This is a genomic window from Polynucleobacter sp. MWH-Jannik1A5, assembly GCF_018881795.1.
Classification (GTDB): domain Bacteria; phylum Pseudomonadota; class Gammaproteobacteria; order Burkholderiales; family Burkholderiaceae; genus Polynucleobacter.
The window spans coordinates 57,672-283,105 of record NZ_JACVPQ010000001.1; the positions used below are offsets into that span (position 1 = coordinate 57,672).

The window sequence follows — 225,434 nt, forward strand, 5'->3', positions numbered from 1 at the left end:
GCTAATGTATTTTATTAAGACACTACGTGATCTTTCTGGTGGCAAACCAGTTGGATTTAAATTCTGCGTAGGTCACCCATGGGAGTGGTTTGGCATTGTTAAAGCCATGCTAGAAACCGGCATCTATCCTGACTTCATTGTGGTGGATGGATCTGAAGGTGGCACAGGCGCATCACCAGTTGAATTTACTAATCACGTTGGCACTCCACTTCAAGAAGGGTTGCGTCTGGTTCACAACACACTGGTTGGCGTGAATCTTCGCGATCAAATTAAGATTGGTTGCGCTGGAAAAATAATTAGCGCATTTGATATGGCGGTTGCCTTTGCCTTGGGCGCAGACTGGTGCAACAGTGCCCGTGGTTTTATGTTCTCCATTGGATGTATTCAGGCGCAGGTATGCAATACCGGAAACTGCCCTACCGGAGTGACCACGCAGAATCCATTACGCCAAAAGGCACTAGTGGTTCCAAATAAAGCCGAGCGCGTATTTAATTTCCACAATGAAACTCTAAAGACATTAAAGGCACTGGTTGAGGCGGCAGGACTACATCACCCTGGTGAGATTGATGCACCGCACATCATTCGACGCATCAACAAACATGAAGTACGCCTTTTATCCTTCTTGTTGCCAGAAATGCCAGCAGGACTTCTGCTTACAGCCGATCACATTGATCCGAACCTAAATTTACCGCGAGTTTTTGAACTGTATTGGCATCGCTCGCAAGCGCAGAGCTTTTCTGCCTTAAAAAACTAGAGCGCTCAAGGCTAACTCTTTTAAATCAACAGCTCCTGCTGACTGTTAAACACCCTTAGCTGCCCAGTAATAGGGTCTTGGAATGAGACCTCCTTGGCCAATAACTGTAGAGGCTTAGAAAAGTCCAAGTCATATTCTTGATACGGAGTAAGAATTGGATAGATTTGATCGTTTTTAATTGGAACACCTAAGGAGTTTAGGTGACACCGTAGCTGATGCTTTTTGCCGCTGCCAGGCGTTAGTCGATATCTTGCGAACGGTTCCTTGACCTCCAGAATCTCAATCAAGGTATCTGAATTTGGCTCACCCTGCACTTCATGCATCTGCAAGAAATGCTCAGATTCCTCCAGGCGACTTTGATAAGTCATCGGAAGCTTTTGTTGGAGTTCATTTGAGTACGGCGCAATAGCCTCATACACCTTCTTCACCGCTCTATCTCTGAATAGGTTTTGATATTGGGCACGCTCATTTGGATTTACCGAAAAGATGACTAAGCCAGCGGTATCTCGATCAATGCGATGAATGGGGCTTAGCGTTTGAATGCCTGTAGTTTTCTTGAGGCGATTGAGCAAAGTTTGATGCAAATAAAGACCGCTCGGTGTTACCGGTAAAAAGTGGGGTTTATCAGCAACCAGAATATGCTCATCTTGATAGAGAATTTTCTCTTCAAATGGAATTTCTGGCTCGCGCTCTAACCTTCTGAAATAGACTAAATGCGTATTAGGGAGGTATTGATCATTGGCTTCTAAAGTATTGCCCTCTTGATCAAGAATCAGACCCTCATTGAAACGAGATACCCACTCGCCTTCTGCAATATGAGGAAATTGTTTTAGAAAAAAGGAGAGTAAATTCGAGTGAGCTTGATCAGCGGGTAGATATACCCGCGATGCCGATACCCCTTCTGAATTAACCTTCATAAAGCTCCACTGAAAAATACCCTTAGGAGCTTAGTTTAAATTAATCTCAAATAGCTTTGAAATAGCGATCTTTTATCCACAGAGCAACTGCAACCAAGCCAATCATAATCGGCACCTCAACAAGAGGGCCAATCACCGCTGCAAATGCCGCACCAGAATTAATGCCAAATACAGCTATGGCAACTGCAATGGCAAGCTCAAAGTTATTGCTCGAAGCAGTGAAAGACAAAGTACAACAGCGTTTGTAATCCATACCCATCTTGGTTGTTATGACAAAGGTAATCACAAACATTACGCCAAAGTAAATGAGCAATGGGATAGAAATAGTCAATACATCGCCTGGGAGCTGCAATATCAATTTACCCTTCAAGCTGAACATCACCACGATTGTGAATAACAAGGCAATTAAAGTAATCTTCCCAATTTTTGGCACAAAGTATTCGTGATACCACTCTTTAGAAACAAATTTAAGTGCGATATATCTAGTGAGCAAGCCAGCAATACAAGGGATGCCCAAATAGATAAAGACAGTTTTGGCAATTTCTGCAATCGTAATGCTGACGTTAGAGCCAGCTAAACCAAAGAATGGCGGCAATACTGTTAAGAAGAAATAGGCATACAGACTAAAGAACAGAACTTGAAAAATGGCATTGAATGCGACTAAGCCAGCTGCATATTCTGTAGAGCCTTTAGCGATGTCATTCCAAACAATGACCATGGCAATGCATGGTGCAATACCTATCAAGATCAGACCGGCCATGTACTCTGGTTGATCAGGAACAAAGGTAATCGCCAGAATAAACATGAATGCCGGCGCAATGATCCAGTTCATCAAGAAGGCAATGGCAAAGATCTTCTTATCTCTAAAGACGTCCGGCAAGTCTTCGTAACGGACCTTTGCAAATGGTGGATACATCATCAAAATCAAGCCAATCGCAATAGGGTAATTAGTACTGCCTACTTGGAATGAATTGATGAAGCCCTCTACTCCAGGAAAAAAGTATCCCAAGCCAATACCCAGCGCCATCGCGGCAAAGATCCAAACCGTTAAGTATCGATCTAGAAAAGACAGTTTTTTGGTTAGTGAAGTCATGATGCCGCTTATATTTGAGTGTGAATGTTTTTAAGACTCATGGAGTCCAATTTATCTAATGGCATTGCAGCCAAGATATCGATGCGCTTTTTGAGGCCATTCATCACCTCATTAAATGCAGCCCTCTTTTCTATATCTGTACCCTGAACTCGGGATGGGTCTGGAAAGCCCCAGTGTGCAGTTACTGGATTACCCGGCCAGAATGGGCACACCTCACCTGCAGCGTTATCGCAAACAGTAACGATGAAGTCCATCTTAGGTGCATTGGGCTCGCCAAAAACGTCCCAGCTTTTGGATTTGAGTAAGGCGCGGTCCATACCAAGCTCTACAGCGATATTTGCCGCAATCGGATTGACACTGGTTCCAGGTGTAGAGCCTGCTGAGAAACCTCGCAACTTGCCACTCGGATGAGTAGACGCTAAGGCCTCACCCAAAATTGAGCGCGCTGAATTATGAGTGCAAAGAAAAAGAATGTTGTATTGCTTCATATCGATTTAGACCTTTTAACTACTTTGACAGTGCTGCAATCTTGCCCACCACAACAGTTTTCTAATAAAAATTCACTAAGACTTTGCACAAGCTTGGCATTCGGGCGATAAATTAAATTCCTGCCCTGCCTCTCAACTATTAAGAGATCCGCATGCACTAGCTCCTTGAGATGAAAACTCAAAGTAGCGTTCGGAATACCCAACTTCTCAATAATTTGACTGGGCGTTAGGCCAACATCCCCTCGCTGCACAATCAAACGGAAGACGTTAAGCCTGGATTCTTGACCTAAAGCTAAAAAAGCTTGGACAGCGTCTGTATTTTTCATATTTCCAATTATATAGAAATATATGACATTAATATTACAGGCCGCTAGGGCCTGTAAATACTTTGATACTTAGTTTGAGCTTGGCTCACTCTTTACTTTTTGAGCTTGCCAAATGCCGCTGCCATCGCATTATTGATGGGTGGCGCCTGCCTTCTATCCTCTTGGAGTTTTCTAGGCTCGGCTGATCTAGGGCGATTTGGGGCTCTTTGTTCAGGCTTAGCACCTGCCTTAGAACTCTCTCTTGGCGCTTCATCAGATAGGCGCATTGTTAAAGCAATGCGTTTGCGCTTTTCATCCACCTCAAGCACTTTGACCTTCACTACCTGCCCTGCTTTAACAACACTATGCGGATCTTTAACAAAGGTATTGGATAACGCAGAAATGTGCACCAAGCCATCTTGATGAACACCAATGTCAACAAAGGCGCCAAAGGCCGCTACGTTGGTAACAACACCTTCCAGAATCATGTCTGCCTTCAGATCGCTAATCTTTTCTACGCCATCTTTAAAAGTTGCAGTAGTAAATTCAGGACGCGGATCGCGACCTGGCTTTTCTAATTCCTTAATAATGTCGGTTACTGTCGGCACTCCAAACTGACCATCGGCATACTTTTCCGGTGAGAGTGATTTAAGGAGACTGGAATCACCAATCACTTCCTTTACACCCTTCTTGATATCTTTCAGAATCTTTTCAACCAGTGGATAGGACTCTGGATGGACTGCTGAGGCATCTAACGGATCATCACCATTCATGATGCGCAAGAAACCTGCAGCCTGCTCATAGGTTTTATCTCCAAGGCGTGGAACACTCTTGAGGTCTGCTCTGGATTTAAATGCGCCTTTGCTATCGCGATAGGCCACAATGCCTTCAGCCACAGTAGAGCTCAACCCTGAAACCCTTGCCAGCAATGGTGCAGAGGCTGTGTTCACATCAACACCGACCGCGTTCACGCAATCCTCCACAACAGCAACCAATGATTTGGCCAATTGGGTTTGCATCACATCATGCTGATACTGACCAACGCCAATCGATTTCGGATCGATCTTGACCAATTCTGCAAGTGGGTCTTGTAAGCGTCGAGCAATAGATACCGCACCACGCAATGAAACATCCATACCTGGTAATTCTTTTGAAGCGTACTCTGATGCCGAATAAACAGATGCACCTGCTTCAGACACAACAATCTTGGTCAGCTTTAACTCAGGCTTTGCCTTAATGAGCTCTTGAGCCAATTTATCGGTCTCGCGCGATGCCGTGCCATTACCAATAGAGATTAAAGTCGCATTGTGTTTCTCAGCCAATTTTGCCAAGGTATGCAATGAACCTGCCCAATCATTCTTAGGTTGGTGAGGGTAAATCACATCCGTATCAACCACTTTGCCTGTAGCATCAACGACTGCCACCTTCACACCAGTACGCATGCCAGGATCTAGACCAATAGTTACTCTAGGACCAGCTGGAGCGGCCAAGAGCAGGTCTTTGAGGTTACGGGCAAATACATTGATTGCCTCAGTCTCTGAGCGTTCACGCAAGGCAGTCATGAGTTCAGACTCTAGATGCAATGAGCACTTGATCCGCCAAGTCCAGCGCACGGTATCTGCTAACCATGCATCAGCTGAACGGCCATCATTTTTAATCTTGAAGTGATTAGCAATACGATTCTCACAAGGATTGTGAGATGAGTCCCACTTTGGCTTCTCTTCTTCGGAGTCTAGGCGCAAGTTCACCATCAACATTTGCTCACGGCGTCCTCTAAATAAAGCCAAAGCGCGATGAGAAGGAATGGCTTTAATGGGTTCAGAGTAATCAAAGTAGTCTGCAAACTTTTCACCCTCTTGCTCTTTACCAGCAATCACTTTGGACTCTACTACTCCGTGATCTTGCAAATACTCTCTAAGGGATTGAACTAGCGTGGCGTCTTCAGCAAAACGCTCCATCAAAATTTGACGGGCGCCTTCGAGAGCGGCCTTGGTATCCGGTACGCCAGGGTTACTGGTTCCATCTATGTCAAATGCTTCTTTAATGTATTTAGCAGCTTCTGTTTCAGGATCTAAATCAGGGTTAGCGAGCAAATCATTCGCTAGCGGCTCCAAGCCAGCCTCCAAAGCAATCTGCGCCTTAGTTCTGCGCTTTGGCTTGTAAGGGAGATACAGATCCTCTAAACGCGTCTTATCTTCTGCCAGCATGATGGCTTTGAGTAACTCTGGCGTCATCTTGCCCTGCTCTTCAATTGAGGCAACGATCGTTTTGCGGCGATCTTCCAATTCTCTAAGGTAACTCAGACGCTCTTCTAATAAGCGCAGCTGTGCATCATCTAGGCCACCAGTTGCTTCTTTGCGATACCGAGCGATAAAGGGCACAGTTGCACCCTCGTCCATCAAAGCGATGGCAGCGGCTACTTGGGCGGGTTTAGCGGAAAGTTCTTGGGCAAGACGTTGTTCGATTGATGGCAGCATTTATTTTATTTTCTGACTTTGATGCGTTTCTATTTTTGGAATATTAGTACTGATTGAAGAACAAAAGCCACCCGGAGGTGACTTTTGTTGTGTAGCTAAGCTAGCTTATTCGCGTGAGGCTTTTTTACGCTCATGCTCCTTGAGGTAGCGCTTACGAATACGAATACTCTTCGGCGTTACCTCAACCAACTCATCATCATCAATAAATTCAACTGCGTATTCCAGGTTCATGGCGATTGGAGTCACCAAGCGAACCGCTTCGTCGGTACCGGATGCACGAACGTTGGTTAACTGCTTACCCTTAATCGGGTTCACAACCAAGTCGTTATCACGACTATGAATACCAATGACCATACCTTCATACAAAGGATCGCCAGGGCTTACGAACATACGACCGCGGTCTTGTAACTTCCACAATGCGTAGGCAACTGCTTCACCATCATCTTGGCTAATCAATACGCCGTTATGACGCTCACCCAAGATGCCGTCTTTAGCTGGTGCATATGAATCAAATGTATGACTCATCAAACCGTTACCACGAGTCATGGTCATGAAATCGCCTTGGAAGCCAATCAAACCACGGGCTGGAATGCGGTACTCAAGACGTGTACGACCTTTACCGTCGCTCACCATGTCGAGCAATTCACCCTTACGCTTGCCCAAGTCTTCCATCACGGCGCCTTGAGTTGTATCTTCAACGTCAACCGTTAAGTTCTCGTACGGCTCCATCTTCACGCCATCTTCCTCGTGGAACACAACGCGTGGACGAGAAACTGCTAATTCATAACCTTCACGACGCATTGTTTCTACCAAAATAGTGAGATGCAATTCGCCACGACCAGACACTTCAAATACGGTGTCATCATCAGTTTCTTTAACGCGCAAAGCCATGTTTGACTTCAATTCGCGGTCAAGACGTTCACGAATCTGGCGGCTAGTAACGAACTTGCCTTCACGACCAGCCAATGGGCTAGTGTTCACCATGAAGTTCATGGTCAATGTTGGTTCGTCAATCTTGAGCATTGGTAATGCTTCTGGAACGTCTGGCGCGCAGATTGTTGTTCCGATAGCCAAATCTTCAATACCGTTTACCAATACGATGTCACCTGCTTGCGCTTCGTCAACGATTTCACGCTCTAGGCCACGGAATTTCAATACCTGGTTAATACGGCCTTTGCGTTGAACGCCATCAGGACCGTCCATAAACACAACGTCCATCAATGGCTTAACAGTTCCGCGATTAACACGGCCTACACCGATCTTACCAACGTAAGTACTGTATTCAATCGAGGTAATCTGCAACTGCAAAGGACCTTCTGGATTGTCATCACGCACTGGCACGTGCTTTAACACTGTGTCAAACAATGGGCGCATATCGCCTTCGCGAACATCATCAGTCAAACCAGCATAGCCATTCAAGCCTGAAGCGTAAACAACTGGGAAGTCTAACTGCTCTTCAGTAGCGCCTAATTTGTCAAACAACTCAAAAGTTGCATTGATAACGTAATCAGTACGGGCACCTGGGCGGTCAACTTTATTAATCACAACAATTGGCTTCAAACCCAAAGCCAAGGCTTTCTTGGTTACGAAACGGGTTTGTGGCATTGGGCCTTCAACCGCATCAACCAAGAGCAATACACCGTCAACCATAGAGAGTACACGCTCTACTTCACCACCGAAGTCTGCGTGTCCTGGGGTATCAACGATGTTGATATGTGTGCCGTCATACTCAACCGCACAGTTCTTGGACAAAATAGTAATGCCACGCTCTTTTTCCAAGTCGTTTGAGTCCATGACACGTTCGGTCATTTTTTCATTGGAGCGGAATGTGCCAGATTGGCGCAAGAGTTGGTCAACCAAAGTAGTTTTACCGTGGTCAACGTGGGCGATGATGGCGATGTTACGAAGTGCGCGTTTAGTCATGTGAAGCTTCTAAAGTTAAAGATAAGTAAAAAGGTTATAAATAATGATTGTTTAATGTGCCTGCGAAATCAAACGTTTCGGATGTAAAACTCCAGAGCGCCAATCAGCAGTACCAATAAAGTTATGGGGAGCAGCGGTTGCACGATAGATGCGAACCAATGCCTCGATAGAAGGTAAATTGAGCGGGACACGTTGCCCCATCTCCAGACGCTTAGCTTGTTGCTCATCTACTGTGAGGTGTGGCAAGGTTTGCAAGAGCGCATCTACTGGCAATATATAGTCAGCAGTGTTTTGTAAGCCGCTTTGGATTGATTCAATCGTAAAAGACTGTTCGAGAGTTAAGTGCCCTACTTCAGTACGACGCAATCCTACCAAATGAGCACCACAGCCCAATACATTGCCAATATCTTCAGCCAAAACACGAATATAGGTGCCCTTGCTGCAGCTCACTTCCAATGTAGCTTCTGGCCAGTTGATATTCGTCCAGCGAATGGAGTGAATCACGATGTCACGTGGTGCACGCTCTAGCTCTACACCTGCACGGGCATATTCATACAAAGGCTTACCATCGCGCTTGAGCGCTGAATACATTGGCGGCACTTGAGAAATGGCACCAGTAAATTTAGGCAGCAGCGCATCTAAGGCTGCTTTCATTTCTGCATCACTTGCGAATACTGGTAAAGGCAATTCTTCAATGATTTGACCTTCTGCATCACCTGTATCAGTGCGTGAACCAAATTTCACCTGTGCGATATAAGTTTTGTCAGCTTCGAGCAAGTCTTGTGAATACTTAGTAGCCTCACCCAAGCAGATCGGCAATAGGCCGGTAGCCATTGGATCTAAAGTACCAGTATGACCAGCTTTATCCGCGTTGAAAGCACGCTTGACCGCAGTCACTGCACCTTGTGAACTCATTCCAGCGGGTTTATCTAGCAGCACTACGCCGTCGATTCTGATAGCCATGAATTACTTTGTTTCGTCTTTATGATCGCTCTCTACAGCTTGGTCGATCAGTCGAGACATTTCTATGCCATGCTCTACTGAGCTGTCATATTGAAAATGCAATGTAGGCACTGTATGAATGTGCAAACGTTTAAACAGCAATGAATGCAAGTAGCCTGCTTTTTCCTGAAGCGCCTTTAAAGCATGCTCAGGCTCTGCGCCCAACACAGTGAAAAACACTTTGGCCTGCGCTAAGTCAGGTGTGAGCTCAATACTTTGTAAAGTAATCAAACCCAAGCTTGGGCTGCGCAATTCACGGGGAATGAGCTCGGCCAGGTCTCGCTGAATTTGATCGGCGAGACGCTGGTTACGATGCGGGCTAGTCTTGTGCATATTGCTTAGAGTGAACGTGCAACTTCAGTTACTTCAAACACCTCAAGCTGATCGCCTTCTTTGATGTCGTTGTAGCCTTTTAATGACAAGCCACACTCAACACCGGCACGAACTTCTTTTGCGTCATCTTTGAAGCGCTTAAGTGAATCCAATTCACCAGTCCAAACAACTACGTTGTCACGTAAGAGACGAACGCTAGAAGTACGTTTAACAATACCATCAACAACCAAGCAACCGGCAATTGCGCCAACTTTAGATACCAAGAAGACTTGACGAATCTCAACGAGACCAGTGATTTCTTCTTTCTTATCTGGAGTCAACATACCGCTCAGAGCTAACTTCACTTCGTCAACTGCGTCATAAATGATGTTGTGATAACGAATATCTACACCATTGTTTTCAGCCAACTTACGTGCTGCTGCATCTGCGCGTGAGTTAAAGCCAATAACAACCGCCTTAGAGGCAACCGCTAAGTTCACGTCAGTTTCAGTAATGCCACCCACAGCAGCGTGAACGATTTGCACCTTCACCTCTGGTGTCGAGAGCTTCATCAATGACTGAGCTAAAGCTTCTTGTGAGCCTTGCACGTCTGCCTTGATGATGAGTGGCAACAACTTAGCTTCAATTGCGCCTTCTTCCATGTTTTCCATCATGGTTTCAAGCTTGAATGCCTGCTGTTTAGCCAACTTCACATCGCGGAACTTGCCTTGACGGAACAATGCAATCTCACGAGCCTTACGCTCGTCTGGAACTACTTGCACTGATTCGCCTGCCGCAGGAACTTCTGCCAAACCTTGAATCTCAACAGGAATAGACGGTCCAGCTTCATTACATGGCTTGCCGTTCTCATCCATCATGGCGCGAACGCGACCAAATGTAGAGCCAGCCAACAACATATCGCCACGCTTGAGCGTACCGGATTGAACGAGCACAGTTGCAACTGGACCCTTACCTTTATCCAAGCGTGCTTCAATGACCAAACCTTGAGCTGGTGAATCTTTAGGCGCTTTGAGCTCCAGAATTTCTGCTTGCAAGAGAACGTTCTCTAATAAAGCATCAATACCTTCACCTGTTTTAGCGGACACTGGAATAAATGGCACATCGCCACCATATTCCTCAGGAACAACCTGCTCTGCAACCAACTCGGTTTTAACGCGCTCAGAATTCGCTTCAGGTTTATCGATCTTATTAATTGCAACTACCAAAGGTACGCCACCCGCTACTGCATGGTGGATCGCTTCTTTGGTTTGCGGCATTACACCGTCATCAGCTGCCACCACCAAGATCACGATATCGGTTGCTTTAGCACCGCGAGCACGCATGGCCGTAAAGGCTTCGTGACCCGGAGTATCCAAGAACGTAATCATGCCGCGTGGAGTTTCAACGTGGTACGCACCAATGTGCTGGGTAATACCACCAGCTTCACCAGTAGCCACTTTTGCTGCACGAATCTTATCGAGCAAAGAAGTTTTACCGTGGTCAACGTGACCCATCACAGTGACAACTGGTGGACGTGGCAACAACTCTGCGTCATGACCATCGGTGCCAAGATCTAAATCAGGATCATCCAATTTAGCTGCATGGGCTTTATGACCCATTTCTTCAACAATGATCATTGCAGTATCTTGATCAAGCACTTGGTTGATGGTGACCATTTGGCCCATACCCATCAACAACTTAATCACTTCTGCACTCTTCACTGCCATTGCATGAGCTAACTCAGCAACAGTAATCGTTTCTGGCACATGAACATCACGCACCACTGGTTCAGTTGGAACCTGGAAGTTTGTGTCAACGTTCGCTTCAGCAATTTGACGTTGCTTCTTGCGGCCACCGCCCGAACGCCAACCACCAACACCACCAGATGAATCTCCGCGAGTCTTTAAGCCACCAGGTTTCTTGGCGCCTTCTTCTTGCCAAGTAGATGATGTTTCAGAAGATTTAATAGTCTTGCCGCCAACTTTGGCAACAGCCTTCTTCTTATCATCAGCACCTTCAGCTTTTGCAGGCTTATGCAAAGTACCTTTTTTCGCTTCTTCAGCAGCGATTTCACTCGGGGCCTTTAGAACACGAGCTGGAGCACTCATCATGTCGCGAATTGCTAAAGCTTCTGCCTCGGCAGCTGCACGACGTACACGAATATCTGCCAGTTCTTTTTCTTTGCTTGCCGCTAAATCTTTAGCTGCTTTATCTGCTTTTGCTTTTTTCTCTGCAGCTGCCGCAGCTGCTGCTGGGGCTTCATCTATTGAAGCGGCTTCTTCTTTTGCTACAGGAGCAGCCACTTCTTTTTGACGCGCCTCTTCAGCTGCCTTCATTTCTGCTTCTTGACGAGCCAGTAACTCAGCTTGACGAGTTGCCTCGGCTGCACGTTTTTCTAATTCTTCTTCAGAAATAACTGGTTTAGCAGGCGCAGCTTTAGCTGCCGCTTTCGCTGGAGCTTCTTCTGCTGCTAGCTCAGGAGCTTTGTCACCCGCCTTAACGAGCACGCGCTTTTTACGCACTTCCACTTGCACAGTACGAGTACGTCCAGCAGAGTCTGCTTGACGAATCTCTGAGCTTTCGCGCTTGATTAAAGTAATCTTTTTGCGCGCGCCTGTGTCAGCGCTACCATGCGCTTTTTGCAAGTGCTCGAGCAGGACAGTTTTGTCCTTCTCGGTAATGCTGTCGTCCTCAGAACCTTTTTCGATACCGGCCGCCTTCAACTGCTCCAAGAGGTCTGGCGCGGTACGTTTTAATTCTTTAGCGAGTACTTTTACTGTTGTTGCCATGCACTACTTCCTCTCATGAAGTAAACCAATGTTCGCGCGCTTTCATGATGAGCGTTTTCGCAGTTTCTTCGTCAATTTGTGTCGCCTCAACTAGCTCATCAACAGCCAGTTCAGCAAGGTCGTCACGGGTATGTACTTGATTGTCAGCAAGCTTCGCAATCAACTCTGTGGTCATTCCCTCTAAGGAACGCAAGTCTTGTGAAACTTCGCCAATACGCTCTTCTTTTGCCAACTCCATCGTTAACAAGGAATCACGAGCACGAGTACGCAACTCATTCACAGTGTCTTCGTCGAATGAATCGATTTCTAACATTTCAGACAATGGCACGTAAGCCACTTCTTCTAATGTGTTGAAGCCTTCTTCAATCAAGATATCAGCTACTTCTTGATCTACGTCTAACTTGTCCATAAACAATTGGCGTACGGAAGAAGCTTCTTTTTCAGTTTTCTCAGCAGACTCTTCAGGAGTCATGATGTTGATCTGCCAACCAGTCAAATCGCTCGCCAAACGAACGTTTTGTCCGCTGCGGCCAATCGCGATTGCCAAGTTCTCTTCATCAACCACTACGTCCATGGCGTGACGCTCTTCGTCAACCACGATAGAAGAAACTTGGGCTGGAGCCAAAGCACCAATCACGAACTGCGCTGGGTCTTCAGACCACAACACGATATCGACTGCTTCGCCAGCCACTTCATTACGCACCGCAGTAACGCGTGTGCCACGAACACCAACACAAGTACCGATTGGGTCGATACGCTTGTCATAAGTAATGACGGCAATCTTTGCGCGGATACCAGGATCACGGGCAGCGCCTTTGATCTCTAACAAGCCCTGCTCCATCTCTGGAACTTCGTTCTCAAACAACTTGATCAAGAAATCTGGACAAGTACGTGAGAGTTCAATTTGTGGGCCACGAGCTTCACGATCCACTTTAAGGATATAAGCACGTACACGGTCACCAGAACGTAAGTTCTCTTTTGGAATCATTTGATCGCGACGCAGCAACGCTTCGACACGACCAGATTCAATAATGAGGCCATTCTTGTCGGCACGCTTCACGGTACCGGTCATGACTTTCTCGCCACGCTCAAGGTAGTCATTCAAAATTTGCTCGCGCTCAGCATCACGAATGCGTTGCAAGATCACTTGCTTAGCAGCTTGCGCGCCGATACGACCGAAGGCTAAAGATTCGATTTGCTCTTCGATATAGTCGCCAACTTCCATGTCAGCAAGTTGCTCTTGAGCTTCAAATTGCAGAATCTCTTTATCAGGCTCTTGTAAACCAGCTTCGTTCGGAACAACCAACCAACGACGGAAGGTTTCGTATTCACCAGTTTCGCGATCAATCGAAACGCGGATATCCACGTCTTCTGTGGCATAACGCTTCTTAGTTGCAGAGGCCAAAGCCATCTCCAACGCCTCGAATACGATAGCTTGATCAACGTTCTTTTCACGCGCTAGCGCGTCTGCCAACATGAGAACTTCTCGGCTCATGACTTTCTTCCTTTGAAATCAATAACAGGGACCAACCGAGTCTTATCGACCTCGGCTAAAGAGAACTCCAATTGAGAAGGCTGACCATCAGCACCCTCAAATACCAAACCAAACTTTGCATCCGGTGAATTCAATTCACCACTCAGCAAACCTTGCAACTCACCACGAAAATTCTTGCGATTGCCAACAGCAACACGCAACTTCAAATCCACTTGCATTCCAGTGAAGCGCTCATAATCAGCAGCACTTTTCACTGGACGATCCAATCCTGGAGACGAAATCTCCAAACGCTCATACGGAATGTTTTCAACTGGCAAGGTGTAGCTCAACTGATGGCTTACCTTTTCGCAATCTAATACCGTAATCAAGCGCTCGTAATCTGGGTTTTCAATCGTGACGCGCAGCAAACCTCCGGCTTCACGCTCAATCTCAACTAGCGTGTAACCTAAGTTTTCCAGCTCTGCAGAAATAACCTGCTGATCCTTCACGACACCCCTTCATACCAAAATGGCAAAAAAAAATGGGCTTCAAAGCCCATATTCTCGAAATTCAGAACAGGCCGACTTACGTTGATCGCAACATCAGTCGGTAACTACTAAAAACAGCAGAATTCTGCTGTAAGTCCAAAATTATAGCCTATTTGGCAGAAAACCGATACAAATCAGAAGCTTTCGCCCGGATTTCGCGGTTTTCTTGGTCCCTTATTGAAGGGTTTGCGCCCTTTTGGTGCGCTACGTTTAGGCCCATTTCCAGGGGTTTGTGGGTTACCAGTCACAAAAGCGGACTGGCCATGGTGAACTTTGCCGCCTTTACTACGGTTTTGGCCTTGGCCGCCGCCTTGCCCACCCTGAGCATTGCGACCGCCTTGACCACCTTGACCAGGTCTACCGCCTTGGGTGCGTCCACGGAAAGGCCCGCGCCCTTCTCCAGAACCTCCGCCGCCGCCAGGTTTGCCGCCTCTGCCCTGATGCGTTAAGCCGTTATGGCCGCTAGCAAGGGTTAAGGCATCGCGTGAACCCCAGTAAGAAACGGAGGTTTGCATTGGGTCTGGCTGGAAATCCTCCCCCAGAGGGCGACGATCACGGTTATTTGGATTGGGGTTGCGGCCCTTGTCTTGTGGCTGCGGCATTTTTAAGCCTGCAGACTTCATCAAGTTGTAGATGCCACCGGCCTCAATCTCCTCCCATTTGCCACGACGTAAGCGTGGGGGCAATAAGAAAATGCCGTAACGAGTTCGGATTAGGCGAGATACCGTATGACCCACTGCTTCAAACATGCGCCGTACTTCGCGATTACGGCCTTCACTTAATGCAACGTGGTACCAACGATTTGCGCCTTCACCGCCGCCCATTGCTAGGCGTAAGAATTTTGCTTGGCCATCATCAAGCGTAATACCGCTCTTTAATAGCGCTGTGTTTTCTTGACTCAAATCACCCAAAATACGAACAGCGTATTCACGCTCAACACCGTATCGCGGATGCATCAAACGATTTGCTAATTCACCAGAAGTGGTAAACAACAACAGTCCTTCAGTATTGAAGTCCAAGCGACCTACCGCAATCCAACGTCCTTGACGTGGCTTTGGTAATCGGTCAAACACAGTCGGACGACCTTCAGGATCAGATTGACTAACGATCTCGCCTGCAGGCTTGTGATACATGATCACGCGTGGCGGCTTAGTCTGAATCTTGCGATGTACTGGCTTACCATTAATGCGCACTTGATCTGTTGGTCCAATACGTTGACCAATATGAGCTGGCAATCCGTTTACAGATACGCGCCCTTGAATAATCAAGTCTTCCATATCGCGACGTGAACCCATGCCAACGTCAGCTAAAACCTTATGCAACTTAACGGTATCTTCATCATCAGCGTCGTCATCTAAACCATCGAGGTCTGACCATACTTCATCACGCAAACTGAGTGGTAAATCATCGACGTTCGCAAATTGCAAACTGCTGACTTCATCTTCCGTTGGCGCATCTGGATCTTCATCTTCACGCGAACGTTGTGCGCGTTGTGCGCGGCGCTCAGCACCAGTTTGATGAGAGATCTCACTCTCATTTACACCATCAGGATTTTTAACCTCTTGAACTTCAGGAGCATCCAAGGCTGCATCAAACTCACCGGATACCACTGAAGCAAACAATGCTTCGCTTTCAGCGGGGTTCGGTGCTAACTTTGATAATTGGTTATTGCCTTGATGATTGCCGCCCTCACGTGGGCCATTTGCTTCGCCACCTTCGCGACGTGGCCGGTCTTTATTGAATGGGCGCTTCTTATTAAACGGGTGCTTGCCTGAACCCTGGCGGCGTGGGCGACGCTCTCCACGTTCACCGCGCTCCCCACCCTCAGTCTTCTGACCATCAGGGTTAGATGGTGCAGCATCTGAATTTGAAGGGTTTGCCGATGGGTTTACTACCGGGGATGAATCGTTTTCGTTGGAGCTTGTCATTAATCGTTATTTTGTTTCGTCTGATTTGTCTTCAGACTCAGGGATATCTTCTTCAGTAATTTCTTCGGTCACTTCGATGACTGTTTCTTCTACAGTGATTTCTGTGATCTCTTCTGTCTCGTTCACTTCTTGTGCATCCGTATCAATGATGACTGTTTCTACGGTTGCAGATGGATCAAATTCCATCACTGCTTGACCTAATTGTTCTGCGGCAGCCATTGGCGCTGCATCTTCCAAAATCGGCAAGCTTTGCAGATTCGTCAAACTCAGGTCATCCAAGAATTGCTTGGTAGTTGCGTACAAACCAGGACGTCCAATTGTTTCTTTATGTCCAATCACCTCTACCCAACCACGATCCTCTAACTGCTTCATCACGTTACTACTCACTGCCACACCGCGAATCTCTTCTATCTCACCACGAGTAACCGGCTGACGGTAAGCGATGATCGCCAATGTCTCCATCACTGCGCGCGAATACTTTGGCGGCTTCTCTGGAGTCAGGCGGTCAAGATACTCACGCATCGAAAGACGGCTCTGAAAACGCCATCCAGTTGCAATGTGCACCAATTCCATACCCTTGTCGTCCCAGGCTCGTTGCAGCTCGACCAATGCTTCATCGATATCTGCCGTAATGATGTCTTCTACAAACAAGCGAGACAAATCAGCAACGGTGAGTGGCTCCTGCGCACATAGGAGGGCTGTTTCAATTACGCGCTTATTGTGATCGTCCATAAAATTCGGGCTACCAGGAATCATCCTGATGAGGCTTTAAAAATGTATTTAGTAATGGGTTTTGGTGTTCTCTAGCGACTACGGACAATCCATCTCATCAGTTCTTATTGGGATATGCCCGCGCTGAAACGAAGTCCTTTTCGTTCACCTTGCGCCCATTATAAGGTAGGCTCAATACAATAGCCACATGCATAAGAAATACACCAAACCCCCTTTTTCGACATCTGATGCCCCTATCTATATGGAGCGTCGCAAGCTCCTGAGCCTTGGGATTGGTGTGGGCACTATTCTTGGGGGCGCGGGCTTGAGCTCCTGCAGTCTTATGAGTAGCAAAAAACCGGTTGTTGGCTTAGTTTTGGGGGCCGGAGCAGCCAGAGGCTTCGCTCACGTAGGTGTTATTAAGGCTTTAGAAGCCCAAGGCATTAGACCCGACATTGTTGTTGGCAGCAGTGCTGGTAGCGTGATTGCTACCTTATTGGCCTCAGGGGCGACTGGCAATGAACTCAATCGCTTGGCTCTCAACCTAGATGAGGCCACTATTGCTGACTGGGGACTGCCTTTTGCCGGTCGTTTTGGTGGACTCATTAAAGGGGATGCCCTGCAAAACATGGTGAACCGAGAAGTACAAAACAAATCCATTGAACAAATGCGCATACCCCTGGGCATTGTTGCTACCGAATTGCAGTCAGGCAAAGGTGTTTTATTCAGAACGGGCAACACCGGTTTAGCAGTGCGCGCCTCTTGCAGCGTACCTGGTGTTTTTCAGCCAGCAGTGATTAGCGGCAAAGAATATGTAGATGGTGGTTTAGTGGCGCCAGTACCAGTCAGCTATGCAAGACAAATGGGTGCCACCCTAGTCATTGCAGTCAATATTTCTTCTGAACCGGTTCATCAAGATGCCAGCGGAACCTTAGGCGTCTTACAGCAAACTATTTCTATCATGCAACGAAGTATTAATCAGTACGAATTAAAAAGTGCCGACATTATTATTCAGCCTCAACTAAAACAAATGAGTAGTGGCGACTTCAAGTCCAGAAATGCCGCTATTTTGGCCGGCGAAGTTGCAGCGCAAGAACAAATGGCGCTGATTAAAGAAAAGCTGAAAGGCTGATATCTATTGGGCCTGTAGCCCTACAGCCCTAGAGACTGCGTGATTTACGCTTGAGATTTTTGACTTCGTTGAGAAGTTCTTGACGCTCTGAATCATTAAGATTATCGCTACCATCTAAACGGCGCGCACCATCAAAACGCTTATCCCAGTAGAGACTGCCGAGATCATCCACTCTGACATTCGTACCTTTAGAAGGTGAGTGAATAAATTTGTTATCGCCCACGTAAATGCCAACGTGAGAAAAAGTTAAACGCATGGTGTTGAAGAATACGAGGTCGCCTGGTTGCAATTCTTCACGAGTAATCGGCTTACCAACGCGACTCATCTGAGTCGATTTGCGTGGCAATAAAAATCCAAGTTTGTCTTTGAAGACATAACCAACAAAACTGCTGCCATCCAAACCAGATTGTGGCAATTCGGTATCCCAGCGGTAACGCACGCCAATAACTTCCATCGCACGATTAATCAACTCTTCGGATTTGCCGGTAACGGTGTCTGCCAGTCGATCTGAAACACGGGCAATATAAGAACGACCTGCCTGGAACATACTTTCTTTAGGCACAGCCGCATCTGCATTTGCCTCGACCGCAGGGTCTGCCGCATAAGCGGATAGACAAATGAATGCGCCTAGACCGAAACCTAGAAATTTAGAAAGCATTGTTTTTTTCAATGACATCGAATCAGTTTAACAAAGAACCCTTAATTAACCAAGTCTTCAATTTAGTCCCAAGTCCTTGTTTATAAACATGAATTTTCACTAAATGAGGGCAAATGCACCAATTTAGCCCATTTAACGGGGATTTGGGCCCCCGCCCCAAACCCTCTTAAGTCAGCTCTGCGGCCGCAAAAAGCTCTTTGGTATAGGTTTGACGGGGATGCTTGATCAGGGTCTCAGTATCACCAAACTCCACCACTTTCCCGCCTTTGAGAACCATAACCTCGTGAGACATGGCCCTGATAACCGCTAAGTCATGACTAATCATCAGATAGGCCAAGTTGTATTTCTTTTGCAGTTCGGTCAATAAAGCTAGCACCTGCTTCTGAATAGAAACATCCAATGCGGAGGTTGGTTCGTCTAATACCAAAATTTGGGGACGCAAAATTAGTGCACGCGCAATTGCAATGCGTTGGCGTTGACCACCAGAAAACTCATGGGGATAACGCAGTAGGGCTGAGCGGTCTAAGCCTACCTCTTTCAGCATATCCACTACGCGAGTCTCACGTTCTGCTGTCGACAGCTTTGGAAAATGCACATCCAAACCTTCAGAAACAATTTGCAAGACATTCATGCGCGGTGACAGCGATCCAAAAGGATCCTGAAAGATCACTTGCAAGCTGGAGCGCAGCGCCCTTCTCTCGACTGGCTTAAGTTTCTGCCAGTCATTACCAAGAACATCAACTTCGCCAGATACTTCTGCTGCTGAGTCGCCCAGTAATCCGAGCACAGCCATCCCCAAAGTCGTCTTGCCAGAACCAGACTCACCAATCACACCAATGGTTTGACCTTGCTTTAGCGAGAAGCTGACTTTTTTCAAAACCTTATGAGGTGGCGCCTTTTTAAACCAAGATGCTGACTCAGAACTTGGGTAGGCTACTGATAGCTCTTCTGTTTTTAGCAGCACTGGAGCCAATGGCATCAGTGGTGCCAAGTCACGCACAGGCTCGCTGCTTACCAAAGCGCGAGTATATGGATCTTCGGGATGTTCAAACACTTGCTTCGTTAATCCTGACTCCATTAGATTGCCTTGGTTCAGGACGGCCACACGCTGCGCAAAGTGTTTCACTAAATTGAGGTCATGGGTAATTAATAAAATTCCCATACCGCCATCATCCTTAGATTCTTCTTGCAATTCTTTGAGCAAATCCAAAATCTGCAAACGTAAACTCACATCTAATGCTGTTGTTGGTTCATCAGCAATGAGAAGTCGCGGCTTACACGCCAAAGCCATCGCAATCATGGCGCGCTGTCTCTGACCACCAGAGAGCTGGTGGGGGTAAGAATGAAAACGGCGCTCAGGTTCAGGAATGCCTGTCTTGCGCAGTAAATCAACCGCGGCATCCATTGCATCTGCTTTGGAGATCAAGGGCTGATAAATCTGCACCGCTTCAATAATTTGATTGCCTACAGTAAACAATGGGTTCAAAGCCGTCATCGGCTCCTGAAACACCATCGCAATCTCACGACCACGAATCTCTCGAATGTCCTGAATAGACATGGATAGCAAATCGACTTCGCCCTTCCCGTCTTTTCGATTCCAGAGAATCTTTCCAGAAACTTTCGCACCCTCTGGCTCAAGTCTCAGTGGCGCTAGCGCAGTCAGGGTCTTACCAGAACCAGACTCACCAACGAGGGCAACGCGCTCACCTATACCGATTTCTAAATCAAGATGATTAACGGCAAACTTTTCGCGGCGACCCGTTCCAAAAGAAATACACAGATCTTCATAGCGCAACAAACTCATGAGCGACCTCCACTCATCAAGCCGGCTTTACGAGAATCAAATGCGTTACGCAATGCCTCGCCCATAAAGGTCAATAGCAGTAAGGTTGCTACCAATACTACAAAGGTTGATAAGGAGATCCACCAAGCATCGAGATTACTCTTACCTTGAGATAACAGCTCGCCCAAGCTTGGCGTACCCGGAGGCACTCCCAAGCCCAAGAAATCCAAGCTCGTCAAAGAAAGAATGGCTGCACTCATGCGGAATGGCAAAAAGGTAATCACTGGCGTCAAGCTGTTGGGCAATATATGGCGCCACATGATTTGTACATTTGTTAGACCCAAGGCTCTAGCTGCGCGCACATACTCTAGGGCGCGGTTACGGAAGAATTCTGCTCTCACATAATCTGATAAACCCATCCAACCAAAGGCTGCCAACAAAATAATGAGCAAGGAAACGCTGGGGTTGAAGATCGAAGCAAAAATAATGAGCAAGTACAACTCTGGCATAGCCGACCAAATCTCAATCAGTCGCTGAGAAATCAAATCAAACTTACCGCCAAAGAATCCCATCAAGGATCCAGTGATGATGCCCACAGTGACGCCAACAATCGTGAGCGCTAAACCAAAAAGAATAGACAAGCGAAAGCCATAGATCAAACGCGCTAAAACATCGCGCCCACGATCATCTGTACCGAGCCAGTTTTCCCATGATGGTGGCGCCGGGTTAGGCACTTTAGAGAAATAGTTTAGCGTCTCGTAGCTGTAATGAATCGGCGGGTAAATTGCCCAATTACCATTGCTCGTGATGTTGTGACGAATATCTGGATCTAAGAAATCAGTCGGCGTGGCGAAGTCTCCACCAAATACCGTTTCTGGTTGGCTCTTCACGATCGGGAAATAAAAATGACCTTCATAGCGAACCACTAAAGGCTTGTCATTGGCAATCAACTCGGCGCACATCGATAAACCGAAGAGCACCATGAAGATCCACAGGCTGGCGTAGCCCATGCGACTGTTTTTAAAACGTTGCCAACGATTCATGAACCGCCTCCCGCACCAAACTGAATGCGTGGGTCAATGTATACATAGCAAAGATCAGAAATTAACTTTGTAAATAAACCAATTAAGGTGAATAAGTAGAGAGTGCCAAATACAACTGGATAGTCACGGCGCATTACTGACTCGTATGAAAGCAAGCCAAGCCCATCCAAAGAGAACAAGGTTTCTATCAACAAGGAGCCCGTAAAGAAAGCGCCAATAAATGCTGCAGGGAAACCCGTTACCAGCGGCAAGAGCGCATTGCGAAATACATGCTTCCACAGAACTTGTTTTTCTGTAAGTCCTTTTGCGCGTGCAGTCAGAACGTATTGCTTACGAATCTCTTCTAGGAATGAATTCTTGGTCAACATAGTGACTACTGCAAAGCTTCCAAGCACTGATGCGGTAATCGGCAGCACCAAATGCCATAAGTAATCCATTACCTTACCAATGAGGCTGAGATCACTCCAATTATCAGAAGTTAAACCTCTTAACGGGAAGATCTGTAAAAAACTTCCCCCGCCAAAGACCACTAGCAATAAGACGCCCAACACAAATCCCGGAATCGCATAACCCACAAGGATCATGCTGCTAGTGATAGCGTCAAAGCGTGAGCCGTCTCGTACCGCTTTAGCAATACCCAAAGGAATAGAAACTAAATAGGTAATAAAGAAAGTCCATAAACCGATGCTGATCGATACCGGCAATTTAGAAACTACTAAACGCCAAACGCTTTCGTGCTGGTAATAGCTTTGGCCTAAATCGAATCTAGCAAAGCGACCCAACATCATGAAATAACGCTCAAGAGGTGGCTTATCAAAACCATATAAGGCCTTCACCTCTTCAAGGCGTTGCGCATCGACACCTTGACGACCACGATAGGTTGCACCAGAGCCCGATGACTCTGAGCCGCCTGTGGCTGCACTACCTTTACCCTTTAACTCCAATACCATTTGCTCTACTGGACCACCTGGAACAAATTGCACTACGGCAAAGGTAAGAGTTAATACACCCAAGATCGTTGGGATCATCAAGAGCAAACGCTTGAAGATGTAGGCGCGCATTTGACCCTGCATTATTTAGACTCCTCTTTCCACCAATTTTGCATGATCCACAGTTCAGCTGAATAGTACAAAGGTGGCTCTGGGTAGCGCATCTCGTGACGGAAGGCAACGCGATGAGTTGGGTTGTACCACTGAGGAACTACGTAGTAACTATTCCACAAGACACGATCAAGCGCTCTAGTAGCAGTTCTTAACTGCTCACGATTTTGCGCCTTGGTAATTTCATCAATTAAGGCATCGACTACAGGTGATTGCACGCCAATCACGTTATCGGAACCTTTTTCTTTGGCAGCCTGGCTACCAAAGCGATCCCAGAGCTCGTTTCCTGGGTTTTGAGAATCCTGGAAACGTACAGTGGTCATATCAAAGTCATACTCGTTCATCCGCTTTTGATGCAAGGCAAAGTCACTCGTACGAATATCGACCTGCACTCCCAACTTCTCTAAGTTACGAACATAGGCAGAAATCACCCGCAAGAAGAAACCGCCATCTTCCACAATCTCAAACCGAAATGGCTCGCCCTTTTCATTACGCAATGCACCATCGCGATACTGCCATCCCGCATGCATGAGAAGCTCGCGCGCTTTCTTTAAGTTCTGACGCAAACTGCCAGGCGGCTTGGTTGATGGTGCCGCAGGCATTGGACCAAAGACAGCATCTGGAACCCACTGCGGATATTTTGCCTTCAAGGGCTTGAGTAATTTCAATTCAGCTTCAGTTGGTTTACGAGGGCCGTCAAAATTGGCACTTAAGTCGCTATTCGTAAAGTAGCTATTGATGCGACTGTATTGATCAAAAAATATCTGACGATTGAGCCACTCAAAATCTAAGGCATACCCCAATGCTTCGCGAACTCGTGCATCTTTAAATATTGGGCGGCGCACATTCATTGCAAAACCTTGCATCCCAGCACCGTTGTGATTGAGGAATGCCTTTTTCAGCAAAATACCTTTATCAAACTTTGAACCGACATAACCCTTAGCCCAAATCTTGGCGCGATACTCGACTAAAGCATCAAACTCCCCTGCTTTAAAGGCTTCCAACCTGACAGCATCATCGCTGTAGAGCTTGTACAGCACTCGGTCAAAGTTATAAAAACCAACGCGCACGTTGAGTGGCTTACTGAGCTGGTCGGCCCAATAGTTTGGATTCTTTTTATAGACAATCGACTTGCCAGCTTTAAAAGACTCAATCAAATAAGGGCCGCTTGCAATCGGCGCCTCAAACGCAAGCTTCTCAAATGGGATCATCGACCCATCAGGTCGCTTACCCCAGTTACGCGAGAACACTGGAAAGGTACCCGCTAAGATTGGCAACTCTGCATTGTCATTTTTAAAGTCAAAGCGGATGGAGCGTTCAGATAAAACGACTGCTTCTTTAATGTCGGCAAAAGTTGTCTTGTAACGTGGGTGGGCTTTACCACTCATTAAAGTATCAAAGCTATATTTAACGTCAGCTGCTAATACTGGACTGCCATCAGAAAACTTTGCTTCTAAACGAATATGAAACGTTACTGACTTGTGATCTTTGGCCACCTGAATATCGTCAGCCAATAATCCATAAATACTAGATACCTCGTCAGCACTTCCCTCAGCCAAAGACTCAAACATCAAATCAATACCTGGGGCAGTAATGCCACGCAAAGTAAACGGATTGAATTTATCGAAACTGGTTCTTTGCCCCGGATTGGGCAATACCAAGGTTCCACCCCGAGGGGCGTTCGGATTCACGTAATCAAAATGGGCGAATCCATCGGGATACTTGGGTTTACCGTATTGCGCAATGCCCTGTCCTGCCATGGCCGCATTGACACCTAGCCCTACTAGCAGCGCTAGTAGCAGGAAATGGGCAATTTGGCGAATGGGTTTTAGGGTGGGCATATATGCAACAATTGTAGATAGCTAATCATATTTGAAGCAAAGGACACAACATGGGCTTTCTCTCCGGCAAAAAAATCCTCATTACCGGCCTCCTCTCAAACCGCTCTATCGCCTATGGCATTGCCAAGGCTTGCCACCGCGAAGGCGCTGAACTAGCCTTTACCTACGTAGGTGAACGCTTTAAGGACCGCATCGTTGATTTTGCAAAAGAATTCAATACCGACCTGATTTTTGACTGTGATGTGGGCAGCGATGAGCAAATTAGCGCCCTTTTCAAGGATTTGGCTAAATCCTGGCCTCAGTTTGACGGTTTTGTTCATGCTATTGGCTTTGCACCGCGCGAAGCAATTGCCGGCGACTTCTTAGATGGCCTCTCTCGTGAAGGCTTCAAGATTGCCCATGACATTTCAGCATATAGCTTCCCAGCAATGGCAAAAGAGGCTTTACCAATGTTGCGCGATAAATCCTCTTTACTCACCCTGACTTATTTGGGTTCGATGAAGAATGTTCCCAACTACAACACCATGGGTTTAGCTAAAGCTTCTCTTGAAGCTTCCGTGCGCTACCTCGCTGGCTCAGTTGGCCCTAAAGGTATTCGTGCCAACGGTATTTCTGCTGGCCCAATTAAAACTTTGGCGGCATCTGGCATCAAAGGCTTTGGCAAGATTTTGGAAGCGGTTGAACAAACTGCACCACTGCGTCGCAATGTCACCATTGATGATGTAGGAAACACTGCAGCATTCTTGTTGTCTGATTTAGCAAATGGTATTACTGCTGAAATCATTTATGTTGATAACGGCTTTAGCCAAGTAGTTGGCGGAATGGACGAAGTTTGAGTGTTCCACTACGCGAGGCCCTGAAGTTTTGGGCCAAGCTTGGCTTCATTAGTTTTGGTGGGCCGGCAGGACAAATCGCCGTTCTGCACCAAGAGTTAGTTGAAAAGCGTCGCTGGATTTCTGAGCGGCGCTTTTTACATGCGCTGAACTATTGCATGCTCCTTCCCGGGCCTGAGGCTCAACAGCTGGTGACCTATATAGGCTGGCTGATGCACCGCAGCTGGGGCGGCATTCTGGCAGGAACACTCTTTGTGTTGCCTTCTTTATTCATATTGATTGGCCTATCCTGGGTGTATCTCACCTTTGGGCAGGTTCCTTGGATTGCAGCAATCTTTTTTGGTATCAAGCCAGCTGTCACTGCGATAGTCTTGCATGCTGCAGTACGTATTGGTAAACGCACCATTCATAACCAAGCGTTGCAATGGATTGCTTTGGGTTCTTTCTTAGCCATCTTTATTCTCAATCTTGCCTTTCCGATCATCGTGGCGATTGCTGCTGCTATTGGCTATTGGGGTGGCAAAAAATATCCAGAGTATTTTCAACAAAAAAATACTCATGGAAGTAAAGAAACTAGTGGGTATGGCAGTGCGATTATTGATGATCACACCCCAACTCCAGAACATGCGCAATTTAGTTATCAAAAAACAATTCGTCACTCTTTGATTGCTCTGGGTTGTTGGTTGCTACCTATAGGCGCTCTAGTCTTACTCTTCGGCTGGAAAACTTTATATCCACAAATAGCCTGGTTCTTTACTAAAGCTGCCTTTCTGACGTTTGGTGGCGCATATGCAGTCCTCCCCTACGTATATCAGGGTGCTGTTGATCACTTCCATTGGCTCAGCGCTAACCAAATGATTGATGGCTTAGCGCTTGGTGAAACTACGCCGGGCCCACTCATCATGGTGGTCGCTTTTGTTGGTTACCTTGCGGGACATATTCAACACTTGATAGGCGCTAGTAATCCTTTTTGGTTTGGTGTGCTGGGTGCATGCGTTGCCACTTGGTTTACTTTCTTACCTTCCTTCTTTTTTATCTTGGTTGGTGGACCACTGATTGAGTCAACTCACGGCAAACTTGGCTTTACAGCTCCACTAACTGCCATTACTGCAGCTGTTGTTGGAGTCATTGCCAATCTAGGCCTCTTTTTTGCATATCACGTCTTTTTGCCAAGGGGCATTGGTGGCTCGATTTCTTGGATCTCGATCTTGATCTGCGCCCTGGCTGGATTAGCCTTATTTAAATTTCAAAAGGGCGTTCTCACGGTATTGGGTGGGTCTGCCTTAGCTGGATTACTCTTTCACTACATCTCCATCTTGATGGGGTGAGTTTTTCTCCAAGATTGGCATAATGGAAGTTATGCGAATCGAACCTCAAACTATCACTCACCTTCAAGAATGGCTCGGTAAAACGGAGTCATTACAAGATACAGTTACATCAGCGCCAGTGCGCGCCCTCTCGGCCACCTTGGATCGCGAAGATCCCGCGCCTAGCAAGGGTACTTTTTTACCGGAGTTATGGCACTGGCTGTACTTCTTGCCTCATGCCCGCGAATCTGAAATTGGCCCTGATGGTCATCCAAAACGCGGCGGCTTTTTACCCCCCGTTCCATTGCCTCGTCGCATGTGGGCAGGTAGTCGTATTGAATGGCTAAAACCATTATCTGTTGGCGATGAAATTGAGAGAGTTTCCACAATTGAGTCTGTCACTCATAAAGCAGGTCGCACTGGTGATTTGATTTTCGTTTTGGTCAATCACAAGATCTCCAATCAAAATGGCTTAGCAATTATTGAAGAACATGACATCGTGTATCGCGATGCTCCTGGACCAGACGACAAGCCTGTAGCCCCTACTCCTGCACCAACAGATGCAAAATGGAGTAAAACAATTACGCCAGATGATGTATTGCTGTTTCGCTACTCAGCACTAACATTTAATGGTCACCGCATTCACTACGATCGCAAATACGTTACCGAGGTAGAAGGCTATCCAGGTTTAATAGTGCACGGCCCTTTGATTGCAACCTTACTAGTTGATCTAGTGCGTCAAAGCATTCCAGGCTGCAAGCTCAAGAGTTTTGAGTTCCGCGCCATTCGCCCTACTTTTGACATCAATATTTTTAAAGTGAATGCCAAGCCTGATTTGGAAAAAGATCCAAGCGGAAAAACGATTTCGATCTGGGCGCAAGATCATGAAAGTTGGCTTACGATGCAAGCCACTGCCGTACTAGCGTAATCAAACACTATTTATTTATGACTACTCAACACCTCTCTCGTGAGCTCGCCAGCTTTGCAGCCAATCTCAAGGCTGCAGACATCCCTAACGATGTCATGAACCGTGCCGAAGATTTATTGGTAGATTGGTTTGGTTCTGCTATCGCCGGCAAAGGCTCGCGCCCGGTTGAACTCATTACCCAATTTGCTCAGAACATGGGTGGGTTTGATGCGGCACACGCTGGCCCATCTGAGATTCTGGTTTCTCGCAAAACCTCCAGTCCCTTTTTAGCGGCAATGGCCAATGCGGCAGCATCCCATGTTGCAGAACAAGATGATGTGCACAATGGCTCAGTCTTTCATCCGGCGACAGTAGTATTTCCGCCGGTACTTGCTTGTGCACAAGCGCTTGGTGCATCTGGCGAAGAATTATTGGTTGCTGCAGTAGCGGGCTATGAAGTTGGCATTCGCGTTGGCGAATTTTTAGGTCGCTCTCATTACAAAGTGTTTCACACCACTGGCACCGCCGGCACTCTTGCAGCGGCTGCAGCAGTTGGAAGACTTCTGAAACTTTCTCCAGAGCAAATGCTCAACGCCTTTGGTTCAGCAGGCACACAATCGGCTGGTCTTTGGGAATTTCTGCGTGATGCTGCCGACTCAAAGCAACTACACACCGCACATGCAGCCTCTACCGGCTTGATGTCTGCTTATATTGCCCAAGCTGGCTTTACGGGTGCACAGCATATTCTGGAAGGCAAGCAAGGTCTCGCTGCTGGTATGTCGAGCGATAGCGATCCAAGTAAGCTCGTAGATCGTTTGGGCAGTCGCTGGGCTTTAGCAGAAACCAGTTTTAAGTACTATGCCTCATGCCGCCATACTCACCCTGCTGCAGATGCTTTATTACAAGTAATGTTGGCTAATAAATTAGTCCCTAGCGATATCGCTAAGGTCGAGACTTTAGTTCATCAGAGCGCTATCGATGTTTTAGGGCCAGTCACTGATCCGGCTACCGTCCATCAATCGAAGTTTTCTATGGGCACAGTCTTGGCTTTAGTTGCTCACTATCAATTTGCCGGCCTACAAGAATTTGACAAGCACTTTCATGATGATGAGATCTGCGCATTCCGCGAGCGCGTTTCTATGACCTTAGATCCTGAAGTCGATGGCGCTTATCCACAACGCTGGATCGGCAAAGTCAAAGTGCATTTAAAGAACGGGCAAGTCTTGGATGGTCGCGTAGACGAACCTAAGGGCGATCCTGGCAATACCTTGTCTCGCGCAGAAATTACCGACAAAGCAATGCGTTTAGCCGCTTTCAGCGGTGGCGCCAACCCAGCTGAGATGAATAAAGCAATTGATCTCTTGTGGAATATCCGCAAACAAGCCAAGATAGGCTTTCTACTTCCTTCGAATTAAGCAGATACCAACCTATGAACCCACTTGATACACCTTTAGGATTTAGCACCAACTTTTTATTTGTTCCAGGTACTCGTCCTGAGCGTTTTATAAAAGCACTTGATAGCGGTGCCAGTGGTGTTGTATTAGATCTTGAAGATGCTGTTGCCGAGGAAGATAAAGTCAGCGCACGCGATGCCATTCGTACTGCTTGGCCAAGCTTTAGTGCTGAGCAAAAGAAACGTTTGGTGATTCGTACGAACTCACCAGGCAGTAAGTTTTATGCGGCCGATCTCATTCTTGCGCAAGAACTACAAGTGGCATGCCTACTCATTCCTAAAAGCGAATCCCTCGATCAAATTAATGGCGCCGCTTTGATATTGCCTAACACCGCCATCATTCCCATGATTGAGACTGCGGTCGGCTTAGATCAGCTGAAAGAAATCGCCAACTCCAATCAGGTTATTCGCCTTGCTTTAGGCAACTTAGATTTACAGGCTGACCTTGGTATGGTTTGTGATCGCCAAGAAACGGAACTGCAAACCGCTCGCTACCAAATCGTTTTAGCTTCACGCCTGGCGCAAATTGCCCCTCCAATTGATGGGGTTACGCCCTCTACAGATGATGTTGAGCGTATTGCAGAAGATGCAGAACGTGCAAAACGCATGGGTTTTGGCGGAAAACTGTGTATTCATCCTAAGCAGGTAGGCATCGTCATTGCTGCGTTTACACCTACAGAAGAAGAACTGGCATGGGCCCAGCGAGTGATTGATGCAGATAAAGCCTCTAAAGGCGGTGCCGTAAAGCTGGATGGTCGCATGATTGATAGGCCAGTGGTGTTATTAGCCCAAAGAACCCTAGCAATTACTGGTAAACACTAGGGTCTTTCAACACAAAAACGCTTTATAAGTGGCAAAATTGACAAACATAACAACAACATGGAGATCAAATTGAAAGTGAAGAAATTTTTATTTTCAGGAATTGCTGCAGCATTAACCGCTGGCGCATTTCTAAGCACTAGCGCTCTTGCGCAAAAAGACTGGCCTACTAAATCAATTCAGTTGGTCGTTCCCTTTGCAGCTGGTGGCCCTACTGACTCTATCGCCCGTTTAATTGCAGTGCCAATGGGTCAAGCCTTCGGCCAAACTGTGGTTGTTGAGAACGTTCCAGGTGCTGGCGGCACAATCGCCTCTACCAAGGTAGCACGCGCTGCACCAGACGGCTACACCATCTATATTCACCACATGGGCATGGCTACTGCTAACGCCTTGTATGACAAGCTCCCATACGATCCAATGACCAGCTTTGAATACGTTGGCCAAGTTGCTGACGTACCAATGGTGTTATTGGGTAAAAAAGATTTGCCAGCAAACAACTTTAAAGAACTTGAGGCTTACATCCGTGCTAATGGTTCAAAAGTTACCATGGCAAATGCTGGTCCTGGCGCTGTGTCACAGCTATGCGGTCTGTTGTTCCAAAGCCGTTTGGGCGTAAAACTTACCAACATTCCTTACAAAGGAACTGGTCCTGCATTAACAGACCTGTTGGGTGGTCAAGTTGACCTCTTGTGCGACCAAACAACTCAGACTATTCCGTACATCAAGGATGGTCGTGTAAAGGCTTTTGGTACAACCACCATGAAGCGTTTGCCAGCGATTCCGAATGTTCCAACTTTGAACGAACAAGGCCTCAAAGGCTTCGAAGTTAAAGTTTGGCACGGCGTTTACGCACCAAAAGGCACTCCACAGCCAATCATGGATAAGATCAATGCTGCTTTGAAGAAAGCATTGAATAATCCTGATGTGAAGAAGCGTTTAGAAGATGCCAATATTGACATCGTTCCAGCAGACAAGGTTTCTGCCAAAGGCTTGAAAGATCATCTTGAAAAAGAGATCAACGTTTGGGGTCCAGTGATTCGTAAGGCGAATATTCCAGACTAAGCATTAACTGCAATAAATAAAAAAGCCAGCGCAATGCTGGCTTTTTTATTGGGCTGAATACTTATTTACATGGGTACTGATCAGTAAAGAAGCGCATTAAGGTTTTGGCTGCGCGATCTTGATTGAACTGAGGGTTTGCCTTAGTCCACACCAAGAACTTTTGCAGGATCACACTGCGGGTCTCGCTCTTGTTTGTAAAGCAGATAGCTGACTTCGCATCCACAGGGCGATTCGCCAAGTAACCTTGATATACGCCCTCTCCGAAACCAAAACAAAAACTACGACCCTGCTCATCATTAGGGTTTTTGCAGAGCTCAACAAATGCAGCGGTACTAGCATCATCCGCTGGGAGATCTTTTTGCGCAAATGCACTAGGCGCAACAGAAAGAGTGGATGCAATAAATAGGAATGTGACAGCTAAAGTTTTCATGATTCTTTTCTCTAAAAATAGATTAACGTCTAAAGCCACCCATATGGCCACCACCAAATCCACCCATATGACCACCGCCCCCACCGCCAAATCCTCCTGGACGACTAGCGCCAAAGTTGCGTGAACGATCTTGATTGCCATCAAAGCGCGCTTGATCCCGCAGCGCGTTCTCTTGAGCTGCCTCGCGATATATATTTGGGTTCGCTCTATCCATCTGAGCATCATTACGCGCTTCTTGGTTTAGACGTGCCGCTTGATTTCTTTCTTCAGGGGTCGCGTCTCTCTGAAAAGCGTTATTAACGCGCTGACCATCGGCTCTTGCCGCTGCCCTCTCCCCTGGTGTTGCATTATTTTTCCAATCGTTTAGCAAACGTTGCTGGTTGGCAATATTTGCCGGTCCGATAATTGGGCGAGAAGGTACGCGCCCGGATGAATTGATGGTCGTAGAGTTAATCGTGCCGTTATTCCAATTGGGGTAAGTCCAAAAATCATCGCCGATCATAAATCCCAAACCAAAAGTCATCAAACCCCAGGCTGGGTCATAGATGGGGTATGGCGGATAGTCTGGGTAAGGCCATGGCCCATAAACCACTGTGGGGTTATAGCTTGGGATATAAACCACTTTTGTATTGGCTGGGCTAATCAAAACATTGCCATCTGCATCAGTAGTGACAGTAATTTGCTGATTAGATTTCAGGGTGCCAGCCTTTACAGCCATTTTTCTGAGGACTTGCACTGCCTTCATAGTGTCTGCAGCTTGAAGCTTATAGGCATTCCCCAGATTTTGGGTCCACTGTAATTTTCTGCCCATCATATTGAATGCTTTTGGAAACGACATGAGAGATTTCACGCTGTCGTTCCAAGATTGTGCCTTCAGTGCATTTTGCAGGTCACCGCCCTTTAGCGCAGCATTGTCGGTTCGCCAGTTATAGGCTTCTGCCACTTCTAGTGGATAGGTTGAGGCTAAAAGCATCAGCGAGAGCAATGAGTCAGGGTATAGCGCTATGGTTGAGACCAATGACTGCAATTGCTCTGAAGAAATGGTTTGTGGGCCAGCGTTATAGCTTGTATCTTGAGCATAACCCTGACTCTGATCATAAGGCTGAGGGTAATAGTTTCCACTGGGTTGATATGGACCGGGATTCATTGCACACCCGGCCATAAGGGATCCACAAGCAATTGTTGCTAAGGCGAGGAATCCTGCTGATTTACCCAATACGGGAATACTTTGCTGACTTGTCTGTTTCATATCTGCCTCGGCATTGACCTATGTAAATAGATCGCTTAACTCATCTCAAATCACTACTTTGCGTTTCAACGATTATTAACCCGGTCTAAATAAATATCCAGAGCGGGCTTTATCGCGGCGCCTTCTATAAAGCATTCCAATAAAGGCAACTAGCGCCCAAATAGCTAAGAACGGATCAAGCAAATAATCCCAAAGGTTGGTGGACTCATGCCAATGAGCCGCCCAAGCAATGATGGCTATCGCAATAATCCACACGCCCTTAGTCCAATTGGCCAAAGCACAAACTACCGCAAATACAAGCACTGCTATTAAGAATGCCATTGATCCATAGCCCCATGCGTAGGGGTCAAGCATTCCTAAACCTAGCGCAAATGGATAAAAACCAATTGCGATGATGGCAATCGCGAATTTAAAGGCGATGGGTGTTGGTTTGCTTGAAGGCAGCAAAGAACTCCATAGCAGCAAAGTTAAAACGATACTCAGATCACCAGTAACGCCACGTACATATGCTACTAGAGGTAATTCCATACCTAGACCTAGCGGCCAGAACAATACATTGCCGATTAACAGAACCAAGAAAAGCTTTACGGCGAATGGAAAAGGATTTGGGGAGAATTTTTGCAATGCCCAAATACAAATAACTGAGGTCGTGATGGATAGCTCAATCAAAGCCAAGGTTTGCATTAATGAATTCATTGCTGAACCTCCTGGTCTTTAGTTTCCAGATCCTGTGACTCAATCTTGCTGAAAGCATGCTTTAACCAAGTAGCAGAAAAATAACGATGGCGAATTTTTTTACGATCCCAGGTATAGACCAAATGGGCGTCGTTGCCATTAACGGTAATTAAGTATGGATAGGAAAATTCTTTTCGCTGCGCATCCGCTAAGGACTCGTCGTCCTCCAGCACCTCAATGACTTGCCACTGCCCTGACTGTGGGTTGCTCATCATCAAAACCAATCGATGGCGACCAGTTTCAATATTATTTAAAGCCAGGATACGAGCGCCACTCTTCAGAGCCACTCCAGCAACCGCAGAATTTGGATTGGCGATTGCTAAATCCTCAGACCATTGCCAGGTTTGGCCAGCATTTTGCGTCTTACTCACTGGTATTTGTTTTGGCAGGCCTGCGCTGCGAGCTTGCCGAAAATAGGCGCTAGCATCTTGAGCGTCGCTCACAAACACCAGCGGCTGAATCGCACTGCGGCCAGAGCTCATACGACGCTTATCAATCACCTGACCGGCATCGATTCTTAAAAACTCACCAAAGCGCCCTATCCACTCATGATAGGCAGGCAAGCCCAACAAGCCATCAGTAAATGAGATGCTCGGGGATTTCACAAGCGTACTTAAGTTCAATAAGGGCGAGCTAATTAGGCGCTGCGGCTTACTCCAAGTCAATCCCTCGTCATCAGATGTGATTGCAGAGATAGAGCTACCAGCCCACCCGCCAATCGAAACCGTCACGAAGAACAATTGGAGACGTCCATCCGCCAATCTAACCGGTACAGGGTTGCCAAGTTTGGCGATATAGCGTGATAGCCCCTTCTCCGCACTGATGCGATCCATTACAACCGTAGGCGCACTCCAATTGGCAGAATGCGAGTCGTATACCGAGCTATAAATCGAAACATCTGCAGCGCCTTCACGACTACCTGCAAACCAAAATGCCCGAACCGCGCCATCCTTCAAGGCAATCAGGGATGCTGCATGCACCGATGGAGCACCAGTGTCTGGTAACCAGTTGGATTGGGGCGCAGGAATAACAACCTTAGGCAGAGCTTTATTTTTACTTACTACAGACTCATCCACCTGATCTTCCGCTGGAGATACAGAGGGCAGTGCAAAAGGTGCCCATACAGGTCGACTATCAATATGCAGAAAGCCCAAGACAGCGGCAAGCAATAAAAAACAGAGTGCAACAATCCGACTCATCTACAAACATCCTTCAAATTTGATACATCTGGCATAGCAGCTGGAGTGGCAATTAAATACTCATTTACAAACAGATGTTTGCCAATATTTCCAGCCAACATCTCTGCAATCTCTTCGTTAGAGTGGCGTGCCCTCATCTCCATTCGCTTCCCAATAATCTGACAGGATTCACATAGCGTAGGCGCAATACCAAGAGGCGACTGTACCGCAACCAGAGGATAAGCGGCGGATAGGCCTGAAACATCTCCAGCATCTTTGGCTAAGTAGCCATGCAATTTAGCGCCTGGCAAGAGCAGACGGTACTCTTCGTCCTTGGCGCGGTAATCACAAGGAATCCAAACATCCTTGCTTTGTAACTGGGTGATGGTCTCAGCAGAGTAGCGCCCCAAACCCCCCTCTAAGGGAGCAAGACTACTGGTCAACGCGCAATAGACTAGAAAACAGGCGGCCAATGCCAGTGTTTTAGTTTGGCTACATTTAAACAAACCAACCAATATTGCCAGCAAGCTTCCCGCCATCAAGATCCAATGACTATAGGAATAGGCCCACTGACCTGCATCACTCATGAAATTGGAAAACTGCAGATTGCCACCAATCCAGAGCAAAAGTGATATCACCAGCAATTGCAAGAGTAAGGCAATCCGAAATCCCCACAAGGGCAACTTATCCCAATACAAAGCAATCAATGCAGCAAATGCTGGCATCACAGGCAGCAGATAGCGACCTGAGCGCTGACTAGGCAAACTAAACACAATCAAGAATGCCACAACCAATAACAACAAGAGAACTTCTTCCAGACTGAGAAAACGACGCGTACGCCAGCATTGCATCAAAGTAGATATCAGAACAAAGCTGAATAAACCAGCATTTGCAATAGTAGTCAGTAATAGCAACCAGATGCTGTCGCCACCACGAAGTAAATCCATGATGTAGCTCGATTGACGGGCAGCAAACTTGCCTGCGTTTTCTCCAAGGACAAACTCCTGCCAGATCGCCTCAGGGTATGGGTCTAGGGCAAACCATAAGGCGAATACTCCCAAGGCAAGTACAGCCATCAAGATTAGCTTGTAAAGATCCCGAATCACTACTTGAGGAATACTCCACTGCCGCCAACGCCAGTAGTAAAGACCCATGGCAAATGAAGCAGGAATAATATACGCAAACGACTTTGCAAATAATGCCAAACCAAAACACACCCCCGCCATCAGCGGAAAAAAGAATCTCGATTCAAAAGCGCTCTTACCCCAATATAAGATTGCCAAAAATGGGAGCGATATCCAAAACACTTCAGGAGGGTCAGCTAGGAATGGACGGCCATAGCGATATGTCGCAAAAAAAGAGAGCCAGACTACCGCTGCCAATAATCCCGTTTGTGTTTTGCCACTAAACCGACGCACTGCCAAAAACAGGAAGAAAGCAGTTAAGCCGGTATATAAAACGCTAGGCCAACGCAAATTAGCTAAAGTCCAATCAGACGCCCAATAGGTGCTAGCAATACCCTGCCAAAAAATAAGCGGGGGCTTGGTATTTTTAATGCCATCCATTTCAGACTGTAGCGGTAACCAATGCCCCGCATCAGCTGTCATCCGCACAATATGCATGTAGGGATATTCGTCACCATTTTTAGGGGCAAAACGACTATCTAAGCCGTAAAGATAGGTAAATACACCTAAAAGGAGAATTAATACGGCAGAACGGTAAGAAAATGAGCCACGCATATCTATAGTTTATAGGGCTTATAGGAAATCCCTGGAAAACTGCTGATGGCTATATTTTTGAATGAGCTTATGAAAAACGAATCTGATGTGAATATCCATTTTCAAGACTTTCTTGATTAAGATATCAACAAACGAATTTGCAATTTATTACTAAGAAATAATCCGAACGGAGAACTACTATATGCGAGCAAGGTATTTAAAACCCGCAATCCTAGCATCTATTTATATTGGCGTTAGCCACTGGAGTGGCACTGCCCTCGCCCAAAATGCAGACGCCAGCAATCTTTACAAACGTGGCCTTGCAGCCACTTGCGCCAATTGTCACGGAACGGATGGCAAAGGTGTAGTTGATGGCGGTATGCCATTAATTAATAACCTCACCAGCGAACAAATTCTGACTCAAATGAAAGCATTTAAGTCTGGCGCACGTGAAGGCACCATCATGCCGCAGTTAGCTAAAGGCTATACCGACGAGCAACTCGAAACCATCGCCAATCAACTTGGCAAGAAATAATAAGGAAGCCCATCATGGATCGTAGACACTTTATTGGCCAAGGCGCAGCAGCAATTGGCTTATTGGCTGGCTTCTCTGGACAAGCGCATGCTAATTTACAAAAAGCAGAAATTCTGGTGATTGGTGGCGGATATGGCGGTGCTACTGCCGCTAAATATCTCCGCCTGTTTTCCAACAACACAGCTAAGGTCACATTGATTGAGCCTAATACCTCTTTCATTTCTTGCCCAATGTCTAACCTAGTGATTGGTGGTTCACGCACACTGGCTGAAATCACCTCACCATATGACACACTCAGTAAACGTCATGGCATCAAGATTATTCAAGATAGCGTGAGTAGCATTGATCCAGATAAGAAAATTGTAAAACTGGCCTCTGGCAAAACTTTGCGTTACGACAAAGCGGTTGTATCCCCAGGCGTATCACTCAACTTCAAGAGCATTGAAGGTCTTGCACAAGCAAATAAAGATGGCGTTACTCTGCAAGCTTGGAAAGCCGGTCCAGAAACAGTCGCACTTCATAAGCAAATTGCAGCAATGCGTGAAGGCGGTACTTTTGCCATTAGCATTCCAGAAGCCCCGTATCGCTGCCCTCCTGGACCGTACGAGCGCGCTTGTCAAGTTGCTAACTACCTTAAGCAGAACAACCCTCGAGGCAAGGTGCTCATTTTGGATGCTAACCAAGACGTTACCTCTAAGGGCGCCTTGTTCAAAAAAGTTTGGGCTGAGCAGTACGCTGGAATCATTGAGTACCGACCAAAGAGCAATGTGGTTGGCGTAGATGCCAAAACCAGAACACTGAAACTCGAAGTTGAGGATGATGTGAAGGCGGATGTACTTAATGTCTTGCCACAAATGGCCGCTGGTGAAATCGCCATCAAAACTGGCTTAGCAAACTCTAATGGTCGCTGGGCTAATGTGAACTTCCTCAATTTTGAATCCACTGCACGTAAAGATATTCACGTACTTGGTGATGCGATTCAGATTGCGCCAGCAATGCCAAAGTCTGGACACATGGCTAACCAGCATGCCAAAGTAGCTGCTGCAGCGATCGTGGCAGAACTCAGTGGTTGGGAAGTGAACCCTGCGCCAGTGTTAACTAATACTTGCTACAGCTTTGTGAACTCCAAGGAAGTGGTTCACGTTGCCAGCGTTCATCAATACAACGCAGCTGAGAAGACCTTTAAAACAGTTCCAGGGTCTGGAGGCCTTTCTCCTGCACCTTCCACATTAGAAGGTGTTTATGCTTGGGGTTGGGCTCACAACATCTGGGCTGATAGCTTAGGCTAATAACCTTTGCAGTCAATAAAAAAGAGACCCTCGGGTCTCTTTTTTATTTCATCAGCGCATTTAAACTTTCAGCCTACGCCGTCTACGCCGACTAATGATTAAGAATGTAATAGCGATGATAGGAGCAGCTATAGCGGCAACAATCTCAGGATGAATAGCAAGACCTACTTCTTTTCCACCCTTCATGATGTAAACCAATAAACCGACAGCATAGTAAGTCAACACCAGCACCGACAAGCTCTCCACTGTTTCTTGAAGTCTGAGCTGCAGTCTAGCGCGCTGATCCATACTAGCCAGCAATTTTTGTGTCTGCTGCTCGTTAACAAACTCAATACGAGTTCTCAGGGTTTGGGTTGTTCTAGAAATACGATCCGACAATTCGCGCAAACGTCTTTGAGTCCAAATGCAAGTACCCATGGCAGGTTGGAAACGTCGATCCATAAACTCAGATAATGTTTGCACCCCAGGAATGGATGTCTCATTTAGCTCAAGTAAATTTTTTGAGAGTAATTGGCTATAAGCCTCAGCAGCAGTAAATCGCAGCCCATATCCCGAGATCCATTGCTCAATGCGGGAAGCCAGTCGGGAGAGCTCCTCTAGAAATAAGCCATCTTTTTCGGTATTAACGCCAGACTCAGCCTGTAGCTGAGAGATTTTTTCAGATAAAGCGGCTAACTCGGACTCCGCCTCTCTTAGCGGTAGAGAAAGACTTTTAGCCACAGGGAATGAAACCATGGCAACCATGCGATAGGTTTCAGCCTCTGCTAAGCCTCTGGCTATACGACCCAATTGTCTTGAACCTAATACATCATGCGGAATAAAGAAGGAAATAAAGCCGTCTTGCTCTAGCTGTAAGTCAGTCCATAACTGCGCTTTTTTGCTCGACAGAATGTAACTACCCAGTACAGTGTTACCGCTAAAAATTTCAGATACTTCTAGCGCCTCAGTAAATAAAGGGCGATGTTCAAAAACCAAATCTAAGGCAGAAATTCGTTGGCCACCAGACTCAGAAATAGTCGGACATCCCAAATTTTTAAACAGTAAATTTAGATCTTGCTCAATTTCCAATCTTGACTTGAGCAAAGGCTCCTTAACCTTAGTCTTATTATGAACAATCACTGCAATGGTCGCGAATTCACCATGCAACTCCCACTTCACCAATACTCTTTCGGGCTCTGGCGCTAAATGGAGCGTCATAAAAGAGTGGTCATCACGACTGGGGGTGCATCCCAAGGCGCTACTGAGTTTTTGTACCCATGCTATCTGCTGTTGACGAGAAGCGGCATCCAATAAAAAGGATTGTGAAATCACCCTCTCATTTGGCCACAATGGAATGGGAGGTCGCGCATGAACCTCTTCATGCAATAACGCTCTGGAGGGGTGATCGTATGGTCTCATAGCTTATGTAATTTTTTTATTTCTTTAGATCATATACCCAAGCTATATCGAAACATACCTATGAGCCTAAATAGGATCGTTATTGCCACCTAAATCCTCGTAACCATAGGGATGTTCGCCCCTATTCAAGCAATTGCGCACGTAATCAATGCTGGTACGCAAGGTGTAGTAGTCGCTTGACATGCGTTTGGAGATTTTGATTCTGAGCGCCTGGTACTCAAGTAAGTTCAGTCTTTGCAGATATTCATCGCGCTGTTCATCATTAAAACCATCAAGCAACTCTTGCTCCAAGGCTTTGAGGGAACCATATAAACGATTGATCTTATTTTGCATCCGCTTAGTACGATATCCAGGCAGCGATTGCAGGATTGGGTATGCAAGAGCGCAAAATGGCAACAGAATAAAGACCAGTCGATTTATCAGCTCAGCCAACCAAAACGGCACATAGGTCGACAACAGTGGGTAGTGATTATTTTCGTAATGTACTGCTATAGGACTATCGGGCAATATCGAATCCTTGAACGAAGGAAATTCTCCACGCTCTGAGAAAAATGAACCACGACCATTAATTTCTCGAGCAGCCTCTAGAAAGAGGAATTGAATTGCAGGATGCATCCGATCATCCACCAATAGATTAGTAGTGGTAGCAAGTAACTTCATATCTTGCGGAGGGAAATTGCGTTCTAGATTAAAAGATCCCTGAGGTACGTCCAAAATATGAAGGTAGGGAATGAGCTTGACATAGGCCTCGGCGCGCTTAAAGGTGACAACATGCACAGATGGGTCATTAAGCAGCGCCTGTACATTAGGAGCTTCAAAAGCATCAACGATAAAAGCACCGTCAATTTTTCCTGCTTGTAGAGCCTTAACTGCTTCTCCTCCAGGTAAATAAACGAACTGTGGAAGATGCTCAAATCCTGATATTTTTAAAATCTTAAATGCTTGTGCGTAAGTGCCGCTGCCCTTCACACCAATAGAAAGAGTCTTAGATGAGAAATATTTGAAATTTCCTCTGTGCGCCTCTAGATCGCTATTCTTCACTTCTGGGCCACGATAAAAAAACCATACTGGATCGTAGGCGATTGCTCCTAGTGATTGGACTCCCTTAACTTCTTTAGCATGAGCCACCCCTGCTTGCACAAAGGCAGCCTGAACAGGATCATTGCGATCCGCTAAGCGTTCAATATTTTCTTGCGCCCCTAAGGTCGGCACAAGCTCCAGAGTGACGCCCTTCTTTGCAAAATATTCTTGGTACTTTTTGCCTAAGGCCTCATAGGATCCGCCGGCAGATCCTGTAGCCAATTGAACATGATTGGGCGGCGGGGGATCAGCATACAACCAGATACCCATCAATATTGCCAGTAAGAGAAGTAATAGTGGCCAAGCCTCTTGTAAGAATTGGGTGAAGTCACTCCACTTCTCCTGAGCGCTCTCAGAAAGACCTAAAAATATTTCCCTAATGTCTTGTTTAAAACTTCCCATGCGCTACCGATCAGCAAAATTCATTAAAGCTAATGATAATGTCCTTATACAGATTCTTTCAATTTGCTTTTGGATACCCTAAAACCATGATAAATCTCAGAAAATCCCAAGATCGTGGCTATGCAGACCACGGCTGGCTTAAAAGCTTTCACTCCTTTTCATTCGCCGGCTACCATGACCCTCGCTTTATGGGCTGGGGAAACTTGCGCGTGATTAATGAGGATCGTGTTACAGCCGGAATGGGCTTTGGTAAACACGGCCATCGCAATATGGAAATTATTAGTTATGTTCTTTCAGGAGAATTGGCGCATCAGGACAGCATAGGCAATATTGAGTCCATTCCCCCAGGCGATGTTCAGCGCATGAGTGCTGGCAGCGGAGTAACCCATAGCGAGTTCAATCACGCCAAAGATCAAACTACCCATTTTTTGCAAATCTGGATAGAGCCCAACGTTTCTGAGATTGAGCCTAGCTATGAACAAAAAACAATTCCAGCAATTGAAAAAGAGGGCAAGCTTCGCATCATCGCCTCCCCCACCGGAAATGATGGCGCCTTGAAACTTCATGCAGATGCCACCATCTATGCGGGACTTTTCAATGGCCCTCAATCCGCAACAATGAAACTTAATCCCAAGAGAAAAGCATATGCCCATCTCATCCGCGGAATGCTCACGATCAATGGCCAAAAGTTAGTTGCAGGTGACGCCCTATTCATTGAAGATGAGCCTTCCTTAGAAATAAGTGCTGGAGTCGATGCAGAAGTACTAATTTTTGACTTGAGTCATTAAATATCTGACTACTTCGTCATACGATCAGCTCATCCTATTGAAAAGCTTATAGATCATGATTGAAACCTCTGGAAAGAAACTGGCTGGCCCCATTATTCGCCTACATCCCAATGACAATATTGTTGTTGCGCGAGTAGATATTGGCATTGGTACCGAGGTACCTAGCGAGAACTTCACAAGCCGCAGCCAAGTGCCAGCAGGTTACAAAATCGCCTCTCAAAAAATACTGAAGGGTGAACCCATTCTCAAGTACAACGTCACCGTAGGATTTGCTAATACCGATATTGAAGCCGGTACCATGGTCCATAGTCATAACACTGAGTTTCGTGAGTTTGATCGTGACTATGCTTACGCCAGCGAATACAAGCCTACAACTCTCTTGCCCGAATCTGAACGCGCTACTTTTCAAGGCTATGTCAGACCCAATGGCAAAGTAGGAACGCGCAATTTCATCGGCATTCTTTCTACCGTTAATTGCTCAGCAACAGTTGTGAACAAAATTGCAGATTGGTTTACACCTGAGCGCCTCAAAGAGTTTCCCAACGTAGATGGTGTGGTGGCTTTTAGTCATGATATTGGCTGCGGCATGGAGATGAGTGGCGAGCCTATGGAACTTCTACGCCGCACGATGGCCGGGTATGCACGGCACCCTAACCTAGCTGCCGCACTCATCGTAGGTCTTGGCTGTGAACGCAATCAACTGAAAGGCTTGATGGAGCAAGAAGACCTTACTGAGAATGCTAACTTGCACACTTTTATCATGCAAGAAACAGGCGGCACTCGCAAAACGATCGAAGCCGGCATTGAAGCAGTAAAAGCATTACTACCTGAGGCAAATAAAGCCAAGCGTGAGACTGTATCCGCAAGTCATTTATGCGTTGGTCTGCAATGTGGCGGCTCGGATGGCTTTTCTTCCATCACAGCTAACCCAGCTTTAGGGGCTGCGATTGATATTTTGTCCTGTCATGGTGGCACTGGAATTCTTTCGGAGACGCCAGAAATTTATGGTGTTGAACATACCCTCACCCGCCGTGCAGTTAGCAAAGCCGTAGGCGAAAAACTGATTCAACGAATTCGCTGGTGGAAAGATGAGTACTCTGTTGGTAGAGACGTACAAATTAATGGTCAAGTAAGTCCAGGCAACCAAATTGGCGGTTTAGCCAATATCTTTGAAAAATCACTAGGCTCATCTATGAAGGGCGGTACCGGTCCGCTGATGGAAGTCTATAAGTATGCTGAACCAGTCAAAGCTAAAGGCTTCGTATTTATGGATACCCCTGGATTTGACCCAGTTTCTGCGACTGGGCAAATTGCTGGCGGCGCTAACCTGATTGCCTTCACTACAGGTCGCGGGTCTATGTTTGGCTCTAAGCCTGCACCCTGTATCAAATTAGCCACCAATACCCCGATGTATCAGCGCCTTACCGAGGATATGGATATCAACTGCGGGGAGATTTTGGACGGCACTGTCTCCGTCCAGGAAATGGGGCAGCGGATATTTGAGTTATTCCTTAGGACCGCCTCAGGCGAACCCTCTAAGAGTGAGCTTCTTGGCCTGGGCGACTATGAATTTGTTCCCTGGCAAATTGGGGTAATGAGCTAAGAGAACTGTAGAATTAATCCTATTAGCTCAACCCAGATAGAAACGACACTGAAACAAGCTTATGAAATTTAGGGATTACTACGAAACTCTTGGCGTTGCTCGCAGCGCTACCGAGGCTGAAATCAAATCAGCCTATCGCAAACTAGCGCGCAAATATCATCCAGACGTCAATAAAGAAGCTGGAGCTGAAGAACAGTTCAAACAAATCGGTGAAGCCTACGCCGTTTTAAAGGACACCGAAAAACGGGCGGCCTATGATCGCTTTGGCGAGAATTGGAAAAACGGTCAAGACTTCACACCTCCTCCTAATTGGAATGAAGGTTTTGAATATTCTGATGCTGGCTATGGTGGCGGTCATCCTGGCTATGGTGGCGGCTTCGAGGGTGATCAAAGTGAATTCTTTGAATCTCTTTTTGGCAGAGGTAAGCATCGCCAAGGTGGACGCAGTAGCAACAGTCGTCAGGGCATGAACTTTAAAGGGCAAGATCATCACGCCAAAATTTTGATTGATCTCGCAGACGCTTACAACGGCGCTAAGCGTACGATTGCCTTGCACATGCCTACACAAGATGCGAGTGGTCATGTCAGCACTCAAGAACGTAAGCTAGATGTCAGCATCCCCAAGGGTATTAAAGCCGGACAAAATCTAAGACTTTCTGGCCAAGGCGGCCCTGGTATGGGCGAAGGTCCTGCCGGTGATCTCTACTTAGAAATCGACTTTCATCCAAACCCCATCTATCGCGTAGACGGTAAGGATGTATTTATTGATATTCCACTGGCCCCATGGGAAGCTGCTTTAGGTACGACAGTCAATGTGCCTACCCCAGCAGGCAGCACTCTGGAATTAAAAATCCCAGCAGGAACAGTAGCAGGTCGCAAGATGCGCCTCAAAGGCAAAGGCATCCCTAGCTCTGAGCCAGGTGATTTATATGTGGTTCCTAGCATTGCCCTGCCACCAGCGCAAACCGATGCTCAGAAAGAGGCCTACCAAAACTTTGAGAAGGCTTTTGATTTCAACCCCAGATCTCACTTGAAGGGATGATGGATATGACGCAAACAAATATCACTTGGATTGAAGGCGCAGTAGTTGAGAACGAAGTTCACATGACGATTGTTGAGCTCTCACACGCATCGCGCACACCAGAAGATCTCATCATGACCTGGGTTTCTGAAGGTGTACTAAGTCCAGCAGGATCCTCACCTGAAGATTGGCGCTTCAGCGGTGACTCATTGAGAAGGGCCAAAACTGCAGCGCATCTCACACACGATCTAGAGTTGAATGCGCCTGGCGTCGCCCTGGCGCTCGACCTGCTTGATGAAATTGCTCAACTGCGCGCGCGTTTAAAGTAAGGCTCTAAGCTAGTGATGGCCTAGGATTCGGAGCGACTTAAAAGCTGCTCCCAACGCTGCAGCTTCTGATCTAAATCAGCAGTAATTTCACTCAAACGAGCTTGCATGCTGGCTGCCAGCTCAGGTTCGTTCTTATATAAATCTGGATTGCTCATAGCAATTCCAATATCTGCCTGCTCTGTTTCCAATTCTTCAATTTGCAAAGGCAATGCTTCTAACTCTTGACGCTCTTTGCCATTGAGTTTTTGAACGCCGCTTTTTGGCGCTGGCTTAGTGTCTACTTTAGGCTCTGCCTTGGTCTCTACTTTGCTCTCCACCCTTTCTGTTGACTTAGAGTTTGCATTAGATGCGCGGATCTTTTCTGAACGGGCTTTTTGAATCTTCCAATCCTCGTAACCACCTTCATATTCGCGCCAGAAGCCATCGCCCTCATTCGCAATAATGCTCGTTACTACGTTATCCAAGAAATAACGATCATGGCTAACTAAGAAGACAGTACCTTTGTAATCTTGTAAGAGTTGCTCAAGTAAATCTAAGGTATCAATATCTAAGTCGTTGGTTGGCTCGTCTAGAACCAATACATTAGCTGGTCTAGCAAACAAGCGGGCCAGCAATAGACGGTTACGCTCACCACCAGATAAGGTGCTTACTGGTGAATTGGTTCTCTCTGGCGCAAATAAGAAATCACTCAAGTAACTCTTGACGTGCTTTTTATTGCCATTGATTTCAATCCACTCACTACCTGGACTGATGTAATCCTCTAGTGAAGCATTGAGATCTAAGCCTTCACGCATTTGATCAAAATAGGCAACTTCAATTCGGGTTCCCATGGTTGCGGTACCCGAGTCAGGCGCAATGGTTCCTAGAATCAATTTAAGTAAAGTAGTCTTACCAGCGCCATTGGGGCCTAACAAGCCAACCTTATCGCCACGCAAAATAGTTGCCGTGAAATCCTTCACGATTGGACGATCGTAGGTTTTGCTGACATTTTGTAGGTCAGCCACAATTTTGCCACTACGATCACCAGCAGATACCGCCAACTTCACCTGCCCCATAGCATCTCGACGCTCAGCACGACTGGTGCGCAACTTTTCAAGGCGAGCAATACGGGCTACGCTTCGAGTACGGCGCGCCTCCACCCCTTTGCGGATCCAAACCTCTTCTTGAGCCAGTAATTTATCTGCCCGAGCATTAGCTAAAGACTCCGCATTGAGCTCTTGTTCTTTTAAAACCTCATATTGAGTGAAGTTTCCGGGATAGCTTCGCAGAATGCCACGATCAAGTTCAACAATTTGTGTGCAGACGTTGTCCAAGAAGGCGCGATCATGGGTAATCAAAATGACAGAGCCTTGATATTCCTTAAGCAACTCCTCCAACCATGCAATCGAATCTAAATCTAAATGGTTGGTTGGCTCATCGAGCAATAGTACGTCCGGCATTTCAACCAGAGCACGTGCTAGAGCTACGCGTTTTTTAGTTCCACCAGAAAGAGTATTGATTTTGAGATCAGCTTCTAGATGTAAGCGATCTAAAGTTTCATGAACGCGCTGCTCCCAATTCCAACCGCTAAGAGCCTCTAATTGGGACTGCACTTCGTCCAAGCGATGATGGGAGGCATCATCCCATTCACCAACACTCAGTGCCTCGTACTCTTCTCGCAGGGCTTTTGCTTGCGCCACACCTTTGGATACCGCATCAAACACCGTTTCTTCAGCCTCAAAAATAGGTTCCTGAGGAACATATGCAATGCGTAGACCCTGTTGATACTGCAGGAGCCCATCATCCATTTTTTCGATACCGGCCAAGATCTTCAACAAAGAAGATTTGCCAGTGCCATTTCGGCCAATTAAGCCAACACGCTCCCCTGATTCCAGAGAAAAAGCCGTGTTTGCGAGGAGGTCAACGTGGCCAAAAGCCAGTTTTGCATCAGTGAGTACGATTAAAGCCATGGCGACATTATCGTCACTTCCCCAAAACACGAGATATTTCCCCCGATTTCTGCGAGACTAGCTCCATATGGTCTGCAAATTAACCCCTTCCGCGCCCCGCCTCATCCTATTCGCTGGTCATGCGGGTACTGGCAAATCTACTTTGGCCAAAAAAGCGTTGCCTTTGATTATTGAAAAGACTGGGGAGGATTTCTTCTTTCTAGACAAAGACACTGCATACGGCGCGTTTAGCGCCCAGGTCATGAAGCTGACTACTCAAAACCCAAATGATCGTGATAGCCCCTACTACCTTGCAAACTTGCGAGATTGGGAATACCAAGGACTCATTGATATTGCTAGAGAGAACTTAATACTGGGTGTCAATGTCATCTTAGTTGGGCCGTTCTCAAAAGAGATTCAGAGCGGCAGAATGTTTGATGCAGTTGCGCTTGGTGTGCCGCCACAAACCACCATTCAAATTGCTTGGATCGATTTAGATGAGGCTGAAGCCAAACAACGAATGGAGAAGCGCGCCGATCCTCGGGATGAATGGAAGCTAGCTCATTGGGATCAATATGCCAAGCGCAGAACAGAGCCACCTACCCACTCTTTATTACATCGATTCAATAACCGAGTCTTTGATGAAGCTGCTTTTGAAATGCTTATTCAAGATTTAATTTAAGAATCGTTCGATAAAAAAATAGGGCCCCTGAAGGGCCCTATCTCAAGATCTAAGAACTGAATCCTTAGAACTTGTAAGTCACACCAATAGCTGGCATTAATGGATTCAAAGTCAATTTACCAAGGTCTTGACCTGGCGCAACATTTTGACCAGTAACAGTAGTACTCATTGTGGCGTATTTCAAATCAACGTTTACACCCCAATTTTTGTCAATCATATAATCTGCGCCGATTTGGCCAACAAATCCAACGCTATTTTGACTAACTGTAAGAGCATTATTCACGCCACCAAGCGAGAAATTATTACGATTTCCGAAAATAGTGTAGTTGATACCTGCACCAATGTAAGGCTTAAAAGCACCTAAGTCAGTGAAGTGATATTGCAGTAAGAGCGATGGTGGCAACGCATTAACCGTACCTGTAGGGCCTGATGTCAAATTGGAATTAATATTCACAGGCTGGGGATAGCTCAACACTAATTCTGTTGCAATGTTTTTAGTGAAGAAATAAGAAACATCAAATTCAGGAAGCCATTGATTTGAAGCATTAATGTTATTGGTTTGTACGCCTGCAACTGTAGAAGAACCGTTTGCCTGACCATTTTGCCAGTCTACATATACTGCGCGCACACGCAACATCCAAGGATTTTCTTCCGCTTGAGCTTGAGCCGCGATTGGGGCTAAAGATGCAACTGCAGCCATGGCTGCTACGAGTGACTTAATACGCATGATGGTTTCCCTTTTTGTTATCAATTTCGATGAAACTATTTTCAAATTGATACCAATGCGGGAATTTGATGTAAATCAAATGGAAAGTATTTGAGAATTTTTTGATTGCTTAAAAGCAACACTGTTTTAGAGCTTATTTGATCTAGATCAAATGACTAGAGATTTACCCTATAAAACCTTGGAGTAAGTACCTTTTGCTTGAGACTCTCTGAGATGTCGATCAAAGGTCATTGCAACTCGGCGCGCTAAGAGGCGACCCTTCGTGGGTACTAAGATTGTTTCACCCTGCCAATCTAAAAGGCCTGCATCTCCAAGGTGTTTTAACTCTTCAATCTCAGTTTTAAAGTAAGCCTGGAAATCAATCTGATGTGATTTAGCAAAAGACTTTGTATCTAATTCGAATTGACACATCAATTCGCCGATCAACTCTCGACGTAACAGATCGTCCTGATCAAGACGCAAACCTCTCAGTACTGGTAAATGCCCTTGATCTAGCGCCTCGTAATACTCATCCAAGGTTCGCACATTCTGGGAGTAACAATCATCTACCTTGCCAATAGAAGAAATACCAAAGGCCAGTAGATCGCACTCAGCTTGTGTCGAATAACCCTGGAAATTGCGATGGAGTTTGCCCTCTTTTTGAGCAATCGCTAATTCGTCATCTGGTTTAGAAAAATGGTCCATCCCAATAAAGACATAGCCAGCCTCACCGAGGCGCTCGATCGTATTGGAAAGAATATCCAACTTATCAGCGGCAGGCGGTAAATCTGCTTCAGCAATCCGGCGTTGCGGCTTAAAGATATGTGGCAGATGCGCATAGTTATAGACCGATAGACGATCAGGATTCATTGCTAATACCGCATCTACAGTTTCTTTAAAGGTTGCCGGTGTCTGCTTGGGAAGCCCATAGATTAAATCTACGCTTCGCGATTTAAAGCCATACTTTCGGGACCAGTCCATGACTGCCTGGGTCTCTTCAATCGTTTGCACGCGATGGACTGCCTCTTGCACAGCGAGATTGAAATCCTGCACACCCAAACTGATGCGATTAAAGCCCAACTCCGCCAAGAGTGCGATATCTTTTTCAGTAACGCGTCTAGGATCGATCTCAATGGAGTACTCGCCACCGGGCAGCAATTCAAAATGCTCACGGGTGTGATGCATGAGCTCGATCATCTCTTCGTGAGATAAGAAGGTAGGCGTGCCGCCACCCCAATGTAATTGCGTAATGGGAATCTTCTTTTGCGCACCCATCGCCTTAGTGACCATCGCCATTTCTTTGGCGAGGTACTTAATATATTTGGCACTACGCCCATGATCCTTGGTAATGATTTTGTTACAGCCACAGTAGTAACAAATATTGGGGCAGAACGGTAAATGAAAGTAGAGAGAAAGAGGCTCATCCACTTTAGCCACTCGCTCTAGAGCCGCCAAATAATCTGCTTCAGCAAAATCATTATGAAAACGATCGGCACTGGGATAAGACGTATAGCGTGGACCATTGATATCAAACTTTTTCAGCAGCTCAGGATGAAATAAGACATCTTTTTCTTGTGCTGTTGATGAATTTGCTACAGAGATCATAGAAGACTTATGTGAAAGTTACTTTGCTAAATAGTCTAGCGCTACTGCTTCTGCTACTTTAATCCCATCAACACCTGCAGACAAGATTCCACCAGCATAACCAGCGCCCTCACCTGCTGGGTAAAGTCCTTTGATGTTAAGGCTTTGGTAATTGGCGCCGCGGGTAATTCTCAATGGCGAGGATGTGCGCGTCTCAACTCCAGTTAAGACGGCATCTTTCATGGAGAAGCCTTTAATTTGCTTCTCAAATGCTGGTATTGCTTCTCGAATGGCCTCGATAGCATAGGCGGGTAAGCTGTCAGCAAGATCAGTTAGGTGAACACCTGGCTTATATGAAGGCAAAACACTACCGAATTCAGTAGAAGGCTTACCCTCTAAAAAATCACCAATGAGCTGACCCGGCGCCTCATAAGTGCCGCCGCCTAATTCAAATGCTTTGGACTCGATCGCTCTCTGAAACTCAATACCCGCAAGCGGACCACCCGGATAATCTTCCGGAGTAATGCCCACCACGATGCCAGCATTGGCATTACGTTCATTGCGCGAGTATTGACTCATACCATTGGTTACAACTCGGTTGGGCTCTGATGTCGCAGCCACGACAGTGCCACCAGGGCACATGCAAAAGCTATAGACCGAGCGGCCATTTTTAGCGTGATGCACTAACTTGTAATCCGCAGCACCAATGAGCTCATTACCTGCATGTGGACCGAGACGCGCTCGATCAATCAGCGACTGGGGGTGTTCAATACGAAATCCTACCGAAAATGGTTTGGCTTCCATATAGACCCCAGCATGGTGCAGCGCTTCAAAGGTGTCCCTTGCGCTATGCCCTAAAGCCAAGATGACATGGCTAGCGGGTAAGTCTGGCTGCCCTTCTATTTTGACCCCAGTGATTTGCTCATTCTGAATATCAAAGCCAACCACCTTTTGAGTAAACCGTATCTCACCGCCTAGCTCAATGATTTCTTGGCGCATCTTTTCCACTACGCCAACTAGGCGAAAGGTGCCGATATGCGGCTTAGCTACATAAGTAATTTCTTCTGGCGCTCCGGCTTTCACAAACTCATGAATGACTTTGCGTCCGTAAAACTTGGGGTCTTTGATTTGGCTATACAACTTGCCGTCTGAAAACGTGCCGGCACCGCCCTCACCAAACTGAACATTCGACTCTGGATTAAGTGTATTTTTGCGCCATAAGCCCCAAGTATCTTGCGTACGTTCACGAACTTTTTTTCCACGCTCCAAAACAATTGGCTTAAAGCCCATTTGTGCCAACACCAAGGCAGCAAAAATTCCGCAAGGGCCAAAACCAATAACGACTGGACGTAGTACTTTTCCAGATTGGATAGAGTCAGGTGCTTTTGCTACAAAGTGGTAGCTTGTGTCTGGCGATGGCCTAATATGAATATCGCCCGCGAATTTCTTCAGCAGATCATTTTCATTTTTGACCGATAAATCTACGGTGTAGATAAAAGATAAGGCAACGTTTTTTCGGGCATCGTAACTTCGCTTGAAGACCTCAAAGCCGATTAAGTCTTTGGCGTTTAAACCCAAGCGTTTCAGAATCGCCTGCTCCACAGCTTCTGGAGCATGGTCAATAGGTAGACGCAATTCAGTAATACGGATCATGGGGTTTTACGATACACAGTCATTTGAGGCCTTTTTAGCCCCCGAAGAAGCCATAAGCCAAATAATACTGGTTATGGACTCACTCAGGCTAGGAGATCGAACATAAAGGCGATAATGCGTTATGGCTCTACGCGCAACTATCCACAAAGCCGACCTTCATGTCGCAGATTCTGACCGTCATTACTACGGTAGTCACTCCTTAACCATTGCTAAGCACCCCTCAGAGACTGAGCAGCGAATGATGATCCGGATCATCGCTTTTGCATTGCAGGCTCACGAAGACCTGGTATTCACAAAAGGTCTTAGCGATACCGATGAACCCGACCTCTGGATTAAAGACCTGACCGATGCCATTCAGTTGTGGATTGAGATTGGCCAGCCAGACGAGCGGCGCATTTTGAAGGCCTGTGGTCGCTCAGATCAGGTGATTGTGTATTGCTATGGCGGACACACAAGCAAAATCTGGTGGGATGGCATTGCTAATAAATTAACTCGCGCACGCAATTTACAGGTGATTTCGATTCCAGCTGAACAGGCTGAAGATTTAAATAAATTGGTTGAGCGTAGTATGGTCATTCACGTCAATATTCAAGATGGTGAGGCTTATGTTTCTTCCGACCAGGGGCAAGTCACCATTACCCCCGAAGTTTGGCGTAACAATCAATAGGCCCCAGATATGCAGGTGGTAGTTTTTGATACCAATGTCTTGTTAGATCTATTTGTCTTTAATGACTTTCGTGCACTTCACTTAAAGCAAGCACTCATTGATGGAAAAATAGATGCGCTGGCTACTCATGCCACTCTAGAAGAATTTGCTGACGTGGTTGCACGTCCTTTATTTTCTTTAGACCAAGCCCAACAAGAGCGGATCACCCTTCAATGGCAGGGATTAGCGAGAATATTGAATGACAATGATTTACTGAAGGCGCCCTGGGTATGCCAAGACCCTGATGATCAGGTATTTTTAGATCTTGCATTTACTGCAAAGCCCAGCACTCTCATTAGCAAAGACAATGAAGTGCTTCGCTTTGCAAATACAGCAATGGCGGCACAAGTTCTCATTACCGCTGATTACAAGACATTTGATTGATAATATCGTTATGAGCAAACCAAAAATGGCAGACCCTGATGATGGTCTATTTAAACCAGGCAGCAAACTTCGGCACATTAAGACTGGCGGCTTTTATAAAGTGGTCTTCCTTGCCAATGTAGAGGCTACCCTCGAGCCCGCCTACGTTTATGAATCGATGCAATCACATGATTTTTGGATTAGGCCCAAAACAGAAATGGAAGATGGTCGCTTTGAACTCATCTCTGAATAAGAAGGCAACTTGAATATGTCTGAAGAAAGAATCACCAATTTAGAGATCAAGCTGAGCTTTACTGAAGATCTCATCGAGAAACTGAACGAAACAGTTTACAAACAGCAGCAACAAATTGAGTTTCTGTATCGCGAACTCAAAGCCATCAAAGAGCAAGCTAGCAGTAGTGGTGGCGGTGGCGGGAGCCTTAAAGATGAAATTCCTCCCCACTACTAGTCAACTGCTAATATAGCCATTAGGCATAAGCCCCTTACAACATTAATAAAGGAAACCTCCGTGAGCAACTTAACGCTATTTTTAGTCCAATGGGGCTTAACTTCTTTATCCCTTTGGGTTGCCAGCTACATTTTTAGTGGCCTGCGCTTTGCGGATGGTGGCTCTTTAATCATTGCCGCCCTGCTTCTGGGTTTTGCAAACGCGATTGTGAAACCCTTATTGGTGCTTTTCACACTTCCGTTAACCGTAGTCACGATGGGCCTCTTCTTGCTCGTGATTAACGCTTTGGTATTAATGCTTGTTTCTGCAGTGGTGAGTGGCTTTACGATTTCCAGCTTCTGGACCGCATTCTTTGCCAGCATCTTTATTTCTTTATTTAGCCTCTTTGTTAGCGGCCTGGTCTTTTAAGAAATACTTTATCGAGCTTAGCTTTTCCTATTTGCTTACTGAATAGATATCCGACCAAGAGTGCAGCGCTGTTTTGCAAGGCTGCGACTTGGTTGCCAAAGATTTAGCATTTTCGGCAGCGATACTAATTCCCCCAGTCAAGAAGCCTAGTCCGATCGAGACAGCGCTATTGACTACTCCCACCTTATTTACGCCAGCCTGAGGGTTTTGCAATGTCCCCTCAATCTTAACAAGGCCCCCTAGATCAACGCCGGTGGTCAAGCCTGACTTTTCTTTTGGATTGATATTGAGATTTAAGGCTTCGCTCGCGAGATTTATTGAGCCAGATAGCGTGATGTTGAGTCGGTCTGTTTCTGCGCCAATGGAATCTTGAATATTAATCATCCCGTTATTGACCGGCAAATAGGCAACAGCACATTCCAAAATAGTTTGGGTAGAATTTTTCCGCATTGGGTTAACTGCATCTAATACTGTAACGACAAAGTCTCCGCCTTTATTAATCAGCTTTGAATCTATTTTTCCTTGCCCTACTGAAATCTGAATTGCACCAGTGGCACTGCTAGCGAGTTGATGGGGGCTTACGCCACTTCCTCGTAAATTCCAGGCTATCCGAGTATCACCTCCTGAAACTTTGGCACTCGAATCCGTAGTCGCAATAATTTGCTCCAAACTAAAGTCTTTAGCTAGGCCCTTAAGAGACACCTTGGGAGCTGATCCATCAAAACCACCAATGGAGATTTGTGCATGAGCACTGCCCTTGCCAAGATTAAAACTGACATCATTTGCATCGATGCTGTTTTTCTTAAATTGCAGTGTCGTTTTAAAGTTCGTAAATGGGACTTGTCCTGGTATACCTAGCTCAGCAATATTGATATTGATAGACCCGTCAGCCAAAGGCAATACATCAAATGGCAGCGACTCATCTGAGAAGAAATATTTACCTTGGGCTTTATGCGTACTTAAAGAGGTAGAACTTCCAGCTTTGCCAGCAATGGCAGCGGACCCAGCTAATGGGGCTAAATCAAAGGATTTGGAATTTAAATCAATCCTAAATTGTGGCAAAACCTGAGGCTTCTTATCAATTTCTCCCTTAATGGCAAGCGTTTTCCCATTTAAGGTGAGAGCTAAATCCAGATCCATCTTTACCGGAGACTGATCCCAGGCAAAGTATGCGTTACGTATCGAACCCGTTTTACCTTGCAGGGTAGCGGTGTAATTGGCATATTGCAGTTCGATCAGCACCGTGGATTTCCCGTCGCTACTACCAAAAGATAATTTTGGAAAATGGATAACTTTTGCAGTTTTATTGCCGTCTTGGTAGCGGATGATAGCTTCGGCAACATCAATTGCTTTAAAAGATACGAACGGGTTATTGTCAGCATCACTCATCGACGTCTGGGCCGATGTTGGGCTTGCTGCGCCATTGGTAGCCAACACTGGCGGGGTGAAATTCCAATTACCCTCTCCGGCTTTATTGGTTTGCAGGTTGGCTTCTAATCCTTTGACGCCTATTCTGCTGATCTCAACACTACCCTTCAGCAAAGGGAGCGTTCTGATATCTAACTCAATTTGCTGGAATGTCAGCATATCGGGATTACTTGCCCAAGAGGTATTACTTAAAGATACCTGCTCTGCCTTCACGCTGATCACTGGAAACAGATTTAGACTCACAGACCCACTGATTTTGAGATCACGGCCAGTAGCGTCTTTGACCGAGGAGCTGAGAAGCTTCGTGAGTTGCGTGGGATTAATGAAGGATGCTGCATACCAAGCACCTAAGCCCGCCAACAAAAGGAAGGCGATAAAGGCAATCAGGGAAATCTTTAGAACTTTGTTCACCCGACCATTCTAAAGCGACTATAGGCAATCGGATGCTGCTTATCACCCCTAGACTAAAATAAGCTTATGAGTACAGATAATTTACCGAAGTGTCCTGCCTGCCAGGAAGACATGACCTACCCTGATGGGGAGAATTACGTTTGCGCCCAATGTGGCCATGAATGGCCTATAGCTGCAGCCACAGAAGAAATAGAGGCTGGATTGATCGTGAAGGATGCCAATGGCAACCTCTTAGTTGACGGCGATACGGTGACCCTGATTAAAGACCTCAAAGTGAAGGGCTCATCTACAACCCTCAAGGTTGGCACCAAAATCAAGGGTATTCGTTTGGTCTCTGGCGACCACGAGGTAGATTGCAAAACAGAGGCTGGCAATATGCTGCTTAAGGCCTGCTTTCTGAAGAAAGCCTAGATCCAGTTTCAATCTAGGCTTTTCAGTAGAATTGACTTAAGCGCTCGCCTTTTTGAGGACTGCGTAGATCTGGTCCTTCAATAAAAGCTTTTCCTTCTTCAAAATCTCAATTTCTTCAGGAGTGCTTGGCTCCGTATGAGCCTCCATACGCAGGATCTTCTGATCTAAATTATTGTGTTTATCAAATAAATGCGAAAAGTGACGATCTGACGTTTTCAACTTAGTAATGAGTTCGCGATATTCAGGAAACATAGACCCTCTTCATATTTGGTTTATCAAAACTACTCAAACTTAGTTTAGCAACCCTCTATTCCAAGAACAATCTTTTTTGACATCTTTTTGTTTTACCCCATCCCCTTGTAATTCGCCGGAAAAACCCCATATAGCAAAGGCGAATTCCTTAGGGAAATTGCAGTAATATCAGCTAGTGCATTAAGCACAATAACTACCAAAAGAAGGGTAATAGACCATGGCTACAAAGAAGTCTCCAGCAAAAAAGAAAGTAGCTACCAAGGTGGTAACAAAAGCCCCTGCAAAAAAAGCTGTCAAGAAAGTTGCTACTAAGAAAGTCGCAAGCAAAAAGACAGTAAAAAAGGTAGTGAAAAAACCAGCAGCGAAGAAAGTCGCTGCAAAGAAGCCTGCAACTAAAAAAGTAGCAGCTAAGAAATCAACGGTAAAGAAACCTGCGGCTAAAAAACCAGCAGCAAAGAAAGTTGCCAAGAAGGCGGTAAAACCAACTTCATCTAAATCACCAAAAGTAGACCAATATGGTCTTGAGCAAGATGACGAGTTTTACGGTTTGTATTTTGCGAAGTCCACTAAAAAGGGACTGGTTGAAGTGAAGCCTTGCACCTTCTCATTAATGTATTGGTGGAAAGGCTTGCTTGGCTACCCTGACATGATCGAGATCTCTAAAGGAAGCAATACTGCGATGTTGCAGTTTGAGTCTACTTTTGGTGGTGGCGATTCTGGTGAGACTGAATTAACTGAAAAAGATGTGCTAGATATTGATCACATCATTGAAGTGGATGAAGAAGAAATGATGATCTCCCTCTACTCTTATGTGCCTATCCCAGTTCCCGAGAAATTAGTTGGTGCTGTTAGCCTGGCTATCTTGAACATCAACCCAGAAACTCGCTATGGCAGCCTAGAGCTTTGCTCAACCGAGAATGAAGAAGGCGAAACAGAGCACTTCTTGCGCTATCGTGCAGCAACCTATTTGCGTGGCATCAAGTCAGGCAAAGTAGAAGCGATTGAGAGCATGGTAACTAACGGATCCGAGTTCTTCGGTCTTGCTTTAGATGCGATGTGCGTAAACAAATCGATTAAGAAGTGGCTGCTAAGCTAATTTAATCAAAAAGATGGCGGAGTAACTGTCCGCCACTATCTGCAAAGATAGATATAAGTTAAGGGAAAACGGTCATTGACCGTTTTTCTGCTTTCTAGAATCGTCACTGTTCTTTTACCCTGCTTTTTACATTCCATGAGAGCAGCTTCTTGAGCATCTGTCTCTTTTGAATTTTTGGGTGCATGTACTCCAATCGTGCCATCTGACTGTTGATAGACACCAAATTCACTTTGTGGCGTTGAGCAAGCTACCAATAGCAGAGCGATGGTAATAAGGGCGTAATGACGTGTCATTTATAGCGAAACCTTTAGGGTAGAAAGTATAGATATTCTAGGTCACTACGCATTAGAGCCGCATATAAGGTAGCTAACCGTCACAAAAGTGTCATATACGCTTGAAATTGATGTATTTAAAACGTAGGATGGACTAAATAGTAAAGATTTACTAATAGCCCATAAATAAAAATAAGGAAAATCATGAGCCAAAAAAAACTGGTGAAGCAATTATTGAAAAAGCTCGATAAATTAGAGTCCGATAGAGAAAAGCTCATCGATAAGCTAGCAAAAGCTTTAGATAAGCTAGAGAAAAAAGTCGCCGATAAGAAGACTCCCACTAAGAAATCAACTGCAGCAAAAAAGGTACCTGCTAAAAAGACCCCAACAAAGAAGGTTGCTGCAAAGAAGACTCCTGCAAAAAAGGCGCCTGCTAAAAGAGCAGTGGCTAAAAAGCCCGCGGTCAATAGCGAAGCAAGTTAATGGGTCACAAAAACAAAGAAAAGCTGGAGGATTCTAGTTACAACTCCGAACTTCGCCAATTGCAAATTGAGTTGGTGAAGCTGCAAAACAGCCTCATCAAAAATGGTGATCAGATCCTGGTCATACTAGAAGGTCGAGATACAGCGGGTAAAGATGGGACCATTAAAGCCATCACAGAACATCTGAGCCCACGTGAAACTCGTATTGTTGCGCTTGGTAAACCATCGGATAGCGAATCTGCAGAGTGGTACTTTCAGAGATATGTGGCACAACTACCCAAACAAGGTGAGTTTGTCCTATTCAACCGCAGCTGGTACAACCGAGCTGGCGTTGAACGGGTTATGAATTTCTGCACCAAAGCTCAATACGTTAATTTCATTGAAACCGTAAATGACTTTGAGTCTATCCTAGCAAGCTCAGGGATCACTATCTTGAAATACTATCTAGATATTTCCAAGAAAGAGCAGGCTTTGCGTCTTAAAGCCAGGGAAAATGATCCTCTAAAGCAGTGGAAGATTAGCCCTATTGATCAGCAAGCGCAGAAAAATTGGAATGCCTACAGCAAATGTAGAAATGAAATGCTAGAAAAAACTAGTCCTAAAGATGCGCCCTGGACAATCGTAAAAGCTAACGACAAGAAACTGACTCACTTAAATTTAATTCGAGATTTACTCTCTAGAGTTTCTTACCCAGGAAAAGATAAGTCACTTTTGAAGACAGATAAAGAAATCGCCTTTAAATGGGATGGCGATTTATCTAAACTCGAAAAATAAAATTCCTTAGAAGACCTCAGGTACGTACATTTTCTGAGGCACTGGCCCTCGGAGATAGTCTGGGTTATGAACTCGCTTAGGCAAAGTAATCACAGGATGATCAATTTCTTGATAGGGAATTTGACTTAACAAGTGGGTTATGCAGTTTAAGCGCGCCTTTTTCTTATCATTGGCAGCTACCACCCACCACGGCGCCTCTGGAATATGCGTACGCTCAAGCATCGTTTCTTTTGCCTTGGTGTAGGCCTCCCAAAGCCTTCTTGCCTCGAGATCCATTGGGCTTAGTTTCCATTGCTTAAGTGGATCATGAATACGCATCATGAAGCGGTTGTACTGCTCATCATCAGATATTGAGAACCAGTACTTAATTAAGATAATGCCTGAGCTAATCATCATCCGCTCAAGATCAGGAACTGTTCTTAAGAACTCTTCGTATTCTTCATCATTACAAAACCCCATCACCTTCTCTACACCAGCACGGTTGTACCAACTTCGATCGAATAGAGCGATCTCACCACCAGCAGGCAAATGAGAAATGTATCTTTGGAAGTACCACTGCGTCTTTTCACGCTCATTAGGCGCGGGTAATGCTACTACCTTACAAACACGGGGGTTTAATCGTTGCGTGATGCGCTTAATGGCTCCGCCCTTACCCGCTGAATCACGACCTTCAAACAAAACTGCTACCTTAAGCTTGTTGGCAACTACCCAGTCTTGCAGCTTTACCAGCTCACCCTGCAGTCTAAATAACTCGCGGAAGTAGACATTGCGTGGAATCTGGGATTTACTGTCACCGTCAGGAGAGAGGCGATCATCATCAAGCTCCATTTCAAGCTCTTCATCCATGCTATCAAGAATCTCTTCTTGAGCACGGCGATACCACTCGGCCATTTCTTTATGCTTAGATGTCATTAGTTTCCACTCCTAGAATACCTTTATAGCTAGGAAAGATGACACTTTTATTACATCAAGGTCTGATAGCCATTTAAATAGCTGGAAATTGCCTCTTGGCTATGCAAGGCTAGCCACTTGCGATCTCTGGGGGCTTCTGGATGCCCTCCAGAAGGAGGCAAAAAAGTTAATTCAACAATCAAGCGATGATTACGCAAAATGCTAGCCATAGACTCTAGCAGCCCCATTTCACCAACAAAGGCTGCAACTTCACTTCTCCTGCCAGTTACTGACGAATAGTAGGCAATCGCCAAAGAATAGACTGGCACATCTGCAGTCACTGCAGATTCAAATAAATTAGGCTTAAATGGCAAAACACTCTCCCCTATTGTGGAAGTGCCCTCCGGAAAGATGCAGACAGATTGTGTTTGAAGAACCTTAGAAACCTCTCCCGCAATGTGCTTACCATGTCGGGAATTGTCTCGCTTGATAAACACCGTACCCACTTGTTTTGCCATCCAGCCAAAAATCGGCCACCCCTCTACATCTGACTTTGCAACAAAACAAATGGGGTTAAAAGCATTAATTGCGTGGATATCCATCCAAGAAATATGGTTCGAAGCAAGCAGGAATGGAGTATTTGGAAGAATTGCTTGATTTTTTAACCTTAGCTCGATGCCAAAAATATTTAGCAATCTTTTTGACCAAGCCTGAATCAGTTGATTTTTCCTTTTTTGATCTGCAAAAGGGAACTGAAAAGACAAAGTAGCCAAGCCAGCGATCACGTGAGCCCATACCAGAACCCAACACCAAGCTACTGATGTATTTCTCGATTGATTTAAGGAATGCTTCTTGCTCATATGGATTAGCAATATAAATCAAATTCCAATAATTATTGCATCGTCATAAAACTGCCTCAGAACTGTCATGCTGCTTTCACACTCCATTGGCTTAATACTGTTTCATGATGCATTACAAAGCTATCTGGATTTCAGATGTACACCTAGGAACATCAGGGTGTCAGGCAAACTACCTTCTCGATTTTCTTAAGCATAACGAGGCCGAGAAATTCTATCTAGTAGGCGACATTATTGATGGCTGGAGACTTAAGAAGTCATTCTACTGGCCCCAATCACACAATGACGTAGTACAAAAACTCCTGCGTAAGGCTCGCAAAGGAAGTGAAGTCATCTACGTTCCAGGCAATCATGATGAAAGCGCCAGACAATTTTTTGGACTCTCGTTTGGTGATGTCAAGGTAGTTGAAGAGGTAATCCATACAACCGTCGATGGTAGAAAACTATGGGTAACTCATGGCGATCAATTTGATGGAGTAATGCAATACGCCAAGTGGCTGGCCTATGTTGGCGACACCATGTATTCATTCATTCTTTACGTCAACCGCTACTTCAACATGCTCCGCGCCAAGATGGGCTTGCAGTATTGGTCTCTGTCTCAATACCTCAAGCACCAGGTAAAAAACGCAGTCAGCTATATCGCAGATTTTGAGCACATTATGGCCAGAGAAGCTCGCCTAAGAGGTTGTGATGGTGTTGTGTGTGGGCATATTCACAAGGCAGAAATTCGCGAAATCGATGGCTTGCTGTACTGCAATGATGGTGATTGGGTCGAAAGCCTCACCGCCCTGGTTGAAACACACACTGGTGAACTCAAAATTATTCATTGGACGCACATTAAAGGTGAGCCAATTGAAGTCCCTCAAATTACCCCTCAACCTGCCGTTCAAATACTTATTAAAGAGGCTGCGCTATGAAAATTATGATCATTACCGATGCATGGGATCCACAGGTGAACGGCGTTGTTCGCACTCTCAAACAAACCCGCGCGGAATTAATTGCCATGGGTCATGAGGTGGAGATGATCACCCCAACCGGTTTTAAATCCATTCCATGCCCAACCTATCCTGATATCGCCTTATCTCTCTTTCCAGGCAAAGAGGTGGCACGTCGAATTAAAGAGTTTGCGCCTGATGCCATGCATATCGCCACCGAAGGTCCCTTGGGATTATCTGCTCGCGCTTACGCAGTAAAAAATCGCCTGCCATTTTCTACCGCATATCACACCCGTTTTCCTGAGTACGTTAAGGCACGTACAGGCATTCCATTGGCAATTACCTACGCCTTTATTCGCTGGTTTCATGGTCGATCAATGGCGGTCATGGCGCCAACAATCGTAGTTAAGGATGACCTTGAAAAATACGGGCTAAAGAATGTTGTGTTGTGGTCAAGGGGTGTTGATCTTGATATTTTCAAGATACAAGAATCAAAAGCATTAAATACAGCGCACCCTATTTTCTTATACGTAGGACGTGTAGCGGTCGAAAAGAATATCAATGCATTTTTGGAAATTGATTTGCCAGGTTCAAAGTGGGTAGTAGGAGACGGTCCGGCTCTGGCTGGAATAAAAGAAAAATATCCAGAAGTGAACTATCTGGGAGTACTGCAACAACATGAGCTAGCAAAAGTGTATACAGCTGCAGATGTATTTGTATTTCCAAGCAAGACCGATACGTTTGGTCTAGTTTTATTGGAAGCAATGGCATGCGGTACGCCTGTGGCAGCGTATCCAGTCACGGGCCCTATTGATGTACTAGGAAATTCAAATTCAGGTGCAATGAATGAAGATCTGCGAGAGGCTTGCATTCAGGCACTTAAGATTCCACGTGAAGTTGCACGTGCCCATGCTGAGAAATTTTCCTGGCGCGCGGCTTCTGAGCAGTTTGCTCAACACCTAAAGCCTGTGCTAACGCCAGAAGTTCACGTCACTGCATTAGCTTAAAGAAAGTTATTCGTGAACTTCCCTTACCACGTTGACCAGAACCCACATAAGGGCAACAGAGGCCTTACTAGAGCATGGCATGCAGCTAAGAACTCATGGTGCGGATTGGTATACGCCTTCCGAGAAGAAAGTGCCTTTCGACAAGAGCTTACCCTGCTTTTATTGCTAACGCCTATTGCACTTGCATTACCAATATCGCTTTTTGAAAAGTCATTTCTAGTTGCCTCCCTGGTAATGGTGCTCGTCATTGAGCTACTGAATTCTAGTGTAGAGGCGGCGATAGATCGAATTTCTTTTGAGCACCACGATCTTTCCAAACGTGCAAAAGATTTTGGCAGTGCTGCCGTCATGCTTGCTCTATTCGTAGCCACTCTTCTTTGGGCTGCAGTTTGCGCTCCTTTAATTGTCAATATCTAAATGCACAAGCTATTAAAACATTCACTTACTGAGGCTAGTTATGTCTGATATCCCCAATCCAATCGGATCATTTGAGATTTTTCCACCCAAGAAAGTCAAGGCGCTTAAAAGAAATAAGCCCAATACCTTCAAAAAACTCTCTAAGAAGATAGCTAAAAAGCTATTTGGAAAGAAATTTGTTACAAAGACAAGAGCTGAACCTAGAGAAGCGACAATAACTCCTGCGGTACAGATTGATAAACCCAAAAAACCGGCTTTTCAGATTATTTGGGCAAACACCCCTGGTGAAATTAAAGAAGCCCAGAGATTGCGGTATAAAGTTTTTGCTGAAGAGATGGGGGCGAAGCTACCGATGAATGCAGAAGGTCTCGATGTTGATGAATTCGACGCCTACTGCGACCATCTATTAATTCGTGATCAAGACAGCCTAAAGGTCGTAGGCACCTACCGCGTGCTACCTCCACATAAGGCCCAAGAAATTGGACGCCTCTATTCTGATTCTGAATTTGACCTCTCTCGCCTTGACCATCTGCGCCCTAAATTAGTTGAATTAGGTAGGTCTTGCGTTCACCAAGACTATCGCTCAGGCGCGGTGATCATGGCTCTTTGGAGTGGCCTGGCACAGTATATGCAAAAGAACGGCTATGAAATCATGTTGGGATGCGCCAGCATCCCCATGGCTGATGGCGGACACTTTGCAGCGAGTCTTTATAACTCCCTCGGCAATGATCAAATGGCGCCTACAGAATTCCACGCCTTCCCACGTCTACCACTTCCTTTGGACAAGTTAAATGGGGGCTTAGATGTTCAGCCTCCTCCTTTGATTAAGGGCTACCTCAAGCTCGGAGCCAAAATTTGCAGTGCCCCTGCCTGGGATCCAGACTTTAATACTGCTGATCTGTTAACAATGTTGAGACTATCTGAAATTAATCCACGTTACGCAAAGCATTTCTTAGGTCTCTAGTTTTAAGGAATGGATTTGTTAGTAAGCCACCTCAGAATGAGGTGGCTTTTTATATGTAGCTTGAGTTACTTAAAGCTAACTTGATAGGAGCGGCCGACTCTTTCCCACTCTGCAGCCTCTTTTAAAAGACTAAATTCTGTCAAAGGGTGTTCGGCAGCCCACTCTTTAGAAAGACTCACCAGGTAGGAGCCTTCATGCTCTGAAACTTTTACCTTTGGAATGCTAGTGTCATTTCGACCGCGACAAAGAACTTGAGCAAGCCTCAAACAAAAGAGCATGCGCCAGTCTTCAAAGCCGTGATTATTGGCCAACTTACCAAGTTTTCCGGTATGGCCAATTAATAAAGCAGCAAGTCTTGCCTGGTCATTCTTGGAAAATCCCGGCATATCGGCATTGCCCGCTATATAGGCAGAGTGCTTGTGATATCCGTTATGGGATATTGATAAACCAATCTCATGGAGATTCGCGGCCCATTGCAATAGAGCAACGTTATCCGCCCTACTTTCAGATTCAGGTTTAGGCAATTGCTGTAAAAAATCAGCTGCTAGTTTGCCCACCCTATCGGCCTGCTCACGATCCACAGCATAGCGTTGCATAAATTGCTCTACGGTGACATAACGCATATCGTGATGCTGAGATCGACCAAGTAAGTCATAAAGAACGCCGCTACGCAATGCGGCGTCCGTCACTTCCATTTCTTCAATACCCAATTCATCGAATGCAGCCAGCATAATTGCTAAGCCTCCAGGCCATACGGCCCTTCTATCATCCTTGAGGCCGATCAACTCAACTTGATTAACATGCTCGTACTTGAGCAGATGCCTTTTGAGATTCTTTAAGCCTTCACGGGTAATGAGACCACTTGCCCCATTGACGCGACCCATCATTAATCCATCGCTATGCCCATTGAAATTATTGCTAGCAATCAATTCTGCCAAAGCTCTAGCAGTTCCAGAGGAGCCGATGACTTGTTTCCAACCGCTTTTTAAATAAGCTCCGGAGATCACCTGTATTTCACGGCGGGCAGCTAGCTCAGCCTCTTTAAAAGCATGAGCATCAATATTTCCTTTGGGGAAAAAACGCAAACTATGTGAGACGCAGCCTATATAAAGACTTTCCATCAACTTTGGCTCGTAACCTTTTCCAATAATGAATTCAGTAGAACCACCACCAATATCAATGACAAGCCTATTACCTTGAATAGCCTGTACCTCATGCGCCGCCCCAATGTAAATGAGACGCGCCTCTTCTACGCCAGCAATCACTTCAATCGGAAAGCCTAAAGCCTCTTGCGCATCTTCAACAAACTGCTGGGCATTTTTAGCAACACGTAATGTATTAGTAGCAACCGCGCGAACATTAGCAGGATCAAATCCACGAATGCGTTCACCAAAACGTCTAATAGCGATTAAGCCCCGTTGATAAGCATCATTACCAAGCAACTTATTTTCCGTTAGTCCTGCGGCCAAACGAACTGTCTCACGCAAGGTGTCTATAGGACGCAGCTGTGTCCCTGACGGCGTATTGACGACTTGGGCTACCAGCATTCGAAAACTATTAGAGCCTAAGTCAACCGCAGCTACAAGGTCTGCGGATATTGCTGAAGGATCTACGGGATTACTGGCCAAAATGTTCCCCAAAAATGGAATGCTGCATCAATTATGTCTATTTTATGTACAAACCATGACATATTGATGAAATCAATACCAAGCCTATCTGGCTGGGGGGAGCAAAGGAATTTTAGGCGGCTAAGTTCTGCTCAGAGCTCAAGCAATCTCGATTACCAAAGCTACACAAAATACAACAATCTCCAGACTTCGGCTTCAAAATTGCACTGCAAGAACGACAGCGATAAAAATGCTGAGCACCTTCCTCCGAGCTAACGATCTCAGAGTTCTGGCAATGGGGGCAAGTAACAATGGCTTGCGGGTACTGGATGGTCTTATTCACAATGCCATACTGAACCAGAATTGTGACAAGAATATGTCAATCACCTGAGTATAGGCAGCAAAAAACTTCATTAAATCTATAAATTCAGACTGTCATATTACTTTGCTAGGATTGGGTCTAACTTAATCCCTGGATTGAATCATTATGAGTAAATATCAATACGAAGATGCTGTAAAGCAATTGCAAGAGTCTGGCAGCATTGGATTGGCTGACCTAAAAAAGCTTCCACACATAGATCTTGTAGAACTACTAGAGGAGATTAAGGTTTGGTGCCTTTATGCCAACGGCAAAGCTGAAAAGCTTCCTAAGGAATCTAAAAAGAAGAAAAAGAAAAAGAAGGAGTGAGAATTAAGCTGAAACTCGCTCTTTAGGGAAGCGAAGCATAAATTTACTGCCCCTACCTGGAGTACTTTCAATCACTAGCTGAGCTTGATGCCGGTTGGCAATATGCTTCACAATGGCCAAGCCCAAACCTGTACCACCCGTATCCCTTGATCTACTCCGGTCAACACGATAAAAGCGCTCCGTTAGCCTTGAAAGATGCTCAGATGCAATGCCTGGGCCAGTATCTGATACCGAGAATTCCCCCTGCCCTTGTTCGTTAACCTTCCACTCCACCGAAATTGCACCCACGTCCGGGGTGTAGCGAATTGCATTGGAAACCAAGTTACTAAACGCAGAAAGAATCTCTCTTTCATCACCCAATAAATTTTTCGATGAATTCACATCGAAACTTAATGAATGTTTTCCTTGTGAGAGTGCTTCAGCGTCATTTTTAATGAGCGCCATCAAAGTTTCGATTTTCACCACAGTACTTGTAGCTGGCAATGCATTTGACTCGAGATTAGCCAGGGTCAATAGATCCTCAACCAAGCTCTTCATTCTTTGGGCTTGCGACATCATCATGTCTAGGTATTGGTCTTGCTGATCCTTTTTAAGATCTAAAGACTGAACTGTTTCCAGAAAACCCATTAAGACGGTGATTGGCGTACGCATTTCATGCGAAACATTGGCCACGAAATCACGCCGCATGGCATCTGCTTTTTGCAAGTCAGTAACGTCCTGAACTAAAAGAAGATGACGTTTTTGACCAAATGGGAAAGCTTGCAGCATCAAACTTAAGCTACCGTCTGCACCCATGCGCTCCATCAAGAGAGGCTCTTCAAAATTACGCTTATTTAGATACTGTATGAATTCCGGACGTCTAATTAGAAAATTTACACGCTGCATCACATCGCGCTTAAAGATCAATCCAAAAAATCTTTCGGCGATGCTGTTACACCATTCAATTTGATCACTCTCATCAAGCATGACGATGCCATTAGGTGAGGCTTGAAATGCCTCAATAAAATGATCGTGTTGCTGCTCAATACTGCGTATACGCTGCTTTAGATTTCTGACGAGTCGCTGAAGTCTAAAAAATACCTCTTCCCAAAAACCACTTGGCAAAGGCATGTTCTCGACAGAGTCCGCAAGAATGTATTTTCTCAGGCGCGCTAAATTGATGTACGCATACACAAGCGGTATAGAAAGTACTGCAACCCCAGCCGCAATAGCCCACTCTGCGCCCCAGAAAGACAGTACGATAAATGCCGCAATAAATGCGACACAAATGATGACAAAGAATCGGGTTAAAACGGAGAGCATGCTGCAATATTAGAGCATCTCTAATAGCCTCTAGAAAATTCTAGAAAAATGCTTAAAAAGCCTTAAGTTTCCGTTGGGGTCTTAGTAATACGGTAGCCGCTACCGCGGACAGTCTCTACATAGCGGTCGCAATCAAATGGCACCAGCGCCGCCCTTAAACGTTTGATGTGAACGTCAACCGTTCTTTCCTCTATATAGACTTCACTACCCCAAACCTTATCTAATAAACTGCCACGAGAGTGGACTCTCTCAGGGTTGGCCATAAAAAATTGCAGCAAACGAAACTCAGTAGGACCCAAAGCAATTGGTTTAGGCTCCTGATTTGGCCAGACTGCCAATACACGGTGAGAGCTTGGATCTAGCTTTAACGGACCAACAGTCAACGGGCCCGTATCCTCAATAGGAGTCTGCCTTCTTAATATTGCCCTAACCCTTGCCACCAACTCTTTAGGAGAAAAAGGCTTAGTCACATAATCATCCGCACCAGAGTCCAACCCAAGAACCTTATCAGACTCCTCGCTTTTTGCGGTGAGCATCAAGATAGGCAAGCCTTTAGTGCGCTCATTAGCGCGGAGCTCTTTAGCAAACTGCACTCCTGACTTTCCTGGCATCATCCAATCCAGAATAATCAGACTGGGCAATTGATCTTTCATCATCGCCAAAGCCAACTCTGTTTGCATGGCTTTTTCTACTTCATATCCAGCATGTGACAGATTAATCGCAATCAATTCTGCAATTGATGGCTCATCCTCAACTATGAGTATGCGGTGAGTCATTATTCGAGATCCTAATTATTGTCTATTGGCTTCGCGTACTAAATCTTCATGAGGAATATGACGAACATCAGATCCCTTGGCAATATAGATTACGAACTCTGCAATATTTTTTGCATGGTCGCCAATACGCTCAATTGCTTTAGCAATAGTCAGCATATCTAAGCCAGTGCTAATCATATGTGGATCTTCAGACATATAGGTAATGAGCTTACGAACAAAGCCCCTGAACTCCTCGTCAATCTGGCGATCCTCTTGCACCACCTCAGCAGCCGCAATAGTATCCAGACGGGCAAACGCATCAAGACTACGACGCAATAAAGAGATGGCCATTTGACCCGACAACCGAATTTCAGCAACATTAATGTTGTGTGGCAATCCAGATTCAATTAAGCGCTTGGTGCGCTTAGCAACGCGCTCAGCCTCATCACCTGCACGCTCTAAATTGGTAATTGCTTTAGATACTGCCATTACGAGACGTAAGTCACGTGCTGTAGGCTGTCTACGTGCAATCAATTCTGTACAAGCTAAGTCGATCTGAATCTCGAGATCGTTTACCAACTTTTCATTTTCGATCACGACATTACAAGTTTCAGCGTCCATTTGCGTAAAAGCACGCATTGCCGTTGAAATCTGTGATTCAACTAACCCACCCATTTCAAGCAAGCGGCTTGAGAGTGAATTAAGATCTGCGTCGAATTGTGATGATAGGTGTTTATCTGGCATTTATGTCTCCAATTAACCGAAGCGGCCGGTAATGTAATCTTCTGTCTCTTTGCGCTTAGGCTTAATAAATATTTCATCTGTTTTACCGTACTCGATCAAGCTGCCTAGATACATATAGGCTGTGTAATCCGATACGCGCGCTGCTTGTTGCATATTGTGAGTCACAATGGCAATGGTGTAATCATTCTTCAGTTCATGAATCAACTCTTCCACCTTACCGGTTGAAATAGGATCCAAAGCAGATGTGGGTTCATCAAGCAAAATTACTGAAGGCTTTACCGCTACGCCGCGAGCAATGCATAAACGCTGCTGCTGACCACCTGAGAGGGATAAACCACTTTGATTTAATTTATCTTTCACTTCATTCCACAAAGCTGCCTTGTTCAGCGCCCACTCTACGCGCTCATCCATTTCAGAGCGTGAGAGCTTTTCATAAAGACGTACGCCGAAAGCGATGTTTTCATAGATCGACATTGGGAACGGTGTTGGCTTCTGAAAAACCATACCAATTCTTGAGCGAAGTAGATTCAAGTCTTGGCCTGGCTCAAGAATGTTTTGTCCGTAAAAGTTAATCTCACCCTCTGCACGCTGACCTGGGTATAGATCGTACATACGGTTTAACGTTCTCAGAAGTGTCGATTTACCGCAACCTGATGGGCCAATAAAGGCCGTAACCTTGCCTTGCTCAATATCTAAATTGATTTTCTTTAAACCTTGGAATGCGCCATAATAAAAATTCAGATTACGCACTTCAATAGCGTTAATAGCCGCATTTTGTGGTTCTTGATTTACTGTATCCACTACACCCCCTTGACCATCAACCTGATTTAAGTCAAACATTGTTCTCATATTACTCATCATCCCTGTACCTTGTCTCGGAATACCACGCGAGCCAGGATATTTAACCCAAGCACTGCAAATGTAATCAGTAATGCGCCACCCCAAGCAAGCTCAACCCAGTTGTCGTAAGGGCTCATGGCAAACTGGAAAATCACTACCGGTAAATTGGCCATTGGCGCATTCATATTCGTCGAGAAGAATTGATTATTCAGCGCCGTAAAGAGTAAAGGCGCAGTCTCACCGCTGATTCGAGCCAGAGCAAGCAAGATACCGGTCATCACACCGCTCTGAGCGGCGCGAAGAGTAATCATGAAAGCCACTTTCCATTTTGGCGTGCCAAGCGCATAGGCAGCCTCGCGTAAGCTACCCGGAACCAAGCGCAGCATGTTTTCTGTAGTTCTCACTACTACGGGAATAGCAATTAAAGCTAAAGCAATCGTGCCGGCCCAACCAGAAAAGTGTCTAACTTGAGCAACTACGAATGCATACACAAATAAACCAATAACAATAGATGGTGCGGACAACATAATGTCAGTGACAAAACGGGTAATTGCAGCAACTTTGCTTCGATCCCCATACTCTGAAAGATACAGGCCAGCCAATACGCCTACTGGTGTGCTGATGAGTGTGCAGCAACCGATTAACATCAAGCTACCCACAATTGCATTAGCTAGACCGCCGCCATCAGAACCAGGGGCAGGTGTGCTTTGCGTAAATAAATTTAAGCTAAGGGCAGAGAAGCCCTTAAAAACTAAAACGCTCAAAATCCATAGCAAAAAAATCATCCCTAATGCCATAGCACCAGTGGAGAGCATTAAGCCAATTTTGTTTGCTCGCTTACGCCTTGCAAAAATAGCTTGATCAATGTTGGAGATATTATTCATGTCTTTAATCCCTGCTTCTTCTCCATATTACTTAACATCCACTTTGCACAAGCCAGCACTACAAAGGTGATAATAAAAAGCGCTAGACCCAAGGCAAATAAAGAGGATAAGTGGTTACCAATCTCAGCCTCTCCAAACTCATTAGCAAGTGTTGATGCAATTGAAGTGCCGGGAGCAAATAAGGATGGAGATAGGCGATGGGCATTACCAATAACAAAAGTTACTGCCATAGTTTCACCAAGCGCTCTACCTAAACCCAGCATTACGCCGCCAATTACTCCTGCCTTGGTATACGGCAGAACGACATTCTTAACAACTTCCCAGGTTGTGCAGCCAATCCCATATGCAGATTCTTTTAAAACCGGCGGCACAATCTCAAACACATCACGCATCACAGAGGCGATGAATGGGAGAATCATCATTGCCAAAATAAGGCCAGCACACAAGATGCCGATGCCATTAAATGCGCCAGAGAACAAAATGCCTAATCCCGGTATCTTCCCAAGCGTGCCAGCCAGTGCGGGTTGAATGTAATCAGCAAATAATGGAGCAAAAATAAAGAGTCCAAACATCCCGTAGATGATGGATGGAACTGCTGCAAGCAACTCTACCGCTGTACCCAGAGGTCTGCGCAATGCGCTTGGGCATAACTCAGTTAAAAATACTGCAATACCAAAACTTAAGGGCACGGCAATCAGCAATGCTATCAATGAAGTTACCAAGGTTCCATAAATTGCAATAAGGCCGCCAAACTCCCCATTCACAATATCCCATTCTTGGGTGAAGAAAAATCCTGGACCAAATGTGCTTAAAGCAGGCCATGCATTAATCACCAGAGAAATCATAATTCCAACCAGTGCAAGCAAGACCGATAATGCAAAAAATTGGGTGATTCTATGAAACAGAAAGTCCTGAACGCGTTGCACCTTAGCAATGCGAAGAGCTTGAGGCGTCGGCGCTGAGGGGGACTGAGTAGTTTCTTTCATAAGTTACGCTTATTCATATATTGAAACAGCCCCACCCAAGGCGGAGCTGTTTTTAAGGTAGATTTAAGATCGCTAACTATCGAATCTTACTTGGTTACCACCTTTGTAAATACATTCTTACGGATGAAATCAGTAGTCACATCAGGCATTGGCACGTAATCCAATTCTTCGGCCATTTTTTTGCCATCCTTGAAGGCAAAGTCGAAGAACTTTAATACTTCAGCTGCATTTGCTTTATTTTCTGGATTCTTGTAAACCAAGATAAAAGATGCACCAGTGATAGGCCATGATTTAGCACCAGGGGCATTAGTAATAAATGTGCCCATACCAGGTATCTTAGACCAGTCTGTGCCAGCAGCAGCTGCGGCAAAAGTAACGTCGTCAGGCTGAACAAATTGACCGTCTTTATTCTTCAAAGAAACGCTAGTCATTTTATTTTTCTTGGCATATGCATATTCAACGTAACCAATTGCACCTTTAACGCGCGACACGTTTGCAGCAACACCTTCATTGCCCTTACCGCCAACAGATGAGGCTGCAGGCCATTTCACTGCGGCACCCTCACCAACAGCATCTTTCCAGTTTTGACTAACCTTAGCTAAGTAGTTTGTAAAAATAGCTGTAGTGCCAGAACCATCGGCACGATGAACAACGGTAATTGGTAAATCAGGCATCTTCATGCCAGGGTTGTTCAACACAATTCGCTTATCGTTCCAGTTTGTAATAACACCCTGAAAAATATCGGATAAGGTATCTGGGGATAACTTCAACTCATATGGCTTAACACCCTCTACGTTAATGACTGGTACCACGCCGCCAATAATCGCCGGGAATTGAACTAAACCATCTTTTTCTAAGTCATCAAATTTGACTGGGTTATCAGTAGCGCCAAAATCCACTGTTTTGGCTTTGATCTGTTTAATGCCGCCGGAAGACCCAATGGACTGGTAATTCATATTTGAGCCAGTTTTAGCTTTATAAGCTTCTGCCCATTTTGCATAAATTGGGTACGGAAAAGTTGCGCCGGCACCAGTCATATCTGCTGCAAATGCCGCTGGAGCAAGTGAAATGGCTCCTATCACTAGGGCTTTTTTTAGAAAAGATTTCATTTGGTCAGTCCTTACATTAAATATGCGCAACGGCGCGATATAAGAACAATACGGCGGGAATATTACGGTTATATGACAGCCCTAAAACCCCCGTTTTTAGGGGTTTAAAGCCATTTAAGGTCTTGGCGGAGAGGGAGTCAAAAAATTCACCCTCCGTCTAAGTCTACAATTACCCACAAAACCCTTGTAATACATGGCTTACAAGGGTAACCCTACTCCAGTCTAACCCATTCAAGTTCACTAAAATCTACGTTTAACTGGTGGGTACAGTGGTGGGTAGATTGAGCGCAAATCATGATGATAAACAAGGAGTGAAAAGTCCTCGCAAGGCCTCTTTTACTGCACGTGGAATTATCTCAGTTAACAGACCTGGATATCATGCTGATCCTGAAAATAAAGGTCTATATCTTCAAGTTACGCAGACCTCTACCGGCATCTCCCGTAGCTGGATCTTTCGCTTTACTAGCCCAATAACTCTCAAGCGAAGGGAAATGGGAATTGGCCCAATCGAGTCCTTTTCGCTGGCTAACGCTAGATTGAAGGCGTTAGATCTACGTCGCCTCATTCTTGATGGGACTGACCCACTTGAACAAAGAATCGCCAAGCGATCAAATGCTATCGAGGCAAATGTCCATACGATTACCTTTGCAGCTGCTGCAGAAAGATGCATTCAGGCCAAAAAAGTTGAATGGTCGAATAGCAAACATCAAGATCAATGGACCACTACGATAAATAAGTTCGTATCACCCATCATTGGCAAACTAAGAGTCGACCACATAAGCACTAGTCATGTTGTCAGAGTTCTTGAACAAGATATCAAGAACAAAAACGGTGAAGTAGAGGGAACCTTTTGGAATGTGCGCACCGAAACAGCCACAAGAGTTCGCCAACGTATTGAGGTAATTTTTGATTGGTGCAAAGCCCATCAATACATGCAAGGTGAGAATCCAGCACGCTATCAAGGAGCGCTAAGCCATCTTCTGCCTAAGGCAAGCAAGATTAAAAAGAGCATGCACCACCCTGCTCTGCCTTTTCAACGTATTGGGGAATTTGTATCTGATCTGCGTACTCACTCAGGATTCTCAGCTCTTGCGCTAGAGCTATTAATTCTGACTGCGAGCAGAACCAGTGAAGTAATCGAGGCGAAGTGGGATGAGTTTGATATAGAGGCCAAGGTTTGGACGATTCCAGCTGAACGAATGAAGGCTGGTAAAGAGCATCGGGTTCCGTTAAATACTAGGGCAATGGAAATTCTTGGGGGACTCAAAAAAATGCGGGTGAATTCATATTTATTCCCGAGTACCCTACACAAGGATCGCCCGCTATCAAATATGGCTCTGCTCGCCATGATGAGGAAGATGTCAAAGTATGCTGATTATGTCCCGCATGGCTTTAGATCTACCTTCAGGGATTGGGCTGCAGAGACAACGGATTACTCAAATGAAACTGTTGAGCTGGCTTTAGCACATACTATTAAGAACAAGGCTGAGGCTGCTTATAGAAGGCAGGATCAACTTGAGAAGCGAGCAAAATTAATGGAGAAATGGCGAGAATTTATTCTCATCTAATTTTTTAACCGTGAAAAAAATCGTTTTCTTCGCAAGAAAATCAATAAATTCATAAGGCCAAATAGCATTAACGGCACTAGTTCATCCAAAATAATAAGAGCCAAAACAGCATGAACCGTTGTTAATACTTCACTATCCAACACTGAGCTGGCATAAGTCTCATTATCTAGGGGCAAAAACATAAATGATACGTATGCCACGAGCAGACAAAAAATAACAATTACATTTTTAGACGCTCTATAGCCCAATATTTCAATGGATGATAGTTGGAGCTTTTTAAATGCGCTTATTGGATAACCATGAAAAGCGCTATTTACCTTCCAGTCCTCATCAATTGTTCTCCCAAATAAATACTTAAGCGTGCTTCTTATTAACTTAATAAAGACTTCAAAAAATGAATTTTCAGCTGAGTTTTTTAGAGACTCAAATTTGTACTTTAAGCCTCTAAATAAGTGCACGGAATCTACATGATCTCTGAATATTGAATTTAATATATCAATTCCAGAAACTATTACACCCTCTTTAGTGAGAAATATATTTTTCTCAGTGTTATAAAAATACTCACTCGGAAAATCAAGTGAAAAGGGTTGAGGAGACGCATTAGACATTTCTACGGAGTCTTTGGATGGGCACTCTGGATCTTCAAAGTCATAATCCCAATGTTGCGCCCTATAGATACTCATCGTAGCAATACGGCAACGTATTGGAACTAAGTTTGGCTCGTCTGGCTCTATTCGCTTTTTATCAAAAACAACCCAAATGACTGCAACGTTGTCTGGATTTTTATTTGAATATTTAGCTGGCTTATAACGAATCTCCTCTGGATAATTTCGCCGAATAGAGAATCCCGCACCAGCATCAGTAAGAATTACGGGATCATAAAATTCCTTATCACCACCCAGATGGAATTTATCAAGTAATTCTTGACCATTATTGATCATATAAAAACCTTAGTTGTGGATGTAAGCAATGAATATTCATATCTTAGCCTATGGTGATCTCTCAAAGTGAGGAACATCAACAAACCCTTTAAAGTTTCCGCCCCACCTATTCTTTGAACTTAGGCCTTCCCAGTATTCACCAACTGTACGAATCAATTCTTTATCCCAGACTAGCTTTCCATTCCAGAAGAAATTAAGATCGATAGCGCAACGTCTCAGGTGGTTGCTGTTCATAGTTTTTGATCTACCACTTTTGAAGTAGATCTCTTGTTGCTCTGGAGACCTCCAGAGCTCACCACCAGTAACGATCCAACCTTCTGCTGTTGCAAACTGAATAAGACGACTTACATCGATCAAGAATGCAGCTTGCTCCGCAACCAAACCACTCACGCCTTTACTCACGGGGACTCTTCCCTGTTTCTTGAACCATTCATGCGCATCTCAAAGATCTTCTCAACAGACCTTCCCCCAAAATAAGCCAGCATGACTAATTGGCCCCATTCACCTAGAAGCTTTACATAAGCCTCATTGATATCAATTCCCATGGCGGAGAGCAAAGCGAACAAGAGGTAGGCCGTGAGGATGTAAACCAATGTACCTGGACGAATGTTCTTTGATAACTTGGAATCGCTACCCATATCGGATTGCCAGCGCTGCGTGGCATTCACTTGAGAAGCTCGATGCATCTCCGCTAGAAGTTTTGATTCCTCTATCTCCAGTTCCTTTTGCTTGAGCGTGTACTGCAAAAGGAGTTGCTCTTGCTCAACCTCTAGTTGCTTGAGCTTAATGAGGTCTTCCTGACTGGGATTGTCTGGAATACGCGCTCCAATCTTGCTCTCAATAAATTCTTTACCTTTAGCCTGAACCGCACCCGCAAGCAGACCAAGGCCATTGACAGCCAAGATTTGCACTAGAGAGGTAATGATTGGAAGCATGTAATAGATTCTTTATTTGATGCTTGGGATATGGAAGTCCACCGCCCCACTACCGCCTAGGCTTTTCTTCGGTGTAGGCAGTGGGGCGCAGTTACGCGCGCCCACACACCATGGTTACTTCAACACCCGCAGCCGCACCCAAACACCTGCTGCTAGTGGTCGTGGCGATGGCCTTCCCTTCTGCTAGCGTTTCTTGGCACCTTTGCTTTCTTGTATTGGATCTAGCTCGTGAGCTTTTTCTAATGTTTGCTCTTGAACTGGGAGTTTTCCCTCGGCCATTAGCCCCTCTACTATTTCCATTAGGCGATCACCATCATCTTCACCAAAGACTTTTGCCACAACTTCATGGCCATACTTAGCGCATAGACGGTCGTACTCCTGCTCTGGAGTAATAGTGGTCTTTGATGGGCGCTCGAACACCGTGACGTTCTCGCGCCCAAAAAGATTACGAAGGATGTTGGTTTCATACGGCGGTACGTGCACATGGATGGTCGTGAATGCATCCCTGCGCACTACCGCCTCTACCTCTTTTATTTGGAAGTCGCTATGAATGAGTTCTTTTCTGTTCATTTACTTTTCCTTATTGAATCGCCAATACCGCATGGGCATTAGCACGTGAGATGGATAAAGCGCAGCGTAGATTCACCATGGCATACATGGCTAGCGTGTCATGCGGACGGATTGGGGCAACGATGTCTAAGTCATCATCCCGTAGTTTCATAAAGCGGGTGTTGAGGAAATAACAACGCTTACTCCACTCCACCGTGCGATTTGCCATGGCATCAAGTTCATCAAACTGCGGATCCCAGATGATCTCCACGCCTTTAAACGCTAGGCCTGTATTTACGCCAGCACCTACACCGGCATCGATGTACTTAGTCTCACCAGATCCAGCAATATGGGTCACTGTGACCTGCTTGCGATAGGTATCAATGAACTTACCACCCGCGATGATGAAATCAGGGCTACCGCCATGCTTAATGCATTGTCGCCATGCAGTCTCCATCTCCCCGACTAAGTTACCTGGCGCTGTTGACGCAATATCTTTAACTGCATAGTTGCGCCAGTAACTTGCTTTGGCTCGATCGATGCCACCTACCGTACCCGCGTCTGGTGCCAGGCTGACTAAGCTATCTAAACCTACTAATGCATCCGCACCATGCGAGCCGTCGCGATGTAGTTCTAGGTCTAGCTTATTGAGGAAACCCTCTCTGAGGACTTCTAACTGTTCATCCAGCAAGTTAATAAGCTGAACTCGCTCGTTATGCTCTAACTTAAAGCCTCGCGCCCCACCTTCACGAACTTTGATGCCGTTACTAAAGAGCCTGTCATAGTCAATGTACAAGCCATCTACCGCCCTGCGCCATGGGAATGAGGCTTGTTCAGTGGTATTACGCTTATTGAACTTGACCGTCTCCTCCCCAAATGCCCAGGTGAAGTTACTCCCATGCTCTTTGCGAATGTTCTCCACCACATTCTGTTTGGCCCCTAATAGACTCTTGCGCCCTTGCATTAGTTTTTTAAGGAAAGGTCTCTCTACCGCTATTTGATCTACCGGTAGATTACGCAAGTACTCATCTAAGGAGACCTTAGCTAGCTCTTGCAAGTCTGTATTTGAAATTGGCATACGCCACCCCTATCTGTATTTATGAATTAGTTGGATTCATACCGCTTGATAGTGCGTGAACCTATCCATTGCTACGCTACTAGGCGCGACTCTAGCTTTAACGCATGGGATGAACCAGTAGCTTGGTAGTTAACCGTTGCTACATACATTCATTATTTGGGTAGTTGTTAAGAGCTTTGGATATATCTGGGGTTTTTGTTTGGTGTCTTGATTATTTTGCTATGAGTCTTTATGCCCAATGTGTCATTGCGCCACCTTGGGCATAAATGAGCGTTTCTTAGGTCGTGGCCATCAAGGGTTCGCAAGCCACCCCGTTGGGGTGCCCTTGACGGAATGGCGTTGTTATTTAAGCGAAAAACCCTCCTTTTTATAGCTATTTGATACTTATGGGTATCAATTAAGTGTATTAATTTATACCTATAGGTTACAATTAGACATATTAATTAATACCTATAGGTATCAATATGAATAAGAAATTTGCCAACTTACAACTCCATCAAATGGACTTGGCCCTTACCAAGCTTAGGGAAGTTCGCCCTCCAACCCGTCCAGGTAGTGGCTGGGTTAAGGCTATTCGCGAATCTTTGGGCATGTCAGCCTCTGCATTGGCTCGCAAGCTCGGAGTTACGCCACATAGCATTGCTAAGCTTGAAAAAGCTGAGGCTGATGAAAAGATCACTTTAGCTAGCCTGCGCAAGCTGGCGAGCGCCTTAGATTGCGAGTTGCAATACACCCTTGTGCCACGCAAATCTTTAGAGGAAATCTTGGAAGATCGCGCTACTTTAGTTGCGCGTGAAAGGCTGCACCCTATTTCTCATTCGATGAGTCTTGAGGATCAGTCGGTAGACAAGTCTGCAAGTGAAAAGCAACTTCAACTACTCGCAAAAGAGATTCTGGATGGCCCTAGAAGGAATTTATGGTGATGCATTTTGAATATGCGCCAGGAGCCACTCCGATTGATCCGGATGAAGCTCTTGGCCTAATCCCCAAGCACATTAGCACTCAAGCCGATTTAAATGCTTGGGAGGAAATGAATATTGTCGAAGGGGCAGATTGGATTGCTCGTCAAAAGATCATTCAAGGTTTGAATGAGGGCTTAGTGCGTGAATTGCATAGCCGTATGTTTAATCAAACATGGCAGTGGGCTGGCACATTCAGAAAGAGCGCTAAGAGTATTGGCATTGATTGGACTCAGATTGCGGTTGCCCTTAAGAATCTCTTAGATAACACTGCCTATCAAATTGAAAATAGGGCGATGCCCATTGATGAGATTGTTGTGCGCTTTCATCATCAGCTAGTGTTGATTCATGCGTTTCCAAACGGTAACGGTCGTCATGCACGCTTGATAGCCGATGCTTTGATTGTCAGTCTTGGTGGTAAAAGATTTTCTTGGGGCGGCAATACTTCAATCGCCACCCCAGGCACTACACGTCAAAACTACCTACTAGCCCTGCGCGCTGCAGATAAAGGCGATATCGCGCCCTTAATGTTATTTGCTAGGCAATAGACTAGATACCCATATTGCCTAGGTGTTGGGCTATACGATCCATGGGTTGCTCAGAGCTTGCAACAGGTGATCCCAAGGTCGCTGTTCTAGCTCTAATCGGTTGTGGCGCGTGGCCCGTAACCTTTACCTTAGACCAGTCTGGTTTTGGCAAGCCTATGGAGTTGTAAATCGAATCAATTACTGGCCACCATTCAAATACGCCATGGTTTTGCACGAATACATTCATGTAAAACGGGTCATCCATATATTTAGCAAAGAGCTCAGACTTATAGCAATGATCAATCTCGCCCTGTCTTGTAGAAAGGTACTTGAGCATTTCCTGCTTAGCCTCTTTAACAACGCTGAAGTGATCCTTGTTTAGGTAGGACTGCCCCGGCTTTTCGTGCCACTTCTCTTTCTTATTGCGATCTACTGAATCCATCATGCTACCTACCAGCTCACCTTCAATTTCATAGCTATGCAACTTATCCAAAAGGTCTTCCACCTTTGACTTGAGCACATCGTTCTCTTTGACAAGATTGCGGTTGGTATTAGCCATCTTTTGAAATCGGTTTTCACTACGATTGGGTTGAGCTGTTTCCTCTATCTGCTCCTTAGGCGCTTCTTCGGTAGAACTCAAGACTCTTTCAATGAGCTCTTTGCCGCTCTCCACCTGAATGGGAGCTTGCGACTCAGCCTCAACGGTAAGCACAACAGGAGGTGGCAATAATTCACTGATGTCTCTGGCAACTATTGGTTCCGGTTCTGAATTGGACGTTAATGAAGGCATCTCAGCCGGTATTAGCACCTCACCCTTCACTGGTGCAAAGACGGGTTCTACGCTCTCCTCTTCAGCCTCTTGCTCATGAGTGGGTTCACCATCTTCAACCTCAGGCTCTTTGCTTAAGCTATCGAGCAAGGCGGCAGACTTTTGCTGAGTCTTGCGCTTAGCTTCTTCTTGCTGCTGGAGTGCCGCCTTTTCTGCAAGTCTTCTCTCAAGGTCTTTCTGCCTCTCTAATCTAGCCGCTTCCTTTGCAGCAACCACTTGTAGTCTTGCCACTTCATCTTGAGCTAGCTTCTCATCAGCTTTTCTGCGTCGCTCTTCATCCGCTAATTGTTTAGCCTTAGCTTGCGCCTCTTGTTCCGCCCTCTCTAAGGCGCGCTCTTCCCTTGCCTTTATGCGCCTGGCAACGGCTTCAGCCGCACTCTTCTCTTCAGCCTCTTTACGCAATTTCTCTTGCTGGCGCTTTGCTTCACGCTCTTGCTCTTTCTGAACTAAACCTCCATTGGTTAATACTCCAGAGCTAAAGTTTTTCACTTCTTGTGTCATCTACTGTCTCCTCTTTTAAATGTTGATGTTTGACTTGTTTTTCCCTATCGATTTCCCATTGCCAATTCATTGAAATATCCCTGTATCCATCGGCTTGCTTTTCAATCTTGGGTATAAATAGATTTGAATCGATACGATCGTCATATCGCAAGAGAGTCTCGTGTAGGAGGCTACGGATATGTTCGTAATCCATTCCTCTGGCCTGTAGGTTTTGCATTTGGATAGACAGGCTGGTGATCATTGGTAAGACCTTTAACCAACCCTCCTTCTCTTCAATGCCATCAGGCGAACCAGTCGTGCCGGCGCGGATACGCAGGTCGACCATGTCAAAGATTCGTTCTTTGGTGAGTTCTGGCCAGTCGTATGTTTTCTCTTTGGTTGTGATGGCTTGACCATCAACCATGGTTGTTTTAGTAATTGGCGCGCCCACATAGCGCTCTACCTGCTCCTTAGTAAGTTCTTGCAGTAGAACCTGGGCACTGTATTGCGCTATCTCTTGCAGCCAATCTTCTATTTGGTCTTTAAATTCGAATACGCGCCCAGATAAGGCTCTTTGCAAAATGTTGGCTTCAGTAGCAGTCTTAGGTCTTACTACGGTAGACCTTGCTGCATCTTGCAAACCTGTGACTTGCTCCCAGTCATAGCGCACTGCACTGGTGTCATAGACGATCGGATCTATCTTGGGATGCCCTCTGGGAATAATCACCTGATTAAGAGGCTTTCCTTCTGTATCCACAATCGTGATCTCACCAAATCGAGAATCCGAATGCTTCTTGATGGTCTTCTCGTTAATGTCAGCAGAGGCTACCCATCCCGGAATACAAAGATCCCGATGCTGGTTGAATCGATCTCGCGCTTCGTTATGCTCATCTTGCAGTCGCTCAGTTAGGTCTACAAGGCTTGGGCCAATAAACTGACCATCGACTACTTGGTACGGCAATAGGAAGAATGGGTACCAGCGTTCACCCGCCCTAGGTGGTGAATAGGGTTCGCGTAACCATTCAGTCGCGCCCTCCACCATTGTGTATACGCGCTGAGTAGTTCTATCCCAGATCTCTAGGACCGCTATTTGCTGATCATCAGTTACTGGCCCAGCATCTAACTGCATTGAAGCCAAGCGCTTGGCCCTTTTATACGATGGTTCTCCTTGTCCTGGTTGGTAGATCTTTGCATTGGCAAGATTCTTTTTATACAGAGCCTCAGCTTGAGATCGCTTCATTGGGATAACCTGACACATCCAGTCTGCGTCGGTGTAATCCCAGAACTCACAGATCGATGGATCGATCAGGAGGTTTTCTGTGAGGACTCTGTCAATCACTAAGCCTTCAGCGGATTGCACTTCTGATTGCTCCTGAAGCGACTCAATGAGCTCTCCTAACTCTGCCCTCTTGGCATCATGATGATGGCGTTGGTCACTCTCTTGGAGGTCTCGTGCTAACCCCTCTATAGCCAGGAGGTTTTCTTGTGCATCGTTGATGCGACCCTGGATATATGAATCCTTACTGGGATCTCGTTGATACATGACTTTGAGAATTCCGAAGCTACAGGTAAGCGCCGCCCTTACGGTGGATTTAGCTCGATTCTTGAGTTGGGCGTGCTCTAGCGCTCTATTGGTTACTTTCTCAAGGGTGCTACAAAAGAGCTTGATATCAGCGCCCGCATGGGCTGGAGTGATTGAGATTTCTGGGTTGCGCGCATAGACATTGGGCAAGACTGCAGAGATGGTTCCATGAATTAAGTTGGCTCTGAGACCGTAAAACTCTTTACCTGCCGGGTCGGCATTCCAATTGAAGCCGGCGACAGTATTGCGGTTGTGCTTTACGCGTTTATGAAAGGTAGCCCAGTGAGCGCGCGCATGTTTAATGCGGGCATTCCACTTTTGTTGAAGAGCTTTGGAGTCTTGGGGCACTCATTAGTTATAAGGCCGAATTTTTCAACAAATGGATTTATTTAGGATAAATATCGATAGACCGCTTTCGACCCATAAGGGACGGGCAGCTAGCAAAATCAGCCGAAGATGGTTTAAGAGTTTTTTAGTGGGCCCATCAGGACTTGAACCCGGCACCAAAGGATTATGAGAGGATACATCTAATGAAAGCCACCAGAATTTCAAGAGGTTAAGCCTCCAAAATATCGGCGTGTGTATATATTTGTGCGACTAATTCAATGAAAGCAAAAGAAGCGCTCTCTCACTCTTTGGCCTTCTAAATCAAAAAGCTTTGGGGCAGCGCTCTGAACACCTTGTTGCTCCAAAAAAATTTTACAAGGCTATTAAGCATTACTTTAACTAACGCTTTTTTGGTGAACTGCGACTAACGACCTAAGGTGACTTTTATTGACTGGGAAATTAATAATGGATTTCTATCTAGATTCCTCAATAGTTTGCCCATCTCTAATAGCGTAAATCCGCTTAAATAAAGGAATGATTTTTTCATCGTGAGTAACCACAATAATTGCAGTCTGATATTGGCTAGCCATTTGATTTAAGATCCCCATCACTCCTAAGGCTCTTTCGCTATCCAAAGGAGCTGTCGGTTCATCAGCCAAAATGACAGGCGGTCTATTGGCTAATGCTCTTGCAATAGAGACGCGTTGCTGCTCTCCACCGGATAATTCTGATGGGTTAGCATTAGCCCGATGTGCAACATCTAAAGCCTCTAGCAACTCTCTAGCGCGCGCTCTAGCAATATTGTTTGGCACCCCCGCAAGCATAGGTAAAAGCGCCACGTTATCCGTCACGTTCAGAAATGGAATTAAATAAGGCGCCTGGAAAATAAAGCCAATTTTGTCTCTTCTCAGAGCTCTTAAGTCCTTAATCTTCCAACCATTCTCGTAGATCACTTCACCACCCAAAGTCATGCGACCTGCTGTGGGCTCAATGACTGCCCCTAGACATTTCAGTAGCGTACTTTTTCCGGATCCAGATGGGCCAATAAGCCCCACCACTTCACCTGGAGCAATTTGCATATTGACATTTTTGAGGGCATCTACAGCAGCGTCACCATGTCCGTAAGTTTTTCTAAGTCCTTCTAATTGAATGCTGTAAGTACTCATATCAGCCTCCAATTGCTTGGGCGGGATCTACCAGCAAAGCAACTCTAATCGCCAAGGTACTAGCTAAAGCGCATATGACCATCACTAAAATGAATCCGATGATTGCATCTACAGGCTCTAATAAAACATACTTTGGAAACAGCGGCGCCCAAAAAGTAGCAGAAGTTTTTCCCACAACAAAACCAATTAACCCCAAGCCAAGGGCTTGCTGCAGAATCATGCTGCCAATAGTACTATTTTGAGTGCCAATCAATTTCAACACGGCAATCTCCCTAATCTTTCCTAGGGTCATGGTGTAGATAATGAAAGCCACAATGGCAGCGCTTACTACCGCCAAGATCACTAGAAACATACCAATTTGTTTCGCAGAATTTGCGATCAACTTGGCAACAAGGATTTCTTCCATCTGCGCCCTTGTATACACCTCAAGATGTTTCCAGCGACGGATTGGTTTGGCTACTTCCTCTGGACTACTGCCGGCTTGGATTTGAACAAGGATGGCATTAACGCTGTGATTGGTAGATTGCGATGCTGTAATGGCATCTAATAAGCCAGGAATAGGGCGATTCAAACTGGGATTGGCTACGTTTCTGGCGCGATCATTCAGAATCGCATCGTTGTCCTTTAAAAATTGCGCCTCTTGTGCGTCTTTAATGGGAATGAATACCATGGGATCGCCACCCGATGAGACCATACGGCGAGTTAAACCCACTACCCGATACTGATGGCGCTTAATTTGAATGAGGTCGTTTAGCTCAAACCCCGTTTTAACATCCGCCAATGCTTCATAGTGTGACTGAACAATATGTCGACCGGAAATCAAATAGGCCGGCTCACCAAGCTGCCCACTTTCTACCCCAACCACCATGACTCGAGTATCACTCTGTCCTTTACGAACCTGCATTGTGAGATAGGTAATGTTAGCTGCGCGTGCAACGCCTGGCATTCCCAGCACACCCCTTACATAGTCATCTCGAATGCTTGATGCTTCAGCATAAGGGCCTTGGGTATCTTTTTGTACCACCCAAAGATCTGCACCACTATTGTTTAGTAGGGCCATGGCATCATCCACCATGCCTCGATATACCCCTGCCATTGTTAGAGTGACACCAATTAGCAGTCCAAGACCCAATCCCGTTAGAGCAAACTTACCCCAAGAATGAGCAATGTCACGACCCGCTAGACTAATCACGGCGATTTCTTTAACAAAGCATCTACCACCTTAATGCGCTGACCTTCTTTAATTTCAGCATCGCTATAGAGAACAACTTCATCACCACTCTTAAGTCCGCCCAGAATAACCACTTGACCATTTAAGCCGTTTTGTCCAATTTGTACCCGAGCAAAATGGGGCTTGCCATCCTTGAGCACCCATACCCCAGTTTCATCACCCCTCTTTTTAATGCTTGCATTGGGCAAGCTAAGGCCATATTCACTGGGGGCTAATTGCAATGTCACTTCTGCCATCTCTCCAATTGAAACAGTCTTAGGCATATCTATCATTTCAATTTGGGCGATGCGTTCTTCTGCAACGCTATCACTGAGCATCTCAACGCGAACTACCTTGCCCGAGATTGGGTGATGTGGATTAGAGCGCAATATCACATTTGCATCTAAGCCAACGGCTAATCCCATTGACTTACCTTGGTCAAAACGCGTCTTAATCCATAGGCTCGTTGGGTCGATTAACTTTAAAACTGCCTGACCAGCAATAACGGTTGAGCCTGGCTCGGCATCCCTAGATGTAATGATCCCATCTACTGGAGCCCTTAATTTAATATTAAGCTCTTGTTGTTTAAGCCCAGCCAAATCAGCGGTCGTTTTTTGAACAATCGCTTTTGCTGAATTGAGCTCTTGTGACTTTCCTTCAACAACAATTGGACTAATAAAATTCTTGTTACCCAATTCAACATAACGCTTATGCGTTTCTGAAGCTAGTAGTAAACGTGCTTTTGCATCAGTCACTTGTGCCTCAGCAGCAATCATTCTCTGATTCAGATCAATAGAATCCATCTCGGCAAGTAATTGCCCTTCTTTAACCAAATTGCCCACATCTACATATACGTTTAAAACGCGTCCAGCAACTACCGGCCCCATCAAATACGCCCGCCTGGCTTCAACTGTTCCTACCCCGAATAGCGTAGGCGCAAGCGATTGGTCGCTAACTTTAATAATCGTCACTTTAGTTGATGCTAAAGGCCCAGAATTTAGAACAACAAATCCAAATACGACCAATAAAAATGTAAGCGTGAGACCCATCAGTAATTGACGACGGGTAATGTCCAATTCACGCATTCGGAGCAGCAGTGAACTAAAAAGTTCTTTTAATTTAATTGTGGTATTCATATTTGAATCTAGGTTTATATTTTGCGAACCATCAATAAACTTAAGTGAACGAGATGTGTCCCTTAATGATGCTCCTTTTGGTTGTCAAATAGCGATTTAATTACCCATCTCACAGGAGATCAACTCAATCAAAGTTAACTCTCGCTTTTTGTCTACTTTGCTTTTTCTTGGATCATTATTCATTATATTTTAAGATATAATGAATAATGATCTTCAGGCAGCAAAAAAATTAAATAAACTAAAAATGCATTATTTCTACCCGAAGATAAATCCAAAAAACACAACATTGATAATAAGAATTCAATGGCCAATATGTGATCGCTTAATCTAGCAATAGCTGTCCTTCTATTGTAGATTTGGGTATTTGCGAAGTCTTTTGAAGCTTAAACCTTAGTCAAAGCAACGCCTAGATAAATAACCCAACTAAATTTAAAGGTTCTCGTAGTTTAATTTCAGATTGGAGATTTTGCGTTTTCAAGTGTATCGATTAATGCCTCCAAAAAAGAAATTAATCCTCAAAAATATTAGGAATTCCATTTAATAAAATTTTTTTTGAACTTGATACTGACTCATCCAGATCAGACTCTATAATTTTCCTAAAATTAGTGCAATTATCTCTATGCACACACTCAGACAGAGTTTGATGCTTTTTACGATCGTTATATGCCGTGCAATGATCGCGAGTCCAGCTTCCGTCCAACGGGCAAGAATCTTTCTTTCCCATACACACCCCCACTTAGTCAAAAATACTGCATTGAGGTAATTTAAAGCGCATCCCAAGACTAGGACTTAATCTAAATTACATATGTTGCGTTGCTTTTAACCCTGTTTGCTAAGTTCCTTAATCGGGTAGGGTTTCTTGGTTAATTTTCCGTACAGATATGCAGCGGCAACCAGGACTAACGAGTCCGCAAAAATAGGATAGATCGCAAAGTAATAGCTACTAATATTTCCAGCGGCGATAAACATTGCCAGTAATAAAGCTGTTGGGCTAAAGCACTTTAAACTATACATAGCTAAAGCTGAAGCGACAACCGCTGCTGGCATTCCCACAAATGGCGAAGGGAAGATAGAGACGCTGGCTGCAGCCAATAATGCAGAAACCACGTTGCCTTCGATAATTGCCTTAGGATGAAACATCGGGCTAGATGGCATTAGAAAAATCATCAGCGCCATCACCAAAAAAGCAGCATTGATAGGCACCGCTTGCTCAGTTGTGCCAACTAGCTCATTAAACATGATGACAGCAATAATCAGTACATCTACCCCAAAGCAAATCCTAAGGATTTCTAGCCAAGAAAATCCATAAGGATCGGGCGGAATATACTTTTTAAGTCTAGATAGATAGTTTTCCCAACGATTACTCATATCTTATAGAATTTAGCAGAAATCAATATTCAAGCTATATTTGTTTAGGTTATTAGTTAATTAGGCGCTTAGAACTCCAAGGTAGTCACAAATTCGGAGGGGACCATACGTGACTTTGGAGGGGTGGATCTATCTGGGGTGCCTATATTAATAAAACACAATGGATCCTCGTAATCTTGAAGGCCAAATAGCTCCCTTACCGGCTTCATATACATTGATTTACCACTTGTTGGACTTGCACCAAATCCCATAGCATGGGAAATTAAAAAGACGTTCTGTATGGCACATCCAGCAGAAATAATTCGTTCGCTAGGTGGAACTTCTGAATCCGTACCTCTAGCATTCACAATTGCTAGCATTACCAAAGGTGCTCTATGGGCTTTAACCATGGCGTCCTGAACTTGTTGCTCAGTTGCGCCCGGGTCCCGCTCAAGCAATGATTTTGCAAAGGCGTCCGCTAATAACCCCCTGCACTCAAGAGGGCAGATAACAAAACGCCACGGACGAGTCAAATTATGATCAGGCGCCGTCGCAGCCATCGAAAAAATAGTTTCCAATTGCTCTGGGGTAGGCCCAGGCTGAAATAGCCTTTTAGGCAAAAATGATTGTCTTGAGCTAATTAATGCTGCCGCCATTTCTGCAGTCTGGTTATTCGACATGTTTTGGATCTCCATCAAAATGATCATCAGCGTAAGGCCCAGTTCCGCAGTTATCTGCATGGTGCGCCGGGATAAACTTTCCTTCAGTTACATCAAATACCTGCACTTCACCCTCTTCAATTACGTAATACCAACCGTGAAGGGTTAACTCCTTGTTTTCAACTTGTGAGCGAACCATTGGGTATTCCATTAAACGTTCTAGCTGCAAGATGACTGAGCGTTGCTCCACCCTTCGGAGTGCCTCAGGGGTTTGGCAGACCGGCAAAAGTGCCTCATCAATTAATTCAAGCCAAGCACTTAAATTAATCGCCTCTTCTGGCACCCCTTCATAAGCTGACCTGACTGCCCCACAATGACTATGTCCACATACAACAATTCGACTGACCTTTAGTTGCATTACTGCAAATTCAATTCCTGCAGCCGTCCCATGAATACCATAGGAGCCATCGTAAGGTGGAACAATGGCGCCTACATTGCGCAAAATAAACAAGTCCCCAGGCCCCGTTCCGGTAAGTAAATATGGAACAATTCTGGAATCAGAACAACCTAAAAATAAGGTTTTAGGTGTCTGCCCATTTTGAATAAGGCTTGTAAATTCTTGGCGATGCGCCGGGAAATATTCTGTCCGAAATTTGCGCAGTCGATCTAATAACTCATCTGGCATCGTCAATTGCTCTCATCGTTTACTTACGACCCATACCGAATTTTCTACTACGTACAATTTGATATGGTCTTACCAGATAGGTGATGGATGCAAACCCGCTCCAAACATGGACTAGGCGAGTAAATGGGAATATTAAGAAGATTGTCATACCTAAGAACATGTGCAATTTAAATACCCAATCTACCCCACTTAATAACTCAACAGCTCCACCGCGTAAGGTGACTATATGTTGAGCCCAGCCTGCCAGCTTCATCATGACCGAACCATCTAAATGTTGGCCAGATAGAGGAATGGTTGCAAGGCCAAGAAATAACTGAAGCCAAAGCAAAACTGCAATCAAAATATCGCTAGGCCTAGATGTCGCGCGAATGCGGTCATCAGTTAAACGTCTGTGCAATAAGATTGTTAGGCCGATAAATCCAAACACCCCAGCAATTCCCCCGCTAGCCATAGCCATTACTTGCTTTTGACCGGCCGTAATAAATGGCTCATACAAGAAATGTGGTGTCAGCATGCCAAAGAAGTGGCCAAAGAATAAAAAGAGTACGCCAATATGAAAGAAGATGCTGCCTATGCGCAATTGTTTCTTACGTAATAATTGGCTTGAGTCGCTTTTCCAGGTGTACTGATCCCTATCAAACCGAATAAGACTTCCTACAAAAAATACCGCAAGGCAAATATAAGGATAAATTCCAAAAATAAATGTATCTAGATAGCTCATGGCTGAACTCCTTTGAACTCTTTCGCACGTTTGACAAATTGAAGCGGTTGCTCTTCACCAGGTTTGGATTGGCCACGGGTTGAGCATCCACCAAATGCTGGAGGCTCTGCCCACTCTTCATCCATAGACTCTTCCTCAATCTTCAATTCAACAATTTTGAATTTTTCACCGGAGAACTCTATAGCTGCAGCTATCAACCATGCGTAACGGTTATTACGAGCAACTAAAGTGGAGTAGACGGCATTCAAGATATGGGCCATTTCCCCAATAAATTGCTTGGACTGATCTAAGGGTAGTGTTGAGGCAAACTCGAGAATTACCGACAAGTGATCGGGAAGCTCATTAGCACTTAACTCTAAACCACCATCTTTATAAGTTTGAAGTAAGTCGACCATAGCTTGACCGCGCTCACGAGAGTCTCCATGAACATGCTCAAACAAGTGCAGGGATGTCGCCCTACCTCGATCAAAGCACTCTACATATTCTTCCTGCAGGTCATACAAATCTGCAGATTCCAGGTGGTTAACAAAATCAACTAGACCGGCATGAACCTTTTTAGTGAGCTTTGGCATTGCCAATAGCGCACTAGTCACTTCGGCTGAATGCTGAATAAGCTCTGCATCTGGATACTGAAGAAATCTAGAAAGCGCTCGTAATGGTAGTGAATGTTTCATCATGTCTCCTAAACAGCCGGCTTAATTGGAATGGTGCGACGCTTAGTACCGCCGAAGAGACTTGCTTCAGAGTCGCCATCAGAGCATCCGTTTCCAAAAGTAAAGCCGCAACTTCCCTTCATATCGAATGTATTTTCTGCATACTCACGATGCGATGTTGGAATGACAAAACGATCTTCATAGTTAGCAATCGCCATGGTCTGATACATATCTTCTACCTGATCTTCGGAGATGCCAGCCTGTTTCAATGCCTCTAGATTGCGTGTGCCATCCACATGCTTATCTCGCTGCCATGCCCTCATTGCCAACATTTTTTCTAAGGCGGATATCACCGGAGCCTCATCTCCAGCAGTTAACATATTGGCTAAATATTGCACCGGAATACGTAACTGCTTCACATCTGGAATATGGCCATTTACTCCGACATAACCAGCCTCCACTGCCCCAGTAACCGGGGAAAGTGGTGGAACATACCAAACCATTGGAAGCGTTCTATATTCTGGATGAAGTGGTAATGCAATTTTCCAATCCATCGCCATTTTGTATACAGGACTCTTTTTGGCAGACTCCACCCAAGATGGAGGCACGCCGTCAGCTAAAGCTTGTTTCTGTACTTCTGGATCATTTGGATCCAAAAATACCTTCAACTGTGCTTTATATAAATCTTTTTCGTTCTCAACGCTGGCAGCGCTTTCAATTTGGTCGGCATCGTAAAGCATGACACCTAAATAACGGATACGGCCAACACAGGTTTCCGAACAGACTGTTGGTTGACCCGCCTCAATACGTGGATAGCAGAAAATGCATTTCTCTGCTTTACCGCTTTTCCAGTTGTAATAAATCTTTTTGTACGGACATGCAGAGACGCACATACGCCATCCACGGCATTTATCCTGGTCAATTAAAACAATCCCATCCTCTTCACGCTTGTAAATAGAACCTGATGGACAAGATGCAACGCAAGCAGGGTTCAAACAATGCTCACACAGACGTGGCATATACATCATGAATGTATTTTCGAACTGTCCCCATACGTCTTTTTGCATTTGATCAAAGTTGGAGTCTTTACTACGTTTTGCGAACTCACCACCAAGAATTTCTTCCCAGTTTGGGCCCCACTCTATCTTCTCCATGCGCTTGCCAGTGATTAAGCTTCTTGGGCGAGCAGTCGGAGTGGCCTTAGATTCGGGAGCGCTTTGTAAATGCTCATAGTCAAATGTAAATGGTTCGTAGTAATCGTCTATTTCTGGCAAATTAGGGTTGCCAAATAAGTTCATCCAAATCTTGGACCTACCACCTTGTTTAGGCTCAATCTTGCCATTGCTTTTACGCTTCCAGCCACCCTTCCACTTCTCTTGATCTTCCCAATTTTTTGGGTAACCGATTCCTGGTTTTGTTTCAACGTTATTAAACCAGGCGTACTCCATCCCTGGACGATTCGTCCAAACCTGCTTGCAAGTAACGGAGCATGTGTGACAGCCGATACATTTATCCAGATTTAAGACCATGCCAATTTGTGCGCGAATTTTCATCTATTTTCTCCGTTACGCTTGAACTGTGTTGGCATTTTCACTATCAAGCCAATCAATATTTCGCATCTTCCGAACTGTCACAAACTCATCTCGGTTAGTTCCAATCGTTCCGTAGTAATTAAATCCATAACTAAGTTGCGCATAACCACCAATCATGTGTGTGGGCTTAAGAACAATCCGCGTTACCGAGTTATGAATACCACCGCGCATACCAGTAATCTCAGATCCTGGCGTATTGATGATCTTCTCTTGAGCGTGATACATCATGACCATTCCTGGATTTACCCTTTGGCTCACGACAGCTCTCGCTGCTATTGCTCCATTGGCGTTATATAGCTCAACCCAATCGTTATCCACAATACCAGCTTTAACCGCATCATCTTCACTCAACCAAACGACTGGTCCACCACGATTCAGAGTCAGCATCATCAAGTTATCGCTATAGGTGGAATGAATGCCCCACTTTTGATGCGGCGTAATGAAGTTCAAAACAATTTCTTTATTTCCATTAGGCTTAATGCCCTTGACCTCAATAATGGTCTTTAAATCTACCGGCGGTCTATAAGAAACAAATCCTTCGCCAAATGCCCGCATCCACTTGTGATCCTGATAGAACTGTTGACGGCCAGTCAATGTTCTCCAAGGAATGTACTCATGAACGTTTGTATAACAAGCGTTATAAGAAACTTTTTCACTCTCCAGTCCAGACCAAGTTGGCGAACTGATGATCTTTCTTGGCTGCGCCTGAATATCACGGAAACGAATCTTCTCATCCTCGCGATGCAAAGCTAAATGCGCATGCTCAAGGCCCGTGATTTTGGATAATGCATCCCAAGCCTTGACTGCTACATGACCATTTGTCTCAGGAGCAAGCATTAATACAACCTCAGCAGCATCAATATCCGTTGAGATTTTTGCCATCCCCTTCATCTCACCATGCTCAACACGACCATTGAGCTCGCGCAACTGCTCCACTTCAACCTTGGTATCCCAGGCAATACCCTTCCCGCCATTTCCAACCTTGTCCATCAGTGGACCTAAGGCTGTAAAGCGGTTATAAGTATTTGGATAGTCACGCTCTACTACGGCAATTTGAGGCGCAGTTTTGCCGGGTATGAGATCGCACTCACCTTTCTTCCATTCCTGCACATCAAATGCCTGAGCTAATTCAGCGGGCGTATCGTGCATTAAGGGAGTCATCACAATCTCTTTTTCAACACCCAGATGACCTACGCACACTTCTGAAAACTTTTTCGCAAATCCTTTATAGATATCCCAATCACTACGAGCCTCCCAAGCAGGGTCAACGGCTGTAGATAACGGATGGATAAATGGATGCATGTCGCTAGTATTAAGGTCATTCTTCTCATACCAAGTAGCAGTAGGTAGAACAATGTCGGAATACAAACAGGTAGTACTCATCCGAAAATCTAAGGTCACTAATAAATCAAGCTTGCCTTCAGGCGCCTTATCATGCCACTCGACTTCAGAAGGTCTTGCCTCATCAACTCCAAGATCCTTGCCCTGAACACCGTGACTTGTTCCCAGTAGGTGTTTTAAGAAATACTCGTGCCCTTTTCCTGAGGATCCTAAAATATTAGATCTCCATACGAACATATTTCGCGGCCAATTGCTTGGATGATCTGGGTCCTCGCAACTCATTTGTAATGTTCCAGACTTCAAGCCATCAACAACATATTCCTTAGGATCTTTACCTGCAGCAAGAGCCTCTTTTACAACCTCAAGGGGATTTGTCTTTAACTGGGGAGCCGATGGCAACCAACCCATCCGCTCTGCACGGACGTTAAAGTCAATCATGCTGCCCGTGTACTCCTCTTTATTTGCTAGGGGCGATAACACCTCCTCCATACCAAGTTTTTCATAGCGCCATTGATCGGTATGCGCATAAAAGAAGCTGGTAGAGTTTTGCTGACGCGGTGGACGAATCCAATCCAGTGCAAAAGCCAGGGGGGTCCAACCAGTTTGTGGGCGTAATTTTTCTTGACCTACATAGTGAGCCCAGCCACCACCGCTCTGGCCGATACAGCCACACATCATTAACATATTAATGATGCCGCGGTAATTCATATCACAGTGATACCAATGATTCATCGCAGCGCCAATAATGACCATTGACTTGCCTTTAGTCTTTTCTGCATTTTCTGCAAATTGACGAGCCACTGCGATTACTTGCTCACGCTTTACTCCGGTAATAGATTCTTGCCATGCTGGAGTATAGGGAACATTGTCATCATAAGATTTGGCGCATTCACCACCTAATCCACGGTCAATTCCATAATTACCTGCCAATAAGTCAAAAACTGTTGCTACAAATACTTCTTTTTCAACGCCATTCTCAGTAAGAATAATTTTCTTAGCAGGTATATTCTGAACAAGAACATCACTTTGCTTATTTGCATCAAAATATGGTGTATCAATACCACCAAAGTATGGGAATCCAACGGGGACAACATCATGTATTGACTGATCCTCCATTAGTGATAACTTCAATTTCACATCATTACCGTAATTAGCTTCTTTTGATTCTAGATTCCATTTACCCTGGTCTTTACGTCCTTCCGGACCCCATCTAAATCCAATGGACCCATTCGGTACTACCGGCTTGCCAGCTGTATCGAATGCAACCGTTTTCCAGTCGGCGCCATTAGTCTGGCCAAGCTTGCCATCAAAATCGCTTGAACGCGCATAGCGTCCAGGAACCAATACTTTTCTGCCGTCATCCAATACTTTTTCTTCCAGCATCACCAGATTTGGCATATCTGTATAGCGACGTACGTAATCATCAAAATACTCAGTGCGCTTATTGAAATAAAACTCTTTCAGAATGACATGCCCCATGGCCATCGCAATCGCAGCATCTGTACCCTGCTTAGGGTGCATCCAAATGTCTGCTAATTTAGAAATTTCGGCATAGTCCGGAGTGATTGCCACCGTTTTAGCACCCTTATATCTCACCTCAGTAAAAAAGTGCGCATCGGGAGTACGTGTTTGAGGGACATTAGAGCCCCATGCAATGATGAAAGTAGAGTTATACCAATCAGCGGATTCCGGCACATCGGTTTGCTCACCCCATACCTGGGGGCTAGCTGGTGGCAAATCACAATACCAATCGTAAAAGCTCATGCATACGCCACCGATTAGACTTAAGTAACGCGATCCAGCTGCATAACTCACCATTGACATTGCTGGGATCGGAGAGAAGCCAATAATCCGATCGGGTCCATGCTTTTTAATCGTATAGACATTCGCTGCGGCAATGATTTCATTTACCTCATCCCACGAACTGCGAACGAAACCACCCTTACCCCGTAACTCCATCCACTCTTTGCGCTTAGCAGTGTTTTCAACTAAATTTGCCCAAGCATCTACCGGAGATTTGGCGACCGACTTTGCTTCACGCCACTGCTTTAGCAGTCGGCCGCGGATCATTGGATACTTCACGCGATTGGCACTGTACATGTACCAGCTGTAGCTCGCGCCGCGTGCACAACCCCGAGGCTCGTGATTAGGCAGGTCAGGTCTAGTGCGCGGGTAATCAGTTTGCTGAGTTTCCCAAGTAACAATGCCGCCTTTGACATAAATTTTCCAAGAACATGATCCCGTGCAATTGGTACCATGCGTTGAACGTACGATCTTATCGTGCTGCCAGCGCGAACGATAAGCGTCTTCCCACGTGCGGTCTTCTCCGACCGTCACACCATGGCCATCTGAAAACTCTTCTTTATCTGCAGATAAAAACTTGAGGCGATCTAAAAAGTGACTCATATCAATCCTTTAATATTTTCTTAGCAAGGCATTGGTGCGTTCTTACGGCTGTAATACCACCAGGTAATGAACGTACAGGTAACGTAAAAAACAATGAACGAGTACAGGGCAGCTTCAGGACCGCCTGTAGCAGCAATAGAACTTCCATAACTCTTGGGAATGAAGAATCCTCCGTAAGCACCTACTGCAGAACTAAAACCGAGCACTGCTGCAGCTTCTTTATTGGCATCACGAATTGCTTGGTCCTTGTCAGCCTGAGTATTGCCAGCGGCACGTTGACGCTCTGTCATGAAAATGACTGGGATCATGCGGAAAGTTGATCCATTGCCAATTCCAGATGTTGCAAACAACACCATAAATGCAAACAAGAATCCGTAGAAGTCACCACCCGCGCCTTTGTGAGGCAGATAATTCAAGACTGCAAGTACACCAGCACCCATTGCAATGAAGTTCCAGAATGTAACTCTGGCGCCGCCTAGCTTATCTGCCAGCCATCCACCTATAGGTCTTGCTAATGCACCAACCAATGGTCCAAGCCATGCATAACTAAGCGCGTTAACGCCAGGAAATTGGCTCTTAATCAGCAAAGGAAAGCCAGCTGAGTAGCCAATAAAAGAGCCGAAGGTACCCAAATACAACCAGCACATGAGCCAGTTATGTTTGCGCTTAAAGATCACTGCCTGATCAGCAAAAGAGGCTTTTGCCTCAGCCAAATCGTTCATACCAAACCAGGCAGCAATTGCCGATACCGCAATAAAAGGCACCCAAATGAAGCCAGCATTTTGCAGCCACATTGGAACTTCTTTACCGGCTTTTAAAATTATTGTGGAGTCACCACCTAAACTACCAAATACGCCTGCTGTAATCACTAGCGGTACAACTAACTGAACAATAGATACCCCCAAATTACCTAGACCTGCATTAAGGCCTAAAGCCGTGCCTTTTTGCGCTTTGGGGTAAAAGAAGCTGATATTAGCCATTGAGGAAGCAAAATTTCCGCCACCCAACCCACATAACAAGGCTAGCAAGATAAAAAACTCATAAGGGGTTGCCGGATTCTGGACTGCAAATCCGATGCCAACAGCAGGAATTAATAATGATGCCGTTGAAATTGCCGTCCAGCGTCTGCCTCCAAAGATTGGAACTGCAAAAGAATAAAAAATTCGCAGAGTAGCGCCACATAATGCAGGAAGGGATGCCAACCAAAAAAGTTGATTCGTCGAGAATTTAAATCCAACATTCGGTAAGTTCACCACTACTACTGACCACACCATCCAGACTGCAAATGCAAGGGTTAAGGCCGGGATCGAGATCAATAAATTGCGCTTCGCAATCGGCTTTCCAGTAAATTCCCAAAACTGCTTATTCTCCGGCTCCCAGCGCGAAATTACGGTCGAGGACATGATGTTTCCTTTTCTTTGCGATATTTAAGAAAGCGATGGAATGGATTTAGCACCCATCACTTCAGATTTACGAACTTCAGTGAGATACATCCAGATAAGCGATACCCACACTACGCCGTACATCAGCATGAATGCACTTGAACGAATCCCTGTGACATCTAAAATGGCGCCAAACATAATCGGCAGAATGAATCCGCCCAAACCACCGGCCAAGCCAACAATTCCTGAAATGGTGCCGATATTTTCTGGGTAGTCGTCGCCGATATATTTGAAAACACTGGCCTTACCAAACGCCCATGCAATGCCCAAGATGAACATGAGGCCAGTAAACAAATAAATATTCAGGCCAATGTGAAAAGTCTCAGGCCCATTAATCGTTTGGATAGTGAAATCGGTTTGGGGGTAAGAGAGTAAAAAAAGGCAAATCCAACTTACCCACATTACCCACCAAGTGACCTGATGGGCACCATATTTGTCAGATAACCATCCACCAATTGCTCTTAATACGCCACCAGGTAATGAGAAACATGCAGCAAGTAATGCGGCGGTCCGAATTTCCAGACCAAACTCACCGACGTAGTACTGCACCATCCACAAGCTGAGGCCAACATAACCACCAAAGACAATGCTGTAGTACTGGCAGTAGCGCAATACTTTCGGGTCTTTTAGGGCTTTTAATTGATCTTTAAAGGAAATATTGCTCGTTACCAAATGAGAAGGATCGCTAGCGCTAAAAATCCAAAATAAGAGTGCTGCGCCCAACATAACGCCTGCATATACCTGCGGTACTACAGCCCAACCAAATGCCACCACCAAGGCAGGCGCTATAAATTTGTTAACTGCGGCACCAGAGTTACCAGCACCATAGACGCCCATTGCAAAACCCTGACGATTTTTTGGGAACCATCTTGCTACATAAGGAGTGCCGACAGAGAACGATCCACCAGCCAAGCCTACGAATAGACCAATAACCAGAAAGTGCCAATATTGCGTGGCATAACTCATCATCCAGATAGGAATAACTGTAGAGAGCATCAGTAAAAACATCACAATGCGACCACCGAATCGATCGGTCCAGATTCCCAGCGGCACACGTACAAGTGAGCCAGTCAAGATAGGGGTAGCTGTTAAAAGACCAAATTGAGTTGCACTTAAGTCGAGTGATTTTTTAATCGGTATACCTATCACACCGAACATCATCCACACCATAAAGCAAACGGTGAAGGCAAATGTGCTGACAATCAGAACTGAATATGCTTTAGTGCTAGTTTTGGCTATCGAACTCATGAATACCCCTTAATGTCATGAGTTAATTATCAAAACTAACGGGGATTAAAAATATCCTCCAAAAGACTACTTTCAAAAAGCAGTCGAACTATAGGCAGCTGTGGCTTATAGTTCTTTAGGACTAGTACTTACGAAATAATGCCTTCAGCATTGGCAAACACTGCCACCTGTACTCGAGAAGTCAAGTTGAGCTTTCTCAAAATATGCTGTACGTGAATCTTGACAGTAGTTTCAGCTATGCCAAGCTGCCGAGCGATTTCTTTATTACTTGACCCAACGGCAATCAAGCGGACAGTATCGATCTCCCTGGGTGATAACGTAGCCGCCAAAGAAGTATTTGAGGGCTTATCTTCTTTTCTGGTATTGGTCTTAAAGGCACTAACTAGCTTATGAGTCAGCTCCTTGCTAATAACCGACTCACCTTCAAACGCCTTCCGAATGCCAAGTAGAAGCTCGTCTTTCTCGCTAGTTTTAAGCAAATACCCCTGGGCGCCATTTTGCAAAGCTTGCATTAAATCAGATTCATCTTCGCTCACTGTAAGCATGATGACAGTCGAATCAGGGGATGCATGAAAAATATCAGGGAGCGATTGAATGCCACTGGCGCCAGGCAAATGATTGTCAAGCAAGATTACATCCGGCTTTAGAGATTTACATAAGCGCAACGCCTCAATAGCGTCCCCAGCTTCGCCGACAACATCAAAGTCACTGGCCTGCGAAATTAAAGCGATCAAACCTCGCCTAAATAAGGTGTGGTCGTCAACAACTAGAATCCGGATTTTTTCCAATTTTTTCCACACCTTCAATATTGAGATAACAGAATATCACCTACGTAGGTAAAGTTAACGATATGCAGGTTCCTGCCAATGCCTCCGAGCTCAACTCCAGCTTGGCTCCAATTTTATTGGCACGTTCCTGCATGATACTCATCCCCACATGCGTGCTATCAACCGTATTTAGCTCTGTTGAAAAACCAATCCCATCATCAATTACTCTAAACATCCATTTTGGCGATTGCACTACTTCGACTCTTACAATGCTCGCTTTCGAATGCTTTCTGATATTTGATAAGGCCTCTTGAATGACATGCATTACCTGAATCTGAACATCTGGCGCTAAAGGAAGTCCTTGCCCTTCAACAGATAGCTCAGTATGAATACCGGATTGGTGCTCGAATTTTTGTAAAGTCGTCTTTATCGCAGGTTCAATATCCTCGGTATTAGTACGCGTTCTAAAATGCAACAAAAGCTCGCGCACGTCACTATAACTTTCTCTCAAGCCTTCATCCAGCTCACCTAGGATAGTTTTGGCCTTTTCCGTAGCGGGCTCTACGATCTCATCTCTGAGCATTCCAACCTGTAATTTTAAAAACGCTAGTGACTGCGCAATTGAATCATGCAACTCTCTTGCTAATAAACTGCGCTCCTCAGAAATTGCCGCCTCTTTCTCCAAAGCTTTAATTCTCAAAGCCTCCATTGCCCCAGCCAAATGATGTGCCAAGGTCCCTAGCAAGGCCCTCTGATCTGAATCTATCGACTGCTCCTTAATATAAAAAATATCAATTTCGCCAAGTAAATCTTGCTGAAATAGGATCGGAACCGAAATAAGGGCGTTATAACCTGCCTTTACGCAATGCCGATCCGCCTCTATCTTTGGATCAAATGTAATTACCTGAATTTCTGCATTACCACTAGACTGTCCACAGTAACAGTCTCCAGCAACCAAACATTGCTCTTCCTCGGCAATGGATGAGGGTAAATTTGCGCCAGATAATAAAAAATATCTCTTATTTGCCTGATCTGTCCAACGTATCGCGATGGCAGAAGCGTCCGTTATAGACAAAATTCGCTTTGAAAATCCTTGAGCCAATCTTTCCAGATTATCTTCTGTTGAAACGAATGAACTCAAATCATATAGCGCTTGCAAACGATTTTGTCGCTCTTGTAAATGGAATGTCTTTTCCCGGACCTTTGCCTCTAACCCGCTATATAAGTCACTAATAGTTTCAGTCATTGAATTAAAGCCGATTGCCAAATCACCAAATTCATCTTTTGCCTCGATTTGAACTCGTGTATTTAATTTTCCGGATCTCACACCATCAAAACCAATGCGCAGCTTCTCTACTGGATCTAAAATAACGGAATACCCCACATACATGATGACTAATGTGGCAAAAAGAGAGATAGCCAACATAGCAAACTGGAATAGATGGAGCATATTTGTCCAGTAATCAACCTCGACTTCTATTGACCCGACAAACCGATCAATATTCGCAACAAAATTATCAATGCGCGATACAGAAATACTGGTAGCCTTCCTCGTCTGTAGATCATCTTTGATGCTGCTCCATTGACCAGAAATATTTAGAAACAATTGTTTATTTAATTGATTCCAAGGCACAAATAGCGGCCGAGCTGGATCTCCATATTTAAGGGTAATGATGCTGTTGTCAAACTTAGTTATTAGCTTAGTTGTTGCCGCAGCATCACCCTCATTTACCAGAAGGGCTAACTGATAAGTTTGCATTCTCATGCGGCCAGCCTCATTGATTGCTGCCGCGCCACCCTCAAGCTTCCAAGTAACCCATAAAGTAAAGCTAATAGAAATCATCGCCAACACCAAAAGTGTCGTGCCAATGATCATTAGTTTCTTTTTTAAGGTAAATTCGGTATTCTTCATTCCACAACATATAAATAATGATACAAAGAGACAAAGAGCCCAATTGGCTTCATCGCCTACACCCAGGACTATTTGGCATGTCCCTAAGCTTACTTAGCCTCTCCTTCGCATGGAGTAAATACTCTCACGTCACTTCAATTTCAACTTTTTGGATTGAACGTTTTTTTCTTGTACTCGGCATCTTCATTCTATGCTTTCTAACAATACTCTGGAGTATTAAGGCGATTTTTTATCCTCAAGCGATTAGGGAGAAGTTCTTAAACCCGGTTTTAGGCCCAATGATGGCTTATTTTCCTATTAGCACAATGCTTGCTATCGCTCTACTATTCCCCAGATTTCCGGAATACTCTACGTTTGCTTATACGTTAACTGCTATCGCGCTCATTATTCAAGTCACCATTGCTTGGCGAGTGGTTCATATGCTCTCAATGGGTAATATGCCCACTGACCAAGTAACACCAGCGCTGTATCTACCCATTGTTCCTGGCGGCTTAGTTGGAGGCGCTGCGTTAGCTGCAATTGGATTGCCTGGATTTGGATATCTTGTATGGGGAATGGGTCTTGGAGGTTGGGCGTTATTAGAAATGCGCATTTTGCATCGCTTGTTTGCAGGCCCTCTGCCACCGCAATTTCGCCCAACCATTGGAATTGAAATGGGTCCAGCAGCAGTTAGCACCATCACCGCCATTACGATTTGGCCAAACCTTCCAGTTGATGCCATCTTGGTAGGTTTGGGTATTGCATCAGGTCCTATTTTTGCAGTACTCACGAGATGGCGGTCTTGGACGGCGGTCCCCTTTTCATTTGGATTTTGGTCATTTGCATTCCCTGCTGCTGCAACCACCTCTTGCGTCATTGAGGCGGTTATACGAGGAGGCTGGCCCCATCAAGCTGCGACGATTGCAATTGCTATTTCTACTGCGCTTGTCCTATTTTTGCTAGCCCGAACAATAATCTTGTTGATTCAACAAAAACTATATTGAACTCACTGCATCCACAGATGATTAGCCACACGCTCCGACGTAACCACAACTTGTGCAGTAATCACAGCCATCTTTTTTTATCATCGCATGAGCGCCACAGTCCGGACATTTTTTCCCAGCCATTAGGCCCCCGCCCGTGCTTTTTTGAGAATCAAGCTCACCAATCGTAAACTCCTCTGCAGCTTTAAATTCTGTAATTCCCCTTTTGGCTAGGATATTCTCAATAGCAAAAGCTACAGCAGCCACTTCAGAGTCATGCCACATTGGGGCTACAGCACCATCTTGCTTTTTCTTCGTTCCTAATCGAACAGGCCCTCTATCCCAAGCAACCTTCCTCATATCGCTTAAAGCTCTAGCAAGAAAGCCTCCCCGCGCTGCAAGAGAGAGCATTCGCATACTCGAAGTAATCCACTGCTGAGACTCTCCACTTTGACCTACAGGCATAAAAAATTCAATTGCCCTCTCAACACTTGCTTTCTTGCCAGCAACCACCCCCTCAACAGTCAAAAAGGAAATAATTAAATACAGCGTTTTTTGCCCATCCTGAGTCCAGTAATTAATTTTCTCAGCCACCGCAGGTAATTCGCCATTAGGACGGCGATCCACCACTTTTTTTGACGGACTATTTCTCCAATCCTCGCCATCTAGATCTGCGCTTAAGGGATTCTCGTTTGGACTAGGAGTTACCTGCAATACCGAACCCAAAATACTATTGGGTCGATAGGTGGCCATTCCCTTGAGCCTGGACTTCCATGCCGTTAGATATAGATCCTTAAATTTCTCATAAGGATAATCTGCCGGAACATTTACCGTTTTTGAAATGGCGGTATCAATAAATGGTTGAACTGCTTCCATCATCAAAATATGATCTTCAGCAGACATTTCTAAGGCAGTTACGAAATACTCTGGCAATACATTGACGTCTCCACCCAATTCCTTATACATCCTCCAAGCGTGATCCTCAACCGCATACTCTTTCGTTGAGCCATCAGCCTCTCTTTTCTTTCTGGTATATGTCCATGAGAAAGGAGGCTCAATTCCATTTGATGCATTATCTGCGAATGCAAGACTCACTGTTCCAGTAGGCGCTATCGACAACAGGTGGCTATTTCTCAAGCCAAACTGCCGAATTTTTTTCTTCAAATCCTCACCAAGTCGACTCGCAAAATTTCCACCCGAAAGATATTGGTCGATATCCAAATCTGGAAATGACCCTTTCTCCTGAGCCAATGCAATTGAAGCCTCGTAGGAAATATCACGCAACTTTTCTGATATTTCCGCGGCCTTTAATCTCGCTGGAGCGCTGTTGTATGCCAGCTTAAGCATAATTAAGGCATCTCCAAGACCGGTAAAGCCTACGCCAATACGTCGCTTTGAGTGGGCCTCTAATCCCTGCTCTTCAAGTGGCCAGTATGTTGCATCCAAGACATTATCAAGCATGCGTACTTGAACCTTCACTACTTCAGAGAATTTATCGAAATCAAAATAAGGTTCGCCTGAAAACCCGAAAGGATTGACGATAAATCTGGGGAGAATTATAGGGCCTAGGTCACAACAACCATAGGGAGGCAAGGGCTGCTCACCACAAGGATTGGTCGCCTCAATCCTCTCGCAATAATACAAATTATTATCCTGATTAATATTGTCCAGAAATAAAATTCCAGGCTCGGCAAAATCATAGGCCGATTGCATAACCGCATCCCAAACATCTCTTGCTTTTACTTTCTTGTATACCCAGATTTGATCCGATTTTTGGTAAGCTCCATCCGCAATCAATAATTCACCAGGCTTTGCCTTGTGTACTAGCTCCATCTCCCCATCATTTTCAACCGATCGCATGAAATCATTTGAAACGCCAACGGAGACATTGAAGTTATTCCATCGACCCGGCGTTCTTTTTGCCGTAATGAAATCCAATATATCTGGGTGGTCTATTCTCAATACGCCCATTTGAGCCCCCCGTCTTGATCCAGCGCTTTCTACTGTGGAGCAGGATTGATCAAATACATTGATGTAACTACAAGGGCCTGAAGCAATTGAGGCGGTTCCTTTGACCTCGGAACCTTTTGGTCGAATTCTAGAAAAGTCATACCCAACCCCGCCGCCACGACGCATAGTTTCGGCAGCCTGCTTTAAAGCCTCATAAATACCAGGGTAACCATCCTCATCTAAGTCCTGAATACAATCTCCAACCGGCTGCACAAAGCAATTAATTAGAGTTGCCTTAATCCCAGTTCCCGCTGAGCTCATAATGCGACCGGCGCCAATGGCGCCTGCATTGAAATTCTCCAAGAATTTCTTCTCCACTTCTTCGCGTAGAGACGGCTCTTCTACTGAGGCGAGACTTTTTGCCACCCTTGCAAAAATAGTTTGCTCATCTTTTTCACCATTTTTTAAATACTTTTCAGCTAATACATCAAAACTAATTGGCTGCATAACCATAATTTTCTGGCTCCACTTCTGACAATAATTGGGTAATTAATTCGATGACGGGGCGTATCTGATTGCCAAAAGGTAAGGCGCCGGCCCCTCGAAAAAACAACCCTTTCTGTACATTGCCAGTAAGGGCGCTCCCAAGGACCTTATCAATGCAAAATTGACCCCATGAACCATTACCATCACGCAAGCCGCAATCATGAAGGCAATCAAAAATCATTGTGCAACGTGGTTTTTTGCGAGCCGTACCTTGCAGAATGCTCTCAACCTTTAGATACTTTCCAAGCCAGGGAGTTTTGACTGCTCTAGCTGGAAGTCCAGCCACACTTAAAAACTCAACTAAATCCTTTTGTTTGGCATTAGCCAGTACATGTTTAAATGCCTCGTCAGCGTCGCTCTCACAAGTTACCGCAAAAGCAGTGCCTAACTGGACGCCAGATGCTCCAAGTGCCTGCAAGCGCTTAATGTCTTGTAAGGAAGAAACTCCGCCAGCTGCAATTAGCGGAATCTGCCCTTCAATTCCGATGGATTTAAAAAAAGTAAGCACCTCAGGGATGACATTTTCAAAATCAAATTTTGGGTTGTGAATATCCCCCACGCTAGATGCCCCTACATGCCCTCCAGCCAATCTAGGATTCTCGATCACAATGGCATCAGGAAGACGCCCTTTCTTCATCCATTTTTTTACTAATAATTGAACGCCTCTAGATTCTGACAGAATTGGAATCAAAATGGCATCCGGAAAATCTGCCGCTAGATCCGGCAAATCAAGCGGTAAGCCGGCACCCACTACGATGGCATCAGCTCCATTCTCTAAGGAACACCTTACATAGGCGGCATACTCATTCACAGCCTTCATGACGTTTACTGCAATTAAACCAAATCCCTCAGAATCTACTTTAGCCTGGGTAATTTCCCGCCTTAATGCCTCAATGTTCGCTTTATTAATGACCTCTCGACTATCCGAACAAGGAGATAGGTGTTGGGTCTCTTGCATTAAGTCTGGATGCAAACGTCTCAAATCAATGGAGGAGATCGTTCCCATGCCTCCATTTTTTGCAACTGCGCCAGCAAGACGATGAGCTGATACCCCTACACCCATACCGCCTTGCACAATAGGAAGAATTGTCTTGCCTTTGATGACTAGCGGTGTAATCCCGCTCTTAGTTAGTAGATCTCCTGAAAAGGAAGGAATCATCATATTCATTGGCATACCCATATAAGAGACTGCGCTATCAACTCAATAGCGCCACTACCCTGGTTGCCCATCCAAGCGGGGCTTGGTAAGCCAAGGAAAGTACTTGTAGATGTAAAGAATGAAAGCCAAACACCAGCAGATACCAGCTAACCCAATCGTAAAATGGAACCAAACGCCCACTGTTAAATGCGCAACCATCCAAATGACTGCTGTCACCTGCACCAATACATAACAGCTCACTTCTATTGCCCCTGCCTTAATCAGCCTGCCTGTATGCCCCATAGCCGTTCTGGTAATCATGCCAATAATTAAGCCGCCCGTAGCACCAATACCAAAAGCATGCAGAGCGATATACATGGAGACCAGCCCAAAAGATGAAAAGCCGAGGAGGATAAAACCTAAAGGAATCCAAAAATAGGCAGCGTGTAGGATCCATACGATTGGCTTGGATCGTGTAGCCAAAGGCTTCCAACCTAACAGCAAAATAAACTGTAATACGCCGGTCAGAATGCATATGAGAGCAGTAACAACGCTGACTGAAAAGAATATCCAAAGCAAAAAGGACGTCGCACTGAATGCCAGCACAACAGTTGCAAATGATTTATTGCGAAACTGCTTTAATCCTACAATAGCATTTGCGGTAAAGCTTGGGATCACTCGACCACCAATCATGATTTCGATCATCACAATTAAAAATAATGATGAAATCAAAGGGGCATTACTATCAATGCTGATATGCCCATAGGCAGACATATAGAACAGCCCATTCAATACTCCCAAAACACTAAGAATCAGGGGCAGGAATAGATTTCTCACCATGTTTCTTTGTAATATCAACTTACCAATAATCATTGCGATGATCGGCAAAAACAGAATGTCAATAATTACAAAATACGAACTAAATAACGGACCAAGTCTCCCCGCAATCCAGAAAATTGCTAGCAGCATTAACGATCTGCCCTTAGGTGTCTCAAGCCCCGTCCATGATCTAACTGCAGTTAGGGAGAAGCCAGCTACAACTGTTGTTGCAAACCCAAAAATCATTTCATGGGCATGCCACTGAATTCCAGGAATCGAGCCAATACCTCGAATACCAGAACCACTGAGCTCCATCAGCCATTCCAAAATAGCCACTACAGACCAAAATGCCGCCAATAAATAAAACGGTCTAAAGCCTAGCGCAAAAAGCGGAATGGTCTTCTTTGGCATATCTGCTTTAATTACGACTTCGCCTCTAGTTCAGCAATGCGTTTTTTGAGTTCACGATCCGTCTGAAAGCGCTCCGTATCATCCCTCACAATCGCTGCAATAGCGCCTACATTGCCATCTTCATCCGTCAGCATTGCCACTGTGAAAGCAATTGATAAAGATCTCCCCTCTTTGTGAAGGGCCGGTACGGTGAGCAAGGTAGAACCGTAGCGGGTAGTTCCCGTCTCCATGGATTTTTTATACCCGTCCCAGTGCCGCGCTCTAAAACGCTCTGGCGTAATGATGTCCAAACTTTTACCCAGAGCTTCAGCAGCTGAGTATCCAAAAATTCTTTCTGCAGATGTATTCCAAAAAACAATATCGCCTTTGGCATCTGAAATAACAACACCATCACCCATCGCGTTGGCCAACTGCTCAAAATCAACTTGGTATTTCATATTCAGACAAACTCCGTAAGCTAGGGATCAAAAGGTCTATTGTTTTTAGATTTTTGGATTCTCCACGTAACCAGTGGTTATTGAAATAGCTCTATAGAACTATGCCCAACAATAAGGCCTCTTTAAACGCTTGAAATGCAGACTTCTTTTGCTATAAATCAAATACTTGGAGATAAACAAGCGTTTAAATACAAATAAAAATTGATATGCTAAAAAAATTCCCCCTCAACCCACCACATCCAGAACGAGTATGTTGGGGATGCGAGAGATATTGCCCGTCGAATTCAATGGCATGTGGAAATGGATCCGATAGAACACAGCATCCCCATGAGCTTTTTGGAGATGGCTGGGAAAGCTGGGGGCTAGATGATCGAGAGTCTTTTAATGATCTTAAAAAATCAGCATGTGACTGAATGATCCTGCTATCGCTAGAGCTACTCCGCAGTTATTTAAAGTAATACCCACAAAAATACCAATTCGGAGATTAGCATCTTCATTCCTAGTGGACCGGCTAGGGGGTGAATCTGGGGACATAAGATTCAAATAGTGCAGGCCTTGGTGACTACTTTTGGCCGCCCTCTATTGCCGAAAAACCTTCAAGCGCCCCGTTTTAATCATTCGCAAAGCACCTCATAAGGCCCAACCGTCACGCTGAGTGACACTAGATAATTCATGTGACTAACGCTCGAGCACGAGGGCTGAGATAGACTCCGGTGATTACAAAACAGGCTTTCGACGTGCCTCTTAACGGCAAGGAGAATGCGCCAAAAAGGAAATTATTAAAAACAACTACCTGAAGGTAATTTTAGTAATTCTTAGAAGTTTGGAACAGAATCGACAGATCTCGAAAATGCTCGACCCTATTCCATCCTACAAAAGCAATATAGGAACTGTTGCGTAGCTCCCATTGGGGTTTGATGGATCTCAGTAGAGCTATCAATAAGCTTAAAGGTCTTACCAAACTGCCCATGTAAATGTTCAGAATCATAGCGAACTACATCTAGGCCGCTACATTTCTCGGGGCCTTCAGGGCCAAAGGTGGACATAATCACATAGCCGCCATGCTTCACTGAGCGCATTACTTGCTCTACGTATCTGGCTCGCTGAGCTTCTTCAGTTAAAAAATGAAATACGGCTCTATCGTGCCAAACGTCAAAATAGCCTTGGGGTAATGTTGCTTGAGTAATATCAGCGCAGTACCAGTGAACCTTATCAGCCAACTTGCCAATACGATCCCTTGCTACATCAATTGCTTTTTGAGAAATATCTAAAACACTGAGGTCCCCATAACCCTCAGACAAAAGGTCGTCTACCAGTGTAGATTCGCCACCACCAATATCAATAATGGCAGCACTCTTATCAGCACTTGCTTGGCGAATAAGATTTAATGATGTCTCAAGATGAGGTGCATACCAACTCACCGCATCTGGCGCTTTGGTGCCGTAAACCTTTTCCCAGTGCTGTTTGTTATCCATAATTACCTTTTACATAATTATTTTTTCAATTCTATGCTCTTTTAAGAAATAGTCTCGATATCCATGACATTATCTAGGCATTACAAGCCATCGCCCCTCATAAGCAATAGAGTCTAATCCCCCACCATTTCATGACACGAGCTCGGCTTAGCCACTTAATCGCTATTTGGGTATCGATTGCCATCCACCTTGGACTGATCTTGTTATGGGCAACATATGAAGGATTTATCTTTGTTAAACCCAAAGAGAAAAATCTGGACATTATTGAAGCTTATATTGAACAGCCTATTGCTAAAAACAATAGTGACCTAAATGCTAGTCCAAATAGTGACAATCAACCAACCTCACTGGTAGCACTATCAGCCCCAACCGCAGAAGAGTGGGCTTTCGCATCTAAGTACACACTAAAAAATAGCAAGGGATATCGCCACTCTTTTGGCCAGCAAGTGCGAAGCATGATGGGAACTGCTGTTGAGGGGCCAGATCAAGGGCATGTGAGATTTAGAATTGAAATTGCTCCAAATGGAACTGTTACTAAAGTGGAAGCACTTTGGAAAACATCTGACAAAGCAGAGCAACTAGCTAGACAGGCAATGAAGTCTATGCCAGCTTTGCCACCCACCCCTACTGGTAAGCCACTTATTTTTGAGAGAACGATTTCGCTCACACCATTTGCTACAAATGATGCCCCAATTTACAGGGATGATTGCCTGCCTGATACGCCTTCGTTTAGCAATCCATTTGCTTGGGATGGCAAGTCGCCTCAAGAAATCAAGAAGAACAAGCCTGCTGAAAAACTCAGCACTGAAGCCTTGGCTGAATGCCTAAAGCAATTACCTCAGGACTCTATTGATGGCATAACTGCTGAAGCTCAACGTCAACTAGACATATGGAGTTCAGGAAAACTCAATCGAGGAAAGTAGCATTCATATTCATGCGTATATACGCATATATATACGCCATTGTTTTAGACGACATTCCTATAATGGGGTAGGCACACACAATAAAGGCTTCTATGGCTTGGATCATCACCAAATATCTCCTAACCGCAGGAATGGTTGTATTCATTTCTGAAGTTGCCAAGAGAAGCGATAGGCTGGGCGGCTTTATTGCGGCATTGCCACTAATGACCGTTTTAACTTTGGTATGGCTATATGTAGAAAACCAGCCCGAGGAAAAGATAGCCAATCATGCCTATTACACCTTTTGGTATGTGATTCCAACGCTGCCTATGTTTCTATTGTTTCCATACCTACTTCCAAGGCTGGGGTTTTGGATGACTATGGGAGCTTGCGTAGTGGCAACTGTTATCTGCTTTAGCTTATTTGCTTTGCTGATGAAAAGTTTTGGAATTAATCTGCTTTAGGCAATGGCAGTTATTGGCCGAAAGCAGCCCCACAACCGCTACTTTAATTAACGCTCAAAAGGCAAAACCCCACCACTGCTGATGAGTGTTTGCTTTTCTGGTGGGCCCACCAGGACTTGAATCTGCCTCTAGAAGCTGGGTTTGTGAGATCTACTCTGGGTGACTATACCCTTCAAAGCCTTCTCTAAACAATCTGACATAAATTGCACATACTTTATTGCCAGCTTAGTAGGGATAACGGATTTTTTACGAGCATCTGCTTTATCAGCAACAAGTTTGACATAACCCAGTACAGATAAATTTTTAAGCCTACCATGCAGCGTAGCTTGAGAACCGAGGTGGCTAAGGTCTATAAGCTCGCCTACCAATAAGGGAATCTTTCGCGAGTCTTGCTGCATGATGTATTCAAGTAACTGAATTTCAAGGCAATCTAAAGCGCGCCCTGGATTCATGCGATCAAGCGCATCAATCAGATTTAAAAAGCGAATATAGGCATTTGGCATCTATGGATAGTAAGTCATCCTAGAGCTACATTCATTGACCATCGTCAAGCCAAACCAAAGCTCTCTTTGAGCGCTCCTTTAATTTTGCGGCAGTGCATTATAAAAATTAGAACCAATTCTCATTCTCTAAGCGTATAGTTAATTTTAAGGGGAATAGATGAAGCGGATTGTAGATATCTACCGAAAAGAGCAAAGGGACCAAGTTCTCTGGACTTATATCGTCTCTCTAGGCGGAGATGGTTCTCACCCTAGTCTTGAAGACTTTAAAAAAGAAGCTTTACGATTAGCCGTTATGGATAAACGTGGCTCACTTACACACTTAGATGCTTATGTCCATCTTGAAATCATCAAATAACCATGGGTAATAGCACATTACACGCGATCGCTATTGACGAGCTTCGCTACTCAAATCCAAACTTTTATAATGAGTATGAACTGTTAATTGAGGGTATCAGCGCACAAATTCGAGAGTTAGCGAAAAATCAAGCTGATCATTTAGATTACAGTAGCTTTACCGAAAGCTATGATCGAGCTAGCCATGAGCCGGTGTTGCAAGTGGTCATTGGAATCCAAAAGACAGAGTTGTATATTCATATCTATATCCACAAAGACAATTACTTTGTTATCGGCAAATCTGGAAGTGGCACGATAGCCAGAAATGTGGAAGAAGCGCTAGCACTTGTAGCGCAAAAGATAAAATCGATTAAAGAATGAATCGGCAGCGAACAATGCTCAATCAACCCAACCCCTCCCCTCCGGGAAAAGGCGGTGTGGTGTATGTCATTGATGATGATGAAGCGATTCGAGATTCCCTGGCTCTACTACTTAATGCCTATGGTTTTAGGGTTAGCCCTCATGAAAGTGCCGAGAGATTCTTGCAATCACTAGCCGCTAGTGATCAACAATCTTTGGGCTGTGCTTTAGTAGATATTCACCTTGGCGGCATGTCTGGAATCGAACTTCAAGACATGCTTCTGAATATGGGTCTTAATATTCCCATCGCATTTATTACTGGCCATGGGGAAATCACCACTGCGGTAAATGCACTTAAAAAGGGGGCTTTTGACTTTATTCAAAAACCAGTAGATGAAGAAAAGCTTTATAGCTTAATCAATGAAATGCTATCAAAGGCCTATCTTAGTAAAGAACAATCTACGGAGCTCAAAGAGATCAAAGAGAGATTTAGACTTCTGACCCAAAGAGAAGTTGATGTGCTTGATCGCATTATTGCTGGCAGGATTAATAAGGAAGTTGGCCTGGACTTAGGTATTTCAATTAAAACCGTAGAAGCGCATCGAGCGAACCTCATGGAAAAGCTTAAGGTAAATCGTGCGGCTAAGCTACTTCAGTTAACCTTGAGATATCGAGAGGCTAAGGCTAAAGGACTTATTTAATGGGAACCGTTACTTAAAGTAACGCTCAAATAGGCATTCTCGATTCCAACATTTTTATCATTGCATAGACTGATTCATTCAATGGGGTAGGAATTTCATATTCCTTTCCAAGCTTAACAATATAGCCGTTGAGATAATCAATTTCGGATTTCTTTCCACGCCTTAAGTCCTGCGCAGTTGACGATATCTGAGTAGACATAGTTTTTGCTATAGCATCATTAGCCGCCATTGCTTCATGCCTCTCTATATGCAGTCCTTTTTGAGCGGCTATCTGTAAAAACTCCTCAGTAATCCCGTTAATTAATTTCACAATTTCAGGAACCTTTACCATTTCCCCGTATGCAATCTGACCAATTCCTGAAATGGCGTTGTAGGAGCAATTAACCAAAAACTTTAACCACATGTCCTTTAGTATTTGGGGCGCTATTTCACAAGGCACAGCTGCACTCTGAAAAAGTTCACAAACGCCAGCAAGATTCTCAGAATCCCTTAGGGACAACTCCCCCACAGTTCCCACCAATAACTCACCCCTGCCATGATGTTTCATCACCCTATCGCCCACCATTCCACAGGCCACATAAACGACAGCGGGATATACAGCAGTGGAAATAATTTGTGAGGCTACATCTACATTAGCAACCCCGTTCTGTAAACTCAGTACAACTGTTTCTTTTGGAAGAATTGGCGCTAAGTCTTTGAGTGCTTTCTCGGTATCATGCGACTTGACGCAAAGCAAAATCAAATCAGCATCAGATAAAAGTGATATGTCATTACTCGCTTTGATGGGTATGGTCTCATTAAATGTTTGACACTCCATTGCTAACCCATGATCCTGTATTGCTAGAGCGCGATCCGATCTTCCGACTAGGGTAACGTCGTGATGGGCACGAGCCAACATGCCACCAAAAAAGCAGCCCACAGCCCCAGCACCCAATACATAAATCTTCTTGAAATTCTTCAATTTCTTATTGTTTAGTTATTTTTCTCTAAAAAATATCCGCTATCTAAGCGGATACAAGCCATAGCTAGTTATGGAGGAGACTTTTTTAATCCTACGCTCACTTTTTTATGTAAGCAAGCGTTACTTAAAGTGTCGCTCAAAAGACAAAACCCCCACCATTTCTGATGAGGGCTTGCTTTTCTTTTGGGCTCATCAGGACTTGGAACTACTTCAAGCCGATCTGGAATGTGACTTTTGGCTAAAAATTACGCTCTCCTCTTAATTTAAGAGGGGTTAAGTATGGGCTAGCTTTGACCTAGCTCGCTCCTCAAACTGCTTCTTATTTATAACTACTCTTTCGTGGCGACCACGTGAGATCACATCAACTTCATCGTGAGCCTCTACCTGGAAAATGAGTTTTCTACCTTTAACGCCAATGAGCTCAACATTCGCGGTCACTTCCATGCCCACAGGAGTGGCGGCCTCATGAGTAACACTAATTAATGTTCCAACAGCTTGCTCTTCTGGCCAATCTAAATGAGGAATAATGGCCCTTACACAAGCTAACTCTAAAAAGCCAACCAAAAAGCCTGTGGCAAACACTTCGGGTCTTACTGCGGCCTCACCTGACTCAGGATACATGGCAGGTACAGTCTGACTATCTGTGACCGTAAATTTACATTGATATTGAATACCTGGCTTTAAGGTGTCTTTCATATAAGCAATCCGTAGAATATTGGTTAATTTTGTTACAGACTACTGCAAAAAAGTTGCTGCTAGGGCCACATTCAATCATGTCTAGTGGAGACTTTCTTTTCCATTATGCGACCAAACCCTTGGAGCATTGCCGTCAGAAGGTTAATTTTTATGCAACTTAATGATCGCAGAAAAGTCTAGCTGGCCATTTCCTTGGGAACTAAATAGTTGATAGAGTTGCTGCGCAACCGCACCAAGAACAACTGGCTCTTTGGCAAATTTTGCTGCTTCAGTCGCTAGACCTAAATCCTTAAGCATTAAATCAACGCCAAAACCTCCTTTGTAACCCCTCGAAGCTGGAGCACTTTCAACCACATCGGGATATGGGTTGTAAATTTCAGAGCTCCAACACCTGCCACTTGATGTATTAATAATTCCGGCCAACACCTTAGGATCCATTCCTAAAGAAACTCCCAATGACATTGCTTCTGCCGTAGCGATCATTGAGATGCCTAGAAGCATATTGTTGGCCACTTTGGCAACCTGTCCATTTCCAGAGTTGCCGCAATAAACAATATTTTTTCCCATCTGAGACAGTAGTGGTTGCGCATACTCAAAATTTTTTTTTGTACCGCCAACCATGAAAGTCAGGGTGCCGGATTCCGCCCCTCCCGTTCCTCCAGAAACCGGGGCATCCAACATCGGATTACCTTTTTCCAGAGCCGCCTTAGCAACCTCTCTAGCAGTTTGAGGGTCAATAGTCGAGCAATCTATTAAAAGCACATCTTGAGAAACTGACCCAAAAATTCCGCCCTGCCCTAGATAAACCGATCGCACGTGCTGACTTGCGGGAAGCATCGTAATTACCACCTCAACATTAGCAGCACTTGCAACCTCCGCTGGAGATTGGGCAATACTTGCACCCGCCGTACGTAGCTGATCCAGAGCCTCTTTAGACAAATCGAATACAGTTAATTCATGGCCAGCTTTTATTAAGTTTCTGGCCATTGGGCTGCCCATATTACCCAAACCAATAAATCCTAACTTCATACTCTTCTCCATAAGACGCCCATGCAGGGCAAAGAAAATCCCCATGAACCTTATCTAGGTCGATGGGGACAAGACGATATTACTTTAATGAGATGGTGGTATTGACACCGCTACTCTGATTGTCTTCTTCAAACCAACGAGAAGTGACTGTTTTTGTTTGAGTCCAGAAAGAAATTGCCTGCTTGCCATTGGGGCCCAAATCTCCCAATTTCGAAGCGCGTGAACCAGTAAAACTAAAGTATGCAACCGGCACCGGAATTGGTACATTAATACCAACCTGGCCGACATCAATTTCATTTTGATATTTTCTGGCAGACCAACCACTAGAGGTAAAGATAGAAGTGCCATTACCATTTGGATTTGCGTTAATAAATGCAATTGCATCATCTAATGTATCAACACATACTATATCCAGAACTGGAGCGAAAATTTCTTGATCGTAAATGTCCATTCCAGGCTTAACCTCACTAAAAATAGTTGGCCCAATAAAGTTACCCTCTTCATACCCAGGAACGATACACTTTCGACCATCTAAAAGTAGTTTTGCACCTTGCGCCACACCTGAGTCAATCAAAGCCAAAGCACGCGTTTTAGCATGCTTATTTACCAAGGGGCCGAGATCAGCAGATCTGTCTGTACCAGGCCCCACTTTCATGGCTGATGACTTTTCGACAATTTCATCAATCCAATTTTTTGCATCGCCAACTAAGACTGTTACAGAGTTCGCCATACATCTTTGACCTGCTGCACCAAAGGCCGATCCCAATAAATTATTAATGGCTTGACTTCTATTGGCATCAGGCATGATTACGCAATGATTTTTTGCGCCCATCATAGACTGCACACGCTTGCCAGCCTCTGAACCGCGACGATAAATATGCGTACCTACTTTAGTTGATCCGATAAAGGAAATTGCTTTGATATCTGGGTGATCGCAAATCATATTCGCTACGTCAGGGCCGCCATGAACCACATTTAAAACGCCTGGAGGAAGTCCAGCCTGATGAGCCAATTCCACTAATAACATGCTTGAGCTTGGATCTTGCTCAGATGGTTTCAATATGAAAGTATTCCCCGATACGATTGCCATTGGGAACATAAAACACGGCAACATCACAGGAAAGTTAAACGCAGTAATTCCAGCGCCCACACCGATGGGCTGCATCAGAGTAAAGACTTCTACACCAGTTGCCGCATTTTCCGCCATTTCACCCAACTGCAAGGATGTTATCGAGCAGGCGTGCTCAACTACCTCTAAGCCGCGGCTAATCTCCCCTTCTGCGTCAGACAATGTTTTACCATGCTCCCTAGTAATTAACTCTGCCAATGGGGCGATGTTATCCCTTATGAGTTGCTGGAATTTCAGCATGATGCGCATGCGATTAGATAGCGAGACATTGCGCCAAGTTTTAAAAGCTTTCTTAGCGGAAGCCACCGCCATATCCAACTCTTGCTGTGTTGCAAAGGGTACCGTTGCTACAACCTCTTGCGTGGCCGGATTAATTACATCGCGCCACTCTGAGGACTTAGATTCGAATGGCTTACCGTCTATGAGGTGATGAATTTTAGGAACTGATTTACTTAATGTCATATTTACTCTTTGTTATCGTTAATGTTTATCAAAGCACTAATGCAATTATTTTTTTACTAAAGGGCAGGTAGATTCCGACAAGGGCTTAAATGCAATTTGTGAAGGAATAGTGCTTACTAAGTTGTAGTAATCCCATGGACCCTTAGATTCACTAGGCTTCTTAACCTGGAATAGGTAGACATCGTGGATCACGCGACCATCAGGTCTGATAGAAGCATTACGCATTACCGCATCCTTAATTGGGGTATCGCGCATTGTTTGTGCAATAACCTTCCAGTTATCTGATTTGGCTGCAGCAACAGACTTCAGATAATGATAGGTACTTGAATACACCCCTGCCTGAACCATTGTTGGCTTAAAGCCCTTGTGCATTTTTTCAAATCTCTTGGAAAAAGCGCGCGTCTGATCGTCTAGGTCCCAATAAAAACCTTCTGAAAACAGCAGGCCTTGAGCGGTGTTTAAACCCATGGAATGAACATCGGTTAGGAAAACCAGCAAAGCAGCCACTTGCTGCTGGCTTGTGGAGCCAATACCAAATTCTTTTGAGGCTTTAATGGCATTCACCGTATCTTGAGCGCCATTCGCCAAAGCAATGACGTTGGCCTTGGATGCTTGAGCCTGAAGCAAAGCAGATGAAAAATCACTATTATTTAAAGGGTGCTTAACGCTACCCACAATAGTGCCGCCATTTGCCTTAACGATATCCCCAGCCTCTTTTTCTAGAGATTGGCCAAATGCATAATCGACTGTTACAAAGTACCAAGTTTTACCGCCCTTGCGAGTTATTGCGGAAGCCGGACCGGAGGCAGATGAATACGTATCAAACATCCAGTGAAATCCATTGGGCGCACAATCTTCGTTAGTTAAGCGCGTTGTCGCCGGACCGCTATACATTGCAATCCCGCCTTTTTCTTTAATTAACTTTTGAACTGCCAATGCTCCCGCAGAATTAGTGAGGTCTACGATGGCATCTACCCCATCTTTATCCATCCACTCACGAGCCTTAGCAACCATGATGTCTGGCTTATTTTGATTGTCAGCGGACACTAAATCAATTTTCATACCCTTGCACTCAGCTTTTAGGCAATCATCAATCGCCATTTTTGCTGCAATGACAGAGCCTTCCCCGCCCATCCCGGAGTACGGGCCGGACATATCCGTCAAAACGCCAATCTTTACACCGCCATTACTTAAGTCAGCCTGTGCAGTACCCACTGCGAGCATTGCACCTAAAAGTATCGATAATTTTTTGATTCTCAGCATTTTCATTCCCCTGATTCTTATTTTTGATATTTGCCCTTACATACCCAGCGAATCTTACTTAGGTATTTTTACAATTAGAATCAAGTAAAATGCATATTTAGATTGCAAATTTGCATAACTATGAATAGCAATTCCATTAACTGGGACAACATCAGAGTATTTCTGGCCGTTGCCAGGCTTCAATCCGCCTATGAGGCCTCGAATCATCTAAAAATCGACCAATCCACAATCAGTCGTAGACTTAAAAAACTAGAAGAAGAGATTGGATCGGAGCTCTTTACGCGCAATTCGCAAGGACATTTGCTTAACGCTAATGGCCACCTCCTACTCGAATATGCCGAGTCCATTGAAAACACCATCTCATCCATGGAGAGCAAGCTTGGAGGAGACAGTCAGGTATTAACTGGCTCGATTAGGCTTGGGGCTACAGAAGGATTCGGAAGTACTTTTTTAGCGCCTCATTTAGCAAATTTCTGTGAGCTGCACTCAGGATTAACCGTTGATTTGCTGGCGTTACCTCGCCTCATCAATCTCTCAAAACGCGAGGCTGATCTTGTGGTCAGCATTGAAAAACCAGAGACGGGTCCATACATCGCATGCAAACTAACAGACTACAAACTCCAAGCCTATGCAACCCCCAAATATTTAAATGATCATCATCAAATTAAAAATCTAGAAGACTTAAGCGAGCATAAATTCATCGGCTATGTTGATGAATATTCCTTTAGCCTAAAACTTCAGTATCTAAAAAATCTAGCGCCAAATGCACATGTGCCCTTCAGAAGTAGCAGTCTTACCGCTCAACTACATGGAGCTCTTCAGGGAAAAATGCTCGCCGTATTACCTTGCTTTTTAGCGAAAAATCATCCAACACTGATTCCCGTCCTGCCCGAGAAAACAAGCTTTAATAGGACCTTCTGGTTAATTGCTCCAAGCGAGCGTAAAAGTGTCGCAAGGGTTACTGAACTATGGGACTACATAAGACATATTTCCTCGATTAATCAAGACTATCTTCTTGGGGATAGCTTGGATATTAATTGGAATTAGACTAAATTTAATTGCCATCTAAGGGTTACTCTAGTTAAATTTTTCCAAAAAACCCGAAGGTAGCTTTAATATTTCTTGGTTGTATCGGTCAACCGTTACTTAAAGTAACGCTCAAAAAAATACCAACCCGAAGGTTGGTATTTTCATTTCTGGTGGGCCCACCAGGACTTGAACCTGGGACCAAAGGATTATGAGAGCAGAAGCCCATGATAGAGCCATATAAACAGGGGGTCTGCGGGTGGTCAGTGTCGGTGTGTAAGCAAATGTGTAAGCAAATTCACGCATTTACTAGAAGAACTCTCCAGCTCTTTGGTTTCGAAAACCAAAGGATTTTTAGAGCAACCGTTTAGCACTTCGTTGCTCCAAAGTGATTTTTTAGTATTGATAAGTGTTACTTTAAGTAACACTTAAACCATATGGGCACAACAGGCAGCTAACCATCCTTGCTGTCTTGCTCGTTCATACGCGTAAGAAAAGCGCCTCTTAAACTCTATTGGTTTTGACATTGACTACTAGCTTCAATGCATCGCTCTAAAGTCCACGTCGCAGGTACGGCAGGCTTTCTTTTGAATCCTTTAATATGTGTAGTGCACTTAGTAAGCCATCCACGTTTAATAGCCTTACGATAACTGACTGGACTCTCTTGCTCCCACTTCTCCCTTGTTGGAAAATGGGATGCCTCCTCTATGCAACGCTCAAGAGTCCAATATCCTTCCTCCATTACAGGTTGATTCAAACACCAAGTTCTAACTGGTTCATTCGTTCTCAATAACTTAAATAAAGGTATTTGGTTACTTTTAGCCTGCATAAATACCTCCTACACAAATTAACCTAAAATATATATTTCCGACTTAACATTAAAAATTAGATCAGCTCTATAAGAAAACCTATGCTTGATTGAGTATTGAGAAATAATGTTCAATATCGCTCATTAGCTATAGTCCAGAGCCTATTTAATTAGAACTTTCAGAAAGATTGCGTAGATTTCTCACCTTCACAAGATACTCATCATAGATAGGCTTTAAAACATTATCTGTCGATGATAAAAAATAGTTCAAAACAGAATTAAGAAAACAGTCATGAACAATCAAAATAAATTCGGAGATAAGTCTCTGACTATTAATTGGATCTAGATTTCTTTTTTGAACGGGTAAGAATAAGTTTTTACTGAGTAAAACAACTAAATCCCTATAATACGCATCTAATTGATCGTTACTAGCTACATATGAAAGTTCTTCAAATGACTTCTGAATGAGCTTTTGATGTAACTGTAAAATTTCATTAGTATTTAAAAGCTGCTGGGACCAGTAATGTGTAATAGCATCTGAATCCAATTCATCCGACTTGTATAGTAAATCCACTAAAGAAAAAGAACGAGACACTCTTTTATTCATCATTACAATAGTTTGAAACGAAATCATCTATTTAGGTTATAGAAAACAGATTTACCTGGATAAGTAGCAACATCACCTAAATCTTCTTCGATACGCAGCAACTGGTTGTACTTGGCAATACGATCAGAGCGTGACAATGAACCTGTTTTGATCTGGCCAGCATTAGTGCCAACGGCAATATCGGCAATCGTACTATCTTCAGTCTCGCCAGAGCGATGTGAGATCACGGCGGTATAGTTGGCTCGCTTAGCCATCTCAATAGCGGCAAAAGTTTCAGTCAATGTGCCAATCTGATTGATCTTAATGAGAATGGAGTTTGCAATACCCTTCTCAATACCTTCTTTCAGAATGCGTGTATTGGTTACAAATAAATCATCTCCCACTAACTGAATTTTCTTGCCTAATTTTTGGGTGATATCAGCCCAGCCATCCCAATCACTCTCATGCATGCCATCCTCGATCGATACGATCGGGAATTGATCTGCTAAGTTACCGAGATAGTCAGAGAATTCACTAGAAGTGAGCTGCAAACCTTCACCAGATAAGTTGTACTTGCCATCTTTGTAGAACTCGCTAGCTGCGCAATCTAGCGCCAACAAAACATCTTCACCTGCTTGATAGCCAGCACCTTCAATTGCTTTCATGATGGTTTGCAGACATTCTTGATTGCTCTTAAAGTTAGGCGCAAATCCACCCTCATCTCCAACAGTGGTTGGCATACCTTGTGCACCGATAATTTTCTTGAGTTCATGGAAGATTTCTGCACCACAACGCAATGCCTCGCGGAAACTTTGCGCTCCCACTGGCATGATCATGAATTCTTGAATATCTAAGCTGTTATTGGCATGTGCCCCACCATTCACAATATTCATCATGGGAACTGGCAACTGCATGCCACCGGAGCCACCAAAATAGCGATACAAAGGCAAACCAGCCTCTTCAGCAGCAGCGCGTGCCACAGCCATAGAAACAGCCAGTGTTGCGTTGGCGCCTAAGCGCGCCTTGTTATGCGTACCATCTAGCTCAATCAGGGTGTGATCCAGAAAAGCTTGTTCACTGGCATCAAGGCCAAGAATAGATTCAGCGATTTCAATATTGATATTTTGGACCGCCTTGAGAACACCTTTGCCCAAATAGCGCTCTTTATCGCCATCACGGAGCTCAATGGCTTCACGTGACCCTGTTGAAGCGCCAGAAGGCAATGCTGCACGACCCATAACACCAGATTCGAGTAAAACATCGCACTCAACAGTTGGGTTGCCGCGGGAATCAAGTACTTCTCTACCAATGATGTCAACAATGGCGCTCATCGTTTTAGCTCGGCGATTTTCAAAAGGTTTGTTGATCCCGGTTTTCCAAATGGAATTCCCGCGCTAATTGCAATCTTTTTCCTAGCCTTAAACCCCATATCTAAGCAGGTATCAATTGCCAATCTTTCCATTTCTTCAATGTTTTTTGATTCAGCACCAATGACTGAACGCACCCCCCAAACCATGCAAAGACGTCTAGCTGTGCTGATATTTGGAGTAATACTCAATATATTTGTATCGGGGCGCTGTCTCGCAGCTCTCAGACTTGTATAGCCGCCACTGGTGTAGGTAACAATAGCTGCAGCATTAATCGCTTGAGCCACATCTCTTAAGACGCCACAAATTGCATCAGCTTCATTTAAGACTTTAGCGCCCAATTGCTGCGCGTCTGATGCATTTGTTTTGGAGTAGCCAGGATCCTGCTCTACTTCACTGACAATCTTATCCATCATAGTCACTGCTTCAACTGGATACTTCCCACTAGCTGATTCTGCGGAAAGCATCACTGCATCTGCTCCGTCATAGATTGCATGCGCTACATCTGATGCTTCGGCGCGCGTTGGGACAGGAGTGTTAATCATGGACTCCAACATTTGCGTAGCTACAACTACGGGTCTGCCGTATTTTTTTGAAAGCGCGATGATATTTTTCTGTGCTTGGGGCACCTTTTCCGGCGGTAACTCAACTCCAAGATCGCCTCGGGCAACCATCACACCATCAGAGGCCTGAATAATTGCATCTAGACTTTTCAATGCTGCTGGCTTCTCTAATTTAGACATGATCCAGGCCTTACCCTTAACCAGATGACGAGCTTCATGAATATCTTCGGCCCGCTGCACAAACGATAGGGCAATCCAATCGACGCCTAATGACAGAGCAAATTCCAAGTCAATTTTGTCTTTAGCCGTTAAAGCCTTGATAGGTAGGATCGCGTCGGGAACATTAACCCCTTTTCTATTTGAAATCGCCCCTCCCACCACTACCTCTGTCTTGATCTCTGTTTTGGTAGAGCCGATTACTTTTAAGCGCACCTTGCCGTCATCAATCAACAGATTTTGTCCTTTTGCAACCACCTTGAATAATTCAGGATGAGGAAGATACACTCTCTGGCCGTTACCAGGTTTATTTTTGCTATCCAAAGTAAATGATTGGCCCTGCTTGAGAACAACCGATCCCTGGGTAAATGTTCCCACCCTCAATTTTGGCCCTTGTAGATCAGCTAAAATTGCTAAAGGTTTCTTTACCTTATCCTCAACCTTCCGAATAGTTTGATATCGCAATTTATGGTCGTCATGTGTTCCGTGGCTAAAGTTCAAGCGAAATACATCTACTCCAGCTTTTACTAAACTTTCTATTTCTTTGGCACTACTACTCGAAGGACCTAAAGTCGCTACTATTTTTGCTTTACGCATGATTAGCTTTCTAAAATTAAAATTGCCCGAAAATCATTCACATTAGTTCTGGTTGGCCCAGTTCTAATCAAGGCATCTACTTGTTGAAAATAGGTATAGGCATCATTGCGCGCCATATAGTCCTTAATAGAAAGACCTTTTTCAGCAGCTAACTGAATAGTCTCTGGCGTTGTAATCACACCCGCGTTATCTTCTGAGCCATCAATTCCATCAGTGTCAGCCGCAAGGGCGAAAATTCTTTTATCTCCATGCAATGATTCTGTAAGACCTAGCAAAAACTCGGCATTGCGACCACCCCTTCCACTGCCTTTAACTGTTACAGTAGTTTCTCCACCGCTTAATAGGAGTAAAGGCTTGGTGAAGGCCTCGGACTCAATATTAGATAAGCCCAAGGCAATTGAACCCAGCACCCTGCCAACTTCTCTAGCTTCACCTTCTATACAGTCAGATAACACAACAGCGTTAATTCCCTGTTTCTCTGCAAACTCTTTCGCCGCATCCAAAGATTGTTTTGCAGTGCCCATCACCACAGGCTTTGCTACGTTGCTAAAGATGGGATTCGTTTTTTTGGGGGTTTCTAGTTCACCGTTAGCAAGGCTATTTAATATCCGCATCGGCAAATGAATGTTGTACTTTTTAATGATTTCAAACGCATCTCTGCAAGTAGTCTCATCTGGCAAAGTAGGTCCGCTGGCAATCACAGTAGGATCATCACCCGGTACATCAGAGATGACAAAAGTTACTACCCTGGCTGGGGAGCAGAATTGTGCAAAACGTCCACCTTTAATTTTCGAGAGGTGCTTCCTTACGCAATTAATTTCTGAAATAGATGCACCGCAAGACAGCAATTGCTTATTGACATCTTTTTTTTCATCCAGACTAATTCCATCGGCTGGCACAGTCAATAAAGCTGACCCTCCACCAGAAATCAAGCAAACGACTAAATCATCCGCGGATAAGCCGCTAACTCTTTGGATTATCTGATGAGCTGCTTGCTCACCGGCCTCATCAGGAACTGGATGAGATGCTTCAACCACCTCGATTTTGTCGCAACCTAGCCCATGCTGATAACGCGTAATTACTAGTCCAGAGATTTTTTCGTACTCACTCTCCGGCCATAGAGCTTTAGCTGCCTGCTCAAAGGACTTGGCCATAGATGCGGATGCTTTGCCAGCACCCACCACAATCACTTTGCCTTTAGGTGGATCAGGAAACAAGTCCGTGAATTTTAAAAAATCTGGACTTGCTGCCTTGACTGCAACAGCAAAGAGTTCTTTTAATAAATTCTGTGCTGAGCTTGAGTTCATATTGCGCTTACTTAATTTGCAATCTGATGATTTGACATAATCTCAATGGCTCTGCATAGGGCTGAATGATCCATTTTGCTTAAGCCATTGGCTGCACAAGCATTCATTAGCTCCTGAGTAGTTGCAGTATTTGGCAACGAAATATTGAGCTGTTTTGCGCCCTGTAGAGCCAAATTTAGATCTTTTTGGTGAAGCTCAATCCTAAATCCTGGCTCAAATGTTCTTTTAACAATTCGCTCACCATGAACTTCGAGAATCCTTGATGAGGCAAATCCACCCATAAGAGCCTCCCTCACCTTAGCTGGGTTTGCGCCAGCTTTAGATGCAAACAATAAAGCCTCTGATACAGCCTGAATATTTAAAGCTACGATAATTTGATTTGCCACTTTGGTTGTTTGGCCATCACCATTGCCGCCAACTAAGGTAATATTCTTGCCCATTAACTCAAATAATGGTTTAGCGCGATCAAAATCTGCTTGCGAACCACCAACCATGATAGTCAAGCTTGCAGCTTTTGCACCCACTTCACCGCCAGAAACTGGCGCATCGAGATAGGTGGCTCCAATGTCATTAATCTTTTTAGCGAATTCCTTTGTTGCCATCGGTGATATAGAGCTCATATCCACAATGATTTTTCCTTTGGCGCCTGATTTCAGACCATCAGCAATACCATTTTCACCAAATAGAACGGCTTCTACATGTGGCGTATCGGGAACCATCGTAATGATGATGTTTGATTTTATTGCCACATCTTCTGAGCTATTGCAAACCACAGCACCTGCATCTAAAAGATCTTTAGATGGAGCCTTAAAATCGAAGACATTAACTTCGTAGCCACCCTTTAACAAGTTAAAAGCCATGGGCGTACCCATAATGCCTAAACCAATAAATCCAATTTTCTCTTTCATGTTTTATCCCTTATTTTTTTGCTACTGATGATTTAAACCATGTGTATCAACCCATACGAGCCCCAAAACCGTATCTTTGGCCGGCTTATATTCGCAACCTACCCAACCTTGATAGTTAAGCCTGTTTAGCGACTTAAATATATTTTTGTAGTTAATCTCACCAGTTCCAGGCTCATTTCGACCCGGGTTATCGGCTATTTGAATATGGGCGATCCGATCAAAATACTTTGAGATATTGCCCAATAGTTCACCTTCCATGCGCTGCGCATGGTAAATGTCATATTGCAGGTAGATATTGTCACTACCCACTGCATCCATGATTCCAATGGCTTTTTTAGTTGAATTCAAAATAAAGCCAGGAATATCATAGTTATTGATGGGCTCAATCAGTAACTTAATATTTGCACCCTTTAGTTTTTCAGCGGCGTACTGTAGATTGCTAATGAGTGTATTTTCCGCATCCTCATCGCTGACATTTTCTGGCTTAATTCCCGACAGACAGTTCAATTGATTAACGCCTAGAGCATTCGCGTACTCAATTGCAAGATCTACACCCTTCTTAAATTCATCAACGCGGCTAGGAATACAGGCTATCCCTCGTTCACCAGATTCCCAATTTCCCGCCGGAAGGTTATGTAAAACAATTTTTAAGTGGAATTGTTTTAGCTTTTCTTGTATCTCTTCCACCTTGTATTCATAGGGAAAAAGAAATTCAACCGCTGCAAATCCATTATCTGCTGCGCGTTTAAAGCGGCGCAAAAATGAGTCTTCAGTAAAGAGCATCGATAAATTGGCTGATAACTTAATCATGTCATCTCCTTAATCAAGCAAGCCAGCAAGCTCAAGCCCCTTAATACCTTCTGGGTGCTTACAATCAATCTCTTCAAATTCCATGATGTTGTCAATTTCAGTACCCATAGCGATATTGGTTACTTTTTCTAAAATTACCTCGACAACTACTGGGACACTAAACTTACGTGCCATCTTTTGAGCCTGCACTAAAGCATCCTGAATCTCTCCTGGATCAGTTACGCGCAATGTCTTACATCCCAAGCCCTCAATTACCGCTTGATGATCTACTCCATACCCTTTTAGGTTTGGATCTTCTACATTTTGATTTTCAAAAGCTAACTGAACACAATAGTCCATATCAAAGCCGCGTTGTGCCTGACGAATCAAACCTAGATAACTGTTATTAACCAATACATGTACATAGGGCAGATTAAATTGCGCACCAACTGCTAACTCCTCAATTAAAAACTGGAAGTCATAATCACCTGAGAGACCTACTACGGTTCTCGTTGGATCAGAGGCAACAACGCCTAAGGCCGCCGGTATTGTCCAACCAAGTGGGCCTGCCTGTCCGCAGTTGATCCAATTTCTTGGACCATATACATGCAAGAACTGGGCACCTGCAATTTGAGATAACCCAATTGTCGATACAAAAATCGTATCCCGTGGGAATGCCTTATTCATCTCCTCGTAAACTCTTTGCGGTTTTACTGGGATGTTGTCAAAGTGACTCTTACGTAACATCATCTTCTTACGATCCGCGCAACGTTCCGCCCACTCGTTAAAATCTTTTAGCCGGCCTTTTGCCTTTCTCTCTTTGGCAACTTCAACTAAAAGTTTCAATGCAGAGCCAGCATCAGAAGCGATGCCTAAATCTGGCGTAAATACACGACCAATTTGAGTGGGCTCAATATCAATGTGCACAAAACGACGACCTTTAGTGTAGGTTTCAACTGAGCCTGTATGACGATTTGCCCAGCGGTTACCGATACCGATTACAAAATCACTGGCGAGCATCGAAGCATTTCCATAGCGATGGCTTGTTTGCAAGCCGCACATTCCCGCCATCAAGGGATGGTCATCAGGAATAGTTCCCCAGCCCATAAGGGTTGGAATTACCGGTATTCCCGTAATTTCTGCAAACTCAACCAATAAATCAGATGCATCCGCATTGATAATTCCACCGCCAGCGACAATCAAAGGCTTCTCAGCACTCATTAACATATCGATTGCTTTTTCGATCTGTTTACGGGATGCATGTGGCTTGTAAACTGGCAATGGTTCATAAGTATCGATATCAAATTCAATCTCTGCCAACTGCACATCAATTGGAAGATCGATTAAGACGGGCCCAGGTCTTGCTGAGCGCATTAGGTGGAAGGCTTGCTGGAATGCACGAGGTACCAAGCCTGGTTCACGTACTGTGACAGCCCATTTAGTAACAGGCTTAGCGATTGACTCAATATCAACCGCCTGGAAGTCTTCCTTATACAAACGTGCTCTAGGGGCCTGCCCTGTAATGCATAAAATTGGAATTGAGTCAGCGCTCGCAGAGTACAAGCCGGTAATCATGTCAGTACCAGCCGGTCCAGATGTACCAATGCAAACTCCAATGTTGCCCGCTCTCGCACGGGTATAGCCCTCAGCCATATGTGAAGCGCCTTCAACATGTCGCGCAAGGATATGACTTATCCCACCATGCTTTTTCAAAGCGGAATACATTGGGTTAATTGCGGCCCCCGGAACACCGAATGCTTGATTCACACCCTCCTTCTCCATTACCAATACCGCCGCATCAATTGCCCGCATCTTTGCCATATCGATCTCCATTAAAAGTTCTATTAGGTTCGAATCATAGGTATACTTTTTGGAAACATCGACAATGCTTTAATCAACTGAATAATTAAAAAAAGTATCGAATGGATAAATTCAGAGAAGCAAAAGCACTTATTCTGGTTGCTGATTTTGGCAGTCTTGCAAAAGCAGCGGTTCAGGAAAACGTTACTCCAGCAGTCATTAGCAGGCGTTTAGACTCGCTTGAGAGAAGGCTTGGAGTTAAGCTATTGCACCGCAGCACAAGATCCATTAAGTTCACGGATGTAGGTATTGCATTTTTAGAAGACTGTCGAAGACTGACTAAAGAATGGGATCAAGTTGAGGATGGGATCTCATTGGGTCCGCGAGAAGTCTCCGGCTATCTCAATGTCACAGCACCTGCAGCTTTTGGACGAATTCACATTGCGCCACATGCAACTTCATTTTTAAAGCAGCATCCAAAAGTTAAGCTCTCCTTTAACTTCACTGACAAAGTGTTGGGCTTTGTTCAGGAGGGTTACGATTTATCTATTCGTATCGGGGGCACCATTGACCCAAACCTTGTGGCAACAGAACTTGCAGTCAATAAGCGGGTTGTATGTGCAAGCCCGAGCTATCTTAAGAAGATGGGAATGCCAAAGCACCCTAAAGACTTGCTCAATCACGAATGCTTAGTTCTCAATTACAGAGATACCTCATCTAATGCCTGGCACTTTCAAGAGAATGGGGTACCTTTGCAAGTAAAAACCCATGGTGCGATTGATTGCAATGATGGTGAGATTTTGAAAAATTGGGCAATTGATGGACTTGGACTTGTTTGGAGATCTACCTGGGAAGTCCAGAATGAGTTACATAATGGCAAACTAATCACAGTTCTTGATGAGTTTAGTATTCCAGGGTACAACATCATGGCGGTATACCCGCACCAAAGAATCGTGCCAACTAAGGTTAAAGAATTTATCAATCATCTTAAAAAAATATATACGATTGAAATTCCTCCGCCTAAGGGCTAATGGAATACATTACCCATGACTAACCAGTTCAATCGAATTCCTCCACTGCATCTGCTAATTGCATTTGAGGCGATAGCCCGTCATAGTAGTTTTGCAAGAGCATCAGAAGAGTTGGCCCTCACTCCATCAGCTATATCCCATCGAATAAAGAATTTAGAGGAGTTGTGGGGTATCGAGCTTTTCAATCGAACCGGCAATCAACTTCGACTTACAACTGCTGGAGCAAGGTATTTACGCGAGGTGAAAGAATCACTCACGTCGCTAAATACCCTCGCAAGACCCGAGTTCAAGACTAAGAAAACCAGGCTTCGTATTGCGACTCCACCAACATTCGGCAGACAACATTTGCTGCCAAAACTAAGTGAATTTACAAGGCTTCACCCAGAAATAGACATAGAGCTTCACATTCAGATCCCTTTAATGGATGTCAATGCAGAAGAAGTAGACATTGAGATTCGATTTGGGGATGGCCACTATCCTGGATTCGAAGTAATTACCCTGATTGCTGAGCCCTGTGTACCCGCCTGCAGCAGAAATTACTTTCAGAAAATTGGCGGCTCATCAATCTTCAACCCAGTACAGAAACCAAAAGATCTCAAAGACCTGGTTTTACTGAGAAGCCCGCTAGAGCCATGGAAACCCTGGTTTGATGCCGCTGGTCTAGATTGGAAAGAGCCCGATGTGGGTCCACAATTTAATGATCTTGGCTTGCTGATTGAGGCAGTGGTTGCTGACATGGGAGTAGGATTGGTGCGGCCTAGGATGGTTAGATCCTTGATGGGTACAGGTCAAATTATTAAATTGATCGATATTGAATCTACCTCTCCACACAACTACTATATTGTCAAAAACCCTAATAAGAACTTCCCAGAAATTCAATCTTTTGTAAATTGGCTAACTCTGCAGCAATGGTGAATTTTATTCACCATCTTCATGTAAATCTTCCATCACCGATTGGCTCCTTTCTTCGTAAAGTGAGCCCATGGAAACCTCATCAACCACTCCTGACAACTTAGATGTAGTGACTGCCGCCCTACTAAGCAGGCAGTCACTATTGGTATCGGCCCTGCGCCCCATCCTCCCGGAGCATGCATTGCTGTGGGAGCCTGAGGACACGATTCCCTACGAATGTGACGGCTTAGCAGCCTATCGACGCATGCCCCTGGCAGTTGCTCTACCGGAGACTGAGGATCAAGTTGCCCAAATTCTGAAGATTTGCTTTGAAATGCAAGTGCCCATCGTCCCACGTGGATCTGGAACAGGCTTATCCGGTGGCGCCATGCCAATTTCCCAAGGTTTAGTGCTCTCACTAGCCAAACTCAAAAAAATCATCAGCATTGACCCATTCACTAGGACTGCGGTGGTTCAACCGGGGGTACGTAATTTGGCCATCTCCGAAGCCGTTGCCCATCTTGGCCTGTATTACGCTCCAGATCCCTCTTCGCAGATTGCCTGCTCCATTGGCGGCAATGTGAATGAAAACTCTGGTGGTGTGCACTGCCTTAAGTATGGGCTCACGCTTCACAACGTATTAAAAGTCCGTGGCATTTTGATGAACGGCGAGATTGTGGAATTTGGCAGTCTTGCTCCAGACTCCCCAGGACTTGATTTATTAGCAATCGTGATGGGTAGCGAAGGCATGCTTGCGGTTGTTACTGAAGTTACGGTGAAGTTAATTGCTAAGCCAAAATTGGCGCGCGTCATCATGGCGAGCTTTGACGATATTGAAAAAGGTGCAGATGCAGTTGCTGCCATCATTGCGGCCGGCATTATTCCGGCCGGCTTAGAGATGATGGATAAAGCCACTACTCGTGCCGTAGAAGAATTTGTTCATGCAGGATATGACCTTGAAGCCGAGACCATTCTCCTATGCGAGTCAGATGGCACACCTGAAGAGGTTGCTGAAGAAATTGAGCGCATGACTAAAGTGCTCGAACAAGCAGGTGCTAGTGGTATTCAGATTTCTCAGAATGAAGCCGAGCGCCTGAAGTTTTGGAGCGGTCGTAAAAATGCATTCCCTGCAGCTGGACGCTTAGCGCCTGACTACTATTGCATGGACGGCACGATCCCACGCAGAAACATTGGCACGCTACTAAGACGCATTCAGGGCATGGAGAAGAAATATGGTCTTGCTTGCTTGAACGTATTCCATGCGGGCGATGGCAATATGCATCCACTCATTTTATTCAACGGTGCTGACCAAGAAGAATGGCATCGTGCTGAAGAATTCGGTACTGAAATTTTAGAAGCCTGTGTTGAGCTCGATGGCACGATTACCGGTGAGCATGGTGTTGGTATTGAAAAGATCAATTCCATGTGCGTTCAATTTGGCGAAGGTGAACGCGAATCTTTCTGGGGGGTTAAGGCAGCATTTGACCCTGAGCGATTATTAAATCCCGATAAGGCTATTCCCACATTAAATCGCTGTGCTGAATATGGTCGTATGCGCATTAGTGGCGGTAATCTTCCGCATCCTGAGTTGGAGCGCTTCTAATGTCTACAACCAACAATATGCACATTGATTTATTCCGCGAACAGATTCTGGCAGCAGCCAAAAATAAATCACATCTATCAATTGAAGGTGGTGGCACGAAGTCTTGGTATGGCAATGCCAATTCCTATGCCAAGCTAGATACTCGTCCTTACTCTGGCATCTTGGAGTACCAACCTGAAGAGTTGGTGATTACGGCTTGTGCCGGCACACCTTTAAAAGAAATTGAAGCAGCTCTAGCCGAGAAGAATCAAGTGCTGGCTTTTGAACCACCGCATTTTGGCGATACCGCTACCTTTGGTGGCGCCATAGCCGCAGGCTTAGCAGGACCTGGCCGAATTAGCGTTGGTAACTTACGTGATTTTGTTCTGGGTGCACGCATATTAGATGGCAAAGGACAGGATCTCTCTTTTGGTGGCAAGGTCATGAAAAACGTTGCGGGGTACGATGTTTCACGTTTGCTGCCTGGATCCATGGGAACCTTGTCACTATTACTCGAGGCTTCTGTAAAAGTACTACCAAAGCCAGCAGCGACAGCCACTTTGCGTTGCCAAATCTCGCAAGAAAAAGCCTTACGAGTTTTAAATGAATGGGCTGGGCAACCACTGCCACTATCAGCCAGTTGCTGGATTGGGCAGTCAAGACAAGATGGTGAGCTGACCATTCGTTTGGCCGGTGCGCTTGCAGCAGTTAAAGCTGCTATTCCCCTGATGAATGCTGCTATCGATGCTATTGAAATTGATCCAGCAGTTGCGCAGATATTTTGGGCCGACTTACGTGAACAGCGCTTAGCTGTTTTCACAAGCCTAGATAGCACTGACACACTATATCGCCTAGCTCTGCCAGCCGCATGTGGCCCACTAACCATTGAGAATGCTGTTGGGGATATTGCTTTGGAATGGCATGGTCAGCAGCGCTGGATTAAAGCACGTGGCGATGATGCCACTTTTGCATCCTTCAAAGCTTTAGCCCATACCCATGGTGGACATGCCACTCGGTTTAAACAAGGAAGTCATGTTGATCTAAACAATCAACGCTTTACCCTTCTGAGTGAGCAAGCGCACTCAACTGCTTTAGAGGCAGTACAAGCACGCCTAAGAGCCGCCTTTGATCCAGCAGGCGTATTTGCTACTTCACGCCTTCCTTAATTCTTTATATGCAAACTCAACTCGCCCCCCAATTCGCCAATACCCCTGAAGGTATTGAGGCAGCCAGAATTCTTGGTAAATGCGTGCATTGTGGCTTCTGCACTGCTACTTGCCCTACCTATCAAATTTTGGGTGATGAGCTCGATGGCCCACGTGGTCGCATCTACCTCATCAAGCAAATGGCCGAAGGGCAAGCACCTACTGAAAAAACGCGCATGCATTTAGACCGCTGCCTGACTTGCCGCAATTGCGAAAGCACTTGTCCAAGCGGCGTGCAATATGGCAACTTAGTAGATATTGGTCGCAAGTGGGCAGAAGAAAACACCCCTGAGCGCCCCCTTGGTCAGCGCCTAACTCGCTGGGCTCTGAAAGAAGGTTTAACTAGCCCTAAGCTATTTAATTCAGCAATGGCAATTGGTCGCCTAGTTCGCCCACTCATGCCAGCTGGTATCCAACGCAAAATTCCGGAAGCAAAAAATAAAGCGCTATCAAGCAACACCGACCCCTATGCCAGACCACAAGCAAGTCACACTCGCAAGATGCTCTTGCTCGAGGGTTGTGTACAGCCAGGCATGTTACCAAACATCAACTCAGCAACGGCGCGTGTTTTAGATGCACTCAAGATTGAATTGATTAGCGCACCGAATGCCACTTGTTGTGGCGCATTGCGTTATCACCTAAACGATCAAGCTGGGGGCCTAGATAACGCCAAACAGAATATCGATGCTTGGTGGCCACAAGTCGAGCAAGGTGTAGAAGCCATTGTGATGACAGCCTCTGGTTGTGGAGTAATGGTCAAAGACTATGGACATCTATTTGCCAATGATCCGCAATACGCAGTCAAGGCAAAGACAATCTCTGAACTCACCAAAGATATTTCGGAAATCTTGCCAGCACTTCAAGAAGAGCTCATCACCCTAATCGGAGCAGACCCCAAACCTGGCGTGGTATATCACCCGCCATGCACCCTGCAACATGGCCAACAAATTCGGGGCAAGGTTGAAAGTCTTTTGTCTAGCATTGGTATTGGTGTGCGCCTGTGTGCCGATAGCCATCTTTGCTGTGGCTCAGCAGGAACTTACTCTGTTACTCAACCAGAGTTATCAGAGCAGCTGCGCCACAACAAACTCACCCATCTCAATGCTGCTTGTGAAGAGTCCGGCGCTCAAGTGATTGTTTCTGGAAACATTGGTTGCATCACCCATCTTCAGCAAGAAGACACTCCAGTGCTGCATTGGATCGAGATCGTTGATCAATTGATATCAAAAGTATCAACACAAAGGTCAGTTAAAACAATTCACCAACCAGGTGAAAAGTTTGATGAGTTTTTAGGTATTAGCCCTAGAGCCTGAATGCAATTCTGAGGAATAGGATTCACATCTAGTTTTACTTTAAAAAATTATTTAAGGAGATCATCATGGTTTGGCAACAAATTTATGACCCAATTGGGAATATGGTCCTCTCCACCCTTCTTGCGGCTATCCCTGTTGTCGTCATGTTGGTTGGATTAGGATTTTTACATTTAAAAGCACATATAGCTGCAGGAGCAGGCTTATTAAGCGCAATTATCGTTGCAGTCTTTGTATACGGAATGCCTGGAGAGATGGCAGGTAAAGCCGCTCTCATGGGGGGTCTAACAGGCTTACTCCCAATTGGCTGGATTGTATTGAACATCATCTACCTTCACCAACTTACCGAGCAGAATGGTTCATTCAAAATTCTGCAGGACTCAATCGCTGGTATTACTGAAGATCGACGCCTGCAATTACTTTTGATTGCCTTCGCTTTTGGCGCCTTCTTTGAGGGTGCTGCAGGTTTTGGTACGCCAGTAGCGGTAACAGCTGCTATTTTGATTGGCCTAGGCTTCTCACCTCTTGCCGCATCTGGTCTTTCTTTAATTGCCAATACTGCACCGGTAGCCTTTGGTGCGCTCGGTACCCCAATTATTACTTTAGCGAAAGTGCATGACTACGATTTAATGGAAATCTCAGCGATGGTTGGGCGTCAACTTCCACTTTTCTCTCTGATCGTTCCCTTCTGGTTGATTTGGGCTTTCGCCGGCAGAAAAGGTATGATGCAAATTTGGCCGGCTATTCTGGTAACTGGCGCAACATTCGCAATCGCTCAATTCTTGGTATCCAATTACATCGGGCCAGAATTAGTAGACGTTATCGCTGCTATTGTTTCAATGGCATCTTTGGTCATGTTCCTAAAAGTTTGGAAACCAAAAGAGATTTGGAGATCTACATCCCTCAAGGGGCATGAAAGTGATGGAGGCGCATCCATTGCCCCAACTGTCCCAACCGTTCACCCACGTGCAGATGTAATACGAGCTTGGATGCCTTGGTGTATTTTGACTGTGTTCGTCTTTATTTGGGGCTTGCCAGATGTTAAGAATTACTTAAACAGTATCTTTGCACCTAAATTCCCAATCGAAGGCTTGCATTTGATGGTTGAGAAGATTGCCCCTGTAGTCTCTAAGCCAACCAAAGAGTCTGCAGTCTATGTATTAAACCTACTATCTGCCACCGGAACTGGGATTCTATTTTCAGCAATCCTAGGCGGCTTGTTTATGAAGTACAACCCTATTACCCTAGTAACAAGCTATTTCAGAACATTCTGGCTCGTTCGTTACTCATTAATCACTATCGTGTTGATGCTAGGTCTTGGTACATTGACGCGCTACTCCGGCCTTGATACCACTCTAGGTTTAGCATTTGCTGCTACAGGTATGTTCTATCCATTCTTTGGCACTTTAATGGGATGGATGGGTGTAGCTCTTACAGGCTCTGATACAGCATCTAACGTTCTATTTGGTGGCATGCAAAAAGTTGCCGCTGAGCAAATTGGCATAAGCCCCAATCTAATGGGTGCCGCTAATAGTTCTGGAGGTGTAATGGGCAAAATGATTGATGCACAATCTATTGTTGTCGCCTCAACAGCAACCCGTTGGTTTAATCATGAAGGCGATATCTTGCGTTATGTCTTCTTCCACTCAGTAGCACTTGCTTGCTTAGTGGGTATTTTTGTGACACTTCAAGCATATGTATATCCATTTACTTTGATGGTCATTCAGTAACAACTTGTAGCTCCCTTTCAAGACCGCCTTGTGCGGTCTTTTTTTTGACTTGGCGGAGGAGGTTTATAACTGCTTTCTAGGGTCTCTTATTGGCCGAAAGCGGACTACGGAATCCACTCTAAGTTGTAACTTCAGACGCCCTTCTAGCCCTCATCACACCATACCTCGTAGCATCCCAGGCATGGTCCTCAGCATCGGTATCTACGTCTTCGGGGTTCAATGAATCTGGCGGTAGCTGTGGAATGGTTCTAAGCCAATGCTTACAGGTGTTAAATACTTTCAGCCTTCCTTCGGCCAATAGGCGAATAATTTCTTGGGCGCCATTTACTCTGCTTCTAGGGGCGTTATATGCCTCTGTCCATTTGACGCCTTTGTCTCTAAAGATCTGACCAATGGATCGCTCTGCTCCGATCTTTGAAAAGATGGATGGGTCAGCTAGGTTCATCCGATATTCGTATCCGAGGCGTTGATCATGAATTTCAATCTTTTTGATCTTCTCGGCTACTACCGTTGCATCTTCTCTAGTACCAGTGTTTTCTTTATCACCATATCCATAGAGCTCTCTCCATAAGTAATAGATTCCATCATTGGATAAAGCAAACCAGTAGACGGCATATGGCCTGGCGTATCCCCAATCCATTGATCGCCAAACCTTCCAAGTTGGTGGAATAGCAAATGGCTCTACAACGTGTTTAGAGGGCTGCCATACCCCTTCCAAGAAACTTCCCACGTGGATATCCCAATCACCCTCTAACCAGGCTCTACGTCTGTTTGGATCACTTAGTGACTCTAGACTCATGAGGTAGTTGGGGTCATTTTTGAGAAGGTGGGTGTTCTCATAAATCGTCGAATGAATTCGAACTCTTGGTAGAGAACCATCTTGCTTGATGATTCTCCCGGCTGGTATTGCTCCAATCTGAAATCGCTCCTTAACTGATGCATGCCCTACTCCAAATGGATTGCATGTTGCCCTCACCATCCTTGGCATTCCAGGGTGTGATGACCTGCAGGTTGAATGCATGGCTTCGTAGAAAGATAGGTTCCGCCAGTTAGTTAACTCTTCAAATCCAAGCCATGGGTACTCATGGCCGTGATAATTCCAGTAGTCGTCCTCGTTAGCGCCATACCGAAAGTACAGCATCTCTCCTGTAGGCCATTTCCATACATAGTCAGATTCATTGAACTTGGCACCCGGGAAGATTTGATAGAACCAGCGCTTACTCTTGGCTACTACGTCAGCCAACTGGGGATAAGTCAGGCGAAAAAGTGTTCCGCGCCAATGATCGCCAAAGCCTCTGCCTACATGCTGGGCATAGCTCATCAGTAAGGTATCAGTCTTACCCCCGCCTCTGGTGCCCTCAAGCAATACCTCATAGACAGGGCAAGTCAGAAACAAGGTCTGGCTTCCAGGTAATGGTGCCCAGATGGTTTTCATTGGGTTTATAAAGCGTTAGTGTTTTGGCTGAGCTGCTCGCTCCCAATCCTCAACAGTCATGGCACTTGGTACAACTAACACGCCGCTTTGCAGTGGGGAACCATCTTTGCCCGTGTGCTCAATTGCAGATAGGCGTGGATGCACATAAGGCGCCGCATACCTTCCAACAGTGGCGGCCATGTTTAGCAGTTTAATTCGAGCTTCACTTGCTGACTCTTTTTCACCGAGATCCTCTTCACGAACATTGCCAGCATGCTCATATAGCTGATGCATTACCTTCATCATTACTTCTAATGGAGTAATTCCTTGAGTTGCAACTGCTTCCGCTATCTGACGAGTGCGCTTTGTTAGGCTGCCAGTCTTTCGCCCCGCCCCAGGTCTAGCTCCACCTTTTGATTTCTTTTGATTGTTTTCAATCATGGCAACTTGATCATTGTCAGAAGATGGGGCTGCAATGCAACTGAATCACCGATGGGGTCTTCAAACTCAATGATGATTCTTTGAAATAGATCAAATCGGCTTTGAGCGCCTCGATGCTTAACCACTGTACCTATGCGTCCACTGGGAGTCTTCACAATTGAACCTATAGGAAAGTCTTCCATATCGGGTCGATGAATGACGCCCACCATGGCTTGGCTTGATTGCTTAGCCTGCATTAACTGCCTCCTGACGCTTGCGTAGTTCTACGAAGATTCTGGTTTTGAAGGCGTCATAGCTTTCTGAGCCCTGGGCTCGCATGCCCAACTCCCTTCCTTTGAGGTCTATCCCCTCATTACTTTTCCACCAGATATCTTCACCTGGATCATTGGATTGACTCTTTCTTCGCATGCCTTTGAGAATGGCCATCACAAATCCCACATTAATCGGTGTTGAGCTTGAAGCGCGTCTCCTGGTATCTTTGGCCTGCAAGATGGCATCAGCCACTTCCTTTTCAGAAATATCCAACCTAAGCATCTCGTTGATGCGTTCATCATCAAGGGGGATATTGATACCCTCCTTTGCAAAAAGTTGAACTATTTGAGCTGGGCTTAGATTGCTCGTTTCCTCATTTTTCTTTTCTGCCCCATTGTTTTGTTTGTCTGGTGTATGGAGATTGGTGTTTGGTGTTTGGTGTCTGGTGTTTGGTGAGCATTGCGTTGGCAATGCGTTCGCATTGCGATCGCATACGGAAATGGTCGTACTGTCAGACAGTATTTGTTCTACTGATGATGACTGCCAACGACCTTCCGCGCTCCGTCTGGCTTTGATTTGGCGATCCTTGAACCTTGCTATTTCATGGTCGCAGCGCTCTTGCCTCCAACCATCATCCGTTAGAGTAAAAAATTCATTGAGAACTGAGACCACTGCATTTTTTTCCTCTTTAGACCTAGCATTTATTAATCTCTGGACGATCTTCACATCTGCAGGAAGTGGCTTCTCTGTAGCGTAGTACTTTCTGATCAGGCGACTATAGGTAGCGTCCTCGATAAAGGTGAGATGTGCTGTTGCTTCTGCATAATCTCCAATGTGATGCTCGTAGTAATTCATTTAAAACAGTCTCCGTAGCGTTTTTTTTCTTGCGTAAATTAATTAATGCAAGAGATGAATCTAACAATCGGAAAGCGTATCGTCAAACCTGTTTTTTCTGAATTTATTTTGAATTTATTTATCTACTAATTCGCTGTAATCCTTCTTTAAGAAATTCGATATGCATTATTAATTCTTTTGAAGTGTTTATTGATCTATGTATGTCCACCACTCTCCTGATGCCATCAGAAATTACTGACAAGGCTGTAGCCCTTTACTGGATTGACTTGTATCACTTATATGAATAAATATTTTTTTGTAGGCCAAAAATAATTTGTGCTCGGAAGATGGGTATTGACTTTTGATTGACCATCAAAATTTCATTGACTACATTGCTCTTCAGTAGCATACATATTCATACATAACATGACAAGATGGAGAACAATTTAATGGTAGCGATTCGACTTTACAGTTTGTACCGTTCATACGGTTACACGAAGATGAGTTCAGCAAAAATGGCTTTGCAGGTTTATCGGAAAAATATGAAGCGCGCCCGTCAAGGAGGTCGTCATGAGTAATTCAAATTCAGAGGTGACCTTATTGAGAATTCCACAGATTCTGGAAGTAATGCCAATTTCTAAATCCAAGTTTTGGCTAATGGTTCAAAAAGGTGAGTTTCCGAAACCCATCAAAATTGGGAGATCCTCTTTCTGGACTATTGATCAGGTTCAGGGATTTATCCGAGAAAGAACACGAGAGTCCAACTAAACCCAATCCCAAGCAATGTTTTGCTGGTGGGTAGGCTGGTGGGTAGAGAGTCGCCAAAAAGTTAGAGCCCCGTAAATAGGGGCTCTCAGGTCGATACTGGCGGAGAGGGAGGGATTCGAACCCTCGGTAGATTTGACCCTACGCCTGATTTCGAGTCAGGTACATTCGACCACTCTGCCACCTCTCCGGTGTGTCTAGGATAAAACTTGAACGTTGATCTTGCCTGCCCTTCAAGCTATTGGTCGCAAACGCCTGTCATAAGGAGTGCACCAGAAAAGAATCCAAAAGGCTTCTTACCGTCTTTTGCAAACCCTTCGATGCTGAGATAGTCCACAAAGGCACCATTCTTACCTGCAGACTTTTGCGTCCAGATGACTTTGTAAGCATTACCGTTGCTTCCAGATGCGATGACTTTTGGTTTCCCTAAAGAATCCATCACATCTCCAACCACTTCCCCAGTTTTCTTGACCACTGCAAATTCTTGGCCAATTCTGGGGCTATCTTTCACGATATCCAGCTCTCCATTGCTTTTAATGTAGGCATCACTCAAAACCTCGCATCGATAGGTTTTTTCAGTCGCCAAAACAACTGGAGAAATCAATGCCGAGCAAATGAGGGTTAGAAATAATGAGAGCTTATTCATTTGCTCAAACTTTAAATAGGCTTGAGTACTTCTAAGCCACCCAAGTATGGTTGCAGCGCTTTCGGAATCGCAATGCTACCGTCTACCTGTTGCTTGTTCTCTAACAGAGCCACCAATGCCCTACCTACTGCTAAGCCTGAGCCATTTAAAGTATGAACCAACTCTGGCTTACCTTGGCCAGACTTAAATCTGGCATGCATGCGTCGTGCTTGGAAGTCGCCCATGCTGGAGCATGAGCTAATTTCTCTGTACGCATTTTGCGAAGGCACCCAAACTTCTAAGTCATATGTCTTAGTGCTACCAAAGCCCATATCACCCGTGCAGAGCAATACTTTTCTATAAGGCAGCTCAAGAAGCTCCAAGATTCTTTCTGCATGACCTGTGAGATCTTCCAAAGCCTGCATTGAATCCTCTGGCTTAGTAATTTGCACCAACTCTACTTTGTCAAACTGATGCTGACGAATCATACCGCGCACATCACGACCATAGCTACCCGCTTCTGAGCGGAAGCATGGTGTATGCGCTACAAACTTCATTGGCAAGTTATCAGCGTTAACGATCTCGTCACGAACTAAATTTGTTACAGGCACTTCTGCAGTTGGAATGAGATAGAAGTTTTCTGTTTTCGCTTCTCCACCCTCATCTTCACCGCCCATTTGGCGGGGAACCTTGAATAAGTCTTCTTCAAATTTGGGCAACTGGCCTGTGCCGCGCATAGATGCAGCGTTCACCATATAAGGTGCGTAGACTTCTTGATACTCATGCTTTGTAGCATGCGTATCGATCATGAACTGCGCTAAGGCACGGTGTAATCTGGCGATTGGTCCTTTGAGCACTACAAAGCGTGAACCACTAATCTTGGCTGCCACTTCAAAGTCGAGACCTAATGGACCGCCAAGGTCTACGTGATCTTTAATCTCAAAATCAAAAATGGGTTGCTCACCCCAACGCTTTACTTCTTTGTTTTCTGTTTCGTCTTTACCTGTTGGCACAGACTCATCTGGCAGATTCGGAATACCCATTAAGAAATCAGCAATTTCTGCCTGAAGCACTACTAAGCGGGCAGAACCAGATTCCATGTCGGTGTTTACTTGTGCAACTTCAGCCATCTCAGCAGAAGCGTCCTCACCCTTACCTTTTTTCATACCAATCGCTTTAGACAATTGATTGCGCTTAGCTTGCAATTCTTCGGTACGGGTTTGTAAAGATTTGCGCTCTGATTCTAGGGCATTGAATTTATCAACATCCAACTGGAACTTACGAGCAGCTAAACGTGCAGCAACTGCGGCGATATCTTTACGGAGTAATTGCGGATCAATCATATGTTGCTCTGGTTTGGTTTGTTCTGTTTTAGTACTTAGTGAATATTGTGGCTCTAGTTTAAGCGCAAGACTTCAGCGCCTGCTGGCGGAATAAAAGTGAAGCGATTAGCAGGCAAATTGATGTTCAATTGGATCTTATCCAGGGTTACCAAAACCACGCTTCCAAGCCCGTCAGTTAATTCAAGAGCCCTAGGCAAGTTATTGGCCATGCCAATAGAGATCTTCGTATAAGGAAGATCGTTTTTATTCTTTGCGTTGGGGTCCTTTTTAGGCGTTAGAGAAACCCACTTCATGCCCAAGCGCTCTTCACCCTCAATCAAGTCAAAATGCTGCTCAAGAGATGCTTCACCAAACAGAATGGCTGCCGGCGTAGATGCTAAAGCCTGCCCTGCTGGACGAAAAGTGGCCTGATTTAAATCCTTGTCCCACAGGATCAACTGCTTGCCATCAGCAATCAATTTTTGCTCGTAAGGTTTTTGCGTTTCCCAAATAAATCGGCCTGGACGCTGAAATACAAAATGTCCTTGCGTTTGGCGTAGAACTTTCAAGCCCTTGTCTTGAGGCTCATTGGCCTTAGGTGCGCGCAACTGTTGCTGTACAAAATCACCTTCGGCAGTTTTGGAGTTACGCACAAATTGACGTAATTGCTCAGCACCACTCTCAGATTGTGAGAGCGCTGCACCTGCAAACAGAATGCTTGCAATTCCAAGAATTGCTGAAATGAGAAATCTTGACATGGATTCTTACTCTGAAGGACGATGCAAAATCTCGCGATTGCCACCGTTACCCATCTTGGATACGAGACCTGCTTTTTCCATATCCTCAAGGAGGCGTGCGGCACGGTTGTAACCAATGCGCAGATGACGCTGCACTAATGAGATGGATGGACGTTTATTTTCGAGAACGATAGCAACAGCTTGATCGTAGAGTGGGTCGGCTTCACCACCACTCTCACCGGTCAATGCATCAATATTAGATTCATCAGCGCCTTCGAGAACGCCATCAATGTAGTTGGCTTCACCCTTCTCTTTGAGCCACTCGACTACGCGATGCACTTCATCATCGGATACAAAGGCGCCGTGTACGCGTACTGGTAAGCCGGTGCCTGGTGCCATGTAGAGCATGTCACCCATACCAAGCAATGCTTCCGCGCCCTGCTGATCCAAAATCGTACGACTGTCGATCTTCGAACTCACCTGGAATGAAATACGGGTAGGTACGTTGGCTTTAATCAAGCCAGTAATCACATCGACGCTTGGACGTTGTGTTGCTAAAACCAAATGGATGCCAGCAGCACGTGCCTTTTGTGCAATACGTGCAATCAACTCTTCAATTTTCTTGCCGGAGACCATCATCAAGTCAGCCAACTCATCGATCACAATGACGATGACTGGTGCTTTATAAATTGGCTCTGGATCATCCGGTGTCAAGCTAAATGGATTGGTGAGCTTCTCACCTTTTTCTTCTGCTTCTAAAATCTTTTTATTAAAGCCAGCCAAGTTACGTACGCCAAACTTACTCATGAGTTTGTAGCGACGCTCCATCTCATTCACGGCCCAATTGAGCGCGTTATACGCCTGCTTCATGTCTGTTACTACTGGGCATAACAAATGCGGGATCTTGTCGTAGATTGCCATTTCCAGCATCTTCGGATCGATCATGATCAAACGCACTTCATCAGGCTTAGCCTTAAAGAGCAGCGACAAGATCATGGCGTTGATACCAACAGACTTACCGGCACCGGTAGTACCTGCAACCAAGCAGTGCGGCATCTTCGCTAAGTCAGCCACCATTGGGCTACCAGAAATGTCTTTACCTAAAGCTAGGGTTAGCAATGAGTGGTTGTCGTTGTATACCTGTGAAGTCAGAATCTCTGACAGGTAAACAGATTGACGTGTTGGATTTGGCAACTCCAAAGCCATGCAAGTCTTACCAGGAATCGTTTCCACCACACGCATACTGACTACGCCCAATGAGCGAGCCAAGTCACGTGAGAGATTGACGATCTGACTGCCCTTCACGCCTACTGCTGGATCAATCTCGTAGCGCGTTACCACTGGACCTGGGTACGCAGCGATGACGGTTACTTGAACATTAAATTCAGCTAACTTGCGCTCGATCAAACGAGAAGTAAATTCCAACACTTCAGCAGAGATCGTTTCTTTTGCTTCGGGGACTGGATCAAGCAATGCGAGTGGTGGCAACTCAGAGTCTGGAATATCCACAAACAATGGCTGTTGTTTCTCACGCTCTACGCGAGCGCTCTTTGGAATCTCAACAGGTGCACGCACAATTTGCACTGGTGCAGCAACTTCAACACGACCACGGAATTCTTCTACAAACTCTTCGCGCTCCTCTGCAGCAGCCTCACCCAACTTGCGATCTTCTTCGCTATCGCGACGTTCACGAATACGGTGGAAAGATACCTCTAAGAAACGCCCTACTTTTTCAGCGACGTCTAACCAGGAGAAATGCAGAAACAGTGAGAGACCAGCACATAGGCCGAATAACAAAACCAAAGTAGCACCGGTAAATCCAAGGGACATTTGCAATGGGTCACCGATCAGCTCGCCCAAAATGCCCCCAGGTGGCCTAGGAAGCTGCCAGGACAGCGAATGCATCCGAATAGACTCAAGGCCCATGCTGCAGGCTAAAGTCAGGCCAAAGCCCAACCAGCGCATTAACAAGGAATCTGGCTTAGCCTCTGGATCCGGTGGCAAAGGGATGCTCCAAAGCTCACGCCAGCCATTAAGGACGCGGCGCCCAAATAAAGCCACCCACCAAAAGGCAGAAATACCAAAGACATAGAGCATTAAATCGGCTAAATAAGCCCCAAAACGACCGCCTAGGTTCTTAGGATCCTCAAAACTGGCGTGGGACCAGGCTGGATCAGCCTTGGAATAGGTCAGCAAAATGGCAAATAAGCCCAAGCAAAGGCCTAGGGAGATGAACCAGCGGGCCTCCAATAAAAGGCGGGGCATCCTGCCCTGCCCGCCAGTATTAGGGGGCTCGGGACTCAATGGAGTCTTGGACTTCGGATATGTGGTTCTTGCCATGTTCTACCGATTGTAATCAAGCAAATCTATAATTTGAATATGACTACAAATACCCCAAAACACTCTAAAGTTCTCATCCTTGGATCAGGCCCTGCTGGCTACACAGCTGCTGTCTACGCAGCCCGAGCCAATTTGAACCCCACCCTCATTACTGGGCTGGCTCAAGGCGGTCAATTAATGACCACGACTGACGTGGAAAACTGGCCTGCCGATGCGGACGGCGTTCAAGGTCCTGAGCTCATGGATCGCTTTTTAAAGCATGCTGAGCGCTTCAATACAGAAATCATTTTTGATCACATCCATACAGCAGCCCTCAAAGAGAAACCTATTCGTTTGGTTGGCGATTCTGGAACTTACACCTGTGATGCCTTAATTATTTGTACTGGTGCTTCTGCACAATATATCGGCTTACCAAGTGAAGAAGCATTCATGGGTCGAGGTGTTTCCGGTTGCGCAACTTGTGATGGTTTCTTCTACCGCAATCAAGATGTTTGCGTAGTGGGTGGTGGTAATACTGCTGTTGAAGAAGCGCTCTATCTCACAGGTATTGCCAAAAAAGTAACCGTCATTCATCGTCGCGATAAATTCCGTGCTGAGCCAATCTTGAACGATCGCTTAATGGCGAAAGTTGCTGAAGGCAAAGTGGAGTTGAAATTGAACGCCACCCTCGATGAAGTGCTTGGCGATGAAAAAGGTGTTACTGGTGTACGCATCAAGAAACAAGATGGCAGCACCGAAGACATCGCTGTGACTGGTGCCTTTATCGCCATTGGCCATAAGCCAAACACTGAACTCTTTGTTGGTCAGCTCGATATGAACAATGGCTACCTCAAGACCCACTCAGGACTTGAAGGCAATGCCACTGCAACCAACATCCCTGGCGTGTTTGCAGCTGGCGACGTACAAGACCACATCTACCGTCAAGCGATTACTAGTGCCGGTACAGGCTGTATGGCTGCATTAGATGCGCAGCGTTATTTAGAAACATTGGAATAAGTTTTCAGAGTCGCAATAAAAAAACGCCTAGCATTGCTAGGCGTTTTTGTTTGTTACAGCTTGATTACTTAACGTGAGACCACTGGCAACAATGGCACGATGAGTAGTGCCACGATATTGATGATCTTAATCAACGGATTAACAGCAGGACCCGCAGTATCTTTGTATGGGTCACCTACAGTGTCACCGGTTACTGCCGCTTTATGGGCTTCAGAACCTTTGCCACCGAAGTTACCTTCTTCGATGTATTTCTTGGCGTTATCCCAAGCACCGCCACCGGTACACATCGAGATTGCCACAAACAAGCCAGTCACGATCGTACCCATGAGCAAGCCACCCAATGCAGCAGGTCCCAGTAAGAGACCAACTACGATTGGGGCAACCACTGGCAAGAGCGAAGGAATGATCATCTCTTTAATCGCTGCTGAGGTGAGCATATCCACTGCTTTGCCGTACTCTGGCTTAGCAGTACCTTCCATGATTCCAGGGATGTCTCGGAACTGACGACGCACTTCCTCGACCACTGCACCAGCGCAACGACCAACCGCTTCCATTGCCATCGCACCAAACAAGTAAGGAATCATGCCGCCGATAAAGAGCCCAATGATCACCATGTGGTTGGATAGGTCAAATGATACTTGCTGACCAATACCCTCTAAGGCATGGGTGTAGTCAGCAAACAGCACGAGTGATGCTAAACCAGCAGATCCAATCGCATAACCTTTAGTAACCGCTTTAGTGGTGTTACCAACCGCATCCAATGGATCGGTAATGTCGCGCACCGATTGTGGCAAACCTGCCATCTCTGCAATGCCACCGGCGTTATCCGTAATTGGACCGTAAGCATCCAGTGCAACCACAATACCAGCCATCGACAACATGGCAGTTGCTGCAATTGCAATACCGTACAAACCAGCCAACCAATAAGCTGCAAAAATTGCGGCACACACAAATAGCACTGGATAAGCAGTTGACTTCATCGAAATGCCTAAACCAGCAATTATGTTAGTGCCGTGACCTTTAGTGGATGCTTCAGCAATGTGTTGCACTGGTTTGAACTGGGTACCGGTGTAGTACTCGGTAATCCACACCAAACCTGCTGTCAGCAACAAGCCTACTACCGTTGAACCAAATAAGCGCCATTGGCTACCTGGGATACCCAAGGCATCGTCCGGCATGATGAAGTTGGTTACAAAGTAGAAAGCAATCAGTGATAAACCGCCAGCGATGACCAAGCCTTTATACAAAGCAGGCATGACGTTTCTCATACCGGGAGTTGCTTTTACAAATGAGCAGCCAATGATGGAGGCGATGATGGAAACGCCACCGAGCACTAATGGATAAATAATCGCAGCTACTGGTGCGCCAGCAACCATGAGTGAACCCAACACCATGGTTGCAATCAAGGTCACCGCATAAGTTTCAAATAAGTCCGCTGCCATACCTGCGCAGTCACCTACGTTATCGCCAACGTTGTCAGCAATCACAGCAGGATTACGTGGATCATCCTCTGGAATACCCGCTTCCACTTTTCCTACTAAGTCAGCACCAACGTCAGCACCTTTAGTGAAGATGCCACCGCCCAAACGAGCGAAGATCGAAATCAGTGAAGAGCCGAATGCCAAACCAATCAGTGGATGCAATACTGAAGAGAGGTCCTGTCCTGCACCAATCGATACGAGGAACATAAAGAACAAGCCGACACCCAAGAGGCCAAGACCTACTACCAACATGCCGGTAATAGCGCCGCCCTTAAATGCCACATTGAGTGCTTCGTTCATTCCTTTGGTAGCCGCTTCTGCAGTGCGAACGTTTGCTCGTACCGAGACGTTCATGCCGATAAAGCCGCAAGCACCAGAAAGAACGGCGCCAATCACAAAACCAATGGCAGTCGCAAAATCGAGGAAGAGTGCCATCAAAATGGTCAGGATTACCCCAACTATGGCGATCGTCTTATATTGGCGCGATAAATAGGCCGCCGCACCCTGCTGAATCGCCTCCGCAATTTCTTGCATCTTAGCGTTGCCCGTACTTTGCTTCAAGATCCAGCCGCGCATCACAAATCCGTAAATTACAGCTAGGACACCGCACGCCAAGGCAAAATACAAGCCTAAAGTGACATTACTCATGCTTGAACTCCCTAAAGTTAATCATTTGTTAATCTTTATTGATTTGCATAACCTGCACTTAGGTAGACCTGGTTCCCGAAAGCTTTAAACTATGGTCTTTAAGCAGTACCAGTATGTAACAGAATCACCCCTGCGCTCCCTCTATAGGATCAGGGTATTTACTAATCATTATTCGGAGTATTTATGAGTCTCGACAAAGTCAAGCCAGGTAAAAAGATCCCTGAAAGCTTCAACGTCATTATTGAAATCCCAATGAATGCGGATCCAATCAAGTATGAAGTAGACAAAGAGAGTGGCGCAATTTTCGTTGACCGTTTTATGGGTACTGCAATGCACTATCCATGTAACTATGGCTACATCAATAAAACCATCGCTGGTGATGGCGACCCTGTTGACGTTCTCGTGATTACTCCGTTTCCATTGATCCCAGGTGTGGTTGTTAGCTGCCGCGCAATTGGCGTTTTACAAATGGAAGATGAAGGCGGTCAAGACGCTAAGTTGCTGGCTGTTCCAGAAGACAAAATTTTGCCTATATACACTCACTGGCAGAAACCAGAAGACATCAACCCATTACGCTTAAACCAGATTCAACACTTCTTCGAGCACTACAAAGATCTCGAGCCAGGTAAGTGGGTAAAAGTGAAGGGTTGGGGTGGTATTGCAGAAGCTCACCAAGAAATCTTGGAAGGCATCGACCGCTACAACAAAGAGAACAAGTAATTTTTTAAATTATTGATAGGCTTTGTGAATCGGAGTGAGCGCACAGAAAATTGCTTTAGCCCAGATCAACCCATTACTGGGTGATTTGGCTGGCAACGCGCAGCTGATTCACAAGGCCGCTCTAGACGCCTATTCCCAAGGCGCCAAACTCGTAGTAACCCCCGAGCTTTCGCTCACCGGCTACCCCCCAGAAGACCTATTACTCCGCCCTGCTTTTATTGAAGCGGCACAAGAGCAGCTTGAACTCTTAATGAAAGAGCTCGCTCAGCACTCTGGTCTGACCGTTATTGTGGGACACCCCAAAAAGACATCCGCAGGTTTGCAAAACTATGCATCCGTTTTACAAAACGGCAAAGTCATTGCAGGCTATGCAAAACAAGAATTACCTAACCATGAAGTATTTGATGAGGTGCGCTACTTCGTGCCCGGCAATCAAGCTTGTGTATTTGAATGCGAAGGTATTCGTTACGGATTGATTCTGTGTGAAGATGCCTGGCATGCTGGTCCAGCTAAACAGGCGCATGCTGCTGGTGCACAAGTATTACTTGTACCAAATGCATCTCCCTATCATCTGAAAAAAGAAGCACTACGTATTGATGTGTTGCGTGGCCATATCGCCCAAACCAAAATGCCGCTGGTCTATGTAAATGCCGTTGGCGGACAAGATGAATTGGTTTTTGATGGTGGCTCATTTGCTTTAAATAGCCAAGGCAAAGTTGTAATGGCGATGCCCCAGTTTGAAACTGGCTTAGGCATTGTTGCAGCCTCCACATCCGGTGAATTAGAAAAAGGCTTAATTACCCCGCCCCAGTCTGTTGAGGCGCAGGCCTACCAAGCACTGGTCTTGGGTGTTCGTGACTATGTCACCAAAAATCGCTTCCCTGGCGTGATTATTGGACTATCTGGCGGCGTAGACTCAGCATTGGTTCTAGCAATTGCTGTAGACGCTTTAGGTGCCGACAAGGTGCGTACAGTCATGATGGCTTCACGCTATACCGCCGACATCTCTTGGATCGATGCTCGCGAGATGGCACAGAACCTAGGCGTGCAATACGATGAGATTCCGATTAGTGGACCAGTCGATGCTTTAGAAGCTTCTCTAGCCGAACAATTTAAAGGCATGAAAGTAGATGCTACCGAAGAGAACATTCAGGCACGTGTGCGCGGCACCCTGCTCATGGCTCTATCCAATAAAACGGGTCGACTCGTTTTAACTACCGGTAACAAAAGTGAAATGGCGGTTGGCTACTGCACTCTCTACGGAGATATGGCCGGTGGCTTTGCAGTCATTAAAGATATTGCCAAGACTTTGGTGTATCGCTTATGTGCCTATCGCAATAGTATTAAGCCAATCATTCCGGAACGTATTTTGACTCGCGCCCCTTCAGCCGAATTGCGCCCCGACCAAAAAGATCAAGATAGCCTGCCTTCCTATGAAGTATTGGATGGCATTGTTGAGCGTTACATGGAACAAAACCAATCGATCGCCCAGATTATTGCTGCAGGCTTTGATGCGGAGAGCGTAGAAAAGGTTACCCGCCTCATTAAGCTTAATGAATACAAGCGCCGTCAGGCGCCCCCAGGGGTCCGTGTAACGACCCGTGCCTTTGGTCGGGATTGGCGCTACCCAATCACATCACAATTTAGAGCCTAGACACCCAGAAAATAGCCATTTTTGGCAAGCTATTGAAGTTCTAGGTATGATTACTGCATTAGGGGGAATAAATGAAATTAATTACATCCATCATTAAGCCGTTCAAGCTCGACGAAGTCCGTGAATCCTTGGCTGAAGTAGGCGTTACAGGCCTTACAGTGACTGAAGTTAAAGGTTTTGGCCGCCAAAAAGGCCATACCGAACTCTATCGTGGCGCTGAATATGTAGTCGACTTTTTGCCTAAGGTAAAAGTAGAAGCTGTAGTTGCCGATGACCGCGTAGATGCTGCTATCGAAGCCATTACTAAAGCTGCCCGTACTGGCAAGATTGGTGACGGGAAGATTTTCGTTACTGCAGTTGAGCAAGTGATTCGTATTCGCACTGGCGAGACCGATAACGCAGCTGTTTAACGCTCGACTAAATGCATTATCCAAACCAGCGGCTTCATTAGCCGCTGTTTTTATTTGGATTAACGGAATTGAGAGTCTGTAGTGGTAGATGGAGCTACAGACTGAACAATTTCAGCAGGCTCCAAAATAATGGTCTTGCTACTGGTATTTCCAATACGTACCTTCGCACCTTGGAAATACAAATCCACTTGATTTAATCCACCAGTTAAGACCTTGAACGGTGGCTTGCCATACACGCTGGCTCCAACACCAGGCTCAAGTATTTTGTTTTGAGTTTTACCGGTAGCATCCACCACACAAACCGTTTGTGCAGTCTTGGATTGCAAATACACCATATCACCCGCTTTTTTAGGTGCGTCTGGTTTGTAATTGAGAGCAGAAGCATCGGCAGGTGGGCACTCAGCTGAAACGGTTGCCACTACAGGCTGAGCAGCCGGAGCAGGAACTGCGGTTGTGGGCTGGGCGGCTGGCGCAGGCTCAGCAGGCGCGCTTGCCGGCGGAGTCTCTGGCGCAACTTCTTGAATGATGACTACTTCTTCTTTGACTGGCTCAGGGAAGAATAGCGGACGTAAGTTCACCACTGAAAAAATCACTGCGGCAGCAATTGCCAATAACAGAATGATTTTCTTTTTGGGATCAACAGATGCTTTTGACTTCACACTGTAGTCAATAACACTTGGCGTGATTTTTTTAGCATCGCCCTTTTCAGCTTTAGGCTCCACAACTTTGACTGCTGGTGTAGCTTCTTTTTCTGCTGTTTTTTCTTCCGGTGTTTCTTTTGCCTGATTTTTTTCTTTTATTTTTTCAGGCTTTGCTTTTTTCTCTGCTGCAGAGGCTTTTGTCTCCTCCTGCAATTTGTCTTCTACTTCAGTTGGTTTAACAGGTTGCGCTACACCAGAAAAATCAAATGCATCTTCCGGGGTCAGCTTTAACAAACCTGCAACTTTTTTTGCTGCTGTGAATTTAACTTGGGCGCCGTAGAAGCTGCTACTTTCTCCATTCTCGATCTGCTCAATTTGACGAACAGATAGACAAGCCATTCCAGATAAATCTTTCGAACTTAAACCAAGACTTTCTCTAGCCTTAGTAAATGCTTCTTTACGAATCTCTGGAAGTTTGTCTGATTTATTCACTACGCAGCAGCCATCTCATATGGAAGTAATAAGAACGATAGTAATACCAAAATGGTGCAAGGGTAATTAGCCACAAAGCTAATTATTTAAAGGGTGGTTTTCAAGGTTGGATTCAAGATACTTCTTCACCAAAACCTGTACAGAATCCGCGTGCATTTTGTCCATCACTCGAGCCTTATGAACCTTAATCGTGGCATCGGTTGTTCCTAGTTTTACGGCAATATCCTTGTTTAAAAGGCCTTTAACGAGCCATCCACAGACTTCACGCTCTCTGGGGGTAAGGCTTTCATAATCCTTCTTGGCTTCAACATCCAATGAAACGCGCTTGAGCTGGCGACTATCGAAGTCAATTGCATCTGCAACTGCTTTTAAGAGCTCTTCTAAGTTAAATGGCTTAAACAAGAAATCGACCGCACCCTTCTTCAGCCCCTGAACAATCTGATGGGGGTGGCTTTGTCCGCTCACAAAGATAATGGGCGTCTTACGGCCGAATATGAGGAGCTTTTCCTGTAGATCCAAACCTGTCATATCTGGCATTTGCATATCCAAGAGAATGACTGCTGGAGAGACCGGAACAGACTTCTCTAAGAACAGGGTTGCAGAGGCATAGTCTTCAACCAGATAGCCCAGCTCCCGCAGCATCCTTGAGAGAGAAATGCGCATCGATTCATCGTCATCAATTAGGTATATGTGGCCGACTTTAGTCATTGAATTCAAAGGAAAAAGTAATAGATGAGCTAATGTACTGCAGTGCTTTTCAGGAAGCTATTAGCTATCTAGCTAATATTTAGACCTAAATCAATGATTTCATTGGTATTTTGTATTGCATTGCAACATTTTGGTCCTCCACTACCTCTATGGGAACCTCAAACCCATCTCACGGCACAATAGAGCCTTTCGACACAAACCTTTTCTGGAGTAATAAGCATGAAACGCCTAAATGAACGCTCGCGCATGGTCACCGAAGGGGTCGCTCGCGCACCTAACCGTTCGATGTATTACGCAATGGGTTACGAAGAAAAGGATTTCGTAAAGCCAATGGTTGGCGTTGCGAATGGTCACTCCACGATTACTCCTTGTAATAGTGGCTTGCAAAAATTAGCTGATGCTGCGGTTGAGGCTCTTGAAGCAGCAGGCGCAAAAGCACAAGTATTTGGTACGCCAACAGTTTCTGATGGTATTGGTATGGGCACTGAGGGTATGAAATACTCCCTCGTCTCACGCGAAGTGATTGCTGACAGTATTGAAGTGTGCGTCAATGGTCTTTGGCAAGACGGTGTAGTTGTAATTGGTGGTTGCGATAAAAATATGCCAGGCGGCATGATGGCTTTAGCTCGCACGAACGTTCCTGGTATTTATGTTTATGGCGGCACCATTAAGCCAGGCCACTACAAAGGTAAGGAACTGAATATTGTTTCTGCATTTGAAGCAGTTGGTGAATTTACTTCTGGTCGCTTAAGCGAAGAAGATTTAAAAGGCGTTGAGCAGCACGCTTGTCCAGGCAGCGGATCATGTGGCGGTATGTATACAGCGAACACCATGAGCTCTTCCTTTGAAGCTTTGGGTATGAGCTTGCCCTACTCCTCCACAATGGCTAACGTGGATGCCGAGAAGGTAGCAAGCGCAGCTGAGTCAGCGCGTGTCTTGGTTGAAGCGGTTAAAAACAACCTGCGTCCACGCGACATCATCACTAAGAAGTCTATTGAAAACGCTGTAAGCGTCATTATGGCTGTTGGTGGCTCTACCAATGCAGTATTGCATTTCTTGGCCATTACGAGCGCCGCTGAAATCGATTGGACTATTGACGACTTCGAACGTATTCGCAAGCGCGTTCCGGTGATCGTGGATATGAAACCATCCGGCACTTATCTGGCAACTGATTTACATCAGGCCGGTGGTATTCCACAAGTGATGAAGATTTTGCTCGATGGTGGATTACTCCACGGTGATTGCATGACCATCACTGGCAAGACAATTGCTGAAGTACTGAAAGATGTTCCATCAGTGCCACGCGCCGATCAGAAAGTGATTCGTACTTTAGACAATCCTTTGTACAAGCAAGGTCACTTGGCTATCCTCAAAGGCAATATCTCTCCAGAGGGTTGCGTCGCAAAGATTACTGGCTTGAAAAACCCATCCATTACTGGTCCAGCACGTGTCTTTGACTCTGAAGATGACGCGATGGCAGCCATCATGGCGCAAAAGATTAAAGATGGTGACATCGTAGTCATTCGCTATGAAGGTCCTAAAGGTGGCCCTGGTATGCGTGAAATGCTTGCCCCTACATCTGCCCTCGTTGGCCAAGGTTTAGGTGAGTCAGTTGGCCTCATTACCGATGGTCGCTTCTCAGGCGGCACATGGGGCATGGTAGTTGGCCACGTAGCGCCTGAAGCGTATGTCGGCGGCACAATCGCCCTTATCAATGAAGGTGACTCAGTCACAATCGATGCGCACAAGTTACTGATTCAACTGAATGTGGATGAGGCAGAAATTGCGAAGCGTCGTGCAGCCTGGAAACAACCTAAGCCACGCTATACACGTGGTCTGCTAGCAAAGTATGCAAGTCTTGCAAGTAGCGCTAGCAAAGGCGCGGTAACGGATTTGGATTTAGAAATCTAAACTGTTTCGCCAAAGAAAAAGCCCCTAAGTAAAACTAGGGGCTTTTTTATTACTTCAGCATTACTGCTGAATCAAATCCAAATCTTAGTGCTTCATTGCTCCGCCATGGCCAGCACCTGGGTTACCCATTGCATTTACAGGCATCTTTACTTCTACTTCGCCAGCTTTAGCAAATTTGAGTTTGACTGGTACAGTTTCACCAGCAGTCAACGGAGCCTTAATGTTCATGAACATTAAATGCAAGCCGCCTGGCTTTAATTCCACAGCGCCGCCAGCAGGCACAGCGATATCTTTTACCTGACGCATCTTCATGACGTTGCCATCCATCGCCATTTCGTGCAATTGCACTTCACCAGCAACTGGTGAGCTTGCAGAAACGAGTTGATCAGCAGCGCCTTTGTTTTCAATCTTCATAAATCCGCCGGCAGCCTGCTGCCCTGGAACAGTAGCGCGGGTATAAGCGTTCTCAATCTGAACGCTACCGACTTTAGCGTTTTGAGCGTGAGCTGAAAAACTCAAGCCTAAAGCTATTCCAGCAAAAGCACATAAACTAATTAATCGTTTTGTCTTCATTTCTATTCTCCTGGTAATTTACAAATAACAAACTGAATTAGGGTCTTACTATCAAAGCATTTTGTAACTTTTGAAAATCAATTAATCCTGTTTTACGACTAGCCTTGCCACTTTTATCGATGACGATAGTTGTAGGGGTCTCACCATGCCATTTAGAGTCAATCTCGTAACGCAAGCGCTCATCAAATGGAGCGGCCACATAATAATTATTGACCTTTTCTAGCCCAGCTTTGCTCAGCATCTTTTTAATAGCATCAATAGATACATCATCCACCTGAATGAACACCACCTTAGCTGTAGGGTTAGCTTTTAGAAAGTTTCCCCATTGCGGCATCTCCTTTACGCAAGCTGGACAAGTCACTCCCCAAAAATGAATTGCCAAAGGCGCGCCATTAGCAGTCTTCACCAATGCATTCCAATCTCCAGCCTGGTATGGCTTAAGTGTGCCAGTATCTGCCAGCACAATATTGGTCATTAATAAACTTAATACCCAGGTGATCCAAAACTTTTTCATTGATTACGCCCAATATTCATTAATTGATAACCGTCATCACGCGTTAACCAGGATAGAAAAACTTCATTACCTCGCGCTAACAATAGCGGATGATCGCTATATCCTGCTGTGCTTGCCAGTATTTTAGGTGAGCCCCAAGTACCGCCATCATCAGTAGACTCCTTCAAGAAAACAGACGACTTCTTGCCATCGAATTCTTTCCATACGATCCACACATGTTGGCCCATAGCGAGCAAATATGGTCTTGCAACATTCGCACCTTCAGCACCGATACGACTAGGCTTTGAGTAAGTGGCACCTTGATTACTAGAGTTGGCATAAAAGACACCAACACGCTTACTGCCCTGGGTATACCAAGCCACATGGAATTTTCCGGATCCCGAAATAGCAATGGAAGGACCATGATGTGGACAAGCGTCTGTTTTCCAATCATCATCGGCAACTCGCCGAACGGGGCCTGCTCCATTGTCTGAAATGACCTGAGAGGCCTGATCTCTTATACCGCCAGAGAAGATGGCTCGATAGACGATAGCTGGCTGACTTTGAGTGTCTAAGGCTCCCCCAATTCGGCAGCACTCACAAGTACTCTCGTTTGCAAAACGCTCTGCCTGAAATGTCTTTCCACCGTCTTGAGAGAGGGAATAGGCTATCGATCCGCCTAGACGCCTCTCACCACCCTGCTTCGCTGCAGCGACAAGGCGTTTATCAATCCAAGAGATAAAAATATTGCCATTTGGCTTTATGAGCACCGATGGGAAACGCTGGCTTGAACTGTCACTTACCAAAGATGTAGGCTGCGTAAATGTGTTACCACCATCCAGAGATCGGGCAGTATTGATTTGCGCATTCCAATGGGAGTCTTTAAAAAAGCTGTAAGCCAAAAAGACATTGTTTTCTCTATCCGCAACAATTTGTGGCCGAGCATCACTACCCGTATCCAATGACTTGCCATGCTCAGCAATACTGACAGGTGTTGAGAATGTTTTACCCAAATCATTGGATTGAGCAACGGATACAACTCCATTAGCAGTCCATGCCAATAACAACTTCCCATCCCCAGCAAAAAATGGGGTAGCTGCATTTGCGCACTCCAAACTACTACCCTGGCAGGTCATATGCTTTTTTGTAGAGCTTGTCATGCCAGAGGAATGATCCATCTGCGCCTGTACATACCCTACGGCACCTAGCCCACTCAAAAAAAGTGTGCAAAGTAGTGCTAGGCGTCTAAATGGGCAATGTATTTGCATCATGATTAAAAGATGATACGTCCACCTACAGAAATAGACTGTGGCATACCCTGTGTGTAGGATGTACTGCTGCTTCCAGTGCCAAATGTGATGTATTGGCGATTAAATAAGTTCACAGCAGAAGCATAGATAGTTGCGTTTTTTGTCACCTCATAGTTAGCACGCAATCCCACTACCGCATAAGAGGCAACCGGTAGAGTATTTGAGGTATTCAACCAAGAACTACCCACATAACGGACTGTAGCAGTCAAACTAGCCTGTGGCACAGGGTAATAGGTTAAGCCACCGCCAAGAATGTTCTGTGGAACCCCACCAACCTGTTTGCCTGTTGGGTCACTTGTAGCACTGTTTGTTAACTTAGTGCTAGTAAATGCGTAATTAGCATCTGTTGCCCACTTAGAGTTAATGTCATGATGAAACTGGAATTCAATACCCTGACTCAGCAAATTTTGGTTGTTGGTGTAATAACTAATATTCGTTGAATTACAAATACCAACGCCCGACCCACCAACTAGCGGATTACCGGTTGTAGCACCACAAAGACTCTTAGCTAAAGCAACGTCAGATGCGCTTTTTGAGGAGAGACTATAAGTTGCTACAGCATTTTGAATGTAATTATTAAATCCCGTTAATTGCGCAAAGCCACCACTCCAGCGATAGTCGGTGCCGACCTCGTAACCCGTCATGGTTTCTGGAGTTAGATTGGGATTAGCAAAGCTATAACCGCTAGATGAGCCATAAGAACGCAACGTATTATTCATACCAGGCGCGTGAAATGCCTGGTAAGCAGCCGAACGTAAATCCCAGTTTTTATTTAGCTTATATAACAAACCCAAAGTTGGACTTATTTGCGTCTTGCTTTGATTTGGGACATTTTGGTACACCGGATTGGCGCCATTGGCGCCGGCATTGTAATTAGTGGGGGTTTGGCTATTCCATTGATCAATACGTGCGGCTAAAGTAGTTTCCAGCGGAAATGCCTCGGCCTTAGATTTCAACTGCCCCATCAAGCCATAGAAAGTCTGCTGACCTTGGCCATAGTTAACGGCTTGAACAGCGCCAGTAGTACTCAAGTTATTTGTTTGATTGGAGCCGGCAATATTGCGAGCATCAATACCTACTACATATTGATCAATTAAACCTGCCACCTCTTTGGTAAATTGTGCCGAAGCACCTACGGTACTGTATGGATCCTTGTAGTTTGCATTGATATATGGGTAGTTATAAGGAGCCGTTGCACCCCTTGTGCCTTGAAGGCTGGTTGTAGATCCGTTTTGCTTATTGAAATTTGTATTCTCATAGAAAAAGTTCACATCCACTTTAGACCTGTCGTCAAGGCGAGTAGTTACTCCTCCAGCAACGTCTGTTTCTTGCGTTAAATTAGTTGCAAAGGCATAGCCCGAAGATAGGTCAGACATCGTGTGATAACCAAGTCTAAAGAAACCATTGGTATCCTGCGTCGGCTTAAAGTAGCCCTGCAACCTGACGTTAGAGTTATGAGAGGAAGCATTGCTCTGGCCATTTTTAATATTGTTTGGAGATGCCGGAGCAATGGTTGCAATATTTTGATAGCCATCGGTACCAAAATAGTCGGCTGAGAATCGCAATTGCAAGGCTTCTGATGCCATGAGATCTTTTGAGGCCGCTACATTTCCGGTACCAAATGTACCAATACTTGCAGAAACTTCTTGCTGACTATTCACCGGGGTTTTCGTCTTAATGTTGATCACACCACCCATGCCATAGTTACCCCACAGGCTAGATACGCCACCGCGGATAAACTCAACAGAGTCAATTGAGGACATCGGCACCAAATTCCACTGTACAGTTCCATAGAAGGCATCGTTGGCCGGTAGTCCATCAATCAATACCAAGGTGCGGGCGTTACCAAGACCACGAACGTTAATACTCTGACCTGTTGGATCCTTTTGGTAGTAAGGCTGATCATTCAAAATCACGCCAGGAACATTCTTCAGAATCTGATCAATCGTCTGATCCGGCGCAACTTCTAAGGCCTCCTTAGTCAAGACGGTTGTATTCAGAGGAATTTCATCCAACGGCGTACCGGAGCGAGTCGCCGTTACGGTGACACTCTTTAACTTTTGATCGTAATCAGGTGGTGGTGCAATTTGTGCCTGGGCACCAATGGAAATAAATACCAGCCCAATCAACATGCCTACGCATGCACTAATTTTTTTCTGCTTGAACAACATGTACTACTCCACTTGATAATTCTGCAACGTATTGAATGAATCGTTGCCAACTGCATAGCTAGGCTATGCCCTAATATTTAATTAGGCGTTTACTGGTGGAGCTGCTGAGGGAGGTGTTACCCAAACTGCGAGTGGTTTGGGCGATTGATAGAAAAGCTGTGGCAGCAAAGCTAAAGTTTGCGGCGCTTGGAATGTGAGATTGGTATTTAAGGCTGGTGTGATGCTATTTTGAGCTACGCAATATGGACATGGCTGAGCTTGCTCCGCTACCTCTTGCTCATCACTCTGCACATTGATTTGCAGCTTGCTGCCGTCAACCGAACAAATCTCCATCGCAAAACCTTGACCATGTTTCGCAAGCGAGACTGCTTGTGATACTGCTGGCGCAAGCGCACTCATTGCGATTGCAAAAGCAGCAATCCAGTGAATGAGGCGGTTTTTATGGAAATTCATGATGGTGGAATATTATCGGAATTTTCACTTTATCATGAAAAAAGGGGCTGACGCCCCTTTTTCCTTTGAAATCGCTATTTCTAGCGGATTTTCTTATGCTGCTGCAGACTTTTTCTTGCCTACAAACTTGCCAATCAATGGCCAGAAGAGGAGCAATAAAGCCAAAGATGTGATGCCGCCTACCAATGGGTTAGAGAAGAAAATATCTAAGCTACCCTGTGAGAACAACATGGATTGACGGAAGGAATCTTCTGCGCGGTCACCCAATACCAAGGCCAAGACCATTGGAGCCATTGGGTAGTCGAGTTTCTTGAAGACATAACCAAGAACACCGAAGCCCATCATCAACCAAACGTCAAACATGGCGTTGTGAACCGTGTATGCACCCACCGCACAAATCACAATAATGACTGGTGCAATGATTGAGAATGGAATTCTCAAGATAGAGGCAAACAGTGGCACGCAAGTTAATACAACAAACAAGCCAGCCAAGTTACCTAAATACATACTAGCGATCAAGCCCCAAACAAAGTCTGGCTTCTCTACGAAAAGCAAAGGACCAGGTTGTAAGCCCCAGATCAACAAGCCACCGAGCAAAACCGCTGCTGTTGGTGAACCAGGAATACCGAGAGACAACATTGGGAGGAGCGCTGCAGTACCAGCAGCGTGAGCTGCAGTTTCTGGAGCAACAATACCTTCCATCTTGCCGGTACCGAACTTGTCACCTTCTTTGGATACACGCTTAGCAACGCCGTAAGCCATGAAAGATGCTGGTGTTGCACCGCCTGGAGTAATACCCATCCAGCAACCAATTAAGCAGCTGCGTAATGAAGTAGCCCAGTACTTAGGCAATTGCTTCCAAGTTTCCCAAACCACTTTGCCGCGAATCTTCGCTGCAGCACCTTGGAATGCCAAGCCTTCTTCCATTGACAAGAGAATCTCACCGATACCGAACAAACCGATCACAGCGATCAAGAAGTCAAAGCCGCGCATCAATTCTGGGTTACCGAATGTCAAGCGTAATTGACCTGTCACAGTGTCCATACCAACGGTTGCCAAAGCAAAGCCCAACATCATTGCTGAAATGGTCTTAAATGGCGATCCCTTGTTCATACCCACGAAACTACAGAAGGTGAGCAGGTAGACCGAGAAGAATTCTGGCGGACCGAATTGGAGTGCAAACTTCGCAACCAATGGTGCCAAGAAGGTAATCATCACAATCGCAAAGAATGCACCTACGAATGAAGATGTGAAGGCTGCAGTCAATGCTTCGCCAGCTTTACCATTACGGGCCATTGGATAACCGTCAAAGGTTGTCGCAACGGACCATGGTTCACCAGGAATATTAAACAGGACCGATGTAATCGCTCCGCCGAACAACGCACCCCAGTAAATACAGGAGAGCATGATGATCGCGGAAGTTGGTGGCATGGTGAATGTCAACGGCAACAGAATCGCAATGCCGTTTGCACCACCTAAACCTGGCAACACACCGATGATCACACCGAGCGTTACACCAACCAACATTAACAGCAAGTTAAAGGGTGTCATTGCAACGGCAAAGCCGTTGAATAGAGCGCTAATTTCTTCCAACTTGAACTCCTTATTTAATCTTTTTTAATAGTTATTCTTTTTTATTGCACACCCAAGAATTCGAGTGGGTTAAACCAGGAGCCATGTGGCAATGGAACTTGGAACCAGTACTCAAACATGAGGTAGAGGGCAGCGCTCACGCCAACAGACACAGCAACAGCCTTCCAAATTGGATACTTGCCTAACCACACCATAAAGATGGCGATGTAGAGAGCAGCAGAAACATAAATACCAATCAGTTGCACGCCCAATACAAACACAGTCGCTGGCAGAAGAACGGCCATAACTTGCTTTAATGGCTCGCTATCGACAAATGACTCTGTTTTCTTTTTCTTGTTAACAATCGCAGCTTGGTAAAGAGTGACTGTGCTTGAAAGCAAAATAATCAAGCTAATGTAGAAAGGGAAATATCCCGCTTCTGGACCATCCGCACCCCAGCTAGCGCCCAATTTCAAGCTACCAACCATTACCGTCAGGCCAATCGCAAGGAATACGAGCGCAGTGATGATATCCATCGCTCTTACGCTGATCGCTGATTCTTGATTTGAATTATTTGTATGTTCAGACATTTTTTATATTTTTAATAAAGTTGATTAACGCACTTACTTAAAAAATGGGACCCCCTACTGGAGGCCCCATCTTGTTCTAACAAAATTACTTAGCTAAGAATCCTGCTTCGGACATCAATTGCTTATGCAAAGCTTCATTCAATGTGAGCCAGTTTCTGAATTCTTTACCGGTCATGAATGTTTGATTGAATGCACCATCAGCCATGAACTTCTTCCACTCTGGAGTAGCGCGAACTTTCTTGAACAAGTCGATATAGAAATCAACTTGATCTTGAGTTACACCAGGAGCCATGAAGATGCCGCGCAACATAACGTAGTCAGTTGGAACGCCAGCTTCTTTACAAGTTGGTACGTCATACCATGATTGAGTATCAGTAACCTTCTCTTTGTATGGCATACGTGTGTCATCAAATACGCACAATGCACGTAATTTATTTGCACGCCATTGGGCAACTGCTTCAATAGGGTTGTTCACAGAAGAATCAATGTGGTTACCAACCAACTGAACTGCAACGTCGCCACCTCCCTTGAATGGGATGTAAGTGAACTTAGCGCCGGTTGCTTTTTCAATCGCTACAGTAATGATCTGGTCTTCAGACTTGGAACCAGTACCGCCCATTTTGAACTTGCCACCCGCTGCTTTAGCAGCATCGATATATTCTTTGGCAGTCTTGTATGGCTTGTCAGCGTTATCCCACAAAACAAATTGGTCAAGTGCCAACATCGCTACTGGCGTGATGTCTTGCCAGTTAAATGGAACACCAGTTGCCAAAGGAGTAGTAAACAAGTTGGAGAGCGTAATCACGATCTTATTTGGATCGCCCTTCGCTTCTTTCATTGCCAAGAAACCTTCAGCACCAGCACCTGCACCCTTGTTCACAGGAATAACAGCCTGCTTCATCAAGTTGTTTTTAGTAATGATGCCTTGGATCATGCGAGCCATTTGGTCAGCGCCACCGCCAGGACCAGCTGGAATAATGAACTCAACAGGCTTGGTTGGCTCCCATGCAGCGAATGCAGGAGATACGCCTGCAACACCAAGGGCTAATGCTGTAGAAATCAAAGCACCTTTTAACTTCATCTTCATAAGATATGTCTCCAAAAAATGGTTAACCAATTAAATTTGGCTTATTTGTTGTGTGAATGATTTTTAAACAAGATGTGCCAGTAAAACTTGACTGCCATCAATAATTTCGCAAACGATTCACATGGGCTTCTGAAATCTAGTAGAAACCCTGATAACTCAAGCCAAAGACCGTAGATAGTGTACTTACATCAGAGATAAAAAACTGCATTTAATGCACGAAAAATGCACATTTTTAAAAGGTCTTTAATGCAAATGATTGTTAAGGGTTTTCCCTTAACCTGAATGAAGAACAGCGCCGATTAACGGAAGCGATCTAGCAGTTTTTTGCTAACTTTATCCAGCTGTGTGGAGTCTTTGATGAGGAACTGCAAGCCATTGGAGTCGGCAATGAGCAATGTATTGCCAGCAATCCTGCGAATATCCTCTTCACCTTTGAGACGGATTCGCGTTGGACCGCAATCAGTTTCGATATCCCAAATGCTTGGTGTAGCAAAGGTGGAGACCTTGGTAATTTTTTCAATAACGGGCATGAACTCACGCTCAGCCAACTCTTCTTCGATTAATCCGAGCTCCGCTTCAGAAATGGCAGCCATGTTTGGAAACCAACAAAGCTCTTTACCAGATTGATTCATGATGGCGATGCCAGCACCAGGCGCGGTTATTGGAAAGGCTCTGACGGGATGGACACCAATATGACGCTCACCTTTGTTATCAATAAAGACTAGGCGACCTAGCGCATCACGCTCTAATTGATGAGTGGATTGATTGATTTGCGTCATACGCCACCCCCAATTTTCTTAGCCACTTCTTCTAGCTTTTCTTCTTGCTGCTCAGCCTGTTCTTCTTCCAAGCTTTCACCAATAGCGCCGCCTTCAACCAACTCTGCTGCATGGCGTAGCTGAGCTTGGTACAAAGTGTAATAAGCGCCCTGCGCTTCCATTAACTGCTCGTGAGAACCAATTTCAACAATCTCGCCTTTATCTAAAACGACTAAGCGATCTGCCTTTCTCAAGGTGGAGAGGCGATGCGCAATTGCAATCGTAGTGCGACCTTTGACTAAATTATCTAATGCGCGCTGAATTTCTTTTTCAGTTGTTGTATCAACAGATGAAGTGGCTTCATCCAAAATCAGAATGCTTGGATTAATCAGCAATGCGCGCGCAATCGAGATCCGTTGACGTTCGCCACCTGATAAAGACTGGCCGCGCTCACCTACTAGGGAGTCATAACCCAACGGTAGGCGCAGAATAAATTCATGGGCATGAGCTGCGCGTGCTGCTTCAATAATTTCTTCACGAGTGGCGTCAGGCTTGCCGTAAGCAATATTCTCAGCGATCGTGCCAAAGAATAGAAATGGCTCTTGCAATACCAAACCAATCCGCTTGCGATAGTCAGCAATGGCGATACTGCGAATATCTCGTCCGTCCAATAAAACAGAGCCAGAGCTCACATCATAAAAGCGGCAAATTAAATTCACCAAAGTACTCTTACCAGAACCACTATGTCCTACTAAACCAATCATTTCACCTGGGGCAATATCCAAATCAATGCCTTTGGTGACAGCACGGTTGCCATAGCGGAAACCTACTCCACGCATCGAGATGCGCCCTTTAACCTCACCCAAAGGGGCTGGGTTAATAGGCTCGGGAACGCTGGAGACGTGATCCAAAATATCAAAAATTCGTTTAGCACCCGCTGCTGCTTTTTGTGTGTGCGAAACAATTCGACTCATCGAATCGAGGCGAATATAAAAACGTCCGATGTATGCCAAGAAAGCAATCAGAACACCGACAGTAACTTTTTGATGTGCTACTTGCCAAATACCAAAACCCCACACTACCAATAAACCTGTTTCTGTTAACAGCGTTACTGTGGGCGAGAATAATCCCCAGACGCGATTCACGCGATCATTAATTTGCAGGTTATGTTTATTGGAGTCTACGAAGCGTTTGAGTTCACGATCTTCCTGTGCAAACGCCTTGACAACACGAATACCCGGAATCGTGTCAGCAAGAATATTAGTCACTTCAGACCATATACGATCAATTTTTTCAAAACCAAAACGCAAACGATCGCGCACCACATGAATCATCCAGACGATGAAAGGCAATGGCGCCAAAGTGACCAAGGCCAGCAAAGGATCAATCGATACCAAGATCGCTGCCGTCATGGTGATCATCAACACATCGGTTGCAAAATCGAGCGCGTATAGGGATAGGAACACACAGATGCGATCGGTCTCGGCGCCAATACGTGCGATCAAATCACCTGTACGTTTGCCGCCAAAATATTCCAATGAGAGTTTGAGTAAATGCTCAAAAGTAGTATTTCTTAAGTCAGCGCCAATACGCTCACTCACTAAAGCAAGTAAATACGTTTTCCACCAACCCAAGCCCCATGCAACGATCGCAGCGCCAAACAAAGCCAAGAGATACATGCTGGCTAAATGAAAATCGATCGGGTTGCCCTTCTCATATGGGATCAACACGTGATCCATTAACGGCATCGTGAGATAAGGCGGGATTAATGTTGCGCCTGTTGACAGTAGAGTCAACACAAAGCCGAGAAGCAATTGTTTTTTATAGGGACGCGCAAAACGCCAGAGCTTAAATAAAGTCCAAGTGGATGGCGGAGCATCATCTTCCGGATCGCACGTTGGGCAACTCTCAGAGTTTGCGGGTTTAGGACTTAAGCAAACTGGGCAAACCTGTTTGTCGTACTCACTCACCTCGCCATTGCTAATTTCTTCGCCACGATTGAGCTGTCTAAAACTGGATTGCAAGCGAAGGACTTGGGGATTCACAGCTAAGGTGAAATTCCAAGACTTGAGCAACTTATCGGCAGTTTCTAGCCTTAGATGCCCTACTCCTGCATGATCACCATGGACTAAATGGGCGCCTTCACCCAATTGCCAAGACTCAAATACCTTGCCATCCGTCCAAAACAGCCCCTGATCGCTCAGCAAAAGTAGGCTTTTTTCAAAGCGCAAATCCGCATCGAGATCGAGCTCAACCCATGCCAGTAGGGCATCGGGACTCTTCACCGGGGAGTGTTGATTCGCTAAAAAAGCCTCCCAGGGGCTTGGCAGCACGGGGGCAAAAGGTAAGATTTGTGGCTTCATTGACCTTAAAAGTATAGTGGAGCTGAATTATTTAGATTTATTGCTCCTGTCAACTTTAGGGGGTCAAAAGCCGTTAAATTATCTAAATAGGCCTTTTTATGTATTTTTGCTAATTTTGTGGGTTTTTCAATAACTACTAGAAACAGAGAGACTGTCTGACGCGTCAACGCCAAAACCCCTGGCGACGTCCATCGCAACACTGCATATGCCCCAATTACTAGATAAATCCATCGAGATTCTGAGCGTTAAGCATCTCCGTGGCCCCAATATGTGGACCTACCATCCCGTTATAGAGGTATGGGTCGATATTGGCGATTTAGAGGACTACCCCTCTAATCTCATTCCTGGCTTTTATGACCGACTTGTTAAAGCAATGCCAAGCCTGGTTGAACATCGTTGCAGCTATGGTGAAACTGGCGGGTTCTTAAAGCGCGTTGAAGAAGGCACTTGGCCTGCTCACATCATGGAGCACCTGACGCTTGAGTTACAAAATTTAGCCGGCATTCCTGGCGGTTTTGGCAAAGCACGTGATGGAGATCGTCGCGGTGTTTATAAAGTGATGGTGAGTGCAATCAATGAAGAGGTGACCCTCACTGCTCTCAAATATGCACGTGACCTCTATCTGGCTTTGGCACAAGACAACATCGATTGTGCTGCTCTAGTGCAAACCATCATCGAAAATTTACGCGATCTTGGGGACGATCTTTTACTAGGTCCTAGTACCGCTTGCATTGTGAATGCAGCAGAAGAGCGTGGCATTCCATCAATTCGTTTATCTGAAGGCAACTTAGTTCAATTGGGCTATGGCGCCAAACAACGTCGTATCTGGACTGCCGAGACTGATCAGACAAGTGCGATTGCAGAAACCATCTCTCGCGATAAAGATTTAACCAAGAGCTTGCTGCGCAGTGCTGGTGTACCAACCCCTGAAGGCAGAACCGTTACTAGTCCTGACGACGCCTGGGAAGCTGCTCAAGATATTGGCTTACCGGTGGTGGTGAAACCAATCGACGGCAATCATGGTCGCGGTGTATTTATTAATCTTTATACCCAACAAGAAATTGAAGCAGCCTACGCGGTTGCGATTGATGAAGGTAGTGAAGTGTTAGTTGAGCGCCATATTGTTGGTGATGAACATCGCCTACTCGTGGTTGGCAATAAAGTAGTTGCCGCTGCAAAAGGCGAGACAGTTTGGGTTACTGGCGATGGTAAGCATACTGTTTATGAACTCATTCAAATCCAGATTAACTCTGATCCACGTCGCGGCACTGCTGAAGAGCATCCTTTGAATCCTGTTCGAATTGACTCTGCAGTAGAGCTTGAACTGGTACGCCAACAACTAACTGGCGACAGCGTTCCCGCTATTGATCAAAAAGTATTGATTCAAAGTAACGGTAATGTTGCATTTGATGTCACAGACTTAATCCACCCCGATGTTGCTAGCCAAGTAGCTTTAGCCGCTCGTGTCGTTGGTCTAGAAATCGCAGGCGTTGATTTGGTTGCACAAGACATTAGCAAGCCATTGGCCGACCAAAATGCTGCCATTGTTGAAGTCAATGCTGGCCCTGGCCTGCTGATGCACTTAAAACCTGCTAGCGGCAAACCTCAACCAGTTGGCAAAGAGATTGCGGATCATCTCTTTCCTCCTGGCACCGACTTCCGCATCCCAGTAGTAGGTGTTTGTGGCGAGCGCGGCAAAACACCTGTCGCTGAAATGATTGCGCACTTCTTGCGCTTAACCAATGTCTACGTTGGCCTATCTTGCAGCAAGGGATTATTTTTTGGCAATCGTGCCATACCGAATTCCAACGCATCCAATTGGGAGAATGCCCGTCGCACACTTCTGAATCGGGCAGTAGAAGCGGTGGTTATTGAGAACAATCACTTATCGATGCTGATCGAAGGCTTAGCCTACGATCGCTGCCAAGTTGGCGTGGTACTCAATGTGGATCCGAAAGCTAACTTCCCGCAGTATGCGATTTACGACGAGGATCAAGTCTTTAGCATCGTTCGCACACAGGTTGATGTAGTGCTACCCAATGGTACAGCGGTGCTAAATGCAGATGATGTAATGTGCGTGCAAATGGCAGAGCTTTGTGATGGTGATGTCATCTTCTTTAGTGAAAATCCAGACTCTGAGATTATCAAAAATCATTTGCTGAATGGCGGACGTGCAGTAACGATTGGCAAACAACAAATTACCCTGAAATCCGGTAAGTTGGATCAAAAATCAATCCCTGTACCGCGCCACTCAGAAGCAAACAACTCTACTCCTTGGAAGACTATGAACTTGGGCGCAGCGATTGCGGCTGCCTGGGCTTTAGATATTCCGTTTAATGTTATCGAAGCAGGTGCAGAAACTTTTGTACCTGACGCTACTACTGCTACAGGGGCTTAATTGGAAATCACCCGTATTCGCATGTTGCGCGGCCCAAATTTATGGAGTCGCCATACTGCTCTAGAAGCCATTGTTTCATGTGATGCATCTGAGCGGTCTATTGATTCCATTCCCCAGTTTGAAACTAAGATTCGTGAACGCTTTCCACAGCTCGGTAGCATGCGTCGTGGTGGTCACAATGAAGTGCTATCCCTTGCACATGCTCTTGAGCACGCTGCTCTTGGACTTCAAGCTCAAGCAGGTTGTCCAGTAACCTTTAGCCGCACAGTACAAACGATCGATGTTGGCGTCTATCAAGTGGTAGTTGAGTACATAGAAGAAGTCGTTGGTCGAATGGCTTTCGACTTTGGCTTTGCTTTAATTCAAGCAACACTGAACGACGCACCCTTTGATCTAGCTGCAGCCCTCTCCGAATTAGAAGCGCTTTATGAAGACGTCCGTTTGGGGCCCAGCACTGGATCCATCGTCGATGCTGCTGTACAGCGCAATATCCCCTATCGCCGTATGACCGAAGGCAGCATGGTGCAATTTGGTTGGGGCAGCAAACAAAAACGTATTCAAGCTGCAGAAACCAGCGATACCAGTGCAATTGCAGAAGCTATTGCACAAGACAAAGAGCTTACTAAGAATTTACTCGCCGCTGCTGGCGTATCAGTACCTATTGGTGAGGTAGTAACAACTGCGGATGATGCTTGGCGTGCCGCTCAAAAAATTGGTGGCGCCATTGTTTTAAAACCAAAAGATGGCAATCAAGGTAAAGGTGTCGTTGCCAACATTCAGACTGAAGAAGAAGTGCGCGCTGGCTTTATCGTGACCCAAGCCTTTGGTCGTGAAACCATTGTTGAGCGTTATCTGCCCGGTGCGGACTATCGCTTACTTGTAGTGGGCAATCGTCTATCTGCTGCTGCACGCCGTGAACCTGCGCAGGTTGTTGGTGATGGCACTCATACAGTGGCCGAATTAGTCGAAATGGAAAACAAAAATCCATTACGTGGCGACGGTCATGCCACAGCGCTTACCAAAATTCGTTTTGATGACATTGCCCTAGCCCATTTAGCAAGCTCTGGCCTTACCCCACAACATGTTCCCAAAACTGGTGAGCGAGTTTTACTGCGCAACAACGCCAATCTGAGTACCGGCGGCACCGCAACGGATGTGACTGACGACGTTCATCCTGATGTTGCTGCAAGCGCTGTTGCAGCTGCTCAAATGATTGGGCTTGATATTGCTGGCGTAGACATTCTTTGTGAGTCCATCTATAAACCGCTGGAACAGCAAGGTGGTGGCATTGTGGAAGTGAACGCTGCACCTGGTTTGCGTATGCACCTCAAACCATCCTATGGCAAAGGTCGCCCTGTTGGCGAAGACATCGTCAATATGATGTTCCCTCCAGGTGAAGATGGACGCATTCCCGTAGTTGCAGTTACTGGCACCAATGGTAAAACCACTACCGTTCGCCTAATCTCTCATTTATTAAATGAAACCGGTTTACGCGTTGGCATGACTGGTACAGATGGTGTTTATATCAACCATCGCTTAATCGACACCGGTGATTGCAGTGGTCCGAAGAGCGCCCGTAACGTCCTAATGCATCCCGATGTGGATGCAGCAGTATTGGAGACTGCACGTGGCGGTATGCTTCGTGAGGGTCTTGGTTTTGATCGCTGTGAAGTTGCGGTTGTCACTAATATTGGCGAAGGTGATCACCTAGGTCTCAATTACATTACCAGTGTGGAAGATTTAGCCATTCTCAAGCGAGTCATTGTTCAAAACGTTGCCCCTACTGGTGCTGCAGTTCTCAATGCTGCTGATCCAATGGTTGCAAAGATGGGTGACAAATGTGCTGGGCGGGTTATTTTCTTTGCTCAAAACCAGCATCATCCGGTCATTGCAGCGCATCGCGCTAAGAATAAAAAAGTCATTTACTTTGATGGTACTTATATAGTTGCCTCTAAGGGTTCACGCGTGATGTTCCGCTTCCCTGTCAGCGAGATTCCATTGACTCAAAATGGTGTTCTTGGTTTCCAGGTAGAAAATGTGATGGCCTCTATTGGTGCCGCCTGGGCTCTAGACTTGGATGCGGAAAAGATTGCTCGAGGGCTTCATAGCTTTGAGAGCAATGCCAATTCTGTGCCAGGACGCTTTAACCAATTCCAACACAATGGCGCTACAGTGATTGCTGACTATGGTCACAATCCTGATGCAATGCGTGCTTTAACCAGCGCTATTGAAGCGATGAAGCCGAATAAGAGTCATGTGGTGATTAGCGGTGCAGGCGATCGTCGCGATGAAGATATTCGTGACCTCACTCGCATCCTAGGCAATGCTTTTGATAACGTCATCCTCTATCAAGATGCCTGCCAGCGTGGGCGTGAAGATGGTGAAGTCTTAAAACTACTTCAAGAAGGTCTAGTTGGCGCTACCAAAGCGAAACAGATTAAAGAGATTCATGGAGAATTTAAGGCAATCGATACAGCCCTTAATGATCTTTTGGCTGGCGATATCTGCCTCATCCTCATTGATCAAGTAGAAGAATCACTTGCCTACCTCAAGGAAAAGGTAAAGCCTTAAGGACAAATAGATGGCCCTCTGAAATTACTTCAGAGCAATAAAAAACCCAATCAACGGATTGGGTTTTTTATTTTGGAGAGCTAGCATACTTATGAGTGGTAGTGCTGAATACGATCGATCTCTTCTTTCGAACCCAACATCACAGAAACGCGCTCATGTAAATCGGTTGGCTGTAAATCCATAATCAGATCTGTACCATTGGTTGAGGCGCCACCCGCCTGCTCCACTAAGAAACTCATAGGGTTGGCTTCGTACATCAAGCGTAACTTGCCAGGCTTATGTGGCTCACGCTGATCCCATGGATACATAAACACACCACCACGGGAGAGAACGCGATGTACATCTGCCACCATAGAGGCGATCCAACGCATATTGAAATCTTTATCGCGCGCACCACTCACACCAGCAAGACACTCTTCAACATAACGGCGCACTGGATCAGCCCAGTGACGCATGTTAGACATGTTGATTGCAAACTCTTTGGTGGAATGGGAAATTGTTACTGAATCCTTGATCAATAAAAACTCGCCAGTGACTTTATTGAGCGTAAACATCACCACACCGTCACCTAAGGTCAATGCCATCGTGGTTTGAGGGCCGTACACGACATAACCAGCAGCAACTTGATGGCGACCTGACAATAAGAAATCAGAGTTCTCTAAAGGTGCGTTTGGGTCTTGCTTCTTTAGAACAGAAAAAATGGTCCCAATAGAAACGTTCACATCAATATTGGATGAGCCATCTAGTGGATCGAACAGCAGCAAGTAATCGCCCGTACCGTTTACTGGTACTGGCAACTCCATCTCTTCAGAAGCCAAACCAGCAAGTGATTTGCAACCCTTCACTCCATCAATCAGCAAATCATTTGCAATGATGTCGAGTTTTTGTTGGACTTCGCCTTGTACGTTGCCGGTACCTGCAGAGCCGAGCAAACCAATCAATGCGCCCTGAGCCACCTCATGACTCAGTGTTGAACAGGTATTGACTACCGCCGTAAGCAAATCTTGCAATCCAGCAGGAATAGCCGCGCCCGCAGGTTTTGCAGATGTTAAATACTGCTTGAAATTAATATGGGTACTCGAGGACAAAGGTATTTCTCCAGTTTTTTGCCAAAGTGGTTTCTTGGGCTCTATTTTGCCTTGTTATTTAGGGAGCTAGTTACCTAGCGCCTTTCCTATCACCTCTCTCACATCTGGAGAGAGTGTCTGGCACGCCGAAACCCGCTCCAGAGCCGCTTTCATGCGATCTTGATAGGGTTGAGCAAATAAGCGCCAGCGATCCAGGGCTCTAGCAAGACGAGCGGCAACCTGAGGATTGATGGGATCTAAGGCCAATACGCTATCAGCCCAAAACTCATAACCACTGCCATCAGCCTGATGAAAGCTTGCCGGGTTATTTGCGCAGAAGGCATGAATCACGCTGCGTACTCGGTTGGGATTATTTAACTTAAACGCAGGATGCTCACGCAGCTTCTTCACTTCCTCCAGCGTAGAGTCAAGACCATCAACTGGCGGACGGCTTGATTGCAAGCCAAACCACTTATCAATTACTAAAGCATCATTGGCGAATCGGTTGTAGAAATCAATTAAACAATCTTTGGCTGGTTTTGCGCCATGCACCACCAACGCCGCTAAAGCAGCGTAACGATCCGTCATATTGTCAGCAATCTGATATTGATTGGCAGCCATTGGTGCCCATACTTCCGGCGCCGCTTCAAGCAACATGCTTAAAGACAAGTTCTTAAGTGCGCGCTTTCCAGAATCCACTCCGTCTGATTTAAAAGGTCCAGGCGTTTGCATTTGCTGATACAAAGCAGCCCACTCCAGCTGGAGTTGCTTAGCAATTTCTCTGCGGAAGGCACGGCGTGCACTAAATATCTTCTGCGGATCCACGCTCGTACATTGCTCATACAAATAGGACTCCGCAGGTAGCGTCAGGGCTAGATCTTTAAAGGCTGGATCCAAGCTAGGATCGAGCAGGATATTGCGATAAGCCTCAATGAGATGGGCATCTGGCAAGCGATTATTCAGAATCATTTGCATTGCTAACTTTTGGCCAGCCTCCCAGCGATTAAACGCATCGTCATCACTGGAGAATTGCGTCAAGAGATCTGCTTCAGACTGCTCAAAATCTAAGTTGATCGGCGCCGAGAAATTACGATTAATCGATAGCACTGGACGCTCTGCAATATTGTCAAAGGTCCACGTCTGACTACCTTGCGTCAGCTCCAGCAATTGTTCTTTTTGATCGTTCGCCTTGGTAATTAAGCGCATCTTCAATGGAATATGGAAAGGCTTCTTCTCGGGCTGGCCTGGACTAGGCGCACAACTTTGCGTCAGCGTGAGTTGGTACTGTTTTTTGGCAGCGTCGTATTGCTCTTGCACCTTCACTCGTGGAGTCCCCGCTTGGCTATACCAATTCTTGAACTGAGTCAGGTCTTTATTATTAGCATCAGCCATCGCCATCAAGAAATCATCGCAGGTCACTGCTTGCCCGTCATGGCGCTTGAAATACAAATCCATCCCTTTACGGAATCCCTCTCTACCCAAGAGAGTTTGATACATCCGAACTACCTCAGAGCCCTTCTCATACACGGTAACGGTATAGAAGTTATTAATCTCTTGGTATTCATCAGGACGAATCGGATGCGCCATCGGACCCGCATCTTCTGGGAATTGGAGTTGACGTAGCAATCGAACATCTTCAATGCGTTTGACTGCCCTACCAGATTCGCTGCCCATTTGGTCAGCAGAAAACTCTTGGTCCCTAAATACCGTTAAACCTTCCTTCAGCGATAACTGAAACCAATCCTGACAAGTGACGCGATTACCAGTCCAGTTGTGGAAGTATTCATGTGCAACAACGCTTTCAATATTGGCAAAGTCAGCATCAGTAGCAGTTTCTGGTTGCGCAAGGACAAACTTGGTGTTGAATATGTTCAAACCCTTGTTTTCCATTGCGCCCATATTGAAATCACTAACAGCCACAATCATGAAGCGCTCTAAATCCAATTCCAAACCAAAGCGCTTCTCATCCCAGTGGATTGAAGCAATCAAAGAGTCCATGGCATGACGGGTTTTCTTCAGATCATGCGGCTCAACCCAAATCTGCAAGAGCTTCTTAGCACCACTGCTGGTCGTAATAGTCTCTTCAATACACTCCAACTTGCCTGCCACCAAGGCAAACAAGTACGAAGGTTTAGGAAACGGGTCTTCCCAGGTAGCGCTGTGCCAACCATTTGGAAGTTTTTCTGTATTAATCAAGTTCCCGTTAGATAACAAGACCGGGCACTCTGCTTCTCGAGCGCGTAGCGTTACTTTAAATCGTGCCATGACGTCTGGACGATCTAGGAAATAAGTAATCTTTCTAAAACCCTCCGCCTCACACTGCGTAAAGAAGTTGCCATTAGAAACGTACAAACCCATCAAGGTGGTATTTTTCTCGGGTACACAAACGCAAATAATTTCAACAACAAATTTTTCTTGACCTTCATTTGGTAAAGAATGAATGGTGAGTGTTTCTGGGGTTAATTCAAAATGGCGATGGGCTTCACCATTAATCCGTAGACTGACGAACTCGAGTTCATGCCCAACCAATACCAAGGGAGCCCCTGGTTCAAAGCTTTTGCCTGGCAGAACTTCAATTCGACTTTTAACAATCGTTCTAGCTGGGTCTAAGGCAATATCGAGCTCGACCTGATCGAAGTTGTAAACAGGTGGGCGATATTCGAGCCGACGAAAGCTCTGTGGGAGATCAGTTTTCATCAGCCTATTTTAAGTCTAGGATGACAGACGGGTATGCCGACTAAATCAAGCCCAGATTAAGGTGGCAATCCCAATGGCAATAAAGGTAATGGCAGCTACCGCATGCACCCACTTGATAGGCATGCGCTTAGTGAATTTTTGGCCAATCCAGACCGCAGGCGCGTTTGCCAACATCATCCCCAATGTGGTGCCAATGGTTACCGAGACTACATCCTCATAACGGGCGCCTAAGGCGATCGTCGCAATTTGCGTCTTATCGCCCATCTCAGCTAAAAAGAACAAACCCGTGGTTAGCAAAAATACTTGTAGGGCTTTGTCGGCGACTTTAGACCCAGATGCATCGTCAATGTGATCTGGTACTAATAACCATAAACCAATACCCAAGAAACTTAAACCTAAAATCCAGCGCATGACATCAGGCGATACTAGGGTCGTTAACCAATGACCTAGCAAAGCAGCACACGCATGGTTAGCAATCGTAGCGATAAAGATTCCGGCGATGATCGCTAATGCTTGCTTTGGATAGCGGGCAGCGAGCATCAAAGAAAGTAATTGAGTTTTATCGCCCATCTCCGCCAAGGCTACTACCCCGGTAGAGAGCGCTAATGCTGAAAAATCCATGTATTCGGTAGGTCCAGTAAGTTTTGTAATGTTTAGTGCATTAGGGATAGTTTAAATCCCTGACCCACTGGACCTGCTTATTCCTACAAATGCGCTATGCCACAAATAACTCCTCAGCCAATGCGCAATCCAGCCCTTGGGCTAGCGCGACTGGCTTTGAAGTCAATACACCCTTGTGAACACTCAGGCCATTACGCAGATGATGATCAATGGAAAGTGCTTTCATCACCCCACGATTAGCCAAAGCCTCCACAAAGGGATAGGTCGCATTGGTTAGTGCAAAGGTAGATGTTCTGGCGACCGCACCTGGCATGTTGGCTACACAGTAATGAATTACTCCATCCACTACAAATGTAGGATCTGCGTGAGTAGTGGGTTTGGAGGTTTCAAAACAACCACCTTGATCAATGGCTACATCAACCACCACCGATCCGGGCTTCATTTTTTTGATCATGTCATGCGTTACCAACTTCGGTGCTGCGCCACCAGGAAGCAATACTGCGCCAATCACGACATCAGCCTCACAAACTTCCTGCTCAATGAGCAAGCTATCTGAGTAAAAGGTTCGCACTCGATTGCCATAAAACATATCGATTTGACGCAGGCGTTCGATATCACGATCAAAGATACAAACATCGGCACCCATCCCCACTGCTATTTGCAATGCGTTACGACCCACTACTCCGCCGCCCAGAATCACAATTTTGGCTGGCGAGACGCCAGGCACCCCCGCCATCAATACACCCAGACCACCATTGGTTTTCTCTAAGTGCGTTGCAGCCGCTTGAATGGACATTCGACCAGCTACTTCACTCATAGGGGCCAATAAAGGCAGAGCGCCATTCATTGAAGTAACCGTTTCATAGGCTATACAAGTTGCACCCGACTGCAACAAAGCCTTCGTTTGTTTAGGGTCTGGCGCCAGATGTAAATACGTGAACAGAATTTGATCTTCGCGCAACATGGCGCACTCTTGCGCCTGAGGCTCTTTCACTTTCACAATCATCTCCGCCTTATGGAATACTTCTGCCGCGCTATTGATTAAGCTAGCGCCAGCAAGCCGATAAGCCTCATCACTCAAGCCAATCTGCTCCCCTGCTCCTCGCTGCACCAGGACAGAATGTCCTTGCTTGCAAAGCCCACTTACGTTACCCGGTGTTAAACCCACCCGAAACTCATTATTTTTTACCTCTTGAGGTACGCCAATAATCATTCTGATCTCCTATTATTTAAAGTCACGCTTACTTGCTGTTTTTCGATGTAGCCCCACGATATAAAACATCACGAGGTACACCCCCAATAAACACGGGCCCACTATGAGTGCGATCCGCGCATCCTCATGAAAGCCCATAAGCACTACCACTAAGCCAATAAATGCCAGAGCAAACCACGAGGAATACGGCCACCAAGGAGCGCGATAGGCGAGCTCAGCTACTTGGGATTTTGATAAGGAGCGACGAAATTGAATTTGCGTAATCAGAATTGCAATCCAGACCATCAAGCCAATAAAAGTCACCGCAGCCATCATGTATTGAAAGGCTTTATCAGGCACGAAGTAATTCAGCACCACGCCTGTCATACAAACTGCAACCGTAGACATCACTGCACGATGTGGCACGCCCTGCTTTGAAAGTTTTGAGAAAGGTTTAGGGGCATAACCATTGGACGATAAGGAGTACAGCAGACGTCCGCCACTAAAGATGCCGGCATTACAGGAAGAAAGTGCGGCAGTAATCACGACGAAATTGATTAAGCCCGCAGCCTCACGCAAGCCTAATCTCTCAAACATCACTACAAATGGGCTACCTTGATGACCCACTTGATTCCAGGGGAAAATGGCCAAAATCACCAGAATGGCGCCCATATAAAAAATCAAGATGCGCCATGCTAAGGAATCAATTGCCATGGGAATTGTTTTTTGTGGATTCTCGGCCTCACCCGCAGATAGGCCAATCATCTCAATACCGACATAGGCAAACAAAACCATTTGCAAGGACAGCAACATACCGCTAATACCATTTGGAAAGAAGCCGCCGTGTTGCCATAGGTTACTTAAGCCTATAGGCTGCCAATCGTTGGTAAAGCCGAACAAGATGACTGAGCCACCAAGAGCAATCATCGCAACAATAGCCACTACCTTGATCAATGCAAACCAAAACTCAAACTCACCAAACACTTTTACTGCGATGAGATTGATTAGGCCCATCATCACAATTGAAGAAAGCGCCCAGACCCACTGCGGCGTTTCTGGAAACCATATTCCCATATAGATTCCCACTGCAGTGACTTCAGCGATACCGACCACAATCCAGTAGGTCCAATACCCCCAGCCCACCATATATCCAGCTAATGGGCCAACATAGGTATTGGCATAAGCCGCAAAAGAACCGGCTACAGGCTCGTGCACTGCCATCTCACCAAGTGTGCGCAGAACAATAAAGGCGACGATACCTGCCAATAAATAACCTAACAGAATGGATGGTCCAGCAATTTGAATTGCGCTTGCCGATCCAAGAAATAATCCAACGCCTATCGTTGAGCCCAAAGCCATTAAACGAATATGGCGTACTTTGAGATGGCGCTTTAAACCAGTTTGTTCAGTCTGCAAGAGAGACCTCCTTTCGAATTGTCATTGGCGACTTACCAACGAAGCAAAGTCTAGGGAGGAGTGGTGCCCAGCACTAGGGGATTAAAATTACTAAAGTGATTAATTGAATAAATCTACGCAGACAGAAATAAAAATGTCTTTCAAATCAATGGGCGGCTTTGCAATAAATAATTAGTGACTGCAAAAGAATCAGTAACTTCCTACAGGGAATCCCCTTAAGGATTGATGACACGTTTTGAAAAAATTAGCTTGCCGCGATGAGATTGAGGATTTCTGCTGCCGCAGCCAAGCCACAAGCAGCAGTTACCATCACAGTGGAGCCGTAGCCAGAGCAGGCAAGGCCGCCGCTAGAGGCGCCAGCCCGCGGTTCGTGTGAGTAGATAGCACGAATGCCAATTTTTTTCTTAAGATTTCTGGAGAAACCATGATCCTGTCTAAGACCTTGGCGCACTTTTGCCAAAAGCGCATCTTGTTCTGTACGCGACAGATCATCACAGCGTACTGAAGTAGGATCTGACTTTCCACCTGCGGCACCACACATGACTAAAGCGCGCTGATTTTTCACGGCCCAAACAGATAAAGCAATTTTGGTTTGCACGGAATCAGTGGCATCTAATACCAAGGCATTTTCTGGAATGAGCCGATCTAAATTTTCAGGCTCCAAAAATTCATCGCAAGAAGTGAGTTTGATTTCAGGATTGATTTGTAGAATACGCTGTGTCATTGCCTCAACTTTTGCCTTACCGTACTGCCCTTCTATAGCGTGCAACTGTCGGTTGGTATTGCTCTCAGCAATGTGGTCAAAGTCAATTAAAACCAAATGTCCGATACCGGTGCGTGCTAATGCCTCAGTGGCCCAGGAGCCAACCCCTCCTAAGCCAGCCACTACTACGGTTGCCTTTAGAAAGCGCTCACGCAGCTCTGGCCCGTAGAGTCTGGAGACCCCGCCAAAACGACGATTTTCTAAGCTGCCTTCTACCTTGTCTTCTGCCATAGCTTCTCTTTATACTGAATAAATGGACTCCATTGCTCAACTCCGCAAAAACTACACCTTTGGCCAGCTTTTAGAGACCGAGGTTCCTCGAGACCCTTTAGAGCTTTTTAAGCTCTGGTTTGAGCAAGCAATCAAGGCAGAGTGCCCAGAACCCAATTCCATGACCCTAGCAACTGCTGATCAAGCTGGAAATCCATCAGCTCGTATTGTCTTACTAAAAGGCGCTGACGAAAATGGCTTTACCTTCTTTACCAATTATGAAAGTCAAAAAGGTCGGGATTTGGCTATTCGCCCTCAGGCCGCCCTGCTGTTTCATTGGCACGAATTAGAGCGTCAAGTCCGTATTCAGGGCATTGTTGAGAAGGTCAGCGCCGCAGAGAGTGATGAGTACTTCCACTCGCGCCCTCCCGCCTCCAGAATCGGTGCATGGGCTTCGCCTCAAAGTACTGCAATACCTAACCGTGAATTTTTAGAAGAAGCAGAAAAACGCTTCAAAGCAGAATTTGGTGATAAACCACCTCGTCCAGAGCATTGGGGTGGATATCGCCTACGTCCAACTGAAATTGAATTCTGGCAAGGTCGCCCTTCTCGATTGCATGACCGCATGCACTACAAGCTAGATGGAAATCAGTGGCACGTAAATCGCCTAGCTCCTTAGTAATTTGACCTAGGAATACTGGGGCGAAATCAGCGATTTAAATTTCGCCCTGAATTTAGCAAGCTTAGGAGCAACTACAGCCATGCAATACCCCTGGTTGGGGTGTTGCTGAAAATAATTCTGGTGATAGTCTTCTGCTGGATAAATGATTGGTGCAGAATCAATCTGGGTCACCACAGGATTAGAGTAGATTTTTGCATCCTCCAACTCCTTCACTACTTCATGGGCAATCTTAGATTGGGTTTGACTGTGCGTAAAAATCACAGAGCGATATTGCGTTCCATGATCATTGCCCTGATAGTTCAAGGTAGTGGGATCATGAATCACAAAGAAAATCTCCAGCAAATCTCGGAATGAAACCACTTGTGGATCAAATAGGATGTCAACGATTTCAGCGTGGCCCGTTACGCCGGTGCAAACTGCCTCATAGCTTGGATTAGGTCTTGCGCCGCCAGCGTAACCAGAAACTACCGATTTCACCCCAGTAATTTGCTGATAAACCGCCTCAAGACACCAAAAACAGCCTCCACCCAAGGTGGCGCGCTCTAGATCTGGGTCTTTTTTATTCATAGTCTGTTCCATGGCTTTATCCTAATGCCTTATTTCAATGCTTGCCAACTATTAATACACCATGAACCGCTTCACCATACAACTCGACGAAATTAAAGCAGCCTACGCCACAGAACCCAATCCGTCACTTGAAGTCCGATTGGAGCGCATTGGTCGAATTGAAAAGATGATCGAAGCAAATGAAGAAAAAATCTGTAAGGCTCTGGCTGCAGATTTTGGTGTGCGTCACCCCATTGAATCTCGCCTCGCTGAATTTCAGATGGTTTACCAAGCCTATAAATATACGCGTAAGCATCTAAAGGAATGGATGAAGCCTGTGCAAATGGAAACGCCCTCTTTTATGGGATCCTCAGAGGCTTGGATTGAAAGTCAGTCATTGGGCGTAGTTGGCATTATGAGTCCATGGAATTATCCAGTTCAGCTAGCGCTTATTCCAGCGATTGCCGCTTTTGCTGCCGGTAATCGCGTTTGGCTTAAACCATCCGAACGTAGCTCCCGCACCTCAGGATTTTTAGCAAGCTTAATTCAGGAATACTTTCACCCAAGTGAATTTTGCGTGAGTACCGGTGGCGTTGATGTGGCCGAACAATTTGCGGCTCTACCTTTTGCTCATCTCTTTTTTACAGGATCAGAATCCGTTGGCAAAAAAGTGATGCGTGCTGCAGCAGAAAATCTTACTCCCGTTACTTTGGAGTTGGGTGGCAAAACCCCAGCCATCATTGATGCATCAGCAAAACTCAAGGAAGCGGCCGCAGCGATTGTTTATGGAAAACTACTGAATAGTGGACAAACCTGTATTGCGCCTGACTATGTATTGATCGACCAAGCCAATCGCGATGGGTTCATCCAAGAGCTACAGACGGCGGCACAAGTGCAATTTAGTAACCCAGAAGAGCTCACTGGACCGATTGATGATGAACAATTGCAATACTGGCAACATTTGCTGGCTGATGCGCTCGATCGTGGCGCAAAAGCAGTCCCCTTGTTAAACAACCCGTCCGCAGGCGCCAGAAGATTTGAACCGGTCGCACTAGTCGATGTTCCGCCTGAGGCACGAGTATTGCATGAAGAAATTTTTGGTCCAATTTTGCCAATATTGACAGCTAACAATACTGTTGAAGCCATTCATTACATCAATAGCAAACCGAGTCCTTTAGCTCTTTACTGGTTTGGTAAAGACAAAAAGAATATGCAGCGCGTTTTAGAAGAGACGCGTTCTGGTGGCGTGACCATCAATGACGTCCTATTGCATGCAACGATAGAGTCACTTCCATTTGGCGGTGTTGGTGCTAGCGGTATCGGTTCCTATCACGGCAAAGCAGGCTTTGATACCTTTAGCCATCAAAAACCTATTCTTGAGGTGCGCGGCCTACTAGGTACGAATCTTCTCAAGGGCACTAAACCCGCTCGCCCTCCTTACGGCAAGAGCGCCGAGAGACTACTCAAGCGTCTTAGATAAAAAATTTAGATGTAAATCAATCGCGCTGCGAATCCAATAAATAGGAAGCCGGCTGTGATCCACAGTACGGCGGCAGAGCGAGGGTGACTCTCAAAGTACTTTGAGAAAAATTGACCTGCACAAATCAGGCAGCCTAAATAGGTCATGCTCATAAGCTGCAAGACTGTCGCCAGATACAAAATGGTATGAGCTGGATGTGAAGCATCTGGACGGATAAATTGCGAGAAGAAGGCAATGAAGAAAAAAATTGCCTTTGGATTGGTTAACGACAAAGTTAATGCCGCTAACATAGGATGCAGTTGCATGAGTCTCACTTGAATTTCATAAGTCTTCGCGCGCTGACCTAGAGACCAACGCTGCACACCACTTCGCAATAAACCATACCCCATCCAAGCCAAATACAGCGCACCCGCAATACGCACTAGAGCGAAGACAATCGGGGAAGTCGTCAAGATGGATGCAGCACCTAATGCCACACCAATCATCAGTATCGAGTCTCCAACAAATATTCCGAGCGCACCCCAGGTGCCAGCGCGCCAACCCTTTTGCGCAGCTATCGTCAAAACATAAAGTGAATTAGGGCCTGGTAACAAAATAATGAGCAAAGTCCCAAGCAAGTAGCCTGAGAAATCAACAATGCCGGCATTCGCTGGCGATAAGAGACTGTAAGAGAGCCATTCCATCTCGATATCATAATTAATTCGGGAAAACCCTTGTAATCGTGCGCTCAAACTGTCATAATGAGAGGCTTTTTTAAGCAATTTGATTCATCGCCCCCCAGCTCTATTTCAGCGTACCGTTTAGAAGTCATAAACACAGAAGTCACAAAACGCGCTGCCGCTTGTCTGATGGTCGATGCCTTTGACCATCGCACCCTTTAAAAACTATGGGTGCAACATACGGAGACATCCCTTAAAGGGGATGTGTAATAGCATGACTTTTTCTAAAGAAACTAAACACGAGCCGAAAGACTCAAAGAGCACTGGAAATGAATTCCAGAATTTCGCCCTAGCGGCATCACTCCTTAAAAACGTTGCTGAATTGGGTTTTACCCAAGCCACTTCTGTGCAAGCTCAGGTTATTCCTGCAGCCTTAGCCGGTGGTGACTTATTGGTCAGCAGCCAAACTGGTAGCGGCAAAACCGCAGCCTTTTTATTGCCTTTGATTAATCAACTCATCGAAGACAACCCGAACAACTCACCTGTACCAGGTCGCGCACAACCTAAAGTGTTAGTGCTCTGCCCTACTCGCGAATTGGCTCAACAGGTTGCCGCTGATGCAGTCAACTTAGTTCGTGGCATGAAAGGTATCCGCATCGCAACCGTAATGGGCGGCATGCCTTATGGCAAGCAAATCCAAGCGTTGAAAGGTGCATTGTTAGTTGTTGCAACTCCGGGTCGCTTACTCGACTTGTGCGACAGCAAAGCAATTCGCTTAGATGATGTAAAACAACTCGTTATCGACGAAGCTGATCGCATGCTCGACATGGGATTTGCTGATGATCTCGAGGCTATTGATAAACGTTGCGCAGGCCGTAACCAAACTTTGATGTTCTCTGCAACTTTTGCGCCAAAGATTATGTCTTTAGCAAATGAGTTGACCACAGATGCCAAGCGCATTGAACTTGCTCACGCAGGTGAAAAGCACGCCAACATTGAACAGAAGTTGCATTGGGCCGATAGCATGTCACACAAGCATAAATTGCTTGAGCACATTTTGGCTGACGCCGATTTAGATCAAGCAGTTGTGTTTGCATGCACTCAAGTTGAGAGCGAAAAAATTGCTGACACATTGCGTGCCAATGGCTACGAAGCAACTGCACTTCATGGTGCAATGCCTCAAGCTGTGCGCATGCGTCGTCTCGAGTCTTTGCGCAAAGGTCACACCAAGATTTTGGTTGCGACTGACGTAGCGGCTCGCGGTATTGATGTGCCACGTATTAGTCACGTGATTAACTTTGGCCTACCAATGAAACCAGAAGACTATACGCATCGCATCGGTCGTACTGGTCGTGCAGGTCGCAATGGCGTAGCTATCACTTTGGTTGAACATCGTGATCGCGCCAAGATCCGTAATATCGAACGCTTCACACAGCAAGATATCGTTGCCTCAGTTATCGCTGGTCTTGAGCCACAAGCCAAGCCAAGCTTTGGTGGTGGCGGTGGTCGTCCTGGTGGCGGTCGCTCAGGCGGTGGTGGCGGTCGTTCCGGTGGCGGCTTTGGTGGTAATCGCTCCGGCGGCGGTGGTGGTCGTTATGGCTCAGGCGCTCGTTCAGAGTCTCGCTTTGGCGGCGGCGGTTCAGGCGATTCACGTCCAGCCCGCTCTGCTGACTCACGTCCAGCACGCTCTGGTGATTCACGTCCAGCAGGTGGTCCGCGCTTTGCGAAACCAAAGGCTGGCGGTCAACGTCGCAACTTTAGCGGTAGCTAAAAATGATTCACCGTAATCGCCTCCGTTCTGCATGGAATCGAGTCGGTTCCGGTGAAATCCATCGGGCGCCACGCGAGTGGCAACCTTGGCTAAGCGATACCGGGTCTCTCACCCAAAAAATTGAGAAAGCAATTGGGCAAAAACTAGAAGTACAGGTTTTGCGTGACTGCCCTCAATCACTTAATAGCGACGAAAGTCGCTATTTTCATTTCAAGCTCAGACGCTGCCGAGTGCGTGAAGTGCTTCTCTGTGCCAATGGGACTCCTTTAGTCATGGCGCATAGCGTCATACCTACTTTAAGCTCTAGCGGCAGCAATCATGCGGTTCTACGCCTAGGCAAAAAGCCTCTAGGTGCTGTGTTATTCGCCAAAACCCGCAAGCACTCAAAAGCAAAGCCTCCGCGAGATATTGCTCGTTTAGATAAAAGCAGTGAATTGTGGAAAAAGTGCTCTAAGCATTTTTCTGGTTTGAGTTCGCCCCTATGGGCACGACGCACTCTTTATCGCCTGAAGGGTCACCCGCTATTAGTAAATGAAATTTTCTTGCCTGCTTTATTGGATGCTAGGAAGGATTAGCTCTTCACTGTTACTTTTAGATTGTTAGCCAAGCTAAAGTAGATTTAATTAAGGCTTCATCACCAGGCTCACTGGTAAAAACTTCACCAAATCCAATTAACTCAGCGGCATCAGCAATATTGTGATGTGGGCAAAGCGCGCTAGCCGCATTGAGGTTTTGAGTAAATTGACCGTTCATCACCTCACCTAGATAACGGACTGCCTCAGAGGAAGTGAGCAACCAAAGAGATTTACTTAAATCCATTTCTCGCACTAGATGCCATGCAGGGTTACCCAGATCTAAAGGCACGCGGCTGTAGGTGGAAATTGCTTCTACAGTAGCGCCAGCTTTTGTTAATGTGTCAGCCAGCCAATCACGACCACCCTCACCTTTAAAGATCACTACTTTTTTGTTCTGCCAACTAGATTGCAGAGATTGAAGTTCCTGCCAAAGACCCTCAGAGTCCCAGTTTTCATTATTTTTAGGGATGATGATAGGCGTCGGTATTGCTTCTAAACCAATGCCATGGTTTTTTAAAGCTAGATTGCTACTGCCCCCCATCACACCTATCGGAATAACTTTTTTAGAGAAGTCTTGCCAGTCGCGCTCTAGTAATCGCATCACGCTCTCAATGGCATTGGGACTCACAAAGATGGCTAGGTCGGCATCACTCAAGACAGTAGCAATGTGGTCAGCCAAATGCTCATCAGCCTTCGGAACAATGGTGAGTAATGGTAATGACAATATTTCAGGGAGACTACGTTTTCCTACTCCGCTCGCTTCGATTGCGCGAGTGAGTACTTCAATCAGCTGACGAGCTTGACCACTAGGTCTTGTGACGATGATAGTTTTAGTGCTCATCGCTACGGTTATGTTTATTTAAAAATTTTTGGGATTAAATCTGCTGCGCCTTGTGAGAGCAAGTCTTGTGCGACTGCGAGCCCCAAAGCCTCTGCGTCTTCCACTGACTTCACTTGCGCACTGCCATTTGCCAGGCAAATCGCTTTACCATCCGTACTCGCCACAAAGGAGCGAATCTGCATTTGATTTTGATCCCAGACTGCGTGCGCAGCTAAGGGCACCTCGCATGATCCACCCAATTGACGAGACACCATACGCTCAGCAGAAACTGCAAACAAGGTAGGTACGTCGTTTAATGGAGCAAGCCACTGCTTGATGTTGGGGTGCTTACTTAAGGTTTCAATACCAAGAGCGCCCTGGCCTGCAGCAGGCGTGTAAGGATCGTATGGCAAGAATGCGCGGATGCGCGACTCTAAACCTAAACGCTTAAGACCAGCAGCAGCCAAAATAATTGCCTGATATTCACCGCGATCTAATTTACCCATACGCGTATCTAAATTACCGCGTAATGGCTGAATCACCAGATGGGGAAACCTTGCACGCAACACGGACTCTCGACGCAGACTTGACGTGCCAACGATGGCGCCCACAGGAAGATCTTCAAGACTGGCGTAATCATTGGAAACAAAAGCATCTCTTGCATCTTCTCTAGCCATAACGCAAGCAAGGTCAAAACCCTCAGGCATCACCATGGGGACATCTTTTAATGAATGCACTGCTAAGTCAGCCCGACCATCCTCAAGGGCAGTTTCCAGCTCTTTTACAAAAAGACCTTTACCACCCACTTTAGAGAGGGCTTTGTCCAAAATCTGGTCACCACGGGTTGTCATGCCCAAAATCTGGACATCACACTCAGGATAGAGCTTTTTAAGGCAATCCCGGACATGCTCAGCCTGCCACATGGCCAGGCGACTTTCACGGGAGGCGATAACAAGGCTCTTTGGAGCGGCTATAGGGGAAGAATTCAGGGTTTGGGACATAACATTTAAAATAATCAAAGACCTACACCAATATACTGTGTTTATGAGCTCATCAAATAATTCCTTAGACAACAAAGCCCAAGCTTGGTCGGCCCGTTTTGCCGAACCCGTTGACGAACTTGTTCAGCGTTATACCGCTTCTATTGGCTTTGATCAACGCTTTGCCATGGTCGATATAGCTGGATCCCTAGCCCATGCTGAGATGCTGGCTGCCCAAAAAATCATTAGCACCCAGGATTTGGCAGATATTCAAAAGGGAATGGCCCAAATTAAGAGTGAGATCGAGTCCGGCCAATTTAATTGGCAACTTGCTCTTGAGGATGTTCACCTTAATATCGAAGCACGCTTAACCGCATTGGTTGGCGATGCTGGTAAGCGTCTGCATACTGGCCGTTCACGCAATGACCAAGTAGCAACTGATCTACGTCTTTGGTTGCGTGGCAGCGTCGATGACATTGCTGTGACTCTTAAATCTTTACGTGTTGCATTGTTAGATTTGGCAGAGAAACATGCTTCGACCATCATGCCTGGTCACACGCATTTACAAGTAGCCCAGCCTATTACTTTTGGTCATCACCTTATGGCCTACTTTGAAATGTTTAGCCGCGATGCAAGTCGCTTAGCTGACTTGCGTGCTCGCTTTAATCGTTTGCCATTGGGCGCTGCCGCTTTGGCTGGAACCACTTATCCAATCGATCGCGAACAAGTTGCTAAGGCTCTTGGATTTGATGGTATTTGCAATAACTCTTTAGATGCCGTATCCGATCGTGATTTTGCGATTGAGTTTTGCGCCTTTGCTTCGATCTTGATGATGCACGTATCACGTCTATCCGAAGAGCTCATCCTGTGGCTGAGCCCACGCTTTGGCTTTATTGATTTGCCTGATCGTTTTTGCACTGGCAGCTCAATCATGCCGCAGAAGAAAAATCCTGACGTACCAGAACTAGCTCGCGGCAAGACTGGTCGCGTTTATGGCGATTTGATTTCTTTATTGACCTTGATGAAGGGTCAGCCCCTCGCCTACAACAAAGATAACCAAGAAGATAAAGAGCCTTTATTTGATGCGGTTGATACCGTGCAAGATACTTTGCGTATCTTTGCTGACATGGTTCCGCACATTGAAGTCAAGGCCGAAGTGATGAAGAAAGCTGCTGAAGAAGGTTTTGCAACAGCAACTGACTTGGCTGACTACTTGGTGAAAAAAGGTTTGGCTTTCCGTGATGCACACGAAGCTGTTGCTCATGCAGTAAAAGCCTGTGTTGGCAGAAACTGCATGTTGACCGACCTTAGCCTCTCTGAGCTGCGCTTTGCTTGCGGCCTAGATAATCGCCCTGAGTTAATGAGTGATGATGTGTTTGCTTTGCTCACAGTAGATGGCTCCGTTCAATCACGTCAACATGCTGGTGGCACCGCTCCTGCGCAAGTACTCGCTGCTATTAAACGGGGTCGTGCAGACCTCTAAAGTGCATGGGGTTTTGGTCCAAACTTTCTGCAGGCATTGATCGTGTAAACCAGCTTCTGGGCAAGGCGGCCAGCATTATGATTTTGCTGTCTTGCGTAGTATCGGCAACCAATGCTCTGCTGCGCTATGGGCTAGATGTCAGTAATAACTGGCCTCTTGAACTTCAATGGTATTTGTTTGCCGCAGCCGTCATGCTGGGCGCCTCCTACACCCTTAAACGCAATGAGCATGTCCGAGTAGATTTAATTTACTCTCAGCTCTCTGATCGTGGCCGTTTATGGATTGATCTCTTTGGCTTGATCTTCTTTTTAATGCCCGCCTGTATTTTGTTTGCCTGGCTCTCATGGACCACGCTTTTTTATCCTTCCTGGTTAGTGATGGAGCATTCATTGAACTCCGGTGGATTAGCGCGCTACCCTATTAAGTTTGTAGTGCCATTTGGGTTTTTCATGCTCAGCTTGCAAGGCCTTTCAGAAATCATTAAACGTATTGGTGCCCTCAAAGGTGAAATGACTTTGCCCGCCGAAGATCTTCGTTACGAAAAGCCCATGCAATGATTCCATTGGAGTGGATGCCGCCCTTGATGTTTGCTGGACTGATCGTCTTTATGTTGATCGGCTTTCCAGTGGCATTTTCCTTAATGGCGGCAGGCTTATTCTTCTCCCTCATTGCTATTGGTGAAGGCTTTTTTGGAATGGCGTTTCTGCAGGCCATTCCTCAACGTATCTTTGGCAGCGTGCTCGCCAATGATCTATTGCTAGCCATCCCCTTCTTTACCTTCATGGGCGCCATCCTAGAGCGCTGCGGCCTTGCAGAAGAAATGCTGGATTCTATGGGACAGCTATTTGGGCGCGTACGTGGCGGCCTAGGCTACTCGGTCATCATCGTTGGATTTATTTTGGGGGCAATTACCGGCACAGTAGCGGCTCAGGTGATCGCTATGGCGATGATCTCGTTGCCTGTAATGATGCGCTATGGTTACAACATGCGCTACGCTACGGGCGTTTTAGCGGCATCTGGAACTATTACCCAGCTAGTACCCCCATCTTTAGTATTGATCGTATTGGCAGATCAACTCAAAACACAAAGCGGCAGCGCCGATGTGGGCAGTATGTATTTGGGCGCTTGGGGTCCATCACTTCTGCAGATCGCCCTCTTTGCGCTTTACACCTTCTTCTTGAGTCGCATCCGTCCTGACTATTTGCCACCAGTTCCGGAAAGCGAACTCACCCTGAGAGGCTGGGCCCTTTGGAAAAAGTGTCTGATGGGAATCATTCCATCGGCTGTTCTTATTTTCTTAGTACTAGGCACCATCATGACCGGCATTGCAACGCCAACTGAGTCTGGGGCCATGGGCGCTATGGGCGCACTACTGTTAGCTTGGATTCGAAGATCAAAGATTCCAAATCTAAAGGGGCTGATTCAAGAGGCGTATCAAAACACGATGCGCATTACCGCTATGGTAGTTTTCATTCTGATTGGATCCACCTGCTTCTCAGTAGTATTTCAGGGGGTGGATGGCGGATTTTGGGTTGAAGAATTATTTTCCAATCTTCCCGGTGGATGGGTTGGTTTTTTGGTTGTTGTGAATTTATTTGTTTTCTTCTTGGCCTTCTTCTTAGATTTTTTTGAGATCGCATTCATCGTTGTACCAATGCTGGCACCAGTAGCCGTCAAACTATTAGCCCCAGTACTTTTGGCATCCATGAATGGCAATCCACAAGCCGCGGCTAGTGCTGCGCTAGTGTGGTTTGGAGTCATGCTTTGCGTCAACATGCAAACCTCCTTTATGCATCCTCCATTTGGCTTTGCCCTCTTCTACCTAAGAGGTGTAGCCCCTAAAGAAGTCAAGAGTAGCGACATCTACTGGGGTGCCCTACCTTGGGTAGGCTTACAACTTGTGATGGTGGCAGTAGTGATCGCTTTCCCAGCCTTGGTGACCACCTTCTTGGACAAGCCTGCTGCAGTCTTAGAGAGCCAAGACTTCAACTTCACGAGCGAAGACAATAAACCAGACACGCCATCAGCGAAAGTGGATGAGGACGCTCCTGTGACCTTTCAGCTAGATAAGCCAGTCAAATAAAAAATGCCCCGCGAATGCGGGGCATCGTATTGCAACTTGAAGTCTGATTTAAAGAGTAATGTCGCGCTCTTGTCTGACGCAATCCACGTAGTACTCACTCTTTCCATCAACGCTAGTTTTCACTAAACCGTGGATATCCGTTTCAAATCCAGGGAACTGCTCGTTGAAGTCTCTAGCAAAGTAGAGATAGTCAACAATGCGCTTATTAAAACGCTCGCCTGGAATGAGCAATGGAATGCCGGGAGGATATGGCGTTACCAACATGGCTGTCACGCGCCCCTCTAATTGGTCTAGCGGAACACGATCGACTTGTTTGTGCGCCATCTTTGCCCATGCTTCTGAAGGCATCATGGCAGGAACCATGTCAGAGGTGTACATCTCCGTAGTCATGCGCGCTACATCACGACTCTTATAGAACTCATGAATTTGTTGGCAGATATCCTTTAAGCCAACACGTTCATAACGTGGGTGCTTTGCTACAAACTCAGGCAATACCTTCCACAAAGGCGCATTTTTATCAAAATGGTCTTTGAACTGTTGCAACTCTGTTACGAGAGTATTCCAACGCCCCTTGGTAATGCCGATGGTGAACATGATGAAGAAGGAATACAAACCGCACTTCTCTACGATCACACCGTGTTCGGCAAGGTATTTAGTAACGATGCTAGCCGGAATGCCCATAGAGCCAAAGTTACCCTCAATATCTAAGCCAGGCGTTACTACTGTTGCCTTAATAGGATCGAGCATGTTGAAGTCTTTGGCTAACTTACCAAAGTCATGCCAAGCTGCGGAGGGCTCCAAGACCCAATCTGAGCGCTCGCCAATCCCCTCTTCAGCCAAATGATCTGGGCCCCAGACCTTAAACCACCAATCGGCTCCAAATTTATCATCCACTTCACGCATTGCACGACGGAAGTCCATTGCTTCAGCAATAGATTCCTCAACAAGAGTTGTGCCTCCAGGAGATTCCATCATGGCGGCAGAGACGTCGCATGAAGCAATAATCGCGTACTGTGGGCTAGTTGACGTGTGCATCAAATAAGCTTCATTGAAACAGTCGCGATCCAGCTTTGTATCTTCTGCATCCTGCACCAACACTTGAGATGCCTGGGATAAGCCAGCCAATAACTTATGGGTTGACTGGGTAGCAAACATCAAACTCTTCTTGGTACGCTTGCGGTCTGAGCCAATGGCATGCATATCCTTATAAAAAGGGTGAAAGGCAGCATGCGGTAACCAAGCTTCGTCAAAATGCAAAGAGTCGACTTTGCCATCGAGCATCTCTTTAATCATCTCAACGTTATAGACGATGCCGTCATAGGTACTTTGCGTCAACGTCATGACACGAGGTACGACGTTCTTGTCCTTAATGAATGGATTGGCATCAATTTTCTTCTTGATGTTTTTCCACTCAAACTCTTCTTTAGGAATCGGACCAATGATGCCCAAGTGATTACGGGTAGGCATCAAGAAGATAGGAATCGCGCCCATCATGGTGATGGAATGAATAACTGATTTATGGCAATTGCGGTCTACCAGAACAACGTCGCCAGGAGCAACGGTGGAATGCCAAACAATCTTGTTGGAAGTAGATGTGCCGTTAGTGACAAAGAATAAATGGTCTGCATTAAAGATGCGGGCGGCATTGCGCTCGCTCTGCAATACAGGACCGGTATGGTCTAAGAGTTGGCCTAATTCCTCAACGGCATTACAAACGTCTGCGCGCAGCATGTTTTCACCAAAGAATTGATGGAACATGCGGCCTACCGGGCTCTTTAAAAAGGCAACACCGCCTGAGTGACCTGGGCAATGCCATGAATAGGAGCCTTCAGAAGCGTAGTTCGTTAACGCGCGGAAGAATGGTGGCGCTAGAGAATCTAAATACACTTTTGCTTCACGAATAATGTGACGCGCAACGAACTCAGGTGTATCTTCATTCATATGAATGAAGCCATGCAACTCACGCAAGATGTCATTCGGCATATGACGTGAAGTACGAGTTTCACCATATAAGAAGATTGGAATATCTTCATTACGCTTACGAACCTCAGTAATAAATGCACGGAGGTTATTTAAAGCAGGAAGATCATGGTCTTCAGAATCGGAATCAAACTCCTCATCATCAATCGAGACAATGAAAGTGGAGGCGCGTGATGCCTGCTGGGCAAAAGAAGTTAGGTCGCCATAGCTGGTTAAGCCAATAACTTCCATACCTTCATTCTCAATCGCCTCAGCGAGGTCACGAATTCCTGAACCCGAAATATTCTCCGAGCGGAAGTCCTCATCAATAATGATGATTGGGAAACGAAATTTCATAAATACTCCCCTACTAACTTGTCCGATGTATTCGGAACCCACTTATCAAAATTGGTTAGATCAATGACTCGATCGCCGTCTGGTAATGCTGTGACTATATCGACGAATGTCGCATTTTGCTGCACATCTTTAGGCAAGTAAACATGTCGAGCATAGACTTGATTGGCTAAGCTCTCGTGATAGCCGGTAAAAGTAATGAGAAGATGCCACTGACGTTCAATGGCGGCCTTACCCAAGTAATCCTTTAGGGCGCTTGTTTCATCAATACTGTGCATCGCTGTCCAGGTCAATGAGAACACAGGACTCTCTGAACGATGTAACGGTAACTCGACTGAACGACGATAGCGCTCACCTTCAGCTGTCATACTCTCCGCAATCAACCAAAGTCTTAACTGCGCCTCAACAATATGAGAACTGCGATCATTGGCTACGCGAAACTTAAACGTTTGTACGCCATCATGGCTGCCTATCACTGCCACTTTAGAGAAACGTACTCCAGCAGTCGGCCTCGTAAAACGCGCAAACGCCAAACCAGTGGTTAATGCGGAATACACAATCCCAAAGAAGGCTTCAAATGTCACTATGGCATTTGCCCAATGACCGATTGGTGTCATACGACCATAACCAATGGTGGCCATGGTTTGCACGCTAAAGAAAAAGACATCCAGCAAAGAGCCAGGCTGAGCATGGGTAATCGCGCCATCACCACAAGCTAAATAGGCAAACGCAAATAAGAGATTGGCTCCAAGATAAACGAAGACAACCAGCAGCATAAAGCTGCCCCAGCTGGTACCTAATAGCCAGTGATAAAAATTATTTTCTGGACGCGCAATTTCAGTACGCGAGAGTGTGGCGCGATATTCATCTAAGTTAATCCGCGCAGGACGGCGATTAAACGGAAATAATTTACGCACTGCCGTAATGGCTTAGGTCTTAGGCAGGGTAACGCCCCGCTGACCTTGATACTTACCACCGCGATCTTTATACGATGTGCCACATACTTCATCACTCTCAAAAAAGAGTACTTGTGCGCACCCTTCGCCCGCATAAATCTTGGCAGGCAATGGAGTGGTATTTGAAAACTCTAAAGTGACATAGCCCTCCCACTCAGGCTCGAATGGTGTGACGTTCACAATAATGCCGCAACGCGCATATGTACTCTTACCAACGCAAACAGTTAATACGCTACGTGGAATCTTGAAGTACTCAACCGTTCTTGCTAGCGCAAATGAATTTGGCGGAATGATGCAAACATCGCCCTTGAAATCGACGAAGGATTGTTCATCAAAATTCTTTGGGTCAACGATGGTGCTATTGATGTTGGTAAAGATTTTGAATTCGTCTGCGCAACGAATGTCATAGCCATAGCTTGAGGTGCCATAACTTACGATTTTGTTGCCGGCGGCGTCTTGGCGAACTTGCCCAGGTTCAAATGGGCTGATCATGCCTTGCTCGCCCATGCGGCGGATCCAGTGGTCAGATTTAATAGTCATGGGCGAATTGTAAAACCTTCGCCCCTACCTGCCCACGAATTTATTGGGGTTTTTGGCTAAAAACGACCCTCTCCGGGGCGTTATAGATCTCGAAGTGTTTGCCCGAACAACGGGAGAGAATAGTGAGATTGGTTTTGCGGGCCAGCTCCAAGCCCATCAAAGTTACCCCTGAGCGGGTCAAGAGGAAGGGAATGCCCATCTGAGCACCCTTGATGACCATCTCTGAGGTCAGGCGTCCAGTGGTAAAGAAAATGAGGTCTCTACCGGGCTTATTGGCTAGCCACATCAACCCAGAAATCGAGTCAACCGCGTTATGGCGACCAACATCCTCAATGAAATGCAAAAGGCGGACACCCTCACTACCATCGCGCTCAAAAACTGCACAGGCATGGACTGAACCGGATTTCTTGTAAATCGTGTCATGGATTCGGATGGAGTCAATTAAGGCAACAATTGCCTCTTGGGACAATGTCGGCCCTTCAGGCAACTGAATCTCATCCATCTCCTCAATGAGACCCCCAAACATCGTGCCTTGACCACAGCCAGTGGTAACCACTCGCTTACTAGTCAGAGCATCAATATCCACCGTACTTCGACGGGTTTTAACGGCAGCAGAGTCAGTTTCCCAATCAACCTGAATGCTCTCAATGTCATCGGGAGATTCAACCAGGCGCTGATTACGCAAATAGCCCAATACCAGGGCTTCGGGAGCACTACCCAAGGTCATGAGAGTCACGACTTCACGTTTATCCAAGTAGATGGTTAAGGGGCGCTCACCCGGAATGTGGGTCTTTTTAAGACGCCCCATTTCATCCATAACCTCAACCTCGTGCACAACAGGCACGGAGGCGCAGGACATCTGAATATTAGGTTTTGCTGCCATAAATACTCTCTCGGGGTCGGGCTAAATGGAAGTTTATCGGGATTTATCAAGACTTCACGGTGCTTTACTTTAACCGCAGACTAAAATCACTGCATAAGCCAGCATAATTGAGTGCTACGCCCTAGTTAACTTTTTAACCTTCTTATTTAAGTCCGTATTACATGAGCAGTTCCCAACGCCGCCTTCTTGTTACCTCCGCCTTACCGTATGCCAATGGTCAGATCCATATTGGCCATTTGGTGGAGTATGTACAAACCGATATTTGGGTGCGCTTTCAAAGAATGCGTGGTCATGAGGTTCACTATGTCGGCGCAGATGATACTCACGGCACGCCCATCATGTTGCGCGCCGAAAAAGAAGGTCTTACACCAAAAGAACTCATCGCTAATGTTTGGAAAGAACATAAGCGTGACTTTGACAACTTCCTGATTTCATTTGATAACTACTACACCACTGATAGCCCTGAGAATGAAAAACTCGCACAGAGTATTTACATAAAGCTACGTGATGCAGGATTGATTGAAAAACGTGCCATCGAGCAAGCTTACGATCCAGTAAAAGAAATGTTTTTGCCTGATCGCTTTATCAAAGGCGAATGTCCCAAGTGTGGCGCCAAAGATCAATATGGTGATAACTGTGAAAAATGTGGTGCGACCTATTCACCTACCGATTTAAAGAATCCATTCTCAGTAGTGAGTGGCGCAACACCGATCAAAAAGATTTCTGATCACTACTTCTTTAAGCTCTCTGATCCACGCTGCGAGGAGTTTTTACGCGATTGGACTCAAGTAAAAACACCATTGCAGCCAGAGGCTCGCAATAAGATGAAAGAATGGGTTGGCCAGCCTGGAGAAAGCAAGTTGGGCGACTGGGATATCTCCCGCGATGCCCCGTATTTCGGGTTTGAAATCCCTGATGCCCCCGGCAAGTACTTCTATGTTTGGCTTGATGCCCCAATTGGTTACTACGCCAGCTTCCTCAACTATTGCCAGGCTAAAGGCCTCAATTTTGATGAGTGGGTTAAGCCGGATACCACTACAGAGCAATACCACTTCATCGGCAAAGATATTCTGTATTTCCATACTTTGTTTTGGCCGGCAACTTTGCAATTTGCAGGTTACCGCACACCAACCAATGTATTTGCTCACGGCTTCTTAACGGTTGATGGCGAGAAGATGAGCAAGTCACGCGGCACACTCATCTCTGCAAACAGTGTGATTGAGTGCGGCTTTAATCCAGAGTGGTTCCGTTATTACTTTGCGACCAAGCTGAATGACAGCATGGAAGATTTAGATTTGAATCTTCAAGATTTTGTTGCGCGCGTTAACAGCGACTTATTAGGTAAGTACATCAATATTGCCAGCCGAAGTGCGGGCTTCTTGGTGAAGCGTTTTGGCGGCATCGTTTCCGACGAAGCAATGAATAACCCCCTTCTGAAAGACATCGCGTCATCGAGCGAAAAAATTGCCGAACTCTATGAGGGACGCGAGTACGCAAAAGCACTACGTACCGTGATGGAACTTGCAGACAAGGTAAATGGTTTTGTCGATGAGAATAAGCCATGGGAAATCGCCAAAGATCCTGAGCGTGAAGCCGATTTGCAGCGCGTTTGCAGTATTACTTTGGAAGCGTTCAGAATGCTGAGTCTTTACCTGAAGCCGGTTATCCCTCAGGTAGCTTCTGGCGTTGAAGAGTTTTTATCGCTAGCGCCCTTAAGTTGGAGTGATATCAATACCCCCCTTTCCAGCAAGAACCCCATCAATGCTTACAAGCACCTGATGACGCGTGTGGAAGCACCTCAAATTGAGGCTTTGCTGGCTGCAAACTTGTAAAAAGCCCCCTAAAAAGCACCTATAATGGCGGTTGTAGTCCCCAGATAACTTTTCGTATTAATTTCATAAGTTATTGATTTAATTGAGTATTTTAGGAAATGTCATGGCAAGGTATCAATCTGAATTCACCCAGTTCTTAAATGAGCTGAAATCCGAGAATCCAAACCTCGAGGCTGAACAGCAAGCTGGTCGCGCCCTCCTGTGGGACAAAGAGCCATTGAGTGTTGAAGATCAACGTCGCGCCAAAGCTGCGAAATTGAAGCAACGCGCTTACGTATATTCGAATGACTAATTCAGCAAATGCGTCAGGTAGTTCATCTGGCAATGAGCCTATGGCTCAGCCAATATCGGATTTACTAGATAGCACTCCATCGGTTACCGATGGCATGTCGGAAGCGTTCGCCAAACTCTACGGCGAACCCCTTTTTAAGCTCCCTACTGATCTTTATATTCCACCTGATGCACTAGAAGTTTTTCTAGAAGCATTTGAAGGCCCCTTAGATCTATTGCTATACCTGATTCGTAAACAGAATTTCAATGTTCTGGATATTCCGATGGCGCAGGTTACTCAACAATACCTAAGCTATATCGATCAAATTCGTCATCACAATCTTGAATTAGCAGCTGAGTACTTGCTCATGGCCGCTATGTTGATTGAAATTAAATCTCGCATGCTTTTGCCAATGAAGAAGGCAGACAGCGAAGAAGAAGTCGAAGATCCGCGCGCAGAATTAGTTCGCCGCCTCTTAGAGTACGAGCGTATGAAGCTTGCTGCCCAAGAGCTCGATCAAATTCCGCAACAAGGTCGCGACTTCCAAGTAGCGCATGGTTACGTCGACACCACCATTGCCATTGCTTGGCCTGATGTCAATGTGGAAGACTTGCAAATGGCTTGGCGTGATGTTCTGCATCGCGCCAAACTGACGCAGCACCACACCATTACTCGCGAAGAGTTATCAGTTCGCGACTTTATGACCCGCATCTTGCGCCGCTTACAAAGTACTAAATTCGTGGAGTTCGGCGAGCTCTTTGAAGATGCTATTAAGTCTGGCAAAGGCATTCCAGTAGTGATCGTGAACTTCATTGCGATGCTTGAGCTCTCACGCGAAGCTTTGGTAGAAATTACCCAAGCAGAGCCATACGCACCAATCTACGTACGCCTTGCCTATACCCCTGTTGCATGAAAATCATCAGCGACATACAAGAATTACGTGACCATTTAAGAGGTCAAAACCGCGCCGCATTTGTACCAACCATGGGCAACCTCCATGAGGGTCACCTTTCACTCATGCGCTTAGCAAGACAGCATGGTGATCCTGTAGTAGCGAGCATCTTTGTGAACCGCCTGCAGTTTGGTCCTAATGAAGATTTTGATAGCTACCCTCGCACCATGCAGGCAGACATCGACAAGCTTGAAAAAGAAGGTGTTTACATCCTGTTTGCACCTACCGAGAGAGACCTCTACCCACAACCCCAAGAATATCGAGTTGATCCACCACAGCAACTAGGCGACATCCTTGAAGGCGAGTTCCGCCCAGGCTTCTTTAAAGGCGTTTGCACGGTAGTGCTTAAGCTCTTCTCTTGCGTGCAACCCCAGGTTGCCGTATTTGGTAAAAAAGATTATCAGCAACTGATGATTATTCGCCAGATGGCAAAGCAATTTGCCTTACCAGTGGAGATTATTCCCGGCGAAACGATTCGTGCAGACGACGGCCTGGCGCTCTCCTCTCGCAACGGCTATCTTTCAGTTGAAGAACGCGCAGAAGCCCCTGAGCTGATGAAAGCGTTAAAAGAGGTGCGTCAACGAGTCCTCGATTTAAATGTTCGCGATGCCAAATCTCTTTCTGAAATTGAAAAAATAGCAGTTGCATCTTTGGCAGGTCGTGGCTGGCAACCTGATTACATCGCCATTCGCCAACAAAGCGATTTAGCCCCTGCTACCAATGAGCAGTTACAAGCTGGTGAGCCGCTCGTCATCTTGACAGCAGCCAAGCTTGGTAAAACGCGCTTGATTGATAACCTAGAAATTTAATCTTTAAGGCCTCGTGAGCCATGCTGTTCAGTATTTAGCGAAAGTAAATACTGATTTAAGCAGAATGATTTAGAAAGGTAGAGATTGCAAAACTTATTTTTTAAAACTGAGCTTAGCTTAATCTTAGCCCTTTGCATTGGGTTCATAGGTCTCTCAACCATCATTGCAGTGCTCTTTGTCAGCCCAAAAACTAAATCTCTGCTTGAACGATATGAAGGGGTTGTTGCCCCTTTTTTTAGCCTTCCCGCAGTCCTATTTTCTTTAACCGCCGCCCTGCTTGCTACGTCTGTCTGGGACAACTATAGCGTTGCTACTAGAGCGATTAAAAATGAGAGTCAAAGCATTCTAAGTGTCATCAGTTTAGCTAATTCTGTGCCGTATATAAAAGGCACCAATCTTTCCGCCTCCGCCAAAATCTATATCAAGTCAATCATTGAGGATGAGTGGAAAACGTTAGCCTCCGACCGATCAGGTTCACCAATTACTGACGAAAAATTTACCGTCATGAGATCAGAAATCTTTAAGGCGGTGAACATTCAGCCTGATAAGGCCGAATCAAAGGCATTATTAAACGAGTTCTATGCTATCAATACCGCGCGTGAAACTCGTCAAGCCTATGCTTCATTTGATCTGCACCCAATTCGTTGGTATGCAATTTTATTTTTAGGTATTTTGGTGCTGATATCCGTTGCTTTTATTCACCTATCCAAACCGAAAGCTTTGATGGTAGCGATGTCAATTGCCACTTTCACCGTTCTCACACCGCTTTGTATTCTGGCTTTGACTTTTAGCAGTCCATATCAAGGCTTAATTTCGATCTCGCACGCCCCTTATTTGCAGATCATCAAATAATCTCTGCAGCAGCTAATGTAAGTCAGCGGGATTACAGCGCGAAGAACTGCCCTACTTCTAAATTCAATTCTTTGGCTAGTTCAGCGCCAGTAACTTTGCCTGCAGCACCCTTAGCCTTGAGCACTTCAATCTGCCCGCCATGGCAGGTGATGAAGAATGAATCTAAGGTGATCTGTATGACTTCACCTGGCTTGCCTTTAACGGCACCAAAAGTGGCTGCCACGTGTTTATGACAATCGTAGATCTGCACTTTTTGCTCACCAAACTTCGTCCACGCACCTGGCGCAGGATTGCATGCACGAATCAGGTTATAGATTTGACTGATATGTGTCGCCCAATGAATCTGCGCAGCATTCGCATCAAACCAACCTTCATAGTTAGCTTGTGATTCATCTTGAACAACTTCTTGATGCTTGCCTGCAACCACTAAGTCGGCAGCTTCAAGCAAAGCCTTGACACCGATTGGAAATAAATGATCAAAGTAGATTTTTCCTAAGGTGTCATTAGGTCCAATAACTACTTCTTTTTGCAAAATCACTTCGCCTTCATCTAAACCATCGGATGGACGGAAGATTGTTAAACCCGTTTTTTCCTCACCTAATGCAATCGCCCAATTGATGGCGCTTGGGCCACGGTACTTGGGGAGCAAAGAGGGATGATATTGAATAGTGCCATGCTTTGGGATCTTTACGAGTTCTTGTGGCACAAATTGCAATACATAAGCCATCACACAGATGTCGGCATTGCTATCAATCATGGCTTGAGCGGCTTCAGGCCCCTTCAGAGAGGCGAACTGCAAGGGGTTTAAGCCCCTTGCTAGCGCAGCTTCTTTTAAGACTTCCGGTTTGCTTGATTTGGGATTATCAGGTGGGCAGAAAACGGCAACCACTTCATCGCCGCGATCCAAAAAAGCTTCTAATGCCGCTTTACCAAAATCCGCACTCCCAATCAAAGCAACCCGCATCTTAGATCACCTTATCGTGACGTAATGAGATCAACTCATCTGTGGAGTAACCCAACTCATGGAGAATCTCATCAGTGTGCTCACCAAGCAATGGTGAACGAGTCACTTCTGTTGGGCTATCAGACATCTTGATTGGGTTACCAACAGTGAGGTACTTTCCGCGAATCGGGTGATCAACTTCAACCACGGTTCCAGTAGCACGCAATGCAGGCTCTTCAGCGATTTCTTTCATAGACAAAATTGGACCGCATGGGATGTCATATTTATTCAAGACATCCATGACTTCAAACTTAGTCATCGTCATGGTCCACTTTTCTATCTCGCCAAAAATTTCCATGAGGTGCGGCAAGCGCGCCATTGGAGACGCAAAACGCACGTCAGTAATCCAATCTTCACGGCCGATTACTTTGCAAATTGCTTCCCAAACTGGGGCCTGAACGATCACATACATGTATGCATTTGGGTCAGTTTCCCAGCCCTTACATTTAACAATCCAACCAGGCTGACCACCGCCAGAGGCATTGCCTGCGCGGGGTACAGAGTCGCCAAACTCACCGTTCGGGAACTGTGGATACTCTTGCATCAAGCCAACACGCTCAAGGCGTTGCTGGTCGCGCAACTTCACACGGCACAAGTTCAATACTGCATCTTGCATCGCCGCCAATACTTTCTGACCACGGCCAGAATGAGTGCGTTGATACAAGGCAGTCACGATACCTAATGCCAAGTGCAAACCTGTTCCGCTGTCACCGATTTGTGCACCAGTAACCATTGGAGGGCCATCATCAAAACCAGTAGTAGATGCAGAACCACCTGCGCATTGCGCTACGTTTTCATATACCTTGCAATCTTCATATGGACCAGGACCAAAACCTTTTACTGAAGCCATGATCATCATTGGGTTGAGCTCTTGAATACGCTCCCAAGAAAATCCCATACGATCGAGTGCGCCTGGCGCAAAGTTCTCTACTAGAACGTCACACTCTTTAATCAGACGCTCAAGAATTTCTTTGCCTTTTTGGGTTTTAGTATTCACGGTAATAGAACGCTTGTTATGGTTCAACATCGTGAAGTACAAACTGTCTGCATCAGGGATATCGCGCAACTGACCGCGTGTTGCATCTCCTTCGCCAGATTTTTCTACTTTGATTACGTCCGCACCAAACCAAGCCAGTAACTGAGTACAGGTTGGGCCTGATTGAACGTGCGTAAAGTCGAGGATTTTGACCCCTTCTAGTGCTTTTGCCATGATTTAAGTCCTAATAAGAATGAAAATTTTGAATTGAGGCAATTTTACCAGCGGGAAATAGGGAAAATTGATGCATGCCCAATATTTGGGCACAACCCCCTTCTAAGCCTGTGTTGGCGTCACCATAGGCCTATATGCAGCTAAAACTGGGGATTTTCAAGATCGGAGAGTCGCTTTTTGAGGGCTCTTTCTTGGGCAAAGCGTTCGGTTTCATCACGGACGATGGCTACCACCCCATTGGCCTTACCAGAGGCGTCAAATAGCATTCCGACAGTAAAGGCAATCGACAGCATGCTGCCATCTTTATGTTTGGCAGGCACTTTCAATAGAGATGTTCCATACCGAGTTTTACCCGTCTCCATGGAATGGCTGTAACCGTCATTGTGTTTTTGCCGTTGGCGTTCGGGGACAATGAGATCCAATGTATTACCTAGCGCTTCCCCCTCGGAGTAACCAAAGATGCGAGTGGCTGCCGGATTCCAAAGCACAATCTTTTCATGAGCATCAGCCACGATGATGGCATCACCGACACACTCTATTAGTTGGTGCAAATCAATATTTGTCTTCATATGGCCAGTCTATAGAATAAAAAAGGCGCTCACAAGGAGCGCCCTAAAGTAACTGCAATTAAGCAGATAATTATTTTTATTAAACCGCTTTAGCTGAGTGTAGCTTTGCAATATCGTCAGCGTTGTAGCCAAGATCAGCCAACACTTCATCGGTGTGCTCACCCAATACTGGAGATGGCTTCACTTCAATTTCCAAATCAGAGAACTTGATTGGGCTACCGATTGTCAAATATTTACCACGTACTTTGTGGTCAACTTCAACGATAGAACCGCTCTTACGCAAGTCTGGTGAAGCAGCCAATTCTTTCATAGAGAGAACTGGAGCACATGGAATATCGAACTTGCGGAGGATGTCCACAGCTTCGTACTTAGTCTTGTCTTTGAGCCAGTCTTCGATAGTTGCGAAGATGTCAAAAATCTTGTCTTGACGAGCTTCAGCAGTCATGTACGCTGGATCAGTTGCCCACTCTGGCTTGCCCAAAGCTTTGGTAATTGGCTCCCAAGCGTGACCTTGAATTGTGAAGTAGATGTATGCGTTTGGATCTGTTTCCCAACCCTTACACTTCAACACCCAACCTGGCTGACCGCCACCACCAGCGTTACCGCCGCGTGGAACTACGTCAGTGAAGGAACCGTGTGGGTACTGTGGATACTCTTCCAAGTAGCCAACTTTGTCCAAACGTTGTTGATCGCGCAATTTCACACGGCACAAGTTCAATACAGCGTCTTGCATTGAGCAAGATACTTTTTGACCTTTGCCAGTTTTTTGACGCTGCATCAATGCAGTCAAGATGCCAATTGCCAAGTGCATACCAGTATTAGAGTCGCCCAAAGCAGCAGCAGAAACTGTAGGAGGACCATCCCAGAAACCAGTAGTAGAAGCAGCGCCACCAGCGCACTGAGCAACGTTCTCATACACTTTTAAATCTTCATATGAGTGGCCATCACTAAAGCCCTTAACAGAAGCTAGAATCATTTTTGGATTCAACTCTTGAATACGCTTCCATGAGAAGCCCATACGGTCTAATGCGCCTGGGCCAAAGTTCTCAACCATTACGTCAGAAACCTTGATCATCTTCTCTAACACTTCCTTACCTTCTGGAGTCTTAGTGTCCAAAGTCAAAGAACGCTTATTGCCGTTGAGCATTGTGAAGTACAAAGCATCTGCACCAGGCACGTCACGCAATTGGCTACGTGTAACGTCACCAGAGCCTGGACGCTCAACCTTAATAACGTCTGCGCCATAAAAGCCCAATAACTGAGTACATGCAGGACCTGCTTGTACGTGTGTGAAGTCAATAATGCGAATACCGTCTAATGGTTTAGTCATGTTTGTTTCTCCTTAAGTCTTTCTTGTTTGCTTCTAAATTTATCTTGGATTACTTCTTAGCAGCTGCTGTGGATGGGTTTAAGTTTGTTAAACGTCCACTCTCAGTACCTGCAGTTTCATCAATAACAGCATTGATGAGGGCTGGTTTACCGGCAGCAATCGCTTCTGTTAACGCTGCTTCTAATTCTGCTGGAGTAGTTACGTAGTAACCAACACCACCAAACGCTTCAATCATCTTGTCGTAACGAGCATCTTTAACGAATACTGTTGGCGCAACATCAGCACCGCCAGTTGGATTCACATCAGTACCGCGGTATACGCCGTTGTTATTAAAGATAACAGTAGTGATCGGCAAGTTATAACGGCAAACGGTTTCCAATTCCATGCCGCTGAAACCAAACGCGCTATCACCCTCAACCGCTACAGTTGGCAAGCCGCTGGTTACAGCAGCACCAATGGCATAACCCATACCGATACCCATAATTCCCCAGGTGCCTGAGTCAAAGCGCTTGCGTGGCTTGTACATATCTACGATTGCACGGCAATAGTCGAGTGTATTTGCGCCTTCGTTTACCAAGTTCACATCTGGGTTCTTCTTGATCACATCACGAATTACACGCAATGCGCCATGGAAGTTCATTGGGTTAGCTTCTTTAGCTAATGTCTCCGCCATCTTGGCTGTGTTCTTATCTTTCTTCTCGGTAATGGCAGCAATCCATTCAGCGCTTGGCTTAGGAACAGCAGCAATACCCTTCAAGAGTTCGCTCACGCAAGAGCCGATATCACCAATCAATGGAGCAGCGATTTGTACGTTGCTATCCACTTCGTTTGCTTGAATATCGATTTGGATAAATTTCTTAGGATCTTTACCCCAAGTTTTACCTTTACCGTGTGCCAACAACCAGTTCAAACGCGCACCAACTAACATCACAGCATCAGCTTCAGCTAATACAAATGAACGTGCTGCAGAAGCAGATTGTGGGTGGTTGTCTGGCAATAAACCTTTAGCCATAGACATTGGCAAATATGGGATGCCAGATTTTTCGATCAAATCACGAATCTCTTTGTCAGCTTGCGCATAAGCAGCGCCCTTACCCAAGAGAATCAATGGACGTTTAGCGCCTTTCAATACATCCAATGCACGAGCAACTGCATCAGCTGCAGGGATTTGACGTGGAACTGGATCGATTACCTTGAAGATGGATTTCTTGGCCTCTTCAACAGGCATTGTTTGCGCGAGTAACTGGGCTGGCAAGTCCAAATAAACACCGCCTGGACGACCAGAAACTGCAGCACGAATTGCGCGAGCAAAACCGATGCCGATATCTTCAATGTGATTAATACGATATGCAGCTTTGCAATATGGCTTAGCTGCATTGAGCTGATCCATCTCTTCGTAGTCACCTTGTTGCAAGTCAACGATTTCACGCTCACTTGAACCAGAGATCAAAATCATTGGGAAACAGTTCACAGTTGCGTTAGCCAGTGCTGTCAAACCGTTCAAGAAACCAGGAGCAGAAACCGTCATGCAAATACCTGGCTTTTGGGTCATGTAACCAGCAATCGCGGCAGCATTACCTGCGTGCTGCTCATGACGGAAACCAATAAAACGCAAACCTTCAGCCTGGGCTAAACGACATAAGTCAGTAATTGGAATACCAACCAGACCGAAAATCGTATCGAGGTCGTTTGCCTTCAAGGCATCAATGACGAGATGGAAGCCATCCGTTAACTGTGTGTTTTGATTATCTGTAGTCATAGAAATTTTTTAAGAATCGCAAATCACCCGGTAAGGGTAAAAGCAATTTAGCTCTCGCTAATGTCTCCAATTTAGTTATTAATCGCACTGCGAGATTTTTGACCCCGCTTAGGCTGAAATGAATATTAGGCTTGGGGAGGGGGTTCATCATTGACTTCGGTCAATTTCCCTCTAAATCCTGTAATTACAGGAGGGGCGAGCGCCTATACAAAAAGCTCTTTGTGCTTCGTTTTGAGGCGGCTCAAGGTCTCTGGAGAAAGGTTCAGGTAGGCTGCCAGCTCTTTTTTAGGGAGGAGCTCAAATAAATCCTCGTATTTACGCAAGAAACGCTCTACCCGGCCTGGCGCATCCAGCATATGCAAGGTAATCGTGTGGGCCATGATTTCACTCATGAGGCGCATTACCTCAAACTCAAAGCTCTCTTTAAGAGGCTTGTGTTGATCCAGGAACTCTGCCCATTTTTTTAGGGGCATCCGGGCTACGCGCGCCTTGGTCACGCAGGCAATACTGTATGGGGCTGCCGTCTTTAGGCGCCAAGCGGCATAGCTGGTTTCAATATCTTTCTCGATGGCAAAACGCAGAATCATCTCTTTTGCATCGGCACTTGAAACAATGCGCTTCAGAATGCCATCCAAAACAAAGTACTGCTCCATCTGATGGTCACCCTGGTGCAGCAAAATTTCAGATTTTTTGAGGTCGGAGATCTCTAAATGACGTTCTAACTCAGCCATTGCGGCCGGATCCAAGCTTTTTAAGACCGAGTTTTGGCTTAACTGCAGGCGAATCAGGTTCTTTTCGGGATGCTTATCTAATACGGTCATCAATGCTTACTCCTAGACCTCATATTGTAGGCTTTTTTGCCTTTTTAAGCCGGAATTTGGGTCTTAGACCCCATCAAATCAGCTAGAATAACGGGGTCGTGGTGCTTTATTGCAGTGCAATAAAGTTAAACGGGAAACACTAAACGTGTGCTGCCCCCGCAACGGTAGGTAAATGCGTCTTTATTAGTAAGTCAAAGACGTCAGGAATCTGACAAAGCCACTGTGCGCGTCAATCGCATGGGAAGGCCAGATTCTGATATTTACTAGCCCGGATACCGGCCAAGACAGGTGGAATTTTGCGGACGGGGATCTTCGCGCGCCAATAATGCGCAATCCGCGCCTCATTGACGCCTGAGCTCCTGCACGTGAAATTCTGTTCGACCCAGCTAACGGGGAAGTTAGCTAGGTATTCGATAACAGAAAGTATTTGATGAAACAGCTGTTCAGTAAAAAACAACTCGCCCTTCTTTGCGGCGCACTAGTTGTAGTTAGCAACACCTCTTTAGCGTTTGCACAAAATTCACTACCCACTGTCGTTGTAACAGGATCACGTTTTGAAGAGAACCTCAACGAAGTTCCTGCAAACGTCAAAGTCATTACACGCGATGAAATAGCAGGTTCAACATCAAGCAATATTCCTGATGTTCTATCTCAAATTGGTGGCCTCAACGTTCGCAATATCAATGGCGGAGGGCAACTCAATCTAGATGCTACGGTGGATATGGGTGGCTATGGAATGACAGCTGGAAGCACCACTCTCATTTTGGTTGATGGCCAAAGAATTAATCCGATTGACTCTTCATCTGTCATGTGGGAATCGATTCCGATAGACTCGATTGAACGCATTGAGGTACTTCAAGGTGGCGCCAGCGTTCAATACGGCAACGGTGCGGTTGGCGGTGTCATTAATATCATCACTAACGGAAATAGTTCCAAGCTCAACCAAGCTAGCACAAGCTACGGCAGTTACAACACTTTAATTAATAATGTCATTCTGCGCGATAGCTTTGAGGATACTACTTATCAGCTCACAGCTAACACCTCAAACAGCCAAGGATGGCGCCAGAATTCTGCAGCGAATGCCTATGCATTTGACGCTAAGGTAACGCAAAAGTTTGGCGGCATTGACAAAATCTATACTGATTTTTTCTATGGCTATACAAATCAACAAGTGCCTGGTGCTGTTATAGGACAAGTAGGAAGCGGCAATCCACAATCGGCTTACTTTAAAAATATTGGCGCCAATAACACAGTGAACAATTCTGGATTTCGCTTCGGTGGAACTAAGGAGTTAGCAACAGGCTATATAGGCGAGTTAGATACATCCTATACCAACAAAACTGCCTTTAACTACTACCCCTTCTATGACACAGCGGCAGCCATCAACACTACTAGCGGGTTTCCAGTCTGGTCAAACACCAACAATACTCTTTCGGGTTGGCAATTTAACCTTTCGCCACGTGTTAAAGCAGATTTAGGCCCACTTGGAACAACGATTGTGGGATATGAATTTAATAAAGCCGGACAAGGGTCTATTGGAACGTATGGCTCTAATCAATTAAATGGCTACATGATTCCACAGGGCTATATCACTAACCCCAATGGTCAAACCAACAATACCCAAAACGCTGCCCTATTGAATCAGTCTTTTTATGGCATCTTGAAACTACCAATTACAAGCGGCATTAGCTTGGTTGGGGGCGGAAGGTACCAGACACAGCAAGCAAATACCAACTACTCTGCGATCGGCTCATCTAATGGCCCTTCGAGTGCAGATCAAACTTTCTCTGCCAATGCAGGCGATGCTGCATTAAATTTTAATTATGCAAAAAACCAAAATCTGTATGTCAAGTGGAATCAATCTTATCGCTTCCCCAATATTGATGAGTTTTGGGGTACGAATCCACTGACTGGTGTACAAGTTTTCAATGGTATTTTGAGGCCTCAAACTGCTCAAACTTATGAGCTTGGAGGCAATTGGTTGCTTCAAAGTTTCAAAGTTAATGGCTCAATATTCTCGTCTGTGTCTCAAAATGAAATCACCTACAACCCTACTACTGGCGCCAACTACAACTCCCCATACAACATTAATCGAAGAGGGGTAGTACTGGATTCCTCTGTCAATCTCACAAATCGACTCAGTGTTGCAGGCGGGGGAAAGTTTCAACGCTCCTACTATGCTGATGGACCCTACCAAGGGCAATCAATAGCAGTAACGCCTGACTTACTTTTGAATGCAAGAGCTAACTATTTAATCGACCAAAACTGGTCATTGGGTGGTGTGGTCAATTATGTCAGTACTCAGCATTACGATGCAGGAACTAACACCACCATATACAACTCTCTTGCATTAATGCCTTCATATACTGTAGGCGATGTATATCTAAATTACAAAACAGGTGGATGGGATACTAAGTTCACGATTAAGAACGTAGGTAATGCTCTTTACGCTACTTATGGGGGTTATGCCTCCACCCAAGGTGCTAGCGGATCCTTTGCAAATAACTACTACTACTATCCTAGCGATCGAAGAGCTTATTATTTGACCGCCAGATATACCTTTTGAGGTATTTGAGTCCAGAATTCAGGGGGTTCACGATAGCTTTCACAAGGTTTGATCAAAAAGCTACAATGGCGTTATGAGCGATTTAACCCCATTACCCTCTGGCGACTTAAGTGTTCTTGAGACCTCTGTTCAGCGTGTTACTGACAAGCTCTCTACAGTTGTAGAAGCCGTTAAAAAATTGACGGCTGAACGTACTCAGTTAGAAAACAAAATTGAAGACGCGCAAAAGCGTATTCAACACATATTGAGTCGTTTACCAGAACAGAGTGATGGTCGTCAGCTCAATTTGCTAGGCGAGGCTGTTCCCCCAAATAATCCAGAGGATGATAATGAGCCAACAACGCATTGAAGTAAGTCTCGCCGGTCAAAAAATCACCCTAGCAACGAGCGCTGAGCACGAACCACTATTAAGAGCAGCATGCGTCTTGGTAGACGAACAAATTCAATTAGCTATTAGCGGAGGCAATCGCAGTATTGAACGCGCCAGCATGATGGCAGCGCTCAAAATTGCAGGCGACCTTATTACGCTACAAAAAAATCAATCGCAGCAAGGCCCTTCCTCTAATGTGAGCTCCGATGAAGTCACTCGCTTGCAAAGCGAGATTCGCGCCCTAGAGGATCAAGTGGACGCCTTGATGCAAACTCTTTCCCTGCCTGGTTCGCCAAGGCCAATAGTTCCTTGAACCGATGCGCAAGCATCCGGAACGATCTTTACCTTGTGGGCGTGAGCGTTTCGAAAGTTCACAGTGCCAACTTAGACTTGGTTACTCCCTGAACCTCTTAATGCACCCGAAGCAGAGTAGCCGTTCCACCTTGAACCTTAGGGTTCAGGATGACGGCCTAGCGGCTAAGGCGGGGAATTCATGTTACTAAGCGATATCGCCATGCTGATGCTCTGCGGCAGCATCTCTGGATTTTTAGCAGGCTTATTAGGCATTGGTGGCGGCATGATTCTCGTGCCATTCATGATCTTGGTTTTTAATCACCTCCAATTTGACCAAAGCGTGATTGTGCATATGGCCATTGCTACCGGCATGGCTACTATTTTATTTACAACAACTTCTGCTATTTGGGCGCATCACAAGCATGGCTCGATTGACTGGAGGTTGGTTGCATCATTAAGTCCTGGTTTAGTTGTCGGTAGCTTAATTGGCGGTAGCGAAATTTTTGAAGCCTTGAATACCTCTTGGCTCTCACTCTTCTTTGCAGTTTTTATTGTTTACACATCTATTCAGATGCTCCTCAACAAAAAACCTAAACCAGGCAGAGATTTACCAAGCCCTTTAGGTCTATTTGGCTTTGGCTCATTTGCAGGCGCCCTATCCAGCTTGGTGGGTGCCGGTGGCGCCTTCATCACCGTACCTTTCATGCTCTGGTGCAACGTCAAACCACATGTTGCGATGGCCAGTTCTTCTGGCTTGGGATTTCCGATCGCCGCTGCGGCCACTGTAGGCTATATGTATGGCAGCTGGGGGCATCCCAATCTACCCTCTGGATCTTTAGGTTTCGTCTACCTACCTGCAGTAGTTTGCATCGCTGTAGTGAGCATATTCACGGCACCGCTTGGTGCCAAGATGGCCCGCAAGCTGGATGTCGGACAACTCAAACGAATTTTTGGGGTGATGCTACTGATGCTTGCGGCCTTCATGTTTAATGAAAGCCGCAAAGCATTTGGCTATTGATTAGCCAGTAAATTGCTGACGCAAAATATTCTTTTGGACTTTACCCATAGCATTGCGAGGTAAATCAGAAAGAATCTCGATTCGCTTCGGAATCTTGAAATTCGCAATTTGAGTTTTTAAAGTCGCGATCATCGCTTCAGCATTTAACTTAGCTCCAGATTTAGGTACGACCACTGCCATTACCGCCTCACCGAAGTCTGGATGCGGAATACCGATCACAGCGCTTTCGTCAACACCAGGCATGTCATCGATAAAACTCTCAATTTCTTTTGGATAGACGTTATAGCCACCAGAGATAATTAAATCCTTGCTGCGACCAACGATGCACAAGTATTCCTTAGGTGCTTTGCCGCCATTGGCATCACCACCCCAACGGCCAACGTCACCAGTCTTGAACCAGCCGTCTTTGGTAAATTCTTCGGCGGTCTTCTCAGGCATACGCCAGTAGCCCTTAAATATATTTGGGCCTTTCACCTGAATGCCACCAATTTCATCAACCTTGCAAGGCTTGTTGTCTTCATTGACAACGCGCACCTTAACGCCAGGAAGTGGGAGACCAACAGAACCCCCTACTCGCTTACCTTTGTATGGATTGGAGACCAGCATGACGGTCTCGCTCATGCCATAGCGCTCCAAAATTGGCTGTCCAATCACTTCCTTGAAGGTATTAAATGTCTCTGTAAGTAGTGGGGCAGAACCAGAAACAAAAAGGCGCATATTGCGTGCTACTTTTTTATTGAAGCCTTTGTCAGCTAGAAGGCGTACATAGAATGTTGGTACACCCATCATCACCGTAGACTGCGGCATATGCTTGATAAGTTGAGCGGTATCTAAACGTGGCAACCAGATCATTTTGCTACCGTTAATGAGAGCACCATGAGCTGCTACAAATAAACCATGCACGTGGAAGATAGGCAAAGCATGCAACAGGACATCGCCTTTTTTCCAACCCCAGAACTTTTGCAATACTTGCGCATTACTACCCAAGTTCTTATGCGTCAACATTGCGCCTTTGCTACGGCCAGTGGTACCAGAGGTGTACAAAATAGCCGCGAGGTCATCATCCTTAGCGGGTACCGTTTTAAATTTATCACTCAATCTCGCTGCTCGCTCTAGCAATGTGCCGGTACGGTTCTCGTCTAAAGTAAAGACATGCTTAGTGCCAGCTTTGGAGGCAACCTTAGATACCCAAGATAGATTCTTGCTGCTGCAGACAACTACGGCTGGCTCAGCGTTCTCCAAAAAGTATTGGATCTCCGCAGATTGATAAGCCGTGTTAAGCGGCAAGTAAACATAACCCGCACGAATCGTTGCTAGGTATAGAAAAAGAGCCTCAGGTGACTTCTCAACCTGAACTGCAACCCTAGACCCTTTTGGCAACTTCAAGCTGGCAAGTAAATTTGCCAGCTTTGCCGTTGCAGACTCTAGGTCACCCCAGGAGTAATACAAACCATCATGCGTCTCGAGAGCACATGCTTTTTTATCTTTTGGAAAACCTTTTTCCAATAGTGAATATAAATTCATTTGAACCTCAAACCCCAGGGGCAATGTTTAATAAAAACTCTTAATCCAACTTAGCGCCAGAGGCCTTTGCAACGGCAGCCCAACGCTTAATATCTGCACTGACAAACCTTCCAAATGCATCGCCAGTAAGGGTTGGAGTTTCAGAGCCATTATTTGCCCAAGTAGCTTTAATCTCAGGAGTGTTGAGTGCTTTTTGCACTTCAGCAATCATCTTGTCGACGATTGACTGAGGAGTTCCTTTTGGAGCAAACAAGCCATACCAAGTGGAAACTTCATAGCCCACTAAGCCAGCCTCTGCAGCTGTAGGCACATTTGGGAACCCTGGGGCACGCTTTTGGGAAGCAACTGCCAACGCTACGATCGAGCCATTCTTAATTTGAGGGGCAGAAGATCCAAGGCCATCAAATTCGATATCCACTTGACCCGCAATAAGATCTTGCATCGCTGGTCCTGCACCACGATATGGAATATGAGTGATGAAGGTCTTCGTCATCATTTTGAAATCTTCAGCAGCTAGATGATGGGTGGTGCCATTACCAGCACTAGCGTAATTAAACTTTCCTGGATTTTTCTTCAAAAGTGCAATGAATTCTTTCAAGTCTTTCACTTGCACATTCTTTGGATTAACAACAATCACCTGCGGTGGACTTGCAATCATTGCAACTGGCACAAAACTTTTCTCAATGTCGTAATCCAAACTCGGATACATGGATGGTGCAATTGCATGGTGCGCAGCACCTACAAAGAAGGTATAGCCATCTGGTGCAGCCTTAGAGGCAATAGAGGCACCTAAGGTACCGCCAGCACCACCGCGGTTATCAATCACAATCTGTTTGCCTAGCTGCTTGGTTAATTGCGCTGCTAAAGGTCTGGCGAACGCATCTGTTCCCCCACCAGCAGGAAAAGGAACTACAAACGTGACTGGCTTATTTGGCCATTCCTGTGCCATTACCACTAAAGGTGCGGCACAAACCAAAAAAACCGCTTTTTTAATCATTGCCGAAAGGCTTAATTGTTTAAACATCTTCATCTCCTCCACTTGCCACTATTTCATGGCTATGTTCATTATGAATACCGCTAAATTGCTTACATTACTACTTTCTGGATCTTCGTGCCCAGTTCGTCTATTAAAACCCCAAAGTGAATCTCTTTGGATTCTGCCTTAGGGCATCTCCTCCTTAATTCTTTATCATGGCGCCATCAAGCGCCCTACCGATCTTGAATACACAATCTCACCATTGGCAAATCTCTCATGGTTCTCCTCAACATTGCCGAGGTCGTAAAGATAATTCACCATTAAACCGGCAGACTGACGTAAGCCCTTGCGGGATAAATCACCAGCCCAGTTCACTAAATGCAATTTAGCTCCGTTACCCAAATGAAATTTGGCAACAGGATTACCATTGCGCCCAGTAGAGCCAAGCCCCAAATAAATGGATGCCAAACAGAGTAAAGACTCCTGCTCTTTTGGGGATGCTAAATCTGGATGCCATCCAGCACTGAGTTTTTCCGTCCAAGACTGCGCATCTAGCTTCAGTGTCGCCAGGGCTTGGTCTCGAGCAGCTCTTAAATTTGGCTTTAATTTTTCTGCAGGAACATCTTCACCCAAATTAGCCCCAGCAGATACCCAATCCATAAATCCAGGAATCGGCGACAAGGTAACAAAAGTTTTAATTCCAGGAAACTCCGCATGCAACTGCTCAGCAACGCGCTTGATGAGGAAGTTACCCATCGATACACCACGAAGACCAGGTTCGCAGTTACTGATGGAGTAGAACACCGCAACTTTATATTGCGATGGTTGATCTACCGTCTCAGCCTTCTTGTCCACTAAAGGTGTAATAACGGTTGGAATCTCAGGTAGCAGCGCCACTTCCACAAAGATCAAGGGTTCGCTAGGGAGCTGCGGATGAAAGAAGGCAAAGCAGCGACGATCTGGTTGAAGACGGCGACGCAGGTCATCCCAACCATCAATAGCATGAACTGCCTCATGCTGAATCAATTTTTCCAAAACCTCTGCGGGTGATTTCCAGTCAACTCGATGCATCTTCAAAAATCCTGGATTAAACCAAGATGACAAAAGATGGCGCATATCAAAATCTACAGCAGCAAGCTCGGGCTTCTTATCCAAAAGCTGCAATAAGTCGCGACGCATTTGGACAACTGCTGCAGTGCCATGCCCAGCACGATTTAAGCGGCGAAATAATTCTTGCCTAGGAGATTCAGAAACCTTTTGCAGTTTGATGTAGTTACGTGCTGAAGATTCTGCTGCAAAGTTTTGTGCAGCCTTCAGAACTGCATCACCTTGAGGATTTAATTTTTCAAACAGATAGGTGAAAAATGGAATATGTTGATCTTTTGTCAGCTTGCGATAGTTATTCACCACATCGTCTGCCATGCTGACCGCGTTAGATTCCCCTCGCTCAGAAATTAAACGCTTAATGGCGTTATTTGCTTTTGACAGGTTACGGGCTTTTGCTAGCTTTTCAAGCATGGAGTCTTTTCAAAAAGAAAATCGACAAAAATTTGATCGAGTTCAATTTATTACCCAGGACAAGCAAAATCAATTAAGTTAAATGATAAATCATTAACCTAAAGTTAATTAATATTGCTAAACGTAAGGGTATATCAGGAGTTTTTGCGATGCAGCATGCGGGCTTCAGCCGCTAAAGCCAAAATATTGGGATTCGCTTCATTAGCCTGAAGATACATTAGACCAATGTGTTGAATCACCTGATATTTGGGTAGTAAGGGGGTAAAGTCAATCGCATCCCCCATGAGTGCCCTCACCCTACCAGGCAATAAAGACCGCCCTAGATCTCCTGAGACCATATTCATCAGCGAGAAGATGTCCCCCACCTTCATTACTACATTAGGCTTAAAGCCTGCTAACTGAAACGCCTCGTAAAAACCCGATGTGGTGGCAAAGCCATCTTGCAAAGTGAGAAATTTTTCGCTTTGATATTCCGATAAGTCGATATCAGCCTGAGTGGGTTTACTGTTCCTCGAGGAAGCTAAATACAACTGATCCTCAAAGAGGGAGACCACCTGCACTCCCTCAGGAAGATTTTTCGAGGGGACGGCAATCACTACTGCGTCTACAGTTCCTTCGGTCAACCTTTTCATCAACTCCTCATTAGATCCAAGAAATAAATCGATATCTAAATCAGGTCGACGAATTTTGGTGCCCATGATCATGCGAGGAATGATGTTGGCAGTCAATGAGTACATTGACCCCAGGCGAATTTGTCCGCTTTCTACTCCGGCCTTTGCTCTTGTCTTTTTAAGAATGCGATCTACGTCTGACAATAAATCGTTACTCGCCTCAGCTAAATAGATCGCTGCTGGAAGGGGTTTTAATTGACGCCCCTCCTTAATAAACAACGGGCACCCAATGCCTGACTCAAGCGAATGTAGCGCTTTGTGAATGCTGACCGAGCTTAAATGTAATTCTTCTGCCGTACGCGCAAGACTTCCAGTTCGAACAAACGAACAGAGAATTTCTAATTTACGTAGCGTCAGTTCTTCATTCAGCATAAGTACGTCTGAACTCGTTAAGTACTCTTAGATTTAAATGTGGTCATCAGATAGATGCCAAACACCATCATTGGCACGCATAACCATTGACCCATGGATAGACCCAAACCAAGCAAGCCAAGGAATGCATCTGGTTCACGAGCATATTCCGCTAAGAAACGACAAATGCCATAACCTAATAAGAAAAATCCAGATACCTGACCAACACGTCTTGGCTTACCTGCATAAATCCATAGAGAGATACCTAGCAATAGGCCCTCGCCGAGCAGTTGGTATATCTGGGAGGGATGACGCGGAACAGAATCCACTAACGGAAATACCATTGCCCATGGAAGATCGGTTGGCCTTCCCCACAACTCACCATTAATAAAATTTCCAAGGCGGCCAAAAGCCAAACCAAAGGGAACAAGTGGCGCTACCAAATCACTGACGACAAAAAAAGTGGTCTTGCGCTTTTTAGCAAACCAGTACAGCGCAACGAGTACACCCAGCAAACCACCATGGAAAGACATGCCGCCTTCCCAGATTTTGAAAATACTCAAAGGATTGGCCAAGTAAAAGCCTGGCATATAAAACAGGGTGTAGCCCAAGCGGCCCCCAAGCACAACACCGAGAACGCCTGCAAAAAGTAGGTCCTCAAGATCTTTGTAGGTCCAGCCCAAAGCCTGATAACGAGGCGCTCTAATGCGTAAGCGACCTAAGAGCAAAAACTGCACAAAGGCCATCAGATACATCAATCCATACCAATGAATCGCAAAGGACCCAATACGAATTGCTGCGGGGTCAAACTCAGGATGAATCAACATAGATGCTAACTTTTGGATTGGTCGAAGTTGTGCAACTCGTGACCTAAATCTCGATAGGCTTTATAGCGATCGCGCCCAGCCAAACGCTCAGCCTCATTGACGGTAACTACCTCAACTATTCTGGGAAAGCGCGCCACTAAAGCTGGCACATCGGCAGGCATCCGCATTCCTAAATGAATCATGACATCTGCATGAGGTATGTTGTTCAAAGCCGAGGAGGCAAAATCATCCGTTAAAACAATCGGCGTTTCTACTGCGGCTTCATCTTCAATAAAGCAGTGGGGTAAAAAATCAGTGCTGCTAAATGCCCACAAAAGATCGTTTAGCTTTTGCAGATCAGCTTTTTCGCCCACCATTACGATATTACGAACAGGCTCACCTTCAGGCGTAGCGCTCCAAATCTTGCGCGTTAATCGACAAGCGTATTCCAGCTTGTCATTCACGTTGCTATGAAAATCAATTCGAGCCATTCAGTTTTTATCCAAAGACACGCGCACTACTCACTTGCGTTCAAGCAAGAAGTTCACTAACAAAGGAACCGGGCGACCAGTAGATCCTTTGGCGGCACCACTCTTCCAGGCAGTTCCAGCGATATCCAAGTGGGCCCATTTGTATTTCTCAGTAAACCGAGACAAGAAACAGGCTGCGGTTACGCTGCCAGCTGGACGTCCGCCAATATTGGCGACATCGGCAAAATTGGATTTGAGTTGCTCATGATAAGCAGCATCTAAAGGCAAGCGCCATACGGTATCCAAAGAAGCATGGCCCGCTTTAGTGAGCTCACTCACTAGACCCTCATCTTCAGAAAATAACCCGCTATGAACATGACCCAAGGCAATCACGCAGGCACCAGTTAAGGTGGCAATATCAATGACCGCTGCTGGCTTAAATCGCTCGACATACGTCAAAGCATCACACAGAATTAATCGACCTTCTGCATCAGTGTTGAGAATCTCAATTGTCTGCCCAGACATACTCTTCACAATATCGCCTGGTCGTGTAGCTTGACCAGATGGCATGTTTTCACAAGTAGGAATGACGCCAATCACATTCTTTTTTAATTTCATCAATGAAACTGAATACATGGTGCCAATGACAGACGCAGCACCGCACATGTCGTACTTCATTTCATCCATCGCTTCGCCAGGCTTCAGTGAAATACCACCAGTGTCAAAAGTAATGCCCTTGCCTACCAAAACAATCGGAGCCTCGCCTGCTTTACCACCTTGATGACGCATCACAATAAATTGCGGCGGAGTTTCAGATCCCTTAGCAACCGATAAGAACGAGCCCATGCCCAAAGCCTCAATCTGCTTGCGCCCAAGCACTTCGACTTTTAAAGCTGTCTTCTTGCTTAAGCCTTGCGCAGCCTTACCCAAGTAGGTTGGCGTACAGATATTTGGAGGAAGATTGCCTAAATCTTTTGCCAGGTTCATTCCTTCAACCATCGCTACGCCCTGCTCTACAGCGGCTTTCAATTCCTTAGCGCAATCATCGTTTCCAGCAAATACCAACTGCTTAAACGTATCCGCCTTATCTTTAGCCTTGAATTTCATCGCTGGCTGACGAACACCGAAGCGATAGGCTTGATCACCAGCATACTGAACGGTAAGACGCACTTCTTCTGCAATGAAATCTGCTTTGTGTGCGAGAGCAAAGCTTGGAGTAAACCAAAGTGCATTTTCAATTGAGCCACCACTAAGCACTTTCAAGGCAGCACGAGCTACTTTGGAATAAGTCGTTAAGCTGCGCTCACTGGCTAGATGTACATCCCCCAAGCTCACTAGCAAGACGCGTTTAGCTTTAACGCCATTTCCGGCCCAGGATTTTTCTGCACGCAACATGCAAACGGAGGTCTGCTTAGAATCCAAATCCCCAACGATGTTGGCGTGATTTACAGAACCTCCAAGCAGAACATCTAGTTCTAGCAAAAATCCTACTTTTGCTTTGGCGCCCTTTGGGCCGGAGAAGCTATCAAAATCTGCCTTGGAGTAGGCCAAAACCAAGCAGTCAGTCGTATGTCCAAGCAAGGACTTGAGGCTAGTTTTCTGGAGTTTTGGGCTCTGAAGGTCGGCTTGAGGGAAAATCTTGGTACTAAATTGAATGGTCATAATCTATTACGGTATTTTGGTCGATTCAAAAGAGAGGAAATTGCTAATCCGGGACGTTTATCCATTATCCTCCGACATGAGAATAGACTCCCTTGTCACTAGCAATATAAGCCATTTACAGACCCCAATAACCCCACGAATCCAGACCCTTATTTCTCATGATTTTTAAACAGGCCCTTCGCCGCGAACTCAGTTTTACGACTGGCGGGGTCTTTTTGGTCTTAGTCACCATTATGGTGACTACCCTAGTGATCCGTATTTTGGGCTACGCCGCTAACGGAGCGGTTAACCCGGAGGATGCACTGGTTTTAATTGCCTTAGCCACTTTGGGCTACCTTGCCGTTCTTTTGACGGTCTCCCTATTTGTCGCAACGCTGATTGTTTTAGTGCGCTGGTACAAAGATTCAGAAATGATTGTTTGGTTTGCCAGCGGTTTAAGCGTCACCAATCTCATTCGTCCAATTTTGCAATTTGCAACTCCACTCATTATTGTCATTGCCTTACTCGCTCTTTTTGTTTGGCCGTGGGCTAATCGGGAATCAACCTTAATTAGTCAGCGCTTTCAACAACGTGATGATGTATCTATGGTGAGCGCTGGTCAATTTAAAGAATCAGCAAAAGCAGAACGCGTCTTCTTTATTGAAGAGCTCGATGTCGATAAAAGCGAAGTCAAAAATATCTTCGTAGCAGACTCTAAGAACGGTCGTTTAAGCATTGCTGTATCGGCTTCTGGTTATATTCAAAATTCTGAAGGTGGTGAAAAATCCATTGTTCTTCACAATGGTCGACGCTATGAGGGACAACCCACTCAGCCTGATTTTAGAATTCTCGAGTTTGATGAATACAGCACCAAAATTCGCAGCAAGGATGCCTTAGCGCCTGCGCCACGTGATCGTGAGAAAACAGTCGATGAGCTTCTCAATGACACTAACCCGGCGACAATCAATCCTAATCGCGCTGAGTTACTCTGGCGAATTGGCTTGCCATTAATGGCTTTAGGTTTGGTGTTGATTGCTATACCACTTGCCTACGTCAATCCACGTCTTGGTAATTACACTGCGATGTTCTACGCGGTATTGATTTACCTGATTTATAGCAACCTGCTAAACCTGACGCAAAATTTTGTTTCACAAGGCAAGGTCAGTGTTTTTGTAGCTATCTGGCCAATACACTTGCTTGCGCTTTTGATTGCGACAGTCTTAATTCGCAATCGTATTAATCCTTCATTGAAGTGGTGGCTCCGCCAATTGCCCGCTTCCATTGCCAGAAAATGAAGATACTCTTCCCCTTTATCTACGAGCGCTATCTAGCCAAGCAGATCTATGCTGCTTTTGGCTTCATTCTTTTTGCTTTGGTGGCTTTATTTTTATTCTTTGATATCTTGAGCGAACTCGGCTCCGTGCAAGGCGCCTACACGCTTCCCTTAGCCCTGCTGCACGTTCTACTCAAAGCGCCAAGCCGCATCTCCGAAATCATTCCGATTGCAGGCTTAATAGGCAGTATTTATGTATTTGCGATGTTAGCTAGTCAATCTGAGTTCACCATCTTGCGTATCGCTGGTTTAGATGTAAAACGCGGACTGATCACACTCACTAAAATTTCCATTCCTTTAATTGCACTTACGCTCATCATGAGTGAATGGGTCGGACCTTATACCGAGGCGAAGTCTGATCAGATTCGCATGAAGGCTATGGGGTCGGCTTACTCATCTCAGTTCAGAACGGGTGTATGGGTAAAGGATCGCTTACGTGATGAAGATGGTAGTGGTCCGGTTCGCCCTGGAGTGCGCTACGTCAACGTTGGCAAGGTGGACAAGGATAATGAAATTCGCAATATCCGCATGTACGAGTTTGATGATACTTACCATCTCCTCTCTATTCGCAGTGCGGTCTCTGGACAGTTTGATGAGACAGGCATCTGGGTCTTAAATGATGTGACAGAAACCCGCTTTAAAGAAACCAAGCAATCTGACCCTCTCAATCCCGTTTTTTCTGCACAGACTTTCACTCATCCGATTCTCACTCTGGAGTCTGAAGTCACCCCACAAATTTTGAGCGTGCTGTTAATCAGTCCGGAAAAAATGTCGATTGTGAGCTTGGGTCGATTTATTTCTCATCTGCGTGATAACAAACAGGATGCGCATCGTCACTCAATTGCTTTCTGGAAAAAAGTCATCTATCCATTCACCATTTTTGTGATGCTCACATTAGCACTACCGTTTGCTTACCTAAAGGTGCGCGCAGGCAGTGTTGGTATTAAGGTATTTGGCGGCATCATGTTAGGTATGAGCTTTCAACTCTTTAATTCCTTGTTTTCAAATGTGGGGTTGTTGGGTTCCTGGCCATCGCTTCTTACCGCCCTCACTCCACCCCTGTTGTATTTCCTATTGGCGCTTGTTGGATTGCGCTGGGTTTCTAAGGCTTAATACCCAAAAATCATTTAGAATGTGATTCCTATATCATTGTTGATATATAGACAGGAATCCTTATGAATCTTCACCAATTCCGTTTTGTACGGGAAGCCGTTAGACAAAACTTCAACTTAACGACCGCCGCAAAGGTACTCTTTACCTCCCAGCCAGGCGTATCTAAGGCCATCATCGAGCTAGAAGATGAGTTGGGCGTTGAGATCTTCCGTCGTCACGGCAAGCGTATTCGCTCTATGACGGAACCTGGAAAGCGGATTTTGAGCTCGATCGAGCGCATCTTGGATGAGGTTGAAACACTGAAGCGAGTAGGCAAGGATTTTGCGAGCCAAGATCAAGGCAGCTTTGTGATTGCCACCACCCACACGCAGGCACGCTATGCCCTACCCAAAGTTCTCACCGAATTTACTAAGCGCTTTCCAAAGGTAAAGGTCAGCATTCAGCAAGGCAGTCCAGGTCAAATTGCGGAATTACTCACACATGATCGCGCTGATATTGCGATTGCCACTGAGGGAATCGCCAATACGCCAGGCGTGCTGGCACTACCAGGCTATCAATGGCATCACGTATTGATGGTGCCACTCAGTCACCCACTACTCAACCAGGCCACACTGACGTTAGAAGAGATCGCTAAGTACCCCATCATTACCTACGACAAAGCATTCGCGGGACGCAGCAAGATTGATGCAGCTTTTGCACAAAGAAATATCACGCCCGATATTATTTTGGAAGCGATTGATGCTGATGTGATTAAAACTTACGTTGAGACTGGTATGGGCATCGGCATCGTTGCGGGTCACGCATATGATCCCGATCGAGACCGCAATCTCAAAGTGATTCCTGCAGGACACTTATTTGGCAATAACGTGACCCATCTAGGTGTTAAGCAAGGTGCTTACCTTCGCTCATTTGTTTACACCTTCATTGAACTCTTCTCGCCAACGCTCACCAAAAAAATTGTTGAGCAGGCCATGTCGAACGAAACCGAGACGTACGAGATTTAACCGGCCACAGCCTGGTGTTTGATTCTGATTTGGGGGATCCTCAAAAAAGATCTTTTTTTGAGTGGTGCCTCGGGGCGGACTCGAACCGCCACGCCTTGCGGCACCGGATTTTGAGTCCGGCACGTCTACCAATTCCATCACCGAGGCAGGTGTTTGCAGTGGAAATTCTGCTTACTTTGCTACTTTGTTACTGCTAAGACATGAGAGTGTAACAAAAAATGCCCCCTTACCCCCTACCTTGGGTCTAGAACCCCTTAAAATGAGGACTTCTAGCCAAATTATTAAAAGGACTTACCCGTATGGCCGGCCATTCGAAATGGGCCAATATTCAGCACCGCAAAGGTCGTCAGGACGAAAAACGCGGCAAGATTTGGACCAAACTCATTAAAGAAATTACCGTAGCCGCCAAATTAGGCGGTGGCGATGTTGCTACCAATCCGCGTTTACGTCTGGCTATTGATAAAGCCAAAGACTCCAATATGCCCAATGACAACGTGCAAAGAGCAATTCAGCGTGGTACTGGTTCTCTTGAGGGTGTGAACTATGAAGAGATTCGTTATGAGGGCTACGGCATTAATGGCGCAGCCATCATTGTTGATTGCTTGACCGATAACCGCACCCGCACCGTTGCCGAAGTCCGCCATGCATTTAATAAAAATGGCGGCAATATGGGCACAGAAGGTTCAGTTGCTTTCTTATTCAAACATTGCGGCCAAATGTTGTTTGCCCCAGGCACCAGCGAAGATCAACTCATGGAAGTTGCGTTAGATGCTGGCGCAGAAGATGTCATCACGCATGATGATGGATCCTTGGAGGTGTTATCTCCTGTTCCAGATTTTTCAAAAGTCCAAGATGCTATTAACAAAGCAGGTCTCAAGCCAGAGCTTGCAACTGTTGCCATGCGCCCCGAGACAGAGATTGCTCTAGAAGGCGAGCAAGCTGAAAGCATGCAGAAGTTGCTAGATGCTCTTGAGAACTTGGATGACGTTCAAGAGGTATTTACGAACGCTGCACTTTGATTCTTGAAATTGATTTCTTTTAATTACCTTATTTAAATACTAGATAGCTTGTTATGAAAATTCTACTGATCGGATCTGGCGGACGCGAACATGCACTTGCTTGGAAGCTAGCTCAATCCCCACAAGTACAAACGGTTTATGTTGCCCCAGGTAATGGCGGCACCGCTACGGCTAAGCAAGCTGCTGCAGGTATTGAGAATTTACCCATCAGCGGACTGCAAGAGCTGGCTGATTTTGCCAAGCGCGAGAAAATTCATCTAACTGTTGTTGGTCCTGAAGCCCCTCTGGCGGCCGGCATCGTTGATGTATTCCGCAATAATGGCTTGCGTATTTTTGGGCCAACACAATTAGCGGCGCAATTGGAGTCTTCTAAGGATTTCTCCAAAGCCTTCATGAAGCGCCATGGTATTCCGACTGCAGATTACCAAACATTCTCTAATGCTCTAGAAGCACATGCATACATCGATGCCAAAGGCGCGCCAATTGTGATCAAGGCGGATGGCCTTGCGGCAGGTAAAGGTGTCGTTGTGGCTATGAGCCTTGAAGAAGCGCACGCTGCAGTTGACATGATGCTGGCTGACAATAAACTAGGCAATGCTGGCGCACGTGTAGTCATCGAAGAATTTCTCACTGGCGAAGAAGCTAGCTTCATTGTCTTGGTTGACGGTAAGAATGTTTTAGCTTTGGCAACCAGCCAAGATCACAAACGTTTACTCGATGCCGATCAAGGCCCTAATACTGGTGGTATGGGTGCCTACTCTCCTGCTCCAGTAGTCACTCCAGAAATTCATGCGCGCGCATTACGTGAAGTGATCATGCCAACTGTTAAGGGCATGCAAGCTGATGGCATTCCGTACACCGGCTTCTTATATGCTGGCTTAATGATCACGCCTGATGGCAAGATCAAGACTTTAGAATTTAATTGCCGTATGGGTGACCCAGAAACACAACCAATCATGGCGCGCCTGCGAAGTGATCTCGTCAATGCCTTGGATCATGCTGTGGATGGCACGCTGAATGAAGTCGAGTTGGAATGGGATCGTCGTACCGCGCTTGGCGTTGTATTGGCTGCCCATAACTACCCTGATACCCCAAGAGCCGGGGATGTCATTACCGGCATACCTAACGACACTGAAGATCAAATCACATTCCATGCCGGCACGAAATTACAAGACGGTAAGGTAGTCACTTCTGGAGGACGTGTGATGTGTGTGGTTGGACTGGCTGATACTGTTCGTGGCGCCCAACAAAAAGCATACGAAGCAATCAACCACATCAAGTTCGATGGTATGCAATATCGCAAAGATATTGGTTATCGCGCTATTAAGTAAATTTATTTAAAGTTAGAACGCTCTTGTCAGATCAACATACCCAAATCGATATCGCCACCCTAAAAGATTACTTTTTAGGATTGCAAAATCGCATCACTACTGCAATGAGTGCATTGGATGGCAAGGCTTTTATTGCTGATGAATGGCATAAGCCAGAAGATAGCAAACTCAAAGGCTATGGTCGTACCTGTATTTTGGATGGCGGCAATATCTTGGAAAAAGGTGGCGTGGGTTTCTCACACGTGCGCGGCGATCAAATGCCGCCGTCTGCATCACATCACCGACCAGAAGTAGCTGGGCGTAGCTTTGAGGCGATGGGCGTTTCTTTAGTGTTTCATCCAAATAACCCTAAAGTGCCCACCACCCATATGAATGTGCGCTGCTTTATTGCGCAAGCGCCCGATAAAGAACCTGTCTGGTGGTTTGGTGGAGGCTTCGATCTCACACCCTATTACGGCGTTGATGAAGACTGCAAGCATTTTCATCAAACAGCTAAAGATGCATTAGATCCTTTTGGCGGAGAGCTCTATCCTCGCTTTAAAAAGTGGTGTGATGAATATTTTTACTTAAAGCATCGCGAAGAGCCACGCGGTATCGGCGGAGTATTCTTTGATGACTTTAATGAACTCGGATTTGAAAAAAGTTTTGCGATGACTCGTGCCGTGGGCGATGCCTTCATTGATGCCTACCTACCGATTGTTCAGCGTCGTTACCAAGATAGCTTTACTCCTGAAGAAAAAGCTTTCCAAGAATATCGCCGTGGTCGTTATGTGGAATACAACCTCATCTTTGATCGAGGGACGATCTTTGGTTTGCATTCAGGTGGCCGTACTGAATCCATTCTGATGTCGATGCCTCCGGTAGTGCAATGGTGGTACAACTGGCAACCTAAGCCTGGCACACCTGAGGCCAAGCTCTATGACTACTACCTGCAGCCTCGAGATTGGCTGGCTTGAATACCCTGAAAAAAATTGGCATCTTGGGGGGCACTTTTGATCCACCCCATGTTGGTCATTTAAAGCTGGCAGCGCACTTTGCCAAACTATTGCGTTTGGATGCACTGTTGCTCATCCCTAGTGGTGAACCATGGCAAAAAGGAACCGGCATCACTTCCGCTGAAATGCGCCTTAAGTTAACCGAGGCTGCGGGAATTGACTTAGCCCGTGCATTTTTGTATTTAAAAATCTCCACTCAAGTAGGTATTGATCGCATGGAAATTGATCGTGCTAGCCCGAGTTATGCCATTGATACTGTTAAAGCCTTACGTGAACGATTTGGTAGAGATGCCAGCCTGACTTGGTTGATGGGGGCAGATTCTTTGGTTGCCTTACCAAGCTGGAATTCTTGGGAAAAGCTCAGTCAATATGTCAATTTTGCTGTGGCTAGTAGACCCCATCATGATTTGCGGGTGGAAACCAGCGCCGAGGTGAATCAATTTTTACAAAATCACCAGACAAAAGATCCTGCTGCCCTTGAAAATAGCGCTGCAGGCCTCATATACATCGATGAAAGCCTTAATGTCGATTTATCCTCTACCGAATTACGAGATCGCCTTAAATCCAGCTCACGAAGCACTATTGCATCTGAGCAAATTCCCACCCACACCCTAGAAATGATTACAAATCTGGGCTTGTATCAGTAATCAAGCTAAGATCACCCTGAATACAAAAATTATTGCCGAGAAAATATGGACTTACGTAAATTACAACGCGTCGTGATTGATGCTCTAGAAGATGTGAAGGCGCAAGATATCCGCGTCTATGACACTAGCAAATTAAGTGAATTGTTTGATCGCGTGGTTATTGCCACCGGCTCAAGTAATCGTCAAACTCGCTCTTTAGCAATGTCAGTAAAAGAAGCTGTCAACACTAAAGGCGGCGATGTGATTTCTGTCGAAGGTTTAGAAACTGGTGAATGGGTATTGGTTGATTGCGGCGATATTGTCGTACACATTTTGCAACCGATGCTGCGCTCCTACTATCAGCTTGAAGGTATGTGGGGTGCAAAACCTGTACGCGTCAAATTGGCTGGCAGCAAAGGCCTTGTCAAAGCCAGCGAATCTGAAGACGAGGACGACGAGTAAGTTCGTCGTTGAACGTATCAATGCGCCTCACCATAGTTTCAGTTGGTCATAAGATGCCCGATTGGGTTGCGACTGCAACCCATGACTACATCAAAAGAATGCCTGCAGACTGCAGTATTGAAATTAAAGAAATTAAGCCAGACCTGACGCCCGCTAAAGAGGCTGTCAAAATTGCTGCCGCCATTCCTAAAGGCTCAAGAGTCATTGCCTTAGATGAGCGCGGTAAAGACCAGACCACTCAGAACCTAGCCACTCAACTGGCCAGCTGGCGCCAAGAGGGGTTCGATATCACTTTCTTAATTGGCGGCGCAGATGGCCTGGATGCCAGCCTCAAAGCAACTGCTCAAGCAATGTGGCGCCTCTCTAGCCTCACCCTTCCCCACGCTATGGCTAGAGTGCTGCTGGTAGAGCAACTCTATCGCGCTTGGACTATTCTGCAGGGTCACCCCTACCATCGTGAGTAATCTTGTGAGCTCATTTATTTATCTCGCCTCACAAAGTCCGCGTCGCCAAGAACTCTTAAAACAAATTGGCGTACGCTTTGAAATGCTTTTACCTACTTCTGATGAAGATAGTGAAAGCATCGAAACTCCCCTTCCTCAAGAAAAAGCGCGAGTCTATGTTGAACGCGTAACCCTGGCAAAAAGTGCAGCAGCACTGACTCGTTGGCAAAGCAGTGGTTTGCCTTGGGCTCCAATTCTTTGTGCAGATACTACGGTTAGCCTGCCCAACAGTCCTGATGGTGAAATCTTAGGGAAACCAAGTGATGCAACAGATGCTGCGCGGATTCTCAATATGCTCAGCGGCAAAGAGCATGAAGTATTAACAGCGGTAGCAATGACTTTTACGCCAATACAAAAGCCCACAGTATTAGTGCAAGTATCACGCGTGCAATTTGCTAACCTATCCCCAGAACAGGTTGATGCCTATATCGCCAGTGGTGAGCCCTTTGGTAAAGCTGGGGCCTATGGCATTCAGGGCCTAGGAGGCACTTTTATTCCCTCTATTCAGGGGAGCTATAGCGGTATCATGGGCCTACCCCTCTATGAAACCCAACAATTACTTGAAATTGCCGGCCTGACTAGCAAATGAACGAAGAAATACTGATCAATATCACACCGCAAGAAAC

Annotated in this window: 208 protein-coding genes, 2 tRNA genes, 1 other RNA gene, 3 pseudogenes and 1 riboswitch (1 of these 215 only partly in view); of the genes and pseudogenes, 82 read left to right on the forward strand and 132 right to left on the reverse strand. The window is 45.6% G+C overall.

Annotation, left to right across the window (positions count from 1 at the left end; all coding sequences use genetic code 11):
* On the forward strand, positions 1-754 hold the 3' portion of the coding sequence (locus ICN23_RS00250; RefSeq protein ID WP_216230402.1) for an FMN-binding glutamate synthase family protein. The gene continues 887 nt to the left of window position 1, outside the view; 754 of the gene's 1,641 nt are visible here — the last part of the coding sequence; its start codon lies beyond the left edge, outside the window; it ends in the stop codon at positions 752-754.
* A 20-nt stretch (positions 755-774) separates the two neighbouring features.
* On the opposite strand, the gene ICN23_RS00255 is transcribed toward ICN23_RS00250, so the two are convergent.
* From ICN23_RS00255 to scpB, 13 genes are all read right to left on the reverse strand, one after another.
* Positions 775-1,671, reverse strand: coding sequence for a pseudouridine synthase (locus tag ICN23_RS00255; protein ID WP_216230403.1), 897 nt, complete (start codon positions 1,669-1,671; stop codon positions 775-777).
* Positions 1,672-1,717: 46 nt separating this feature from the next.
* Positions 1,718-2,764 carry an ACR3 family arsenite efflux transporter gene (gene arsB, locus ICN23_RS00260; protein WP_216230404.1) on the reverse strand — a complete coding sequence of 349 codons (1,047 nt, stop codon included), beginning with the start codon at positions 2,762-2,764 and terminating at the stop codon, positions 1,718-1,720.
* Between the two features lie 8 nt (positions 2,765-2,772).
* Positions 2,773-3,252: an arsenate reductase ArsC gene (locus ICN23_RS00265; RefSeq protein WP_216230405.1), complete on the reverse strand. Its 480-nt coding sequence runs from the start codon at positions 3,250-3,252 to the stop codon at positions 2,773-2,775.
* The gene (locus tag ICN23_RS00270) at positions 3,249-3,578 is read right to left on the reverse strand and encodes a helix-turn-helix transcriptional regulator (RefSeq protein WP_216230406.1); all 330 of its coding nucleotides are present in this window, start codon (positions 3,576-3,578) and stop codon (positions 3,249-3,251) included. The genes ICN23_RS00265 and ICN23_RS00270 overlap by 4 nt, the downstream gene beginning before the upstream one ends.
* Positions 3,579-3,670: 92 nt before the next feature.
* On the reverse strand, positions 3,671-6,034 hold the full coding sequence (locus ICN23_RS00275; RefSeq protein ID WP_216230407.1) for a Tex family protein: 2,364 nt from the start codon (positions 6,032-6,034) through the stop codon (positions 3,671-3,673).
* 105 nt (positions 6,035-6,139) lie between these two features.
* Positions 6,140-7,957, reverse strand: a complete 1,818-nt coding sequence (gene typA, locus ICN23_RS00280) for a translational GTPase TypA (RefSeq protein WP_068323346.1) — start codon at positions 7,955-7,957, stop codon at positions 6,140-6,142.
* A gap of 51 nt (positions 7,958-8,008) precedes the next feature.
* Complete coding sequence (gene truB, locus ICN23_RS00285) at positions 8,009-8,920, reverse strand: tRNA pseudouridine(55) synthase TruB (protein WP_216230408.1); 912 nt, start codon at positions 8,918-8,920, stop codon at positions 8,009-8,011.
* Positions 8,921-8,923: 3 nt separating this feature from the next.
* Positions 8,924-9,292, reverse strand: a complete 369-nt coding sequence (gene rbfA / locus ICN23_RS00290) for a 30S ribosome-binding factor RbfA (protein ID WP_216230409.1) — start codon at positions 9,290-9,292, stop codon at positions 8,924-8,926.
* Between the two features lie 5 nt (positions 9,293-9,297).
* Positions 9,298-12,060 (reverse strand): translation initiation factor IF-2, encoded by a 2,763-nt coding sequence (gene infB, locus ICN23_RS00295; RefSeq protein WP_216230410.1) that lies wholly within the window; start codon positions 12,058-12,060, stop codon positions 9,298-9,300.
* Positions 12,061-12,073: 13 nt separating this feature from the next.
* The gene (nusA, locus tag ICN23_RS00300; protein ID WP_215361312.1) at positions 12,074-13,555 is read right to left on the reverse strand and encodes a transcription termination factor NusA; all 1,482 of its coding nucleotides are present in this window, start codon (positions 13,553-13,555) and stop codon (positions 12,074-12,076) included.
* Complete coding sequence (gene rimP / locus ICN23_RS00305; RefSeq protein ID WP_216230411.1) at positions 13,552-14,043, reverse strand: ribosome maturation factor RimP; 492 nt, start codon at positions 14,041-14,043, stop codon at positions 13,552-13,554. The genes nusA and rimP overlap by 4 nt, the downstream gene beginning before the upstream one ends.
* Before the next feature lie 173 nt (positions 14,044-14,216).
* Positions 14,217-16,010: a pseudouridine synthase gene (locus tag ICN23_RS00310; protein WP_216230412.1), complete on the reverse strand. Its 1,794-nt coding sequence runs from the start codon at positions 16,008-16,010 to the stop codon at positions 14,217-14,219.
* 6 nt (positions 16,011-16,016) lie between these two features.
* On the reverse strand, positions 16,017-16,742 hold the full coding sequence (gene scpB, locus ICN23_RS00315) for an SMC-Scp complex subunit ScpB (protein ID WP_216230413.1): 726 nt from the start codon (positions 16,740-16,742) through the stop codon (positions 16,017-16,019).
* A 241-nt stretch (positions 16,743-16,983) separates the two neighbouring features.
* Here scpB and ICN23_RS00320 point away from each other — a divergent pair, with 241 nt between their 5' ends.
* A complete protein-coding gene (locus ICN23_RS00320) occupies positions 16,984-17,853 on the forward strand; it encodes a patatin-like phospholipase family protein (protein ID WP_216860555.1) in 870 nt (289 codons plus the stop codon).
* 28 nt (positions 17,854-17,881) lie between these two features.
* Here the strand turns inward: ICN23_RS00320 and ICN23_RS00325 are convergent, their stop codons facing one another.
* The 5 genes from ICN23_RS00325 to ICN23_RS00345 all read right to left on the reverse strand — a co-directional run bounded on the left by ICN23_RS00325 (position 17,882) and on the right by ICN23_RS00345 (position 24,278).
* Positions 17,882-18,529: a C40 family peptidase gene (locus ICN23_RS00325; RefSeq protein WP_216230414.1), complete on the reverse strand. Its 648-nt coding sequence runs from the start codon at positions 18,527-18,529 to the stop codon at positions 17,882-17,884.
* A gap of 148 nt (positions 18,530-18,677) precedes the next feature.
* A complete protein-coding gene (locus tag ICN23_RS00330; protein ID WP_216230415.1) occupies positions 18,678-20,315 on the reverse strand; it encodes an ABC transporter ATP-binding protein in 1,638 nt (545 codons plus the stop codon).
* The gene (locus ICN23_RS00335; RefSeq protein ID WP_068323391.1) at positions 20,312-21,337 is read right to left on the reverse strand and encodes an ABC transporter permease; all 1,026 of its coding nucleotides are present in this window, start codon (positions 21,335-21,337) and stop codon (positions 20,312-20,314) included. Before ICN23_RS00335 ends, ICN23_RS00330 begins: the two co-directional genes overlap by 4 nt.
* Positions 21,334-22,398, reverse strand: a complete 1,065-nt coding sequence (locus tag ICN23_RS00340; RefSeq protein WP_205627523.1) for a microcin C ABC transporter permease YejB — start codon at positions 22,396-22,398, stop codon at positions 21,334-21,336. Before ICN23_RS00340 ends, ICN23_RS00335 begins: the two co-directional genes overlap by 4 nt.
* A gap of 11 nt (positions 22,399-22,409) precedes the next feature.
* Positions 22,410-24,278 (reverse strand): extracellular solute-binding protein, encoded by a 1,869-nt coding sequence (locus ICN23_RS00345; RefSeq protein ID WP_216230416.1) that lies wholly within the window; start codon positions 24,276-24,278, stop codon positions 22,410-22,412.
* A gap of 50 nt (positions 24,279-24,328) precedes the next feature.
* Here ICN23_RS00345 and fabI point away from each other — a divergent pair, with 50 nt between their 5' ends.
* The 6 genes from fabI to ICN23_RS00375 are packed head-to-tail and all read left to right on the forward strand — an operon-like array spanning position 24,329 to position 30,659.
* Entirely contained in the window at positions 24,329-25,114 is a 786-nt protein-coding gene (fabI, locus tag ICN23_RS00350; protein ID WP_216230417.1) for an enoyl-ACP reductase FabI, read from the forward strand.
* A complete protein-coding gene (gene chrA / locus ICN23_RS00355) occupies positions 25,111-26,439 on the forward strand; it encodes a chromate efflux transporter (protein WP_216230418.1) in 1,329 nt (442 codons plus the stop codon). Before fabI ends, chrA begins: the two co-directional genes overlap by 4 nt.
* A 22-nt stretch (positions 26,440-26,461) precedes the next feature.
* Positions 26,462-27,346, forward strand: coding sequence for a MaoC family dehydratase N-terminal domain-containing protein (locus tag ICN23_RS00360; RefSeq protein ID WP_216230419.1), 885 nt, complete (start codon positions 26,462-26,464; stop codon positions 27,344-27,346).
* Between the two features lie 17 nt (positions 27,347-27,363).
* Entirely contained in the window at positions 27,364-28,740 is a 1,377-nt protein-coding gene (locus ICN23_RS00365) for an MmgE/PrpD family protein (protein WP_216230420.1), read from the forward strand.
* Between the two features lie 14 nt (positions 28,741-28,754).
* The gene (locus ICN23_RS00370; RefSeq protein ID WP_216230421.1) at positions 28,755-29,600 is read left to right on the forward strand and encodes a CoA ester lyase; all 846 of its coding nucleotides are present in this window, start codon (positions 28,755-28,757) and stop codon (positions 29,598-29,600) included.
* 57 nt (positions 29,601-29,657) lie between these two features.
* Positions 29,658-30,659 carry a tripartite tricarboxylate transporter substrate binding protein gene (locus ICN23_RS00375; protein WP_216230422.1) on the forward strand — a complete coding sequence of 334 codons (1,002 nt, stop codon included), beginning with the start codon at positions 29,658-29,660 and terminating at the stop codon, positions 30,657-30,659.
* 61 nt (positions 30,660-30,720) lie between these two features.
* On the opposite strand, the gene ICN23_RS00380 is transcribed toward ICN23_RS00375, so the two are convergent.
* From ICN23_RS00380 to ICN23_RS00400, 5 genes are all read right to left on the reverse strand, one after another.
* Positions 30,721-31,089, reverse strand: coding sequence for a Rap1a/Tai family immunity protein (locus ICN23_RS00380; RefSeq protein WP_216230423.1), 369 nt, complete (start codon positions 31,087-31,089; stop codon positions 30,721-30,723).
* Positions 31,090-31,111: 22 nt separating this feature from the next.
* Complete coding sequence (locus tag ICN23_RS00385) at positions 31,112-32,338, reverse strand: DUF3300 domain-containing protein (protein ID WP_216230424.1); 1,227 nt, start codon at positions 32,336-32,338, stop codon at positions 31,112-31,114.
* 75 nt (positions 32,339-32,413) lie between these two features.
* Positions 32,414-33,034 carry a hypothetical protein gene (locus ICN23_RS00390; RefSeq protein WP_216230425.1) on the reverse strand — a complete coding sequence of 207 codons (621 nt, stop codon included), beginning with the start codon at positions 33,032-33,034 and terminating at the stop codon, positions 32,414-32,416.
* Entirely contained in the window at positions 33,031-34,272 is a 1,242-nt protein-coding gene (locus ICN23_RS00395) for an exo-alpha-sialidase (RefSeq protein WP_216230426.1), read from the reverse strand. Before ICN23_RS00395 ends, ICN23_RS00390 begins: the two co-directional genes overlap by 4 nt.
* Positions 34,269-35,990 (reverse strand): glycosyltransferase family 39 protein, encoded by a 1,722-nt coding sequence (locus ICN23_RS00400; RefSeq protein WP_216230427.1) that lies wholly within the window; start codon positions 35,988-35,990, stop codon positions 34,269-34,271. Before ICN23_RS00400 ends, ICN23_RS00395 begins: the two co-directional genes overlap by 4 nt.
* 181 nt (positions 35,991-36,171) lie before the next feature.
* On the opposite strand from ICN23_RS00400, the gene ICN23_RS00405 reads away from it, so the two are divergent.
* Together ICN23_RS00405 and ICN23_RS00410 are read left to right on the forward strand one after the other, a co-directional pair.
* A complete protein-coding gene (locus ICN23_RS00405; RefSeq protein WP_216230428.1) occupies positions 36,172-36,504 on the forward strand; it encodes a c-type cytochrome in 333 nt (110 codons plus the stop codon).
* Between the two features lie 14 nt (positions 36,505-36,518).
* Positions 36,519-37,793 (forward strand): NAD(P)/FAD-dependent oxidoreductase, encoded by a 1,275-nt coding sequence (locus ICN23_RS00410; RefSeq protein ID WP_216230429.1) that lies wholly within the window; start codon positions 36,519-36,521, stop codon positions 37,791-37,793.
* 60 nt (positions 37,794-37,853) lie between these two features.
* Here ICN23_RS00410 and ICN23_RS00415 read toward each other — a convergent pair whose 3' ends face one another.
* A complete protein-coding gene (locus ICN23_RS00415) occupies positions 37,854-39,191 on the reverse strand; it encodes a DUF3422 domain-containing protein (RefSeq protein ID WP_216230430.1) in 1,338 nt (445 codons plus the stop codon).
* A 66-nt stretch (positions 39,192-39,257) separates the two neighbouring features.
* Positions 39,258-40,673, reverse strand: coding sequence for a TAXI family TRAP transporter solute-binding subunit (locus ICN23_RS00420; protein ID WP_216230431.1), 1,416 nt, complete (start codon positions 40,671-40,673; stop codon positions 39,258-39,260).
* Between the two features lie 86 nt (positions 40,674-40,759).
* Here ICN23_RS00420 and ICN23_RS00425 point away from each other — a divergent pair, with 86 nt between their 5' ends.
* The 4 genes from ICN23_RS00425 to ICN23_RS00440 all read left to right on the forward strand — a co-directional run bounded on the left by ICN23_RS00425 (position 40,760) and on the right by ICN23_RS00440 (position 44,414).
* A complete protein-coding gene (locus ICN23_RS00425; protein WP_216230432.1) occupies positions 40,760-41,461 on the forward strand; it encodes a pirin family protein in 702 nt (233 codons plus the stop codon).
* Positions 41,462-41,516: 55 nt separating this feature from the next.
* On the forward strand, positions 41,517-43,064 hold the full coding sequence (locus ICN23_RS00430) for a UxaA family hydrolase (RefSeq protein ID WP_216230433.1): 1,548 nt from the start codon (positions 41,517-41,519) through the stop codon (positions 43,062-43,064).
* A gap of 61 nt (positions 43,065-43,125) precedes the next feature.
* Positions 43,126-44,106, forward strand: a complete 981-nt coding sequence (locus ICN23_RS00435; RefSeq protein WP_216230434.1) for a DnaJ C-terminal domain-containing protein — start codon at positions 43,126-43,128, stop codon at positions 44,104-44,106.
* A 5-nt stretch (positions 44,107-44,111) separates the two neighbouring features.
* Positions 44,112-44,414, forward strand: a complete 303-nt coding sequence (locus ICN23_RS00440) for a chaperone modulator CbpM (RefSeq protein ID WP_216230435.1) — start codon at positions 44,112-44,114, stop codon at positions 44,412-44,414.
* 20 nt (positions 44,415-44,434) lie between these two features.
* On the opposite strand, the gene ICN23_RS00445 is transcribed toward ICN23_RS00440, so the two are convergent.
* Positions 44,435-46,363, reverse strand: a complete 1,929-nt coding sequence (locus ICN23_RS00445; protein ID WP_216230436.1) for an ATP-binding cassette domain-containing protein — start codon at positions 46,361-46,363, stop codon at positions 44,435-44,437.
* 67 nt (positions 46,364-46,430) lie between these two features.
* On the opposite strand from ICN23_RS00445, the gene ICN23_RS00450 reads away from it, so the two are divergent.
* On the forward strand, positions 46,431-47,024 hold the full coding sequence (locus tag ICN23_RS00450) for an ATP-binding protein (RefSeq protein ID WP_216230437.1): 594 nt from the start codon (positions 46,431-46,433) through the stop codon (positions 47,022-47,024).
* 64 nt (positions 47,025-47,088) lie between these two features.
* On the opposite strand, the gene ICN23_RS00455 is transcribed toward ICN23_RS00450, so the two are convergent.
* The 3 genes from ICN23_RS00455 to ICN23_RS00465 all read right to left on the reverse strand — a co-directional run bounded on the left by ICN23_RS00455 (position 47,089) and on the right by ICN23_RS00465 (position 50,967).
* Entirely contained in the window at positions 47,089-47,751 is a 663-nt protein-coding gene (locus ICN23_RS00455; protein WP_216230438.1) for an OmpW family protein, read from the reverse strand.
* Positions 47,752-47,919: 168 nt separating this feature from the next.
* Positions 47,920-49,335, reverse strand: coding sequence for an oxygen-independent coproporphyrinogen III oxidase (hemN, locus tag ICN23_RS00460; protein WP_216230439.1), 1,416 nt, complete (start codon positions 49,333-49,335; stop codon positions 47,920-47,922).
* A gap of 18 nt (positions 49,336-49,353) precedes the next feature.
* Positions 49,354-50,967, reverse strand: a complete 1,614-nt coding sequence (locus tag ICN23_RS00465) for an NAD(P)/FAD-dependent oxidoreductase (protein WP_216230440.1) — start codon at positions 50,965-50,967, stop codon at positions 49,354-49,356.
* A 121-nt stretch (positions 50,968-51,088) separates the two neighbouring features.
* Between ICN23_RS00465 and ICN23_RS00470 the strand changes: the two genes are divergently transcribed.
* From ICN23_RS00470 to ICN23_RS00490, 5 genes are read left to right on the forward strand one after another with little or no spacing between them, the layout of a single operon-like run.
* A complete protein-coding gene (locus ICN23_RS00470; RefSeq protein WP_216230441.1) occupies positions 51,089-51,634 on the forward strand; it encodes a YaeQ family protein in 546 nt (181 codons plus the stop codon).
* Positions 51,635-51,643: 9 nt separating this feature from the next.
* Entirely contained in the window at positions 51,644-52,057 is a 414-nt protein-coding gene (locus tag ICN23_RS00475) for a putative toxin-antitoxin system toxin component, PIN family (protein WP_216230442.1), read from the forward strand.
* 10 nt (positions 52,058-52,067) lie between these two features.
* Positions 52,068-52,289 (forward strand): hypothetical protein, encoded by a 222-nt coding sequence (locus tag ICN23_RS00480; protein ID WP_216230443.1) that lies wholly within the window; start codon positions 52,068-52,070, stop codon positions 52,287-52,289.
* Positions 52,290-52,304: 15 nt separating this feature from the next.
* On the forward strand, positions 52,305-52,505 hold the full coding sequence (locus ICN23_RS00485) for a SlyX family protein (protein WP_216153793.1): 201 nt from the start codon (positions 52,305-52,307) through the stop codon (positions 52,503-52,505).
* Between the two features lie 60 nt (positions 52,506-52,565).
* The gene (locus tag ICN23_RS00490) at positions 52,566-52,913 is read left to right on the forward strand and encodes a phage holin family protein (RefSeq protein ID WP_068323482.1); all 348 of its coding nucleotides are present in this window, start codon (positions 52,566-52,568) and stop codon (positions 52,911-52,913) included.
* 27 nt (positions 52,914-52,940) lie between these two features.
* Here ICN23_RS00490 and ICN23_RS10065 read toward each other — a convergent pair whose 3' ends face one another.
* On the reverse strand, positions 52,941-54,752 hold the full coding sequence (locus ICN23_RS10065; RefSeq protein WP_216230444.1) for an AsmA family protein: 1,812 nt from the start codon (positions 54,750-54,752) through the stop codon (positions 52,941-52,943).
* 66 nt (positions 54,753-54,818) lie between these two features.
* Between ICN23_RS10065 and ICN23_RS00500 the strand changes: the two genes are divergently transcribed.
* Complete coding sequence (locus ICN23_RS00500) at positions 54,819-55,163, forward strand: zinc ribbon domain-containing protein YjdM (protein WP_216230445.1); 345 nt, start codon at positions 54,819-54,821, stop codon at positions 55,161-55,163.
* Positions 55,164-55,199: 36 nt separating this feature from the next.
* On the opposite strand, the gene ICN23_RS00505 is transcribed toward ICN23_RS00500, so the two are convergent.
* Positions 55,200-55,415 (reverse strand): YdcH family protein, encoded by a 216-nt coding sequence (locus ICN23_RS00505; protein ID WP_216230446.1) that lies wholly within the window; start codon positions 55,413-55,415, stop codon positions 55,200-55,202.
* Positions 55,416-55,632: 217 nt separating this feature from the next.
* Here ICN23_RS00505 and ICN23_RS00510 point away from each other — a divergent pair, with 217 nt between their 5' ends.
* Positions 55,633-56,511, forward strand: a complete 879-nt coding sequence (locus ICN23_RS00510; protein ID WP_216230447.1) for a hypothetical protein — start codon at positions 55,633-55,635, stop codon at positions 56,509-56,511.
* A 35-nt stretch (positions 56,512-56,546) separates the two neighbouring features.
* Here ICN23_RS00510 and ICN23_RS00515 read toward each other — a convergent pair whose 3' ends face one another.
* Positions 56,547-56,804 (reverse strand): hypothetical protein, encoded by a 258-nt coding sequence (locus ICN23_RS00515; protein ID WP_216230448.1) that lies wholly within the window; start codon positions 56,802-56,804, stop codon positions 56,547-56,549.
* A 183-nt stretch (positions 56,805-56,987) separates the two neighbouring features.
* Here ICN23_RS00515 and ICN23_RS00520 point away from each other — a divergent pair, with 183 nt between their 5' ends.
* Positions 56,988-57,266: a serine/threonine protein kinase gene (locus tag ICN23_RS00520; RefSeq protein WP_216230449.1), complete on the forward strand. Its 279-nt coding sequence runs from the start codon at positions 56,988-56,990 to the stop codon at positions 57,264-57,266.
* The gene (gene ppk2 / locus ICN23_RS00525) at positions 57,266-58,039 is read left to right on the forward strand and encodes a polyphosphate kinase 2 (protein ID WP_216230450.1); all 774 of its coding nucleotides are present in this window, start codon (positions 57,266-57,268) and stop codon (positions 58,037-58,039) included. The genes ICN23_RS00520 and ppk2 (ICN23_RS00525) overlap by 1 nt, the downstream gene beginning before the upstream one ends.
* A 6-nt stretch (positions 58,040-58,045) precedes the next feature.
* Here ppk2 (ICN23_RS00525) and ppk2 (ICN23_RS00530) read toward each other — a convergent pair whose 3' ends face one another.
* Both ppk2 (ICN23_RS00530) and ICN23_RS00535 read right to left on the reverse strand, forming a co-directional pair.
* Positions 58,046-58,951, reverse strand: a complete 906-nt coding sequence (gene ppk2 / locus ICN23_RS00530; RefSeq protein ID WP_216230451.1) for a polyphosphate kinase 2 — start codon at positions 58,949-58,951, stop codon at positions 58,046-58,048.
* Between the two features lie 50 nt (positions 58,952-59,001).
* Complete coding sequence (locus ICN23_RS00535; protein ID WP_216230452.1) at positions 59,002-59,790, reverse strand: 1-acyl-sn-glycerol-3-phosphate acyltransferase; 789 nt, start codon at positions 59,788-59,790, stop codon at positions 59,002-59,004.
* 104 nt (positions 59,791-59,894) lie between these two features.
* On the opposite strand from ICN23_RS00535, the gene ICN23_RS00540 reads away from it, so the two are divergent.
* From ICN23_RS00540 to ICN23_RS00555, 4 genes are read left to right on the forward strand one after another with little or no spacing between them, the layout of a single operon-like run.
* On the forward strand, positions 59,895-60,704 hold the full coding sequence (locus tag ICN23_RS00540; protein WP_370624738.1) for a UDP-2,3-diacylglucosamine diphosphatase: 810 nt from the start codon (positions 59,895-59,897) through the stop codon (positions 60,702-60,704).
* Positions 60,701-61,729, forward strand: a complete 1,029-nt coding sequence (locus tag ICN23_RS00545; RefSeq protein WP_216230453.1) for a glycosyltransferase family 1 protein — start codon at positions 60,701-60,703, stop codon at positions 61,727-61,729. The genes ICN23_RS00540 and ICN23_RS00545 overlap by 4 nt, the downstream gene beginning before the upstream one ends.
* A 12-nt stretch (positions 61,730-61,741) precedes the next feature.
* Entirely contained in the window at positions 61,742-62,146 is a 405-nt protein-coding gene (locus ICN23_RS00550) for a diacylglycerol kinase (RefSeq protein WP_216230454.1), read from the forward strand.
* Between the two features lie 40 nt (positions 62,147-62,186).
* The gene (locus ICN23_RS00555) at positions 62,187-63,110 is read left to right on the forward strand and encodes a GNAT family N-acyltransferase (RefSeq protein ID WP_216230455.1); all 924 of its coding nucleotides are present in this window, start codon (positions 62,187-62,189) and stop codon (positions 63,108-63,110) included.
* Between the two features lie 65 nt (positions 63,111-63,175).
* Here ICN23_RS00555 and ppx read toward each other — a convergent pair whose 3' ends face one another.
* Both ppx and ICN23_RS10070 read right to left on the reverse strand, forming a co-directional pair.
* The gene (ppx, locus tag ICN23_RS00560; RefSeq protein WP_216230456.1) at positions 63,176-64,738 is read right to left on the reverse strand and encodes an exopolyphosphatase; all 1,563 of its coding nucleotides are present in this window, start codon (positions 64,736-64,738) and stop codon (positions 63,176-63,178) included.
* 112 nt (positions 64,739-64,850) lie between these two features.
* Positions 64,851-65,060, reverse strand: coding sequence for a GDCCVxC domain-containing (seleno)protein (locus ICN23_RS10070; protein WP_370624739.1), 210 nt, complete (start codon positions 65,058-65,060; stop codon positions 64,851-64,853).
* A 144-nt stretch (positions 65,061-65,204) separates the two neighbouring features.
* Here ICN23_RS10070 and ICN23_RS00565 point away from each other — a divergent pair, with 144 nt between their 5' ends.
* Positions 65,205-65,405: a hypothetical protein gene (locus ICN23_RS00565; protein WP_216230457.1), complete on the forward strand. Its 201-nt coding sequence runs from the start codon at positions 65,205-65,207 to the stop codon at positions 65,403-65,405.
* 3 nt (positions 65,406-65,408) lie between these two features.
* On the opposite strand, the gene phoR is transcribed toward ICN23_RS00565, so the two are convergent.
* The 7 genes from phoR to pstS all read right to left on the reverse strand — a co-directional run bounded on the left by phoR (position 65,409) and on the right by pstS (position 72,025).
* Positions 65,409-66,707: a phosphate regulon sensor histidine kinase PhoR gene (gene phoR / locus ICN23_RS00570; protein WP_216230458.1), complete on the reverse strand. Its 1,299-nt coding sequence runs from the start codon at positions 66,705-66,707 to the stop codon at positions 65,409-65,411.
* Positions 66,708-66,769: 62 nt separating this feature from the next.
* Positions 66,770-67,483, reverse strand: coding sequence for a phosphate regulon transcriptional regulator PhoB (gene phoB / locus ICN23_RS00575; protein ID WP_215346679.1), 714 nt, complete (start codon positions 67,481-67,483; stop codon positions 66,770-66,772).
* Between the two features lie 15 nt (positions 67,484-67,498).
* Positions 67,499-68,206, reverse strand: coding sequence for a phosphate signaling complex protein PhoU (gene phoU / locus ICN23_RS00580; RefSeq protein ID WP_216230459.1), 708 nt, complete (start codon positions 68,204-68,206; stop codon positions 67,499-67,501).
* A 12-nt stretch (positions 68,207-68,218) separates the two neighbouring features.
* The gene (pstB, locus tag ICN23_RS00585) at positions 68,219-69,067 is read right to left on the reverse strand and encodes a phosphate ABC transporter ATP-binding protein PstB (protein WP_255532665.1); all 849 of its coding nucleotides are present in this window, start codon (positions 69,065-69,067) and stop codon (positions 68,219-68,221) included.
* Entirely contained in the window at positions 69,064-69,930 is an 867-nt protein-coding gene (gene pstA / locus ICN23_RS00590) for a phosphate ABC transporter permease PstA (protein ID WP_216230460.1), read from the reverse strand. Before pstA ends, pstB begins: the two co-directional genes overlap by 4 nt.
* Positions 69,927-70,916: a phosphate ABC transporter permease subunit PstC gene (pstC, locus tag ICN23_RS00595; protein ID WP_216230461.1), complete on the reverse strand. Its 990-nt coding sequence runs from the start codon at positions 70,914-70,916 to the stop codon at positions 69,927-69,929. The genes pstA and pstC overlap by 4 nt, the downstream gene beginning before the upstream one ends.
* An 86-nt stretch (positions 70,917-71,002) precedes the next feature.
* A complete protein-coding gene (gene pstS, locus ICN23_RS00600; protein ID WP_216230462.1) occupies positions 71,003-72,025 on the reverse strand; it encodes a phosphate ABC transporter substrate-binding protein PstS in 1,023 nt (340 codons plus the stop codon).
* Positions 72,026-72,336: 311 nt separating this feature from the next.
* On the opposite strand from pstS, the gene ICN23_RS00605 reads away from it, so the two are divergent.
* On the forward strand, positions 72,337-73,593 hold the full coding sequence (locus tag ICN23_RS00605; RefSeq protein WP_216230463.1) for a site-specific integrase: 1,257 nt from the start codon (positions 72,337-72,339) through the stop codon (positions 73,591-73,593).
* Here ICN23_RS00605 and ICN23_RS00610 read toward each other — a convergent pair.
* The 5 genes from ICN23_RS00610 to ICN23_RS00630 form a co-directional block, all read right to left on the reverse strand.
* Positions 73,590-74,534 (reverse strand): hypothetical protein, encoded by a 945-nt coding sequence (locus ICN23_RS00610; protein WP_216230464.1) that lies wholly within the window; start codon positions 74,532-74,534, stop codon positions 73,590-73,592. The two genes, ICN23_RS00605 and ICN23_RS00610, sit on opposite strands and share 4 nt — an antisense overlap.
* Positions 74,535-74,582: 48 nt before the next feature.
* Positions 74,583-74,936, reverse strand: coding sequence for a M15 family metallopeptidase (locus ICN23_RS10075; RefSeq protein ID WP_216230465.1), 354 nt, complete (start codon positions 74,934-74,936; stop codon positions 74,583-74,585).
* Positions 74,933-75,469, reverse strand: coding sequence for a hypothetical protein (locus tag ICN23_RS00620; RefSeq protein WP_216230466.1), 537 nt, complete (start codon positions 75,467-75,469; stop codon positions 74,933-74,935). Before ICN23_RS00620 ends, ICN23_RS10075 begins: the two co-directional genes overlap by 4 nt.
* A gap of 183 nt (positions 75,470-75,652) precedes the next feature.
* The gene (locus tag ICN23_RS00625; protein WP_216230467.1) at positions 75,653-76,039 is read right to left on the reverse strand and encodes a hypothetical protein; all 387 of its coding nucleotides are present in this window, start codon (positions 76,037-76,039) and stop codon (positions 75,653-75,655) included.
* 10 nt (positions 76,040-76,049) lie between these two features.
* Entirely contained in the window at positions 76,050-77,096 is a 1,047-nt protein-coding gene (locus tag ICN23_RS00630; RefSeq protein ID WP_216230468.1) for a phage major capsid protein, read from the reverse strand.
* A 464-nt stretch (positions 77,097-77,560) separates the two neighbouring features.
* Here ICN23_RS00630 and ICN23_RS00635 point away from each other — a divergent pair, with 464 nt between their 5' ends.
* Positions 77,561-78,019 carry a mobile mystery protein A gene (locus ICN23_RS00635; RefSeq protein WP_216230469.1) on the forward strand — a complete coding sequence of 153 codons (459 nt, stop codon included), beginning with the start codon at positions 77,561-77,563 and terminating at the stop codon, positions 78,017-78,019.
* Positions 78,013-78,603 (forward strand): mobile mystery protein B, encoded by a 591-nt coding sequence (locus ICN23_RS00640; RefSeq protein ID WP_216230470.1) that lies wholly within the window; start codon positions 78,013-78,015, stop codon positions 78,601-78,603. The genes ICN23_RS00635 and ICN23_RS00640 overlap by 7 nt, the downstream gene beginning before the upstream one ends.
* A gap of 1 nt (position 78,604) precedes the next feature.
* On the opposite strand, the gene ICN23_RS00645 is transcribed toward ICN23_RS00640, so the two are convergent.
* The 16 genes from ICN23_RS00645 to ICN23_RS00720 form a co-directional block, all read right to left on the reverse strand.
* Positions 78,605-79,912, reverse strand: a complete 1,308-nt coding sequence (locus ICN23_RS00645; protein WP_216230471.1) for a hypothetical protein — start codon at positions 79,910-79,912, stop codon at positions 78,605-78,607.
* A complete protein-coding gene (locus tag ICN23_RS00650; protein ID WP_255532667.1) occupies positions 79,887-81,821 on the reverse strand; it encodes a hypothetical protein in 1,935 nt (644 codons plus the stop codon). The genes ICN23_RS00645 and ICN23_RS00650 overlap by 26 nt, the downstream gene beginning before the upstream one ends.
* Positions 81,822-82,273: 452 nt before the next feature.
* Complete coding sequence (locus tag ICN23_RS00655) at positions 82,274-82,966, reverse strand: ABC transporter ATP-binding protein (protein WP_216228698.1); 693 nt, start codon at positions 82,964-82,966, stop codon at positions 82,274-82,276.
* 1 nt (position 82,967) lies between these two features.
* Positions 82,968-84,158, reverse strand: coding sequence for an ABC transporter permease (locus ICN23_RS00660; RefSeq protein WP_216230472.1), 1,191 nt, complete (start codon positions 84,156-84,158; stop codon positions 82,968-82,970).
* Positions 84,155-85,312, reverse strand: coding sequence for an efflux RND transporter periplasmic adaptor subunit (locus ICN23_RS00665; RefSeq protein ID WP_255532668.1), 1,158 nt, complete (start codon positions 85,310-85,312; stop codon positions 84,155-84,157). Before ICN23_RS00665 ends, ICN23_RS00660 begins: the two co-directional genes overlap by 4 nt.
* A gap of 819 nt (positions 85,313-86,131) precedes the next feature.
* Positions 86,132-86,680 (reverse strand): HPP family protein, encoded by a 549-nt coding sequence (locus ICN23_RS00670; RefSeq protein WP_216230473.1) that lies wholly within the window; start codon positions 86,678-86,680, stop codon positions 86,132-86,134.
* A gap of 68 nt (positions 86,681-86,748) precedes the next feature.
* Positions 86,749-87,339 (reverse strand): nitroreductase, encoded by a 591-nt coding sequence (locus ICN23_RS00675; RefSeq protein WP_255532669.1) that lies wholly within the window; start codon positions 87,337-87,339, stop codon positions 86,749-86,751.
* Positions 87,329-88,003 carry a carbonic anhydrase gene (locus tag ICN23_RS00680; protein ID WP_216182450.1) on the reverse strand — a complete coding sequence of 225 codons (675 nt, stop codon included), beginning with the start codon at positions 88,001-88,003 and terminating at the stop codon, positions 87,329-87,331. Before ICN23_RS00680 ends, ICN23_RS00675 begins: the two co-directional genes overlap by 11 nt.
* 19 nt (positions 88,004-88,022) lie before the next feature.
* Entirely contained in the window at positions 88,023-88,724 is a 702-nt protein-coding gene (narI, locus tag ICN23_RS00685) for a respiratory nitrate reductase subunit gamma (protein WP_216230474.1), read from the reverse strand.
* On the reverse strand, positions 88,721-89,401 hold the full coding sequence (gene narJ / locus ICN23_RS00690; RefSeq protein WP_216182444.1) for a nitrate reductase molybdenum cofactor assembly chaperone: 681 nt from the start codon (positions 89,399-89,401) through the stop codon (positions 88,721-88,723). The genes narI and narJ overlap by 4 nt, the downstream gene beginning before the upstream one ends.
* A gap of 5 nt (positions 89,402-89,406) precedes the next feature.
* Positions 89,407-90,930, reverse strand: a complete 1,524-nt coding sequence (gene narH, locus ICN23_RS00695) for a nitrate reductase subunit beta (protein ID WP_015420602.1) — start codon at positions 90,928-90,930, stop codon at positions 89,407-89,409.
* Between the two features lie 12 nt (positions 90,931-90,942).
* Positions 90,943-94,716: a nitrate reductase subunit alpha gene (locus tag ICN23_RS00700; protein ID WP_216230475.1), complete on the reverse strand. Its 3,774-nt coding sequence runs from the start codon at positions 94,714-94,716 to the stop codon at positions 90,943-90,945.
* Between the two features lie 20 nt (positions 94,717-94,736).
* A complete protein-coding gene (locus ICN23_RS00705; RefSeq protein ID WP_216230476.1) occupies positions 94,737-96,119 on the reverse strand; it encodes a NarK family nitrate/nitrite MFS transporter in 1,383 nt (460 codons plus the stop codon).
* A gap of 24 nt (positions 96,120-96,143) precedes the next feature.
* Positions 96,144-97,406 (reverse strand): nitrate/nitrite transporter, encoded by a 1,263-nt coding sequence (locus ICN23_RS00710; RefSeq protein WP_216230477.1) that lies wholly within the window; start codon positions 97,404-97,406, stop codon positions 96,144-96,146.
* A gap of 128 nt (positions 97,407-97,534) precedes the next feature.
* Positions 97,535-98,194: a response regulator gene (locus ICN23_RS00715; RefSeq protein ID WP_216860525.1), complete on the reverse strand. Its 660-nt coding sequence runs from the start codon at positions 98,192-98,194 to the stop codon at positions 97,535-97,537.
* A 40-nt stretch (positions 98,195-98,234) separates the two neighbouring features.
* Positions 98,235-100,085, reverse strand: a complete 1,851-nt coding sequence (locus tag ICN23_RS00720; RefSeq protein ID WP_216230478.1) for a type IV pili methyl-accepting chemotaxis transducer N-terminal domain-containing protein — start codon at positions 100,083-100,085, stop codon at positions 98,235-98,237.
* A 17-nt stretch (positions 100,086-100,102) separates the two neighbouring features.
* Here ICN23_RS00720 and ICN23_RS00725 point away from each other — a divergent pair, with 17 nt between their 5' ends.
* Positions 100,103-101,068 carry a potassium-tellurite ethidium and proflavin transporter gene (locus ICN23_RS00725; RefSeq protein ID WP_015420595.1) on the forward strand — a complete coding sequence of 322 codons (966 nt, stop codon included), beginning with the start codon at positions 100,103-100,105 and terminating at the stop codon, positions 101,066-101,068.
* Between the two features lie 21 nt (positions 101,069-101,089).
* On the opposite strand, the gene ICN23_RS00730 is transcribed toward ICN23_RS00725, so the two are convergent.
* Genes ICN23_RS00730 through ICN23_RS00745 form a run of 4 tightly spaced genes read right to left on the reverse strand, consistent with a single transcriptional unit; the run spans position 101,090 to position 106,348 of the window.
* Complete coding sequence (locus ICN23_RS00730) at positions 101,090-103,510, reverse strand: adenosylcobalamin-dependent ribonucleoside-diphosphate reductase (protein ID WP_015420594.1); 2,421 nt, start codon at positions 103,508-103,510, stop codon at positions 101,090-101,092.
* A complete protein-coding gene (locus ICN23_RS00735; protein ID WP_255532671.1) occupies positions 103,491-104,705 on the reverse strand; it encodes a nitronate monooxygenase family protein in 1,215 nt (404 codons plus the stop codon). Before ICN23_RS00735 ends, ICN23_RS00730 begins: the two co-directional genes overlap by 20 nt.
* Before the next feature lie 51 nt (positions 104,706-104,756).
* A complete protein-coding gene (locus ICN23_RS00740; RefSeq protein WP_216230480.1) occupies positions 104,757-105,911 on the reverse strand; it encodes an NnrS family protein in 1,155 nt (384 codons plus the stop codon).
* Positions 105,912-105,922: 11 nt separating this feature from the next.
* A complete protein-coding gene (locus tag ICN23_RS00745) occupies positions 105,923-106,348 on the reverse strand; it encodes a PAS domain-containing protein (protein ID WP_216230481.1) in 426 nt (141 codons plus the stop codon).
* Between the two features lie 206 nt (positions 106,349-106,554).
* On the opposite strand from ICN23_RS00745, the gene ICN23_RS00750 reads away from it, so the two are divergent.
* Positions 106,555-106,761: a DUF3079 domain-containing protein gene (locus ICN23_RS00750; protein ID WP_216182416.1), complete on the forward strand. Its 207-nt coding sequence runs from the start codon at positions 106,555-106,557 to the stop codon at positions 106,759-106,761.
* A gap of 447 nt (positions 106,762-107,208) precedes the next feature.
* On the opposite strand, the gene ICN23_RS00755 is transcribed toward ICN23_RS00750, so the two are convergent.
* Entirely contained in the window at positions 107,209-107,823 is a 615-nt protein-coding gene (locus ICN23_RS00755) for a class I SAM-dependent methyltransferase (protein ID WP_216230482.1), read from the reverse strand.
* Between the two features lie 131 nt (positions 107,824-107,954).
* On the opposite strand from ICN23_RS00755, the gene ICN23_RS00760 reads away from it, so the two are divergent.
* Both ICN23_RS00760 and ICN23_RS00765 read left to right on the forward strand, forming a co-directional pair.
* Positions 107,955-108,746, forward strand: a complete 792-nt coding sequence (locus ICN23_RS00760; RefSeq protein ID WP_216230483.1) for an energy transducer TonB — start codon at positions 107,955-107,957, stop codon at positions 108,744-108,746.
* Positions 108,747-108,838: 92 nt separating this feature from the next.
* On the forward strand, positions 108,839-109,189 hold the full coding sequence (locus ICN23_RS00765; protein ID WP_216230484.1) for a DUF3147 family protein: 351 nt from the start codon (positions 108,839-108,841) through the stop codon (positions 109,187-109,189).
* A 128-nt stretch (positions 109,190-109,317) separates the two neighbouring features.
* On the opposite strand, the gene ICN23_RS00770 is transcribed toward ICN23_RS00765, so the two are convergent.
* Complete coding sequence (locus ICN23_RS00770; RefSeq protein ID WP_216230485.1) at positions 109,318-109,692, reverse strand: helix-turn-helix domain-containing protein; 375 nt, start codon at positions 109,690-109,692, stop codon at positions 109,318-109,320.
* Positions 109,693-109,849: 157 nt separating this feature from the next.
* Here ICN23_RS00770 and ICN23_RS00775 point away from each other — a divergent pair, with 157 nt between their 5' ends.
* From ICN23_RS00775 to ICN23_RS00785, 3 genes are read left to right on the forward strand one after another with little or no spacing between them, the layout of a single operon-like run.
* Positions 109,850-110,047 carry a hypothetical protein gene (locus tag ICN23_RS00775; protein ID WP_216230486.1) on the forward strand — a complete coding sequence of 66 codons (198 nt, stop codon included), beginning with the start codon at positions 109,850-109,852 and terminating at the stop codon, positions 110,045-110,047.
* 2 nt (positions 110,048-110,049) lie between these two features.
* Positions 110,050-110,406, forward strand: a complete 357-nt coding sequence (locus ICN23_RS00780; protein WP_216230487.1) for a hypothetical protein — start codon at positions 110,050-110,052, stop codon at positions 110,404-110,406.
* On the forward strand, positions 110,403-111,086 hold the full coding sequence (locus ICN23_RS00785) for a response regulator transcription factor (RefSeq protein WP_370624740.1): 684 nt from the start codon (positions 110,403-110,405) through the stop codon (positions 111,084-111,086). Before ICN23_RS00780 ends, ICN23_RS00785 begins: the two co-directional genes overlap by 4 nt.
* Before the next feature lie 25 nt (positions 111,087-111,111).
* Here ICN23_RS00785 and ICN23_RS00790 read toward each other — a convergent pair whose 3' ends face one another.
* The 5 genes from ICN23_RS00790 to ICN23_RS00810 all read right to left on the reverse strand — a co-directional run bounded on the left by ICN23_RS00790 (position 111,112) and on the right by ICN23_RS00810 (position 116,626).
* Positions 111,112-112,047 (reverse strand): ketopantoate reductase family protein, encoded by a 936-nt coding sequence (locus ICN23_RS00790; RefSeq protein WP_216230488.1) that lies wholly within the window; start codon positions 112,045-112,047, stop codon positions 111,112-111,114.
* Between the two features lie 273 nt (positions 112,048-112,320).
* Positions 112,321-112,743, reverse strand: a complete 423-nt coding sequence (locus ICN23_RS00795) for a thioesterase family protein (protein WP_216230489.1) — start codon at positions 112,741-112,743, stop codon at positions 112,321-112,323.
* 141 nt (positions 112,744-112,884) lie between these two features.
* On the reverse strand, positions 112,885-113,772 hold the full coding sequence (gene mmsB, locus ICN23_RS00800) for a 3-hydroxyisobutyrate dehydrogenase (protein ID WP_216230490.1): 888 nt from the start codon (positions 113,770-113,772) through the stop codon (positions 112,885-112,887).
* 79 nt (positions 113,773-113,851) lie between these two features.
* Positions 113,852-115,363: a CoA-acylating methylmalonate-semialdehyde dehydrogenase gene (locus ICN23_RS00805; RefSeq protein ID WP_216230491.1), complete on the reverse strand. Its 1,512-nt coding sequence runs from the start codon at positions 115,361-115,363 to the stop codon at positions 113,852-113,854.
* Between the two features lie 45 nt (positions 115,364-115,408).
* On the reverse strand, positions 115,409-116,626 hold the full coding sequence (locus ICN23_RS00810; RefSeq protein WP_370624741.1) for an ABC transporter substrate-binding protein: 1,218 nt from the start codon (positions 116,624-116,626) through the stop codon (positions 115,409-115,411).
* Positions 116,627-116,746: 120 nt separating this feature from the next.
* On the opposite strand from ICN23_RS00810, the gene ICN23_RS00815 reads away from it, so the two are divergent.
* A complete protein-coding gene (locus tag ICN23_RS00815) occupies positions 116,747-117,673 on the forward strand; it encodes a LysR family transcriptional regulator (protein WP_216230493.1) in 927 nt (308 codons plus the stop codon).
* Between the two features lie 953 nt (positions 117,674-118,626).
* On the opposite strand, the gene ICN23_RS00820 is transcribed toward ICN23_RS00815, so the two are convergent.
* The 7 genes from ICN23_RS00820 to gcl are packed head-to-tail and all read right to left on the reverse strand — an operon-like array spanning position 118,627 to position 126,614.
* Positions 118,627-119,070 carry a hypothetical protein gene (locus ICN23_RS00820; protein WP_216230494.1) on the reverse strand — a complete coding sequence of 148 codons (444 nt, stop codon included), beginning with the start codon at positions 119,068-119,070 and terminating at the stop codon, positions 118,627-118,629.
* A gap of 20 nt (positions 119,071-119,090) precedes the next feature.
* Positions 119,091-120,377: a phosphopyruvate hydratase gene (eno, locus tag ICN23_RS00825; RefSeq protein ID WP_216230495.1), complete on the reverse strand. Its 1,287-nt coding sequence runs from the start codon at positions 120,375-120,377 to the stop codon at positions 119,091-119,093.
* A complete protein-coding gene (pyk, locus tag ICN23_RS00830) occupies positions 120,374-121,789 on the reverse strand; it encodes a pyruvate kinase (protein ID WP_216230496.1) in 1,416 nt (471 codons plus the stop codon). The genes eno and pyk overlap by 4 nt, the downstream gene beginning before the upstream one ends.
* Before the next feature lie 2 nt (positions 121,790-121,791).
* Positions 121,792-123,096, reverse strand: a complete 1,305-nt coding sequence (locus ICN23_RS00835; RefSeq protein WP_216230497.1) for a glycerate kinase — start codon at positions 123,094-123,096, stop codon at positions 121,792-121,794.
* A gap of 11 nt (positions 123,097-123,107) precedes the next feature.
* Positions 123,108-124,004, reverse strand: coding sequence for a 2-hydroxy-3-oxopropionate reductase (glxR, locus tag ICN23_RS00840; protein ID WP_216230498.1), 897 nt, complete (start codon positions 124,002-124,004; stop codon positions 123,108-123,110).
* 21 nt (positions 124,005-124,025) lie between these two features.
* Positions 124,026-124,814 carry a hydroxypyruvate isomerase gene (gene hyi / locus ICN23_RS00845; protein ID WP_216230499.1) on the reverse strand — a complete coding sequence of 263 codons (789 nt, stop codon included), beginning with the start codon at positions 124,812-124,814 and terminating at the stop codon, positions 124,026-124,028.
* 9 nt (positions 124,815-124,823) lie between these two features.
* Positions 124,824-126,614, reverse strand: a complete 1,791-nt coding sequence (gene gcl / locus ICN23_RS00850; protein WP_216230500.1) for a glyoxylate carboligase — start codon at positions 126,612-126,614, stop codon at positions 124,824-124,826.
* Positions 126,615-126,715: 101 nt separating this feature from the next.
* Between gcl and ICN23_RS00855 the strand changes: the two genes are divergently transcribed.
* The 6 genes from ICN23_RS00855 (at position 126,716) to ICN23_RS00880 (ending at position 134,342) form a co-directional block, all read left to right on the forward strand.
* Complete coding sequence (locus ICN23_RS00855) at positions 126,716-127,624, forward strand: LysR family transcriptional regulator (protein ID WP_216230501.1); 909 nt, start codon at positions 126,716-126,718, stop codon at positions 127,622-127,624.
* A gap of 15 nt (positions 127,625-127,639) precedes the next feature.
* Positions 127,640-128,539: a LysR substrate-binding domain-containing protein gene (locus ICN23_RS00860; RefSeq protein ID WP_216230502.1), complete on the forward strand. Its 900-nt coding sequence runs from the start codon at positions 127,640-127,642 to the stop codon at positions 128,537-128,539.
* A 67-nt stretch (positions 128,540-128,606) separates the two neighbouring features.
* A complete protein-coding gene (locus ICN23_RS00865) occupies positions 128,607-130,118 on the forward strand; it encodes an FAD-linked oxidase C-terminal domain-containing protein (protein ID WP_216230503.1) in 1,512 nt (503 codons plus the stop codon).
* Positions 130,118-131,263, forward strand: coding sequence for a glycolate oxidase subunit GlcE (glcE, locus tag ICN23_RS00870; RefSeq protein ID WP_216230504.1), 1,146 nt, complete (start codon positions 130,118-130,120; stop codon positions 131,261-131,263). The genes ICN23_RS00865 and glcE overlap by 1 nt, the downstream gene beginning before the upstream one ends.
* Positions 131,264-131,271: 8 nt before the next feature.
* Complete coding sequence (gene glcF / locus ICN23_RS00875) at positions 131,272-132,615, forward strand: glycolate oxidase subunit GlcF (RefSeq protein WP_216230505.1); 1,344 nt, start codon at positions 131,272-131,274, stop codon at positions 132,613-132,615.
* Positions 132,616-132,680: 65 nt separating this feature from the next.
* On the forward strand, positions 132,681-134,342 hold the full coding sequence (locus ICN23_RS00880) for an L-lactate permease (protein ID WP_216230506.1): 1,662 nt from the start codon (positions 132,681-132,683) through the stop codon (positions 134,340-134,342).
* 118 nt (positions 134,343-134,460) lie between these two features.
* Here ICN23_RS00880 and ICN23_RS00885 read toward each other — a convergent pair whose 3' ends face one another.
* From ICN23_RS00885 to ICN23_RS00900, 4 genes are read right to left on the reverse strand one after another with little or no spacing between them, the layout of a single operon-like run.
* Positions 134,461-135,777, reverse strand: coding sequence for a terminase family protein (locus ICN23_RS00885; protein WP_216230507.1), 1,317 nt, complete (start codon positions 135,775-135,777; stop codon positions 134,461-134,463).
* A 15-nt stretch (positions 135,778-135,792) separates the two neighbouring features.
* Positions 135,793-136,197, reverse strand: a complete 405-nt coding sequence (locus tag ICN23_RS00890; protein WP_216230508.1) for a hypothetical protein — start codon at positions 136,195-136,197, stop codon at positions 135,793-135,795.
* A complete protein-coding gene (locus ICN23_RS00895; RefSeq protein WP_215297073.1) occupies positions 136,194-136,433 on the reverse strand; it encodes a hypothetical protein in 240 nt (79 codons plus the stop codon). Before ICN23_RS00895 ends, ICN23_RS00890 begins: the two co-directional genes overlap by 4 nt.
* Positions 136,423-137,304, reverse strand: coding sequence for a YdaU family protein (locus tag ICN23_RS00900; protein ID WP_216230509.1), 882 nt, complete (start codon positions 137,302-137,304; stop codon positions 136,423-136,425). The genes ICN23_RS00895 and ICN23_RS00900 overlap by 11 nt, the downstream gene beginning before the upstream one ends.
* 413 nt (positions 137,305-137,717) lie before the next feature.
* Here ICN23_RS00900 and ICN23_RS00905 point away from each other — a divergent pair, with 413 nt between their 5' ends.
* Entirely contained in the window at positions 137,718-137,861 is a 144-nt protein-coding gene (locus ICN23_RS00905; protein ID WP_215340693.1) for a hypothetical protein, read from the forward strand.
* On the forward strand, positions 137,854-138,051 hold the full coding sequence (locus tag ICN23_RS00910; protein WP_216230510.1) for an AlpA family transcriptional regulator: 198 nt from the start codon (positions 137,854-137,856) through the stop codon (positions 138,049-138,051). Before ICN23_RS00905 ends, ICN23_RS00910 begins: the two co-directional genes overlap by 8 nt.
* A gap of 97 nt (positions 138,052-138,148) precedes the next feature.
* On the opposite strand, the gene ICN23_RS00915 is transcribed toward ICN23_RS00910, so the two are convergent.
* The 5 genes from ICN23_RS00915 to ICN23_RS00935 form a co-directional block, all read right to left on the reverse strand.
* Positions 138,149-138,238 (reverse strand) — tRNA-Ser (locus tag ICN23_RS00915).
* 48 nt (positions 138,239-138,286) lie between these two features.
* Positions 138,287-138,694, reverse strand: a complete 408-nt coding sequence (locus ICN23_RS00920; RefSeq protein ID WP_216230511.1) for a hypothetical protein — start codon at positions 138,692-138,694, stop codon at positions 138,287-138,289.
* A gap of 11 nt (positions 138,695-138,705) precedes the next feature.
* Positions 138,706-140,016 carry a serine--tRNA ligase gene (gene serS, locus ICN23_RS00925; RefSeq protein WP_216230512.1) on the reverse strand — a complete coding sequence of 437 codons (1,311 nt, stop codon included), beginning with the start codon at positions 140,014-140,016 and terminating at the stop codon, positions 138,706-138,708.
* 53 nt (positions 140,017-140,069) lie between these two features.
* Positions 140,070-140,753 carry an outer membrane lipoprotein carrier protein LolA gene (locus ICN23_RS00930; protein WP_216230513.1) on the reverse strand — a complete coding sequence of 228 codons (684 nt, stop codon included), beginning with the start codon at positions 140,751-140,753 and terminating at the stop codon, positions 140,070-140,072.
* Between the two features lie 6 nt (positions 140,754-140,759).
* Positions 140,760-143,072: a DNA translocase FtsK gene (locus ICN23_RS00935; RefSeq protein ID WP_216230514.1), complete on the reverse strand. Its 2,313-nt coding sequence runs from the start codon at positions 143,070-143,072 to the stop codon at positions 140,760-140,762.
* Positions 143,073-143,111: 39 nt separating this feature from the next.
* On the opposite strand from ICN23_RS00935, the gene trxB reads away from it, so the two are divergent.
* Positions 143,112-144,068 carry a thioredoxin-disulfide reductase gene (trxB, locus tag ICN23_RS00940; protein ID WP_068323588.1) on the forward strand — a complete coding sequence of 319 codons (957 nt, stop codon included), beginning with the start codon at positions 143,112-143,114 and terminating at the stop codon, positions 144,066-144,068.
* 68 nt (positions 144,069-144,136) lie between these two features.
* Here the strand turns inward: trxB and ICN23_RS00945 are convergent, their stop codons facing one another.
* On the reverse strand, positions 144,137-146,197 hold the full coding sequence (locus ICN23_RS00945; RefSeq protein WP_216230515.1) for a sodium-translocating pyrophosphatase: 2,061 nt from the start codon (positions 146,195-146,197) through the stop codon (positions 144,137-144,139).
* 183 nt (positions 146,198-146,380) lie between these two features.
* Between ICN23_RS00945 and ppa the strand changes: the two genes are divergently transcribed.
* The 3 genes from ppa to glnK all read left to right on the forward strand — a co-directional run bounded on the left by ppa (position 146,381) and on the right by glnK (position 148,981).
* Positions 146,381-146,917, forward strand: coding sequence for an inorganic diphosphatase (gene ppa, locus ICN23_RS00950; RefSeq protein ID WP_216193676.1), 537 nt, complete (start codon positions 146,381-146,383; stop codon positions 146,915-146,917).
* Between the two features lie 34 nt (positions 146,918-146,951).
* The gene (locus tag ICN23_RS00955) at positions 146,952-148,571 is read left to right on the forward strand and encodes an NAD+ synthase (protein WP_216230516.1); all 1,620 of its coding nucleotides are present in this window, start codon (positions 146,952-146,954) and stop codon (positions 148,569-148,571) included.
* Positions 148,572-148,642: 71 nt separating this feature from the next.
* On the forward strand, positions 148,643-148,981 hold the full coding sequence (glnK, locus tag ICN23_RS00960) for a P-II family nitrogen regulator (protein ID WP_215359446.1): 339 nt from the start codon (positions 148,643-148,645) through the stop codon (positions 148,979-148,981).
* A 59-nt stretch (positions 148,982-149,040) separates the two neighbouring features.
* Here glnK and ICN23_RS00965 read toward each other — a convergent pair whose 3' ends face one another.
* Both ICN23_RS00965 and ICN23_RS00970 read right to left on the reverse strand, forming a co-directional pair.
* Positions 149,041-150,114 carry a hypothetical protein gene (locus ICN23_RS00965; protein WP_216230517.1) on the reverse strand — a complete coding sequence of 358 codons (1,074 nt, stop codon included), beginning with the start codon at positions 150,112-150,114 and terminating at the stop codon, positions 149,041-149,043.
* Positions 150,115-150,192: 78 nt separating this feature from the next.
* Positions 150,193-150,822, reverse strand: a complete 630-nt coding sequence (locus ICN23_RS00970) for a response regulator transcription factor (protein ID WP_216230518.1) — start codon at positions 150,820-150,822, stop codon at positions 150,193-150,195.
* A gap of 219 nt (positions 150,823-151,041) precedes the next feature.
* Here ICN23_RS00970 and ilvD point away from each other — a divergent pair, with 219 nt between their 5' ends.
* Positions 151,042-152,733 carry a dihydroxy-acid dehydratase gene (ilvD, locus tag ICN23_RS00975; RefSeq protein ID WP_216230519.1) on the forward strand — a complete coding sequence of 564 codons (1,692 nt, stop codon included), beginning with the start codon at positions 151,042-151,044 and terminating at the stop codon, positions 152,731-152,733.
* 84 nt (positions 152,734-152,817) lie between these two features.
* On the opposite strand, the gene ICN23_RS00980 is transcribed toward ilvD, so the two are convergent.
* From ICN23_RS00980 to ICN23_RS01025, 10 genes are all read right to left on the reverse strand, one after another.
* Positions 152,818-153,306 carry a copper chaperone PCu(A)C gene (locus ICN23_RS00980; RefSeq protein ID WP_216230520.1) on the reverse strand — a complete coding sequence of 163 codons (489 nt, stop codon included), beginning with the start codon at positions 153,304-153,306 and terminating at the stop codon, positions 152,818-152,820.
* Positions 153,307-153,343: 37 nt separating this feature from the next.
* Positions 153,344-153,820 (reverse strand): hypothetical protein, encoded by a 477-nt coding sequence (locus ICN23_RS00985; RefSeq protein ID WP_216230521.1) that lies wholly within the window; start codon positions 153,818-153,820, stop codon positions 153,344-153,346.
* Complete coding sequence (locus ICN23_RS00990; RefSeq protein WP_216230522.1) at positions 153,817-155,070, reverse strand: sialidase family protein; 1,254 nt, start codon at positions 155,068-155,070, stop codon at positions 153,817-153,819. The genes ICN23_RS00985 and ICN23_RS00990 overlap by 4 nt, the downstream gene beginning before the upstream one ends.
* Before the next feature lie 2 nt (positions 155,071-155,072).
* The gene (locus ICN23_RS00995; protein ID WP_216230523.1) at positions 155,073-157,280 is read right to left on the reverse strand and encodes a TonB-dependent receptor; all 2,208 of its coding nucleotides are present in this window, start codon (positions 157,278-157,280) and stop codon (positions 155,073-155,075) included.
* 81 nt (positions 157,281-157,361) lie between these two features.
* Positions 157,362-157,733, reverse strand: a complete 372-nt coding sequence (locus tag ICN23_RS01000; protein WP_216230524.1) for a DUF2946 domain-containing protein — start codon at positions 157,731-157,733, stop codon at positions 157,362-157,364.
* Positions 157,734-157,826: 93 nt separating this feature from the next.
* Positions 157,827-159,326 (reverse strand): tripartite tricarboxylate transporter permease, encoded by a 1,500-nt coding sequence (locus ICN23_RS01005; protein ID WP_215346747.1) that lies wholly within the window; start codon positions 159,324-159,326, stop codon positions 157,827-157,829.
* 41 nt (positions 159,327-159,367) lie between these two features.
* Entirely contained in the window at positions 159,368-159,895 is a 528-nt protein-coding gene (locus tag ICN23_RS01010; protein ID WP_216230525.1) for a tripartite tricarboxylate transporter TctB family protein, read from the reverse strand.
* Between the two features lie 85 nt (positions 159,896-159,980).
* A complete protein-coding gene (locus tag ICN23_RS01015; protein ID WP_370624742.1) occupies positions 159,981-160,982 on the reverse strand; it encodes a Bug family tripartite tricarboxylate transporter substrate binding protein in 1,002 nt (333 codons plus the stop codon).
* A 299-nt stretch (positions 160,983-161,281) separates the two neighbouring features.
* A complete protein-coding gene (locus ICN23_RS01020) occupies positions 161,282-161,761 on the reverse strand; it encodes a DUF1854 domain-containing protein (RefSeq protein WP_216230526.1) in 480 nt (159 codons plus the stop codon).
* The gene (locus ICN23_RS01025; protein WP_216230527.1) at positions 161,758-164,103 is read right to left on the reverse strand and encodes an ABC transporter ATP-binding protein; all 2,346 of its coding nucleotides are present in this window, start codon (positions 164,101-164,103) and stop codon (positions 161,758-161,760) included. The genes ICN23_RS01020 and ICN23_RS01025 overlap by 4 nt, the downstream gene beginning before the upstream one ends.
* 205 nt (positions 164,104-164,308) lie before the next feature.
* Here ICN23_RS01025 and cphA (ICN23_RS01030) point away from each other — a divergent pair.
* Together cphA (ICN23_RS01030) and cphA (ICN23_RS01035) are read left to right on the forward strand one after the other, a co-directional pair.
* Positions 164,309-166,489: pseudogene (cphA, locus tag ICN23_RS01030) on the forward strand (cyanophycin synthetase); the annotation flags it as partial.
* 12 nt (positions 166,490-166,501) lie between these two features.
* Positions 166,502-169,072: a cyanophycin synthetase gene (gene cphA / locus ICN23_RS01035; protein WP_216230529.1), complete on the forward strand. Its 2,571-nt coding sequence runs from the start codon at positions 166,502-166,504 to the stop codon at positions 169,070-169,072.
* 89 nt (positions 169,073-169,161) lie between these two features.
* Here cphA (ICN23_RS01035) and ICN23_RS01040 read toward each other — a convergent pair whose 3' ends face one another.
* The 6 genes from ICN23_RS01040 to ICN23_RS01065 form a co-directional block, all read right to left on the reverse strand.
* Positions 169,162-170,160 (reverse strand): class 1 fructose-bisphosphatase, encoded by a 999-nt coding sequence (locus ICN23_RS01040; protein ID WP_216860526.1) that lies wholly within the window; start codon positions 170,158-170,160, stop codon positions 169,162-169,164.
* A 66-nt stretch (positions 170,161-170,226) separates the two neighbouring features.
* Complete coding sequence (pepN, locus tag ICN23_RS01045) at positions 170,227-172,836, reverse strand: aminopeptidase N (RefSeq protein ID WP_216230530.1); 2,610 nt, start codon at positions 172,834-172,836, stop codon at positions 170,227-170,229.
* Between the two features lie 45 nt (positions 172,837-172,881).
* Entirely contained in the window at positions 172,882-173,457 is a 576-nt protein-coding gene (locus tag ICN23_RS01050) for a TMEM165/GDT1 family protein (RefSeq protein WP_216230531.1), read from the reverse strand.
* 94 nt (positions 173,458-173,551) lie between these two features.
* Positions 173,552-174,670, reverse strand: a complete 1,119-nt coding sequence (gene ald / locus ICN23_RS01055) for an alanine dehydrogenase (RefSeq protein ID WP_216230532.1) — start codon at positions 174,668-174,670, stop codon at positions 173,552-173,554.
* Positions 174,671-174,682: 12 nt separating this feature from the next.
* The gene (locus ICN23_RS01060; protein ID WP_281777481.1) at positions 174,683-176,008 is read right to left on the reverse strand and encodes an amino acid permease; all 1,326 of its coding nucleotides are present in this window, start codon (positions 176,006-176,008) and stop codon (positions 174,683-174,685) included.
* Positions 176,009-176,309: 301 nt separating this feature from the next.
* Positions 176,310-177,059, reverse strand: coding sequence for a ThiF family adenylyltransferase (locus tag ICN23_RS01065; RefSeq protein ID WP_216230534.1), 750 nt, complete (start codon positions 177,057-177,059; stop codon positions 176,310-176,312).
* 22 nt (positions 177,060-177,081) lie between these two features.
* On the opposite strand from ICN23_RS01065, the gene pdxH reads away from it, so the two are divergent.
* A complete protein-coding gene (pdxH, locus tag ICN23_RS01070; protein ID WP_216230535.1) occupies positions 177,082-177,717 on the forward strand; it encodes a pyridoxamine 5'-phosphate oxidase in 636 nt (211 codons plus the stop codon).
* Between the two features lie 9 nt (positions 177,718-177,726).
* Here pdxH and msrA read toward each other — a convergent pair whose 3' ends face one another.
* Positions 177,727-178,287, reverse strand: coding sequence for a peptide-methionine (S)-S-oxide reductase MsrA (msrA, locus tag ICN23_RS01075; RefSeq protein WP_216230536.1), 561 nt, complete (start codon positions 178,285-178,287; stop codon positions 177,727-177,729).
* A gap of 61 nt (positions 178,288-178,348) precedes the next feature.
* Between msrA and ICN23_RS01080 the strand changes: the two genes are divergently transcribed.
* A complete protein-coding gene (locus tag ICN23_RS01080; RefSeq protein WP_216230537.1) occupies positions 178,349-179,746 on the forward strand; it encodes a coniferyl aldehyde dehydrogenase in 1,398 nt (465 codons plus the stop codon).
* 5 nt (positions 179,747-179,751) lie between these two features.
* Here the strand turns inward: ICN23_RS01080 and leuE are convergent, their stop codons facing one another.
* On the reverse strand, positions 179,752-180,429 hold the full coding sequence (gene leuE / locus ICN23_RS01085; RefSeq protein ID WP_216230538.1) for a leucine efflux protein LeuE: 678 nt from the start codon (positions 180,427-180,429) through the stop codon (positions 179,752-179,754).
* A 250-nt stretch (positions 180,430-180,679) separates the two neighbouring features.
* Between leuE and ICN23_RS01090 the strand changes: the two genes are divergently transcribed.
* Both ICN23_RS01090 and ICN23_RS01095 read left to right on the forward strand, forming a co-directional pair.
* Positions 180,680-182,176, forward strand: coding sequence for a DEAD/DEAH box helicase (locus tag ICN23_RS01090; RefSeq protein ID WP_216230539.1), 1,497 nt, complete (start codon positions 180,680-180,682; stop codon positions 182,174-182,176).
* A 2-nt stretch (positions 182,177-182,178) separates the two neighbouring features.
* Positions 182,179-182,751: a chorismate lyase gene (locus tag ICN23_RS01095; RefSeq protein WP_216230540.1), complete on the forward strand. Its 573-nt coding sequence runs from the start codon at positions 182,179-182,181 to the stop codon at positions 182,749-182,751.
* 16 nt (positions 182,752-182,767) lie between these two features.
* On the opposite strand, the gene ICN23_RS01100 is transcribed toward ICN23_RS01095, so the two are convergent.
* A complete protein-coding gene (locus ICN23_RS01100) occupies positions 182,768-183,592 on the reverse strand; it encodes a uroporphyrinogen-III synthase (RefSeq protein WP_216230541.1) in 825 nt (274 codons plus the stop codon).
* Positions 183,593-183,606: 14 nt separating this feature from the next.
* Positions 183,607-184,572 (reverse strand): hydroxymethylbilane synthase, encoded by a 966-nt coding sequence (gene hemC / locus ICN23_RS01105; protein ID WP_216230542.1) that lies wholly within the window; start codon positions 184,570-184,572, stop codon positions 183,607-183,609.
* A 43-nt stretch (positions 184,573-184,615) separates the two neighbouring features.
* Between hemC and argH the strand changes: the two genes are divergently transcribed.
* The 3 genes from argH to ICN23_RS01120 are packed head-to-tail and all read left to right on the forward strand — an operon-like array spanning position 184,616 to position 188,117.
* Positions 184,616-186,034, forward strand: coding sequence for an argininosuccinate lyase (gene argH, locus ICN23_RS01110; protein ID WP_216230543.1), 1,419 nt, complete (start codon positions 184,616-184,618; stop codon positions 186,032-186,034).
* Between the two features lie 5 nt (positions 186,035-186,039).
* Positions 186,040-186,591, forward strand: coding sequence for a TRAP transporter small permease subunit (locus tag ICN23_RS01115; RefSeq protein ID WP_216230544.1), 552 nt, complete (start codon positions 186,040-186,042; stop codon positions 186,589-186,591).
* Positions 186,588-188,117, forward strand: coding sequence for a TRAP transporter large permease subunit (locus ICN23_RS01120; RefSeq protein ID WP_216230545.1), 1,530 nt, complete (start codon positions 186,588-186,590; stop codon positions 188,115-188,117). The genes ICN23_RS01115 and ICN23_RS01120 overlap by 4 nt, the downstream gene beginning before the upstream one ends.
* Positions 188,118-188,165: 48 nt before the next feature.
* On the opposite strand, the gene ICN23_RS01125 is transcribed toward ICN23_RS01120, so the two are convergent.
* From ICN23_RS01125 to ICN23_RS01140, 4 genes are read right to left on the reverse strand one after another with little or no spacing between them, the layout of a single operon-like run.
* A complete protein-coding gene (locus tag ICN23_RS01125; protein ID WP_216230546.1) occupies positions 188,166-190,433 on the reverse strand; it encodes an arginine/lysine/ornithine decarboxylase in 2,268 nt (755 codons plus the stop codon).
* Positions 190,430-191,347: an ion channel gene (locus tag ICN23_RS01130; RefSeq protein WP_216230547.1), complete on the reverse strand. Its 918-nt coding sequence runs from the start codon at positions 191,345-191,347 to the stop codon at positions 190,430-190,432. Before ICN23_RS01130 ends, ICN23_RS01125 begins: the two co-directional genes overlap by 4 nt.
* 12 nt (positions 191,348-191,359) lie before the next feature.
* Positions 191,360-191,926, reverse strand: coding sequence for a dCTP deaminase (gene dcd / locus ICN23_RS01135; RefSeq protein WP_071464932.1), 567 nt, complete (start codon positions 191,924-191,926; stop codon positions 191,360-191,362).
* A gap of 40 nt (positions 191,927-191,966) precedes the next feature.
* Positions 191,967-192,809 (reverse strand): formate dehydrogenase accessory sulfurtransferase FdhD, encoded by an 843-nt coding sequence (locus ICN23_RS01140; protein WP_216230548.1) that lies wholly within the window; start codon positions 192,807-192,809, stop codon positions 191,967-191,969.
* A gap of 161 nt (positions 192,810-192,970) precedes the next feature.
* Here ICN23_RS01140 and metG point away from each other — a divergent pair, with 161 nt between their 5' ends.
* The 5 genes from metG to ICN23_RS01165 all read left to right on the forward strand — a co-directional run bounded on the left by metG (position 192,971) and on the right by ICN23_RS01165 (position 197,525).
* The gene (metG, locus tag ICN23_RS01145) at positions 192,971-194,641 is read left to right on the forward strand and encodes a methionine--tRNA ligase (protein WP_216230549.1); all 1,671 of its coding nucleotides are present in this window, start codon (positions 192,971-192,973) and stop codon (positions 194,639-194,641) included.
* A 103-nt stretch (positions 194,642-194,744) separates the two neighbouring features.
* Entirely contained in the window at positions 194,745-194,933 is a 189-nt protein-coding gene (locus ICN23_RS01150; protein WP_216230550.1) for a DUF3460 family protein, read from the forward strand.
* Between the two features lie 40 nt (positions 194,934-194,973).
* Positions 194,974-195,825 carry a ScpA family protein gene (locus ICN23_RS01155; protein WP_281776280.1) on the forward strand — a complete coding sequence of 284 codons (852 nt, stop codon included), beginning with the start codon at positions 194,974-194,976 and terminating at the stop codon, positions 195,823-195,825.
* A complete protein-coding gene (gene panC, locus ICN23_RS01160) occupies positions 195,822-196,673 on the forward strand; it encodes a pantoate--beta-alanine ligase (protein WP_216230552.1) in 852 nt (283 codons plus the stop codon). Before ICN23_RS01155 ends, panC begins: the two co-directional genes overlap by 4 nt.
* 84 nt (positions 196,674-196,757) lie before the next feature.
* Positions 196,758-197,525: a DUF4239 domain-containing protein gene (locus tag ICN23_RS01165; protein ID WP_216230553.1), complete on the forward strand. Its 768-nt coding sequence runs from the start codon at positions 196,758-196,760 to the stop codon at positions 197,523-197,525.
* Between the two features lie 31 nt (positions 197,526-197,556).
* On the opposite strand, the gene ICN23_RS01170 is transcribed toward ICN23_RS01165, so the two are convergent.
* From ICN23_RS01170 to ICN23_RS01195, 6 genes are all read right to left on the reverse strand, one after another.
* Entirely contained in the window at positions 197,557-198,489 is a 933-nt protein-coding gene (locus tag ICN23_RS01170; RefSeq protein WP_216230554.1) for a methionyl-tRNA formyltransferase, read from the reverse strand.
* A gap of 1 nt (position 198,490) precedes the next feature.
* A complete protein-coding gene (gene frc / locus ICN23_RS01175; RefSeq protein ID WP_216230555.1) occupies positions 198,491-199,738 on the reverse strand; it encodes a formyl-CoA transferase in 1,248 nt (415 codons plus the stop codon).
* Between the two features lie 140 nt (positions 199,739-199,878).
* A complete protein-coding gene (locus ICN23_RS01180) occupies positions 199,879-200,307 on the reverse strand; it encodes a PAS domain S-box protein (protein WP_216230556.1) in 429 nt (142 codons plus the stop codon).
* Between the two features lie 79 nt (positions 200,308-200,386).
* Entirely contained in the window at positions 200,387-201,637 is a 1,251-nt protein-coding gene (gene frc / locus ICN23_RS01185) for a formyl-CoA transferase (RefSeq protein ID WP_216230557.1), read from the reverse strand.
* A gap of 49 nt (positions 201,638-201,686) precedes the next feature.
* Positions 201,687-203,396, reverse strand: a complete 1,710-nt coding sequence (oxc, locus tag ICN23_RS01190; protein ID WP_216230558.1) for an oxalyl-CoA decarboxylase — start codon at positions 203,394-203,396, stop codon at positions 201,687-201,689.
* A 203-nt stretch (positions 203,397-203,599) separates the two neighbouring features.
* Positions 203,600-204,217, reverse strand: coding sequence for a Crp/Fnr family transcriptional regulator (locus tag ICN23_RS01195; protein ID WP_216230559.1), 618 nt, complete (start codon positions 204,215-204,217; stop codon positions 203,600-203,602).
* Between the two features lie 82 nt (positions 204,218-204,299).
* Positions 204,300-204,516: riboswitch (cobalamin riboswitch) on the forward strand.
* Positions 204,517-204,647: 131 nt separating this feature from the next.
* On the opposite strand from ICN23_RS01195, the gene ICN23_RS01200 reads away from it, so the two are divergent.
* The 5 genes and pseudogenes from ICN23_RS01200 to ICN23_RS01220 all read left to right on the forward strand — a co-directional run bounded on the left by ICN23_RS01200 (position 204,648) and on the right by ICN23_RS01220 (position 208,465).
* A complete protein-coding gene (locus tag ICN23_RS01200; protein ID WP_216230560.1) occupies positions 204,648-206,783 on the forward strand; it encodes a TonB-dependent receptor in 2,136 nt (711 codons plus the stop codon).
* 73 nt (positions 206,784-206,856) lie between these two features.
* Positions 206,857-207,132, forward strand: coding sequence for a hypothetical protein (locus ICN23_RS01205; RefSeq protein ID WP_216230561.1), 276 nt, complete (start codon positions 206,857-206,859; stop codon positions 207,130-207,132).
* Positions 207,113-207,328, forward strand: a pseudogene (locus ICN23_RS10080) (cell division protein ZapA); the annotation flags it as partial. The gene ICN23_RS01205 and the pseudogene ICN23_RS10080, both read left to right, overlap by 20 nt.
* Before the next feature lie 99 nt (positions 207,329-207,427).
* Positions 207,428-207,646, forward strand: a non-coding RNA gene (gene ssrS, locus ICN23_RS01215) — 6S RNA.
* Positions 207,647-208,465, forward strand: a complete 819-nt coding sequence (locus ICN23_RS01220) for a sulfite exporter TauE/SafE family protein (protein WP_216230562.1) — start codon at positions 207,647-207,649, stop codon at positions 208,463-208,465. It begins immediately after the preceding RNA gene.
* Here the strand turns inward: ICN23_RS01220 and ICN23_RS01225 are convergent, their stop codons facing one another.
* The 7 genes from ICN23_RS01225 to ICN23_RS01255 all read right to left on the reverse strand — a co-directional run bounded on the left by ICN23_RS01225 (position 208,466) and on the right by ICN23_RS01255 (position 216,437).
* Positions 208,466-209,989, reverse strand: coding sequence for a malonyl-CoA synthase (locus ICN23_RS01225; RefSeq protein WP_216230563.1), 1,524 nt, complete (start codon positions 209,987-209,989; stop codon positions 208,466-208,468).
* Positions 209,990-210,029: 40 nt separating this feature from the next.
* Positions 210,030-210,986: a tripartite tricarboxylate transporter substrate binding protein gene (locus ICN23_RS01230; RefSeq protein ID WP_255532758.1), complete on the reverse strand. Its 957-nt coding sequence runs from the start codon at positions 210,984-210,986 to the stop codon at positions 210,030-210,032.
* A gap of 192 nt (positions 210,987-211,178) precedes the next feature.
* Complete coding sequence (locus ICN23_RS01235) at positions 211,179-212,483, reverse strand: malonyl-CoA decarboxylase (RefSeq protein WP_216230565.1); 1,305 nt, start codon at positions 212,481-212,483, stop codon at positions 211,179-211,181.
* A 134-nt stretch (positions 212,484-212,617) separates the two neighbouring features.
* Positions 212,618-213,526: a LysR substrate-binding domain-containing protein gene (locus ICN23_RS01240; RefSeq protein WP_216230566.1), complete on the reverse strand. Its 909-nt coding sequence runs from the start codon at positions 213,524-213,526 to the stop codon at positions 212,618-212,620.
* A 17-nt stretch (positions 213,527-213,543) separates the two neighbouring features.
* Positions 213,544-214,332 (reverse strand): prolipoprotein diacylglyceryl transferase, encoded by a 789-nt coding sequence (gene lgt / locus ICN23_RS01245; RefSeq protein ID WP_216230567.1) that lies wholly within the window; start codon positions 214,330-214,332, stop codon positions 213,544-213,546.
* Between the two features lie 5 nt (positions 214,333-214,337).
* Positions 214,338-214,802, reverse strand: coding sequence for a DNA polymerase III subunit chi (locus ICN23_RS01250; RefSeq protein WP_216230568.1), 465 nt, complete (start codon positions 214,800-214,802; stop codon positions 214,338-214,340).
* A gap of 30 nt (positions 214,803-214,832) precedes the next feature.
* Positions 214,833-216,437: a leucyl aminopeptidase gene (locus ICN23_RS01255; protein ID WP_370624773.1), complete on the reverse strand. Its 1,605-nt coding sequence runs from the start codon at positions 216,435-216,437 to the stop codon at positions 214,833-214,835.
* Between the two features lie 164 nt (positions 216,438-216,601).
* Here ICN23_RS01255 and lptF point away from each other — a divergent pair, with 164 nt between their 5' ends.
* From lptF to ICN23_RS01270, 3 genes are all read left to right on the forward strand, one after another.
* Complete coding sequence (gene lptF, locus ICN23_RS01260) at positions 216,602-217,717, forward strand: LPS export ABC transporter permease LptF (RefSeq protein WP_216230570.1); 1,116 nt, start codon at positions 216,602-216,604, stop codon at positions 217,715-217,717.
* Positions 217,714-218,868: an LPS export ABC transporter permease LptG gene (gene lptG, locus ICN23_RS01265; RefSeq protein WP_216230571.1), complete on the forward strand. Its 1,155-nt coding sequence runs from the start codon at positions 217,714-217,716 to the stop codon at positions 218,866-218,868. The genes lptF and lptG overlap by 4 nt, the downstream gene beginning before the upstream one ends.
* Positions 218,869-218,930: 62 nt before the next feature.
* Positions 218,931-219,872 carry a CysB family HTH-type transcriptional regulator gene (locus tag ICN23_RS01270; protein WP_216230572.1) on the forward strand — a complete coding sequence of 314 codons (942 nt, stop codon included), beginning with the start codon at positions 218,931-218,933 and terminating at the stop codon, positions 219,870-219,872.
* A 62-nt stretch (positions 219,873-219,934) separates the two neighbouring features.
* Here the strand turns inward: ICN23_RS01270 and ICN23_RS01275 are convergent.
* Positions 219,935-220,019, reverse strand: a tRNA-Leu gene (locus ICN23_RS01275).
* Between the two features lie 152 nt (positions 220,020-220,171).
* On the opposite strand from ICN23_RS01275, the gene ICN23_RS01280 reads away from it, so the two are divergent.
* The 7 genes and pseudogenes from ICN23_RS01280 to ICN23_RS01310 all read left to right on the forward strand — a co-directional run bounded on the left by ICN23_RS01280 (position 220,172) and on the right by ICN23_RS01310 (position 225,397).
* Positions 220,172-220,891 (forward strand): YebC/PmpR family DNA-binding transcriptional regulator, encoded by a 720-nt coding sequence (locus tag ICN23_RS01280; RefSeq protein WP_216230573.1) that lies wholly within the window; start codon positions 220,172-220,174, stop codon positions 220,889-220,891.
* 53 nt (positions 220,892-220,944) lie between these two features.
* Positions 220,945-222,222: a phosphoribosylamine--glycine ligase gene (gene purD / locus ICN23_RS01285; protein WP_216230574.1), complete on the forward strand. Its 1,278-nt coding sequence runs from the start codon at positions 220,945-220,947 to the stop codon at positions 222,220-222,222.
* A 44-nt stretch (positions 222,223-222,266) separates the two neighbouring features.
* A complete protein-coding gene (gene hemF, locus ICN23_RS01290) occupies positions 222,267-223,178 on the forward strand; it encodes an oxygen-dependent coproporphyrinogen oxidase (RefSeq protein WP_216231870.1) in 912 nt (303 codons plus the stop codon).
* Positions 223,175-223,864 carry a nicotinate (nicotinamide) nucleotide adenylyltransferase gene (gene nadD / locus ICN23_RS01295; protein WP_216230575.1) on the forward strand — a complete coding sequence of 230 codons (690 nt, stop codon included), beginning with the start codon at positions 223,175-223,177 and terminating at the stop codon, positions 223,862-223,864. Before hemF ends, nadD begins: the two co-directional genes overlap by 4 nt.
* Before the next feature lie 45 nt (positions 223,865-223,909).
* A pseudogene (gene rsfS / locus ICN23_RS01300) lies at positions 223,910-224,302 on the forward strand (ribosome silencing factor); the annotation flags it as partial.
* 23 nt (positions 224,303-224,325) lie between these two features.
* Positions 224,326-224,769 carry a 23S rRNA (pseudouridine(1915)-N(3))-methyltransferase RlmH gene (gene rlmH / locus ICN23_RS01305; protein ID WP_216230577.1) on the forward strand — a complete coding sequence of 148 codons (444 nt, stop codon included), beginning with the start codon at positions 224,326-224,328 and terminating at the stop codon, positions 224,767-224,769.
* Positions 224,770-224,773: 4 nt separating this feature from the next.
* Positions 224,774-225,397 (forward strand): Maf family nucleotide pyrophosphatase, encoded by a 624-nt coding sequence (locus ICN23_RS01310; RefSeq protein WP_216230578.1) that lies wholly within the window; start codon positions 224,774-224,776, stop codon positions 225,395-225,397.
* Positions 225,398-225,434 lie beyond the last annotated feature (37 nt).

Bases quoted from the DNA above. Each gene is read 5' to 3' on its own strand.
- ICN23_RS00255 (WP_216230403.1), bottom strand. From the start codon at position 1,671: ATGAAGGTTAATTCAGAAGGGGTATCGGCATCGCGGGTATATCTACCC.
- arsB (WP_216230404.1), bottom strand. From the start codon at position 2,764: ATGACTTCACTAACCAAAAAACTGTCTTTTCTAGATCGATACTTAACG.
- ICN23_RS00265 (WP_216230405.1), bottom strand. From the start codon at position 3,252: ATGAAGCAATACAACATTCTTTTTCTTTGCACTCATAATTCAGCGCGC.
- ICN23_RS00270 (WP_216230406.1), bottom strand. From the start codon at position 3,578: ATGAAAAATACAGACGCTGTCCAAGCTTTTTTAGCTTTAGGTCAAGAA.
- ICN23_RS00275 (WP_216230407.1), bottom strand. From the start codon at position 6,034: ATGCTGCCATCAATCGAACAACGTCTTGCCCAAGAACTTTCCGCTAAA.
- typA (WP_068323346.1), bottom strand. From the start codon at position 7,957: ATGACTAAACGCGCACTTCGTAACATCGCCATCATCGCCCACGTTGAC.
- truB (WP_216230408.1), bottom strand. From the start codon at position 8,920: ATGGCTATCAGAATCGACGGCGTAGTGCTGCTAGATAAACCCGCTGGA.
- rbfA (WP_216230409.1), bottom strand. From the start codon at position 9,292: ATGCACAAGACTAGCCCGCATCGTAACCAGCGTCTCGCCGATCAAATT.
- infB (WP_216230410.1), bottom strand. From the start codon at position 12,060: ATGGCAACAACAGTAAAAGTACTCGCTAAAGAATTAAAACGTACCGCG.
- nusA (WP_215361312.1), bottom strand. From the start codon at position 13,555: ATGAGCCGAGAAGTTCTCATGTTGGCAGACGCGCTAGCGCGTGAAAAG.
- ICN23_RS00310 (WP_216230412.1), bottom strand. From the start codon at position 16,010: ATGACAAGCTCCAACGAAAACGATTCATCCCCGGTAGTAAACCCATCG.
- scpB (WP_216230413.1), bottom strand. From the start codon at position 16,742: ATGGACGATCACAATAAGCGCGTAATTGAAACAGCCCTCCTATGTGCG.
- ICN23_RS00320 (WP_216860555.1), top strand. From the start codon at position 16,984: ATGGAGCGTCGCAAGCTCCTGAGCCTTGGGATTGGTGTGGGCACTATT.
- ICN23_RS00325 (WP_216230414.1), bottom strand. From the start codon at position 18,529: ATGTCATTGAAAAAAACAATGCTTTCTAAATTTCTAGGTTTCGGTCTA.
- ICN23_RS00330 (WP_216230415.1), bottom strand. From the start codon at position 20,315: ATGAGTTTGTTGCGCTATGAAGATCTGTGTATTTCTTTTGGAACGGGT.
- ICN23_RS00335 (WP_068323391.1), bottom strand. From the start codon at position 21,337: ATGAATCGTTGGCAACGTTTTAAAAACAGTCGCATGGGCTACGCCAGC.
- ICN23_RS00340 (WP_205627523.1), bottom strand. From the start codon at position 22,398: ATGCGCGCCTACATCTTCAAGCGTTTGCTCTTGATGATCCCAACGATC.
- ICN23_RS00345 (WP_216230416.1), bottom strand. From the start codon at position 24,278: ATGCCCACCCTAAAACCCATTCGCCAAATTGCCCATTTCCTGCTACTA.
- fabI (WP_216230417.1), top strand. From the start codon at position 24,329: ATGGGCTTTCTCTCCGGCAAAAAAATCCTCATTACCGGCCTCCTCTCA.
- ICN23_RS00360 (WP_216230419.1), top strand. From the start codon at position 26,462: ATGGAAGTTATGCGAATCGAACCTCAAACTATCACTCACCTTCAAGAA.
- ICN23_RS00365 (WP_216230420.1), top strand. From the start codon at position 27,364: ATGACTACTCAACACCTCTCTCGTGAGCTCGCCAGCTTTGCAGCCAAT.
- ICN23_RS00370 (WP_216230421.1), top strand. From the start codon at position 28,755: ATGAACCCACTTGATACACCTTTAGGATTTAGCACCAACTTTTTATTT.
- ICN23_RS00375 (WP_216230422.1), top strand. From the start codon at position 29,658: ATGGAGATCAAATTGAAAGTGAAGAAATTTTTATTTTCAGGAATTGCT.
- ICN23_RS00380 (WP_216230423.1), bottom strand. From the start codon at position 31,089: ATGAAAACTTTAGCTGTCACATTCCTATTTATTGCATCCACTCTTTCT.
- ICN23_RS00385 (WP_216230424.1), bottom strand. From the start codon at position 32,338: ATGAAACAGACAAGTCAGCAAAGTATTCCCGTATTGGGTAAATCAGCA.
- ICN23_RS00390 (WP_216230425.1), bottom strand. From the start codon at position 33,034: ATGAATTCATTAATGCAAACCTTGGCTTTGATTGAGCTATCCATCACG.
- ICN23_RS00395 (WP_216230426.1), bottom strand. From the start codon at position 34,272: ATGAGTCGGATTGTTGCACTCTGTTTTTTATTGCTTGCCGCTGTCTTG.
- ICN23_RS00400 (WP_216230427.1), bottom strand. From the start codon at position 35,990: ATGCGTGGCTCATTTTCTTACCGTTCTGCCGTATTAATTCTCCTTTTA.
- ICN23_RS00405 (WP_216230428.1), top strand. From the start codon at position 36,172: ATGCGAGCAAGGTATTTAAAACCCGCAATCCTAGCATCTATTTATATT.
- ICN23_RS00410 (WP_216230429.1), top strand. From the start codon at position 36,519: ATGGATCGTAGACACTTTATTGGCCAAGGCGCAGCAGCAATTGGCTTA.
- ICN23_RS00415 (WP_216230430.1), bottom strand. From the start codon at position 39,191: ATGAGACCATACGATCACCCCTCCAGAGCGTTATTGCATGAAGAGGTT.
- ICN23_RS00420 (WP_216230431.1), bottom strand. From the start codon at position 40,673: ATGGGAAGTTTTAAACAAGACATTAGGGAAATATTTTTAGGTCTTTCT.
- ICN23_RS00425 (WP_216230432.1), top strand. From the start codon at position 40,760: ATGATAAATCTCAGAAAATCCCAAGATCGTGGCTATGCAGACCACGGC.
- ICN23_RS00430 (WP_216230433.1), top strand. From the start codon at position 41,517: ATGATTGAAACCTCTGGAAAGAAACTGGCTGGCCCCATTATTCGCCTA.
- ICN23_RS00435 (WP_216230434.1), top strand. From the start codon at position 43,126: ATGAAATTTAGGGATTACTACGAAACTCTTGGCGTTGCTCGCAGCGCT.
- ICN23_RS00440 (WP_216230435.1), top strand. From the start codon at position 44,112: ATGACGCAAACAAATATCACTTGGATTGAAGGCGCAGTAGTTGAGAAC.
- ICN23_RS00445 (WP_216230436.1), bottom strand. From the start codon at position 46,363: ATGGCTTTAATCGTACTCACTGATGCAAAACTGGCTTTTGGCCACGTT.
- ICN23_RS00450 (WP_216230437.1), top strand. From the start codon at position 46,431: ATGGTCTGCAAATTAACCCCTTCCGCGCCCCGCCTCATCCTATTCGCT.
- ICN23_RS00455 (WP_216230438.1), bottom strand. From the start codon at position 47,751: ATGCGTATTAAGTCACTCGTAGCAGCCATGGCTGCAGTTGCATCTTTA.
- hemN (WP_216230439.1), bottom strand. From the start codon at position 49,335: ATGATCTCTGTAGCAAATTCATCAACAGCACAAGAAAAAGATGTCTTA.
- ICN23_RS00465 (WP_216230440.1), bottom strand. From the start codon at position 50,967: ATGATCCGTATTACTGAATTGCGTCTACCTATTGACCATGCTCCAGAA.
- ICN23_RS00470 (WP_216230441.1), top strand. From the start codon at position 51,089: ATGGCTCTACGCGCAACTATCCACAAAGCCGACCTTCATGTCGCAGAT.
- ICN23_RS00475 (WP_216230442.1), top strand. From the start codon at position 51,644: ATGCAGGTGGTAGTTTTTGATACCAATGTCTTGTTAGATCTATTTGTC.
- ICN23_RS00480 (WP_216230443.1), top strand. From the start codon at position 52,068: ATGAGCAAACCAAAAATGGCAGACCCTGATGATGGTCTATTTAAACCA.
- ICN23_RS00485 (WP_216153793.1), top strand. From the start codon at position 52,305: ATGTCTGAAGAAAGAATCACCAATTTAGAGATCAAGCTGAGCTTTACT.
- ICN23_RS00500 (WP_216230445.1), top strand. From the start codon at position 54,819: ATGAGTACAGATAATTTACCGAAGTGTCCTGCCTGCCAGGAAGACATG.
- ICN23_RS00505 (WP_216230446.1), bottom strand. From the start codon at position 55,415: ATGTTTCCTGAATATCGCGAACTCATTACTAAGTTGAAAACGTCAGAT.
- ICN23_RS00510 (WP_216230447.1), top strand. From the start codon at position 55,633: ATGGCTACAAAGAAGTCTCCAGCAAAAAAGAAAGTAGCTACCAAGGTG.
- ICN23_RS00515 (WP_216230448.1), bottom strand. From the start codon at position 56,804: ATGACACGTCATTACGCCCTTATTACCATCGCTCTGCTATTGGTAGCT.
- ICN23_RS00520 (WP_216230449.1), top strand. From the start codon at position 56,988: ATGAGCCAAAAAAAACTGGTGAAGCAATTATTGAAAAAGCTCGATAAA.
- ppk2 (WP_216230450.1), top strand. From the start codon at position 57,266: ATGGGTCACAAAAACAAAGAAAAGCTGGAGGATTCTAGTTACAACTCC.
- ppk2 (WP_216230451.1), bottom strand. From the start codon at position 58,951: ATGACATCTAAGCATAAAGAAATGGCCGAGTGGTATCGCCGTGCTCAA.
- ICN23_RS00535 (WP_216230452.1), bottom strand. From the start codon at position 59,790: ATGAGCAAGAAGCATTCCTTAAATCAATCGAGAAATACATCAGTAGCT.
- ICN23_RS00540 (WP_370624738.1), top strand. From the start codon at position 59,895: ATGATGCATTACAAAGCTATCTGGATTTCAGATGTACACCTAGGAACA.
- ICN23_RS00545 (WP_216230453.1), top strand. From the start codon at position 60,701: ATGAAAATTATGATCATTACCGATGCATGGGATCCACAGGTGAACGGC.
- ICN23_RS00555 (WP_216230455.1), top strand. From the start codon at position 62,187: ATGTCTGATATCCCCAATCCAATCGGATCATTTGAGATTTTTCCACCC.
- ICN23_RS00565 (WP_216230457.1), top strand. From the start codon at position 65,205: ATGAGTAAATATCAATACGAAGATGCTGTAAAGCAATTGCAAGAGTCT.
- phoR (WP_216230458.1), bottom strand. From the start codon at position 66,707: ATGCTCTCCGTTTTAACCCGATTCTTTGTCATCATTTGTGTCGCATTT.
- phoB (WP_215346679.1), bottom strand. From the start codon at position 67,483: ATGACTCACCGCATACTCATAGTTGAGGATGAGCCATCAATTGCAGAA.
- phoU (WP_216230459.1), bottom strand. From the start codon at position 68,206: ATGCCAGATAAACACCTATCATCACAATTCGACGCAGATCTTAATTCA.
- pstB (WP_255532665.1), bottom strand. From the start codon at position 69,067: ATGATGAGTAATATGAGAACAATGTTTGACTTAAATCAGGTTGATGGT.
- pstA (WP_216230460.1), bottom strand. From the start codon at position 69,930: ATGAATAATATCTCCAACATTGATCAAGCTATTTTTGCAAGGCGTAAG.
- pstC (WP_216230461.1), bottom strand. From the start codon at position 70,916: ATGAAAGAAACTACTCAGTCCCCCTCAGCGCCGACGCCTCAAGCTCTT.
- pstS (WP_216230462.1), bottom strand. From the start codon at position 72,025: ATGAAATCTTTTCTAAAAAAAGCCCTAGTGATAGGAGCCATTTCACTT.
- ICN23_RS00610 (WP_216230464.1), bottom strand. From the start codon at position 74,534: ATGATCAATAATGGTCAAGAATTACTTGATAAATTCCATCTGGGTGGT.
- ICN23_RS00620 (WP_216230466.1), bottom strand. From the start codon at position 75,469: ATGCTTCCAATCATTACCTCTCTAGTGCAAATCTTGGCTGTCAATGGC.
- ICN23_RS00625 (WP_216230467.1), bottom strand. From the start codon at position 76,039: ATGAACAGAAAAGAACTCATTCATAGCGACTTCCAAATAAAAGAGGTA.
- ICN23_RS00630 (WP_216230468.1), bottom strand. From the start codon at position 77,096: ATGCCAATTTCAAATACAGACTTGCAAGAGCTAGCTAAGGTCTCCTTA.
- ICN23_RS00635 (WP_216230469.1), top strand. From the start codon at position 77,561: ATGAATAAGAAATTTGCCAACTTACAACTCCATCAAATGGACTTGGCC.
- ICN23_RS00640 (WP_216230470.1), top strand. From the start codon at position 78,013: ATGGTGATGCATTTTGAATATGCGCCAGGAGCCACTCCGATTGATCCG.
- ICN23_RS00645 (WP_216230471.1), bottom strand. From the start codon at position 79,912: ATGACACAAGAAGTGAAAAACTTTAGCTCTGGAGTATTAACCAATGGA.
- ICN23_RS00655 (WP_216228698.1), bottom strand. From the start codon at position 82,966: ATGAGTACTTACAGCATTCAATTAGAAGGACTTAGAAAAACTTACGGA.
- ICN23_RS00665 (WP_255532668.1), bottom strand. From the start codon at position 85,312: ATGAATACCACAATTAAATTAAAAGAACTTTTTAGTTCACTGCTGCTC.
- ICN23_RS00670 (WP_216230473.1), bottom strand. From the start codon at position 86,680: ATGAGTAATCGTTGGGAAAACTATCTATCTAGACTTAAAAAGTATATT.
- ICN23_RS00675 (WP_255532669.1), bottom strand. From the start codon at position 87,339: ATGTCGAATAACCAGACTGCAGAAATGGCGGCAGCATTAATTAGCTCA.
- ICN23_RS00680 (WP_216182450.1), bottom strand. From the start codon at position 88,003: ATGCCAGATGAGTTATTAGATCGACTGCGCAAATTTCGGACAGAATAT.
- narI (WP_216230474.1), bottom strand. From the start codon at position 88,724: ATGAGCTATCTAGATACATTTATTTTTGGAATTTATCCTTATATTTGC.
- narJ (WP_216182444.1), bottom strand. From the start codon at position 89,401: ATGATGAAACATTCACTACCATTACGAGCGCTTTCTAGATTTCTTCAG.
- narH (WP_015420602.1), bottom strand. From the start codon at position 90,930: ATGAAAATTCGCGCACAAATTGGCATGGTCTTAAATCTGGATAAATGT.
- ICN23_RS00700 (WP_216230475.1), bottom strand. From the start codon at position 94,716: ATGAGTCACTTTTTAGATCGCCTCAAGTTTTTATCTGCAGATAAAGAA.
- ICN23_RS00705 (WP_216230476.1), bottom strand. From the start codon at position 96,119: ATGTCCTCGACCGTAATTTCGCGCTGGGAGCCGGAGAATAAGCAGTTT.
- ICN23_RS00710 (WP_216230477.1), bottom strand. From the start codon at position 97,406: ATGAGTTCGATAGCCAAAACTAGCACTAAAGCATATTCAGTTCTGATT.
- ICN23_RS00720 (WP_216230478.1), bottom strand. From the start codon at position 100,085: ATGAAGAATACCGAATTTACCTTAAAAAAGAAACTAATGATCATTGGC.
- ICN23_RS00725 (WP_015420595.1), top strand. From the start codon at position 100,103: ATGATACAAAGAGACAAAGAGCCCAATTGGCTTCATCGCCTACACCCA.
- ICN23_RS00730 (WP_015420594.1), bottom strand. From the start codon at position 103,510: ATGGTTATGCAGCCAATTAGTTTTGATGTATTAGCTGAAAAGTATTTA.
- ICN23_RS00735 (WP_255532671.1), bottom strand. From the start codon at position 104,705: ATGATGATTCCTTCCTTTTCAGGAGATCTACTAACTAAGAGCGGGATT.
- ICN23_RS00740 (WP_216230480.1), bottom strand. From the start codon at position 105,911: ATGCCAAAGAAGACCATTCCGCTTTTTGCGCTAGGCTTTAGACCGTTT.
- ICN23_RS00745 (WP_216230481.1), bottom strand. From the start codon at position 106,348: ATGAAATACCAAGTTGATTTTGAGCAGTTGGCCAACGCGATGGGTGAT.
- ICN23_RS00750 (WP_216182416.1), top strand. From the start codon at position 106,555: ATGCTAAAAAAATTCCCCCTCAACCCACCACATCCAGAACGAGTATGT.
- ICN23_RS00755 (WP_216230482.1), bottom strand. From the start codon at position 107,823: ATGGATAACAAACAGCACTGGGAAAAGGTTTACGGCACCAAAGCGCCA.
- ICN23_RS00760 (WP_216230483.1), top strand. From the start codon at position 107,955: ATGACACGAGCTCGGCTTAGCCACTTAATCGCTATTTGGGTATCGATT.
- ICN23_RS00765 (WP_216230484.1), top strand. From the start codon at position 108,839: ATGGCTTGGATCATCACCAAATATCTCCTAACCGCAGGAATGGTTGTA.
- ICN23_RS00770 (WP_216230485.1), bottom strand. From the start codon at position 109,692: ATGCCAAATGCCTATATTCGCTTTTTAAATCTGATTGATGCGCTTGAT.
- ICN23_RS00775 (WP_216230486.1), top strand. From the start codon at position 109,850: ATGAAGCGGATTGTAGATATCTACCGAAAAGAGCAAAGGGACCAAGTT.
- ICN23_RS00780 (WP_216230487.1), top strand. From the start codon at position 110,050: ATGGGTAATAGCACATTACACGCGATCGCTATTGACGAGCTTCGCTAC.
- ICN23_RS00785 (WP_370624740.1), top strand. From the start codon at position 110,403: ATGAATCGGCAGCGAACAATGCTCAATCAACCCAACCCCTCCCCTCCG.
- ICN23_RS00795 (WP_216230489.1), bottom strand. From the start codon at position 112,743: ATGAAAGACACCTTAAAGCCAGGTATTCAATATCAATGTAAATTTACG.
- mmsB (WP_216230490.1), bottom strand. From the start codon at position 113,772: ATGAAGTTAGGATTTATTGGTTTGGGTAATATGGGCAGCCCAATGGCC.
- ICN23_RS00805 (WP_216230491.1), bottom strand. From the start codon at position 115,363: ATGACATTAAGTAAATCAGTTCCTAAAATTCATCACCTCATAGACGGT.
- ICN23_RS00810 (WP_370624741.1), bottom strand. From the start codon at position 116,626: ATGCTGAGAATCAAAAAATTATCGATACTTTTAGGTGCAATGCTCGCA.
- ICN23_RS00815 (WP_216230493.1), top strand. From the start codon at position 116,747: ATGAATAGCAATTCCATTAACTGGGACAACATCAGAGTATTTCTGGCC.
- ICN23_RS00820 (WP_216230494.1), bottom strand. From the start codon at position 119,070: ATGATGAATAAAAGAGTGTCTCGTTCTTTTTCTTTAGTGGATTTACTA.
- eno (WP_216230495.1), bottom strand. From the start codon at position 120,377: ATGAGCGCCATTGTTGACATCATTGGTAGAGAAGTACTTGATTCCCGC.
- pyk (WP_216230496.1), bottom strand. From the start codon at position 121,789: ATGCGTAAAGCAAAAATAGTAGCGACTTTAGGTCCTTCGAGTAGTAGT.
- ICN23_RS00835 (WP_216230497.1), bottom strand. From the start codon at position 123,096: ATGAACTCAAGCTCAGCACAGAATTTATTAAAAGAACTCTTTGCTGTT.
- glxR (WP_216230498.1), bottom strand. From the start codon at position 124,004: ATGAAAGAGAAAATTGGATTTATTGGTTTAGGCATTATGGGTACGCCC.
- hyi (WP_216230499.1), bottom strand. From the start codon at position 124,814: ATGATTAAGTTATCAGCCAATTTATCGATGCTCTTTACTGAAGACTCA.
- gcl (WP_216230500.1), bottom strand. From the start codon at position 126,614: ATGGCAAAGATGCGGGCAATTGATGCGGCGGTATTGGTAATGGAGAAG.
- ICN23_RS00855 (WP_216230501.1), top strand. From the start codon at position 126,716: ATGGATAAATTCAGAGAAGCAAAAGCACTTATTCTGGTTGCTGATTTT.
- ICN23_RS00860 (WP_216230502.1), top strand. From the start codon at position 127,640: ATGACTAACCAGTTCAATCGAATTCCTCCACTGCATCTGCTAATTGCA.
- ICN23_RS00865 (WP_216230503.1), top strand. From the start codon at position 128,607: ATGGAAACCTCATCAACCACTCCTGACAACTTAGATGTAGTGACTGCC.
- glcE (WP_216230504.1), top strand. From the start codon at position 130,118: ATGTCTACAACCAACAATATGCACATTGATTTATTCCGCGAACAGATT.
- glcF (WP_216230505.1), top strand. From the start codon at position 131,272: ATGCAAACTCAACTCGCCCCCCAATTCGCCAATACCCCTGAAGGTATT.
- ICN23_RS00880 (WP_216230506.1), top strand. From the start codon at position 132,681: ATGGTTTGGCAACAAATTTATGACCCAATTGGGAATATGGTCCTCTCC.
- ICN23_RS00885 (WP_216230507.1), bottom strand. From the start codon at position 135,777: ATGAAAACCATCTGGGCACCATTACCTGGAAGCCAGACCTTGTTTCTG.
- ICN23_RS00890 (WP_216230508.1), bottom strand. From the start codon at position 136,197: ATGATTGAAAACAATCAAAAGAAATCAAAAGGTGGAGCTAGACCTGGG.
- ICN23_RS00895 (WP_215297073.1), bottom strand. From the start codon at position 136,433: ATGCAGGCTAAGCAATCAAGCCAAGCCATGGTGGGCGTCATTCATCGA.
- ICN23_RS00900 (WP_216230509.1), bottom strand. From the start codon at position 137,304: ATGAATTACTACGAGCATCACATTGGAGATTATGCAGAAGCAACAGCA.
- ICN23_RS00905 (WP_215340693.1), top strand. From the start codon at position 137,718: ATGGAGAACAATTTAATGGTAGCGATTCGACTTTACAGTTTGTACCGT.
- ICN23_RS00910 (WP_216230510.1), top strand. From the start codon at position 137,854: ATGAGTAATTCAAATTCAGAGGTGACCTTATTGAGAATTCCACAGATT.
- ICN23_RS00920 (WP_216230511.1), bottom strand. From the start codon at position 138,694: ATGAATAAGCTCTCATTATTTCTAACCCTCATTTGCTCGGCATTGATT.
- serS (WP_216230512.1), bottom strand. From the start codon at position 140,016: ATGATTGATCCGCAATTACTCCGTAAAGATATCGCCGCAGTTGCTGCA.
- ICN23_RS00930 (WP_216230513.1), bottom strand. From the start codon at position 140,753: ATGTCAAGATTTCTCATTTCAGCAATTCTTGGAATTGCAAGCATTCTG.
- ICN23_RS00935 (WP_216230514.1), bottom strand. From the start codon at position 143,072: ATGGCAAGAACCACATATCCGAAGTCCAAGACTCCATTGAGTCCCGAG.
- trxB (WP_068323588.1), top strand. From the start codon at position 143,112: ATGACTACAAATACCCCAAAACACTCTAAAGTTCTCATCCTTGGATCA.
- ICN23_RS00945 (WP_216230515.1), bottom strand. From the start codon at position 146,197: ATGAGTAATGTCACTTTAGGCTTGTATTTTGCCTTGGCGTGCGGTGTC.
- ppa (WP_216193676.1), top strand. From the start codon at position 146,381: ATGAGTCTCGACAAAGTCAAGCCAGGTAAAAAGATCCCTGAAAGCTTC.
- glnK (WP_215359446.1), top strand. From the start codon at position 148,643: ATGAAATTAATTACATCCATCATTAAGCCGTTCAAGCTCGACGAAGTC.
- ICN23_RS00970 (WP_216230518.1), bottom strand. From the start codon at position 150,822: ATGACTAAAGTCGGCCACATATACCTAATTGATGACGATGAATCGATG.
- ilvD (WP_216230519.1), top strand. From the start codon at position 151,042: ATGAAACGCCTAAATGAACGCTCGCGCATGGTCACCGAAGGGGTCGCT.
- ICN23_RS00980 (WP_216230520.1), bottom strand. From the start codon at position 153,306: ATGAAGACAAAACGATTAATTAGTTTATGTGCTTTTGCTGGAATAGCT.
- ICN23_RS00985 (WP_216230521.1), bottom strand. From the start codon at position 153,820: ATGAAAAAGTTTTGGATCACCTGGGTATTAAGTTTATTAATGACCAAT.
- ICN23_RS00990 (WP_216230522.1), bottom strand. From the start codon at position 155,070: ATGATGCAAATACATTGCCCATTTAGACGCCTAGCACTACTTTGCACA.
- ICN23_RS00995 (WP_216230523.1), bottom strand. From the start codon at position 157,280: ATGTTGTTCAAGCAGAAAAAAATTAGTGCATGCGTAGGCATGTTGATT.
- ICN23_RS01000 (WP_216230524.1), bottom strand. From the start codon at position 157,733: ATGAATTTCCATAAAAACCGCCTCATTCACTGGATTGCTGCTTTTGCA.
- ICN23_RS01010 (WP_216230525.1), bottom strand. From the start codon at position 159,895: ATGTCTGAACATACAAATAATTCAAATCAAGAATCAGCGATCAGCGTA.
- ICN23_RS01015 (WP_370624742.1), bottom strand. From the start codon at position 160,982: ATGAAGATGAAGTTAAAAGGTGCTTTGATTTCTACAGCATTAGCCCTT.
- ICN23_RS01020 (WP_216230526.1), bottom strand. From the start codon at position 161,761: ATGACGCAAATCAATCAATCCACTCATCAATTAGAGCGTGATGCGCTA.
- ICN23_RS01025 (WP_216230527.1), bottom strand. From the start codon at position 164,103: ATGAAGCCACAAATCTTACCTTTTGCCCCCGTGCTGCCAAGCCCCTGG.
- pepN (WP_216230530.1), bottom strand. From the start codon at position 172,836: ATGAAAACTGATCTCCCACAGAGCTTTCGTCGGCTCGAATATCGCCCA.
- ICN23_RS01050 (WP_216230531.1), bottom strand. From the start codon at position 173,457: ATGGATTTTTCAGCATTAGCGCTCTCTACCGGGGTAGTAGCCTTGGCG.
- ald (WP_216230532.1), bottom strand. From the start codon at position 174,670: ATGATTATTGGCGTACCTCAAGAGGTAAAAAATAATGAGTTTCGGGTG.
- ICN23_RS01060 (WP_281777481.1), bottom strand. From the start codon at position 176,008: ATGGCTTTGGGCTCAACGATAGGCGTTGGATTATTTCTTGGATCGGCA.
- ICN23_RS01065 (WP_216230534.1), bottom strand. From the start codon at position 177,059: ATGGCAGAAGACAAGGTAGAAGGCAGCTTAGAAAATCGTCGTTTTGGC.
- pdxH (WP_216230535.1), top strand. From the start codon at position 177,082: ATGGACTCCATTGCTCAACTCCGCAAAAACTACACCTTTGGCCAGCTT.
- msrA (WP_216230536.1), bottom strand. From the start codon at position 178,287: ATGAATAAAAAAGACCCAGATCTAGAGCGCGCCACCTTGGGTGGAGGC.
- ICN23_RS01080 (WP_216230537.1), top strand. From the start codon at position 178,349: ATGAACCGCTTCACCATACAACTCGACGAAATTAAAGCAGCCTACGCC.
- leuE (WP_216230538.1), bottom strand. From the start codon at position 180,429: ATGGAATGGCTCTCTTACAGTCTCTTATCGCCAGCGAATGCCGGCATT.
- ICN23_RS01090 (WP_216230539.1), top strand. From the start codon at position 180,680: ATGACTTTTTCTAAAGAAACTAAACACGAGCCGAAAGACTCAAAGAGC.
- ICN23_RS01095 (WP_216230540.1), top strand. From the start codon at position 182,179: ATGATTCACCGTAATCGCCTCCGTTCTGCATGGAATCGAGTCGGTTCC.
- ICN23_RS01100 (WP_216230541.1), bottom strand. From the start codon at position 183,592: ATGAGCACTAAAACTATCATCGTCACAAGACCTAGTGGTCAAGCTCGT.
- hemC (WP_216230542.1), bottom strand. From the start codon at position 184,572: ATGTCCCAAACCCTGAATTCTTCCCCTATAGCCGCTCCAAAGAGCCTT.
- argH (WP_216230543.1), top strand. From the start codon at position 184,616: ATGAGCTCATCAAATAATTCCTTAGACAACAAAGCCCAAGCTTGGTCG.
- ICN23_RS01115 (WP_216230544.1), top strand. From the start codon at position 186,040: ATGGGGTTTTGGTCCAAACTTTCTGCAGGCATTGATCGTGTAAACCAG.
- ICN23_RS01120 (WP_216230545.1), top strand. From the start codon at position 186,588: ATGATTCCATTGGAGTGGATGCCGCCCTTGATGTTTGCTGGACTGATC.
- ICN23_RS01125 (WP_216230546.1), bottom strand. From the start codon at position 190,433: ATGAAATTTCGTTTCCCAATCATCATTATTGATGAGGACTTCCGCTCG.
- dcd (WP_071464932.1), bottom strand. From the start codon at position 191,926: ATGACTATTAAATCTGACCACTGGATCCGCCGCATGGGCGAGCAAGGC.
- ICN23_RS01140 (WP_216230548.1), bottom strand. From the start codon at position 192,809: ATGGCAGCAAAACCTAATATTCAGATGTCCTGCGCCTCCGTGCCTGTT.
- metG (WP_216230549.1), top strand. From the start codon at position 192,971: ATGAGCAGTTCCCAACGCCGCCTTCTTGTTACCTCCGCCTTACCGTAT.
- ICN23_RS01150 (WP_216230550.1), top strand. From the start codon at position 194,745: ATGGCAAGGTATCAATCTGAATTCACCCAGTTCTTAAATGAGCTGAAA.
- ICN23_RS01155 (WP_281776280.1), top strand. From the start codon at position 194,974: ATGGCTCAGCCAATATCGGATTTACTAGATAGCACTCCATCGGTTACC.
- panC (WP_216230552.1), top strand. From the start codon at position 195,822: ATGAAAATCATCAGCGACATACAAGAATTACGTGACCATTTAAGAGGT.
- ICN23_RS01170 (WP_216230554.1), bottom strand. From the start codon at position 198,489: ATGCGGGTTGCTTTGATTGGGAGTGCGGATTTTGGTAAAGCGGCATTA.
- frc (WP_216230555.1), bottom strand. From the start codon at position 199,738: ATGGCAAAAGCACTAGAAGGGGTCAAAATCCTCGACTTTACGCACGTT.
- ICN23_RS01180 (WP_216230556.1), bottom strand. From the start codon at position 200,307: ATGAAGACAAATATTGATTTGCACCAACTAATAGAGTGTGTCGGTGAT.
- frc (WP_216230557.1), bottom strand. From the start codon at position 201,637: ATGACTAAACCATTAGACGGTATTCGCATTATTGACTTCACACACGTA.
- oxc (WP_216230558.1), bottom strand. From the start codon at position 203,396: ATGACTACAGATAATCAAAACACACAGTTAACGGATGGCTTCCATCTC.
- ICN23_RS01195 (WP_216230559.1), bottom strand. From the start codon at position 204,217: ATGACCGTATTAGATAAGCATCCCGAAAAGAACCTGATTCGCCTGCAG.
- ICN23_RS01200 (WP_216230560.1), top strand. From the start codon at position 204,648: ATGAAACAGCTGTTCAGTAAAAAACAACTCGCCCTTCTTTGCGGCGCA.
- ICN23_RS01205 (WP_216230561.1), top strand. From the start codon at position 206,857: ATGAGCGATTTAACCCCATTACCCTCTGGCGACTTAAGTGTTCTTGAG.
- ICN23_RS01220 (WP_216230562.1), top strand. From the start codon at position 207,647: ATGTTACTAAGCGATATCGCCATGCTGATGCTCTGCGGCAGCATCTCT.
- ICN23_RS01225 (WP_216230563.1), bottom strand. From the start codon at position 209,989: ATGAATTTATATTCACTATTGGAAAAAGGTTTTCCAAAAGATAAAAAA.
- ICN23_RS01230 (WP_255532758.1), bottom strand. From the start codon at position 210,986: ATGATTAAAAAAGCGGTTTTTTTGGTTTGTGCCGCACCTTTAGTGGTA.
- ICN23_RS01235 (WP_216230565.1), bottom strand. From the start codon at position 212,483: ATGCTTGAAAAGCTAGCAAAAGCCCGTAACCTGTCAAAAGCAAATAAC.
- ICN23_RS01240 (WP_216230566.1), bottom strand. From the start codon at position 213,526: ATGCTGAATGAAGAACTGACGCTACGTAAATTAGAAATTCTCTGTTCG.
- lgt (WP_216230567.1), bottom strand. From the start codon at position 214,332: ATGTTGATTCATCCTGAGTTTGACCCCGCAGCAATTCGTATTGGGTCC.
- ICN23_RS01250 (WP_216230568.1), bottom strand. From the start codon at position 214,802: ATGGCTCGAATTGATTTTCATAGCAACGTGAATGACAAGCTGGAATAC.
- lptF (WP_216230570.1), top strand. From the start codon at position 216,602: ATGATTTTTAAACAGGCCCTTCGCCGCGAACTCAGTTTTACGACTGGC.
- lptG (WP_216230571.1), top strand. From the start codon at position 217,714: ATGAAGATACTCTTCCCCTTTATCTACGAGCGCTATCTAGCCAAGCAG.
- ICN23_RS01270 (WP_216230572.1), top strand. From the start codon at position 218,931: ATGAATCTTCACCAATTCCGTTTTGTACGGGAAGCCGTTAGACAAAAC.
- ICN23_RS01280 (WP_216230573.1), top strand. From the start codon at position 220,172: ATGGCCGGCCATTCGAAATGGGCCAATATTCAGCACCGCAAAGGTCGT.
- purD (WP_216230574.1), top strand. From the start codon at position 220,945: ATGAAAATTCTACTGATCGGATCTGGCGGACGCGAACATGCACTTGCT.
- rlmH (WP_216230577.1), top strand. From the start codon at position 224,326: ATGCGCCTCACCATAGTTTCAGTTGGTCATAAGATGCCCGATTGGGTT.